The 230,686-nt window shown below is 44.6% G+C and carries 220 protein-coding genes, 2 tRNA genes and 1 riboswitch (2 of these 223 cut by a window edge); of the genes, 151 read left to right on the plus strand and 71 right to left on the minus strand.

Annotated elements, in window-relative coordinates; all coding sequences use genetic code 11:
• The 45 genes from MTR11_RS19595 to MTR11_RS19815 all read left to right on the plus strand — a co-directional run.
• On the plus strand, nt 1-7 hold the end of the coding sequence (locus MTR11_RS19595) for a flagellin (protein ID WP_006741693.1). It extends 1,124 nt beyond the left edge of the window; 7 of the gene's 1,131 nt are visible here — the last part of the coding sequence; the start codon falls outside the window, past its left edge; the stop codon is at nt 5-7.
• A gap of 92 nt (nt 8-99) precedes the next feature.
• Nucleotides 100-534 (plus strand): flagellar protein FlaG, encoded by a 435-nt coding sequence (gene flaG / locus MTR11_RS19600; protein ID WP_047008849.1) that lies wholly within the window; start codon nt 100-102, stop codon nt 532-534.
• A 21-nt stretch (nt 535-555) separates the two neighbouring features.
• Nucleotides 556-2,547, plus strand: a complete 1,992-nt coding sequence (gene fliD / locus MTR11_RS19605) for a flagellar filament capping protein FliD (RefSeq protein ID WP_109169801.1) — start codon at nt 556-558, stop codon at nt 2,545-2,547.
• Nucleotides 2,548-2,550: 3 nt separating this feature from the next.
• Nucleotides 2,551-2,856: a flagellar protein FliT gene (locus MTR11_RS19610; RefSeq protein ID WP_152811792.1), complete on the plus strand. Its 306-nt coding sequence runs from the start codon at nt 2,551-2,553 to the stop codon at nt 2,854-2,856.
• Nucleotides 2,857-2,868: 12 nt separating this feature from the next.
• Entirely contained in the window at nt 2,869-3,279 is a 411-nt protein-coding gene (gene fliS / locus MTR11_RS19615; RefSeq protein WP_012841524.1) for a flagellar export chaperone FliS, read from the plus strand.
• 289 nt (nt 3,280-3,568) lie between these two features.
• Nucleotides 3,569-5,035 (plus strand): sigma-54 dependent transcriptional regulator, encoded by a 1,467-nt coding sequence (locus MTR11_RS19620; RefSeq protein WP_006741695.1) that lies wholly within the window; start codon nt 3,569-3,571, stop codon nt 5,033-5,035.
• Nucleotides 5,036-5,231: 196 nt separating this feature from the next.
• On the plus strand, nt 5,232-6,263 hold the full coding sequence (locus MTR11_RS19625) for a sensor histidine kinase (protein ID WP_046875535.1): 1,032 nt from the start codon (nt 5,232-5,234) through the stop codon (nt 6,261-6,263).
• A 36-nt stretch (nt 6,264-6,299) separates the two neighbouring features.
• Nucleotides 6,300-7,709 (plus strand): sigma-54-dependent transcriptional regulator, encoded by a 1,410-nt coding sequence (locus MTR11_RS19630; RefSeq protein WP_243328241.1) that lies wholly within the window; start codon nt 6,300-6,302, stop codon nt 7,707-7,709.
• A gap of 122 nt (nt 7,710-7,831) precedes the next feature.
• Nucleotides 7,832-8,143, plus strand: a complete 312-nt coding sequence (gene fliE, locus MTR11_RS19635) for a flagellar hook-basal body complex protein FliE (protein ID WP_012841525.1) — start codon at nt 7,832-7,834, stop codon at nt 8,141-8,143.
• A 14-nt stretch (nt 8,144-8,157) separates the two neighbouring features.
• On the plus strand, nt 8,158-9,900 hold the full coding sequence (gene fliF / locus MTR11_RS19640) for a flagellar basal-body MS-ring/collar protein FliF (protein ID WP_006741698.1): 1,743 nt from the start codon (nt 8,158-8,160) through the stop codon (nt 9,898-9,900).
• A complete protein-coding gene (fliG, locus tag MTR11_RS19645; protein WP_012841526.1) occupies nt 9,893-10,948 on the plus strand; it encodes a flagellar motor switch protein FliG in 1,056 nt (351 codons plus the stop codon). Before fliF ends, fliG begins: the two co-directional genes overlap by 8 nt.
• Before the next feature lie 71 nt (nt 10,949-11,019).
• Nucleotides 11,020-11,820 carry a flagellar assembly protein FliH gene (gene fliH, locus MTR11_RS19650; RefSeq protein ID WP_243328242.1) on the plus strand — a complete coding sequence of 267 codons (801 nt, stop codon included), beginning with the start codon at nt 11,020-11,022 and terminating at the stop codon, nt 11,818-11,820.
• A gap of 3 nt (nt 11,821-11,823) precedes the next feature.
• Nucleotides 11,824-13,143 carry a flagellar protein export ATPase FliI gene (gene fliI / locus MTR11_RS19655; protein ID WP_006741701.1) on the plus strand — a complete coding sequence of 440 codons (1,320 nt, stop codon included), beginning with the start codon at nt 11,824-11,826 and terminating at the stop codon, nt 13,141-13,143.
• 6 nt (nt 13,144-13,149) lie between these two features.
• Nucleotides 13,150-13,593: a flagellar export protein FliJ gene (fliJ, locus tag MTR11_RS19660; RefSeq protein ID WP_012841527.1), complete on the plus strand. Its 444-nt coding sequence runs from the start codon at nt 13,150-13,152 to the stop codon at nt 13,591-13,593.
• A 183-nt stretch (nt 13,594-13,776) separates the two neighbouring features.
• Complete coding sequence (locus tag MTR11_RS19665; protein WP_243328243.1) at nt 13,777-15,648, plus strand: flagellar hook-length control protein FliK; 1,872 nt, start codon at nt 13,777-13,779, stop codon at nt 15,646-15,648.
• Between the two features lie 85 nt (nt 15,649-15,733).
• Nucleotides 15,734-16,237 (plus strand): flagellar basal body-associated protein FliL, encoded by a 504-nt coding sequence (fliL, locus tag MTR11_RS19670; protein ID WP_243328244.1) that lies wholly within the window; start codon nt 15,734-15,736, stop codon nt 16,235-16,237.
• Nucleotides 16,238-16,244: 7 nt separating this feature from the next.
• Nucleotides 16,245-17,291 (plus strand): flagellar motor switch protein FliM, encoded by a 1,047-nt coding sequence (fliM, locus tag MTR11_RS19675; protein WP_006741703.1) that lies wholly within the window; start codon nt 16,245-16,247, stop codon nt 17,289-17,291.
• Nucleotides 17,292-17,350: 59 nt separating this feature from the next.
• Nucleotides 17,351-17,761: a flagellar motor switch protein FliN gene (gene fliN / locus MTR11_RS19680; RefSeq protein WP_012841530.1), complete on the plus strand. Its 411-nt coding sequence runs from the start codon at nt 17,351-17,353 to the stop codon at nt 17,759-17,761.
• 1 nt (nt 17,762) lies between these two features.
• Nucleotides 17,763-18,176, plus strand: a complete 414-nt coding sequence (gene fliO, locus MTR11_RS19685; RefSeq protein ID WP_104969689.1) for a flagellar biosynthetic protein FliO — start codon at nt 17,763-17,765, stop codon at nt 18,174-18,176.
• Nucleotides 18,163-19,032: a flagellar type III secretion system pore protein FliP gene (gene fliP / locus MTR11_RS19690; RefSeq protein WP_006741704.1), complete on the plus strand. Its 870-nt coding sequence runs from the start codon at nt 18,163-18,165 to the stop codon at nt 19,030-19,032. The genes fliO and fliP overlap by 14 nt, the downstream gene beginning before the upstream one ends.
• 24 nt (nt 19,033-19,056) lie before the next feature.
• Nucleotides 19,057-19,326, plus strand: a complete 270-nt coding sequence (fliQ, locus tag MTR11_RS19695; RefSeq protein ID WP_012841532.1) for a flagellar biosynthesis protein FliQ — start codon at nt 19,057-19,059, stop codon at nt 19,324-19,326.
• Between the two features lie 8 nt (nt 19,327-19,334).
• Entirely contained in the window at nt 19,335-20,117 is a 783-nt protein-coding gene (fliR, locus tag MTR11_RS19700; RefSeq protein WP_046875542.1) for a flagellar biosynthetic protein FliR, read from the plus strand.
• 3 nt (nt 20,118-20,120) lie between these two features.
• Entirely contained in the window at nt 20,121-21,251 is a 1,131-nt protein-coding gene (gene flhB / locus MTR11_RS19705; RefSeq protein ID WP_006741705.1) for a flagellar biosynthesis protein FlhB, read from the plus strand.
• A 210-nt stretch (nt 21,252-21,461) separates the two neighbouring features.
• Nucleotides 21,462-23,561: a flagellar biosynthesis protein FlhA gene (gene flhA / locus MTR11_RS19710; RefSeq protein ID WP_041853026.1), complete on the plus strand. Its 2,100-nt coding sequence runs from the start codon at nt 21,462-21,464 to the stop codon at nt 23,559-23,561.
• Nucleotides 23,562-23,589: 28 nt separating this feature from the next.
• The gene (gene flhF / locus MTR11_RS19715; RefSeq protein WP_012841533.1) at nt 23,590-25,107 is read left to right on the plus strand and encodes a flagellar biosynthesis protein FlhF; all 1,518 of its coding nucleotides are present in this window, start codon (nt 23,590-23,592) and stop codon (nt 25,105-25,107) included.
• 14 nt (nt 25,108-25,121) lie between these two features.
• A complete protein-coding gene (locus MTR11_RS19720; RefSeq protein WP_005380498.1) occupies nt 25,122-26,009 on the plus strand; it encodes a MinD/ParA family protein in 888 nt (295 codons plus the stop codon).
• A complete protein-coding gene (locus tag MTR11_RS19725) occupies nt 26,002-26,736 on the plus strand; it encodes an RNA polymerase sigma factor FliA (protein WP_048625854.1) in 735 nt (244 codons plus the stop codon). Before MTR11_RS19720 ends, MTR11_RS19725 begins: the two co-directional genes overlap by 8 nt.
• Before the next feature lie 45 nt (nt 26,737-26,781).
• The gene (cheY, locus tag MTR11_RS19730; RefSeq protein ID WP_017635949.1) at nt 26,782-27,150 is read left to right on the plus strand and encodes a chemotaxis response regulator CheY; all 369 of its coding nucleotides are present in this window, start codon (nt 26,782-26,784) and stop codon (nt 27,148-27,150) included.
• Between the two features lie 120 nt (nt 27,151-27,270).
• Complete coding sequence (locus tag MTR11_RS19735) at nt 27,271-28,011, plus strand: protein phosphatase CheZ (RefSeq protein WP_006741709.1); 741 nt, start codon at nt 27,271-27,273, stop codon at nt 28,009-28,011.
• Between the two features lie 9 nt (nt 28,012-28,020).
• The gene (locus MTR11_RS19740) at nt 28,021-30,255 is read left to right on the plus strand and encodes a chemotaxis protein CheA (RefSeq protein WP_047008843.1); all 2,235 of its coding nucleotides are present in this window, start codon (nt 28,021-28,023) and stop codon (nt 30,253-30,255) included.
• A 29-nt stretch (nt 30,256-30,284) separates the two neighbouring features.
• Nucleotides 30,285-31,397 (plus strand): protein-glutamate methylesterase/protein-glutamine glutaminase, encoded by a 1,113-nt coding sequence (locus MTR11_RS19745; RefSeq protein ID WP_237312380.1) that lies wholly within the window; start codon nt 30,285-30,287, stop codon nt 31,395-31,397.
• 8 nt (nt 31,398-31,405) lie between these two features.
• A complete protein-coding gene (locus tag MTR11_RS19750; RefSeq protein WP_047008841.1) occupies nt 31,406-32,185 on the plus strand; it encodes a ParA family protein in 780 nt (259 codons plus the stop codon).
• Nucleotides 32,175-33,221: a chemotaxis protein CheW gene (locus MTR11_RS19755; protein ID WP_243328245.1), complete on the plus strand. Its 1,047-nt coding sequence runs from the start codon at nt 32,175-32,177 to the stop codon at nt 33,219-33,221. Before MTR11_RS19750 ends, MTR11_RS19755 begins: the two co-directional genes overlap by 11 nt.
• Nucleotides 33,222-33,256: 35 nt before the next feature.
• Nucleotides 33,257-33,751, plus strand: a complete 495-nt coding sequence (locus MTR11_RS19760; protein ID WP_005380507.1) for a chemotaxis protein CheW — start codon at nt 33,257-33,259, stop codon at nt 33,749-33,751.
• 14 nt (nt 33,752-33,765) lie between these two features.
• Nucleotides 33,766-34,260 carry a DUF2802 domain-containing protein gene (locus tag MTR11_RS19765; protein ID WP_041853027.1) on the plus strand — a complete coding sequence of 165 codons (495 nt, stop codon included), beginning with the start codon at nt 33,766-33,768 and terminating at the stop codon, nt 34,258-34,260.
• A gap of 287 nt (nt 34,261-34,547) precedes the next feature.
• Nucleotides 34,548-35,165 carry a cytochrome c biogenesis heme-transporting ATPase CcmA gene (ccmA, locus tag MTR11_RS19770; RefSeq protein ID WP_012841536.1) on the plus strand — a complete coding sequence of 206 codons (618 nt, stop codon included), beginning with the start codon at nt 34,548-34,550 and terminating at the stop codon, nt 35,163-35,165.
• A gap of 1 nt (nt 35,166) precedes the next feature.
• Nucleotides 35,167-35,835 (plus strand): heme exporter protein CcmB, encoded by a 669-nt coding sequence (gene ccmB / locus MTR11_RS19775; RefSeq protein WP_006741714.1) that lies wholly within the window; start codon nt 35,167-35,169, stop codon nt 35,833-35,835.
• A 109-nt stretch (nt 35,836-35,944) separates the two neighbouring features.
• Nucleotides 35,945-36,688, plus strand: coding sequence for a heme ABC transporter permease (locus tag MTR11_RS19780; RefSeq protein ID WP_005394301.1), 744 nt, complete (start codon nt 35,945-35,947; stop codon nt 36,686-36,688).
• A gap of 11 nt (nt 36,689-36,699) precedes the next feature.
• Nucleotides 36,700-36,906, plus strand: coding sequence for a heme exporter protein CcmD (gene ccmD / locus MTR11_RS19785; protein WP_005380515.1), 207 nt, complete (start codon nt 36,700-36,702; stop codon nt 36,904-36,906).
• Nucleotides 36,903-37,388 carry a cytochrome c maturation protein CcmE gene (ccmE, locus tag MTR11_RS19790; RefSeq protein ID WP_005380516.1) on the plus strand — a complete coding sequence of 162 codons (486 nt, stop codon included), beginning with the start codon at nt 36,903-36,905 and terminating at the stop codon, nt 37,386-37,388. Before ccmD ends, ccmE begins: the two co-directional genes overlap by 4 nt.
• Nucleotides 37,385-39,361, plus strand: coding sequence for a heme lyase CcmF/NrfE family subunit (locus tag MTR11_RS19795; protein ID WP_243328246.1), 1,977 nt, complete (start codon nt 37,385-37,387; stop codon nt 39,359-39,361). Before ccmE ends, MTR11_RS19795 begins: the two co-directional genes overlap by 4 nt.
• Before the next feature lies 1 nt (nt 39,362).
• Nucleotides 39,363-39,917, plus strand: a complete 555-nt coding sequence (locus MTR11_RS19800; protein ID WP_012841537.1) for a DsbE family thiol:disulfide interchange protein — start codon at nt 39,363-39,365, stop codon at nt 39,915-39,917.
• Nucleotides 39,914-40,399, plus strand: a complete 486-nt coding sequence (locus MTR11_RS19805) for a cytochrome c-type biogenesis protein (protein WP_005380519.1) — start codon at nt 39,914-39,916, stop codon at nt 40,397-40,399. Before MTR11_RS19800 ends, MTR11_RS19805 begins: the two co-directional genes overlap by 4 nt.
• The gene (gene ccmI / locus MTR11_RS19810) at nt 40,399-41,613 is read left to right on the plus strand and encodes a c-type cytochrome biogenesis protein CcmI (protein ID WP_243328247.1); all 1,215 of its coding nucleotides are present in this window, start codon (nt 40,399-40,401) and stop codon (nt 41,611-41,613) included. The genes MTR11_RS19805 and ccmI overlap by 1 nt, the downstream gene beginning before the upstream one ends.
• A gap of 215 nt (nt 41,614-41,828) precedes the next feature.
• The gene (locus tag MTR11_RS19815; RefSeq protein WP_005394290.1) at nt 41,829-42,602 is read left to right on the plus strand and encodes a VacJ family lipoprotein; all 774 of its coding nucleotides are present in this window, start codon (nt 41,829-41,831) and stop codon (nt 42,600-42,602) included.
• A gap of 74 nt (nt 42,603-42,676) precedes the next feature.
• Here MTR11_RS19815 and MTR11_RS19820 read toward each other — a convergent pair whose 3' ends face one another.
• The 4 genes from MTR11_RS19820 to MTR11_RS19835 all read right to left on the minus strand — a co-directional run bounded on the left by MTR11_RS19820 (nt 42,677) and on the right by MTR11_RS19835 (nt 47,170).
• Nucleotides 42,677-44,005: an outer membrane protein transport protein gene (locus tag MTR11_RS19820; protein ID WP_046875549.1), complete on the minus strand. Its 1,329-nt coding sequence runs from the start codon at nt 44,003-44,005 to the stop codon at nt 42,677-42,679.
• 308 nt (nt 44,006-44,313) lie between these two features.
• Entirely contained in the window at nt 44,314-45,573 is a 1,260-nt protein-coding gene (locus MTR11_RS19825) for an outer membrane protein transport protein (protein ID WP_006741718.1), read from the minus strand.
• Nucleotides 45,574-45,870: 297 nt separating this feature from the next.
• Nucleotides 45,871-46,602: a DUF3379 domain-containing protein gene (locus MTR11_RS19830; RefSeq protein WP_243328248.1), complete on the minus strand. Its 732-nt coding sequence runs from the start codon at nt 46,600-46,602 to the stop codon at nt 45,871-45,873.
• Complete coding sequence (locus MTR11_RS19835) at nt 46,595-47,170, minus strand: sigma-70 family RNA polymerase sigma factor (protein WP_029836529.1); 576 nt, start codon at nt 47,168-47,170, stop codon at nt 46,595-46,597. The genes MTR11_RS19830 and MTR11_RS19835 overlap by 8 nt, the downstream gene beginning before the upstream one ends.
• A gap of 719 nt (nt 47,171-47,889) precedes the next feature.
• On the opposite strand from MTR11_RS19835, the gene fadI reads away from it, so the two are divergent.
• On the plus strand, nt 47,890-49,197 hold the full coding sequence (gene fadI / locus MTR11_RS19840) for an acetyl-CoA C-acyltransferase FadI (RefSeq protein WP_005394284.1): 1,308 nt from the start codon (nt 47,890-47,892) through the stop codon (nt 49,195-49,197).
• Nucleotides 49,197-51,308, plus strand: a complete 2,112-nt coding sequence (fadJ, locus tag MTR11_RS19845) for a fatty acid oxidation complex subunit alpha FadJ (RefSeq protein WP_104969676.1) — start codon at nt 49,197-49,199, stop codon at nt 51,306-51,308. Before fadI ends, fadJ begins: the two co-directional genes overlap by 1 nt.
• A gap of 62 nt (nt 51,309-51,370) precedes the next feature.
• Here fadJ and MTR11_RS19850 read toward each other — a convergent pair whose 3' ends face one another.
• A complete protein-coding gene (locus tag MTR11_RS19850; RefSeq protein ID WP_046875551.1) occupies nt 51,371-51,625 on the minus strand; it encodes a hypothetical protein in 255 nt (84 codons plus the stop codon).
• Nucleotides 51,626-51,793: 168 nt separating this feature from the next.
• Nucleotides 51,794-54,571, minus strand: a complete 2,778-nt coding sequence (locus tag MTR11_RS19855) for an insulinase family protein (protein WP_243328249.1) — start codon at nt 54,569-54,571, stop codon at nt 51,794-51,796.
• 375 nt (nt 54,572-54,946) lie between these two features.
• Here MTR11_RS19855 and sixA point away from each other — a divergent pair, with 375 nt between their 5' ends.
• The gene (sixA, locus tag MTR11_RS19860; protein ID WP_005397904.1) at nt 54,947-55,411 is read left to right on the plus strand and encodes a phosphohistidine phosphatase SixA; all 465 of its coding nucleotides are present in this window, start codon (nt 54,947-54,949) and stop codon (nt 55,409-55,411) included.
• Nucleotides 55,412-55,508: 97 nt separating this feature from the next.
• Here sixA and smrB read toward each other — a convergent pair whose 3' ends face one another.
• Complete coding sequence (smrB, locus tag MTR11_RS19865; protein WP_012841540.1) at nt 55,509-56,039, minus strand: endonuclease SmrB; 531 nt, start codon at nt 56,037-56,039, stop codon at nt 55,509-55,511.
• A 63-nt stretch (nt 56,040-56,102) separates the two neighbouring features.
• Between smrB and prmB the strand changes: the two genes are divergently transcribed.
• Both prmB and aroC read left to right on the plus strand, forming a co-directional pair.
• Complete coding sequence (gene prmB, locus MTR11_RS19870) at nt 56,103-57,035, plus strand: 50S ribosomal protein L3 N(5)-glutamine methyltransferase (RefSeq protein WP_005397909.1); 933 nt, start codon at nt 56,103-56,105, stop codon at nt 57,033-57,035.
• Nucleotides 57,036-57,215: 180 nt separating this feature from the next.
• Entirely contained in the window at nt 57,216-58,301 is a 1,086-nt protein-coding gene (gene aroC / locus MTR11_RS19875; protein WP_243328250.1) for a chorismate synthase, read from the plus strand.
• Nucleotides 58,302-58,387: 86 nt separating this feature from the next.
• On the opposite strand, the gene MTR11_RS19880 is transcribed toward aroC, so the two are convergent.
• On the minus strand, nt 58,388-59,011 hold the full coding sequence (locus MTR11_RS19880; RefSeq protein ID WP_012841541.1) for a trimeric intracellular cation channel family protein: 624 nt from the start codon (nt 59,009-59,011) through the stop codon (nt 58,388-58,390).
• Nucleotides 59,012-59,344: 333 nt separating this feature from the next.
• On the opposite strand from MTR11_RS19880, the gene MTR11_RS19885 reads away from it, so the two are divergent.
• The 3 genes from MTR11_RS19885 (at nt 59,345) to MTR11_RS19895 (ending at nt 60,834) form a co-directional block, all read left to right on the plus strand.
• Complete coding sequence (locus MTR11_RS19885) at nt 59,345-59,875, plus strand: elongation factor P hydroxylase (protein ID WP_012841543.1); 531 nt, start codon at nt 59,345-59,347, stop codon at nt 59,873-59,875.
• 25 nt (nt 59,876-59,900) lie between these two features.
• A complete protein-coding gene (locus tag MTR11_RS19890) occupies nt 59,901-60,164 on the plus strand; it encodes a YfcL family protein (protein WP_005397926.1) in 264 nt (87 codons plus the stop codon).
• Nucleotides 60,165-60,309: 145 nt separating this feature from the next.
• On the plus strand, nt 60,310-60,834 hold the full coding sequence (locus MTR11_RS19895) for an NADPH-dependent FMN reductase (protein ID WP_046875554.1): 525 nt from the start codon (nt 60,310-60,312) through the stop codon (nt 60,832-60,834).
• 76 nt (nt 60,835-60,910) lie between these two features.
• Here the strand turns inward: MTR11_RS19895 and mnmC are convergent, their stop codons facing one another.
• On the minus strand, nt 60,911-62,929 hold the full coding sequence (gene mnmC / locus MTR11_RS19900) for a bifunctional tRNA (5-methylaminomethyl-2-thiouridine)(34)-methyltransferase MnmD/FAD-dependent 5-carboxymethylaminomethyl-2-thiouridine(34) oxidoreductase MnmC (protein WP_243328251.1): 2,019 nt from the start codon (nt 62,927-62,929) through the stop codon (nt 60,911-60,913).
• A 128-nt stretch (nt 62,930-63,057) separates the two neighbouring features.
• On the opposite strand from mnmC, the gene fabB reads away from it, so the two are divergent.
• From fabB to purF, 10 genes are all read left to right on the plus strand, one after another.
• On the plus strand, nt 63,058-64,269 hold the full coding sequence (gene fabB, locus MTR11_RS19905) for a beta-ketoacyl-ACP synthase I (RefSeq protein ID WP_006741726.1): 1,212 nt from the start codon (nt 63,058-63,060) through the stop codon (nt 64,267-64,269).
• 341 nt (nt 64,270-64,610) lie between these two features.
• Nucleotides 64,611-65,744 (plus strand): 4-phosphoerythronate dehydrogenase, encoded by a 1,134-nt coding sequence (locus MTR11_RS19910; protein WP_048625846.1) that lies wholly within the window; start codon nt 64,611-64,613, stop codon nt 65,742-65,744.
• On the plus strand, nt 65,741-66,754 hold the full coding sequence (locus MTR11_RS19915) for an aspartate-semialdehyde dehydrogenase (RefSeq protein WP_005397941.1): 1,014 nt from the start codon (nt 65,741-65,743) through the stop codon (nt 66,752-66,754). Before MTR11_RS19910 ends, MTR11_RS19915 begins: the two co-directional genes overlap by 4 nt.
• A 197-nt stretch (nt 66,755-66,951) precedes the next feature.
• Entirely contained in the window at nt 66,952-71,334 is a 4,383-nt protein-coding gene (locus tag MTR11_RS19920) for a FimV/HubP family polar landmark protein (RefSeq protein WP_243328252.1), read from the plus strand.
• A gap of 138 nt (nt 71,335-71,472) precedes the next feature.
• On the plus strand, nt 71,473-72,267 hold the full coding sequence (gene truA / locus MTR11_RS19925; RefSeq protein WP_243328253.1) for a tRNA pseudouridine(38-40) synthase TruA: 795 nt from the start codon (nt 71,473-71,475) through the stop codon (nt 72,265-72,267).
• A gap of 197 nt (nt 72,268-72,464) precedes the next feature.
• Complete coding sequence (gene accD / locus MTR11_RS19930) at nt 72,465-73,391, plus strand: acetyl-CoA carboxylase, carboxyltransferase subunit beta (protein WP_005397203.1); 927 nt, start codon at nt 72,465-72,467, stop codon at nt 73,389-73,391.
• Between the two features lie 46 nt (nt 73,392-73,437).
• Nucleotides 73,438-74,700 carry a bifunctional tetrahydrofolate synthase/dihydrofolate synthase gene (gene folC / locus MTR11_RS19935; protein ID WP_243328254.1) on the plus strand — a complete coding sequence of 421 codons (1,263 nt, stop codon included), beginning with the start codon at nt 73,438-73,440 and terminating at the stop codon, nt 74,698-74,700.
• A gap of 14 nt (nt 74,701-74,714) precedes the next feature.
• Nucleotides 74,715-75,308, plus strand: coding sequence for an SPOR domain-containing protein (locus tag MTR11_RS19940; protein ID WP_109169782.1), 594 nt, complete (start codon nt 74,715-74,717; stop codon nt 75,306-75,308).
• 61 nt (nt 75,309-75,369) lie between these two features.
• Nucleotides 75,370-75,861, plus strand: a complete 492-nt coding sequence (locus MTR11_RS19945) for a CvpA family protein (protein WP_005380590.1) — start codon at nt 75,370-75,372, stop codon at nt 75,859-75,861.
• Nucleotides 75,862-75,897: 36 nt separating this feature from the next.
• The gene (purF, locus tag MTR11_RS19950; RefSeq protein WP_005397209.1) at nt 75,898-77,412 is read left to right on the plus strand and encodes an amidophosphoribosyltransferase; all 1,515 of its coding nucleotides are present in this window, start codon (nt 75,898-75,900) and stop codon (nt 77,410-77,412) included.
• A 66-nt stretch (nt 77,413-77,478) separates the two neighbouring features.
• On the opposite strand, the gene MTR11_RS19955 is transcribed toward purF, so the two are convergent.
• The gene (locus MTR11_RS19955) at nt 77,479-78,354 is read right to left on the minus strand and encodes a LysR family transcriptional regulator (protein ID WP_005397211.1); all 876 of its coding nucleotides are present in this window, start codon (nt 78,352-78,354) and stop codon (nt 77,479-77,481) included.
• 288 nt (nt 78,355-78,642) lie between these two features.
• Here MTR11_RS19955 and MTR11_RS19960 point away from each other — a divergent pair, with 288 nt between their 5' ends.
• The 7 genes from MTR11_RS19960 (at nt 78,643) to recR (ending at nt 84,375) form a co-directional block, all read left to right on the plus strand.
• On the plus strand, nt 78,643-79,749 hold the full coding sequence (locus MTR11_RS19960) for a response regulator (protein WP_005397213.1): 1,107 nt from the start codon (nt 78,643-78,645) through the stop codon (nt 79,747-79,749).
• Between the two features lie 225 nt (nt 79,750-79,974).
• A complete protein-coding gene (locus MTR11_RS24095; protein WP_005380608.1) occupies nt 79,975-80,106 on the plus strand; it encodes a hypothetical protein in 132 nt (43 codons plus the stop codon).
• Between the two features lie 33 nt (nt 80,107-80,139).
• The gene (locus MTR11_RS19965) at nt 80,140-80,526 is read left to right on the plus strand and encodes a YbaN family protein (RefSeq protein WP_371131105.1); all 387 of its coding nucleotides are present in this window, start codon (nt 80,140-80,142) and stop codon (nt 80,524-80,526) included.
• A gap of 162 nt (nt 80,527-80,688) precedes the next feature.
• A complete protein-coding gene (apt, locus tag MTR11_RS19970; RefSeq protein ID WP_005380615.1) occupies nt 80,689-81,234 on the plus strand; it encodes an adenine phosphoribosyltransferase in 546 nt (181 codons plus the stop codon).
• A gap of 8 nt (nt 81,235-81,242) precedes the next feature.
• Complete coding sequence (dnaX, locus tag MTR11_RS19975) at nt 81,243-83,333, plus strand: DNA polymerase III subunit gamma/tau (protein WP_243328255.1); 2,091 nt, start codon at nt 81,243-81,245, stop codon at nt 83,331-83,333.
• 82 nt (nt 83,334-83,415) lie between these two features.
• Nucleotides 83,416-83,745: a YbaB/EbfC family nucleoid-associated protein gene (locus tag MTR11_RS19980; protein ID WP_005380618.1), complete on the plus strand. Its 330-nt coding sequence runs from the start codon at nt 83,416-83,418 to the stop codon at nt 83,743-83,745.
• 30 nt (nt 83,746-83,775) lie between these two features.
• Nucleotides 83,776-84,375 (plus strand): recombination mediator RecR, encoded by a 600-nt coding sequence (gene recR / locus MTR11_RS19985; protein WP_031780610.1) that lies wholly within the window; start codon nt 83,776-83,778, stop codon nt 84,373-84,375.
• A gap of 52 nt (nt 84,376-84,427) precedes the next feature.
• On the opposite strand, the gene MTR11_RS19990 is transcribed toward recR, so the two are convergent.
• Entirely contained in the window at nt 84,428-84,790 is a 363-nt protein-coding gene (locus MTR11_RS19990; RefSeq protein WP_041852910.1) for a hypothetical protein, read from the minus strand.
• Nucleotides 84,791-85,278: 488 nt separating this feature from the next.
• On the opposite strand from MTR11_RS19990, the gene MTR11_RS19995 reads away from it, so the two are divergent.
• Nucleotides 85,279-92,529, plus strand: a complete 7,251-nt coding sequence (locus tag MTR11_RS19995; protein WP_134647259.1) for an RHS repeat-associated core domain-containing protein — start codon at nt 85,279-85,281, stop codon at nt 92,527-92,529.
• A gap of 58 nt (nt 92,530-92,587) precedes the next feature.
• On the opposite strand, the gene aqpZ is transcribed toward MTR11_RS19995, so the two are convergent.
• Nucleotides 92,588-93,286, minus strand: a complete 699-nt coding sequence (gene aqpZ, locus MTR11_RS20000) for an aquaporin Z (protein ID WP_226420987.1) — start codon at nt 93,284-93,286, stop codon at nt 92,588-92,590.
• 205 nt (nt 93,287-93,491) lie between these two features.
• Nucleotides 93,492-94,751: an amino acid permease gene (locus MTR11_RS20005; protein WP_048625843.1), complete on the minus strand. Its 1,260-nt coding sequence runs from the start codon at nt 94,749-94,751 to the stop codon at nt 93,492-93,494.
• A 317-nt stretch (nt 94,752-95,068) separates the two neighbouring features.
• Here MTR11_RS20005 and MTR11_RS20010 point away from each other — a divergent pair, with 317 nt between their 5' ends.
• The 3 genes from MTR11_RS20010 to MTR11_RS20020 are packed head-to-tail and all read left to right on the plus strand — an operon-like array spanning nt 95,069 to nt 97,430.
• On the plus strand, nt 95,069-95,449 hold the full coding sequence (locus MTR11_RS20010) for a RidA family protein (RefSeq protein WP_243328256.1): 381 nt from the start codon (nt 95,069-95,071) through the stop codon (nt 95,447-95,449).
• Nucleotides 95,450-95,464: 15 nt separating this feature from the next.
• Entirely contained in the window at nt 95,465-96,742 is a 1,278-nt protein-coding gene (locus tag MTR11_RS20015) for a serine dehydratase subunit alpha family protein (RefSeq protein WP_182036915.1), read from the plus strand.
• A 28-nt stretch (nt 96,743-96,770) separates the two neighbouring features.
• The gene (locus MTR11_RS20020; protein WP_005397228.1) at nt 96,771-97,430 is read left to right on the plus strand and encodes a transcriptional regulator; all 660 of its coding nucleotides are present in this window, start codon (nt 96,771-96,773) and stop codon (nt 97,428-97,430) included.
• An 18-nt stretch (nt 97,431-97,448) separates the two neighbouring features.
• On the opposite strand, the gene MTR11_RS20025 is transcribed toward MTR11_RS20020, so the two are convergent.
• Both MTR11_RS20025 and MTR11_RS20030 read right to left on the minus strand, forming a co-directional pair.
• On the minus strand, nt 97,449-97,697 hold the full coding sequence (locus tag MTR11_RS20025; RefSeq protein ID WP_243328257.1) for a YkgJ family cysteine cluster protein: 249 nt from the start codon (nt 97,695-97,697) through the stop codon (nt 97,449-97,451).
• Between the two features lie 127 nt (nt 97,698-97,824).
• On the minus strand, nt 97,825-98,073 hold the full coding sequence (locus tag MTR11_RS20030) for a GlsB/YeaQ/YmgE family stress response membrane protein (protein WP_005397239.1): 249 nt from the start codon (nt 98,071-98,073) through the stop codon (nt 97,825-97,827).
• A 190-nt stretch (nt 98,074-98,263) separates the two neighbouring features.
• Here MTR11_RS20030 and MTR11_RS20035 point away from each other — a divergent pair, with 190 nt between their 5' ends.
• A complete protein-coding gene (locus MTR11_RS20035; protein ID WP_109169778.1) occupies nt 98,264-98,707 on the plus strand; it encodes a YcgN family cysteine cluster protein in 444 nt (147 codons plus the stop codon).
• Nucleotides 98,708-98,974: 267 nt separating this feature from the next.
• Complete coding sequence (locus MTR11_RS20040; protein ID WP_005397241.1) at nt 98,975-100,573, plus strand: mechanosensitive ion channel family protein; 1,599 nt, start codon at nt 98,975-98,977, stop codon at nt 100,571-100,573.
• 68 nt (nt 100,574-100,641) lie between these two features.
• Here MTR11_RS20040 and MTR11_RS20045 read toward each other — a convergent pair whose 3' ends face one another.
• The 10 genes from MTR11_RS20045 to gap form a co-directional block, all read right to left on the minus strand.
• A complete protein-coding gene (locus tag MTR11_RS20045) occupies nt 100,642-100,926 on the minus strand; it encodes a putative quinol monooxygenase (protein WP_048625833.1) in 285 nt (94 codons plus the stop codon).
• 17 nt (nt 100,927-100,943) lie between these two features.
• Nucleotides 100,944-101,339 carry a VOC family protein gene (locus tag MTR11_RS20050; RefSeq protein WP_054868006.1) on the minus strand — a complete coding sequence of 132 codons (396 nt, stop codon included), beginning with the start codon at nt 101,337-101,339 and terminating at the stop codon, nt 100,944-100,946.
• Between the two features lie 151 nt (nt 101,340-101,490).
• Nucleotides 101,491-101,790, minus strand: a complete 300-nt coding sequence (locus tag MTR11_RS20055; protein ID WP_031780613.1) for a ribbon-helix-helix domain-containing protein — start codon at nt 101,788-101,790, stop codon at nt 101,491-101,493.
• 136 nt (nt 101,791-101,926) lie between these two features.
• Complete coding sequence (locus tag MTR11_RS20060; protein WP_243328258.1) at nt 101,927-103,504, minus strand: alkaline phosphatase; 1,578 nt, start codon at nt 103,502-103,504, stop codon at nt 101,927-101,929.
• 397 nt (nt 103,505-103,901) lie between these two features.
• The gene (locus tag MTR11_RS20065) at nt 103,902-104,261 is read right to left on the minus strand and encodes a hypothetical protein (protein ID WP_243328259.1); all 360 of its coding nucleotides are present in this window, start codon (nt 104,259-104,261) and stop codon (nt 103,902-103,904) included.
• Nucleotides 104,262-104,511: 250 nt separating this feature from the next.
• Nucleotides 104,512-105,459, minus strand: coding sequence for a ChaN family lipoprotein (locus tag MTR11_RS20070; protein ID WP_243328260.1), 948 nt, complete (start codon nt 105,457-105,459; stop codon nt 104,512-104,514).
• Between the two features lie 97 nt (nt 105,460-105,556).
• Nucleotides 105,557-106,384 carry a 23S rRNA (guanine(745)-N(1))-methyltransferase gene (gene rlmA, locus MTR11_RS20075; protein WP_243328261.1) on the minus strand — a complete coding sequence of 276 codons (828 nt, stop codon included), beginning with the start codon at nt 106,382-106,384 and terminating at the stop codon, nt 105,557-105,559.
• Nucleotides 106,385-106,480: 96 nt separating this feature from the next.
• On the minus strand, nt 106,481-108,517 hold the full coding sequence (locus MTR11_RS20080) for a methyl-accepting chemotaxis protein (RefSeq protein ID WP_124008378.1): 2,037 nt from the start codon (nt 108,515-108,517) through the stop codon (nt 106,481-106,483).
• A gap of 199 nt (nt 108,518-108,716) precedes the next feature.
• On the minus strand, nt 108,717-109,601 hold the full coding sequence (locus tag MTR11_RS20085) for a D-hexose-6-phosphate mutarotase (RefSeq protein WP_243328262.1): 885 nt from the start codon (nt 109,599-109,601) through the stop codon (nt 108,717-108,719).
• Between the two features lie 158 nt (nt 109,602-109,759).
• The gene (gene gap, locus MTR11_RS20090) at nt 109,760-110,755 is read right to left on the minus strand and encodes a type I glyceraldehyde-3-phosphate dehydrogenase (protein WP_012841556.1); all 996 of its coding nucleotides are present in this window, start codon (nt 110,753-110,755) and stop codon (nt 109,760-109,762) included.
• Between the two features lie 337 nt (nt 110,756-111,092).
• On the opposite strand from gap, the gene msrB reads away from it, so the two are divergent.
• Nucleotides 111,093-111,503: a peptide-methionine (R)-S-oxide reductase MsrB gene (gene msrB, locus MTR11_RS20095; RefSeq protein ID WP_047010128.1), complete on the plus strand. Its 411-nt coding sequence runs from the start codon at nt 111,093-111,095 to the stop codon at nt 111,501-111,503.
• 115 nt (nt 111,504-111,618) lie between these two features.
• Here the strand turns inward: msrB and MTR11_RS20100 are convergent, their stop codons facing one another.
• A complete protein-coding gene (locus tag MTR11_RS20100; protein WP_243328263.1) occupies nt 111,619-112,440 on the minus strand; it encodes a DUF2989 domain-containing protein in 822 nt (273 codons plus the stop codon).
• A 101-nt stretch (nt 112,441-112,541) separates the two neighbouring features.
• Here MTR11_RS20100 and MTR11_RS20105 point away from each other — a divergent pair, with 101 nt between their 5' ends.
• Complete coding sequence (locus MTR11_RS20105) at nt 112,542-112,826, plus strand: YeaC family protein (protein WP_005380700.1); 285 nt, start codon at nt 112,542-112,544, stop codon at nt 112,824-112,826.
• A 105-nt stretch (nt 112,827-112,931) separates the two neighbouring features.
• Here MTR11_RS20105 and ansA read toward each other — a convergent pair whose 3' ends face one another.
• Nucleotides 112,932-113,945, minus strand: coding sequence for an asparaginase (gene ansA, locus MTR11_RS20110; RefSeq protein WP_046874512.1), 1,014 nt, complete (start codon nt 113,943-113,945; stop codon nt 112,932-112,934).
• Between the two features lie 165 nt (nt 113,946-114,110).
• Entirely contained in the window at nt 114,111-115,961 is a 1,851-nt protein-coding gene (sppA, locus tag MTR11_RS20115) for a signal peptide peptidase SppA (RefSeq protein ID WP_243328264.1), read from the minus strand.
• 224 nt (nt 115,962-116,185) lie between these two features.
• On the opposite strand from sppA, the gene MTR11_RS20120 reads away from it, so the two are divergent.
• The gene (locus MTR11_RS20120) at nt 116,186-118,198 is read left to right on the plus strand and encodes an NADPH-dependent 2,4-dienoyl-CoA reductase (RefSeq protein ID WP_171058478.1); all 2,013 of its coding nucleotides are present in this window, start codon (nt 116,186-116,188) and stop codon (nt 118,196-118,198) included.
• Between the two features lie 60 nt (nt 118,199-118,258).
• Here the strand turns inward: MTR11_RS20120 and MTR11_RS20125 are convergent, their stop codons facing one another.
• Nucleotides 118,259-119,575 (minus strand): MFS transporter, encoded by a 1,317-nt coding sequence (locus MTR11_RS20125; protein WP_243328265.1) that lies wholly within the window; start codon nt 119,573-119,575, stop codon nt 118,259-118,261.
• A 173-nt stretch (nt 119,576-119,748) separates the two neighbouring features.
• Here MTR11_RS20125 and MTR11_RS20130 point away from each other — a divergent pair, with 173 nt between their 5' ends.
• Nucleotides 119,749-120,297 (plus strand): NAD(P)H nitroreductase, encoded by a 549-nt coding sequence (locus MTR11_RS20130; RefSeq protein WP_005396515.1) that lies wholly within the window; start codon nt 119,749-119,751, stop codon nt 120,295-120,297.
• A gap of 104 nt (nt 120,298-120,401) precedes the next feature.
• Nucleotides 120,402-122,369, plus strand: coding sequence for a DNA topoisomerase III (locus MTR11_RS20135; RefSeq protein WP_243328266.1), 1,968 nt, complete (start codon nt 120,402-120,404; stop codon nt 122,367-122,369).
• Between the two features lie 44 nt (nt 122,370-122,413).
• Here the strand turns inward: MTR11_RS20135 and MTR11_RS20140 are convergent, their stop codons facing one another.
• Both MTR11_RS20140 and MTR11_RS20145 read right to left on the minus strand, forming a co-directional pair.
• Nucleotides 122,414-122,620 carry a hypothetical protein gene (locus tag MTR11_RS20140; protein ID WP_005380717.1) on the minus strand — a complete coding sequence of 69 codons (207 nt, stop codon included), beginning with the start codon at nt 122,618-122,620 and terminating at the stop codon, nt 122,414-122,416.
• 183 nt (nt 122,621-122,803) lie between these two features.
• The gene (locus tag MTR11_RS20145; protein WP_243328267.1) at nt 122,804-123,493 is read right to left on the minus strand and encodes an SDR family oxidoreductase; all 690 of its coding nucleotides are present in this window, start codon (nt 123,491-123,493) and stop codon (nt 122,804-122,806) included.
• A gap of 270 nt (nt 123,494-123,763) precedes the next feature.
• On the opposite strand from MTR11_RS20145, the gene MTR11_RS20150 reads away from it, so the two are divergent.
• On the plus strand, nt 123,764-124,687 hold the full coding sequence (locus MTR11_RS20150) for a histone deacetylase (protein WP_243328268.1): 924 nt from the start codon (nt 123,764-123,766) through the stop codon (nt 124,685-124,687).
• A gap of 192 nt (nt 124,688-124,879) precedes the next feature.
• Here MTR11_RS20150 and MTR11_RS20155 read toward each other — a convergent pair.
• From MTR11_RS20155 to MTR11_RS20165, 3 genes are all read right to left on the minus strand, one after another.
• Nucleotides 124,880-124,970 (minus strand) — tRNA-Ser (locus MTR11_RS20155).
• 154 nt (nt 124,971-125,124) lie between these two features.
• A complete protein-coding gene (locus MTR11_RS20160; RefSeq protein ID WP_243328269.1) occupies nt 125,125-126,933 on the minus strand; it encodes a DUF3413 domain-containing protein in 1,809 nt (602 codons plus the stop codon).
• A gap of 22 nt (nt 126,934-126,955) precedes the next feature.
• Nucleotides 126,956-127,183, minus strand: coding sequence for a YejL family protein (locus MTR11_RS20165; RefSeq protein WP_005380722.1), 228 nt, complete (start codon nt 127,181-127,183; stop codon nt 126,956-126,958).
• A gap of 85 nt (nt 127,184-127,268) precedes the next feature.
• Between MTR11_RS20165 and yejK the strand changes: the two genes are divergently transcribed.
• The 3 genes from yejK to MTR11_RS20180 all read left to right on the plus strand — a co-directional run bounded on the left by yejK (nt 127,269) and on the right by MTR11_RS20180 (nt 130,933).
• Nucleotides 127,269-128,267: a nucleoid-associated protein YejK gene (gene yejK / locus MTR11_RS20170; RefSeq protein WP_005396521.1), complete on the plus strand. Its 999-nt coding sequence runs from the start codon at nt 127,269-127,271 to the stop codon at nt 128,265-128,267.
• Between the two features lie 81 nt (nt 128,268-128,348).
• Nucleotides 128,349-129,665, plus strand: coding sequence for an Hpt domain-containing protein (locus MTR11_RS20175; RefSeq protein WP_006743276.1), 1,317 nt, complete (start codon nt 128,349-128,351; stop codon nt 129,663-129,665).
• A gap of 104 nt (nt 129,666-129,769) precedes the next feature.
• Entirely contained in the window at nt 129,770-130,933 is a 1,164-nt protein-coding gene (locus MTR11_RS20180; RefSeq protein ID WP_243328270.1) for a chemotaxis protein, read from the plus strand.
• An 88-nt stretch (nt 130,934-131,021) separates the two neighbouring features.
• Here the strand turns inward: MTR11_RS20180 and nhaC are convergent, their stop codons facing one another.
• Nucleotides 131,022-132,455 (minus strand): Na+/H+ antiporter NhaC, encoded by a 1,434-nt coding sequence (gene nhaC, locus MTR11_RS20185; protein WP_005396525.1) that lies wholly within the window; start codon nt 132,453-132,455, stop codon nt 131,022-131,024.
• 430 nt (nt 132,456-132,885) lie between these two features.
• On the opposite strand from nhaC, the gene asd reads away from it, so the two are divergent.
• Nucleotides 132,886-134,001: an aspartate-semialdehyde dehydrogenase gene (gene asd / locus MTR11_RS20190; RefSeq protein WP_005396526.1), complete on the plus strand. Its 1,116-nt coding sequence runs from the start codon at nt 132,886-132,888 to the stop codon at nt 133,999-134,001.
• Nucleotides 134,002-134,056: 55 nt separating this feature from the next.
• Here asd and MTR11_RS20195 read toward each other — a convergent pair whose 3' ends face one another.
• Both MTR11_RS20195 and MTR11_RS20200 read right to left on the minus strand, forming a co-directional pair.
• Entirely contained in the window at nt 134,057-134,920 is an 864-nt protein-coding gene (locus tag MTR11_RS20195) for an ion transporter (protein ID WP_005396527.1), read from the minus strand.
• A 35-nt stretch (nt 134,921-134,955) separates the two neighbouring features.
• A complete protein-coding gene (locus MTR11_RS20200; protein WP_005396528.1) occupies nt 134,956-135,594 on the minus strand; it encodes a YchE family NAAT transporter in 639 nt (212 codons plus the stop codon).
• A 650-nt stretch (nt 135,595-136,244) separates the two neighbouring features.
• Between MTR11_RS20200 and adhE the strand changes: the two genes are divergently transcribed.
• The gene (adhE, locus tag MTR11_RS20205; protein WP_046874521.1) at nt 136,245-138,947 is read left to right on the plus strand and encodes a bifunctional acetaldehyde-CoA/alcohol dehydrogenase; all 2,703 of its coding nucleotides are present in this window, start codon (nt 136,245-136,247) and stop codon (nt 138,945-138,947) included.
• Between the two features lie 141 nt (nt 138,948-139,088).
• On the opposite strand, the gene MTR11_RS20210 is transcribed toward adhE, so the two are convergent.
• The 3 genes from MTR11_RS20210 to sodB all read right to left on the minus strand — a co-directional run bounded on the left by MTR11_RS20210 (nt 139,089) and on the right by sodB (nt 141,208).
• Nucleotides 139,089-139,772 carry an SDR family oxidoreductase gene (locus MTR11_RS20210; RefSeq protein WP_046874522.1) on the minus strand — a complete coding sequence of 228 codons (684 nt, stop codon included), beginning with the start codon at nt 139,770-139,772 and terminating at the stop codon, nt 139,089-139,091.
• A gap of 191 nt (nt 139,773-139,963) precedes the next feature.
• Nucleotides 139,964-140,467, minus strand: coding sequence for a VC2046/SO_2500 family protein (locus MTR11_RS20215; protein WP_005396531.1), 504 nt, complete (start codon nt 140,465-140,467; stop codon nt 139,964-139,966).
• 156 nt (nt 140,468-140,623) lie between these two features.
• Complete coding sequence (gene sodB, locus MTR11_RS20220) at nt 140,624-141,208, minus strand: superoxide dismutase [Fe] (protein WP_005396533.1); 585 nt, start codon at nt 141,206-141,208, stop codon at nt 140,624-140,626.
• A gap of 285 nt (nt 141,209-141,493) precedes the next feature.
• Here sodB and MTR11_RS20225 point away from each other — a divergent pair, with 285 nt between their 5' ends.
• Entirely contained in the window at nt 141,494-141,829 is a 336-nt protein-coding gene (locus tag MTR11_RS20225; protein ID WP_017635833.1) for a Grx4 family monothiol glutaredoxin, read from the plus strand.
• 357 nt (nt 141,830-142,186) lie between these two features.
• Nucleotides 142,187-142,771, plus strand: a complete 585-nt coding sequence (locus MTR11_RS20230) for a hypothetical protein (protein ID WP_243328271.1) — start codon at nt 142,187-142,189, stop codon at nt 142,769-142,771.
• A gap of 96 nt (nt 142,772-142,867) precedes the next feature.
• Here the strand turns inward: MTR11_RS20230 and MTR11_RS20235 are convergent, their stop codons facing one another.
• Nucleotides 142,868-143,887, minus strand: a complete 1,020-nt coding sequence (locus MTR11_RS20235) for a tyrosine-type recombinase/integrase (RefSeq protein ID WP_243328272.1) — start codon at nt 143,885-143,887, stop codon at nt 142,868-142,870.
• A 709-nt stretch (nt 143,888-144,596) separates the two neighbouring features.
• On the opposite strand from MTR11_RS20235, the gene MTR11_RS20240 reads away from it, so the two are divergent.
• Together MTR11_RS20240 and MTR11_RS20245 are read left to right on the plus strand one after the other, a co-directional pair.
• Nucleotides 144,597-145,082, plus strand: a complete 486-nt coding sequence (locus tag MTR11_RS20240) for a hypothetical protein (RefSeq protein WP_243328273.1) — start codon at nt 144,597-144,599, stop codon at nt 145,080-145,082.
• Between the two features lie 195 nt (nt 145,083-145,277).
• Nucleotides 145,278-146,555, plus strand: coding sequence for an N-6 DNA methylase (locus MTR11_RS20245; RefSeq protein ID WP_243328274.1), 1,278 nt, complete (start codon nt 145,278-145,280; stop codon nt 146,553-146,555).
• Nucleotides 146,556-146,588: 33 nt separating this feature from the next.
• Here MTR11_RS20245 and MTR11_RS20250 read toward each other — a convergent pair whose 3' ends face one another.
• The 4 genes from MTR11_RS20250 to MTR11_RS20265 all read right to left on the minus strand — a co-directional run bounded on the left by MTR11_RS20250 (nt 146,589) and on the right by MTR11_RS20265 (nt 150,092).
• Complete coding sequence (locus MTR11_RS20250) at nt 146,589-147,347, minus strand: MAE_28990/MAE_18760 family HEPN-like nuclease (protein ID WP_243328275.1); 759 nt, start codon at nt 147,345-147,347, stop codon at nt 146,589-146,591.
• Entirely contained in the window at nt 147,348-148,445 is a 1,098-nt protein-coding gene (locus MTR11_RS20255; RefSeq protein WP_243328276.1) for a DUF262 domain-containing protein, read from the minus strand.
• A gap of 118 nt (nt 148,446-148,563) precedes the next feature.
• A complete protein-coding gene (locus MTR11_RS20260; protein WP_243328277.1) occupies nt 148,564-149,400 on the minus strand; it encodes a hypothetical protein in 837 nt (278 codons plus the stop codon).
• 29 nt (nt 149,401-149,429) lie between these two features.
• The gene (locus MTR11_RS20265; RefSeq protein ID WP_140133635.1) at nt 149,430-150,092 is read right to left on the minus strand and encodes a helix-turn-helix domain-containing protein; all 663 of its coding nucleotides are present in this window, start codon (nt 150,090-150,092) and stop codon (nt 149,430-149,432) included.
• A gap of 155 nt (nt 150,093-150,247) precedes the next feature.
• Between MTR11_RS20265 and MTR11_RS20270 the strand changes: the two genes are divergently transcribed.
• The 8 genes from MTR11_RS20270 to MTR11_RS20305 all read left to right on the plus strand — a co-directional run bounded on the left by MTR11_RS20270 (nt 150,248) and on the right by MTR11_RS20305 (nt 155,638).
• A complete protein-coding gene (locus tag MTR11_RS20270; RefSeq protein ID WP_017821157.1) occupies nt 150,248-150,460 on the plus strand; it encodes a hypothetical protein in 213 nt (70 codons plus the stop codon).
• A 110-nt stretch (nt 150,461-150,570) separates the two neighbouring features.
• On the plus strand, nt 150,571-151,110 hold the full coding sequence (locus tag MTR11_RS20275; RefSeq protein ID WP_243328278.1) for a phage regulatory CII family protein: 540 nt from the start codon (nt 150,571-150,573) through the stop codon (nt 151,108-151,110).
• Between the two features lie 9 nt (nt 151,111-151,119).
• Nucleotides 151,120-151,455 (plus strand): hypothetical protein, encoded by a 336-nt coding sequence (locus tag MTR11_RS20280; protein WP_243328279.1) that lies wholly within the window; start codon nt 151,120-151,122, stop codon nt 151,453-151,455.
• Nucleotides 151,456-151,517: 62 nt separating this feature from the next.
• A complete protein-coding gene (locus MTR11_RS20285; RefSeq protein WP_243328280.1) occupies nt 151,518-151,820 on the plus strand; it encodes a hypothetical protein in 303 nt (100 codons plus the stop codon).
• The gene (locus MTR11_RS20290; RefSeq protein ID WP_054701607.1) at nt 151,802-152,029 is read left to right on the plus strand and encodes a hypothetical protein; all 228 of its coding nucleotides are present in this window, start codon (nt 151,802-151,804) and stop codon (nt 152,027-152,029) included. The genes MTR11_RS20285 and MTR11_RS20290 overlap by 19 nt, the downstream gene beginning before the upstream one ends.
• Nucleotides 152,030-152,083: 54 nt before the next feature.
• On the plus strand, nt 152,084-154,189 hold the full coding sequence (locus tag MTR11_RS20295) for a hypothetical protein (protein WP_243328281.1): 2,106 nt from the start codon (nt 152,084-152,086) through the stop codon (nt 154,187-154,189).
• A 142-nt stretch (nt 154,190-154,331) separates the two neighbouring features.
• The gene (locus MTR11_RS20300; RefSeq protein WP_048625808.1) at nt 154,332-155,063 is read left to right on the plus strand and encodes an AHH domain-containing protein; all 732 of its coding nucleotides are present in this window, start codon (nt 154,332-154,334) and stop codon (nt 155,061-155,063) included.
• Nucleotides 155,063-155,638, plus strand: a complete 576-nt coding sequence (locus MTR11_RS20305; RefSeq protein ID WP_048625807.1) for a hypothetical protein — start codon at nt 155,063-155,065, stop codon at nt 155,636-155,638. The genes MTR11_RS20300 and MTR11_RS20305 overlap by 1 nt, the downstream gene beginning before the upstream one ends.
• An 81-nt stretch (nt 155,639-155,719) precedes the next feature.
• On the opposite strand, the gene MTR11_RS20310 is transcribed toward MTR11_RS20305, so the two are convergent.
• The gene (locus MTR11_RS20310) at nt 155,720-156,157 is read right to left on the minus strand and encodes a hypothetical protein (protein WP_053306657.1); all 438 of its coding nucleotides are present in this window, start codon (nt 156,155-156,157) and stop codon (nt 155,720-155,722) included.
• A gap of 95 nt (nt 156,158-156,252) precedes the next feature.
• Nucleotides 156,253-157,071 (minus strand): hypothetical protein, encoded by an 819-nt coding sequence (locus MTR11_RS20315; RefSeq protein ID WP_243328282.1) that lies wholly within the window; start codon nt 157,069-157,071, stop codon nt 156,253-156,255.
• Between the two features lie 523 nt (nt 157,072-157,594).
• Between MTR11_RS20315 and MTR11_RS20320 the strand changes: the two genes are divergently transcribed.
• Nucleotides 157,595-157,873 (plus strand): hypothetical protein, encoded by a 279-nt coding sequence (locus tag MTR11_RS20320; RefSeq protein WP_017821166.1) that lies wholly within the window; start codon nt 157,595-157,597, stop codon nt 157,871-157,873.
• On the opposite strand, the gene MTR11_RS20325 is transcribed toward MTR11_RS20320, so the two are convergent.
• From MTR11_RS20325 to MTR11_RS20335, 3 genes are all read right to left on the minus strand, one after another.
• On the minus strand, nt 157,868-158,119 hold the full coding sequence (locus tag MTR11_RS20325; RefSeq protein ID WP_080773762.1) for an ogr/Delta-like zinc finger family protein: 252 nt from the start codon (nt 158,117-158,119) through the stop codon (nt 157,868-157,870). The genes MTR11_RS20320 and MTR11_RS20325 overlap by 6 nt on opposite strands.
• 65 nt (nt 158,120-158,184) lie before the next feature.
• Nucleotides 158,185-159,216 (minus strand): phage portal protein, encoded by a 1,032-nt coding sequence (locus tag MTR11_RS20330; protein ID WP_243328283.1) that lies wholly within the window; start codon nt 159,214-159,216, stop codon nt 158,185-158,187.
• Nucleotides 159,213-161,000 (minus strand): terminase large subunit domain-containing protein, encoded by a 1,788-nt coding sequence (locus MTR11_RS20335; protein WP_243328284.1) that lies wholly within the window; start codon nt 160,998-161,000, stop codon nt 159,213-159,215. The genes MTR11_RS20330 and MTR11_RS20335 overlap by 4 nt, the downstream gene beginning before the upstream one ends.
• A gap of 166 nt (nt 161,001-161,166) precedes the next feature.
• Here MTR11_RS20335 and MTR11_RS20340 point away from each other — a divergent pair, with 166 nt between their 5' ends.
• The 27 genes from MTR11_RS20340 to MTR11_RS20470 all read left to right on the plus strand — a co-directional run bounded on the left by MTR11_RS20340 (nt 161,167) and on the right by MTR11_RS20470 (nt 181,478).
• Complete coding sequence (locus MTR11_RS20340) at nt 161,167-162,024, plus strand: GPO family capsid scaffolding protein (RefSeq protein WP_048625803.1); 858 nt, start codon at nt 161,167-161,169, stop codon at nt 162,022-162,024.
• Nucleotides 162,024-163,046, plus strand: a complete 1,023-nt coding sequence (locus MTR11_RS20345; RefSeq protein WP_243328285.1) for a phage major capsid protein, P2 family — start codon at nt 162,024-162,026, stop codon at nt 163,044-163,046. Before MTR11_RS20340 ends, MTR11_RS20345 begins: the two co-directional genes overlap by 1 nt.
• Nucleotides 163,039-163,755 (plus strand): phage terminase small subunit, encoded by a 717-nt coding sequence (gpM, locus tag MTR11_RS20350; protein ID WP_243328286.1) that lies wholly within the window; start codon nt 163,039-163,041, stop codon nt 163,753-163,755. Before MTR11_RS20345 ends, gpM begins: the two co-directional genes overlap by 8 nt.
• A gap of 108 nt (nt 163,756-163,863) precedes the next feature.
• Nucleotides 163,864-164,328, plus strand: a complete 465-nt coding sequence (locus MTR11_RS20355) for a head completion/stabilization protein (protein WP_243328287.1) — start codon at nt 163,864-163,866, stop codon at nt 164,326-164,328.
• The gene (locus tag MTR11_RS20360; RefSeq protein ID WP_243328288.1) at nt 164,325-164,813 is read left to right on the plus strand and encodes a phage tail protein; all 489 of its coding nucleotides are present in this window, start codon (nt 164,325-164,327) and stop codon (nt 164,811-164,813) included. The genes MTR11_RS20355 and MTR11_RS20360 overlap by 4 nt, the downstream gene beginning before the upstream one ends.
• Complete coding sequence (locus MTR11_RS20365) at nt 164,806-165,465, plus strand: phage virion morphogenesis protein (protein WP_042522476.1); 660 nt, start codon at nt 164,806-164,808, stop codon at nt 165,463-165,465. The genes MTR11_RS20360 and MTR11_RS20365 overlap by 8 nt, the downstream gene beginning before the upstream one ends.
• A 2-nt stretch (nt 165,466-165,467) precedes the next feature.
• Nucleotides 165,468-166,598 carry a DUF2586 domain-containing protein gene (locus MTR11_RS20370; RefSeq protein ID WP_047010079.1) on the plus strand — a complete coding sequence of 377 codons (1,131 nt, stop codon included), beginning with the start codon at nt 165,468-165,470 and terminating at the stop codon, nt 166,596-166,598.
• Nucleotides 166,599-166,601: 3 nt separating this feature from the next.
• Complete coding sequence (locus tag MTR11_RS20375) at nt 166,602-167,054, plus strand: phage protein (protein WP_017821175.1); 453 nt, start codon at nt 166,602-166,604, stop codon at nt 167,052-167,054.
• Between the two features lie 20 nt (nt 167,055-167,074).
• Nucleotides 167,075-167,281, plus strand: coding sequence for a TraR/DksA C4-type zinc finger protein (locus MTR11_RS20380; RefSeq protein WP_047010078.1), 207 nt, complete (start codon nt 167,075-167,077; stop codon nt 167,279-167,281).
• Between the two features lie 4 nt (nt 167,282-167,285).
• Nucleotides 167,286-167,495 carry an HP1 family phage holin gene (locus MTR11_RS20385; protein WP_017635442.1) on the plus strand — a complete coding sequence of 70 codons (210 nt, stop codon included), beginning with the start codon at nt 167,286-167,288 and terminating at the stop codon, nt 167,493-167,495.
• Nucleotides 167,482-168,072 carry a lysozyme gene (locus MTR11_RS20390; protein ID WP_243328289.1) on the plus strand — a complete coding sequence of 197 codons (591 nt, stop codon included), beginning with the start codon at nt 167,482-167,484 and terminating at the stop codon, nt 168,070-168,072. Before MTR11_RS20385 ends, MTR11_RS20390 begins: the two co-directional genes overlap by 14 nt.
• Entirely contained in the window at nt 168,047-168,388 is a 342-nt protein-coding gene (locus MTR11_RS20395; protein WP_017821178.1) for a hypothetical protein, read from the plus strand. Before MTR11_RS20390 ends, MTR11_RS20395 begins: the two co-directional genes overlap by 26 nt.
• 22 nt (nt 168,389-168,410) lie before the next feature.
• Complete coding sequence (locus MTR11_RS20400; protein WP_017635439.1) at nt 168,411-168,599, plus strand: hypothetical protein; 189 nt, start codon at nt 168,411-168,413, stop codon at nt 168,597-168,599.
• Nucleotides 168,592-168,873 (plus strand): putative phage tail assembly chaperone, encoded by a 282-nt coding sequence (locus MTR11_RS20405; RefSeq protein WP_017821180.1) that lies wholly within the window; start codon nt 168,592-168,594, stop codon nt 168,871-168,873. The genes MTR11_RS20400 and MTR11_RS20405 overlap by 8 nt, the downstream gene beginning before the upstream one ends.
• Before the next feature lie 32 nt (nt 168,874-168,905).
• A complete protein-coding gene (locus MTR11_RS20410) occupies nt 168,906-169,058 on the plus strand; it encodes a DUF6890 family protein (RefSeq protein WP_017821181.1) in 153 nt (50 codons plus the stop codon).
• Between the two features lie 30 nt (nt 169,059-169,088).
• Nucleotides 169,089-171,068 (plus strand): phage tail tape measure protein, encoded by a 1,980-nt coding sequence (locus MTR11_RS20415; RefSeq protein WP_243328290.1) that lies wholly within the window; start codon nt 169,089-169,091, stop codon nt 171,066-171,068.
• Complete coding sequence (locus MTR11_RS20420; RefSeq protein ID WP_017821183.1) at nt 171,058-171,399, plus strand: DUF2590 family protein; 342 nt, start codon at nt 171,058-171,060, stop codon at nt 171,397-171,399. The genes MTR11_RS20415 and MTR11_RS20420 overlap by 11 nt, the downstream gene beginning before the upstream one ends.
• Nucleotides 171,396-172,601, plus strand: a complete 1,206-nt coding sequence (locus MTR11_RS20425; RefSeq protein ID WP_243328291.1) for a baseplate J/gp47 family protein — start codon at nt 171,396-171,398, stop codon at nt 172,599-172,601. The genes MTR11_RS20420 and MTR11_RS20425 overlap by 4 nt, the downstream gene beginning before the upstream one ends.
• Complete coding sequence (locus MTR11_RS20430; RefSeq protein WP_243328292.1) at nt 172,594-173,190, plus strand: phage tail protein; 597 nt, start codon at nt 172,594-172,596, stop codon at nt 173,188-173,190. The genes MTR11_RS20425 and MTR11_RS20430 overlap by 8 nt, the downstream gene beginning before the upstream one ends.
• Nucleotides 173,191-173,196: 6 nt before the next feature.
• On the plus strand, nt 173,197-174,975 hold the full coding sequence (locus tag MTR11_RS20435; RefSeq protein ID WP_243328293.1) for a phage tail protein: 1,779 nt from the start codon (nt 173,197-173,199) through the stop codon (nt 174,973-174,975).
• 3 nt (nt 174,976-174,978) lie between these two features.
• Nucleotides 174,979-175,380, plus strand: a complete 402-nt coding sequence (locus tag MTR11_RS20440) for a hypothetical protein (protein WP_243328294.1) — start codon at nt 174,979-174,981, stop codon at nt 175,378-175,380.
• Nucleotides 175,377-176,267, plus strand: coding sequence for a hypothetical protein (locus MTR11_RS20445; RefSeq protein WP_243328295.1), 891 nt, complete (start codon nt 175,377-175,379; stop codon nt 176,265-176,267). The genes MTR11_RS20440 and MTR11_RS20445 overlap by 4 nt, the downstream gene beginning before the upstream one ends.
• Nucleotides 176,261-176,734, plus strand: coding sequence for a DNA-binding protein (locus MTR11_RS20450; protein ID WP_243328296.1), 474 nt, complete (start codon nt 176,261-176,263; stop codon nt 176,732-176,734). Before MTR11_RS20445 ends, MTR11_RS20450 begins: the two co-directional genes overlap by 7 nt.
• The gene (locus tag MTR11_RS20455; protein WP_243328297.1) at nt 176,731-178,371 is read left to right on the plus strand and encodes a hypothetical protein; all 1,641 of its coding nucleotides are present in this window, start codon (nt 176,731-176,733) and stop codon (nt 178,369-178,371) included. The genes MTR11_RS20450 and MTR11_RS20455 overlap by 4 nt, the downstream gene beginning before the upstream one ends.
• A 242-nt stretch (nt 178,372-178,613) precedes the next feature.
• On the plus strand, nt 178,614-179,636 hold the full coding sequence (locus MTR11_RS20460; RefSeq protein ID WP_243328298.1) for a hypothetical protein: 1,023 nt from the start codon (nt 178,614-178,616) through the stop codon (nt 179,634-179,636).
• A 36-nt stretch (nt 179,637-179,672) separates the two neighbouring features.
• Complete coding sequence (locus MTR11_RS20465; protein WP_048625784.1) at nt 179,673-180,017, plus strand: hypothetical protein; 345 nt, start codon at nt 179,673-179,675, stop codon at nt 180,015-180,017.
• A gap of 831 nt (nt 180,018-180,848) precedes the next feature.
• Nucleotides 180,849-181,478: a DsbA family protein gene (locus MTR11_RS20470; RefSeq protein ID WP_047010070.1), complete on the plus strand. Its 630-nt coding sequence runs from the start codon at nt 180,849-180,851 to the stop codon at nt 181,476-181,478.
• A gap of 75 nt (nt 181,479-181,553) precedes the next feature.
• On the opposite strand, the gene MTR11_RS20475 is transcribed toward MTR11_RS20470, so the two are convergent.
• Nucleotides 181,554-182,879, minus strand: coding sequence for a Na+/H+ antiporter family protein (locus MTR11_RS20475; RefSeq protein WP_005396535.1), 1,326 nt, complete (start codon nt 182,877-182,879; stop codon nt 181,554-181,556).
• Between the two features lie 28 nt (nt 182,880-182,907).
• Entirely contained in the window at nt 182,908-183,552 is a 645-nt protein-coding gene (gene rnt, locus MTR11_RS20480; protein WP_005396536.1) for a ribonuclease T, read from the minus strand.
• Between the two features lie 263 nt (nt 183,553-183,815).
• On the opposite strand from rnt, the gene motY reads away from it, so the two are divergent.
• Nucleotides 183,816-184,697 (plus strand): flagellar protein MotY, encoded by an 882-nt coding sequence (gene motY, locus MTR11_RS20485; protein WP_243328299.1) that lies wholly within the window; start codon nt 183,816-183,818, stop codon nt 184,695-184,697.
• Nucleotides 184,698-184,817: 120 nt separating this feature from the next.
• On the opposite strand, the gene MTR11_RS20490 is transcribed toward motY, so the two are convergent.
• The 10 genes from MTR11_RS20490 to MTR11_RS20535 all read right to left on the minus strand — a co-directional run bounded on the left by MTR11_RS20490 (nt 184,818) and on the right by MTR11_RS20535 (nt 193,163).
• On the minus strand, nt 184,818-185,252 hold the full coding sequence (locus tag MTR11_RS20490) for a DUF2753 domain-containing protein (protein WP_005384886.1): 435 nt from the start codon (nt 185,250-185,252) through the stop codon (nt 184,818-184,820).
• Nucleotides 185,253-185,402: 150 nt separating this feature from the next.
• Nucleotides 185,403-185,819 carry a lactoylglutathione lyase gene (gloA, locus tag MTR11_RS20495; RefSeq protein WP_243328300.1) on the minus strand — a complete coding sequence of 139 codons (417 nt, stop codon included), beginning with the start codon at nt 185,817-185,819 and terminating at the stop codon, nt 185,403-185,405.
• A 32-nt stretch (nt 185,820-185,851) separates the two neighbouring features.
• Nucleotides 185,852-186,493, minus strand: coding sequence for an endonuclease III (gene nth, locus MTR11_RS20500; protein WP_104971973.1), 642 nt, complete (start codon nt 186,491-186,493; stop codon nt 185,852-185,854).
• Nucleotides 186,494-186,557: 64 nt separating this feature from the next.
• Nucleotides 186,558-187,250 (minus strand): electron transport complex subunit E, encoded by a 693-nt coding sequence (locus tag MTR11_RS20505; protein ID WP_005396543.1) that lies wholly within the window; start codon nt 187,248-187,250, stop codon nt 186,558-186,560.
• Nucleotides 187,250-187,882 carry an electron transport complex subunit RsxG gene (gene rsxG / locus MTR11_RS20510; protein ID WP_006743364.1) on the minus strand — a complete coding sequence of 211 codons (633 nt, stop codon included), beginning with the start codon at nt 187,880-187,882 and terminating at the stop codon, nt 187,250-187,252. Before rsxG ends, MTR11_RS20505 begins: the two co-directional genes overlap by 1 nt.
• A gap of 7 nt (nt 187,883-187,889) precedes the next feature.
• Nucleotides 187,890-188,936 carry an electron transport complex subunit RsxD gene (rsxD, locus tag MTR11_RS20515; RefSeq protein ID WP_047010069.1) on the minus strand — a complete coding sequence of 349 codons (1,047 nt, stop codon included), beginning with the start codon at nt 188,934-188,936 and terminating at the stop codon, nt 187,890-187,892.
• Nucleotides 188,936-191,572: an electron transport complex subunit RsxC gene (rsxC, locus tag MTR11_RS20520; RefSeq protein ID WP_243328301.1), complete on the minus strand. Its 2,637-nt coding sequence runs from the start codon at nt 191,570-191,572 to the stop codon at nt 188,936-188,938. The genes rsxD and rsxC overlap by 1 nt, the downstream gene beginning before the upstream one ends.
• A gap of 8 nt (nt 191,573-191,580) precedes the next feature.
• The gene (rsxB, locus tag MTR11_RS20525) at nt 191,581-192,177 is read right to left on the minus strand and encodes an electron transport complex subunit RsxB (protein ID WP_005396655.1); all 597 of its coding nucleotides are present in this window, start codon (nt 192,175-192,177) and stop codon (nt 191,581-191,583) included.
• A 3-nt stretch (nt 192,178-192,180) separates the two neighbouring features.
• Nucleotides 192,181-192,759, minus strand: a complete 579-nt coding sequence (gene rsxA, locus MTR11_RS20530) for an electron transport complex subunit RsxA (protein ID WP_005380762.1) — start codon at nt 192,757-192,759, stop codon at nt 192,181-192,183.
• Between the two features lie 328 nt (nt 192,760-193,087).
• Nucleotides 193,088-193,163 (minus strand) — tRNA-Asn (locus MTR11_RS20535).
• Between the two features lie 559 nt (nt 193,164-193,722).
• Here MTR11_RS20535 and uvrB point away from each other — a divergent pair.
• The 3 genes from uvrB to luxU all read left to right on the plus strand — a co-directional run bounded on the left by uvrB (nt 193,723) and on the right by luxU (nt 197,794).
• Complete coding sequence (gene uvrB / locus MTR11_RS20540) at nt 193,723-195,753, plus strand: excinuclease ABC subunit UvrB (RefSeq protein WP_046874402.1); 2,031 nt, start codon at nt 193,723-193,725, stop codon at nt 195,751-195,753.
• A 293-nt stretch (nt 195,754-196,046) separates the two neighbouring features.
• Entirely contained in the window at nt 196,047-197,453 is a 1,407-nt protein-coding gene (gene luxO, locus MTR11_RS20545) for a quorum-sensing sigma-54 dependent transcriptional regulator LuxO (protein ID WP_005396653.1), read from the plus strand.
• Nucleotides 197,450-197,794 carry a quorum-sensing phosphorelay protein LuxU gene (gene luxU / locus MTR11_RS20550; protein ID WP_012841577.1) on the plus strand — a complete coding sequence of 115 codons (345 nt, stop codon included), beginning with the start codon at nt 197,450-197,452 and terminating at the stop codon, nt 197,792-197,794. The genes luxO and luxU overlap by 4 nt, the downstream gene beginning before the upstream one ends.
• 112 nt (nt 197,795-197,906) lie before the next feature.
• Here the strand turns inward: luxU and MTR11_RS20555 are convergent, their stop codons facing one another.
• Nucleotides 197,907-198,803 carry a YvcK family protein gene (locus tag MTR11_RS20555; RefSeq protein WP_006742807.1) on the minus strand — a complete coding sequence of 299 codons (897 nt, stop codon included), beginning with the start codon at nt 198,801-198,803 and terminating at the stop codon, nt 197,907-197,909.
• Between the two features lie 175 nt (nt 198,804-198,978).
• A riboswitch (molybdenum cofactor riboswitch) is annotated at nt 198,979-199,113 on the plus strand.
• Between MTR11_RS20555 and moaA the strand changes: the two genes are divergently transcribed.
• The 11 genes from moaA (at nt 199,102) to MTR11_RS20610 (ending at nt 209,208) form a co-directional block, all read left to right on the plus strand.
• Nucleotides 199,102-200,091 (plus strand): GTP 3',8-cyclase MoaA, encoded by a 990-nt coding sequence (gene moaA / locus MTR11_RS20560; protein ID WP_085342816.1) that lies wholly within the window; start codon nt 199,102-199,104, stop codon nt 200,089-200,091. Its footprint overlaps the riboswitch before it by 12 nt.
• A gap of 105 nt (nt 200,092-200,196) precedes the next feature.
• Entirely contained in the window at nt 200,197-200,709 is a 513-nt protein-coding gene (gene moaB, locus MTR11_RS20565) for a molybdenum cofactor biosynthesis protein B (protein ID WP_005396648.1), read from the plus strand.
• A gap of 26 nt (nt 200,710-200,735) precedes the next feature.
• A complete protein-coding gene (moaC, locus tag MTR11_RS20570) occupies nt 200,736-201,215 on the plus strand; it encodes a cyclic pyranopterin monophosphate synthase MoaC (protein WP_005396647.1) in 480 nt (159 codons plus the stop codon).
• Nucleotides 201,212-201,469, plus strand: coding sequence for a molybdopterin synthase sulfur carrier subunit (gene moaD, locus MTR11_RS20575; RefSeq protein WP_243328302.1), 258 nt, complete (start codon nt 201,212-201,214; stop codon nt 201,467-201,469). Before moaC ends, moaD begins: the two co-directional genes overlap by 4 nt.
• A gap of 1 nt (nt 201,470) precedes the next feature.
• A complete protein-coding gene (gene moaE / locus MTR11_RS20580; protein WP_114323293.1) occupies nt 201,471-201,926 on the plus strand; it encodes a molybdopterin synthase catalytic subunit MoaE in 456 nt (151 codons plus the stop codon).
• Between the two features lie 532 nt (nt 201,927-202,458).
• Complete coding sequence (locus MTR11_RS20585) at nt 202,459-204,135, plus strand: ABC transporter substrate-binding protein (protein ID WP_005396644.1); 1,677 nt, start codon at nt 202,459-202,461, stop codon at nt 204,133-204,135.
• Between the two features lie 128 nt (nt 204,136-204,263).
• Entirely contained in the window at nt 204,264-205,184 is a 921-nt protein-coding gene (gene oppB / locus MTR11_RS20590) for an oligopeptide ABC transporter permease OppB (RefSeq protein ID WP_006742810.1), read from the plus strand.
• Nucleotides 205,185-205,199: 15 nt separating this feature from the next.
• Nucleotides 205,200-206,102, plus strand: a complete 903-nt coding sequence (gene oppC / locus MTR11_RS20595) for an oligopeptide ABC transporter permease OppC (RefSeq protein WP_005396642.1) — start codon at nt 205,200-205,202, stop codon at nt 206,100-206,102.
• A 27-nt stretch (nt 206,103-206,129) separates the two neighbouring features.
• Nucleotides 206,130-207,101 (plus strand): ABC transporter ATP-binding protein, encoded by a 972-nt coding sequence (locus MTR11_RS20600; RefSeq protein ID WP_005396641.1) that lies wholly within the window; start codon nt 206,130-206,132, stop codon nt 207,099-207,101.
• On the plus strand, nt 207,080-208,093 hold the full coding sequence (gene oppF, locus MTR11_RS20605; RefSeq protein WP_006742812.1) for a murein tripeptide/oligopeptide ABC transporter ATP binding protein OppF: 1,014 nt from the start codon (nt 207,080-207,082) through the stop codon (nt 208,091-208,093). The genes MTR11_RS20600 and oppF overlap by 22 nt, the downstream gene beginning before the upstream one ends.
• A 167-nt stretch (nt 208,094-208,260) precedes the next feature.
• Nucleotides 208,261-209,208 carry a glutathione S-transferase family protein gene (locus MTR11_RS20610; RefSeq protein ID WP_243328303.1) on the plus strand — a complete coding sequence of 316 codons (948 nt, stop codon included), beginning with the start codon at nt 208,261-208,263 and terminating at the stop codon, nt 209,206-209,208.
• A gap of 113 nt (nt 209,209-209,321) precedes the next feature.
• Here MTR11_RS20610 and MTR11_RS20615 read toward each other — a convergent pair whose 3' ends face one another.
• Nucleotides 209,322-209,744 (minus strand): hypothetical protein, encoded by a 423-nt coding sequence (locus tag MTR11_RS20615; RefSeq protein ID WP_012841581.1) that lies wholly within the window; start codon nt 209,742-209,744, stop codon nt 209,322-209,324.
• Nucleotides 209,745-210,030: 286 nt separating this feature from the next.
• Between MTR11_RS20615 and MTR11_RS20620 the strand changes: the two genes are divergently transcribed.
• Complete coding sequence (locus MTR11_RS20620; protein ID WP_046874406.1) at nt 210,031-211,308, plus strand: MgtC/SapB family protein; 1,278 nt, start codon at nt 210,031-210,033, stop codon at nt 211,306-211,308.
• A gap of 111 nt (nt 211,309-211,419) precedes the next feature.
• On the opposite strand, the gene pta is transcribed toward MTR11_RS20620, so the two are convergent.
• Both pta and MTR11_RS20630 read right to left on the minus strand, forming a co-directional pair.
• Nucleotides 211,420-213,564, minus strand: a complete 2,145-nt coding sequence (gene pta / locus MTR11_RS20625) for a phosphate acetyltransferase (protein ID WP_005396636.1) — start codon at nt 213,562-213,564, stop codon at nt 211,420-211,422.
• A 136-nt stretch (nt 213,565-213,700) separates the two neighbouring features.
• Entirely contained in the window at nt 213,701-214,897 is a 1,197-nt protein-coding gene (locus MTR11_RS20630) for an acetate kinase (RefSeq protein ID WP_005396635.1), read from the minus strand.
• A 346-nt stretch (nt 214,898-215,243) separates the two neighbouring features.
• Here MTR11_RS20630 and yfbV point away from each other — a divergent pair, with 346 nt between their 5' ends.
• From yfbV to MTR11_RS20660, 6 genes are all read left to right on the plus strand, one after another.
• Nucleotides 215,244-215,696 (plus strand): terminus macrodomain insulation protein YfbV, encoded by a 453-nt coding sequence (gene yfbV / locus MTR11_RS20635; RefSeq protein WP_005380809.1) that lies wholly within the window; start codon nt 215,244-215,246, stop codon nt 215,694-215,696.
• Between the two features lie 329 nt (nt 215,697-216,025).
• Nucleotides 216,026-216,991, plus strand: a complete 966-nt coding sequence (locus MTR11_RS20640; protein ID WP_047010059.1) for an ABC transporter substrate-binding protein — start codon at nt 216,026-216,028, stop codon at nt 216,989-216,991.
• Nucleotides 216,992-217,165: 174 nt separating this feature from the next.
• Nucleotides 217,166-218,101: an ABC transporter permease gene (locus MTR11_RS20645; protein WP_054574798.1), complete on the plus strand. Its 936-nt coding sequence runs from the start codon at nt 217,166-217,168 to the stop codon at nt 218,099-218,101.
• Nucleotides 218,098-218,892 (plus strand): ABC transporter ATP-binding protein, encoded by a 795-nt coding sequence (locus MTR11_RS20650; protein WP_114323289.1) that lies wholly within the window; start codon nt 218,098-218,100, stop codon nt 218,890-218,892. Before MTR11_RS20645 ends, MTR11_RS20650 begins: the two co-directional genes overlap by 4 nt.
• A gap of 141 nt (nt 218,893-219,033) precedes the next feature.
• On the plus strand, nt 219,034-220,860 hold the full coding sequence (malZ, locus tag MTR11_RS20655) for a maltodextrin glucosidase (RefSeq protein WP_243328304.1): 1,827 nt from the start codon (nt 219,034-219,036) through the stop codon (nt 220,858-220,860).
• Nucleotides 220,861-221,036: 176 nt separating this feature from the next.
• Complete coding sequence (locus MTR11_RS20660; RefSeq protein WP_124008353.1) at nt 221,037-222,512, plus strand: sensor domain-containing diguanylate cyclase; 1,476 nt, start codon at nt 221,037-221,039, stop codon at nt 222,510-222,512.
• 35 nt (nt 222,513-222,547) lie between these two features.
• Here the strand turns inward: MTR11_RS20660 and dusC are convergent, their stop codons facing one another.
• Nucleotides 222,548-223,507: a tRNA dihydrouridine(16) synthase DusC gene (gene dusC / locus MTR11_RS20665; RefSeq protein WP_006742820.1), complete on the minus strand. Its 960-nt coding sequence runs from the start codon at nt 223,505-223,507 to the stop codon at nt 222,548-222,550.
• 170 nt (nt 223,508-223,677) lie between these two features.
• Here dusC and MTR11_RS20670 point away from each other — a divergent pair, with 170 nt between their 5' ends.
• Entirely contained in the window at nt 223,678-224,295 is a 618-nt protein-coding gene (locus MTR11_RS20670; RefSeq protein WP_048625767.1) for a YecA family protein, read from the plus strand.
• Between the two features lie 91 nt (nt 224,296-224,386).
• Here the strand turns inward: MTR11_RS20670 and dsbB are convergent, their stop codons facing one another.
• Together dsbB and nhaB are read right to left on the minus strand one after the other, a co-directional pair.
• The gene (gene dsbB / locus MTR11_RS20675; protein WP_005396949.1) at nt 224,387-224,923 is read right to left on the minus strand and encodes a disulfide bond formation protein DsbB; all 537 of its coding nucleotides are present in this window, start codon (nt 224,921-224,923) and stop codon (nt 224,387-224,389) included.
• 83 nt (nt 224,924-225,006) lie between these two features.
• A complete protein-coding gene (gene nhaB / locus MTR11_RS20680; protein WP_005396952.1) occupies nt 225,007-226,593 on the minus strand; it encodes a Na(+)/H(+) antiporter NhaB in 1,587 nt (528 codons plus the stop codon).
• A 639-nt stretch (nt 226,594-227,232) separates the two neighbouring features.
• Here nhaB and fadR point away from each other — a divergent pair.
• Nucleotides 227,233-228,072, plus strand: a complete 840-nt coding sequence (gene fadR / locus MTR11_RS20685; protein WP_199804044.1) for a fatty acid metabolism transcriptional regulator FadR — start codon at nt 227,233-227,235, stop codon at nt 228,070-228,072.
• A gap of 119 nt (nt 228,073-228,191) precedes the next feature.
• Here fadR and MTR11_RS20690 read toward each other — a convergent pair whose 3' ends face one another.
• A complete protein-coding gene (locus MTR11_RS20690; protein ID WP_005396956.1) occupies nt 228,192-229,001 on the minus strand; it encodes a hypothetical protein in 810 nt (269 codons plus the stop codon).
• A 206-nt stretch (nt 229,002-229,207) separates the two neighbouring features.
• Nucleotides 229,208-230,686: the 3' portion of a methionine--tRNA ligase gene (metG, locus tag MTR11_RS20695; protein WP_237284125.1), read on the minus strand. The gene runs 597 nt beyond the window's last position; 1,479 of the gene's 2,076 nt are visible here — the last part of the coding sequence; its start codon lies beyond the right edge, outside the window; it ends in the stop codon at nt 229,208-229,210.

Raw genomic sequence — 230,686 nt, forward strand, 5'->3', positions numbered from 1 at the left:
GGGCTAAGTGGTTGACCCAGCCTGAGGTAATTACCTTAGTGCTGGGGCACCAAAGCGATAGGTTCTATCGTTAGCCCATAAGGTGGAAGGGAGATTGTAATGGATATATCCTCCTACGCATCGAACATCCAGCCTTACGGCACGCCAAGTGGCACAAAGTTTGCAAATAAAAATGGCAATGATATAGGCACGTCTAGCCCAGCAAATTCAAATGGTGAGGTTTCGCCGCAAAAAGCGAAAGACACCGAATACGACTTCTCTGTTCAAGCTGCGATCGAGATGGCGGAAAGCCGTCAAGAGCTGAACAAAGAAGAACGTGAAAAATTGGTCGCGCAAATGAATGAGTTTGTGACGTCCATAAACAAAGGAGTCGCGTTTCGAGTGGATGAGGAATCCGGGAGAGATGTGGTGACGATTTACGAAGCCAAAACGGGCGACGTGATTCGTCAAATTCCTGATGAAGAGATGCTAGTGGTATTGCGTCGCCTAGCTGAGCACACAGCCAACAGCGGGTTGTTGACTGAAAAAGTGTAAGTCGTTTTTAGAGGTGATTTGATGAGTTTAGGCCCTTTGGGGATGTCTGGCGGCATGGATATCAATTCCATGGTCAGCAAAATTGTGGATGCCGAACGCGTACCAAAGCAGCAACGCATTGACAACGAGCGCACGACAATTAATGCCAGTATCAGTGCCTATGGGCGACTCAGAGAATCACTGGATACGATGAAAAATCTCATGGCGAACTTTCGTCAAGAGAAAGCGTTTGCCGTTCGTACTGTTGAAACGACAGACGACAATATCGTATCTGCTACTGCAACTACAGATGCTATCGCTGGCAAATATGCTATCGATGTGTTGCAGCTTGCCCAGAGCCACAAAGTCGCTTCTGACGTACTGCCAGAAGACGCAAAGTTTGGCCCTGGTAAGCTGCAGATTTCGCTTGGTGATGACACCTTCAACGTGAACGTTCGTTCGAGCTCCAAGCTCGCAGATGTCGTACGCGGCATCAACGGCTCAAAAGACAATCCCGGTGTTCGAGCATCTCTCATTAACGACGTTGAAGGTCCACGCCTTATCCTTGCTTCTAACCTCTCTGGTAAGGATCATCAAATCAGAGTCAGTGTGGAGGCCGACAAAGGCAACCCTCTAAAATATTTCGAATATCAAACACTTGAAGACCGTGTTAACGCGCTTGAAGAAGCTCGTTCAGCGGCGGAAGAAGTGTTAGGTCCTCTTCAATTCTCCGAGCAACCAGTAGAACTGGATGCAAACGGCAATCCTCTACCTCCAGAAGAGCAAAAAGCGGCAGAAAATGGACAAGATGATGGCTCCCAAGAGCCAATCTCTGCTGCGGGTGCAGAAGCCGCTAAAGCTGGGCAGGAAGCGATTGATGAAGCCAACCGACGCGCAAGTTTGCGCCCTGAAGACCGAATTCCAGGGTGGACAGAAACTGCGTCAGGCACTTTGCTGGATTCTTATGAAGAGCCAGAGCTCGAACTCGACGAGAAAGCAATAGAGAAGGCACCAGATGTTCCGGGTTGGAGCAATGCGGCATCAGGCACATTAACCGACTCTTACGTTACGACGAAAGAGGCCAAGCAGCTTCTTGAGCAAGAAAAAGCTGAAATTGAGCAAAAAACTGCGAGTGAAAAACAAGCGCTAGACGCAAAAGTTGAACGTGGTGAATTGACCGAAGAGCAAGCGAAAAAAATTCATCGCGCTAAGCTGGATCCTCAAGAGCGTGAACGTTTAGAAAAAATTGATGAAGCAGAAGCGAAAATCGCAAAAGCGCAATCTGCTTTTGAAGAATACCTTGGGATGACAGAAGTACAAGCAGGGCAAGATTCAGAAGTTCTGCTTGATGGAGTTGCAAAGCTTTCTAGTCACAACAATGTGATTGAAGATGCCATAGAAGGTGTTGATTTAACACTTAAAGGCAAATCAGAACCGAACAAGCCACCTGCTGAAATTGGCGTCGAATACGACCGTCAGAGTGTGCGTAACGACATCGAAAACTTTGTTGCGGCGTACAACTCGTTTTACCAAACGTCTCAAGCGTTGGCGAGTGTGGATCCGGTCACTGGTCAAAAAGGACCGTTGTCGGGGGACAGTACCGTACGCAGCGCAGACTCACGATTAAAATCGGTATTTTCCACTCAAATTGATAAAGCGCCTGAAAACCTAAAGTCATTAACTGAATTTGGCATTACTACCACGCGTCAAGGTACCTTAGAAATCAACTATGACATGTTGGATCGTCAGTTGAACAACAACTTCAACGAGCTAGAAAAGTTCTTCGGTGGCAACACAGGTTTTGCTAAACGAGTCGAAGACGCGATTCATGGTATTACAGGCATTACAGGCAGCATTCGTACTCGAGAAAAAAGTCTCACAGAACAAAATTATCGTTTGAGTGATGATCAAGCGGCATTAGATCGCCGCATGGAAAGCCTAGAAAAGCGCACTCACGCGAAGTTTACCGCCATGCAAGATGCGACTGGTAAAATGCAAGGTCAGTTAGGTGCCTTAATGAGTGCGTTGGGTTAATAAATGCAAAAAGAACTCATAGATATTAGTGATATAGATCAACTAATTACGCAAGAATTGGAAAAAGTCGACTTTAATACTGAAGAAATTCTTCGCTTGGTCGATATCAGGGAACGGTTATTGCAAAACCTGTTACCAATTATTCATCAAAATCCTTTGGTTAAGCAGGATGCAGAGTGGCAAGCGTTGCTTACTCGTACCAAAAGAATTGTCGAGCTGATGCAATCGGAAACGTCAAAGGTCGGAAAAGAACTTCATAAGTTTCGTTATGGCCAGCGTTCGCTTCAGCAGTACAAAAAATTTATTTAAAAGAGGATTACTATGCGCGGTTCTTTGCAAGCATACAAAAAGGTATCAGTCGACAGCCAGCTAAGCGCGGCTTCTCCGCACAAAGTCATTCAAATGCTTATGGCTGGTGCGATTGAGCGCCTTATTCAAGGTAAAGCGGCCATGCAAGCAGGCAATATTCCAGCAAAAGGTGAGCGTTTAGGTAAAGCGCTAGACATCATCATTGCGCTACGTAGCTGTCTATCGATGGATGACGGTGGTGATATTGCTTCAAACTTAGATTCACTCTATGAGTTTATGATCACGCAAATTTCAGCTGCTAACCATCAAAATGATCCTCAACTGATCGACGACGTTATCGACATTATCCGTGAGATCAAATCCGCTTGGGACCAAATCCCTACAGAGTTTCATAATCTTACAGCAGCTGAAGTCGGTATTTAATAACCAAAACAACGCGTTAAGATATTAGAGGAATATATTTGTCAATTGCGCAACGAGTTGTGTAGCAAAGTTTCTATCAAGCTCACACCTCTTTATTGCTTGGTTGCCTTATTTTTATATTCAAATAAAATAGAAGCCATTAGTAGCCCTAATGGCTTTTTTTGTTGCTGATTTTCCTATTTTGTCTATCGTAAATTGAGTGTGGTGGTTCTGCCTTCTTTTAGCACCCAATTGCGCAAATCAAGGTTTGGCCGCAACGCACCTAAAATAAAGGCAATCATTCTTACTTATGCAAGGTTTGGCAAAGCTGCTTGTAATTGATGATGACGCATCAAGTCGTTTAAATTTAAGCAATATATTGGAATTTGTTGGAGAAAATTGCGAAGCGGTCAGTTCTGATCAGCTCAGCGATGTTGATTGGTCTAGCGTATGGTCGTGCTGTATTGTTGGTAACATTCCAGCAGGTCAAGCGGCGAATACGGTTATCTCTCATTTAAACAGCGCCTACCACATCCCACTTTTAGTCATGGGCCGATTTCCGTTGCCCGTGGATGATCTTCCAAATTTTGTAGGTGAGCTAGAACTACCTCTTAATTACCCACAGCTTAGTGAGGCGTTACGCCACTGCAAAGACTTTCTGGGTCGAAAAGGGGTCAATGTCGTTGCCAGTGCACGAAAAAACACGCTTTTTCGCAGCTTAGTTGGTCAAAGCAGAGGTATTCAAGAAGTTCGTCACCTGATCGAGCAAGTCTCAGACACTGAGGCAAACGTGTTGATCTTGGGTGAGTCGGGGACTGGTAAAGAAGTCGTTGCGCGTAACATTCACTATCATTCGTCCTACAGCAGTGGTGCCTTTGTGCCCATTAACTGTGGTGCCATTCCACCGGAGCTTCTAGAAAGTGAATTGTTTGGCCACGAAAAAGGCGCGTTTACTGGTGCGTTAACGGCACGTAAAGGTCGATTTGAGCTCGCAGACGGTGGCACGATCTTTCTTGATGAGATTGGCGATATGCCGATGTCGATGCAAGTAAAGTTACTTCGCGTATTGCAAGAGCGCTGTTTCGAACGTGTGGGTGGCAATAGCACCATCAAGGTCAATGTTCGAGTTGTCGCGGCAACACACCGTAATCTAGAAAGTATGATTGAAGAAGGCACGTTCCGAGAAGACTTGTTCTATCGTTTGAACGTGTTTCCAATCGAGATGCCTGCGCTGAAAGAGCGCAAACAAGATATTCCATTGCTGCTGCAAGAGTTGATGACGCGTCTGGAAGCGGAGGGTGGCCAACCTATCTGTTTTACCCCTCGTGCGATCAATTCACTGATGGAGCACAACTGGCCGGGTAACGTGCGTGAGTTAGCCAACCTTGTTGAGCGAATGATCATTCTGTACCCAAATAGTTTGGTCGATGTAAACCACTTACCAACCAAATATCGCTACAGTGATATCCCGGAGTTCCAACCAGAAAGTAATCCGTTTATTTCGGTTGAAGAACAAGAGCGTGATGTGTTCCAAGACATCTTCTCAGAAGACTTTAGTTTTGATGATCAAGACGATCTTGACCACAGCATGAACGCTCCGCAAGCGCTGCCGCCTGAAGGTGTAAATCTGAAAGAGCTGTTGGCTGATTTAGAAGTTAATATGATCAGCCAAGCGTTAGAAGCACAAGGTGGGGTCGTGGCACGAGCCGCGGATATGCTGGGTATGCGACGCACAACGTTGGTGGAAAAAATGCGTAAGTACAACTTACAGCGCTAGGCAACGTTGAGATTTAAGACGATATCTAAATCATTTGGGCTATTTAGCATCGTTTTTCTGACACCAAAAACCGTTATCTGAGGGTGTCAACTTATTGTCGATGACTTAACGTCATGATAAATATAAAAAATAGCTTGGTACGCTAATTGCTTACCAAGCTATTTTAGTTTTAGCGGCGATATTTCGACAGGCAGTAATGGATAACAACACCAACCAATCCCATTTAGATTCCGTAGAAAATCAGGTTGAGCGCTATAAGCAGGTGCTTGATGTGATGCCTGCCGGAGTGATTCTGCTCGACACGTACGGCATAGTGCGTGAAGCAAACCCAGAGGCGCACCGAATTCTTGAGATTCCACTGGTTAATGAAAAATGGTTCAACATTATTCAGGCGGTGTTTGATCCTCGTGAGGATGATGGTCACGAAGTTTCCCTGCGGAATGGTCGTAAAGTTCGATTAGCCATTTCGGCTTCTACGACAGGTCAATTGATCCTGATTACCGATTTAACCGAAACTCGCTTACTTCAAGCTCGTGTGAGTGATTTACAACGCTTGTCTTCGTTAGGGCGTATGGTAGCGTCGCTTGCTCATCAGGTAAGAACGCCGCTATCGAGCGCTATGCTATATGCATCCAATTTGGGAGCGCCAAACCTTCCACCAGCGACAAGGGATCGCTTTCAAACCAAATTAATGGATCGACTGCACGATTTGGAAAAGCAGGTTAATGATATGCTGCTTTTTGCTAAAGGTGGTGATAATAAAGTCATTAAGCCATTTACGATTGCTCAGTTGGTGGCGGAATATCAGCCGATGGTCGAAACCGCGCTAAAAAATAACGGTATTGATTACTGCCTAGAAGTGGAAGAAGAACAAACTGAGTTGCTAGGCAATGCGAATGCGATTGCATCCGCGTTGAGCAACCTTGTCATGAATGCGATTCAGATGTCTGGTAAAGAGTCGCAAGTCGATATTTTTTTCCGCCCGGTAAATGGCGAGTTGCGCATTTCAGTGCAAGACAGCGGACCGGGTGTACCTGAAGAACTACAAGCCAAAATTATGGAGCCATTTTTTACCACGCGTTCTCAAGGAACCGGGTTAGGGCTGGCTGTTGTTCAAATGGTTTGCCGTGCCCATGACGGTCGATTGGAACTTATTTCAGAGCAGGGTGATGGAGCCTGCTTTACCATGTGCATTCCGCTAGAGCGAGTGCAACCAGAAGCGCAGTAAGCAGCTTCTGGTAATAACAATTACTGGAGAATCAGAATGGCGCAAAGCAAAGTGCTGATCGTAGAAGACGATGAAGGTCTTCGTGAAGCCCTAGTGGATACTCTGGCTCTGGCAGGGTATGAGTGGTTAGAAGCTGACTGTGCGGAAGACGCACTACTAAAACTCAAATCGAATACTGTCGATATCGTCGTTTCTGACGTGCAAATGGCAGGTATGGGCGGATTGGCTCTGCTCAAAAACATCAAGCAGAATTGGCCTAACTTACCAGTACTGTTAATGACGGCGTACGCCAACATTGAAGATGCCGTGTCGGCAATGAAAGACGGCGCGATTGACTACATGGCGAAACCATTTGCACCAGAAGTATTGCTGAACATGGTCAGTCGATACGCACCGATCAAAAGCGATGACAATGGTGACGCGGTCGTGGCAGATGAAAAAAGTCTGCGTCTACTTGCTTTGGCCGATAAAGTGGCACGTACAGATGCGAATGTTATGGTGCTAGGTCCGAGTGGCTCAGGTAAAGAAGTGATGTCGCGTTATATTCACAACGCATCAAACCGTAAAGATGGTCCATTCGTTGCGATCAACTGTGCGGCGATTCCAGACAACATGCTGGAAGCGACACTATTTGGTTATGAGAAAGGCGCGTTCACTGGCGCGGTTCAAGCGTGTCCGGGTAAGTTTGAACAAGCACAAGGCGGCACAATCTTACTGGATGAAATCAGCGAAATGGACTTAAACCTGCAAGCGAAACTATTACGTGTTTTGCAAGAGCGTGAAGTGGAGCGCCTTGGCAGTCGTAAGAGCATCAAGCTGGATGTACGCGTGCTTGCGACCAGTAACCGTGATCTCAAGCAGTACGTCTCAGAAGGCAACTTCCGTGAAGATTTATACTACCGCCTGAATGTGTTCCCAATTGCGTGGCCAGCACTGAACGAACGCAAAGGCGATATTGCGCCACTTGCCAAGCATCTTACTGAGCGTCATTGCAGCAAGATGGGGATGCCAGTGCCTCAATTTTCAGCCGTTGCGGTAGAAAAACTGCTGCAATACCCTTGGCCAGGTAACGTTCGTGAGCTGGATAACGTGGTGCAACGAGCTCTTATCTTAAGTGAGAATGGTGATATCGACGCTGAGCACATCTTACTAGAAGGGGTGGATTGGCAAGATGCCAACAGCTTGCAGCATGTGGTTCAAAATGCAGAGATGGTTGTACCTAATGTTAAGCCAGTCGCTCAACCTGAGAGTGTGAACCGTCCGGTATCTGGCGGGGAGGGCTTGGGCAGCGAGCTGCGTGACCAAGAATACGCCATTATTTTGGAAACCTTGGTGGAGTGTAACGGCCGACGCAAAGAAATGGCGGAGAAACTGGGCATAAGCCCACGAACCTTGCGCTACAAACTTGCCAAAATGCGTGATGCTGGTATAGATATCCCAAATTAATATGTGCAATCGCCATAAGACAAAAAGTGTAAGCAAACCGCTAACTAATGTCTTATGGCACGTTAATTGCTGTGTTAATAATCAGTTTTGTTAATAGTCAATCTTTTGGCTTAGAGGTGCTAATGAAAGTTGATGGTATTCAGGCAGAAATGCGCGCCATGATGGTAGAAGCAACCAATACTGCTCCTACTGCAAGTGGGGCGAAAGTTGGAGCAGATTTTAATGATCTCCTAACTAAAGCCATCAATAACGTGAACACACTTCAAAAAGCATCCGGTGACTTACAAACCCGTTTTGATCGTGGTGATGCCGATGTTTCCCTTTCTGACGTTATGATTGCTCGTAACAAGTCTAGTGTCGCTTTTGATGCGACGGTTCAAATTCGCAATAAACTCGTTGAGGCGTATAAAGACCTCATGAACATGCCAGTGTAATTTAGGTAATAAGTGTGGCAGACAAGTCTACAGATTTAACCGTCACTGAAGGCGGCTCAGATGGTGCACTGGTAGCAAGTTCCGACGTAGATGTGGAGAGTCAAAATCCAGATCTAGAGGAGCGCAGTGCGTCAAAATTTGATATGGCAGTGGGTGACCTTGATTTACTTCGTCAAGTTGTACTTGTGCTGTCAATCTCCATCTGTGTTGCATTGATCGTGATGCTGTTCTTTTGGGTCAAAGAGCCGGAGATGCGCCCGCTTGGAGCGTATGAGACCGAAGAGTTGATCCCCGTTTTGGATTATCTGGACCAGCAAAAAATCAATTACAAGCTTGATGGTAATACCATTTCTGTTGAATCGAGCGAATACAACTCGATCAAACTTGGCATGGTTCGCTCGGGCGTAAACCAAGCCACAGAGGCGGGCGATGATATTTTGCTGCAAGATATGGGCTTTGGCGTATCACAACGTTTAGAGCAAGAGCGCCTTAAACTCAGTCGAGAACGTCAATTGGCTCAAGCGATTGAGGAAATGAAGCAAGTTCGTAAAGCGCGAGTCTTATTGGCGCTACCAAAGCACAGTGTTTTTGTGCGTCATAACCAAGAAGCATCAGCGTCTGTATTTTTGACACTGTCGACTGGTACGAACCTCAAACAGCAAGAAGTTGATTCTATCGTAGACATGGTGGCGAGTGCCGTTCCGGGAATGAAAACTTCCCGCATTACCGTCACAGATCAGCATGGTCGTTTGCTCAGTTCAGGCTCTCAAGACCCTGCTTCTGCTGCGCGACGCAAAGAGCAAGAATTAGAGCGTAGCCAGGAACAAGCGCTGCGTGAAAAAATTGATTCAGTGCTATTACCTATTTTAGGTTATGGCAACTACACGGCGCAGGTCGATATCCAAATGGATTTCAGCGCGGTTGAACAAACTCGCAAACGCTTTGATCCCAATACCCCTGCAACCCGCAGTGAGTACGCATTAGAAGATTACAATAACGGCAATATGGTAGCGGGTATTCCGGGGGCGTTAAGTAATCAGCCTCCAGCGGATGCCTCTATTCCGCAAGATGTGGCTCAGATGAAAGACGGTTCTGTCATGGGACAGGGTTCGGTGCGTAAAGAATCCACGCGTAACTTTGAGCTTGATACCACCATCAGCCATGAGCGTAAGCAGACGGGGACGGTTGCTCGTCAGACAGTTTCTGTTGCGATTAAGGACCGTCGTCAGGTCAACCCAGATACGGGAGAAGTGACCTATACCCCGATGTCCGAATCGGAAATTAATGCTATTCGCCAAGTCTTAATTGGTACGGTCGGTTTTGACCAAGGCCGTGGTGATTTGTTGAATGTACTGAGTGTGAAGTTTGCAGAGCCTGAGGCTGAACAGCTGGAAGAACCACCAATTTGGGAGCACCCTAACTTCAGTGACTGGGTTCGTTGGTTCGCAAGTGCATTAGTGATCATCGTTGTTGTGTTGGTTCTGGTTCGCCCAGCAATGAAGAAATTGCTTAACCCTACCAGTGATGACGAAGACGAAATGTACGGACCAGACGGCTTGCCTATTGGTGCGGATGGTGAAACTAGCCTGATTGGCAGCGACATTGAAAGCAGCGAACTGTTTGAGTTTGGTTCAAGTATTGATTTGCCAAACCTTCATAAAGATGAAGATGTATTGAAAGCGGTTCGCGCTCTGGTCGCGAATGAACCTGAACTGGCTGCTCAAGTAGTGAAAAACTGGATGAATGACAATGGCTAACGATATCGTACCTCAAGATGACAACGCCGCGGGAATGCCAGTTGAGCTGGATGTCTCAACCATTACTGGCGAAGAAAAAGCAGCAATTTTGCTACTGAGCCTCAATGAACAAGATGCCGCTGGCATTATTCGTCACCTAGAGCCAAAACAGGTCCAGCGTGTGGGTAGTGCGATGGCTAAGGCGAAAGATCTCAGCCAAGACAAGGTGTCAGCCGTTCACCGTGCGTTTTTGGAGGACATCCAGAAATACACCAACATCGGCATGGGCAGCGAAGACTTCATGCGTAATGCGCTGGTGGCGGCTCTTGGTGAAGACAAAGCCAACAACTTGGTTGACCAGATCCTACTTGGTACGGGTTCAAAAGGCTTGGATTCGCTGAAATGGATGGACCCACGACAAGTGGCGAGCATCATTGTCAACGAACACCCGCAGATCCAAACCATCGTCTTGTCTTATTTAGAAGCAGACCAATCCGCAGAGATTTTGTCTCAGTTCCCTGAGCGCGTGCGTTTGGATCTGATGATGCGTATTGCCAACCTTGAAGAAGTTCAGCCATCGGCACTGGCAGAGCTGAACGAAATCATGGAGAAACAGTTCGCGGGTCAAGCTGGCGCTCAAGCAGCCAAGATTGGTGGCCTGAAAGCGGCAGCGGAGATCATGAACTATCTAGACAACAACGTCGAAGGTTTGTTGATGGAACAGATTCGCGATCAAGACGAAGACATGGCGACGCAAATTCAAGACTTGATGTTTGTCTTCGAAAACTTAGTCGAAGTGGACGATCAAGGTATTCAGAAATTGCTGCGTGATGTACCACAAGACGTGTTGCAAAAAGCACTTAAAGGTGCCGACGATTCTCTGCGTGAGAAGGTATTTAAGAACATGTCGAAACGAGCGGCTGAGATGATGCGTGATGACATCGAAGCGATGCCGCCAGTTCGCGTGGCGGATGTCGAAGCGGCACAGAAAGAAATCCTGGCGATCGCTCGTCGCATGGCCGATGCAGGCGAACTCATGTTGTCTGGCGGTGCGGACGAATTCTTATAATCTCTATTGCTCCGCGATTATCCTATTGCGGAGCGCCCTCACTTCTTAATCGAATACATAATAGGTAACCCATGGCTGGCGAAAGAAAACGTGGATTTATCCGTCCTGATGAAGATGATTCGATGATCGAACCACAACGTTGGGGGTTGCCTGATTACGGCGAGCCCAAAGCCAAGCAAGCAAAACAAACCGCGTTTAACTATGACCCGGGTTGGGTACCGAATCTTGAAGAGCCAGAAGAAGAGCAAGCACTTGAGCTAACCGAAGAGCAGATAGAGCTGATCAAGCAAGGCGCTTATCAGGAAGGTTTGTATCAAGGTCAAGAAGCCGGCTTTAAGCAAGGTTATGAAAAAGGCAAAGGAGAAGGCCTGCAAGCGGGCCATGCTGAAGGGCTGGAGCTTGGAAAAGCCGAAGGCGTGACCGCAGGTCAAGAATATATTCAGCAGCAAGTCGAAACCTTTATGAACTTGGCCAATCAGTTTACTCAACCTTTGGAGTTGATGAATGCTCAGGTTGAAAAGCAGCTGGTGGATATGGTGCTCTGTTTAGTCAAAGAAGTCGTGCATGTCGAAGTACAAACCAACCCTCAAATTATTTTAGACACGGTTAAGCAGTCGGTTGAAGCGCTGCCAATATCAGGTCATCCCATTACCTTGCACCTGAATCCAGAAGACGTTGCGATTATTCGCTCAGCTTACGGCGAAGAAGACCTGGATTGCCGCAACTGGACGTTGGTTGCTGAGCCATCACTCAATCGAGGCGACGTCCAAATTGAAGCGGGTGAGTCAAGCATTAACTACCGTATGGAAGAGCGCGTCAAAAGCGTGTTGCACAGTTTTTGTGGTGCAAACCGTCATCAAGAGGGTGAATAATCCATGCAAGCATTGGCTGACCGTTTAAGAAACTACAAAGTTGAAGGCTTAACGACGCGCCCAGTTGCCTCTGGCAAACTGGTTCGAGTGGTTGGGTTAACGTTGGAAGCGACAGGCTGTCGCGCGCCAATTGGCAGTTTATGCTTAGTGGAAACCATGTCCGGTCAGATGGAAGCCGAGGTCGTCGGTTTTTCAGGTGATAACCTATTTTTGATGCCAAGCGAGCAAATTACGGGCATTTTGCCTGGCGCTAGAGTGACGCCATTAACCAGTGACGCTGGCTTGCCTGTTGGCATGGAGTTGCTTGGTCGAGTGATTGACGGGGTTGGTAATCCGCTTGATGGACTTGGCCCGTTGTATACCGATCATCGCGCCTCTTTTAATGCTGAGCCAATCAACCCGCTGGCTCGAAAGCCAATTTCAGAGCCACTTGATGTGGGCTTGAAAGCGATTAACGGATTATTGACGGTAGGTAAAGGTCAGCGTATCGGTCTGTTTGCCGGCTCTGGTGTGGGTAAATCGGTCACGCTTGGCATGATGACGCGAGGTACAACCGCACAAGTTGTTGTGGTCGGTCTGATAGGTGAGCGTGGACGCGAAGTTAAAGAGTTTATCGAAGAGATTTTAGGTGAGGATGGACGACGTCGCTCTGTCGTGGTGGCTGCGCCTGCCGATGCTTCACCATTGATGCGTTTGAAAGGCTGTCAAACCGCCTTAACCATTGCCGAGTACTTTCGCGATCAAGGTTTGGACGTTCTGTTATTGATGGATTCCTTGACGCGTTTTGCGCAAGCGCAGCGTGAAATCGCCCTTTCTGTTGGTGAGCCGCCAGCGACAAAAGGCTATCCGCCATCTGTGTTCGCCAAGCTACCTGCTTTGGTTGAGCGTGCGGGTAACGGAAGCGCCGAACAAGGCTCAATTACGGCGTTCTTTACCGTGTTGACCGAGGGCGATGATTTACAAGACCCGATTGCGGATGCATCGCGGGCAATTCTTGATGGTCACATTGTGCTGTCCCGTGAAATGGCGGATGCAGGCCATTATCCTGCGATTGACGTCGAAAAGTCGGTGAGCCGTGTTATGCCGCAAATCACCACTGAAGAACATGTTCTGATGTCGAAAGCGGTACGTCAGGTCTTGTCGATTTGCCGCAAGAACCAAGATTTGGTCTCGATTGGGGCGTACAAGCCGGGCACCGATCCTGCTATCGATGGCGCGTTTACATTGAAGCCAAAGTTAGACGAATACTTACAGCAGAGCATGAAAGAATCGGTGCCATACGATATGTGCGTCAACATGCTTAGAAACATTTTGGGCGGGTGATAGCGCATGAACAATGCGATGGAGTTCCTACTTGAGCAGACTAAAGAGCGTGAAGATCAAGCCGTACTTGCGCTGAACAAAGCGCGCTCTGAACTTGAAGATTATTACCGTCAGGTTGAGCAAATCGAAAAGTATCGCCTTGATTATTGCCAACAGCTTATCGACCGTGGGCAGGCGGGCTTAACGGCAAGCGAATATGGGCATTTAAATCGCTTTCTCACCCAGCTAGACGAAACGTTATCTAAGCAGAAACAAGCGGAAAGTCATTTCAAAGAACAGGTAGAAAACTGTCAAGAATACTGGTTAACAGTACGCAAAGAACGCAAATCCTATGAGTGGATGATCGAAAAGCGAGAGAAAGAGAAGCAGCTTGCGGAAGCCAAACGGGAACAAAAGCAAATGGATGAGTTTTCAACGTTGCTTTACAGCCGTCGAGCGAAGCCTTTTTAATGTTTAAAAGTTGATGTTGCTTCCACTTATAGCGCTCGATTTGTCACTGCGGCAATGAGCTTGTTATTGGCGTAATTTTTGCAGATAACTTTGTAGATGATCATCCCAATAACCTAAATTTGCCACCGTGTGCAATTTAGCAGCGGCCTAGCGCTCGAAGCTGCTGATAATGAGAATTTCTATATGAATGTGAATTTGTCCAATGTTTCTGCGACGAGCAAGACGTCAGTTTCTGACTCTGCCGCACAAGCACCTACAGAAAACGCGGAGAACAAGGGATTTTTGGAAACCTTGACGGATGCATTTTCAGGTTCACAAAAGTCAGAAAAAGTAGCAACGAAATCACAAAACGGTGAAGAACAAAACAGTGCCGAGGTTAACAAGCTTTCGTCTGGAAAAGCTGATAGCCAAGATACGGTCACAGACGTGGCTCAAGAGAGCAGTAACGACGCCGAAGAGTTTCTGGCGCAAGAAAGCCATCAAGAGCAAAACCGCTCTGGCGATATGCTGACAGAGCATGCGAACACCATTCAAAGTGATGAAGCAAGCCTACTGGAAGCCAAACTAGGCGAGCACTCGCAAAATGATGCTGATGTCACTGAGAAAGTCGGTTCACTCTCGAACGCCCCTTCAGCTGCTAATGGCGCAAAAAGCGCGATGGGTGAAGGACAACAGCTGCTTGGTCGTATTGAACAAGCGAATCAAACCTTGAAAGCGAATAATGCATCCATCGATAGTGGCAAAGTTTTGCCTCAACGAGCGGGTTTAGAGCACTCGTTTAACGAGCAAACAACAGACATTGATGAACTTGCTTTGAATGACATGCCATCAGCTCAATCGCTTGAACAAGTGCAGGCAATGGCCGGGCAAGGCTTAGAGCCAATTTTAGATAAGCATGGTCAACCTATCGATGTCGATAAGCTCTCGTCTGAGTTTGCTACTTGGCAAGGTCTGGCTAAACAAGTCAGTCACCCAACCGAGAAGGGCATGGTCAGTGGTGACGTTGCCAATGAACTATCGCCACTGGAGGTGGGTTTGGATGGCTCTAAAATTGATGCGCTTCAGCATGTTTCCTTGGATGAACTCGAACTCATAGATACCAAACTGGCGCAGGGAAAACCACTGACTCAGCAGGAAGCTGAGATCATAGAAGGGTTGAAAAAAGGGACGGTCATTGCCGATATTCCTGAGCAAGATCTTGCCCAGTTTGTTGCGCTTCCTACTGACGTTAAACAGGTTCTCGCCGAGCAGCAAGTACAACATCATTTGGCTCGCCAGGCTGCGCCTATGGGGATGTCTCAGCAAGCCCTTAATTTTGCGACTCAATCAGCTCAGCCGCAAGCTGTTCAGAGTGCAGATAAAGTCGCAGTATCTCCGATGCCAGATGCGTTGGCCGCAGCTCATTTGCCGACTGCGCTTCAAGGCGTGAAGGATGGAGAGATTAACCAGAAAGTTGTGAATGCCGCATTGGCTGCTGGTGCACTTAAAGCGACAGCGGATAAGCAAGATAAACCAGAACTTCAACATGGTTTAGCAGGGCAGCTTCAGGCGATGGCGGGTCAACAAGGAACAAACGTGCAGCAACAAGCGCGTATTGATGCCGCGCAGCAAGCTCAGCTTCCGTTGCAACTGACCAAAGAGCTAGCCAATGAGCAAGTGGCGGAAAAAGTGCAAATGATGATGTCGAAGAACCTAAAAAACCTCGATATTCGTCTTGATCCACCAGAATTAGGTCGTATGCAAATTCGTATGACGATGAACAACGATGTAGCTAATGTGCATTTTACGGTGAACAACCCGCAAGCGCGTGACATCATTGAACAGACGCTTCCTCGCTTGAGAGAGATGTTGGCGCAGCAGGGCATGCAATTGGCTGATTCTTCTGTTCAGCAACAAAACAGCGGGCAGCAGCAAGGTAGGTATACTGCTGAGCAACATGGTCAAAGCGCTCAAGGCAGCGGTTTTTCTGGACAATCAGAAGAGAGCTTTGATGCTGACGTCAATCTGGATTTGAATGTGGCTTCAAAGCGTGATGGAATTAGCTTTTACGCATAACAGGCCGTTTAAAGGCAATAATACAAGGTTACCAAACGACTTCCTTAAGCATCTCGGTAACCTAAAAGAACAATAAGAGACAACAATGGCAGAAGAACAGTTACAAGGGGCCGATGCGCCGAAAGGAAAAGGTAAGTTACTTATCATCATAATCGCTGTTGTGGTATTGCTACTTGGCGGTGGTGCAGCAGCAATCTTTCTCATGGGCTCTGATGAACCAGCTCAGGCTGAAGCGTCTCAACAGGTTCAAGCGAAGGCATCTGATGCCTCGCCCATTGCCTACGTGAATCTTCCTCAGGCATTTGTATTTAACGTTACTGGGGACCGTCGCGACAGACTGGTACAAATTAAAGCGCAGTTAATGGTTCGCGGCGCAGAGAATGAAGAGTTGGCGCGGTACCATTCGCCACTGATTGAGAGCTCTTTGTTATCAACGTTTGCTTCGGCGACGGTTGATCAGTTGCGTTCTCCAACGGGACGAGTGGAATTGCGCGATCGTGCTTCCGAAGATATCAAAGCAGCGCTAAACGCTGCGGTCGGTAAGCCAGTGATTGAAAAAGTACTGTTTACAGATTTTGTTATTCAATAGGTAAAACGTGACCGATCTATTAAGCCAAGACGAAATTGATGCGCTATTGCACGGAGTTGACGATGTTGATGACGTCGATGAACCGATAGAAAACGACAACGAAGGTGCCGTCAATTTTGATTTCTCGTCGCAAGACAGGATTGTACGTGGTCGAATGCCGACGCTCGAACTTATCAACGAGCGCTTTGCACGACACATGCGTATTAGTCTGTTTAATATGCTGCGTAAAACGGCAGAAGTGTCGATCAATGGCGTGCAGATGATGAAGTTTGGCGAATACCAAAACACATTGTACGTGCCAACCAGTTTGAACATGGTGCGTTTTCGTCCGTTAAAAGGTACAGCATTGATCACCATGGAGGCTCGCTTAGTCTTTATTCTGGTAGAAAACTTCTTTGGTGGGGATGGTCGATTCCATGCCAAAATCGAAGGGCGCGAATTTACCCCAACGGAACGCCGCATCATTCAGCTGCTGCTGAAGATTGTATTTGAAGACTACAAAGAAGCGTGGTCGCCAGTGATGGGGGTGGAGTTCGAATATCTCGACTCTGAAGTAAACCCAAGTATGGCTAACATTGTCAGCCCGACAGAAGTGATTGTCGTGAGTTCTTTCCACATTGAGGTCGATGGTGGCGGCGGTGATTTTCATGTCGTTATGCCTTACTCCATGGTTGAGCCGATTCGTGAACTGTTGGATGCAGGTGTTCAGTCCGACAAGATGGAGACAGACGTCCGTTGGAGCTCAGCATTACGTGAAGAGATTATGGATTGTCCGGTTAACTTCCGCGTTAACTTGCTTGAAAAAGACATCTCTTTGCGTGACCTCATGGAATTGCAACCGGGTGACATCATTCCGATTGAAATGCCAGAACATGCGACAATGTTTGTGGAAGACCTGCCGACCTATCGCGTAAAAATGGGCCGTTCGGAAGACAAATTAGCGGTGCAAATTTCTGAGGAAATTGAGCGCCCACATGTAGTCAAAACAGATTTAGCTTTCTTGGGCAAAGACATCATGTCTGAGCTTGAGAATGAAGACGATATAGACGATTAAGATACCTTATTGAACAGACATGCTTTGGCATTAAATAAGGCTTAACACAGGATAGAAAAATGGAACCAAGTGACGATCAAAAGCTAGCAGATGAATGGGCAGCCGCTCTTGGCGAAGACCCGTCTGCACCTTCTGTTGACGTAGATGAAGTATTGGCCGCGCCACTGGAAGAGCTAAAAGACACTTCAAGCCCAATTACCGAAGATGAGCGCCGTAAACTCGACACCATCATGGATATTCCGGTGACGATTTCGATGGAAGTCGGTCGTTCACAAATCAGCATTCGGAACTTATTGCAGTTGAACCAAGGTTCGGTTGTTGAGTTGGATCGTCTAGCGGGCGAGTCATTGGACGTATTAGTCAACGGTACACTGATTGCGCATGGCGAAGTCGTGGTCGTGAACGATAAGTTTGGTATCCGTTTGACGGATGTGATTAGCCAAACTGAACGAATTAAGAAGCTACGTTAAGATGAGCTGCTCAATCAAAACGCGATTGACGCAAATCACTGGAGCACTGAGCTTAATGCTGAGTGCTCCTTATGCATTTGCTGCCGCACCAAATAATCTGGATCTTGCGACGACACTGGGCTCGCTTGTGCTTGTGATCGGCGTGATTCTTTTGTTGGCTTGGCTACTTAAACGCATGCAAGTGCCGGCGATGGGACAACAAAAAGGCTTGCGTATTGTGAGTCAGTTGCCAGTGGGCACCAAAGAAAGAATCGCCGTAGTTCAAGTGGGTGAAGAGCAGTTTTTGGTTGGAATTACCAGCCAATCAATCCAAACGTTAGCCAAGTTAGATAAGCCACTGAAAGAGGAAGAGTTGGCGACCAATGCTTTTGCGACTCAATTTAGCCAACTGATCAAAAAACATGACAAAGGGTAACCCGATTCGTTTGCTCCTGAGCACGTTGTTGCTTTTCGTCGGCGTGCTGTTTTCTTCATTTTCGTTTGCTGAGGCAGAGGAGTCTGCTCTGCCTGACAACTTGGCTGATGGAAGTAGCGTCACTGTTCAGGCGATGCAAAGTGATACTGGCGCCAGTCGTGCTATGTCCGTTTCTAGTGGTGGTGGCATCCCTGCGTTTACCATGACCACAAACCCAGATGGCAGTGAAGATTACTCGGTTACGCTACAAATCCTAGCGTTAATGACCATGCTTGGCTTCTTGCCTGCTATGGTGATTCTAATGACGTCGTTTACTCGAATTGTTGTGGTGATGTCGATATTGCGTCAGGCAATGGGTTTGCAACAAACGCCGTCTAATCAGGTCATCATTGGTATAGCGCTGTTTTTGACCTTCTTTGTTATGTCTCCCGTCCTGAACGAAATCAACGATAAAGCCGTTCAGCCTTATTTGAACGAGCAAGTCACGGCTCGAGAAGCATTTGATGCTGCACAAGCGCCAATGAAAGCGTTCATGCTTAAACAGACCCGAATCAAAGACTTGGAGACGTTTGTAACCATGTCAGGAGAGCAAGTTGAGAACCCAGAAGATGTGTCGATGGCGGTGTTGATTCCTGCTTTCATCACCTCGGAGCTAAAAACTGCATTCCAGATTGGCTTTATGCTCTTCTTGCCGTTTTTGATTATTGACCTCGTGGTAGCGTCGGTACTGATGGCAATGGGTATGATGATGTTGTCACCAATGATTGTTTCGTTGCCGTTCAAGTTGATGCTGTTCGTATTGGTCGATGGTTGGAACTTGATACTTTCGACACTCGCGGGCAGTTTCGCCCTTTAGATAAGCGCAGATAGAGGATAAGACATGACACCAGAAATGTTTGTCGAGCTTTTCCGTGAAGCACTTTGGATGGTGCTTATCATGGTCTGCGCTATTATCATCCCAAGTTTGCTTATCGGCCTTATTGTTGCGATTTTCCAAGCTGCGACTTCCATCAACGAGCAAACATTGAGCTTCTTGCCGCGTTTGATAGTCACTCTTTTGGCTCTAATGCTATTTGGTCACTGGATGACGCAAATGTTGATGGAATATTTCTATGGCTTGATTGAGCGCTTACCTCAGGTGCTTTATTAGAGGCGCCTATGGAGTACCCCACTAGCGTTGTCTTAGATTGGATCGCAAACTATTTCTGGCCCTACGTTCGTATCTCTTCCATGCTGATGGTGATGACGGTAACTGGGGCTCGATTTGTCTCACCACGAATCCGCCTTTACCTCGGGTTAGCCATCACTTTTGCCGTCATGCCAGCGATCCCTGCAGTGCCTCAAGACATTGAGTTGCTCTCGTTTCGGGGTTTTATGACCATTGCCGAGCAAATGATCATCGGTATTGCGATGGGTATGGTCACTCAATTTATGATTCAAACCTTTGTCTTGTTGGGACAAATATTGGGTATGCAATCAAGTTTGGGTTTCGCTTCTATGGTTGATCCCGCAAATGGTCAGAACACGCCATTGCTTGGTCAGCTATTCATGTTTTTGACGACAATGTTTTTCCTTGCCACCGATGGGCACTTGAAAATGCTGCAACTGGTCGTGTTCAGCTTTAAAACACTGCCGATTGGGTCCGGGACGCTTACTGCGGTTGATTTCCGTGAAATGGCAGGCTGGCTTGGTATTATGTTCCAAACGGCACTGAGTATGTCGCTATCTGGCATTATTGCGCTACTTACCATTAACTTGTCGTTTGGTGTAATGACCCGTGCTGCACCACAGTTAAACATCTTTTCGCTTGGTTTTGCATTTGCGTTGATGGTGGGTCTATTACTGTGTTGGTACATACTGGCTGGTCTTTACAGTCATTATGAAATGTTCTGGACAGTGGGTGAGGCGCAGATTTGTCGGCTTATTCGCTTGGAGTGCTAAGATTTGGCAGAATCAGACGGTCAGGAACGCACCGAAGAAGCCACGCCCCGGCGGTTACAACAAGCCAGAGAAAAGGGGCAGGTTGCTCGGTCTAAAGAACTCGCATCAGCATCTGTACTGATCGTTGGCGCCATTTCACTGATGTGGTTTGGCGAGGCGTTAGCACGCTCACTGTTTTCCATCATGAGCCGTTTATTTGATCTTCAACGAGAAGAGATTTTTGATACGGCAAAGCTATTTGACATTGCTTTAGGGGCGATGACCGATTTGTTGTTCCCTCTATTTTTGGTGCTAGCGACATTGTTTACTGCCGCCATGATTGGTGCTGCGGGTGTGGGAGGAATCAGTTTTTCTGCTCAAGCCGCTATGCCAAAGCTGTCGAAAATGAATCCGCTTAGCGGTTTAAAGCGGATGGTCGGAATGCAAAGCTGGGTGGAGTTGATCAAATCAATACTCAAAGTGGTTTTGGTTACTGGTGTGGCGATCTATTTGATCCAAGCATCGCAGGCGGATCTGATTCAATTAAGTATGGATGTGTATCCGCAAAACATCTTCCATGCTTTAGATATTCTGCTGAACTTTATCTTGTTGATCAGCTGTTCGCTGTTGATCGTGGTTGCCATCGATATTCCATTTCAAATCTGGCAGCACGCTGATCAGTTAAAAATGACCAAGCAAGAAGTCAAAGACGAATATAAAGAAACCGAGGGTAAGCCAGAGGTCAAAGGACGCATTCGTATGCTGCAAAGAGAAGCGGCTCAACGTCGTATGATGGCAGATGTTCCTCAGGCTGATGTTATTGTTACCAACCCAGAGCACTTTTCGGTTGCGCTTCGTTATAAACAGAAGACAGACCGTGCGCCAGTAGTGATCGCTAAAGGTACTGATCACATGGCAATGAAGATTCGAGAAGTCGCCCGAGAGCATGACATCACAATTGTACCTGCTCCGCCACTTGCTCGTGCGCTGTACCATACTACCGAGCTAGAACAAGAGATCCCCGATGGATTGTTTACTGCGGTGGCTCAGGTTTTGGCATTTGTATTCCAGTTGAAGCAATACCGAAAGCGAGGTGGTCAGCGCCCCAAAATTCAGGATTACGATTTGCCAATCCCGCCAGAACACCGGCACTAATGCTAAAAGAAGCCTAATTCTAAAAAGGCTAATTTAATCAGATATTAAGCTCTACTTGAGTGTTTAGTCATTATTTTGGCGTTAATTATGGTACATAGCTTGCTTAAAACGCCTTAATTATCAACCATACCTAAACTTTTAGGCCAAAGCGGTCGCGTATTAATAGTAAGAGCTAACGTGACGCTTCAATCGATTGAGATCTCTCGTAGTATGAAGTTAAGCCTGCCATTTGCAGATAAATTGCCACGAATCCCTCAGCGTGAAATGCCAGCTATTGGCGCGCCGGTGATGGTTTTGGCCACCTTAGCGATGGTGGTGCTGCCTATTCCAGCCTTTTTGCTGGATATGTTCTTCACCTTTAACATCGCGTTGTCGATGGTGGTGTTGTTAGTGACCGTTTACACACGTCGTCCGTTGGACTTTGCCGCTTTTCCGACGGTACTGCTGATCGCGACTTTGTTGCGTTTGGCACTGAACGTTGCCTCGACACGTGTCGTCTTACTGCATGGTCATGAAGGCGGCAACGCGGCAGGTAACGTAATTGAAGCGTTTGGTAATGTCGTTATTGGTGGTAACTACGCGGTCGGCTTAGTGGTTTTCCTTATCTTAATGATCATCAACTTTATGGTGGTGACCAAAGGTGCGGGTCGTATCTCTGAGGTAAGTGCTCGCTTCACCCTTGATGCGTTGCCAGGTAAGCAGATGGCGATTGATGCGGACTTAAATGCCGGATTGATAGACCAAGAACAGGCAAGAGTTCGTCGTTTTGAAGTGACCAAAGAAGCGGATTTCTACGGCTCGATGGATGGTGCCTCGAAGTTCGTAAAAGGTGACGCGATTGCCGGTATTTTGATTCTGTTTATCAACATCATCGGCGGTCTGTCGATCGGTATGGCGCAGTATGGATTGGGTTTCGGTGAGGCAATTGAAATCTATACTTTGCTGACGATTGGTGACGGCCTAGTTGCACAGATTCCATCGCTATTGCTGTCGATTGCAGCGGCGATGATGGTGACACGTCAAAACACCGATGAAGACATGGGTGAACAGCTGGTCTTCCAGATGTTCGACAACCCAAAAGCACTGATGATTACCGCAGCTATTCTCGGTGTGATGGGCATCGTACCGGGCATGCCACACTTTGCGTTTTTGAGTCTGGCGGTCGCAGCTGGCGCGGCGGCGTATTTCATCGATAAACGCCAAAAGCAGAAAGCGAAAGAACCGGCTTTACCAGCGAAAGCTGACGAAGGTGCAGAGCCTTCATCACAACGCGAACTATCTTGGGACGACGTCCAGCCAGTCGATATTATTGGCCTAGAAGTGGGTTACCGCTTGATTCCGCTAGTGGACCGAGACCAAGGTGGAGAACTGTTAGAGCGCGTAAAAGGTGTGCGTAAAAAGCTATCGCAAGATTTTGGGTTCTTAATCCCTGCGGTTCACATACGTGACAACCTTGAACTGACGCCAAACAGCTATCGAATCACATTAATGGGGGTTGCGGTCGGCGAAGCTGAGATTCGTCCGGATCAAGAGCTAGCGATTAACCCAGGTCAGGTGTATGGCATGATTGATGGCGAGCCAACCATTGACCCTGCATTTGGACTGGAAGCCGTATGGATTCGCGAAGATCAGCGTGAGCATGCTCAGGCGTTAGGTTATACGGTTGTTGACTCATCGACAGTATTAGCGACGCACCTGAGCCAGTTATTGACTAACAACGCATCGCAGTTGATTGGTCATGAAGAAGTAGAGAATTTATTAGAAATGTTAGGACGCAGCGCACCTAAGTTGGTTGAGAACTTTGTTCCTGACCAATTACCATTAGGTGTGGTGGTGAAAGTCCTACAAAACTTGTTAAACGAGGCCATCCCAATCCGCGATATTCGCACGATTGTTCAAACTTTGGCTGAGTACTCAAGTAAGAGTCAAGAAGCTGACATATTGACGGCAGCAGTTCGAATTAGTCTAAAACGTCTAATTGTTCAAGAAATCAATGGTATAGAGCCTGAGCTGCCAGTGATTACTTTGATACCTGAGCTGGAACAAATATTGCATCAAACTATGCAAGCATCAGGAGGCGAATCCGCGGGGATTGAACCGGGGCTCGCTGAACGATTGCAGTCTTCACTAAGCCAAGCGACACAGGAACAAGAATTGAAAGGTGAGCCAGCCGTTCTGCTTACTTCCGGTGTATTACGCTCGACGTTGGCGAAATTTGTGAAGAACACAATACCTAATCTCCGGGTACTGTCTTACCAAGAAATCCCGGATGAAAAACAGATCAGAATTGTGCAAGCCGTGGGTAACTGATCTCACGCATCATTAATGGATTCATAGTTTGAAAATAAAGCGATTTTTTGCCAAAGACATGAGAACGGCGCTGCTCCAAGTGAAAGAGGAGTTAGGCGCGGAAGCGGTGATCATGTCAAACAAGAAAGTGGCTGGTGGGGTGGCGATTGTTGCGGCGATAGATAGTGAATCTAACCCGTCTCAAGCAAGCGCAGCGTCACAACAAAATCGCGGTGCTTCTCAATCGAATCGCTATAACGAACATCGTCAAATGTCATCGTCTTCTGCTGATCGTTATCAAGATCGTCATTTAGATGAAGATAAAATTAGCCTGAACAGTAATAACAGTAACAACGAAAAAACAGGCTCGATGACGCAGCGATTCGCTAACATGCTTAAGCAATATAGTGGTGGTGCAGCAGATGCTGACGATCATGTAGCGGAAAATGAAGATTCGCTCTCTGCTTTATTGCAACGCCAGAATAAGCATCGCGACGGCTACAACCAAGAAAAGCCAGCGCCATATCAACCAGATTCACCTTTGGCGAAGTTAATCGCACAAGATAATCGATTTGAGCGTCCAACGCCGAAGTTGGATCCGACACGCTATGATCGCCGCCGTCCAAGTGATGAGCGAGAAGAGTCTGCAGATGAGCTGGAGAGTATGCGCGAAGAGATGACGTCAATTCGTCGTCTTTTAGAGCATCAAGTATCTGGCCTGATGTGGCAGGAAGTGGAACGTCGAGAGCCGCTCAGAGCAATGCTGATTAAGCGCTTAGAGCGTATGGGCGTTTCTCCGGAGTTAGCAGACCAAATGGCGTGCTATATCCCGGAAGATACAAAACCAGCGCGAGCGTGGAAAGCGCTGTTGTCGCTGGTGGCGGATCAAATCAATATTCCTAAACAGGACATTTTAAAACGTGGTGGTGTGGTCGCACTGTTAGGTCCGACGGGGGTGGGAAAAACAACCACCGTTGCGAAGCTCGCAGCACGTGCCGCCATGGAATACGGTGCCGACAATGTGGCCCTTGTGACAACAGATACATATCGCATAGGTGCACATGAGCAGCTCTCAATTTACGGAAGAATCATGGGTTGTCCCGTAAGAGTTGCTAAAGATTCTAACGAGTTAGCCGATGTTATATATCAGCTAAGAAACAGAAGACTGATTTTGGTCGATACGGCAGGGATGGGGCAACGAGATGTCAGGCTTTCTGAGCAGCTCGATACTCTAATGCAAGAGAGCGGAGAAGTGATTCACAGCTACCTTGTTTTGCCAGCTACCGCACAACGTCGCGTTCTACAAGAAACGCTGGATCACTTCCGACGCATACCACTTTCGGGTTGTATTATGACGAAGCTTGATGAGTCATTAAGTCTAGGCGAATTCATCAGTGTAGTGATTCAAAACGCAATGCCAGTGGCTTACATCGCTAATGGTCAGCGCGTGCCAGAAGACATTGTGATAGCGCAACCAAAATATATGCTTGCGAAAGCAAATGAACTGTTAGAGAAGTCGACAGAGAACGAACCTCACTTTTGGAACAGTGACAGTGAAGGACTCTAAGGCGGCGGACTACTATGACTGAGAATATGATACACGATCAAGCAAGCGGCCTCCGTCGCTTAACACAACCATCGTTGACCAAAGTGATTGCTGTTACTGGCGGCAAAGGTGGTGTGGGGAAATCAAACGTAACACTGGGTCTGGCGATTTGTATGGCTCGCCAAGGCAAGAAGGTGATGGTTCTCGACGCTGATTTAGGTCTGGCCAATGTGGACGTGATGCTCGGAATTCGTGCAAAACGCAATCTAGGACATGTCTTAGCGGGTGAATGTGAGCTAAAAGATGCGATTGTCGAAGGGCCTTATGGTATAAAGATAATCCCTGCAACTTCTGGCACACAGAGCATGACAGAGCTTTCTCACGCTCAACATGCTGGACTCATTCGAGCATTTGGTAGTCTTGAAGACGAAATGGACGTCCTGCTGATAGATACTGCCGCAGGCATTTCTGACATGGTAATCAGTTTTTCGCGAGCAGCTCAAGACGTCGTTGTGGTTGTGTGTGATGAACCAACTTCAATCACAGATGCATATGCGTTAATTAAGCTGTTAAGTAAAGAACACCAGGTCCAACGCTTTAAAGTTGTAGCAAATATGGTCAGAAGCTACCGTGAAGGGCGAGAATTGTTTGCAAAGTTGACGCTAGTCACAGAGCGATTCTTGAATGTCAGCCTTGAACTCGTAGCATGTATTCCATTAGATGATAAAGTACGACAGGCTGTAAAAAGACAAAAAATTGTCGTTGATGCGTTCCCTCGCTCACCTGCCGCTTTAGCTATCAGCTCACTAGCAAACAAAGCGTTAACGTGGCCACTACCGAAAACACCAAGTGGACACTTGGAATTTTTTGTGGAAAGGTTGCTAAATCGTACCGAATTCGCAGAGGACCCTTTTGGTGAATAAAGCGATAACCTATGACCAACATGGCAAGTTTAATAGCCAGCAAGCGTTTATAGAGCGCTACTCAGTGTTGGTTAAGCGCATTGCTCACCACCTATTAGGCCGTTTACCGCCGAGTGTTCAGGTAGAGGATTTAATTCAGGCCGGCATGATCGGTCTTATCGAAGCTCAGCAGAATTATGATGGTTCTAAAGGTGCGAGCTTTGAAACTTATGCAGGTATCCGTATTCGTGGCGCAATGTTAGATGACATGCGCAAAGGCGATTGGGTACCGCGTTCTGTTCATAAAAATAATCGAGAGATTAACCAAGCGATTGCGGAACTGGAAGGCGAATTAAATAGAGATCCTACTGATTCTGAAGTAGCCACGCATCTCGGTATGACACTGGATCAATATCATAGTGCTCTGACCGATATCAACTGCTCAAAATTAGTCGGTATTGAAGATTTAGGCGTTTCTGATGATGTGATTTCACCTGCAGATGAAACTGATGACAGTAACCCATTCAAAGGGGTTGCCGACGAATCATTTCGAAAAGCACTGGTTGAATCAATAAAACAGCTTCCAGAGCGTGAAGCTTTGGTACTTTCGCTTTATTATGATGAAGAACTCAATTTGAAAGAAATTGGCGATGTGTTAGGCGTAAGCGAATCTCGCGTAAGTCAAATACTGAGTCAAGCGATGCAACGTTTGCGCACCAAGCTCAGTGCGTGGACACAAAATGACTAAAAACACTGATTTTACGATTCAGTGGAGGCAATTTTGAATAAAAACATGAAGATCCTTATTGTTGATGATTTCTCAACAATGCGCCGTATTGTTAAAAACCTGCTTCGTGACTTGGGTTTCAATAACACTCAAGAAGCGGACGATGGTTTAACCGCATTACCAATGCTGAAAAAAGGTGACTTCGATTTTGTTGTAACTGACTGGAACATGCCAGGTATGCAAGGCATCGATTTGCTTAAACACATCCGCGCGGATGCAGAACTTAAGCATTTGCCAGTTCTAATGATCACGGCTGAAGCGAAGCGTGAGCAGATCATTGAAGCTGCTCAAGCAGGCGTAAACGGCTACATTGTTAAGCCATTTACTGCTGCAACATTAAAAGAAAAATTAGATAAAATTTTCGAGCGTTTATAACTCTCTCTTTTTCTCTTTGTTATTCGAGTCATTCATACCAATTATTAAATACCTATTAAATGACTCGTTTAGCGTTTTTAAAGTGATAAGAAGAACTAAACGTAAAAGGGTCTATTCAGAATGATCTCACTAGAGCAGGCGAAGTCACTCGTTCAAATGCTAGAAAACGGGGAACAAGACCAAGCCAATATGCTTGTTGCCTCGATCTACGAAGGTGCCGAGAATCCAATGCTGCAAGAAATTGGAGCCTTAACTCGAGACCTTCACGAATCACTCAAGCAGTTCAGTCTCGATCAGCGCATGACCGAAATTGCGAAAGACGAAATCCCTAACGCAAGGGATCGTCTTAATTATGTGATCGAGAAGACAGAGCTAGCAGCCAACAAAACGATGGATGCAGTCGACTGCTGCCTTCCTATCGCTGACAACCTGCATGATTGCCTTCAGAAAGTTCGTCCTCAATGGAATGAACTCATGCACGGGCGCATCGAATTAAGCGAATTCAAAGCACTTTGTCACCGAATCGACGAGCTATTAGTTCAAGTCGAAGGTGACAGCACTGAGTTGCGTGGTCAATTGACCGAAATTCTCATGGCGCAAGACTTCCAAGACCTAACTGGCCAAATTATTCGCCGCGTAATTACGTTGGTAAATGAAGTAGAAGGCCGCTTAGTGGAAATCCTAACCGTATTCTCTGGAAATAAACCTGAAGAACACATTCAAGTTTTGTCAGAACCGGCAGATAAAAAGAATACACAAACAAGCGAAGCCGAAGGCCCGATTCTTCATCCAGAACTGAGAGAAGATGCGGTTTCATCGCAGGACGAAGTCGATGACTTGTTGTCCAGTCTTGGATTTTAAAGGTAACGTATGAGCTACGATTTAGACGAAGATATTCTTCAGGACTTTCTCATTGAGGCTGGGGAAATTCTCGAACTGCTTTCTGAGCAGTTGGTTGAATTGGAAAATAACCCAGAAGACAAAGACTTACTTAATGCAATTTTCCGTGGGTTTCACACCGTAAAAGGCGGTGCTGGCTTCCTGTCTTTGGCAGAGCTAGTCGATACTTGTCATGGTGCGGAGAACGTGTTCGACGTTTTACGAAACGGCCAACGCACGGTCACGCAAAACTTAATGGATACGATGCTAAAAGCGTTGGATACGGTCAATACCCAGTTCCAAGCTGTTCAAGATCGTGAACCATTGGAAGCAGCGGATCCTGCCCTTCTTGAAGAACTTCATCGTCTATGTAAACCTGAATCAGAAGATGAAGTCGCTGCAACCGTGGTTGAAGAACCAGTGGTTACTCCTGAACCTGTCATTCCTGAGCCTGTTATTGAAGAACCTGCCGCTCCAGCGTCAAGTGTCGGCTCTGTTGATGAAATTACCCAAGACGAATTCGAAAAGCTGCTGGATGAGCTTCATGGTAAAGGCTCAGCTCCAGGCGCTTCAGAACCTGCGACACCAACAACGCCATCAGAGCCCCCTCAATCAAGTGCGCCATCAGTTGAAAGTGGCGATATCACTGACGATGAATTTGAGCGTCTACTTGACGAACTTCACGGCGTTGGCAAAAGTCCATCAGCGGCAGAGGCTGCAGCATCTGCACCAGCAGAACCTCCTAAAGCGGCAGAACCAGCTGCGCCAGTTGCATCGTCAGCAAATCAAGATAGTGACTTAATGACGGACGAAGAGTTCGAAAAGTTACTCGATGAGCTACATGGTGCGGGCAAAGGTCCCACTCTGGAAGAACTGGATATGGCAACGAAGCCGGCATCAGCAAACGTAGAGGAAAGCCCTGCGAAACCTGAGCCTGCGGTTAAGCCAGCACCAGCAGCTCCAACTCCGGCTCCAGCACCAAAGCCAGAATCTAAACCTGTCGCGGTGAAAGAAGAGGCGAAAGCGCCAGCGGTTAAAAAGCCTCAGGCAGAGGCAACCGTTCGTGTCGATACCTCAACGCTTGATACCATCATGAACATGGTAGGTGAGCTTGTATTGGTCCGAAACCGTCTATTAAGCCTTGGTTTGAACAGCGACAATGAAGAAATGTCCAAAGCGGTCGCCAACCTTGATGTCGTAACGGCGGATCTGCAAGGCGCGGTAATGAAAACGCGTATGCAGCCAATCAAGAAAGTATTTGGCCGTTTCCCACGCGTTGTCCGTGACTTGGCGCGCAACCTAAATAAAGACATCGTGTTGGAAATGCGCGGTGAAGAAACCGATCTCGATAAAAACCTTGTAGAAGCATTGGCTGATCCATTGATTCACTTGGTTCGTAACTCGGTTGACCACGGTATTGAAATGCCAGACGACCGCGCGAAAGCAGGTAAATCACGCACAGGTAAAGTGATTTTGTCTGCATCACAAGAAGGGGATCACATTGAGCTATCCATCGTAGATGATGGCGGCGGTATGGACCCGAACAAACTGCGTGGTATCGCGGTTAAGCGCGGCATGATGGACGAAGATGCAGCGGCCCGTTTAACAGACAAAGAGTGCTTCAACCTTATCTTTGCGCCAGGTTTCTCAAGTAAAGATAAAATTTCTGACATCTCTGGCCGTGGCGTTGGCATGGATGTGGTTAAGACGGCTATCAACACCTTAAATGGTTCAATCGATATCGATTCTGAGCTAGGTAAAGGCACTAAGATCACCATCAAAGTACCACTGACGCTTGCGATCCTACCAACACTGATGGTTGGTGTTGGCGGCCATCCGTTTGCGCTGCCACTGGCATCGGTGAGCGAAATTTTCCACTTGGATCTGAGTCGCACAAACGTGGTAGATGGTCAGTTGACGATCATTGTGCGTGAAAAATCTATCCCGCTATTTTACTTACAGAACTGGTTAGCATCCAAATCACAAAACGTCGAAGAGCGTACTGGTCACGGTCATGTGGTTATTGTACAGATCGGTAACCAGCGCGTTGGTTTTGTTGTGGATACGCTTATTGGTCAAGAAGAAGTGGTTATTAAGCCACTCGATAATCTATTGCAAGGCACTCCGGGCATGGCTGGTGCAACAATCACTAGCGATGGCCATATTGCATTAATTCTAGATGTGCCTGATTTACTTAAGCGATATGCTGCGGCTTCACGCCTTTAAGCAAAGCTGACGTTATTAAAAGGAATAAGATGGCGATTAAAGTACTAGTCGTTGATGATTCGAGTTTTTTTCGACGTCGCGTGAGCGAAATCATCAACTCAGAATCGCGCCTAGAAGTGATTGACGTTGCGGTAAATGGCAGAGAGGCGGTTGAGAAAGCCAAATCTCTTAAACCGGACGTCATCACGATGGATATTGAAATGCCAGTGATGGATGGCATTACCGCTGTGCGTGAAATCATGGCAGCGGCTCCAACGCCAATCCTAATGTTTTCGTCCCTGACTCATGACGGGGCGAAAGCCACGCTTGATGCGCTAGATGCGGGCGCATTGGATTTCTTGCCGAAAAAGTTTGAAGACATCGCACGTAACCGCGAAGAAGCGGTGTCACTGCTTCAGCAACGTGTTATTCAGATTGCTTCGAAGCGCGCTTTTATGCGTCGACCAATCACTCGCGCTGCTGCGAGTACCAGTGCGGCAGCTCGTCCACTAGGTTCAAGAACGGCTTCGCCAGCGACTCCAGCTCCTGCTCGACCGGCTGCGGCAAAGTTCCGAGCCTCTGGTAAGAAGTATCAACTGACCGCAATTGGCACGTCGACTGGTGGTCCGGTTGCTTTGCAAAAAATTCTGACGCGTTTACCGATGAACTACCCGCATCCGATCGTATTGATCCAACATATGCCAGCAACCTTTACTGCTGCATTTGCCAGCCGTTTGAATACCTTGTGTAAGATTCAAGTGAAAGAAGCACAAGATGGCGACGTCTTGCAGCCAGGTGTGGCATACCTTGCTCCAGGTGGTAAGCAAATGATGGTGGATGGTCGAGCGGGGGCTGCTCGTCTTCGCATCATTGATGGCGGCGACCGCATGAACTACAAACCATGTGTGGATGTGACTTTTGGTTCTGCAGCCAAAGTATACGGTGACAAAGTACTCTCTTTAGTGCTGACTGGCATGGGTGCAGACGGTCGTGAAGGCGCTCGTATGTTGAAGTCTTCAGGCTCAACTATTTGGGCTCAAGATGAAGAAAGTTGTGTTGTTTATGGTATGCCCCAAGCTGTTGCTAAAGCAGGCATTTCTTCAGAAGATTTACCGCTTGACCGCATTGCAGAACGCATGTTGGTGGAAGTTGGCCTAGCGTAGGATTCATCATGATTGTTTGGAGTGTAGCTAACCAGAAAGGTGGCGTGGGTAAAACCACCTCAACAGTGACATTAGCGGGTTTGCTGAGTCAAAAAGGTCATCGCGTACTGATGGTCGATACTGACCCTCACGCATCACTGACTACCTATCTTGGTTATGATCCTGACGCAGTAACTTCGAGCCTGTTTGATTTATTCCAGTTGAAGACATTCTCTCGTGAAACGGTGAGGCCGTTAATCCTAGAGACAAAACTGGAAGGGATGGATATCATTCCCGCGCATATGTCCCTTGCGACGCTTGATCGTGTCATGGGGAATCGCAGTGGGATGGGGCTGATCTTAAAACGAGCTCTACAATCGGTCTCACAAGACTATGATTATGTGTTGATTGACTGCCCGCCAATTCTTGGTGTGATGATGGTGAACGCACTGGCCGCCAGTGACCGAATTTTGATTCCCGTTCAAACCGAGTTTTTGGCGATGAAAGGCTTGGAACGCATGATGCGCACGTTAACCATTATGCAAAAGTCTCGTCCGGGTGGTTTCAAAGTGACTATCGTTCCAACGATGTATGACAAGCGCACCAAAGCGTCTTTGCAAACATTGATGCAACTGAAGAAAGATTACCCAAATCAAGTATGGACCTCTGCGGTGCCGATTGATACCAAATTCCGTGATGCTAGTTTAAAGCATTTGCCAGCATCGCATTTTGCATCTGGTAGTCGTGGTGTGTTTGCGTATAAACAGTTACTGATTTACCTGGAGAGGTTAGCGTTCGATGAGCAGTAACGACGTGCTTTCCAGTGAACAAGCGCTTGATGACTACTTTAATGCGCTATTGGGTGATGAGGCTGAAGCAACGACTCTTGAGGAAGAGCTTGACTTGCTGGCTCAAGAAATATCATCTGCAGAGCCAGAGCCAGAGCCAGAGCCAGAGCCAGAGCCAGAGCCAGAGCCAGAATTGCAGTTTCAATACTCGGAGCCGGAAACTTACCAGTTTCAAGAAGCGTACCCGCCAGAATTGGAAGCCCCAAATCTGGAAGATGTGCAAAGGTTATTAAGTCAGCTTGAAGCAAGCAACCCTGTAGCCGAGTTAGATATTGATAGTATTCTTGAACAAAATACGATTGATATTGCAGCAGAAATAAAAGCGGCCGAGCCAGACGTACAAACCGTTAGTGAGGCGCCCGAGTTACAAACAGTTGAAGAGATACAAGACTGGGTGATTGATGCGCCAGTTTTTGAGGAAACTCAGCCAGAACTGGTTGAACCTCAATCGGTGATTGAGCATGATGTCAATATAGAATCGAACGTTGATACTGAGCTCGAGACACAAACAGGTTCCGAAATACCAACTGACTGGGAAAGCACGAAGCGAAGTGAAGATTTTCAAGTGCTTTACTTTGATGTGAATGATGTCACGTTTGCCGTACCGCTTGATGAGTTAGGTGGTATTCATCGCATCAGCGAGCTTAACCATTTGATAGGAAAGCCCGCCTGGTATTTGGGGCTACAAACAAATCGTGAGCAACAGTTTGATGTCGTCGATACCGCGAAATGGGTGATGGCAGATAAGCTTCGCGATGACAGTTACAAAGATAATTACCAATACGTTGTCATGCTTGGAGAGAGCATGTGGGGGCTGGCCAGTAACCAACTAATGGGGACGGAAACGCTCAATATCGACAAGGTTCGCTGGCGTGAACAGGCGGGTAAACGCCCTTGGCTAGCGGGCATGGTAAAAGAAAAAATGTGCGCCTTAATTCATGTCCAGGCGCTCATTGACATGCTAAACGCCGGTTTAGATGTCAAATCACTGAATTAGATTTAAGTCGGGAACGACATTAACGAGGATTAACTATGTCTCAAGCTTTTGAAGTAGAAGTGAAGAAAGATGCATCGAATGACGAAGTTCTTCAGTGGGTGACGTTCCAGCTAGAAGAAGAAACGTACGGCATCAACGTAATGCAAGTTCGTGAAGTACTTCGTTATACTGAAATTGCACCCGTTCCAGGTGCGCCAGATTATGTTCTGGGTATCATCAACCTGCGTGGTAACGTGGTTACTGTTATCGACACGCGTTCACGTTTCGGCCTGATGGAAGGCGAAGTTACAGATAATACTCGTATTATTGTGATCGAGTCAGAGCGTCAAGTGATTGGTATTTTGGTAGATAGTGTGGCAGAAGTGGTTTACCTACGTTCTTCTGAAATTGACACGACGCCTTCTGTTGGTACTGATGAAAGCGCGAAGTTCATCCAAGGTGTGAGCAACCGTGACGGCAAGCTTCTTATCCTTGTGGATTTGAACAAGCTCCTAACGGATGACGAATGGGACGAGATGGCTCACCTATAATGGGCTGAATAATGATGGCTGAAGAGACTCTTTTATCTGTTCCATTCCTTGCGGGTGGCGTCGCTTTTATCGTGTTGGTGTTGGTTGTTTTGCAACTGCGCATTCGCTCGGGGTTGCAAAAGCAAGTAGACCAGCAACGAGCACAGTCTCGACATGTAGATAAAGAAGTACAAAAGTTGAGTAAGCAGTTACTCGAAGTGCGTTCGGTTGTCGTTGGTCTTGGACAAAAAGTAACGGAACAACAAGACATTATTCAGCACCTAAACGAGAGAATTCGTGAACTCGAACACGCTGATACTGATGGTCGCTTGTACAGTCGAGCTTCTAAAATGGTACAGCTTGGTGCAGATATCAATGAGCTCATTGAAGAGTGTGAACTGCCAAAAGCTGAAGCGGAATTGATGCTTTCACTACAGAAAAAACTGGCGGGAAAAGAGAAAATTCCACCACTAAGCGGTCAGCCATCAGATGATGCAGAATACCCGGCGCGTGGACGTCGTCGACGCTAAAGGTTTTAAAGCGATAAAAAGAGGCGATAAGCCTCTTTTTTTTGTGTTCGGTTACTAATTATCTTTTTGCAATACAGCCCTAGATTACCTTAAGCTCTTTTCATTCTTAGCACTCGCTCCCCAAGTTAAAATGAGAGCTTATAACTACTTATAGTTAATTTTATTAAAGTGTGACGATTAATTAACAAAAATACATGAACTTACATACATCCCAGCCCTCTTATCCTGTTTTGTCATAACTAAGCTGTGCTAATATAGCGCTTCGTTCATTTTTTAGTTGAAGCTCTATGTTAGAAGTATCTAACCTGACAGCGATCCGTGATGAGAGGGTCCTGTTTGAAAACCTGCAGTTTGAAATTAAGCCTGGTGAATTGGTCCAGATAGAAGGGCGCAATGGTACTGGCAAAACTACGTTACTACGTATTGTGACAGGTTTAGGTGATAGAGAAGAAGGCATCATTAAGTGGAAAGGAGAAGAGGTTGAAAAATCCCGTGATGTTTTCCATCAAGATCTGCTGTTCTTAGGGCATCAAACTGGAGTGAAACGAGAGCTTACCGCACTAGAAAACTTACGTTTTTACCAATCTATTCAAAATAACCGCTCTTCTGACGAAGAAATCTTCACTGCTTTAACTCAAGTTGGTTTAGCCGGTCGAGAAGATGTGCCTGTAGCACAGCTTTCCGCAGGTCAGCAACGACGAGTGGCACTAGCAAGGTTATGGCTCAGTAAGCAAATTTTATGGATTTTAGATGAACCGTTGACCGCCATCGATAAGCAAGGCGTCAAAGTGCTTGAATCTTTGTTCGCAAGTCACGCTGATAATGGCGGTATTGTCGTGTTGACGACGCATCAAGATATGTTTTCGGACAGCCCGAAACTTAGAAAAATAAAGTTGGGTGATTGATATGATTCCATCTATGACCACCATCATTCGCCGCGAGCTATTGATAGCATTTCGCCGTCAGGCAGACATTCTGAACCCGCTTTGGTTCTTTATTATTGTTATTACTCTGTTTCCTCTTAGTATCGGGCCTGAACCAAATTTGTTAGCACGTATTGCAGCGGGCATTGTTTGGGTTGCCGCATTGCTATCCGCCTTATTATCATTAGAGCGTCTATTTCGTGATGATTTTCAAGACGGTGCATTGGAACAAATGATGCTAATGCCGATTCCATTGCAACTTGTAGTGGTTTCAAAGGTCATAGCACATTGGTTGTTAACAGGGTTACCTCTGATCCTAATTAGCCCATTATTGGCGGTTTTACTTTCGCTCGATTTCAATACTTGGCTATCTGTTGTACTAACCTTGATGATCGGTACACCGACACTAAGTTTTATTGGAGCTATTGGTGTGGCTTTGACGGTTGGGTTGCAAAAGGGTGGCGTTCTTTTGAGTTTGCTTATTCTTCCGCTCTACATCCCAATTTTGATTTTCGCAACATCAGCAATTGATGCCGCCGCGCTTGGTATGGCGTATAACGGTCAACTAGCAATTTTAGGTGCGATGCTAATGGGAGCGATGACGTTAACGCCTTTTGCCATTAGTGCCGCATTGAGAGTTAGTGTTAACTAACTCAATAAAGTGCCAATGAAGCGGCGCTTGATCAAAGAATTATTATTAAAGCACTGCTACGGTCTCAACCCTTTAGACAGTGTCCCTGAAGTAAGAGTGAGAACAAAACATGTGGAAATGGCTACATCCTTATGCCAAGCCAGAAACCGCTTACCGTTTGAGTGGTAAGTTTCTGCCTTGGTTTTCTGTATTGGCCCTCGTATGCTTATCGGTTGGTACGGTTTGGGGGCTTGCATTTGCGCCTTCAGATTACCAACAAGGTGACAGTTTCCGAATCATCTACATTCACGTCCCATCAGCTATTTGGTCTATGGGCGTTTATATGTCGATGGCGATTGCGGCATTTATTGGCTTAGTATGGCAAGTACGTCTATCTGATATGGCGGCACTTGCGATGGCGCCGATTGGTGCGGTATTTACCTTTATTGCTCTACTTACTGGTGCCGTTTGGGGTAAGCCAATGTGGGGCACTTGGTGGGTATGGGACGCCCGTCTTACTTCAGAATTGATTCTTCTATTTCTCTACCTTGGTGTTATTGCGCTTTATCACGCGTTTGACGATCAGAAAACAGCCGCAAAAGCGGCGGGTATTTTAGCGATCGTAGGCGTCGTGAACCTACCTATCATTCACTTTTCCGTAGAATGGTGGAACACGCTTCACCAAGGCGCGACGATCACGAAATTTGAACAACCTTCTATTTCATCCGACATGCTTTGGCCGTTATTGCTAAACATCTTTGGCTTTGCGTTCTTCTTTGGTGCAGTGACGATGGTCCGTTTCCGTAACGAAATCATCAGTAAAGAAAGTCACCGCCCTTGGGTGCGCAAACTCGCAACAGAACAAACTCAGTGAGGTAATTTATTATGCATTTTGAATCTCTGAGCGACTTTTTTGCCATGGGTGGCTACGCATCATACGTATGGAGTGCGTTTGGTATTACTTTCTTATCCATGCTGATTCTTCTGATCACTAGCCTTCGCCGCGGTGATGCATTATTGAAAGAAGTGAAAGCAAAAATTGACCGTCAAGCTCGTATCGACGCAGCGAAGAACATGGAGAACACCTTATGAACCCGAGACGTAAAAAGAGGCTAGGTATCGTACTAGCGATCTTTATCGGTATTAGTGCCACCATTGGTTTGATACTTTATGCGCTTAACCAAAATATGGACCTTTTCTACACTCCAACGGAGTTGGTTAATGGTAAGCCAGATGGCACCAAGCCAGAAGTAGGCCAGCGTCTGCGTATTGGTGGTATGGTGGTTGTGGGCTCGGTTCGTCGAGATCCTAATTCTTTGAAAGTGAGTTTTGACCTGCACGATGTCGGTCCTAAAGTGACGATTACTTATGATGGTATTCTTCCTGACTTGTTCCGTGAAGGGCAGGGTATTGTGGCTCAAGGTGTACTGAAAGATGCCACGACAGTTGAGGCATTTGAGGTCCTAGCGAAGCACGATGAAGAATACATGCCACCAGAAATTGCGGAAGCGATGAAGAAAACGCATGAACCGCTTCAATACAGCACCGAACAGAAACAAGGAAGCGGCCAATGATTGCTGAAATCGGTCACTTTGCTCTCATTCTTTCGCTTGCAATGGCAGTGCTGCTGAGCGTATTGCCATTGTGGGGAGCATCGAATAATAACACAATGCTCATGAACACAGCGCGACCGCTATCTTGGTCTATGTTCCTGATGCTGTTGTTCTCTTTCGCCATTTTATGTTGGGGATTTTATACCAACGACTTCACGTTACAGTATGTAGCGAGCAACTCGAATAGTCAGCTTCCTTGGTACTACCGTTTAACCGCAGTATGGGGTGCACACGAAGGTTCACTGTTGCTATGGGTTTTAATCCAAGCTGCTTGGACTGTCGCTGTAGCGACGTTTAGTCGTGGTATGCCGCAAGAGTCGGTTGCACGTGTACTTGCCGTAATGGGCATGATCTCAGTGGGTTTCCTACTGTTTATCATCTTAACGTCAAACCCATTCTTACGTACGTTGCCTTTCTTCCCGGTTGACGGGCGTGACTTGAACCCTCTGCTTCAAGACCCCGGTTTGATTGTTCACCCGCCAATGCTTTACATGGGCTACGTTGGTTTCTCGGTTGCCTTCTCTTTTGCGATCGCATCCCTAATGACCGGACGCCTTGATACGGCTTGGGCTCGTTGGTCTCGTCCTTGGACAACCGCTGCATGGGTATTTTTAACACTCGGTATCGCACTAGGCTCTTGGTGGGCTTACTACGAACTTGGCTGGGGTGGCTGGTGGTTCTGGGACCCAGTAGAAAACGCATCATTCATGCCTTGGTTAGCGGGTACCGCATTAATGCACTCTCTTGCCGTGACAGAAAAACGCGGCACATTTAAAGCGTGGACGGTACTATTGGCAATCTCTGCATTTTCGTTGAGTTTGTTGGGCACATTCTTAGTCCGTTCCGGTATTTTAGTATCGGTGCACGCGTTCGCGTCTGACCCGTCGCGCGGTATGTTTATTCTAGGCTTCCTCGTTTTCGTTATCGGCGGCTCTTTATTGCTGTTTGCTGTAAAAGGGGCAGCAGTACGTGTACGTGGTAACTTCGACTTAGTCTCTCGTGAAAACGCGCTCTTAGCCAACAACGTATTACTTATCGCAGCACTTGTTGTGGTGTTAGTGGGGACACTGTTGCCGCTCGTACACAAGCAGCTTGGTTTGGGGTCGGTTTCTATCGGTGCGCCATTCTTCGACATGCTGTTTGCTTGGTTGATGATGCCATTTGCTTTCCTACTTGGTATTGGTCCACTTATCCGTTGGAAGCGAGACAATTTATCTAAACTTGTGAAACCAATGCTCATTTCAGGTGTGCTTGCTTTCGCCTTGGCTGCGGTATGCGTGTTCCTGTTTGCCGACTTCTTCTCAACCATGGCTTACATTGGCTGGGTAATGGCGATTTGGATTATTGCAATGCATGGCTTTGAACTATATGAGCGTGCAACGCACCGTCATAGCTTTAGTGAAGGCGTTCGCAAGCTGCAACGTAGCCACTGGGCAATGATGTTGGGTCATGTTGGTCTGGCGGTATCTGTTATCGGTATTGCGATGGTACAGAACTACAGCATCGAGCGTGATGTGCGTTTAGCACCTAGCGAACACTTCCAAATTCAAGGTTATGATTTCTACTTCTCAGGCCTGCGTGATAAAGATGGTCCAAACTACGATGGCTACATCGCGGATTTTGAGATCACACATGATGGCAAATACGTGAATACGCTTCACGCTGAGAAGCGCTTCTACCGTACGGCTAAGTCTATGATGACCGAAGCTGCCATTGACCGTGGAATTAGTCGTGACTTATACATTGCAATGGGTGAACGTTTAGACGACAACCGATCTTGGGCTGTTCGTATTTACTATAAACCGTTCGTTCGTTGGATTTGGGCTGGCTCTTTGATTATGGCGTTAGGCGGTGCATTAGCGATTTCAGATAAGCGTTATCGCTTCCGTAAATCTTCAAAGAAAAACGCGAAGTCAAAAGAGCAGGAGGCATAATATGAATAAGAAAATCTTATTTATTCCGCTCGTCGCTTTCATGATTTTGGCGGGCATTTTCGCAACCCAGTTAATGCGCAACCAAGAGGGCGATGATCCAACGAAATTGGAGTCGGTTTTGGTTGGTAAGCCAGTTCCTGAGTTTCACTTAGAAGACTTAGCTGAACCTGGAAAACAATACGACCAGTCAATTTTTAAAGGTGAGCCGTTGCTCTTGAACGTTTGGGCTACGTGGTGTCCAACGTGTTATGCAGAGCATAAATACCTAAACGAATTGGCGGGTAAGGGCGTTAAGATTATCGGTATGAATTACAAAGATGATCGTAACAAAGCGGTAGGCTGGTTGAATGATCTCGGCAACCCTTACTTAATTAGCCTATTTGATGGTAGCGGTATGCTTGGTCTTGACCTTGGCGTTTATGGTGCACCAGAAACATTCATTATTGATGCAAATGGTGTGATTCGCTATCGCCATGTGGGGGATGTTAACCCACGTAATTGGTCAGAAACACTGGAGCCGCTTTACAACAAATTGGTTGAGGAGGCGAAGCAATGAGAAAGCTGATCCTTGCAGTTTTTGCTGCCATGACATTATCTCTTGCTGCTCACGCTGCCATTGAAGTATACGAGTTCGATAACTTGGAACAAGAACAGCAGTTCAAAGAGCTAAGCCATACGCTCCGTTGCCCTAAATGTCAGAACAACACGATCTCGGATTCTAACGCTGAACTTGCTCAAGACTTACGCCATAAGGTGTACGAAATGACCAAAGAAGGTAAGTCCAAAGATGAGATTGTTGATTACATGATCGCTCGTTACGGTAACTTCGTGACTTACAACCCACCATTTACGGTTGCGACTGCGATTTTGTGGCTAGGGCCACTCGCTGTAGTACTGGGTGGTTTTGGTTTAATTGTGCTGCGTAGCCGTAAATCTAAAGTTAAGGCAAAAGCGAGCAGTGACGAGCAATGGGATGAGCAAAAAGAGGCTCGTTTAAAAGCATTGCTTGAAGAAGAGAACAACGGAGATAAGAAGTAATGACACTATTTTGGATTTCCACCGTTGCTCTTACGCTTATTGCTTGTGCGCTGGTGGCTTTGCCGCTGCTTAAACAAAAAGCGAACAATGATGATGTGTTACGCGATGAGCTCAACAAGGCATTTTATAAAGACCGTCTATCTGAGCTTGCAGAAGAAACCGACGAAGGGCTGGTTGAAAGCGAAGACGAACTGATTTCTGATCTAAAGCAGTCTCTCCTTGACGATATTCCGGGTGATAAAGCGCAAAAAGAAACCAAGGTTTCACCAATCGCGGTTTTAGTTCCATCGGTAATTCTGACGGTGGCGTTGAGCTATGGCTTGTATTACAAATTTGGCGCGTCAGACGATATTGTTCAATGGCAAGAAGTGTCTGCAAATCTACCTGAGTTATCGAAAAAGCTGATGTCGGCTTCTTCTGAGCCGTTGAGTGACGATGAAATGGCGGATTTGACCCTTGCCCTTCGAACTCGCTTACATTACCAGCCGGAAGACTCGACAGGTTGGTTACTGCTAGGTCGTATTGCGTTAGCAAATCGTGATGTCACCACAGCTATCGATGCGATGGAAAAATCGTACCGCCTAGAGCCAAAAGACCCAGATGTAATGTTGGGTTACGCACAAGCTCTGATGCTGTCTCAAGAGGAAATGGATCAAGCGACAGCGCGCTCATTACTTGGCAAGCTGATGCAGCAAGACTACGTTGATCTGCGAGTGTTTTCTTTGTTAGCGTTCGATGCGTTTGAGCGTCAAGACTTCCCGGCAGCCATCAAGTACTGGGGAATCATGCAGCAAATGATTGGTCCAGAAGATAGCCGCTACGAGATGTTGTCACGCAGTATTGAGAGTGCTCGTAAGCAAATGGGCGAAGCGGTTTCACCAGATAAGAGTGTCGCTGTGACAATTAATATGGCACCAAATGCTCAGTTGGATCCAAACGCAGTTCTGATTGTGTCGGTACATCGTGCAGATGGCTCACCAATGCCTGTTGCGGCAGCTCGCTATCCGCTGGGTACTTTCCCTCGTACAGTCGTATTAGATGATGGTAATGCCATGATACAGGGGCAAAAACTATCTTCACTCGACAAGTTAATCGTTCGTGTGCGTGTGGACTCTGACGGTAACGTAGCAACGCGTGACCAAGATTGGCACGGAGAGAGTGACGTCGTTGAATTTGGCACGCCGGTTGAAGTGACCATTGACCAGCAATATTAATCGTTAGCGTCTGTCTCTGAAATATGACAACGGGGTAGAGTCTGTTGCCTTTAGTGGTATGACTCTAAACGATCGAGTAGAATACCGAAGGCCAGCGACTGCTGGCCTTTATTTATTCCCATATCTGAGTCATCTTTACTACGTATACTGCTCAACATACGTACAACTGTTCATTGGGTGACTTAGGTACATTAATAGTCGTTATGGAAAATAAAATGTATAACAAGGGTAAATCTACCTTCTTGTTACTGCTTGCAGTTGGACTGGTTGGCTGTTCAAGTGCGCCTGATGAAGCAGTAACAGGACAAGAAACAAATCAAACGACTTCTGATGTGTATGACCCGTTGGAAGGCTTTAACCGAACCATGTGGGAAATCAACTACGAATATTTAGATCCGTATTTGGTTCGTCCTGTATCACTTGCGTATGTGGAATACACGCCAGTTCCTATTCGTTCCGGTATCGCTAACTTCTTGTCGAACTTAGATGAGCCAGCCAGCATGGTTAATAACTTAGTCATGGGTAACGGCACGAAAGCCGTGGACCACTTTAATCGTTTTTGGATTAACTCGACGTTTGGTATTTTCGGTTTATTCGATATTGCAAGTGCCGCGGGTATTACGAAATACGACGAGAAAGCGTTCAGTGATGCAGTAGGCCACTATGGTGTTGGAAATGGCCCTTACTTCATGATTCCAGGTTATGGCCCGTATACCTTACGTGAAGTGACAGATACCGTAGATAGTACGTATTTACCCCTCTCTTACCTCAACTTCTGGGCGAGTTTGGGTAAGTGGGCGTTTGAAGGCATGGAGAAGCGTGCTTTATTAGTACCGCAAGAAGCACAGTTAGACTCGTCGCCGGATCCATATATTCTTACTCGCGATGTTTATATTCAGCGTCAAAACTTTAAAGCAGAAGTTGAAACGGTGGAAGAAGTGAACATCGAAGAAGAAGAGTATTTAGACGAATACCTAGAAGACTTTTAAGCGCTGTTCTTTACAATATACAAATAAAAAAGGCTTAGCTGGTGCTAAGCCTTTTTTGTATTTTTGCTGTTTGGTTAGAAACGGTAGTTTGCTTGAACACCGATTAGCCAAACATTACCCGTAGTTTCGCCTACGAATTGGCCGCCGACTTGTTCCGCAGCGTCGTCTGACTTATAACCACGAGACTCAACGATTGGTGCGTCTTTCGCGAAAATATAGGTGAAGCCAGCGTCTAGGCTGAAGTCTTTCGTCCAATCGTACGTTGCGCCAATACTTAGCCAAGTACGGTCAGTTTCTGGAATAGTGATCGTACGGTTTTTGTCGCTTACCGCAGAAGTATCGTATGCAATACCAGTACGTAGCGCTAGCTTAGGATCAAGCTGGTAAGTGGCACCAACAGCAAAGCGGTAGTTATCTTCCCAGTTTTCTACTTTAACCATATGCGTGCCAGCGGTATCTAGGCGTGCTTCCAATTTCTCGAAAGAGCTCCAATCCGTCCAGTTAAAGCTTGCGTGTAACGCAAGTTGGTCTGTTACTTGGTGGAAACTTGCCAGCTCAGCTGTTGCAGGCAGGTTTAGGTACATATAGCCGTTGTCACGTAGTTGTGGAAGCTCAGAAGTACCGAAGCCAAAACCTAGACCTTCAGCATGGCCTTCAAGCTTCAGTTCAACTTCAGATTTGTACGCGAAGCCGATACGGTTATTTTCATTGATCTGCCATGCAGTACCAACTTGCCAGCCCCAAGCGGTATCGTCACCTTCCATGTATTTTAGAGCGGTACCTTGAGGAACACTGATAGGATCGCCAGTTAAAGGGTGCTTTCCTACAACGTTATTCTTAGGAGCTGCTGCGCCAAAGCTGCCTTCGCCGATGATGTAACGGATACCACCACCAACGCTGATTGATTCATTGACTTTGTAAGCTGCGTTTAAGTTCGCTTCCATTGTCGTTACGCTTGCTTCGTTACCGAAGTGTGATGCACCAAAGCCTTTACCTAGATCGGTTTCCATGCCGTAGTTGGTGCCAAATGCCAAACCAATCGCGAATTTCTCATTGTATTGGTGTGATAGGTAGAAGTTTGGAATGATTGCATCATGTGCGAAATCATCTGAAGATGCAGAAGAAGTACTACCGTGGAAGTTTACATCACCTTCAATATCAATATTTGGGTTCACATAGATTGCACCAACGGACACTTGAGTGCCTTCCAAATAAGTTAGCATTGCTGGGTTACGCCATTGTGCACTTGCGTTGTCAGCCATTGCTGCTTCACCAGCATATGCTCGACCTAGGCCTGTTGCAGAATATTCAGCAAGTTGGAAACCTGCTGCGTTAGCCATGCCCGTTGTGCCAAGTAGGCTTAATGCCACTGCTGTTGATAGAAGAGTCTTGTTGGTTTTCATTCGAATGTTCGCTGATTTGTTTATAACGTGGGACGAAAGTTTAAAGGTAGAGTTTTTACTTTAGAAATGAAAATCCAGCACAAGTAGTCATTTGGAATATTATGCTTTCAAGTGTTGCTTTGGCGGTCTAATAATCTAACTGTGAAGGGCTTGTAAATGGAATTCAGCGAACAGCTGTGCGTCCTAATTGTGAGATTTAGATACACGTGTTCACTCAAATTGAGTGGGCAATAAATCGCAGATATGAAAAAGGCTGGAAATCCAGCCTTTTATATAAAGTATTTTTCTACTAACTAACAGCGAAGCGTTTAGAAGCTACGGCTGTATTGTAAGCCGAATAGAATTGCGTCAGCATGAGTTGTTGCTGTTACACCGGTAGAAAGACCAGGAGCTAATTGAGTATTCTCATTAACTTTTACATCTTCACCTAACAAGTATGTGAAGCCAAAATCGATGTTTGAGCTATTATCAATATGGTAAGAGAAACCTGTTGAGAACCACTGGCGATCTGAATCTGGTACCGAGATAGACGTTACTTTATCTTGAGCGCTTGTGTCGTACATGTAACCAGCACGAAGTGTCCAGTTGTTGTTTAGGTAGTAAGTACCACCAATTGCGTAGTGCCAGCCATCTTGCCATTGATAGTCTTTCGAGTAACCACCTTTAAGTAAACCCTGATTTAGGTTCTCAAAATCAATTTGGTCGAAATCTTTCCAACCGATGTATTGGATGCTGTAGTGTACAGCAAACTTAGTGTCTTGGATTTTGTGGAAACCAGAAAACTCGGCCATATCTGGTAGAGGTAGCGTGATTTCCTGACCTTTGTCGTCTTTCGCCGTAAATTCAGGGCTGTAACGATACGCTAGACCAAAACGGTTGTTTTCATCTAGTTCGTACACAGTACCAACGTTGAAACCAACAGCCCAACCATCAGCTTTATCTACGTCCAGAATTTTTTGACCGCCAACCCGTGGGACTGAAGAGCTAGTTGTACGCTTCATTGTGCCTTGGCCGTAGATTAAATCTAAACCAGCACCAAAGCTCCATTGTTCGTTTAAACGGTAAGAACCCGCAAAGCCAAAGTTGAAGCTTTTTACATCCGTAAGACCACCGTACTCGGTTGCGGTATAGTTATCTGAAAATTCAGTTTTAGTGCCGAAATTAGAGTATGCGTTTACGCCCCATGCAAACTTGTCATTTACTGGAACGATTAGGTGAATGTTTGGAGCTATTGACGTATCACCCACATCATCAGTGTCAGCAACATTTACAGTACTGGAACCCAAAGGAGTATTAACGTTATATTTCGCATCTTTCACTTCAATCATTGAAGTAATGCTTTCGAAACCTAGCGAAAGTTCCATTTTATCAAATAGAGCCATTGCTGCTGGGTTACGAGCCATTACCGCGGCGTTATCTGCGATTACTGCATCACCAGCAAATGCACGGCCGATGCCAGTTGCTGATTGAGCGTTGATTTGGAAACCCGCTGCCATCGATTGACCTGAGGCAAAAGCTACCGTTACTGCTAGGAGAGTCTTTTTAAACAGACGCGTGTTCTGAGTCATTTGTTTTTCCTTATTAGATTCGTCTCTTTGGACGATAAATTGAGCTTTTGCTCAGTGGCGCAGATAGTAGTATCAATAGTTGCTTGGACAAATCCGACCATTGGATAAAATTGAATAAAAATTGCAGAAATGATGTCTAAAAGACGGGAAATTGCACTTAAAATGCATAATTTAGAGTTTGAGCTCTAAATGCCATAGCAATGGTGAATGTTTTGTGTTCTATTTATACAGAAATGCCGCTAAATAAGACCATTTAGCGGCATTTAACCTTTTGAAGGCTGGAAATCGTCGAAGTTGTTACATCGGCTTAATCATTGATGCAAGAGTCGTAGCGATCGCATCAATATTTTCACCTTCTTCCCCGACTAAAATCAGGCTTGAACTCCCGACGGGCTGAACGATTCCGGTCATGCCATCCTTATTAAAGTCGGTACTTTGTTCGCTCGGAATACCAGTAATAAATAACGTTACTTTACCTTTTGGACCTTGGAATACCATATGCACCGCATTGGATTCACCAAAACCGCAGTGGTTTAGGTAGTAAACGTGATATGGAAAGTTTTCACTAAACTGGTAATGAAATGGCGACATTTTCGCATTAATTTGCGAGCTCGGTACATCCTCATCAAGATGACGAACAAAAGGTTCTTCATGAATAACGTGTTTCATCGCGGTATCCGCTAAACTGGCTTGTGCTGAAGAAACCAAAACATTTCCCCAGTTTACTTGACCAACTAATAATCCTGCGGTGAACGCAATAGAAGCGGCAAGTGCCATTGCTTTGCGCACAAAGTTTGGTCTGACGACCTTCTCTTCATCAAGTGCACTCGACGTCTGACTAAATAAAATCTTATCAGCGAGATCTTCAGGTACATCCACATTCATGGCTTGTTTAATTTTTACGTCGAGATCCAAAATGTCATCAACAAACTTATTGTTGGTGTCGCTACCAGCTAAAGCTTGCAGAATCTCTTCATCCTTTTGTTTTGGATCCGACAAAATACGACGACGAAATTCTAAATCATCCATTCTTTTGTCCTCTCTTAGTATCTTGAGAATCCAACATCTCTTTGAGTTGATTACGAGCGCGAAATAATCGAGTCATCACTGTATTTTTATTTAAATCAAGAATGTCGCCAATCTCTTCTCCGCTGAAACCACCGACAACTTGGAGAAATAAAGGCTCGCGGTATTCAACATCGAGTTTCATGATCTGCGCTTGCAGCCATTCTTGCTGATGATGTGGGTCATCGCTGACTTTAGCATCATTGCCGTAATCATCGATATCAACTAAATCAAATTGTTTACGTTCGAAGCGGCGCGCATTTTCTCGTCTCAATATGGTGATGAGCCAAGACTTGGCTGCTTTTTCATCCTGGAGACTATCGAGTGACTTCCAAGCTCTAAGACAGGTTTCCTGAACTAGATCTTCCGCTATCGCTTTATCTTTGCACAACCAGTATGCGTAGCGATATAAGTCACGATGGTACCCTCGGACGAGCGCTTCGTATTTTCTTTGCTTGTCCATATCAGAGTTGACCGGACTGTTGGAATTTTTCTTTCCAAACATTTTTAATATGGCCACAGGAGCCTCCATCCTCGCTCTGTGAGTTTCTTATTTGTTCTGAGCATGACTTTACTTTTCAATAGCCTCGTGGTTTCGGTTGAGCGTGTGTCGTAGATAACCTCTGACACAATAAGCTATGTGGTTACTTAAAAGTGTATACGCAAATGCCAAATATCATCGAACATGAATTGGTAAAGATTGTTAACAATATCATCATTAGTAATCAATGGTTTGGATAAGTTCATTTGATGGGACATAAAAAGAGACTGCTAGCGGTGAATTTTTGAATAGGTTTGCATCGCTGAGCCTTTTAGATGTGCTTAAAGCTCGTAAAATCACTATAAAATTGATCTATTTCAAAATATCAAGCAGTGAAGGGGTTATAGTACATCTTGTCATCTCGTTAGTCATTGCGACTAACATGTTGAGCAAGATGACACTTCCTTTTGAAGGCTGACTTTACTTTCTCCTAATCAGGAAACTGATTAATTTTCAATTGGCGTAAGTTAATTGTTTTATAGATATTCCGACCACACAGTTATGTGTGGTTTTTTTTTTGCCTCGATTTTACCTTCCGTATACCTCTTACCGTTTTAACTCTCTATAGTTAATCATTATTAATCGCATAAGAATCAAAGAAGTAGAGTAATTGATCTACTTGCTTCACGTTTATTTAAACGCACGTTTGATAAATTTAACAAATTCATTACAATGCATCAGGTCAGACCTCTTGTATTTAAGGAGAAACAATGGGCAAGCAGGAAGTAAAAACACGCAATGGTGAGCGTGTCGCTATTGTCGCGGGGCTTCGAACTCCCTTTGCTCGTCAAAGCACGGAATTTAGCCAAGTGCCAGCGGTCGATTTAGGGAAAATGGTAGTAAGCGAAATGCTTGCTCGAACAGATATTGATCCGAAGTTAATCGAACAAGTGGTATTTGGACAAGTAGTACAAATGCCTGAAGCGCCAAACATCGCACGAGAAATTGTGTTAGGTACCGGTATGAACATCCATACTGATGCTTACAGTGTGACTCGAGCGTGTGCAACGAGTTTTCAAGCGGCGGTCAATGTCGCAGAAAGCATCATGGCGGGAACCATCGATATCGGTATTGCTGGTGGTGCAGACTCTTCTTCCGTCCTGCCTATTGGCGTATCTAAGAAACTGGCCGCTAATCTGCTTGCTCTAAGTAAGACAAAAACAATGGGTCAGAAGCTTAGCATCCTCAAAAACTTGAGCTTTAAAGACCTTATGCCAGTGCCTCCTGCAGTAGCCGAGTACTCGACGGGCTTGTCGATGGGACAAACTGCGGAGCAAATGGCAAAGACGCATGGTATTTCTCGTGCAGAGCAGGATGCGCTTGCACATCGCTCTCATACGCTGGCTTCCCAAGCTTGGAAAGAAGGTAAGATCCAAGGTGAAGTGATGACGGCTTTTCCAGAACCATACAAAAAATGGATTTCGGAAGACAACAATGTCCGTCACGACTCAACCGTAGAAGGGTACGCGAAACTTCGACCTGCCTTTGATCGCCAGTATGGCAGTGTTACGGCAGCTAACAGTACGCCACTGACTGATGGTGGTGCGGCAGTGATGTTGATGCGCGAAGGTAAAGCGAAAGAGCTTGGCATGGAGATTCTTGGCTACATACGTGGTTACGCATTTTCAGCGATCGGTGTGGAAAAGGACATGCTGATGGGACCGACTTATGCCACAGCGAAAGTGCTAGAAAATACAGGCTTGGAGCTGTCTGATCTGACGTTGATCGACATGCACGAAGCGTTTGCTGCGCAAGCATTGGCGAATGTGAAGATGTTTGCTTCAGATAAGTTTGCTCAAGAAAATCTAGGTCGTTCGAAAGCGATCGGTGAAATCGACATGGATAAGTTTAACGTGCTTGGTGGCTCAATCGCTTACGGTCACCCATTCGCGGCGACAGGTGCACGAATGATGACGCAAACTCTACGTGAACTGAAACGCCGTGGCGGCGGTATTGCGTTGAATACCGCATGTGCAGCTGGCGGTCTTGGCGCAGCAATGATTCTGGAGGTTGAGTAATGAGCGAGCAAAAAGCATTTAGTCTAAAAGTTGATGAGCAGAATATTGCTTGGTTAGCGATTGACGTACCTAATGAAAAAATGAATACGCTACAGGCGGCTTTTGCTGATGAAATGAAAGAAATCTTTGCTCAGCTAAAAGACGCAAGTGGCATCAAAGGGATGATCATTCATTCCCTAAAACCGGACAACTTTGTCGCGGGGGCCGATGTTCGCATGCTAGAAGCGTGCACGACCGCAAGTGAAGCAGAAGCATTAGCGAGGCAAGGTCAAGAGCTATTCCAGCAGCTATCGGACTTACCATATCCTGTGGTTGCCGCTATTCACGGTCCATGTTTGGGCGGTGGTTTAGAGCTTGCTCTTGCATGTGATTATCGTGTTTGTACGGATTCTGACAAAACGCGTTTAGGTCTGCCAGAAGTACAACTTGGTTTATTGCCTGGTTCTGGTGGTACTCAGCGTCTGCCACGTTTGATTGGCCTGTTACCTTCACTGGACTTGATCCTGACGGGTAAACAGCTTCGCGCAAAGAAAGCTAAAAAGCTGGGTGTGGTTGACGCCTGTGTCCCTGACACCATTTTGCTCGACGTAGCAAAACAGTTTATCGACAAAGGTAAAAACAAGGGTACGAAAAAGCTATCGACGAAAGAAAAAGTGATGTCGGGTAGTGGGTTAGGGCGCAAGTTTGTGTTTGAACAGGCAGCGAAGAAAACCAATCAGAAAACCCGTGGTAACTATCCTGCAACGGTCGCGATTTTAGACGTTATTCAGCATGGTTTAGAGAAAGGTTTCGCCCAAGGACAAGAGCTTGAAGCGAAACGCTTCGGTGAGCTTGTGATGAGCTCTGAATCAAAAGCGCTCCGTTCTATCTTCTTTGCGACAACGGAAATGAAGAAAGAAAATGGTACGGATGCGAAACCCGCGCCAGTTCATAAAGTTGGCGTGCTTGGCGGTGGCTTGATGGGCGCAGGAATCAGCCATGTGTCTGTTGCAAAAGCGAAGGTGCCTGTCCGCATCAAAGACGTCAGCAACGATGGCGTTCTAAACGCACTCAACTATAACTACAAGTTATTCGAGAAACAGCGTAAACGTCGCATTCTATCAAAAGCCGATCTGCAAGCGAAAATGTTGCAACTGTCTGGCGGTGTCGACTTTACCAGCTTTAATCATATTGATGTCGTAATTGAAGCCGTTTTTGAAGACTTAGATCTTAAGCAAAAAATGGTGGCGGATATTGAAGCTAATGCTAAGCCGGAAACCATCTTTGCGACTAATACTTCTTCGTTACCAATCCACAAAATTGCAGAAAAAGCGGAGCGTCCAGAAAACGTAGTGGGTTTGCATTACTTCAGCCCGGTAGAAAAAATGCCGTTGGTGGAAGTGATTCCGCATGAAACGACGTCAGATGAAACCATTTCAACAGTCGTTGCACTTGCTAAAAAGCAAGGTAAAACCCCGATCGTAGTGAAAGACAAAGCGGGCTTTTACGTGAACCGCATTCTTGCGCCATACATGAACGAAGCGGCGCATATTCTGCTGGCTAACGAACCGATCGAAAAGATTGATACGGCGTTGCTTGATTTTGGTTTCCCTGTCGGCCCGATTACCTTACTGGATGAAGTCGGTGTCGACATTGGCGCGAAGATCATGCCGATTCTGGTCAACGAGTTAGGTGAGCGATTCAAAGGACCTGACGTGTTCGATATCTTATTGAATGACGGTCGCAAAGGACGTAAGAGCGGGAAAGGTTTCTACACTTACAAAGGTAAGAAGAAAGATGTCGATAAATCCATCTACAAGCTGCTTAAGCTCGATCCTGAATCTAAGTTGAGTGATAACGATATTGCGTTGCGCTGTGTACTACCAATGCTGAATGAAGCGGTACGTTGTTTGGATGACGGCATCATTCGCTCGCCACGTGATGGTGATATTGGTGCAATATTTGGCATTGGTTTCCCTCCATTCTTGGGCGGTCCATTCCGTTATATGGATCAGTTTGGCATTAAAGAACTGGTTGAGAAAATGAATGAGTTTGCATCGAAGTACGGCGATCGTTACGCACCGTGTGATGGTTTGCTTACTCGAGCTGGAGAAGGAACCACATTCTATTAAGCGTTGCTTCGGTAAAGAAAAAGGCTTGCCAGCGGCAAGCCTTTTTCATAAATAAGAAATAGTTACTTCTTCTTGTCTTTTTTATCTTTATTGTGGCCTTTACCTGGGTTGTCGTCCCCGTGAACGCTGCTGTTGCCTTTGTTGTCTTTATCTTTCCACTGTTTTGAAGAGCAATCATCTGATTTGATGGAAACATTGTCTCCGCTTAGGCGGACACAGTCGTTACTTAGCTCAAAGCCATCACCTTTCACCGAAATTTCAGCGTGTGCAGATGCCAGTGGCAGTATAATAGCAGCAAGTAGTAGTGCTTTTTTCATGATTACCTCATTAATTTATTTTTAGTGTGGTAATTAGAGCATAAGCCGCAATGGCGTAATTTCAATTTTCTGCCAATTATGGTGTCGATTCTATTTATGAGATCCACAACCTCATTGGTTTGTGGGTATATACTTACTAATCGATAATTTTATTACTGCGCAATTAGATCATCCTAAGCCGCAATCTTTTGGCCTAAGTTGGAACTCTTCAATCGATCCAATTTCTTGCCCTAAGTGGATGCGCGGAGCGTCCGAATGCGATTGCCCTTGAGAGTGCATGACCAATCGGTTTGCCGTGCGAGGTTTCAACTCATTAACGACAAAGCGAATCATGTCTGCTCGGGTCAATTTCTTCAGTTCAGCAAGTACCTTGTCACGTTGGTTAAACTCGGTGTCTTTGTTTCCTATTGCAACCCAAAGACGCTGAGCACGACCTCGCAGTGTGGTGTCCGGCGTCGCTATTTGATTCCACAAGCCGCGCTTACTGCTATGCCATTGGTAATCGTTCAGTTCTAACAGCACCATATAAAAGGCATTTAAGAACTCATCGATTGAGGTAACCAGCTCGGCAGGCGCTGCATTGGGTGACTGCACATAAAGCACAATACCCGGATGACGGTTAAGTGGCATATTGCCAGTGCCCACCATGTAACCTAATTGCTGTTTTGTGCGGATCTCGTGGAAAAATGTTGCCGACATGAGATGGTTCGCCAATGAGTATAGAGCAATGCTACGAGGCTCAATATCCTCACACTGGTGGTAAATAACGACCGCCGAATCTTGCTGGTTGCAATGTACTTCACGTTGAAAACTGCCGTTTTTTCCCAGCATGATGAGTGGGCGGAGCGCCTCTTCATAACGCTGCTCTTTTACTCTTAGGGCATCCTTTAAGGTCGTCGCCATGTCATGCGCTTGTTGACGCTGCCAATCTCCGTAAACAAACATTTCAACGTGCAGCTCTGCAAGAATTGATTCTACGAATACTGAGAGTTCATCGACTTCGATTTCTTCTAGCGCTTCGACTAAGGTTGCGAAAGGCGGGTTATTGGGTTGAAGTAGCCCTGTAAGTGCGTTAAACAGCTGCGAAATAGGACGATCTTGTGAAGCATTTCTCCAGTTACGTAACAGTTGCTGCTTGATGGTTTCAAAGCGTGCAGGGCTGAAATCTCGAGAAGCAAAACGGTGCAGGATCATTTCCAACAGTTGAGGCAGTTTTTGGCTGAACCCTGAGAGGGTTAAGGTAACCCCGCCTTGGTGAGCGTACATGTTGTAACCCATCCCTGCGATTTCAGCTTGATAGGTTTCTTTTGCTAGCGAGTCGAGGAACATCTCGACACATAGGCGAGTTTTGACAATGTTCTTCGGTGATGCAACAGCATGAGAGCTGTCGATAGCGACATATACAACGCCTTTTGGCACGCGAAATTCATCATCTTGTAAATGCCAAAGTCGGAAGCCTTCGAGATCTTCAATTAACTCTGGTAGTGAACCACCATTTTCGAACGGCATGGGATCGAGATCGTAGCAAATATAAGGGTTCTTTTCTGGTAAGACGAACTGCCAGCTTGGATCGATTTGTTGATAGAAGCGGTGTTGCTCATCACTAAAAGGCGTGACGGAATACGGAGTAAAGTACCATTCGGCAGTACGATTGTATTCCAGTCCTTTTGCAATCAGGGTTACGCGGACATTATCGATGGTTAAGTATTGCAGCAACGAACGCTGCAGTTGTTCATCATAGCCCGCCATTTTGTAGTCGCCATAAATGGTATCGTCTGGCTGATAATGCTGCATATTGATAACAAGATGGCTAACCAAATCCATTGGTCGAGATGGTTCCTGGAAACGAAACGCCGACTCAAGCACCGCTTGTTTTTCGAGATAGCGCCATTCATCTAGCCCGTCTTGTTTGATCATCGAGAGGTATTGAAAAACCGCTTGGATGATGTTGTCAACGTGGTTGAGACCCAGCGGGGTGAGTGTGCAGCTAACCGTAAAGTCTCGATAGTTGCTACCACTAGCGCCGCCTCCCGCAGAAAGCGACGTAATCCAGCCCTCATTTTTTAGCTGGAGCATTAAGCTGCCTTCGCCTTCATAGCCGAGTAAATGCGCGAAGTAAGAGAGTGGTTTAACGCCGTAGTGCTTATCCATTCCCGGCATTGGGAAGGTGAGAATGAGTTTTCGAAATTCTTTGATTGGTTCAACTTGAACTAAAATCCCGGTACTTTCTTTGGTGCTAATGGGGACATCAATCGATTTTCCACGAAGGTGGTGGTTTGGGATATTGGCAAACATGGCTTCTACCCACGCTTGCTGTTCATCGAGCGACTGCGGCCCAAAGAGCGTCAACGTCATGAGATCGGCAGAGTATTGAGAGTGGTGAAACTCGACAATTTCGTCGCGGATGGATTTACCATCTCGGTCACCTAATGTATCTAGGTTGCCGACTGAGAACTTAGAGAAAGGGTGATCTGGATTGATGACTTCTTTGTTGACTTGATACAGGCGGCGAGAATCGTCATTAAGTTTGAGTTTGTATTCGGAGTCGACAGCTTGGCGTTCTTTGTCTAAAGCTTCTTCGTTAAACAATGGTGCGGTAAAGAATTGGCTAAATCGATCTAAGGCATTTTCAAAGGCATTCGGAGTAACATCAAAAAAGAAACAAGTGTGCTCAGTACCCGTCCAAGCGTTATTTGTTCCTCCATGCTGGCTAATATAGCTTTGAAACTCGCCCACTTTAGGGTATTTTTCCGTACCCAAAAAAAGCATATGTTCTAAATAGTGTGCCAGACCTTGGCGATCGTTTGGGTCGTCGAAGTGTCCAACGTTCACTGCTAGAGCAGCTGCTGACTGTTGAGCTGTCTCGGAATGAATCAGCAGTACACGCAGATCATTGCTCAAGGTAATGTAGCGGTATTGATTTGAATCGTTAGGACTTAGATGCACGATGCGTCTCCAGATTTCGCATTACAGTAATTATGAACCCCTAGCTAGGGGGCGCAAAGTTTGCGTTTCGACAGATACTGCTTGCCGTATTTTTGTTATTCGTAGACTTCTGCACAGGCCCATCGCGTTTGCGTATGGGGAAGAACTGTTTGAATGAATGCTCTGAACTCATAGCACAGTTAAATACTGTGATGAACTGAGTACATTCTTTTTAATAGATTGTTAAGAAAGTCGCTATCTTTAGCAAGCGAATTGGTATAATGAACAGATAATTATATCAGTATTTTTGTTTCGTCATTATTAAAGTTAGCCCCGTCTATCTAATAAAGATAGCAGTCAACCTTTTGGTAGCGTTAGCTATCCCTAGGAAATAACATGAAAATATTCATCATGCGTCACGGCGAAGCCGAGCATTTTGCAGATTCAGACGCAGCACGACAATTGACCCCAAGAGGCAGAGTCGAATCAGAAGCGGTTGCGAGAGCCTGTAAAGAACAAGGTTTTGCGCAATTCGATAAAGTGTTGGTGAGTCCGTACATTAGAGCTCAACAAACTTGGCAAGAGATCAGCGAGTATTTTGCTGCAAAAAGCATCGAAACTTGTGAAGATATTACACCTTACGGCCAATCTGAGCATGTATTTGATTTTGCAAGTGCATTGATTGAAGTGGAAAAACTAGACTCGCTTCTGCTTGTCTCTCACTTGCCTTTGGTTGGTTATCTCACTTCAGAGTTTGTAAAAGACATGGCACCACCGATGTTTCCTACATCAGGTCTAGTGTGTATTGAATACGATCTACAAACGCAAAACGGTGAAGTGCTGTGGCATATTACGCCATAAGCGTCGAAACCAAATAAGCATTTAAACATTAGATATAGAATGAAGAAAGGCAGGAAATTTCCTGCCTTTTTGTTTAATTGCTTCTACAGTGAGCTAGTTACTTTTCTGGAATCGAGAGCAAAACTAACAACGCACCATCACCGCCGAATTCTAGTGGCGCTTGGTGGAAAGCCATTACGTCTGGGTGTTGTGCTAACCAAAGTGGCGCTTTCTGTTTCAGGATGTGTTTACCAATGCCATGTTGCACACACGCACAGTGAATCTCGTTTTTGACGCAGTAGGCGATCATCGCACCAAGTTCGCGTTTAGCTTCTTGTTGTGTCATGCCGTGCATATCGAGGAATACGTCCGGTACATACACGCCGCGACGTAGACGTTTAACTTCATAAGTGGAGACGTCGTCACGTGCATAACGAGTTGGGCCTTCTTCATTTAAGAGAGGGACAAACTCGTCGGAGAAGTAAAACTCAGAATCACTCGCTTCCCGGTTGGAGCGCTTGATTTCTTTTTGCTTAGTATTTTTTTTTGGTTGCTGGATTATGGTATCCTGTCGCAACTTTTTTACGCCCTGTACTGCTTCCTGAAACAAGGCGAAATCGTCATCGTGTTCGGTGTCTTTTTTGCTCATTAGGTAAACAATTTCATTAATAAACTTTTATTGGCAGTATTGTAGCGCTTTTCGGAGGCAATTTTGGATAAGATTTTTGTAGAAGAAGCGGTATCGGAGCTGCATACCCTTCAAGATATGATTCGTTGGACGGTAAGCCGCTTTAACGCAGCGAACCTGTTTTACGGTCATGGTACTGATAATGCGTGGGATGAAGCGGTTCAGCTTATCCTGCCAACCTTATACTTGCCGATTGATGTGCCTCCGCACGTATTAAACTCTCGCCTAACGACCAGCGAGCGTCTGCGTATTGTTGAGCGTGTAGTAAAACGTATCAATGAACGTACACCAACTGCATACCTAACCAACAAAGCTTGGTTCTGCGGTCTTGAATTCTTCGTTGATGAGCGCGTACTTGTGCCACGTTCTCCAATCGGTGAGTTGATTCAAGCAGAATTCCAACCTTGGTTGGTGGAAGAGCCTGCGCGTATCATGGACCTATGCACAGGCAGCGGCTGTATCGCAATTGCATGTGCTCACGCGTTCCCTGAAGCTGAAGTGGATGCGATTGATATCTCAACGGACGCACTACAAGTCGCGGAGCAAAACGTACAAGATCACGGCATGGAGCAGCAAGTATTCCCAATTCGCTCTGACTTGTTCCGCGACCTACCAAAAGAGAAGTACAACCTGATCGTGTCTAACCCACCATATGTGGATGAAGAAGACATGAACAGCCTGCCAGACGAGTTCACACACGAACCTGAGCTTGGTTTAGCAGCCGGTACGGATGGCCTAAAACTTGTGCGTCGTATTCTTGCAAACGCACCAGACTACCTAACAGATAACGGCATTCTTATCTGTGAAGTTGGCAACTCAATGATTCATATGATGGAACAGTACCCACAGATTCCGTTCACTTGGATTGAGTTTGAGAACGGCGGTCACGGCGTATTCATGCTAACGCGTGACCAGCTGGTTGAGTGTGCAGAAGAGTTTAAACTGTACAAAGACTAATAGGGTCTTGCACTAAACGTCAAAACACCGAGCTTTATGCTCGGTGTTTTTTTTATGTATAACTCGCCGAGATTAACTCTTTACATCAAAACGTAATAAAGCCACTATGAATCCACGAAGAATTGGAAAGCAGTTGCGCTCTGGTTTGAGAGGGCGTAGCGATAAAAACTTGAGGAAGTAATGGCAGGAAACAGTATCGGACAACATTTCCGAGTGACGACATTCGGGGAAAGTCACGGTATCGCACTGGGATGTATCGTAGACGGATGTCCTCCGGGGTTAGAAGTTACAGAAGCAGATCTGCAAATCGATCTCGACCGCCGTCGTCCAGGCACATCACGTTACACCACACAACGTCGTGAACCGGATGAAGTTAAAATTCTTTCTGGTGTTTTTGAAGGCAAAACCACAGGGACATCGATCGGTTTGCTAATTGAAAACACCGATCAGCGCTCAAAAGATTACTCGGACATCAAAGATAAATTCCGTCCGGGTCATGCTGATTATACTTACCACCAAAAGTATGGCATCCGTGACTATCGAGGTGGCGGCCGTTCGTCTGCTCGTGAAACCGCAATGCGTGTGGCGGCGGGTGCAATCGCGAAGAAATACTTGAAAGATGAGTTTGGTGTTGAGATTCGCGCGTATTTATCACAAATGGGTGATGTCTCTATCGACAAGGTAGATTGGAACGAAATCGAAAACAATGCGTTCTTTTGCCCAGATGTGGACAAAGTAGAAGCGTTTGACCAACTTATCCGTGACCTGAAAAAAGAAGGCGACTCTATTGGCGCGAAAATTCAGGTTGTGGCAACTAACGTGCCTGTTGGTCTTGGTGAGCCTGTATTTGATCGTCTGGATGCAGACATCGCGCACGCGCTAATGAGCATTAATGCGGTGAAAGGCGTTGAGATCGGTGATGGCTTTGATGTGGTAAACCAAAAAGGCAGTCAACACCGTGATACGCTTGCTCCTGAAGGTTTTGGCAGTAATCACGCGGGCGGTATTCTTGGCGGTATCTCAACTGGTCAAGACATTGTGGCTAACATTGCGCTTAAGCCAACATCAAGCATCACAGTTCCGGGTGAGACCATCACAAAAGAAGGTGAGCCAACTCAGTTGATCACCAAAGGCCGTCATGATCCTTGTGTGGGTATTCGTGCCGTACCAATTGCTGAAGCGATGCTAGCGATTGTGGTGATGGATCATTTGCTGCGTCATCGTGGTCAAAACCATGGCGTAACAACTGAAACACCGAAGATTTAAGCTTAAAAATAAGCTTGATAGAGAGACAAAAGGCTGCTCAATGAGCAGCCTTTTTAATGTGTTTTCATTACGCGTTTAGATTTAAATTAATGGAGTGAGCCTTCCGTTTCCAAATTGAAAGAAGGGAGACGCCACTTAAAACGTACCGCGGCCATACGCAGCATATAACCGGTGATCAGTGTAATGATAGTGGCTGTTACATCGGGAACATTAAATTCTAATAGCGCTAAGTACATTCCTGATGCGATAAGAGCGACAGAAGCGTAAAGTTCTTCATGCAGCACCAACGGTGTTTGGCGACAGATTAAGTCGCGGAGTAGCCCACCGAATACACCCGTTACTAGCGCTGAAACCATACAGATCCCAGGGTGTAAGCCCATGCCCATCGCAATCTTAGTTCCGATGATGCTGAATACGATTAGACCTAACGCATCAAGGCGGATGAATAGACCTTTTAGCTTAATCACCCATTTCGCTAAGCCTGTGGTAAGTACACCCGCAATACACGTGATTGCTAGGAACTCTGGGTTTTTTACCCAACCAAGAGGGTAGTGTCCCAGTAAAATGTCACGTACGGTGCCACCACCAATGGCCGTTGCACTGGCCACCAACATAACACCAAACCAGTCCATTTTTCTTCTACCAGCACTCAACGCACCTGTCATGGCTTCAGCCGTGATACCAATGATATACAACACACTTAGCAACATAGGGAGACACTCAACGTAAAAAGTCACTACGTTCTACGTGAATCATCGTAGGCGCAGCAACAACACTTACAAAAGGTTTTATCATTCTTAAAAAGTGATTAAAACCAGCAACATGCCTGTAATCAAACCGCTTAAAAAACAGGAGTTTGAGCAGCATCAAAATAAGGCGAGAGTGTAGTAGCAAATGAGTACGCTGACGAATGAGAAATTATATGGAGAAAGCGATGTTCAGATAAATTCAACTAATAACCAAAACTGTGGGAGCATCTTTACCTTATAGATAAAAACAGCGACAATACCCAGCGCATGTCAAACTGAAGTACAAACTCGACGATGACCCACGAATACCAAGACCTTATCACTATTTTTAATGACACCTTTTTAGACCAATTTAATACGAAATTGGAGTTAGGTGGTGATGAGCCTATTTATCTTCCTGCTGATGATGAACATCCTCATCATCGGATTATTTTTGCTCGGGGTTTTTATGCCTCCGCATTACACGAAATCTCGCATTGGTGTGTGGCAGGGCCAGAGCGTCGTTTGCTGGAAGATTTTGGCTATTGGTATGAACCCGATGGGCGCACGGCAGAAGTTCAAGCGGAGTTTGAGAAAGTTGAAGTGCGTCCGCAAGCTTATGAATGGATTCTGGCACAAAGTGCTGGCTTCCCTTTTACGGTGAGTTGTGACAATCTACACGGCGATTTTGAACCAGATAGGCTCGGCTTTATGCAGAAAGTGCATAAAGAAGTGTTAGGTATTTTGGAAGCTGGCTTGCCTTTGCGAGTGAAAATGCTTTCGGATGCTCTGCGTGCGTTTTACCAAACCAAGCCGCTGGAAGCGTCAGACTTTTGCGTTAAATAACCTCAAATAACCTCAGAGATACACCATGATTATTGAATTTGAAGAAAAACTACTGGAACTGATTGATGCTCGAATTGAAACAGCATCTGACGATGAATTGTTTGCTGGTGGTTATCTACGTGGTCACATCTCTTTGTCTGCGGCATCTTGTGAAGAAGAAGGCATTAGCGATATTACTGAGCTGAAGTCACGCATTGAGAGCAGTTTGGAAGACGCTCGTACCGAGTTAAGCCCAGCTGATCGCGCGATCGTCAGTGACTTGTGGCAAGAACTGCAGGCTCAGGCTTAATCTCCGAACGTCGTTCTCCATTTATTAGTCCAAATCATTTACTACTTCGAAAAATTCGAACCTCTCCATAAAATTTTTGTGGTTGTAGCGAAACTGTTCAACTTTTATTCTGGTTAGCATAAAACGTGAACAAAGGATTACAACCATGAAAATTGTCGCATTTGGTGCTTCTACCAGCTCTACCTCAATCAACAAATTACTTGCTACATACGCAGCAAACCAAGTCGAAGACGCTCAAGTGAACGTTTTAGACTTAAACAATTATCAAGTACCGATGTTTAGCGAAGACAAAGAGAAAGAAATTGGTCAAGCTGAAGGTGCAGTCGCATTTTTACGTGATTTGGCTGAGGCTGACGCTATTGTTGTTTCCTTCGCAGAGCATAACGGTTCATACCCAGCAGCGTATAAAAACCTATTTGATTGGGCGACGCGCATTGAGCGCAACGTATTCCAAAACAAGCCAGTCGTTTACTTAGCAACTTCTCCTGGTCCGGGTGGCGCACAGAGCGTTCTTGCAGCGGCAACAGGTTCCGCGCAATTTTTCGGAGCAGATGTGAAAGCATCGCTATCTGTGCCGAGCTTCTACGAGAACTTTGACGTGGAGTCTGGTGAGGCGGTAAATCCGGAAGTGGCAGAACAAGTGAAACAGGCAATTGCACGGCTGAAGTAATTTCAACACGAGTGACTTAATGAGTTAGTGATTCCCGACACATATTTGCGTCGGGAATGTAAACGAGAGGATACTCTTACAGCTCAGTAATGGCTTTGCCTTTTCTTAGTTTACGAACCCACATTCGACTTGGATGAAGTTCGGTCAATACATCAACAGGTAATGGCAGCGGGTCCCCACAGATTTGCGAGGCCAACACTTCAGCTAACAATGGTGCAGAGCTCAGCCCACGAGATCCTAAACCTAAGAAGCAGAATAGGTTAGTGAACTGATGAACGGTTTCTACCTCTTCTGCTTTTTGATTTTGTAAGTTGGCGTATTGCGTTTTTATCGTCTCAAAGTCACCCACATTTCCGACAAATGGTAAGTGATCTCGGCTCACGCAGCGAATACCTTGGCGAGATCGATTGCCACTGATATCTACCTCTTTTGGCCATTCTTGGTTCGGTACGCACTTAACTAATTTTTCTGCGTTATCCTTCTGAGCGTTTTCATCAAATTCGTAGTCTAGGTGACAGCGATCGTAGCTTGCGCCTATGCACAGGTGCTGATTGTTTGGGTTAACAGGCGTCATGTAGCCGTCGTAACACAATACCGTTTTCAATTGACTCAGCGTTTCGGTTGCCGGAGCATGACTGACTTGCCCTTTCACCTGTCCCATCGGCAGGGAAGCGGTTTGGCTCAATGTTTGGAACTCATGGCCATTCGCAACCACAACGGTTGAGTGCTCAAATGTTTGACCATTGACCGTTAGTGTCCAAAGCTGATGGTCTTCATCCCAATTTAATGCTTCAACGTGATGTTCAAACTTCGTTGAGAGTAACGATGTCTGTTCTAATTGTTTGATTAACCCACGCGTTAGCTCGGCAGGGCACAACCACCCTCCCATAGGATAGTGCACAGACGACATATCGATAGGTAATCCGATAGTATTCGCAGTTTCCTCGGCGGACAGTTTTTGAATCAATTCAGAAGGAAAATTACCCGCAAGCATCTTTTCCAGCTTATCAGCAGATTTTTCATCCCACATTAGCTGAGTTACACCACACCAATCGTGATCGAATGTAACCGACTTCGTAGCTTGTTCAATAAATTGTCTTGCAAACAAAAATGCAGGCGCAAACACACGCGAAACACCAGTATGAGGACCGTTCAACAAGGGATACACGGCCCCTTGACGATTACCCGACGCTCCTTCGGCTGGTTGAGTGTCTTTACAGTAAAGCGTGACGTTTTGGCCACGACGAACCAACGTTTTCGCTAACGCCGCGCTGGCTATACCACCACCAATGATAGCAATCGAATCAAGATTGCTAGATGCTGTGCGATTGAACCAAGGGAGATGGTTCGATTGCTTTTCGCGTTGTTCCATCGAGCCTGCGATCATTTCACGCTTGGTGCCAAAGCCTTTGACTTTTTTCATTGCAAAGCCAGCTTCGTTCAATCCTCGACGCACAAAGCCCGCTGCGGTAAAAGTGGCAACTGTACAGTCTTGCTTGGCCAACTTAGCCATGTTGTTGAACAGATTTTGGTTCCACATTTCTGGGTTTTTACTTGGCGCGAATCCATCTAAAAACCAAGCGTCAATCAAACCTTGTTCGTTGTATGGGACTTGCGGCATGCAGTCTTTGATGTCGCCAAACCAAAGGTCGAGTGTAATTGCGCCATCTTCAAGCACAATGCGGTGACACTCAGGTACGGCGACAGGGTAGTGCTTTTGTAACTTTTCCGCGTACTCAGCTAGCTCAGGCCAAGCTTCATGCGCCTTCTTTAAATCCGCTTGGCTTAGCGGGTATTTTTCAAAGCTAATAAAATGCAGCTCTTTCAATGCTGCGTCTGGATGCTGACGACGAAACTCACTAAACCACTGGCATACTGCTAAGAAGTTTAATCCCGTGCCAAATCCTGTTTCACCAATGACAAAACGTCTTTGGTCAAATTCCTGCCATCTTTCTGGGAGATGATTTTGTTTTAAGAAAACGTAGCGTGTCTCTTCAAGACCGTTTACGTTAGAGAAGTAAACATCATCAAATTGGTCTGAAACCGGAGTACCAGCTTCGTTCCAACCAAGTTCTGCGTTTTTTATTGAAGTCATAATGGTGCAAATTTGTGATTTGGCGCGGTAAGAATGGGGCGATTGTACGAATTTATGGGAAAGCTGACCACTTTTGTTGACTATCTTAGTTATCATCTAGCGGATTTTTGAATTATAGGAATGTCATAATGAAACGAGTCGTAATCACCGGTATGGGTATTGTTTCAAGTATCGGTAACAACGTCGAAGAAGTTCTAGCGTCTCTTAAAGCGGGCAAATCTGGCATCACTGCATCTGAGCAGTTCAAAGAACACGGTCTTCGTTCGCAAGTATGGGGTGACCTAAAAATCAACCCGGCGGAACACATCGACCGTAAGCAGATGCGCTTTATGGGTGATGCGGCTGCTTATGCATACCTATCAATGGAGCAGGCAATCGCAGACGCTGGTCTTACAGAGGATCAGGTTTCAAACGATCGTACCGGTATCGTTGCGGGTTCTGGCGGTGCTTCTGCATACAACCAAACGGTAGCGACAGACACGATGCGCGCAAAAGGCGTAAAACGAGTTGGCCCTTACATGGTTCCTCGTACTATGTCTTCTACGGTTTCCGCTTGTCTTGCTACGCCATTTAAGATTCGTGGTGTGAACTACTCAATGAGCTCTGCATGTGCTACCTCTGCACACTGTATCGGTCACGCGATGGAGCTTATTCAACTTGGTAAACAAGACATTGTTTTTGCGGGTGGCGGTGAAGAGCTTGATTGGTCTCAAACCATGATGTTTGACGCCATGGGTGCGCTGTCAACGAAATACAACGACACTCCAGACAAAGCATCTCGTACGTATGATGCGGACCGTGATGGTTTCGTTATCTCTGGTGGTGGCGGCATGCTGGTTATTGAAGAACTTGAGCACGCTCTAGCACGTGGCGCGAAAATCTACGGTGAGATCGTAGGTTACGGTGCGACTTCAGATGGCTATGACATGGTAGCACCATCAGGTGAAGGCGCGATCCGTTGTATGAAGATGGCGATGCAAGACGTTGACGGTGTGGACTACATCAACACGCACGGCACGTCGACACCAGTTGGTGACGTGAAAGAGCTTGGTGCGATCCAACAATTGTTTGGTGAGAACAGCCCAGCAATCTCTGCAACAAAAGCAATGACTGGTCACGCACTAGGCGCCGCTGGTGTGCACGAAGCGATTTACTCAACACTTATGCTAGACAAAAACTTCATTGCTCCAAGCATCAATATTGAAAACTTGGACGAAGCAGCTCAAGGTCTGGACATCGTGACAGAAGCACGTGATGCAGAGTTAACAACCGTAATGTCAAACAGCTTTGGCTTTGGCGGCACAAACGCAACTTTGGTTATTAAAAAGTACCAAGGTTAACTGAATTTGTTGGCGCGCCACGTGAGTGAGTACAGCGTCAACAATCCAGTTTCCAGAGCTTGATCAGTCACACTGATCGAACAGACGCAGACTCTATCCCATGGAGAGCGGGATAGGATCCTTTTGTTCTGGAACTTTGCCCGGCTATTTAGCCGGGCTTTTTCTTTTCTCAATTTCTGCTTTTTACGTTGCTTCCCGTTAAACGATTTCTTTGGAGCCAATCTCCTTGAGGTTTATTAGGGTTATTTCTTGAGATTTTTCGGGAAAAGGGCACAATCGTTTTAGTTTCGCATCTTGCGAATAAACGAACTCATACAAATGGATGTTAAAACGCTGGCGCTATGAAAATTATTGTTGATGAAAATATGCCGTACGCTGAAGAGCTATTCAGCCAACTCGGTGAAGTGATTCTAAAACCAGGTCGTACACTGACGGCTGATGATTTAGTGGATGTTGATGCCCTAATGATTCGCTCGGTAACCAAAGTGAATGCCGATCTAATCAGCAAAGCAAACAAGCTAAAGTTTGTTGGTACCGCAACAGCAGGTATGGATCATGTCGACCAAGCGCTTTTAAAAGAGAAAGGTATATTCTTCACCGCTGCGCCGGGTTGTAACAAAGTGGGTGTGGCGGAGTATGCGTTCAGCGTAATGATGGTGCTCGCTCAGCAACAAGGCTTCTCGGTATTTGACAAGACGGTAGGTATTATTGGTGCAGGCCAAGTAGGTAGCTACCTAGAGAAATGTTTGAAAGGCATGGGGATTAAAGTTCTCATCAATGACCCATTCAAACAAGAGGCTGGTGATCCTCGTAGCTTTACTCCGTTGACAGAACTGATTGAAAGCTCAGACATCATTACACTACATACGCCAATCACCAAAGATGGCCCATATCCAACTCATCATTTAATTGATGAAACGGTTTTAAACTCGCTTCGTGGTGATCAGATTTTGATTAACGCCGCGCGAGGTCCAATCGTTGATAATGAGGCATTGAAGCAACGTCTTTTGAAAAACGACGGTTTTACCGCAGCGCTTGACGTATTTGAATTTGAACCAGAGGTTGATATGGAGCTTCTGCCTCTGCTAGCATTCGCAACCCCTCACGTTGCAGGCTACGGCTTGGAAGGGAAAGCTCGCGGTACGACGATGATTTTCAACAGCTACTGTGAGTTCTTAAATAACGAATTACGTGCGCATGCCAGCGATTTACTGCCAACCGCGCCTGTTCCTACTATGGTATTGGACAGAGCTTGGGATGAAGCAACACTGCATAACATCACGCAGTTAATCTATGATGTGCGTAGAGATGACGCTCTTTTCCGTCGTGAGATCAGTAAGCCAGGTGCTTTTGACCTGATGCGTAAAAACTACTGGGATCGCCGTGAATACAGCGCTGTCACGCTAGTGGGTAACAAAACATGTAACCTTGCTCCATTAGCAGAACTAGGTTTTCAGATTGAGGTAAGTCAATGAGCCAGCAATATAATGTTGCCATTTTAGGTGCGACCGGTGCGGTCGGTGAAACAATTTTAGAAGTGCTTCAAGAACGTAAATTCCCAGTGGGTGACATTCACTTGTTGGCAAGTGAGCGTAGCGAAGGCAAGACTTATCGCTTTAATGGCAAAACGGTTCGTGTACAGAACGTTGAAGAGTTTGATTGGTCTCAAGCTCATATTGCGTTGTTCTCTGCTGGTGGTGAACTATCTGAAAAATGGGCGCCAATCGCGGCAGATGAAGGTGTTATCGTTATCGACAACACTTCACACTTCCGTTATGAGTACGACATTCCTCTTGTTGTGCCAGAAGTAAACCCAGAAGCGATTGCAGAGTTTCGTAACCGTAACATCATCGCGAACCCAAACTGTTCGACCATTCAAATGCTGGTGGCACTAAAACCAATTCACGATGCAGTGGGTATTGAGCGTATTAACGTATCTACATACCAATCCGTATCTGGTGCGGGTAAAGCGGGCATTGACGAACTAGCAGGTCAAACGGCTAAGCTTCTAAACGGTCTGCCAGCGGATAAGAAGCAATTCTCTCAACAGATTGCGTTTAACTGTATTCCGCAAATCGATCAGATGATGGAAAATGGCTACACCAAAGAAGAAATGAAAATGGTGTGGGAAACACAGAAGATCTTTAACGATCCATCAATCACAGTAAACCCAACGTGTGTGCGTGTGCCGGTATTCTATGGTCATGCTGAAGCGCTTCACATTGAGACTCGCTCTCCAATCGATGCACAAGAAGTCGTTAACTTGCTTGAGCAAACTGACGGTATCGAAGTCTTCCACGGTGATGACTTCCCGACACAAGTGCGTGATGCGGGTGGTAAAGATCATGTTATGGTTGGTCGTATCCGCAACGATATCAGCCACCACAGTGGTGTAAACTTGTGGGTTGTGGCGGATAACGTGCGTAAAGGCGCAGCAACTAACGCGGTACAAATCGCTGAAGTCCTGATCCGCGATTACTACTAAGTCACTTACTGTTCATTTCAAAGCCTCGCATTATGCGAGGCTTTTTTGTACGAACGGAACAAAATAGTGTGAGATTAGTACGAATATGGCGAGAGCCACACATTTTTTATTCTCAACGCTATAGTTTTGCATGTGATATCCGATATATTTAACCGATCACCATTTCAAATTGTATTTAGCACAAAACTGAGCCTTCTATGCGTCAAAATTATAAGCGTTTGTTAGCAGCCCTTGTGTTGATGAGCGCGACTCAGACATCATCAGTGGTTCAAGCCGAAGGAATTCGTCTTGTTGGACCATCTGGTGAAGTGCAATCATCTCCGAGCTATGCTGAAGATATTGAGCGAGCATTACCTGCTCCTCCTGCAAATACTCAGCCGTCACGTTTCTTTGGTCCGACTGGTGAAAATCAAACACTATGGTCGATCGCTTCAGAATTACGACCTTCACGCGGTGTTACCGTTCAACAAACGCTTCTTGCCATTTATCGAATTAACCCTCAAGCGTTTGAGAACCAAAACATTCATGAGTTGATCCCAGGGAGTCGACTACGAGTACCGTCTCTAGAGCAAGTGCAAAGCGCGACTACAGAGCAAGCTGTTGCGATTATGAAAGCGCACGAGGCTAAGTTAAAACAGCCGAAGCCGACAAATAGAGCCACGCCAGCGCAACGCGTCACCGAGCAACCAAAGCCACAAATAAAAGTAGAACCCAAGCCTGTTGCTCCTAAACCAGAAACCACTGTAGCTGCGGAACCAAAACCGGTTCAAAAAACAATACCAGTTATTCCTGCGCCACCTGTGAACACCTCTCCGCAGGGTGAAAAGCAGGTCAGTGCGTTAAAAGACAAACTTCAAGGCTCACAAAGTGAATTAGAGTCATTGGAAGAGAAGAACCATCGTCTTCGCTTAATGTTGTCAGAAGTGCAAAGCGAAGTTGAAACCTTGAAAAATGAACTGAATGACGAAGAACGCATTCGCTCGGAAGTCGAGAAACTGCTTGCTGAAGAGCGCCAACGCCTTGCTGAGCAACAACGCATGCAGCCAAGTACGATTGACAAGATTCTGTCTAATGGTTGGCTTGTCGGCTTAGCGGCGCTTATTCCAGGTGCATTGCTAGCACTGTTGGTTGTGATGTTGCTTGGTCGCCGTTCTAAAAACAAAGAGGAAGAGCCTGCTGCGCAATCGCCGCAGGAAACCGATCCATTAGCTGCGCCAATTGGTTTAGCGGCGACGGACGAGCTGGATGAAGAACTCACACTTGATGATGAGTTGTTCGCAGATGAAGATATAAATACTCAGGCTACACAAGAAGAGAAGCCAGACTTAGAAGAAGACGTCTTTGCCAACCTTGACGATGAAGAACTTGATTTCAATCTAGAAGGGGACGATGACCCATTTGCGGGTATCGGTGATGACGGCGACCTGGATGTTGGTCTGGATGAGTTTGAGTCATCAAACAATGGTATCCAAGTTAACGGCGAAGAAAAAGCGCTTGGTTTAGAAGAGATGGAGCGAGCCTTAGATGAGGTTGCTCCAGAACTAGAAGTGCTCGATGACGATGAGGCTGGCTTCGATCTTTCAGATGATACGAACGAGAAAGCAGACTCGCTTTCAGACGACGCATTTGCGGAACTACTTGCAGCAGATGAGCCGTCAGAAGAGTTACCAAGTGACACTGTCGACCAGGATATGCTTGATGACTTGTTTGCGGAACTTGGCAATGACGACTTCGACCTAGATACCGATGAACCTGAACTAAAACAGCCCGTATCGGATGATGATTTCAGCGCAGGAGAGGCATCTGATGACGATATCGATAAGCTATTAGCTCAATACGAGCAGCCTGTTACTGAGTCGACAGAAGTTGAAGGTGACGCCAGCGAAGACGCCGTTCTAGATGAAAACAGTACGGACTTACTCGATGAACTGATCGATTTTGACGAAGATGAAACAGACGACGAGTTTGACCCACTGAATGAGCTAGAAGCACTCTCTGGTTTTGAAGGTGATGACTCGATTGAAGAGTTAGATGCAGATAGCACAGATTTACTGGATGAACTCATTGATGACGTCACATCCGAACTTGATGAAGAGACAGGAACTGAGACTGAGTTAGACCCGTTTGATGATCTGATTCGAGAGGACGAAAGCCCTGCACAGAATAAATCGCAAGAGGAAGAGTTACTCGCTTCACTTGGTTTTGGCGAACCAGACGGCGACGAAAAACCATCTTCAATAGCCGAGTCAGAGCCCGCTCATGAAGAGCCGGAAATTGAGTCTGGTTTGGACATCGACGCTTTATTAAGTGACAGTCAACCAGACCCACAACAAACAGCGCCAGAGCAACCATTAACCGAGCCAGAAACTGCTTCAGAGCCATTTAGCAGCGATGAGTTTCTGGGTGATTTAGAGGACCTCTCACCAGAGAACGATCCTTTAATGAGCGAGCTAGACGACTTGTTTGAGTCAGACAGTGAAGAGCTTCAGCCTACAGAGCAAGAAAAAGCGGACTTTTCTGCTGAACTGGATGCGCTATTTGATACTGAAGATGATTTAGCTCAACAACAAGTAGAAGAGCCGCAGGCTGAGATAGAGGAATCTTCGCCACAACAAGAAGAGGATGCCAACTCTAAGTCAACGCAAGATGCATCAGTAGAGCCTGATGCTAAAGTGCCGCCTCAAGTTGAGACAGAAGAAGACGCTCCAGCGTTCACTCCGACACCAAATACAGTAGAAAATGAATTTGGTGTTCCACAAGAAGAAGATTGGCTACTGGATGAGCCTGAACTAGAAAGTGAAACTCAACCAGAACAAGAACAAAACTCGGGTAACAAAAGTGAGCCAGAAAGTTCAGAACTAGCATCAGAAACTGATTCGGCCACCAATGCAGAAGAAGAGTTCAATTTTGATGAACTCGAACTACCAGAGTTCAGTGAAGAAGATGCACTGGCGTCTATGGCGGGCGAACCTGCGTTTGATGAACCAGAGCCTGTCGAACCTGAGCGCACTGAAGCTGAGTCGGCTACTGAAGCAGAAGAAGATGAACTCAATTTTGATGAACTCGATCTACCAGAGTTCAGCGAAGAAGATGCATTGGCGTCTATGGTCGACGAACCTGCGTTTGATGACCCAGAGTCTGTCGAGCCTGAGCGCTCTGAAGTTGAGTCGGCGACTGAAGCAGAAGAAGAACTCAATTTTGATGAACTCGAACTACCAGAGTTCAGTGAAGAAGATGCACTGGCATCCATGGCGGACGAACCTGCGTTTGATGACCCAGAGTCTATCGAGCCTGAGCGCTCTGAAGCTGATTCGGCCACTGAAGCAGAAGAAGAGTTCGATTTCGATGAACTCGAACTACCAGAGTTCAGCGAAGAGGACGCATTGGCGTCTATGGCGGGCGAACCTACGTTAGATGAACCAGAATTTATCGAGCCTGAGCGCTCTGAAGCTGAGTCGGCTACTGAAGCAGAAGAAGAGTTCGATTTCGATGAACTCGAACTGCCAGAGTTTAGTGAAGAGGATGCATTGGCGTCCATGGCAGGCGAACCTACGTTAGATGAACCAGAATCTATCGAGCCTGAGCGCTCTGAAGCTGAGTCGGCTACTGAAGCAGAAGAAGAGTTCGATTTTGATGAACTCGATCTACCAGAGTTCAGTGAAGAAGACGCCTTGGCATCTATGGAAGAAGAGCCAGAATTACCGAGCTCTGAGACTGCAGATATAGAACCAATCTCCGGTGAGGATGAAGAGCTAAGTTTTGACGACCAAGATCTTCCTGAGTTCAATGAGGAAGATGTTCTCGCATCAATGAATGAGAGTGCGCCAGAGACTCCTAATGTTGAAGCTGAGACATCGAGACCAACTCTTCAAGCCGATAACGATCATGATGCTTTGTTTGAAGTTTTTGCGCAGCAAAACGGTTTTGATACTGAACCAGAAGTGCAGCCAACGGCGACAGAGGGTGAGCCGCTAAGTGACTTAGATGATGAATCTTCAATGGCTAACCTTCTTGCTGAAGACGCAAGTTCAGAGGTATTTGAAGGTCAGTTAGACAGTGACACCATCGCAAGCGCAGGTATGGATTTTGAAACCATGCTTGATGTTGGAGATGATTGGGATGGCTTTAAACCAGTTGCCGATAGCGTAAGTTCTGCGGACGAAGTGCCCGAGGACCAGCGTGATGTCTGGAATTCAAGTGATGCACTAAGTCAGCCAGAGATCTCGCAAGAAAACTGGGCAGAGCAAAGCGACTTGGATGACTTCGACCCGAAGAAAAATCAATTTATGACGATTGATGAATTGATGGCTCAGGTCGATAAAGAAGGTGGTGAGTTCGAAGAGGAAGATCTGAAGCTTGATGTCGGATTGAACGAGTTTCCAGATGTTATCGGTGAAATCGGCGATGTTGACGTAGATAGCAACGCTGAAGCTGCTGGAAAACTGGACCTTGCTAAAATCTATCTCGAGATGAACGATTCTCAAGGGGCGATAAAATTACTAGAAGAGGCGATTGTTTACGGTGAAGATGATATTCGCCGCGAAGCAAAGAGCCTGATTGATGCCATTAATGGCCGATAAATCGAAAAGGGTAGCGTTGGCTACCCTTTTTGTGTCTCGCTAGTATGATGCTACCTCTACGTCATCCTTGTTGAAACTGGCAACTTGAGGTGACTTGAGTATATACTTCCCGCCCCATTTTAGAGTTCGAAGGTTAAGATGAGAATCGCATTAGGTATCGAGTACAACGGTACAAACTACTTTGGTTGGCAGCGCCAAAGAGAAGTGAAAAGTGTCCAAGAAGAGCTAGAGAAATCATTGTCCGTTGTTGCTAATCACCCAGTTGAAGTGCAGTGTGCTGGTCGGACAGACGCTGGCGTGCATGGCACAGGACAAGTTGTGCACTTTGATACCAACGTTACTCGAAAAATGGTAGCTTGGACTATGGGCGCAAACGCGAACATGCCGAGTGATATAGCGGTTCGTTGGGCTAAGGAAGTCCCAGATGATTTCCATGCACGATTCTCAGCGACAGCGCGCCGTTATCGCTACATTATTTTCAATCATGCTTTACGACCTGGTATCTTAAACTCTGGTGTGAGCCACTATCATGGTGAGCTTGACGAGAAAAAAATGCATGAGGCAGGGCAGTATCTGCTTGGTGAAAATGATTTTACGTCGTTTCGTGCGGCGCATTGTCAGTCTCGTAGCCCATTTCGAAACTTGATGCATCTGAACGTTACGCGCCATGGGAACTATGTGGTTATTGATATTAAAGCTAATGCGTTCGTGCATCATATGGTTCGTAACATCACGGGTAGCTTGATAAAGGTTGGACGTGGTGAAGAGAGCCCTGAATGGATCAAATGGTTGCTAGAGGCTAAAGATCGCAAACTAGCGGGTGCGACAGCGAAAGCGGAAGGTCTGTACCTGGTAGATGTAGACTATCCAGAAGAATTTGGGTTACCTGAAGTGCCGATCGGTCCACTGTTTTTGCCAGATAATTTGAACTAATTTTACAAACTTATTTCAAAATATCGGTAGTGTTTACATTGAATGTGAGCGGAAAACATACGCTATTTATGATATCAAAAATAGGTACAACCAGTTTTTTATCTACAGTAGCTGCAAGATATGGTTTAATCCGTCGGTATTATGTCGAATTTATATCTTTCGCAATGAAGCGGAAGAGTTGAGAGAAAAGGTCTTCCATGAGTTGGCTTGAAAAGATTTTAGAGAAAAGCAACCTAGTAAGTTCACGCAAAGCTTCTATCCCAGAAGGTGTGTGGACTAAATGTACCTCTTGTGAACAGGTTTTATACCATGCTGAACTAGAGCGTAACCTAGAAGTTTGTCCAAAGTGTAACCATCACATGCGCATGAAAGCGCGTCGTCGTTTGGAAACGTTTTTAGATGAAGGCAATCGAGTTGAATTAGGTACCGAACTTGAGCCACAGGATAAACTGAAATTTAAAGATTCTAAGCGATACAAAGAGCGTATCTCTGCAGCACAAAAAAACAGCGGAGAGAAAGATGCGCTAGTTGTGATGCAAGGTGAACTGCTTGGTCTACCGCTTGTGGCGTGTGCGTTTGAATTCTCCTTTATGGGCGGTTCAATGGGGTCAGTTGTTGGTGCTCGCTTTGTAAAAGCGGTGGATGCAGCCATTGAAAACAATTGTGCACTTGTTTGTTTCTCAGCAAGTGGTGGCGCTCGTATGCAAGAGGCATTGATGTCTCTTATGCAAATGGCAAAAACCAGTGCTGCGCTTGAGCGTCTATCAGAAAAAGGTCTGCCGTTTATTTCGGTTCTAACTGACCCTACAATGGGTGGTGTATCAGCAAGTTTGGCTATGTTGGGTGATATCAACATCGGTGAACCTAAGGCGCTGATTGGCTTTGCTGGTCGTCGTGTTATCGAGCAAACTGTACGTGAAGATCTTCCTGAAGGTTTCCAGCGTAGTGAGTTCCTGCTTGATCACGGTGCGATTGATATGATCGTTGACCGTCGTGAAATGCGTCAGCGTGTGGGTGGTCTAATCGCTAAGATGACTAACCACAAGTCTCCTTTGGTGGTTTCGGTTAACGAATCTCCAAATGAAGAACCATATTCTGTACCAGAAGCGGACGAAAAAGGGTAAAGTATCAACTAACATAAAAACCAAAGAATTTAATGGTTAAAGTTAGATGACCCAAAACCCAATTCCTCAAGCCACATCTTCATTAGAGATGTGGCTTGATTATTTAGCAAATATTCATTCCTCAGCAATTGATCTAGGCTTAGACCGTGTCCAAGCGGTAGCAAACAAAGCCAATCTTACCAAACCAGCTCCAACCGTAATCACCGTTGCCGGAACCAATGGCAAAGGTTCAACGTGTGCGTTAATGGAAGCTATTTTACTCGATGCTGGCTATTCAGTCGGTGTTTACAGCTCTCCGCACCTGATTCGTTACAACGAGCGTGTACGCATTAATGGCGTCGACGTTGTAGATGTAAAGCACTGTGAAGCATTCGACTATGTAGAAAAGCAGCGTGGTGATATCAGCCTTAGCCTCTTTGAATTCGGTACGCTTGCTGCGCTACGTATTTTCCAAGCAGAGAAAGTCGACGTTGTGTTGCTTGAAGTAGGACTTGGCGGCCGTCTAGACGCCACCAACGTTGTTGACCATGATGTTTCTGTTATTACGAGCTTAGCGATCGATCATGTGGATTGGCTTGGCGATGACATCAATGTCATTGGTTTTGAAAAGGCAGGCATTTACCGTTCAGGGAAGCCAGCAATTTGTGGTCAACCAACGCCACCGGCGACCGTGGCGGCTCATGCTGACGATATTGGCTCTGAGTTCTTCCAAGTTGGTATTCAGTATGATTACCAACTAACTAATAATGGTTGGAAGTGGAGCAGTGGTGCATTTGCGTTAGAGGATTTACCTGTTCCATCGTTACCGCTACAAAATGCGGCAACAGCATTGATGGCGTTAGGAGCATCGGAATTGCAAATCACTGACATAAACATTGTCAATGGCTTGAATAATGCTCGCCTGGCAGGGCGTATGCAGGTACTGCATCACGAACCTGAAATAGTCCTTGATGTCGCTCATAACCCGCACTCTGCTGAGTATTTGGTAGAGAGAGTGAAGCAACAATATCTGGGTAAGAATATCCATATTGTGGTTGCAATGCTGCATGACAAAGACATTAAAGCAACCATTGAAGCGCTAACTCCAGTTGCAACACAATGGTATCCAGCGTCGCTTACTGGACCGAGAGCGGCGACAGCTGATGAATTGTGCCAATACTTACCTGATGGGCAAGTTCATTTTGAAAACCCTGTTGACGCCTTCGAGAGTGCGAGAAGCCACGTAAAGACAGGAGACGTTATTCTGGTGGTTGGCTCATTCCATACCGTCGGAGAGGTATTGGAACATTGGCAATCAAATAATAAATAAGTAAAGGTATTTTGATGGCAAGTAAATTCCAAAGTCGTTTAGTCGGCACCATCATTCTAGTCGCAGTCGGAGTGATTGTTCTTCCCGATGTGCTAGATGGTAAGAAACTGCACTACAAAGAAGAATTTGCCAGTATTCCTATCAAACCTGAACTTGATAGTGATGTGGAAAACTTCGAAATATTAGAGCCAGTGGAAGACGACATAGCGTTACCGGACTCTCCAGTTGAAGCGGTGGTGCAGGAGCAAGAGGGCGCCCAAGTGGCTGCTTCTGAGCCTGACCCAACGCCGACGCCTAAACCAGAGATCATCAAACAGCCAGAGCAAGTTGAGGTGGCCACTCGTCCTGTGCAAGAAAAAAATCAATATGAAGATTCTGCTTGGATCATTCAGTTGATGGCGCTTAAGAATCACGAAAATGCGGTCGCGCTTGTCGCTGATTTGCAAAAGCGTGGCTATCAAGCTCATACAAAGAAAGAAAACGAGTTTACGAGAGTGATTGTTGGTCCTGATGTGTCAAAAAGTAAACTTGAACGACAAGTCAAGGAATTACAAAAAATTACAGGCTCAAAAGGTCAATTGCTTAAATTTAAGCCATTAAATCCATAAGAAAACGTTTGCGTCAGCATTTTTTCTGTTAAAATGCGCGCCAACTTAAGATGAAGAAAACATGAATTGGATAGATTTTATCATTTTAGGTGTGATCGGATTTTCAGCTCTGATCAGTTTAGTTCGCGGTTTTGCTAAAGAAGCTTTGTCTTTGGTGATTTGGTTTGGAGCGTTTTTTATCTCCAGCAACTACTACGCCAAATTGGCGGTGTACTTCACCAACATCGAAGATGACATGTTTCGTAACGGAGCGGCGATTGCGGCTTTATTTGTCGCGACCTTGGTAGTTGGTGCAGTGGTGAATTACGTCATTGGTCAACTGGTACAAAAAACAGGGCTATCAGGTACGGATCGAATTCTTGGGATTGTATTTGGTGGTCTACGCGGAGTCTTAATTGTTTCTGCGGTGCTGTTTTTTATGGATGCGTTTACTGCATTCCCAAGCTCGGATTGGTGGAAAGATTCACAGTTGATCCCTGAGTTCAGCCGTATCATCGCCCCATTCTTCGAGCATTTACAAGCAACATCAAGTTTTCTGTCTGGCACTATCTAGTAGTGCCAGCTACTGTCGCAAATCGAGGATTAGGACATGTGTGGTATTGTTGGAATCGTGGGCACAACGCCTGTAAACCAGTCTATTTATGACGCGTTAACGGTGTTACAGCATCGTGGCCAAGATGCCGCTGGTATTTGTACCATAGAAAGCAATCGTTTTCGTCTGCGCAAGGCGAACGGTTTAGTCAAGGATGTATTTGAAGCAAGACATATGCAGCGCCTGCAAGGCGAGGTCGGAATTGGTCATGTTCGTTACCCAACAGCAGGCAGTTCAAGCGCTTCAGAAGCTCAACCTTTCTACGTAAACTCTCCTTTCGGTATTACACTTGCCCACAATGGCAACTTGACCAACGCTAACGAAGTTCGTCAAAAGCTGTTTGAAAAAGATCGCCGTCATATCAATACCACTTCAGACTCCGAAGTATTACTAAATGTACTGGCGCACGAAATTGACTCAGTAAAAGGGAATGTCACGACAGAAGACGTATTCCGTGCAGTCACCAATGTGCATCGCACAATTCGTGGTGCTTACGCTGTGACTGCCATGATTATCGGTCATGGTATGATTGCATTTCGTGATCCACACGGTATTCGCCCTCTATGTTTAGGTAAGCGTGAAGTTAATGGCAGAGCGGAGTACATGGTTGCGTCTGAATCGGTAGCATTGGATGCCGTCGGTTTTGATTTTGTCCGTGATGTTGCACCTGGTGAGGCAATCTACGCAACGTTTGACGGTGAACTGTACACGAAGCAGTGTGCAGACAATCCTAAGCTGAACCCTTGTATTTTCGAGTTCGTGTACTTTGCTCGTCCAGACTCGTTCATCGATAAAATTTCGGTATACAGTGCTCGCGTTGAAATGGGTAAAAAGCTAGGCGAACGTATTCGTGAAGACTACGCAAATCTTGATATTGATGTCGTTATTCCTATCCCTGAAACATCGTGCGACATCGCACTTCAAATCGCTCAAGCGATCGATATCCCTTACCGCCAAGGCTTCGTGAAAAACCGTTACGTGGGACGTACGTTTATCATGCCTGGTCAGCAACAACGTAAGAAATCTGTACGTCGCAAGTTGAATGCAATTCGTTCGGAGTTCAAAGATAAGAATGTGTTGCTGGTGGATGACTCTATCGTTCGTGGTACTACGTCAGAACAAATCATCGAAATGGCACGTGATTCTGGTGCGAAGAAAGTGTACATGGTATCAGCAGCACCAGAAGTTCGATTCCCGAACGTGTACGGCATTGATATGCCAAGTGCTACCGAGCTTATTGCTCATGGCCGTGACAACGATACAATTTGTAAGCAGATTGGTGCTGATGCATTGATTTATCAACGTCTAGAAGACTTGGTTGAGGCAGTCGGTCTTGGAAACCAAGATATTACTCAGTTCGATACATCCGTGTTTAACGGCGAATACGTAACGGGTGATATTGACCAACAATACCTAGACTTCTTAGATGGTCTTCGTAACGATGATGCGAAAACACAACTTGAAATCCAACAGGATTTAGCAAACCTAGAGCTGCATAACGAAGGCGCATAATAGGCGTTTTCTTGAGGCGTAAAAAAACCAGAGCTCCGGCTCTGGTTTTTTGTATTCGCTATCGAATTAGTGAATGTTGTAAGCGATCACAAAGTCGATAAAGAGACGAACTTTCTCTGGCAGGTGATCTTTGTGGTTGTAAAGCATATAAATGTCGCGCGGGTTTGCACTCCAATCTGGCAGTATGCGTACCAAATCGCCGCTTTCGATGTATTCTTTGATCATGACATCTGGCATTAGCGTGATGCCTAAACCTTCGGAACAAGCACTGCGTACTACATTTAGTGCATTCGCCTGAAAGCGACCACGATCAACGTTTACGACAGACTCGCCTTTGCTATTAATTAAGGTCCACTTGATAAGAGGGTAGCCTTTTAGCAATGAATGGTTAGAGAGCTCTTCTGCGTGGTTTGGTGCCGGATTCGAGGCAAGGTAGTCAGGACTTGCGACAAGAATATCCTTCACTTCGCCAATCTTGCGTGCGATCAGGCTAGAATCACGTTGGGGCCCCACTCGAAAAATGACATCCCATTCAGTCGGGTCAAGCTTGTCTGCATTATTTTCTGTCGTTAGTTCGATATTGATGTCCGGATACTGCTTCATAAAGCTGTTGAACATCGGCATCATCATGCGCTTAGTTAAGTTATAAGGCGCCGATATCTTAATCTTGCCTGATGCTCCTCGGCAGTCGTCAGTGATTTCCTCTGCTGCCGTGGTTAGCCTTTGTAGCAAAGGGGAGCACTCATGGTAAAAACGTTCCCCGGCTTCTGTAAGCGAGAGTTTGCGAGCGTGACGGTTCAATAGTCGAAGATTGACAGAGTCTTCTAGCGCTTGAATGCGTCGGGTGATGGTCGCAACCGGGATCATGGTTTTTCGCGAAGTTGCGGTGTAGCTCCCATTTTCGACAACCAGTCGAAACAGGTTTAAGTCATCTAATTTCATATTTCCAGACACATTAAATTACCGATTACGGCTAATTTATAATTAACTTTGTGATCAAAGCTTGCTTTAAGTCAACATGTTGCATCATTTGAACACAGCAACCCTGTTTGAGTAAATACTGTTATACCCCGTAATATTTGTATAAACGCCGTTTTCAAGCTACGTTTTATAACAAGGCGGAACGGCCTCAAGTCTTGCTGCGCAACGTTTCGCCGGATGTAAACACAACAAAAATAATGACTTAATAATAAATCTGTTTTTTGACTTAGCTTTGTGAGGTGTAAAGGTATGTTTAAGACTCACAGTCAAACGGCAATGGTCTCGGCACAGGAAGTGGTTAATCAAAAACTAATTATGTTGGTGGATGATGATCCAATATTTCGTAAAGTAACCAATGCTTATTTAGAAAGTCAGGGTTTTAAAGTAGTAGAAGCTGAAAACGGCCTAGAGGCGCTTCAACAACTCAGGGAATGCCAACCCGATCTTATCTTGTGTGATTTATCGATGCCGGTATTAGATGGCATTGAATTCGTCGAAGAAGTCAGTCTTGAATATCCATACTTGCCGCTTATCGTGGTATCCGGCACGGATGAAATGTCCGATGTTGCGAAAGCGTTGCGATTTGGTATTAAAGATTTTCTTCCTAAACCGATAGGTAATTATGAGCACCTATCTCAGGCGATAGACAATACGCTCGAAGATACCGATAGCCATTTCTCCGAACAGCGAGACTTTTCAAGTCAGTGGTTCCGAGTCGATGACGGTGGCGAAATCCCAGATGAGCAAGAGCTTCACTGGCATCTAGAGTATTTGCAGCAGAACCCGAGTGCTGCAAGAGATTTACTGCATGCTCTATTGCCAGAGAAAGATGCTTCTCAAGGTGATTGGCGCTGCTCATACCGTTTATTGCAATCGACGGACGTTATGCCACTGGTGTTCGATTATCGTTGGTTAATGAATGGGCAATTTGCGTTCTATCTCGTTGACTCTGCTTCCCAGAGTAATGATGGTGTCGCGACGACATTGCTTGTTAGGGCTTTGTTTGACGATTACCTGCGTAATTTGAAGAGTTTCAGTGCTGATCTGAAGGATATGGTAGGGATCATTGAAAAAGGAATCGAGTGTTCAGAGTGCGCTGGTGCGGTTAATGCTGTATTTGGTGTCGCCGATCTGGCTTCGTCCTCCGTTTCTATCCTGCCTGCGGGTTTAGATAGCCATTGGTCTGACGGAAATACTAATCAACATATCGCGGCAGGTAACTGTTTAGGGGCAGGAAGTATGAAAAACTTCATAACCCGAGATTTACCGCTAGGTGTTGCTGGTCAGTTATCCATCGGTTGTTTAGGCTCTTCAAGTTTTAGCTTAAATATTGCCCGGAAATCACGACTGGTATAATTCTGACTTCATAACACAATAAGCAGCGTCTTGGCGCTGCTTATTGTCTTTTTAGAACCACAAAAAAACAACAAATGCTCGAACAATAACCTTACTTTTTGCTGGTGTTTAGATTTGGCTGTTTAAGGTATAGTCAACGCCTAAAACAATAATGACCCATTTGTGCAACGATAATTTAACGCCGTGCCTTGGGAGAAGCAAAGTCAACTAGTGAGAAGATACATCATGGCAGACAAAGATTTTAAAGAGCCTTATAATATTTTTTACTTTTTAGGTTTCATTGCAGTACTTTTAATTCCAACACTACCTGCAACGCTAACCTGGCTTCGTGTAATGAATGGTTACGCAGGCTTTTAACCTAGCTATTTTGTACCGGAGTTCACCATTCGTATTAAGCGTTACTTTTTCAATACCGTTGGTGGACTCTGTATTGTGCTCGGCATTGCCGGCATAGCCCTTCCGCTTTTACCCACCACTCCTTTCATTCTACTTGCTAGTGCATGTTTTATGCGTGGTAGCCCCGCATTTCATCATTGGCTGCATAACCACAAAACGTTTGGGCCGATTCTCGATAATTGGCATAAGCACCGGGCTGTTACTTCAAAAGTAAAACAGCGTGGCGCCATTTTTATTGCACTTAGTTTCATGGTTTCAATCGTTGTTGTTCCCCTTGTTTGGGTGAAAATTGGTCTTTTAGTGATGCTAATCGTTTTACTCGGCTGGTTTATGCGTCTGCCTGTGATTGAGTTGGTTGCTGACAGAGAAGAAAATCACTAAGATTGTAGAGAATAGTGTGCCCGCTCTTCGAGTGGGCGTTTGTATTTTCAGCGCCTGTGACTGTTACGAAAATAAGCACATAGTGGTGAAAACCTATTGTTCGTTGCCCTCGTGATACTGCGATTAGAGAGGGTGATGAGCCAATCTAAGTAAATCGGTATTATGACTACAGAAACAATTTCACTGATCAAATCTAGCATCAAAAGCATACAAGACTACCCAAAGCCAGGCATTCTATTTCGTGATGTGACGAGCCTTCTTGAAGACGCAAAAGCATACCAAGCGACGATCAACCTTCTTGTTGAACGTTACAAAGATATGGGCTTTACCAAGGTTGTGGGTACGGAAGCTCGTGGCTTTTTATTTGGTGCGCCTTTAGCGCTTGAGCTAGGTGTTGGTTTTGTACCAGTGCGTAAACCAGGCAAGCTACCACGTCCTACTGTTGCTCAATCTTATGAGCTTGAATACGGCGTTGATACACTAGAAATCCATACAGATGCCATCGTTGAAGGTGACAAAGTACTGGTTGTCGACGATTTATTGGCAACGGGCGGTACTATTGAAGCGACGACTAAGCTGATTCGCCAACTGGGCGGTGAAGTTGAGCACGCTGCGTTCGTTATCAACCTACCAGAAATCGGTGGTGATAAACGTTTAGAAGCACTAGGTCTAAACGTATACAGCATTTGCGATTTTGAAGGACATTAATACATTCAATGAGTTATTTAGCTTTAGCGCGAAAATGGCGTCCTAATCAGTTTGACCAAGTTGTCGGACAAAAACATGTCCTGACGGCGTTGGAAAACGCACTGGCGCAAAACCGTTTACACCATGCTTATCTGTTCAGCGGGACTCGTGGTGTGGGTAAAACGAGTATCGGTAGGTTGTTTGCCAAAGGCTTGAACTGCGAAACCGGTATTACCGCGACACCTTGTGGTAAGTGCGATACTTGTCGTGAAATTGATGAAGGTCGCTTTGTCGATCTTCTTGAAATTGATGCGGCATCACGTACTAAAGTTGAAGACACTCGCGAACTGTTAGACAACGTTCAATACAAACCTGCTCGTGGACGTTTTAAAGTGTACCTCATCGATGAGGTACACATGCTATCGCGTCACTCTTTCAATGCGTTGTTGAAAACCCTGGAAGAGCCGCCAGAGTATGTGAAGTTCTTACTCGCGACAACCGATCCACAAAAGCTGCCAGTTACTATATTGTCGCGTTGTCTACAGTTCCATCTCAAACCGATCAGCGTTGATGATATTCATCAGCAACTCGACTACATTTTGGGTCAAGAGCAAGTATCGGCAGAACCAAAAGCACTGGGTATGATTTCACATGCTGCAGATGGCAGTATGCGTGATGCTCTCAGCTTGACCGATCAAGCAATTGCTTTAGGTAACGGTGCGGTGCAAACCGATATTGTCAGCCACATGTTGGGGACGATTGATACCGACCAAGCGATTCACTTACTAGAGTCAATCAGCAGCAAGCAACCTCAACAAGCCATGGATAAAATCCAGCAATTAGCGGCAAATGGTGTTGAGTGGGATGGTTTGTTGCAGCAAGTCGCAACACAGCTTCATCGAATTGCGATGTATCAAGCGTTGCCAGCGTCGCTAGACCGAGCGCAGCCAGATGCAGAAAAAATCGAGTTGTTGAGTAAAGCACTAAGTCCGCAAGACGTTCAGCTTTACTACCAAATTGCATTGAAAGGTCGTGAAGATTTGACCCTCTCTCCAAATGGGCGAGTCGGTCTGGAAATGATTGTGCTGCGTATGATGGCGTTCCGCCCATCAAATAACAGTGGGGCAAATGTTGTTTCTAGTAACTGCGAACCAGCTTCAGCCCCAGTTCAAAGTGCCAGTCAGCCAAAGACTGCACCAGCTCCTCGAACTCAGCAGCCGAATCCAGCACAAAGCACACCACAAGTGGCGCCTCAACCTTCATCCAATTCACAACCTGAGTATCACGCGAGTGGATATGAGGCGGTTCCGCCACAGTATGATATGGCGCCGCCGATGAGCGAAAACCCAGCGCCGCAGCATGAAACGCCACCTCAACAAGTGCAAGAGAGCGTTTCAACACCGGCGCGCGGCGGTCTAAGCGGTTTGCGTCACCAATTACGTTCTCAGCGTCAAGGCCTACAACAGAACACTCCTCAAAATGGTGGCTCAAAAAAGCCTAAAGCGGCATCTGCACAACCAGAATCGGTTATCGACCGAGTAGCGCAATTGCATGGCAATTCCGCGCAGGTGTCGCCAAACTCAGCTCCGAAGTCGACGGAGCCACAAGTTGAGGAAGCGTATCGCTGGCGTCCAAGCAAGCCTGTTGAGACAAAAGTGAATACAAAACTGACACCTACGCAGCTCAAGCAGGCACTTGAGCATGAGAAAACGCCTGAAATGGCACAAAAGCTCATCGATGAATCGTTAGAACATAATGAATGGGCGAAGCTAATCAGCTTAATGGAGATCCCTAAGCTGGTAGAGCAACTTGCGCTAAACTCTCATTATAGTAAGGAAGGAACAACCGTTTCGTTACTATTGAGAAGCAGCCAAGCTCATTTGAATACTGATAGAGCTCAAGCCGAATTGCTTAAAGCACTTAATACCGTGTTAGGTGAAGAGTGCCACATGAGCATCGAAATAGGGGAGAGTGGAGAAACACCACTTGAACTGAGAGATAGGCTCTATCAAGAGAAATTACAGCAAGCTCTGAATAGTTTAGAAAACGATCCAAATGTTCAATTTATTGAACGTCGTTTTGCTGCAGAGCTTGATAAAGATAGTGTGCGCCCTATCTAATAATCGAATGGAATGGGGTTGAAAACCCAAAGGTATAACCCCATTAATTGATGCAACACCTCATTAAACCAGAGAGATAAACATGTTTGGTAAAGGCGGTATGGGCAACCTAATGAAGCAAGCCCAGCAAATGCAAGATCGCATGCAAAAGCTTCAAGAAGAAATCGCGAATATGGAAGTAACTGGCGAGTCTGGTGCTGGCCTAGTTAAAGTTACTATCACTGGTAGTCACAGCGTACGTCGTGTTGACATCGATGAAAGTTTGATGGAAGACGACAAAGAAATGCTTGAAGATTTGATCGCTGCGGCGTTCAACGATGCGGCCCGTCGTGTTGAAGAAACTCAAAAAGAGAAAATGGCTTCTGTAACTGGCGGTATGCAACTACCACCAGGTATGAAAATGCCATTCTAATCTGCTGATATTTAATTAAGCGGACTTTTAATGCGTACCAGTCATATGCTGGAGCAATTGATGGAGGCCTTACGTTGTCTACCTGGGGTTGGCCCCAAGTCAGCGCAGCGTATGGCCTTTCATTTGTTACAGCGCGATAGAAAAGGCGGTTTGCAACTTGCAGATGCGCTTAGCCAGGCAATGACAGAAATCGGTCATTGTACTGAGTGTCGAACCTTCACCGAAGAAGAAGTCTGTCATATTTGTACTAACCCAAAACGCCAAGAAAATGGTCAAATTTGTGTGGTAGAAAGCCCGGCAGACATTGCTGCAGTCGAAGCAACGGGCCAGTATTCTGGTCGATACTTTGTTCTTATGGGACATTTGTCACCACTAGACGGTATTGGTCCAAGTGATATTGGGCTGGATGTGCTTGATTACCGCTTACGTCGCGGTGATATAGCCGAAGTGATTTTGGCAACAAACCCGACGGTTGAAGGCGAAGCCACTGCACATTACATCGCAGAGCTATGTAAAGAACACCAAGTTGATGCCAGCCGCATCGCGCATGGTGTGCCTGTCGGTGGAGAGCTTGAGCTTGTCGATGGCACGACGTTGTCACACTCGCTGTTAGGTCGACACAGAATTTAATAATTAGCCGCTGAATTCAGCGGCTTTTTTGATTTTGGGAGTTTGGGGTAAGTTAGTTGCTTAGTATTTCTACACCATGAACGTTCAGTCCCAAAACATTATGACAACTTTTATCAATAAGAAGCATAACCTTTTTGTTTTGAGCTTGAGCAGTTGCTACAGCTGAGAATAAGTCCATAGAGGTCGGTTGGCTATCTGGTAGATAAGTAAACTTCTTCTCGCTATTCGACACTTCACAGGGAGTCTCTGGTGTTTCATTAACATGAACTGACATCTTGTGTCCACCATCCCAGTAACGAGCTACCTTATCAATCGTGAATGGTCCATACCACTTCTGCCCTGAGCCAGCATTAGTTTCAGCAAGTGAGCTAAACGATAATAGAATAGTGAGTATGCCAATTAGTTTTTTTTTCATCTTTCTAGCCATGTTGATATTAGATTTTAGCTATAATATTCACTGAATATTATTAATAAACTTAAATATTAAGATATTAATTTGTTTGTGATGTCTATCACGCATTTTTGTTTTTGATATATGAAGTTTGGTTTTTTTTATTATATTGCCTGGTTTTGTCAATTTAGTGTCATATACATGCCTGTTAAAACCAAGTTATCCTTGTGTGCATTTTTGTTGGTCATAATTATTGCGACTGTTGGCTACGTTTTTAGGCTCAACTTCTCATATAAGAATAATGATGAAAATCTAAAGGAAAATAAGAAGATGGATACTTTGAATGTAACTAGCTTTTCAAAGTATGATAACTCTATAAAAATGCTGAGAACTGAACTGTTAAAGAGTCGGATTTTGGAAGGTGATTCAGAAGAACAGTCCGAAAATATAAATAAAAGAATTACTAATTTAGAAAATCAAATATCAGAACTATCTAATTGAAAGGCAGTTAAATGAAAAATTGGCTAGGTGTAATCTTTGCGGGGTTGTCTATTCCTGCAATAGCACAAACGATCGGTACTTTGCCCGGAGAGCTATCGATCGACAAGGGTGTCGCATATTATCAAATACCGATAACACTACCAGCTGGGAAAGGGGGTATAGCTCCTAATCTAGCGCTAAGCTACTCAAGCTCTGGGCCCGTAAGGTCTGAACTAGGGGGCGGCTTCTCGCTTAGCGGCCTGTCTGCCATAAAAAGGTGTGGTGACCATCAAGCGATTGAAGGGCAAGTAAGCTCAGTGACTTATAGTTTTACTGATAATTTTTGCTTAAATGGCACGCGTTTAATTGGTGAAAAAGGTGTAACTGGCAAAGATGGCTCTGAATACCGTTTACACGTAGATAACCAGTCAAAAATTATTCTGAATGGTGATTCAAATGCAGCATCAAGTTACTTCATTAAGCATGATAAAAGCGGTGCTGTTGAAGAATATCATTATAATAACCTTTCGAAGAGTTGGTTGTTGAGCTCCTATAAAAGCAACCCAAGTTCAGAGAGTATCTCTTATAACTATGATAATTTAGGCCAGATATCATCGATACATTACGATTCTTTCAGTGTTGTCTTTAATTATCTTCCTATCAATAGTGGTATTCCTACAAAACATTATAAGATAGACGGAAATGTTCATAGGTATGAATCAAAGCTGACAAGAATTGATATAAGTATAAACAATAAAATAAAAAATTATTACCGACTGGGTTATAAGGAGGTAATCGAAGGTCTTGGTGCCTCCTTTATTGATAGTATTACATATTGCGATGCGAAGGATGATTGTTTACCTGCCACTCAATTTGATTGGAAGGAACATAAAAGCCCAATGAAAGGCCAGATATTCTTTGATGAGAAAATCGCTAATATTGACTTAGGTCATTGGGGGAAAAACACTATCCCTAGTGATTGGGGAAATGCTAATAGAAGTTGGTGGGTTGATATTGATGGGAATAGCGTAGGTGACTTCTGTAAGACTGATGCCCATGGATTTACTTGCCACATGGATGTGTCTCAATCTAGTGTCGCTCGCACCTACAATATAAGTCAGTGGGGAGACGCTCATAGCCATTGGTGGTTAGATATAAATGGTGATAGTAAAACAGAGTTTTGTCGTATAGATGATGGCAAATTACTTTGTGATGCTTTTCATTCAAATAATACAACGACACAACTTTCTTGGATTGTGTTGAACTCCGGGATGAAGGACTTCCGTTGGTGGAGGGACATGGATGGTAATGGCGTACCAGAGTACTGTCGTCGTATAGGTGATGAACTTTTATGCAGTGAACCCAAAGAAGATGGCGAGTGGTCTGATTCAGTACACGTTCGTGGCATAGAATGGGGGCAAATTAAAGACACTTATTGGACCGATATAAATGGCGATGGTGGTAGTGAACTTTGTTCTGTCGAAGGGCAAACGATTAAGTGCACGTCTTTTTCGGGTAAATATCTAGTTCAAAAAAATATTAGTTTTCCAATTAGTTCTGTAGGGCAGCCAGATTCCCGTTGGTGGGTGGATGTGAATGGCGATAATGCCATCGACTTTTGTCGCATGACGGATAACGATGCTAGCAAAACAGTTAATCTAACTTGTTCTCTTGGCTCTCTTGGTTCGTTGCATAAATTCGAAGACGATATAGAGTTTGTTAAAAGTGATGATTGGACAGGCGAGCTCGGGAGCGTAGATAAACGTTGGTGGCTCGATTTGGATCAGGATGGTGTTATAGATTTCTGCCGTGGCGTCGGTAACAAGGTCCAATGTGTCAACGCTTATAAGTACCAATATGAATTTGATGTTGATAATTGGGGGACTGGTTTTAACTCATTCATTGATTTGAACCAAGATGGTAAGTTTGAGCTCTGTAAGAAGAGATCTAACCGTCTAGAATGTCAAACCACTGCTCAGAGCAACCATTCTCCATTATTGCTTGAAAAAGTGACAAATGGTCTAGGACATATTTCTTCAGTATGGTTTGGCCCATACGGTAATCACACGCCTTCTGACTCTTTTAAGTCTGATGATTCTGGTCTTTTTAACTTACCAGGCTCTTTCCCTGTAGCTTATCGTCTTGAGACCGACAACGGACATGGAAAAAATAACTACTTATTCCAATATGGTCCTGCAAAGCGCTCTAAAGATGGTCTAAAACACAATGGTTTCGAATGGATTCGACAGCGAAGCTTTGTTAATGAAAAAAACACTCTCAACCAAGAGTTTCAATTTAATACAGAATTTCCTTACTCAGGCACATTGAAAAAGCAAACCGACTATTTTGCGAATGGACAAAAGTGGTTAAATGGTTGCGGTGATTGTAGATCGGATGACTTTTGGAACTTTAGAGAGCTTAGTAAAAGTTCCGAATCTGAATTTGAATTTAAGACGCTAAAAAAAGAGTTCAGTGCTACGCAAATCGTTAAAAGTTTCCAACAGCTGTCTTCTGCAGCAGATAAGCATTTAAAGGGTTATAAGCTTATCGAATACAAAGATCAAAAATACGCAGCAAGCGCTGACAAATTTGTTCCTGTTGGCGGTTCAACACTGATGCCAATCATGATTCCTGCCACAGAGTTTTCTTTGGTTGAGGAGCGAACAACGGTACTAGAAGATCAAATACCAGTGTGGCTCATGACGCCAGTATCGGATGATTTGAATCGCGAGCTATCTGCATTATCTGGTCAAGCTCGATTCGTGAAGGCGATCACAGCTACAGAATACGATGAAATCGTCGAATGGGTTGAAACTCCAACAGTCGGTAACACCTTTGCATTTTATACCTCAGAACGAAAGGACTACCAATACTCTGAAAGTGGTGAACTTCTTAGTACAGTTACCGTAGAGCAGAGTGATGTCGATACATTTCTGAATGTTGGTAAAATTACAACGACAACAACCGGACTTAATCCGGTCACCGGTTATAGTGACACGTTTGTTGAAATTACCCAAAACGCGTATGTAAATAAGGTAGATTCTTGGTTAATCGGGTTGCTCGATTCGACTAAAACAACTTACATTCACAGCGATGGTAGCAGGATCTCTCAAGAGGCTACTTTTAAATATGACAATGAAACCGGTTTGTTGCGTGAGCACACGACGCTACCAAATACGCCATATTCCATGGTTACCATCAAAGAGCGAGATGGAAACGGTATTGTTACTAAAGAAAGCGTTACTGCGACTAACGGGGGGAGATTAGAAACTCGCTCTACTTCCTTTAAACATTCCTACGTAGGGAATAGTGTTGTAACCGAGGTGACAAACCCTGCTGGACACGTCTCGTCTCAAACTGTTGATCTATTGTCAGGGCTAATTGTAAAAGTTGATGAAAACGGTCTTTCTACTTCGACAAAACTCGATGGTTTTGGGAGAGAAGCCGAGGTGTCTGTTGTAAACACTTCTGTAAAATCTGAGATCAGTCGCTTTCCTGCGGGAGACAGTCGTTGCTTATTCAATGTTAACAATGCGAGTTACTGTGTTATCAATCAATCGAAAAACTCAGGCAAGAAGATCAGCTTTTTTGACTTTTTAGAAAGAGAAGTGAGAAGAGCCTCTTTATCGGTAAACGGTAAGTGGGTTTTCGTTGATTCTGGCTATGATGCATTTGGCAATTTAGTCTCTGCTTCAAAACCTTATTACCAAGGTGATATTCCTCAGTATATTGTCACTCAGTACGACAAATTAGGAAGAGTCATTTCGATAAAAGAACCTGGTCCTGCAGGTAAAGAAGACAGCTGGATTTCTTATTCTTACGGTCCTTTCACAGTAACCAAAACGGACGCCAAAGGTCGAGTTTCTAAAACTTTTACCAACGTATTAGGTTGGGAGATTGAGAAACAGGAGCCGAATGGTGGCAAAGTTATCTACGACTTCTATGCCAATGGAATGTTGAAATCTGCTATTGCGTCAGAAGGAGAAACAGTTCGTACCGAGTACAATATTCAAGGCAATAAATCTTTAGTAGATGATCCAGATCTAGGTTTGTGGACTTATGAATATGACGGTTTTGGTCAACTCATTAATCAAACTGATGCTAAAGGTCAAAGTACTCATTTCGCTTACGACAACTTAGGTCGCAAAGTCGCTGAGAAAGTAGAATCCAAAGTTAAGCAAAGTGAGAAAGAAGTAACACACATCACCACAAAGGCATGGTTTTACGACAAAGTGGATGGACGCGTCTGGTTAGGAGGGCTACTAAAAGCAACTGTAGATGGAGAACTGGTTAAGAACTACTTCTACAACGGTCTGGGTTTACTGAGACGCGAAGAGACGATTACTCCAGAGCACACATTCGCACGAGATTTAGAGTATGACTCTAACGGGCAACTAATTCGAGAACATAGACCTAACAAGTTTACTCTAAACTACACCCGAGATGCTTTAACGGGTATTAATACGGAAGTCTGGGGAGATATTTCTCAAGCTCAAGTTAATTACACTGCAGCTGAATATCGCAACGTGATTGAGCCTCTAATCAATGAAGCCCTAAATAAAGCGAAAGATTATTTAGTTAAAGTAAAAGATTTACAAGAGCAGCAATTCTTCTACAAGCGACGCAAGGAAGAGTATCAGAAGCTTAAAGATCAGCTTATCTCATTTGACGGAGTGGCTGAAAATGAGGCATTTGCGCGCCAAATGAGGGCGGAGCTACATACTAGACCATTACATATGTACACAAATGAATATGGCGAGCGTTATTTCAAAGTTTCCCCAAGGACAGTGGTGGTCTCTGGAAATGGTTTGATACCTGTAGTTCAGCAACCTAACTTCCATCTTAAGATTGAAGGTAACTTACTAAGAGAGGTAAGCCTTGATGAATGGGCTGCTTTTGAAGCAGGTTTGATCAATCAAAACCAAACTGCGTACTACGGCAACTATTCTGATGGCGGAAGTATAAGTTTAGCGACATTTGATTTGGAAAGGGACGATCCGCTATATGATCAAAGAATGCGTCAAATGTTTGATGAACTCAATTCACTCTCAAAAGAAGTAGATAGGCTTGAATATGTGCAAGATACAACGGAATTACGTGTAAATAGCTATCTTTTAGCTGCAGAACAACTAGTAAAATTAGTTAAGCAAGTCAAGCTTGTTTCACAGAAGTACAATAACCTAGCTGTGGAATCTGAAAATGAGTCAGATGCACTACGTTCCCTCAAAGATGATAACCCAGCTGATGGACGGATTTCGTACTGGAAGCTCAACGATATGGACGCCGAAGGTCGAATTACATCAGAGGTTTTAGGAAATGGCTTAGTTAATAGTTTCGATTATCATGAGAGTAATGGTCAACTACTCAATATATACACTAGGCAAGGTTCCAAGCTGCTGCGTGGCGTTCATTACACCTACGACAGAATGGATAATGTGCAGAGTCGCCGAGATCTTGTTAATGATATACAAGAAAATTTCTACTACGACGATCAAGACCGACTAACAGACTACCATTTGTCTGGTATTGGTGCAGCACATGCTGAGAATCCGTTATTTAACAAAAAGTATTCCATGTCTTATGCTGCGAATGGCAATATCAAATATAAGTCTGACGTTGGTCATTATATCTACGCAGATCCGTTACACAAGCATGCGGTAACTCAAGCTGGGGATAATACATATCGCTACGATGAAAACGGAAATATGCTATCTGGCGGAGGGAGAACAATTGAATGGACAGGCTTCAACAAGCCTTCACGTATTCAGCAAGAACAAGGCTGGGTTGACTTTAAATATGATGAGTCGAATCAGCGAGTCAGCAAGCGTAGTAGCGATGGAAGCAGAACTTGGTACCTCGGTAAGTCCTACGAGTTAAAAGAGCTAGCATCCGGGGACATTCAACAAACTCAGTACATTTATGCTGGGAATGGTCTGGTAGCTATAAATGTGAACTCATTGAAGACTGATGGACAAGGAAGCTATGCATCTGTAGATCGCCAAATTCGTTATAGCCATACAGATGCGCTTAAATCGGTTGATATGGTAAGTGATATGTGGGGGAATATTGTTGACCGTAAGCTATATGACCCTTGGGGCAAAGAGAGAGCGTTTACTTGGAAAGCTGACAATGTGTTGTTGCCTCAACCTGTATTGTTGAATCGTGCATTTACAGGGCATGAGATGCTTAATGAAGTTGACTTAATCCATATGAACGGTCGTTTATATGATGCAACATTAGCACGATTTATCAGCGCTGACGTTTACATACAAGCTCCTGATAATAGTCAATCATTCAATCGATACAGCTACGTTCTCAATAATCCTCTTAAATACAACGATCCTTCTGGCCATTTCTTTAAGAGAATTAAAAAAGAACTTAAACGTCAATGGAACGACGTACGAGAGTTCACCTCTCGTTACTCGAGAGAAATCGTCGGTATCGTTGTGGGGATCGTCGTCACTGTCGCCAGTGGTGGTACGTACAGTGTGTTGCTAGCCGATGCTGGTGCAAGTTTCTTCTCTGCAGGGTCTCTTACTAATGCCATTGCTGCCGGTGCACTTGGTGGCGCCACTGGTGGGGCTGTAACCGGTGGGATCATTAGTGAAAGCTGGAACGGAGTTGGCAAAGGGGCTGCGATTGGTGCAATTACAGGCGCTATCGGAGGTTACAATAGCTTTAAGCCAACGAGAGGATTTGCACATGCAGCCACGAAAGTAAGTGTCGCAGCAGCTGGTGGTTGTGCTACAGGTGAGATCGCGGGTGGTTCATGTGAAAAAGGTGCAAAATTTGCCGCATTATCACAAGTTGTTGTGCTTAGCTTTGAGTACATGAAAAATGTTACAGATCGCTATAAGATTAGGTCTTGTGAAGTTGCTAACTCAGGCTCAGTCTGTAAGAACAATGTTGATGGTGAGCTATTGACTGACGGTACTCGTGGTAGCAAGCCTATGTGGAACGAGAAACCGACGCAAACTTTGTTCACGGAAGGAGGTATGGCGCGAGAGGCTTCTGGCGCACATCTTTACAATGAGAATGGGCTCATAGGACGTTTCGTTAACAAAGTATCTAAAGTTCATGATTACTTTAACTCTGATGTTTCGAGATTGTTTGGCTTCCATGGATATGACCAGATAACTGGATTTTGGTTAGAAGGAGGGACAATGTATAACCACTTGTTTCAAGCTTATAGTTTCTCTGGGATGCTGCCTGCTGCAATATATACAGGTGGTGCACTAGTCGCACCATATCCTATTTATCCTTATTCGCAGTTAGGGGATTAGGTAAAAGACAAAAGCCGCTGAATTCAGCGGCTTTTTTGATTTTGGGAGTTGGGAACGATTAATCGTTCGATTCTTTACCAAGAAGATTTTTGTAGATAACTGCACCAAGTACGCCACCCAAAATAGGCGCAACCCAGAACAGCCATAATTGAGAAACTGCCCAGTCGCCCACATATATCGCGACTGCTGTACTACGAGCCGGGTTTACTGAGGTATTTGTGACAGGAATGCTGATCAGGTGAATAAGAGTCAGACACAAACCAATCGCAATAGGTGCAAAACCTTGAGGTGCACGTTTGTCTGTCGCCCCCATGATCACGATAAGGAACATCATCGTCATCACGACTTCAGAAACTAGCGCAGCAAGCATGGAGTACTGACCCGGCGAGTGTTCACCATAACCGTTGGCGGCAAAGCCAGAACCCACAACATCGAATCCAGCTTGTCCTGTCGCGATGACATAAAGAATGCCACCAGCGATAAGCCCACCGAGCACTTGTGCGATGATGTAAGGCGCAACGTCTTTTGTATCAAAACGACCGCCAGCCCAAAGACCAACCGTCACTGCCGGGTTCAAGTGGCAACCTGAAATATGACCGATTGCAAATGCCATGGTTAAAACGGTTAAACCAAAGGCCAGAGCAACGCCCAGCAGACCAATACCCACGTCTGGGAAACCTGCAGCCAACACTGCGCTACCGCAACCGCCTAATACTAGCCAGAACGTACCAAAAGCCTCTGCTAAATACTTGTTCATGTTATTTCCTAATTTCTACTTAAATGACCCGCTGAACATAGTCGAGAATTGTCAATTAAGTGTGAGGGAGATCGCGTAAAGACTGCAAATAGGACGGTATGTGGCAAGAGTTCTCAAGGATGAGAGAAAGCAGGGAGAGGAGAGGTTGAATTTTAAGGTTGCCTTGGCCATCACTACCTGAGTAACAGCCAAGGCAACGTAGGTTTTAGCTAAATGCGACGAAAGGTGATACGCACAACAAAATACCAGTCGCAATAATCAAGTAAAGCGACGCGCCTTTGTATTTGTGTAAAGAAGGCACTTGGTAGACAAGGTAAGCTGGAATCAAACAGCCAATCAAACCAAAGATAGGGCTACATACTGATGTGAAGCTCAGAACTGGTAGATTCAATACAATCGCACCCCACGCCATGAGAATCGCAAAGAGAATGATTCCCTTGGTGACTAAGTCTTTATTGATTTTCTCTTCAGGCATGACCTTTTTTAGAGCCAGCATCGCTAGACCTTGGCAAGAATCGCGGAAACCTAAGTACACGCCAAAAAACGCAGTCATTACTGAGAAAATATTCAGCATCAAACTCATTAGTTTTAGCGTCGTGCCGTCCATACCTTGCGCAACCATCGCAAGAGCAGAGATGTTCTCTTCTGCTGCTTTAACCGCTTGTTCATGTGACATCGCAAGCGTAAAGGAAATCGCGTAGAAGAAGACGGTCACAAACAAGATACCGAAAGCAATTTTCATTGCGCGCATGGCTTTAAAGCGAGCAACCTCAATCGATTTTTCTTTTGATCGGTATGAGATCACCATTGGGCTCAAGCTTTGAATAAAGAGAATAGACGTTAGAGTAAACGGCAGTAGCTCAATTGCATCTTTCAAACCAGCGCCTGTTTCTGGAATTGCACCGACATTCGCTACATCCCATTTTTCGATCATCATGACGCCAAGTAATGCAACGGTACAAAGTTTAATCAGTACAAGACCAGTACTGACCTTAAACAAAATCTTTTCACCACGAGATGCAATAGCGACCAGCGCGCACACTAAAGCCAGACCATATAGCGGGTTTTCAGACAATAAACCTTCCGTGATGCCAAAACTATGTAGGAAAGATGCCGAGTCATTGTTGATAGCTGTTGAGTAAACAAAGACCCAAATCACCAACATGATGAAGTAGAGCACACCTAATAACGCCCCCCATTTGTTACCAAGGTAGCCGGAAATGACGCCAGCGTAATCTTGGCACTTTGGTGAACTTGAGAGAGTGTTGATGAAAAGGCGTTGGAATAAGTACATTGCTGGGTAGCCGATCACGGCAGAGGCCAAGAATACCCAAAGGCCCAATACGCCTACTTTTACTGGTAAAAAGACAATACCGGCACCGATTGCCATGCCGATACTCATGATCACCCATCCCCAGTCTGTGCTATCAAACTTGATCGCGGCTTTCCACTCGTCTAGGGCCATGCCTGCTTTTACGTGCGGAGGCTCTTTACCGATAGGTAAGGTTTGTGTAGGTGCTGTCACGCTCATTTTATTGTTTCTCTTGTTAGTATGAATTTTTCTCAAATTTAATTGAGAAAGTGTATATCACCAATTTTTTTGTGGAAAATTCAGATAAATTTGAGATCTTGGCGAAGAAGTTCAAATAAATTGGAGTTTTTAACGGATTTTGTGATCTGATCTAGTTGTTTGATTCATATTTAATTGAAAAAATAACGCCAATACGGAAGTTGAATTAGAAACTTCTTAATAAAAAATAAAATTTATGTGAGGATTTAAAAATGAAAAAATTGATTTCATCTGAACACGCGCCTGCTGCTATCGGACCTTATTCACATGGCACTAGCTATGGCGATTTGATTTTTACTTCTGGCCAATTACCCATTGATAAGGCAACAGGAAAAGTCGTTGAAGGTGGCATCAGTGCACAAAGTCATCAATCTCTTACTAACTTGAAGCACGTTTTAGAGGCTGGTGGTGGCAGTATCGATACTGTTTTAAAAACAACGTGTTACCTATCGAATATTAATGACTTTGCCGAGTTTAACAAGGTCTACGCAGAGTTTTTCCAACAAGATTGTCCAGCACGCAGTTGCTTCGCAGTGAAAGATTTACCTCTTGGCGTGTTAATTGAAGTCGAAGCGATTGCTCATAAAAAGTAATACGGAGAACAGAGCATGAACCAGCAATGGACACAATATATCCAAATCATTAAGCAAGTCGTGAAACCTGCATTAGGATGTACAGAACCCATTGCTGCTGCGTACGCGGCAGCAGTTGCTAGAAAAGAGTTGGGCGCATCCGATATTGATGCGATAGAGGTGCGTGTTTCAGACAACCTATTTAAAAACTCGATGGGTGTTTTCGTACCCGGAACGGGCAAGATAGGCCTCAAAATTGCCGCCTCAGTTGGTGCATTAGCCGGTGACCCAACAGCAGAACTGGAAGTGTTGGCTCGGATTAATGAGCAGGATGTCGCTGCTGCGCAAAAATTGATAGATGAAGAGCGAGTAACCGTAGCGCGCATGGATACGCAAGAATTCATTTATTGCAACGTAACGCTCTCCTCTGGTGACGATGTTGTTTCGGTCACGATCAGTGGCGGTCACACCAACATTCTTCAGATCATGCGTAATGGCGACGTGATTTTTGATGCCCCATCACAGCAACGCGTTGCGACCGCTTCCGTTTGTGAAGGTGTAGATATTTCGATCAAACAAATCTATGAGTTTGCCACTCAAGCACCTTTTGAAGAGATCAAATTCATTCTCCAAGCTGCAGAGCTTAATACCTTGCTGGCTCAAGAGGGTATCGACCGAGGTTACGGCCTAGAAATTGGACGCACGCTAAAAGGCAACATCGAGCAAGGCTTATTGGGCAATGACTTAATGAGTCGTATACAGATGATGACATCAGCGGCGTCTGATGCTCGCATGGGAGGGGCAACGTTGCCAGCCATGAGCAATTTCGGCAGTGGGAACCAAGGTATTGCCGCTACAATGCCAGTTGTAGTTGCCGCAGAAGCATTTCAAAACGACGAAGAACAGCTGGCTCGCGCGTTGATCATGAGTCATTTAGGGGCTATTTACATCAAATCTTATTACCCACCGTTATCCGCATTTTGTGGCAACACTGTTACCAGTGCGGCGGCATCTATGGCGCTGGTGTATTTAGCTGGTGGTACATTCGAGCAATCATGCTACGCCATTCAAAACGTCATCAGCGACAGTTCAGGTATGGTGTGCGATGGTGCGAAGTCCTCTTGTGCGATGAAAGTGTGTACTTCGTCGACAACGGCGGTGCGCTCATATTTGATGGCGATGGGTAACCACAGTGTTAAGAATCAAGGTATAGTAGGCGAAGAAGTTGAGCAAACGATAAGAAATGTTGGCTCAATGGTTCGTTTCGGTATGCCGTATACTGACAAATCTATTATCGATATTATGTCGGCCTAACCTCCAGTTTTTGCTAAGGGAAGTAACATTGCTACTAAAGAAACTCACCAAGAGTGATCTCGATATTTTGAACTCTATGAAAAACGTCGTGGATGGCATTGCACGTATGTATGGTGAACACACTGAAGTGGTTCTCCACAGCTTAGATGCCGAAGCGCCGGAAATCATCAAAATCGCAAATGGGCACGTGACGGAACGCAGTGAAGGTGCCCCAATTACCAACTTAGCGAGAATGAAGTTAAGAGAGGGCAAGGACGTTTCTGATTCGTACTTGACGAAAACGTCGAACGGAAAGACCTTGCACTCCATTACGACCATTGTCAGAAATCCAAAAAACAAACCGATTGGTTTGCTGTGTATCAACGTGGATATGGATGCACCGATGCAGGCATTTTTAAAGGCAATGCTGCCTCAGCAACACACCGAGTGTTGTGTTGGTGGCGCTCGATCACCAGAAACGTTTGCGCGTAATATCGATGAAACCATCATCAGTACGATAGAAACCGTGCAAACAGAAGTGTGGGAAAATGAAGCCATTGCGCCTTCTAAACGTAACCGTGAACTGGTGACGCGACTGCACGGCTTAGGCATTTTTAAATACAAAGATGCTGTTTTAATGGTTGCAAACCATCTTGGCATTTCGCGCGATACCATCTACTTGTACTTACGAGAGCTTGGTAACGACTAAACGGGGTCTCTGAATAGATTAAGTAAGTTGCTCTAGCTCAGTGATGTTGTCGAGCGCTTCTTGGTTGGTTTTACCACACACAACCGGACACGGTTTAAAATCGTGACAAACGTTAGGGCGCTCAGGCTTACCAAACAGCTTACACAAATTATCATCGTTGAGTTGTACGCAACGAACACCTGCTGGTTTGCCCTTGCGCATTCCAGGTATCGGTGAAGAGATACTTGGCGCAATACAGCAAGCTCCGCATCCTAGTCGACAATCCATAATGTAAACCTCTTAAAAATTGAGGAGGCAATTATGGTCATTTTGACGTAGATTGGAAGAGTCGCCTAAGAAAAAATAAAAAGGAGCACTCAATAGAGTGCTCCTTTTGGCTTTTAAACCGTTGTGATCATCTCAAGAAGCGGTTGTAAACAAACAGCAGAATAAATGCGCCTAGCGTTGCGGTGATGATGCTACCGATATTTACGCCAGTTGCCCCGCCGAAACCCAGAATACCGCCAAGAAAGCCGCCGACAAAGGCACCGGCAATACCGAGTAGCATTGTTGCAATCCAGCCACCCCCATCTTTTCCTGGCATGAGCCATTTTGCGAGTGCACCGGCGATTAAGCCCAAAATAATCCAAGAAATAATACCCATGAAAACTCCTTAATGCCTTCTTGATTAATTGAGTGTAATGGAAACTCGTTTAAGGATAGAACAGTAAAGCGAAAGTAGTTGAATATCTCTACTGTTATGTGTGAATGATTCGAGATCTTCTCAAAACTTGAACTTTTGCGTCGAGAGGGGTATAAATCGCCCCCTAAATTCCCTTGGTGAGACCTGAAGTATGAGCACTCCATTTTGGCAAAGTAAATCGTTAGAGCAGATGACAGAAGAGGAATGGGAATCTCTCTGTGATGGTTGTGGTAAATGTTGCCTGCATAAGCTAATGGACGAAGATACCGACGAAATCTATTATACCAATGTGGCCTGTAGCTGGTTAAATAGCAAAACGTGTTCTTGTAAGGATTACCCAAATCGTTTTACTTCGGGTGAAGAGTGCACCAAGCTGACGCGCGAAGACATTGACGATTTTACTTGGCTGCCGCATACGTGCGCTTACCGCCTGTTGGCTGAAAAACAGCCTTTACCAGAATGGCATCCGTTGATTACGGGCTCGAAATCTGCGATGCACGCGGCGGGCGAAAGTGTCCGCAATAAAGTGGTATACGAGATTGATGTAGTGGATTGGGAAGACCACATTCTGAATCACCCCAATCGCCCTAGTTAAATGTACACAAGCCTTTCATCTAATAATGAAAGGCTTGTTTGTTATTGGGTTTCTCAACTTTGACGCCCAACTAACGAAATGCTGCTCAGTTTATTATTTAGTGTTGTAAACTTAGGTATATAATTTCAAGGCTTTACACTTCTATTCTTGGTCGTTTTGATCAGAACTGTTCCCTAAGAGGTAAACATGACGTTTCATTTCCCCCAGAAAATACGCCTGACATCTTGGGTGGCATTATTCACGCTTATCCTCGGTATGATGGCCCCTATGGTCATCAATGCGAAAGATATTCAGGATACGCCAGAGCCCTCTGCTGCCGAAACTTCTATTGATAACTTGAATCGAGAAATTGTGGATTTATCCCAAGGTCTCTCGCAAGCGAGTGGTGATGAGCGCGACGCGCTTCAACTGCAGCTGTTCCAAAAAAATGAAGAGTTAAGAAGTCAGTTAGCATCAGCAATTGAACGTGAAACTATCCCTCGCGACAAATTGATCTCCTTGGTTAAAAAGCAGGAAAAATACTCTGAGGACGCCACGAACTATCTGTCGGAAAAAATAAAGAAAGTCGTTGAAGATTTAAATAAAGCCAAGGATGAAGAGAAGCTTGCTCTTGTTAATGATTACCGAGAGTTACAGCATTACCTCGATGTCAGCTTCGATTCAAGTTGGCAAAACCTTGCTTGGCTGAAAGAGTTAGGGGCTCAAAATGAGCGCGCAGAAGCGGAACTAAAGGATAAAGTTGATAAACGCATGCGTTTGCTGTCTGCCTCAATTGAGTACTTGAGTCAGCAAAGTGAGATCATCGGCTCTCAACTTTCGTCAAGCCCTGAATCGGAAAAAGCGTCACTGCAGTTAAGTCAGCTTATTACCAAGCAAAGACTGAATATTGCGACAGAAAGCCTACGCAATTTAATTTCGATTGGCGATAAAGTCGGTTTAGAAACGTCCGAATACAAACGCCAAATTTTCGAAGTGACAGGGAATATCACCCACGACTTGCTGAATACCAAAGTAGTGTGGTCAATACTGAGCCATTGGTCCAACTCTGCACTAGACTGGTTTGCCGAAAATGCGCCGCAGCACATTTTCCAGTTGTTTGTATTTGCGTTGATTTTATTGATCGCTCGTGGGCTCGCGAAGTTAACGCGCAAAGTGGTCAGCAAGGCGGTTTCATCGAAAAACTTAAAACTCTCACACTTGATGCAGGATTTCTTTATCTCAATGTCCGGCAAGTTCGTGTGGGTGATTGGTATCATGGTAGGCCTATCTCAGCTCGGATTGAACCTAGCACCGATCCTAACCGGTTTTGGTATTGCCGGTGTGATTATCGGCTTCGCCTTACAAGACACCTTGTCCAATTTCGCGGCGGGTATGATGTTGCTTATTTATCGCCCATTTGATGTTGGTGACTTTGTGTATGCTGGTGGTGTGGATGGTAAGGTAAGCCATATGAGTTTGGTGAACACCACAATCCGTACGTTTGATAACCAAATTATTATTGTACCTAACAGTAAAATTTGGGGAGATGTGATTAAGAACGTCACACACGAGCGCATTCGCCGTGTGGATATGGTGTTTGGCATTGGCTATGCGGATGACTTGCTGAAAGCCGAGTCAGTGCTGTCTGATATCATTACTTCTCACCCTGCAGTACTTCGTACACCCGAGCCGATGATCAAAGTGCATACGTTAAACACATCATCTGTAGACTTTATTGTTCGTCCTTGGGTAAAAACTGATGATTATTGGGACGTGTATTGGGATGTGACAAAAGAAGTGAAACTGCGCTTTGACCGAGAAGGCATTTCGATTCCTTTCCCACAACAAGATGTGCATTTGCACATGGTAGAGAAACAAGACGCGTAATCACAGCCACAACAGTACGAAAAGGCACTCTAGAAAGAGTGCCTTTTTATTTGCATTAAGCGGTGTTTTTACAGTTCGTTAAAGAACACCAATTTCGGTTCGCATTCTAACAAGTTGTCGATTTGGCTAATCAAAAGAGCAAAGTGTTCTGTTTTACCATGAAGATCGAACGCTTGTTGGTCTTTAAATTGCTCTTGAAAAACGAAGTGGCACGCATTGTCTTTATCTTGGAATAATTGATAACGAACACAACCTTCTTCATTGCGAGTGGGTTCAAGTGCTCGGGTGAGCACTGCTTTCAGTTCCTGTTCTTTTCCCGGTTGTGCGTGAAAGGTAGCAGTCAAGTGAATCATGATGTTTACTCTTTTTGTTATAGGTAACGCCCTTGGCGTTGTAAAAACTCAATTTTGTAACCATCAGGATCAGTCACAAAAAAGAACGTTGCCAAATGTTTTTGTTGGTGATCAAAGGCTTTGATGTCACCCGCTTCAATACCGAGAGATTTAATGCGCTTGTGAGTTTGTTCGATGTCCTCTACGCTGACAGCAAGGTGACCGTAGCCTGAGCCGTGAGTGTAAGGCTCAGTTTGATCGTGATTGTGTGTTAGCTCTAATTCAAAGCCAGTTTCTTCGTTGGCTAGATAGGTCAGAGAAAAACCATCAAAGATGTATTGGTCTTTGATTTCTAGCTCAAGTACGTCGCGGTAAAATTGTAGAGAACGGTCCAGATCGCAGACTCGGATCATGGTGTGAATCATTTTTGTCATGGGTACTCCTTGATAGTCCGCATAGGTTAGCGAGTTCAAAAGGAGTCTGGGTAGTACTCTAGTACGACAAATTAGAACATGCTCAATGGCTTACAACTCTGTTGCATAGCCTATGAGGGTTATTGGTAGGTTGGTCAGAGGTTGGTTGTTATTAAGTGTTTAGTTGTGTCAGTGCTTGACGAATCGTCTCTTTAGGCTGGCGAGCGTAAGTGAGACAGGCGCAGCGGAGTAGGGAGGCAAAGTTGTTTACTTCACCATTGTATTCGAGCGCTTCTTGATAGACCGTACTAATAAACTTAGGAACAGTCATGTTTTGAGCGTTAGCAATTTCCTCAAGAATCGTCCAAAAGCTCGCTTCAAGTTTTACACTTGTGGCGTGACCATCAATACGGATAGAGCGGGTGATGAACTGATAGTTGTCTTGGGGCTGCTTAGCAAATATTTCGCACATTTTCTTCATTCATATAATCAAAGACCTATAATTATTGAGGTTTATTGTTTAAAACGTCAACTATTTTCATGCATAAAAAAACGCTCCCTTACGAGAGCGTTTGAACATCACGAGTCGTGAAGTAAGTGCAAGCCGATTATTTGATTTGTTGCTTTAAGTACTCGCCTAACTGAGAGTGGTGCATGATTTTTGATACCGGAAGGATAGTTTCTGCCGGTCCCCAAGCAAATACGTTGACTGGGGTATGCGTATGAGTACCCGTTCCCCATACTGTGTTTTGCTTTGTTGCATGCTCACGCGCTAGCAAGTTGCCACGGTCGTTGTAAGGAAAGAACGTATCAAAGTCATTGATTGTAGGAACGTTCTCTTCGCTTAAGTATTTGTGTCCAGCGAGTCGGTATGGATTTGGTTTACTTGCTAATACGCGTTCAGCTTGCTCAGGCGTAATCGAAAAATCGCTATTTGCGTTCACGACTTCTGCAAACTTCGTTGGGGTTTGCTCTTTCTTATCAAGCGCTTGGAATTCGCTGATCATGCCGTAGTAACTTTTCTTTTGGTTGTATAAACCATCAAGGATCTCGAACTGACCAAAGTTGAAGTTTGGCGCGTAATCTTGATTTTTGAATGCTTCGCCGTCGCGTTTTTGCGGTTTAGGCAAGTTTGCTGATGAGTAACTAAAGCCGAAAGAACCGGTCTCGTGGTCAGCGGTAACAATGATCAGTGTGTCATCACGGCCTTTTGCCCACTCATAAACCGAGTCTACCGCTTCGTCGAATTTGATCATTTCATGCAGCATCGTACCCGCATCGTTACTGTGGCCAGCCCAGTCAATTTGACCGCCTTCAACCATTAAGAAAAAGCCGTCTTTGTCTTTTGAAAGGATGTCGATCGCTTTGGTGGTCATTTCTTTCAGTGATGGCTGCGTACGTTTTGGATCGTTTTTGCTTTGACTGTAGGCAATACCATCGTTCATGCCCGAGTAAGCAAAAAGTCCAAGTAATTTGTCACCTTTAGCTTGTGTGAGCATATCGCGGCTGAAAGCCAGGTTGTAACCTTGGTCTTGCGCCTCAGTAAGCAAGTTGCGCTCATCTTTACGTTTCGACTTTAGGTAGACATTACCTTCAGTGAGCTTTTCAAGTTGCTCGTATGTCTCTCCCTTGTCGTTTGTCGACTTTGGAATCCAATGACGAAGTCCGCCAGACATCATCACGTCAACGCCAGTTTCTAGCATGTCCGCCGCAATACTGTTTTCTAGAGAACGGTGTGGTTGATGAGCGGCAAATGCGGCTGGCGTTGCATGAGTCATACGTGTATCAGAGACGAGACCCGTAGCCTTACCTTTGCTTTTGGCTTTTTCCAAAATGGTTTCAACGTGGTTGCCTTGGCTATCAATGCCAATGACTTCAGAAGCGGTAGGTATTCCTGTTGCTAGCATCGTTGCGGAGCACGCAGAGTCGACGACAATCGCGTCTTCTGGATTAGTCAGTGATGATCCAATCACACCTTCTTGAGCGAGTTTATACAAAGCGGTAGTTTCGCCTTGGTAAATCGAGTTAGGTGCGTGTTTGGCGTAGGTCTCTAGTAGACCAACTTGTTGAGGCCCCATGCCATCGCCGATCATCAAAATAACGTTTTTGATTTCGGCCGAGAGTGCATTAAAAGAGAGGGTTGATGCTGCCACTGCGGTAACGATTGGAGATACTAAGCGCTTCATTATATTTTCCTTGTTTATTAAAAGCGCTGGCATTAAAACAATGATTTATGACGATTTTGTGTCGGTAATAAAAGTTTAACTAAATTGTCGTCTTTGCTTGGGTTTGTAGAAAAAGTGAATCAACCTCTAACGTTTGTGAATTTAGAAAGAAGAAAGCCCACAAACGTGGGCTTGGATTACGCTTAGGAGTTGAAAGCATGGACTAAAGTTATCCATTCAGTGCCTTCACAAGAAACCTAGTTTAGGGAGCAATAAACGAGTATGCGTTTTAAGGTCATAAGAGCGGTCGAATTGAGGAGTATATAACCTACGTTTACGACATATCGTTCTTTGACGTATCAAATTATGGGCTGCAGTTAGTGATTTATTCAAATAGGATTTATTGTCGTAACGATTATTAGACCAACGCTAATATGATGCCACCGACAGTGAGGGCCGCAGAAAGGTATTGACCCGCAGAGTATGAGCCGTCTTCTTCTTCCTCGATTTTGTCAGGGTGAGCCATGCCAAGTGCGCCATGTGTAAAGGACTCCACTTTTTCACCAACAGATTTATCTTCTGCTTCTACTCTCTTACTGTCGTGTTCGATTTGCTGCAGAGCGGCGAGGAGCGCTTTGCCCTCCGTGGACAGTGTCACCTTATTGTGTTCGACTTTTAGCGGCGAAGCGTTGCCTTCCTCTTGTGCAATACTTGTTTGCTTAGAGGCGACAGATTGTTTGGCATAGTTATTAACAGAAGTGCTTCCTACTGGATTCATCGAATACTCCTTGGAACATCGACACTCGGTCACTGAGTGCGGTAAAAAGCAGTTATATTACTATCGGCGGCAAAGTCTATTTCTGAAGCTATTTGGATAAAAATAGGTCTGCTTTTGCCGCTTCTGGTTTCTATTCGTGATCATTAGCAAAAAATAGACCAGCAGTAAGCAGACCGTTGTCACTCTATGAACTCGGAGCAGTGTGATGATGCAACGCAACGACAAGGTAGTAACTTAAATTGGAGACCAGCTACTTACATTGAAGATCGCTATTGCGCTTAGTGAGGTGTTGATATGCCGCCATGCGGTGAGCATCTTGTACATACCGTACTGGTGGTGCAAGAACCTCTAACTGATAATCAGTATGATCAGCAAGCACATTATCTGTTGGGCTAATTACAACCACTTTTAAGCTCGGGTTGCGGCTTAAGATTGATGCTGCCGTACCCAACCCTTGCTCGGTGTGAAACTTGCCCGCAACATGGACAACCTGAGCGCCTGGGTTGTCGTCTAGGTAGCTAACGATAGATTCCGCCATAGTTTCATCCCAAGTAACTTGAGCTGCAAACTGTTTTTCCGTCTGATCTGGCTTACCGTGATGCATGGATGCCATGAACTTTTCTTTGTACGGACTACTACCAGTGTTGATGGCTTGTGCAATAAACGTTCGCTGCTCATCATCGAGCTTGTTAACGTAGTCTATCCCCTGACGACCAATACATCGGACAATGCCCTTTGGTGCATTCGCTGCAATCACCGGGAGATTTTTCTGCTTAGCAAACTCAACGAGAGGGCGATAGTCGCTCTCATAATTGGGCCAAGCATTGGCTTGTTTCATCAAGTACTGTTCACCGATTTCCCCACGCAGGTAAGCGTCAACAACAGGTTGTTTGTCGCGGGTAAATTGTTCCATTGATAACGCGAGTGGGCGGCCATAAGATGAAAGTTGTTTGAGCATATCGGTTTGAAAGCGATGAACGCCAGCATGTGTGTGCCATTCACCAATAAGAATGACATCTGCTTGTTGCAGCTCTTTTGGTAGTTCGCTTAGAGCGATGTGCTCGCCAGAAGGGGTGTAAAGTTGGTAGTCGTAAAAAGTAGTGACTTCCGCAGAGGTAGGGTGAGAGTTGGTTGATGGAACAGAAGAACAACCAGTAAGTAAGCCAGCAAAGAGCAAGCTTAAAATAGAAAAGCGCATTGAAAAGCCTCCAAAAATGTCCGGATGATATTAATGGAGGCTGAGCAATGAATCAATATAAATGATAACTATTTGCGTTTGTTGCCTGCCACTATTATTACTGAGTGGACTTTTTGCGATATACGCGTAGCATAAAATCAGCCTCACATTGATAGAGTGTAGCGGACTTCAACTCTTCACGAAGTGCATCGGTTGCTTTCCATGCGAATGGCGTCATTTGCAATAAATCGAATGCGGCCCCGTCCTTCAAATTCATAACATAGTTAAGATGTTGTTGATGCTCTAATTCATATCCTTCAATATGTTCTGGCTCTTCACTGTGAAGACGAACATCTTGATAAATGCGTTCACGTAGTTGATATAAGTGACGGCTTGCAGGTGTCACCGTGATGACCACACCGTTCTCTTTTACAACGCGCTGAAGCTCTTCTGCCTTGCAAGGGGCATAAATGCGCAAAATAGCATCTAAGGATTCATTCGCGAAAGGAAGCCGATGGCTAGAAGCGACGCTAAAGTGACACTGTGTGTAGCGCTTCGCCGCATAACGAATCGCAACTTTTGAAATGTCCAATCCATATATCGTCGCATCGTCCGTTTGCGTTTGTATCGTTTTCTGCACTTGACCCGTGTAGTAACCCTCGCCGCAACCAATATCTAATAATTGATGATCGGTTCCCTCTGTGTATTTCGCACACAGCTGCGCAACCTCTTGGCGCATTGGGTTGTAGTAATTCCCCTCAAGGAATCGACGACGAGCTTGCATCATCTCTTTATTGTCACCAGGATCTTTAGAACGTTTGTGGTGCGCTGGCATCAAGTTAACGTAGCCTTCTTTTGCTAAGTCAAACTGATGATTGTTTTCGCACTTAAACGTTTTTTCATTTAACGCTAGAGCTTGGTGGCATAAAGGGCATTGATAGTTCATGACGATCTCGAACAGAAAGTAGGGCGGCAAATTCTATCAAAAAGCGTGGTCTCAAGTGAAACAAAAAGAGCCGATGGAATCGGCTCATATTCAGTATTAGTGGAAGAAGTCGACTTGCTCTTTCAAGTTCCGAGCTTGTTGTTGCAGTTCAATGGCACTTTGCGAGGTTTTCGCGCTGGTGTCGCGGCTTTCTCGGTTTAGCTCACTGATAGAATGGGCATTTGCAGCAATTTCTTGGGATACTTGCGCTTGCTCTTCTGAGGTCGCAGCAATGGCGTCGGCTTGAGACGCTATCGACTGGACTTGTACTGCAATAGCTTCTAATGCTGTACCCGCGTCTTGTGCTTTGTCTAAGACCTGATTGGCACTGCGTTGGCTGTCAGTCATCATATTAACTGCATTATGAGTAGAGCCTTTTAGCTTCTCAATAATTTCAACTACATCCTGAACTGAGCTTTGTGTACGGTGCGCAAGTGTGCGCACTTCATCTGCTACAACTGCGAAGCCACGACCTTGCTCACCTGCTCGTGCGGCTTCAATGGCTGCATTCAACGCAAGTAGGTTGGTTTGCTCTGCAATCTCATCAATCATCTTCGTGACGGTTTGAATACTCTCACTATCGCGATTGACTTGCTCGATAGCCGCTGCTGATTGATCCAACTGATCGTTAAGTTGAGCAACATCGATACATACGCCTTCCACAATCGCGAGACCAGATTGACTATCGGTATTCGCTGAGCGTACGTTTTCCGCAATACTTTCGACTTGTTGGGCAACCGATTGAGCAGAAGAGGCCATCTCTTCGATAGCTGTTACCACTTGTTCTACTTCTTCTTGTTGGCGGTCAGCTTGGGTTAAATTGCTATGGGCATCATTGGCAACGCTGTTGGAGTTGCTCTCTACTAAGTCGCTTGTGGAACGGATCTTACCAACAAGTTCATTGAGTTGACTTGCCATACTGGCGACACCCGTATTCAGGTTCGTAATTTCATTTTTTGATGCCTTACGAGACGATGGGACGTTCAAGCTGACCTCGCCTCCCGCCAAGCGAGTCATATAGGAGTTTAGAACGGTCAGAGGTTTTAAGCTGCGATTCAAGAAAAGTGTCAGTACAACAAAAGTAATGATTGCTGCTACCGAAGAAATGATGGCGATAAGTTTGAGTAGTGTATCACTGCCTTTGGTCACTTCTTTGATGAACGTACCACCCAGTAGTTTCCAGTTCCAGCCTGGTACTTCGGTAAACACTAAGTACTTTTCGCCGACTGTTGAGCCGAATTGGTAAGGGTAGAGAATTAATCCGCTCTTTTGTTCAAAAATTTTATGGAAAGGCTTATTACCCTCGTAGTCACGAACTTCTGTGATTGAAGGGTCGGTTGCACTTTTAGTCGGATGGAGTAGGTACTTACCAAGATTGTTGTCGTCGTTGTCGACAATGATGGTATAGCCAGTATCGCCCCATTTAATCTCCTCTAGCGCATCGAATAGCGTTTGTGTTGCTTGATCTACGGGCAAACCAATAAACGATAACCCTGCAACTTTTCCTGTAGCATCTTTAATTGGAGAGTAATAGGTAATGTAGCGTTCGCCGTACAACTTTATTTGAGCGTAATATGGCTGACCAGCTTTTAGTTGCTGATAACCTGGGTGGTCGAGACCTAGTGTGGTTCCCACTGCTCGTTGACCTTGTGGATCTTTTAGTGAGGTAGATACACGGATAAAGTCATCTCCCAAAGGCGCGAATAAAGTCGCGATAGCACCGGTATCACGTGTGAAGCTATCGACCAGCTTTGTGTCGTTAATTAAGCTTTCACTGTATTGAGTGATGTTTGGTATTTCATGCCCCATGAAATCAACCGTATAGTTTTCGACATAAACACCGGCAAGGTAGCCATTACGAAAAGTGGACTCGAGCACTTTAGCGGTATGCAGATAAGCATCGAATTGGCCAGCAATGGTTTTAGCCATCGACTCTACTTTAGATTGGTGCTCTTTAAGGGTGCTTTCCAATAGAACATCGGAAGCGTTACGGTAAACAAGCGCAGCAATACTGCTGAAAGCAATGAATAGACACAAAGTGATAACCAGCTTTAACTGGAATCCGACACTTTGATTTCGGTATCTCTCTAACATAGATCAGTTCCTGATATTTTTATTATTTATGAGTTTTGTATCGGCATGCTATCGGTTTATATGATCGAATTTTTTGATATTTATTAATGAAATAGTCAAAAGTGACTGATAACCAATAAGTTAGTTGAGAGAGGACCATCTAGGTGGGGCTTTTATTACAAAAAAGGTCGGGTATTCCCGACCTTTGATCTGGTTATAACTACTGCACTGAAATTACAGTGACAAGTTCATGAGTCTCACCTGGCTGGAGCGTTTTACCTTGCTCGATACTTGGAGCGTGAACAGTAGATTCAACACAGAGCATGGTTTGGTAACCATCGTCAGCCATATCAGCCATACCTTGTGCACCTTCTGCCCAAGGGTTCCAAAGTACCGCGGAGTTATGACCATGGTTTTCCACGCTTAATGTACGATTCAGTTCCGGATCTTTTACCAAAATTTTCGCTTCTGGCTGAGTGTAAACACGGTCAATCGTATCAGTTAGTTGAAGGACGTCACCACCTTGGCAGATTTCACCTTCTTTTAAGCTGTCGATGTACTCAGGCCCCATACCTGTTGTTTGTGTTTGTTTGATATCACCAACGTTTAGATATGTGTGTAGTGCACCTGAGAATGTCCACTCTGCATCATCAATGTTGGTGACTTTCAATGTCACCTTTAGCTCGTCGCTGATTTCTACAACAAGACGAGCATCAAACATATGTGGCCAGATGTCGTGAGTTTCTTCAGTTGGGAAGAGAGCAAGTTCGACGATCACGCCGTTGTCGTTCTCGCGATGTTCAACCAGCTCCCATTCAGCAGTACGTGCGAAACCATGAGCCGGTGCTGCAATACGCCCAAACCATGGCCAGCAAACGGGAATGCCGCCTCGCAGAGCTTTTTTCCCGTCGAAAATTGCCTTCTCGCTCATCCAAATCAAATCTTCATGACCAGCAGGAGTGAACGAAACAACGTGACCACCATGTAAGGAGATGCCTGCTGTCGCTTTCTCATGAATAACACGTACTACTTTGACCTGATCAATTTCAACGACAGTAACGTTATCAGATAACACGGTTAGAGCTGGGAGAGTTTTTAAATCCATGTGCTGTTTCCTATCATTGGGGAAAGTAGGGTTTCGACATCCGTCGCAAATACAATGCAACAGCGCCGAGGTATTCTCTCAAATTCCAGATACAAAAAAGGCGACTCTAGAGCCGCCTTTTCTTTAACGAAGTTATTCGCTAATTGCTAACTATCTAATTACTTAGAGATGTGAGCGATTAGGTCTAGAACTTTGTTTGAGTAACCGATTTCGTTGTCGTACCAAGATACAACTTTAACGAAGTTATCAGTTAGAGCGATACCAGCTTTAGCATCGAATACAGAAGTTTGAACTTCACCGATGAAGTCTTGAGATACTACTGCATCTTCAGTGTAACCTAGAACACCTTTTAGCTCGCCTTCAGAAGCTTCTTTCATTGCTGCACAGATAGCTTCGTAAGATGCGCCTTCTTTTAGGTTAACTGTTAGGTCAACTACAGAAACGTTAGCTGTTGGTACGCGGAAAGCCATACCAGTTAGTTTGCCGTTTAGTTCTGGAAGAACAACGCCTACAGCTTTAGCAGCACCAGTTGAAGATGGGATGATGTTTTGAGAAGCACCACGACCACCGCGCCAGTCTTTAGCAGAAGGACCGTCTACAGTTTTTTGAGTTGCTGTAGTAGCGTGAACTGTAGTCATAAGACCAGATTCGATACCGAACTTGTCGTTAAGAACTTTAGCGATAGGCGCTAGACAGTTAGTAGTACAAGAAGCGTTAGAAACGATGTCTTGACCAGCGTAAGTAGCGTGGTTAACGCCCATTACGAACATTGGAGTAGCGTCTTTTGAAGGACCAGTTAGAACAACTTTCTTCGCGCCAGCTTCGATGTGCTTACGTGCAGTCTCGTCTGTTAGGAAAAGACCAGTTGCTTCTGCAACAACGTCAACACCGATTTCGTCCCACTTAAGGTCCGCTGGGTTGCGCTCTGCAGTAACACGTACAGTTTTACCGTTAACGATTAGGTTACCGCCTTCAACTTCAACAGTACCGTTGAAACGGCCATGAGTTGAGTCGTACTTAAGCATGTATGCCATGTAATCTACGTCGATAAGGTCGTTGATACCTACAACTTCGATGTCAGCACGCTCTTGCGCTGCACGGAATACGAAACGACCGATACGGCCAAAACCGTTAATACCTACTTTGATAGTCATTATAGTTGCTCCACAACTTAATTTCTGATTAAAGATAACTGGTAGTAAAATTACAGAATCCAGTAAACATCTGCAAGTGATAATCGGACTTAACTTGTTTAAAGTCAAAAAAAAGCGACGCTTTTTTTAACAATTCTTCGCAAATGTTCGTTTTTTAAACTTTTAACTGATTCTTCTGTAGTCCAGTTGGCGTAATATAACTGGTGAGATAAGTGCTCTTATCAAATTAATTACGCATGGTGTCCTGGTGAGAAAGTATGTGCTACAACTGTTAAGAGAAGCAAGTTTTTTGCTAAAAAAGTCAATACCAAAAACAGTAGAGAAGGAGCAGAAAGTCGTGGAACAAAACGGGAAAAAAGTGGCGAAGTCAGATGAGCAGTGGCGTGAGCAACTTTCTGAAGAAGAGTTTCGTGTCTGCCGAGAGCAAGGTACAGAACCGCCTTTCAGCGGTAAACTACTGCATAATAAAGAGACGGGTGTTTATGCTTGTACCTGTTGCAATGCCCCTCTCTTTGTCTCTGATAACAAGTATGACTCTGGCTGTGGTTGGCCAAGTTTTGATGCGCCCATCAATGATCAAGCGGTGCGCTATTTAGAAGATCTGAGTCACGGAATGGTACGTACAGAGATTCGTTGTGCCGCATGTGATAGCCATCTAGGGCACGTTTTTGAAGATGGCCCACAGACCACGGGTGAGCGTTTTTGTGTTAATTCAGTGTCGTTAATTTTCAACAAATCAGAACAATAACGACAAAATTGTGCTCGATAGTGTTTTATCCTTTCAATACGATTTGTTGTAAGTAGAAAACAGAGTGTAGTTTGACCCAAAGAAAAACTCCCGCCAATTGCGGGAGTTCTTTCGTTTATATCTCTTTGGGTATCATTGTTGGAGAGTAGTTCCCTTTCTCTATGGCTTTTGCCACCGATTCAGCTAATTCATCTAGCTGCTGATATTGCTCTGCATGACTAAAATTAAACATACGCTTGAGCTGCTTTTCATCAGCAAGCGGGACGTCGAATCTTTTTGCAATCATTGCCCACAGATACGCGCGTTCTTTTTCTCCAAGCCCTTGATGAATGCTTGCCATTGATTTGAGAATGATCGGATTAAGGTTGTCTTCATCCGATAAAGACAACGCTTTATTCAGCAGTATTAACGTTTTCTTGGCATCTCGATTAGTATAGAAAGTAGCTAATGCATATTGCATCTCAGCAGTATTTAACTTGGGTGAGCCTTCCATTTGTAAAAATGCGCGACGAGCTTGGATGTCACCCGTTTGAGACCACAAAAAATACAAAGTAGCCGGGTCTTCTGAGCCTTTTAACTCGTTTACGATGCGTTCTAGCTCATCAATACTGTGTACCAAAGCGTTAAAACGCTGTCTCTTGAGAGCACTTTGATCAATAGGTGTGATCTGAGAGGCGAGTTCTAAGCATTTTCTATATTCAGCGACCAGACCGTATTCGATGATTTGGTTGGCTTCTGATGGTTTTTTCAATTGCTCAAACCGATGCCATACTAAGTTTGTTCTGGGAACTCGACATTGCCCGTCATCCATATTGAGCTGTTTGCAGCGCAGCTCTGGTGTTTTTTGGCACAACTCTTCGGTTGTCACGTTACCTTCGAAACAGCCCGTTAGTGCGAGACTTGTGAGGCTGAGAAGTAACCAGTGTGTTCTTTTCATGGTTTTGCTTGTGATCCGTTACACCAATTCATTTTCGTATTCTTGACTCAGTTTCTTAACCCGTTATGTTCTGTAAATAGAATGTAATAAGAAGGTACATTATGGACGCAGAACAACTATTACAAGCGATGACTCCAGAAGTTTATGATCGCTTAGTCTATGCAGTAGAAACGGGAAGATGGCCTGAGGGTACAACACTTTCTAAAGAGCAGCGAGATTCGTGTATGCAAGCTGTGATGTTGTATCAATCAAAACATAATACTGATGCGCAGCATATGACGGTTGCGGCAGGTGGTGAAATCAGCTTTAAATCGAAGCAAGAACTTAAAAAACAATTTAGCGGAGAAGAGAGCGACATTGTTCGTGTCAATCCGAACATTGATTAAGTGAACCTTTGATTTTTATAGGGTTCCCTTTACCGCTACTACTTTGACTTTAAAAGAAAAAAGCCCAATCTCTATTGGGCTTTTTAGATCGTAGTAAGCTTGAATTTACAGGCTCATCTCACCACGCAGTACTTGCTGCATTCTCTCTTTCACTTCTTCGTAAGAAAGGTTTTGGCTTAGAAGGTAATGCAGTTTTGCTAGTGCCGCTTCTGGCGTCATGTCAAAGCCGCTGATAACTCCAGAGTCTGCCAGTGCACAACCCGTGGCGTAGCCGCCCATATTCACTTTGCCTGCCAAACATTGAGTTAGGTTCACGACAATAACGCCGCGCTCAGAGGCCTCTTTAAGGTGACCCAGTAGCTCAGGGTTTTGAGGCGCGTTGCCCACACCAAAAGTCAACAGAATCATCGCATTTACAGGCTGACGAAGCGTATTACGAATAACTTCATGTGATATACCAGGATACATAGTGATCACGCCGATTGGCTGTGGTGTAATGTTGTGAACCTTAAATTCACCTTCTGGTTGTGCACCAACGGTTACGCTGTTACTTACTTGAATATTGATCCCAGCTTCCAGTAGTGGAGGAAGGTTTGGTGAAGTAAAGGCATTAAAACCGTCAGCATGAGATTTTGTGCTGCGGTTACCACGCATCAACTGATTATTGAAGAACAAAGTCACTTCGTTGATCGGGTAGTTTGCGGCAATATGCAGAGCATTCAATAGGTTTGCTTGACCGTCAGAACGCAGCTCCGCAAGAGGGATCTGTGAACCCGTAACAATCACTGGCTTGCCAAGGTTTTCAAGCATGAAAGACAATGCAGATGCTGTGTATGCCATGGTGTCAGTACCATGTAGGATGACGAAACCATCGTATTTGTCATAGTTGTCACGAATATCATCCGCAATCTGCTGCCAGTCGGCAGGCGTCATATCTGATGAGTCAATCAGAGGATCGTATTCGTGGATAGTGTAATCCGGCATTTCAGGACGGTGAAACTCTGGCATGCTTGCTAGTTGCTTTTCCATAAAGCCAGCAACAGGCACATAGCCGTGATCCGATTTTTGCATTCCGATGGTGCCACCGGTGTAAGCGATGTAGATGTGTTTTCTAGTCATCGTTTTTTTCTTTCATGTAGGGGAACAGAGGCGGGGATTATATACCTAAATAACCTTGAGATGCGAGGCTATGCGCACAGCATCAGAAAGTCATCTGAGGAGATGTTGAGCGTAATAAAAAGGGCACCTCAAGTAGAGGTACCCTTTGTAATATTAATGAAAAAGCTACTGCACTTGGCAGTTCAAACAAAATGCGTATTGACCTTTAGGATCGTTAAAGCTTTGTAGCAAGCTTGCGTCTTGTTCAAACTGTTGAGCTACGGGGTGAAGACTTTTTGGTAGCAAGCTGGTTGCATCAATACCTAGAGAGAATTTCACCTGTTTCATGAACTCTTGTAAAAATAGTTCAGTGGGAGAAAGCGGTTCTTCTACCCAGTAAATGCCGTAATCGGTCACATTCGCCAGTTTCGCCGCTAGTTCTACGGCATCATCAAAGTCACCCATTTGGTCAACAAGACCAAAGGATAGGGCGTCTTGTCCTGTCCAAACTCGACCTTGAGCGACGTTGTCGACTTCCTCTAGAGACATATCGCGATTCTCGCCAACCAAAGAAATAAAGCGCTTATAACCGTGCTCGATACCTAATTGGAATACTTGAGACGCGCCGTCAGAAAGGCCAGTGGTAATACCGTCACCAGAGAACGGCGATGTGCCAACGCCATCAGTATTAATGCCTAACTTGCTAAAGCCTTTTTCAAACGTGGTGATGACACTAAAAATACCAATGGAACCCGTCAGTGTTGTTGGCTGAGCAACGATCTTGTCTGCGCTCATTGAAATCCAATAACCACCAGAAGCGGCTAAACTCGACATGGATACAACAACTGGCTTGCCTGCTTGTTTCAGTGCTTCTACTTCGTTGCGAATCACTTCAGAGGCAAAGGCACTACCCCCAGGGCTATCTACTCGCAACACGACCGCTTTCACCTTTTCATCATTGCGTGCTTGACGCAACAAGCTTGCGACGGTGTCACCTCCGACAGTACCACGAGGTTGTTGACCATCCATAATCGCGCCACTGGCTAGAACAACGGCGATATCGTGCTGAGGTAGTGTGTAATCAGGGCGAATCGTTGCAAGGTAGTCGTAGTAACCAATCGCGTTGTAGCTGTCTTTGCCGTCACTACCAAACTGCTTTGCAAATAGAGTGCGAATGTCTTGGCGTGTCGCGAGTTCATCAACCAAGCCCAGTTTAACCGCGAGCTGAGCAAGATCACCGTCCACTGACTTCATTTCGTCAATCAGCTCATCCATGGTTGGGTTAAGCACTTTCGCATCAATATTTCGGTTTGTCGTTACGTCATCAACAAAAGCACTCCACAATTGAGTAACCCAGCGTGTTGCAGACTCTTTCGCCGCATCGGACATGTCATCACGAATAAACGGTTCGATAGCGGATTTATAAGTACCTACGCGAAAAACATGAGTAGAAACGTCAAGCTTTTCAAGTAACGTTTTGTAGTACATTGAATAGGCACTGTAACCTTTAATCAATACACCACCATCAGGTGCCAGGTAAACTTTATCAGCGTAACTTGCCAAGTAATATTGGCTTTGGTTGTAGAAATCACCTACGGCGTAAACGGGTTTACCTGACGCTTTAAATTCGTTCAACGCTTTCGCGATGTAACGTAATTTCGTGAGATTTGTTTCTGGCATGTCTCGCAGTGCTAGCACTAATCCAGACACTTTAGGATCGTCTTTCGCGTAGCGAATAGTATCAACGATATCGAAAAGAACGTTTTCTTTCGGTAACTCATTGCCCAAAAGGGAACCAGCAAAAGAGTCCATTGGATTTACATAGCGTCTTTGTTCGACAATCGGACCTGAAAGGTTCATCACCAATGCCGACTCTTTTTCGACGACGGGTTGACCGTCTCCGGTATAAGTAAAAGCAAAGTAGAAAACGGCAATCATCAGCAAGAAGATCAGGTTTGCCAGTGCGAGTCTGATAAAGGTGATGCTCTTCCATATCCCTTTAAATATCAAACCAATAAATTTGAAGAGTTTTTTCATCTTGTCTCCATAACGAGATAGTTACGCCGAGTCTAACAAAGTATGGGTTCTTATCTCTAAGATCTCAAAAGATAACATTTTTTTAGCTTATCACGACCACTCAACAATTGGCATATTTTCACGCGAGATTGATCGGTGTTACAAAAATGTAAACGCTTGTTTGATTTTTTGGTTGAGCGGGCTTAATCTGGTCAGACCATGATAATAACAATGGATGTTAAGTGATGTCTGCCATGTACCCAAACCTATTAAAGCCACTGGATCTCGGTTTTACACAATTACGAAACCGAGTCCTGATGGGATCAATGCACACGGGCTTAGAAGAGCACAAAGAAGGATTACAGAAGCTCGCCGCTTTCTATGAAGAACGCGTGAAAGGCGGTGTTGGACTGATTGTAACCGGAGGTTTTTCTCCTAACTTACGCGGTCGTTTGCACCCATTGAGTGCTGAGTTCAGCAAGCCAAAGCATGCCAAGGCCCACAAAGTTGTGACAGAAGCGGTGCACAAGCACGGTGGCAAAATTGCCCTACAAATTCTCCATGCTGGGCGTTATGCCATGCATCCATTCTCGCAAAGTGCGTCTGGCATTAAAGCGCCAATTGCAAAGTTTGCTCCGAGTGAAATGAGCGACCGCCAGATTAAGAAAACCATTGATGCCTTTGCGAACAGCGCTGAGTTAGCCCAGCTTGCTGGTTATGATGGCGTCGAGTTAATGGGCTCGGAAGGTTACCTGATAAACCAATTCTTATGTAAGCGCACGAACATGCGTTACGACGAATGGGGTGGCAGTTACAAAAAACGTATGCGTTTTCCGCTAGAAATTGTCAAAGCGGTTCGTAAGGCGGTGGGTGACAAGTTCATCATCATTTTCCGTCTCTCTATGCTGGATCTTGTCGAGCAGGGCAGCACATTTGAAGACGTTATCGAATTGGCGAAAGCGCTTGAAGAGGCTGGCGTCACGATTATTAACACTGGCATTGGTTGGCACGAGGCTCGAATTCCGACCATTGCGACTCAAGTACCACGCGGTGCGTTTACGTGGGTTACGGAAAAAGTTAAACCTCACGTTTCGGTTCCTATTATCACTTGCAACCGTATAAATACGCCAGACGAAGCAGAACGTATTTTATCTTCAGGTCATGCCGACATGGTATCGATGGCGCGCCCATTCTTGGCCGATCCTTACTTTGTTGCTAAAGCCGAACAGGAAAAAGCGCAGCTTATTAATACGTGTATTGGTTGTAATCAGGCGTGTCTAGATAACGTGTTTAAAGGTAAGCGCGCCAGTTGCTTAGTGAACCCACTTGCGTGCTATGAAACCGAAATTGTTGTTGAACCAGCCTTTAAGAAGAAAAACATTGCCGTTGTTGGTGCAGGCCCTGCGGGCTTGGCTTGTGCGACTACACTGGCTGAACGTGGCCATAAGGTTGATTTGTTCGAGAAGAACGACCGCATCGGTGGTCAGTTCCGTCTCGCGATGCAGATCCCTGGTAAGGAAGAGTTTCGAGAGACGATAAGATATTTCGCTAATCGTATTGATGAAACAGGCGTGAATCTGCACTTATCGACGGAAGCGAATTATGACCTACTAACAGAATACGATGAGATCGTGATGGCGTCGGGTGTCGAGCCACGCAAAGTCAATATTGATGGAATTGAGAACCCAGAAAAAGTCGTCGACTATCAAACTCTCATTCGAGACAAAACGCCAGTCGGTGAGAAAGTGGCTATCGTTGGTGCTGGTGGTATTGGCGTAGATGTCGCGACCATGCTCACTGAGCCGGTTGGACAAACGTTGGATGACTGGTTGCATGAATGGGGAATAGACAAAGAGATGTCTCAACCGGGTGGTTTATACCCTTACCCTGATGCGGTCAGCGATAAAGAAGTCTGGGTGCTTCAGCGTCGTAAAGGTCGTGTAGGTAAAGGTCCGGGTAAAACGACAGGTTGGATCCATAAACGTACACTTGAAAAACGGGGCGTACATTTAGTCGGTGGCGTGTCTTACGATAAAATTGATGCTCAAGGTTTGCACATTCATGTAGATGGAAAAGAACAATTATTGAACGCGGACAAAGTCGTCATTTGTGCGGGGCAAGAGTCAGTTCGTCCATTTGAAGATAAATGGTCTGAACTCGGAGAGAAGATTCATATCATTGGCGGAGCTGACCATGCAGGTGAACTTGATGCTGTGCGTGCGATTCGTCAAGGTGTTAAATTGGCGGTAAAACTCTAGCTTTTTAATGTGTGTTTACCATGAAAGCTGCGCTTTGAGCGCAGCTTTTTTTGTATAGAACTAGTCACTGATATCTGGCAGTTGTTTGGCCATTACTACGCCAGCAAGAGTAATAAAAGAGAACACTAACACCACTGCTGAAAGGCTCAAAAAGTTCGACATAACACCAAGAGAACTCATTAGAAGCAGCATTATTCCAACCACCGTGTTACTCACGGCTACATAGCTTGTCCGCTTGTCACCTTCTGCGATATCAACTAAGTAGGTTTTTCGTCCGACTCGTATTCCGTCGTGGGCAATACACACACAAAAGTAGAGCAGAGGAATCACGAATAGCAAGCTTTGGCTAGCGGTGACCCACGTATCGTAAACAAATAAAACAACGCCAAGTAGCGCGCTCATCGTTGCGCCGATGACCATAACACTGCGGCTAGAGCGATCGGACATTCTTCCCCAGAAAGGACCTGACACAAAGGAAGCCAAGCCACTCGCAAACATAAAGAGAGCTAGAACCCAGAGCTGTCCACCGAGAGATTGCTGTGCCAGCACAACGTAGTACGGTGCACTCAGCGCAGAACATAAAAATAGTGTCCGCGTGATAACGAATCGACGAAAGGTCACGTCTGTTTTAAGTAACGCGAGTTGTTTAAATGCCTCAAGGACGCCATTTCGACCACCGTCTACCTCACCGGCATACTCATTAATTCGTGCATAAACTAATGCTGCAATAAGCCATATGGCGCCCGCTAACCCTAAACTCAGACTGTAAAAGCGCTCCGTCGGCTCTACGTCCCATAACCAGGCTAGTGCCAGAAGGCTAGCGAAAAGTAGTGTAACAAGGCCAGCAGCGCTTGAAGACCAGCCGTTGACTTGACCTCGTTGGTTTTTAGGGATGGTTTTGCCCAATACATCTTTTGATGCGACGGAATTTAAACCGCGTGAGAGGCTGAAGATCATAAGACATGCAATCACACCATAACCCGCAGCTGCTCCTGTTAGAGTTAATGCGACCAATCCGATTGCAAATATGGAAAGAGCCTGCAAGATGCTGCCAATTACCCAGACCCATTTTCTTACTGGAATGCGTCGGATGTAGTGCGCGATGCTAAGTTGTGGGATAAGGGATCCTGACTCACGAATAGGAACCAGCCAACCAATTAAGTAAACCGGTGCCCCAAGACTTTGTAGTATCCACGGCAACGTGACTTTAGGGTTGATTAACGCATCGCCGACCTTCGTTAAAAACTGAGCAAGAATGATTTTAAGAAAGTTGCCGGGAACTTGATGACAAGCTGATTCAGGAATCGCCTTACAGGCACGGGCATCTTCGTCATTAACGATCTTTTCGTAAATGCTGTTTTGTTTGTCCTTGTTCATCAACCTGCCTATGTTCAACTTATTCATTTCGCGAATAAATTAACATTAAATCCAGTTTGATGTTAAGTGAAGCACGTTATCAAGCCCACAGAAAACCGGTTGTTATTCGTAGGAACAGATTGTGCTAAAGTGGCGTAAACAAAATAACAACGATATTCGATAAGGATTCTTTCATGGACGCTCTCGATCTTTTGCTCAATCGCCGATCTATCGCGAAGTTATCTGCGCCTGCACCAGAAGGTAAAGCGCTTGAGAACATCATTCGTGCAGGCCTTCGTGCGCCTGACCATGCGGGATTAACCCCTTGGCGTTTCGTTATCGCACAGGGCGATGGTTTGAAAAAACTGTCAGATATCTTGGTAAAAGCGGCAGAAGCTGAAAATAGTGATGAAGCGGTGGTCGAAAAGGTGAAAAATGCGCCATTTCGTGCGCCAATGGTGATCACGGTGATTGCTAAAGTAACGGAACATGAGAAAGTGCCTGCACTAGAGCAACACTTATCTGCGGGATGTGCCGTACAATCCATGCAGATGGCAGCGGTAGCGCAAGGCTTTCAAGGGTTTTGGCGCTCAGGTAAGTGGATGTTCCATCCAGAAGTTCATCAAGCGTTTGGTTTAGAAGGCGACGATGAGATTGTTGGTTTCTTGTACCTAGGTACGCCTGGTTGTACACCGATGAAAGTTCCTGAGCGTGACCTCTCTCAGTTTGTTGAATTTCTATAACTGAAAACTTAAACAAACTTGACTGTTTATTTATACAGTTTTTCTTGATTTATTAGGGCTACATTCGTTAATGTGGCCCTAATTATATTTATTTCCAAAACGTTATGTCTCGTCTGTTTATTGCTGAAAAACCAAGCTTAGGCCGTGCGATTGCCGCTGCACTGCCAAACCCTCAAAAGAAAGATCAAGGATTCATCCGCTGTGGGAACGGGGATATCGTTACTTGGTGTATCGGCCATTTGCTCGAACAAGTCGAACCTGACGCTTATGATGAGCGTTATAAAAAGTGGAATATGGCAGATTTACCAATTGTTCCGCAGCAATGGCAGCTCAGACCGAGGAAAAGCGCAAGTAAGCAATTAACAGTGATTCGTAAATTGCTCAAAGAAGCTAACGAAGTCATTCATGCAGGAGACCCAGACCGAGAGGGTCAGCTGTTAGTTGATGAAGTTCTCGACTATTGCAAGTTATCTAAAACCAAGAAGGAATCCACACAGCGTTTGCTGATTTCCGACTTGAACTTACCTGCGGTGAAACGCGCACTCAGTTCTATGCGCAGTAATCGCGAGTTTATCCCACTTTCAGTTTCTGCATTGGCTCGCTCTCGGGCTGATTGGTTGTATGGCATGAACATGTCTCGTGCTTATACCTTGCTTGGTCAAAAAGCAGGGTATCAAGGTGTTCTCTCGGTAGGGCGAGTGCAAACGCCAGTTCTTGGCTTAGTGGTGCGTCGTGATGAGGAAATCGAAAACTTTGTCCCGAAGGACTATTTTACCCTACATGCTCTGATCCCATATCAAGATGCCAATGGTACTTTTGATATTCGTGCTCGTTGGAAGCCAAGTGAGGCATGCAAGCCTTGGCAGGATGAAGAAGGGCGAGTGTTAAACCGTAAGTTAGTGGAAAACGTTGCAAACCGTATTGCAAATCAACCCGCGAAAGTGACGGAGTCGGAACAAAAGCAAACCAAGCAATCAGCACCATTACCTTATTCATTATCTGCTTTACAGATCGATGCAGCGAAGCGCTATGGTATGAGTGCGCAACAAGTACTAGATACTTGTCAGGCATTGTATGAAAAGCACAAGCTAATCACTTATCCTCGTTCAGATTGTCGCTATTTACCGATGGAACACTACTCACAAGCAGAGATGGTGACAACAGCTATTGCGAATAACGCAAAAGAGCTGCAAGGTGCCGTTCAGGGAGCAGACTTAACATTAAAGTCCAAAGCCTGGAACGATAAAAAAGTGGATGCGCACCATGCGATTATCCCTACACCAAAACAAGCTAATGTGAATGCGCTTTCGGGCAATGAGATGAAAGTGTATCAATTGATTGCGCGCCAGTATCTCATGCAGTTTTATCCGGCGGCGGTTTACGCAGAAGCGAAATTAGTTTTCGATATCGCTGGTGGTACGTTTATCGCGAAAGGTCGTCAGTTAGTTTCGCCGGGTTGGAAAGCGCTAATGGGCAAAACTGACAAGGAAGATGAAGGTATTGATGCCGTACCACCGTTACCAGAAGGCACCGTGTTAACTTGTCGTGAAGGGGAAATAAAAGACCGAAAAACCGAGCCACCAAAGCACTTTACCGAAGCATCGCTGTTGCAAGCGATGACCGGGATCGCCCGTTACGTTGCGGATAAAGAACTGAAAAAAATCCTTCGTGATACTGATGGGCTAGGTACGGAAGCGACTCGCGCTGGTATTTTGGACACGCTGTTCAAACGCCAACTGCTCACGCGTCAAGGTAAATCAATTCTCAGCTCTCCTGCGGGAAGAGGTCTCATTCATGCCTTGCCACAGGATTCAACGTACCCAGATATGACGGCTCATTGGGAGCACCAGTTACAAGGTATGGCAGAGAGAAATCAAGCATATCAGCCGTTCATGCAAGCACTCGAACAACGCATTGATAGCTTGATGGCACAAGTAAAAGCAGGGCCTATCCCTGATTCATTACGTCATCTACCCAAGGTGGAACGTCCTGCGTTTAAACGTAAAAAGCGCAGTTATTCAAAGAATGGTGGCGCGACTAAATCTCGTGCAACCAAAGGTAAGCAGGCATAGGACAAGCGCGGTGTAATTAAACACCGCGCATGCTTGAAAATAGATTACTCGAACAGGTCGCCGTGGTTTTGGATCGCGCCTCTTACTTCACCTTGAGTTAACACGCGTTTGTCCAGTACCTCTTTCACCTGGTTGCCCAAGTCAACTAATGTATCTCGATTCGCTTGAGTTTGGCGTTTACCAGCACTTCTCAAGCAGTAGTTTAGCTCGTGCTCTTCGCTAAAATTAACCAAATCCCTATCTGCTGCCATCGTGCCTTCTCCTTAATTGTTCTACTTTTTCATAAGTCTGGATTGGATATAGATAAATTCAAGTTAGATTGCGCGAATTATGCTGGTAGATCGCCGATGAACATTATGTTTGCCAACCAAGTCACGATTATGAAGCCTAGCTTAGGTGTTATTTGGTTTATTGATGGTTGTTTCTTAACGCCGCTACCAAGGTAGCTCAGTACCATCGTAGTTAATAAATCGACCTGAAAGTTGCGGTGTACTCAGCTCTATCGCGTTCGCTAGGCCCTGCGCGGAGGCTTGCGTATCTATCAATGCATTTGGCCCGCCCATTGCCGTTTTTACCCAACCAGGATGAAGCGCTAAAACGGTAAATCCTTCAGGTGTTAAATCATTGCTCAAGCTTTTAACAACCGAGTTTAGCGCCGCTTTCGATGAACGATAAATATAACCGCCACCGGACGTATTTTCCGTCATGCTCCCCACTTTTGATGAGATACAAGCAATCTTTTTCATCTTGCCTTGTTGTAAGCGAGGGTAACAGTGCTCAACCAGTTTTAACGGTGCAATGGTGTTTACTTCGAAGACTTTACGCCATTCTTGTACGTCAGTGTCTCCAAAGCCATATCCCTTGGGGCCGTAATATCCTGCATTATTGATGAGTAAGTCGATGGCAGGGAGTTTATCGGCAAGCAGAGCGACTTGTTCGTAGTGAGTGACATCCAGTTCGTGCAAAACTAGATTGCTGTAATGTGAGGCTAGAGTTTGTAGTTCTGAACTGTTCTCCAAGGAACGACTGGTAGCGTGTACTTGATGGCCTTGCTTTAGGTACAGCTCAGTTAAGCTAAGGCCAATGCCGCGATTTGCTCCGGTAATAAAGACGGTTTGACTCATACAAACACCTATATTTTTTGATTTCAGTTGAAAGTCATTGTGTTAGCTAAGCGCAATAAAATCAACCAGCCACCACGCACCAACAACGAGAGATGAAAATAGGGACAGAGCATAAAGAGAGCCAAACAGTGCGCCGAGAATAGCAAAGAAAGTAGAATTCATATGTATATTAAATTTAATTGATATTGAAAATCATTATCAATTAAATTGCATTTTATTCAACCCTTGAAGTTGATACTATTTCGTTACCATTGTTATTAAGAATTTCTCATGCTGCCATTTATCTACCACCCGATTTATTCTCAACTTGAGTTGCCAGAGGGGCATCGTTACCCAATTATGAAGTACCAGTACCTCTATGAATCGGTATTGGTACATATGGAGAAAGATAACTGGAAAGAACACGTGCAGTTTTTCCAGCCAGAAGCATTAACTGTTGAGGAAGTAAAACGTGTTCATGACCAGGAATACGTCGACTTACTTGTGAATGGAAACATGCCAGCTGCGAAGATGCGCCGAATAGGTTTTCCTTGGAGTGAGTCTCTCATTACCAGAACGCTAACTTCAGCAGCGGGCACGGCTTTGACCGCAAATAAAGCACTTGAGTATGGTGTTGCCATTCATTTGAGTGGCGGGTATCACCACGCACACAAAGAGTTTGGCAGTGGTTTTTGTTTATTTAATGACTTAGTGATCGCGGCCAGGCAAGCGCTCGAAGTCGAACATGTCGATAAAGTATTGATCATTGATAGTGATGTTCATCATGGGGATGGAACAGCAACTTTGTGTCACGATGAGCCAGATATCATCACGCTTTCTTTTCACTGTGACAAAAACTTCCCGGCTAGAAAGCCTCAGTCTGACCTAGATGTGCCTTTGGTGCGAGGAACAGGTGAAGAGGATTTTTTAATGGCGTTTAAGGAAGTGGTCGATATGGCGCTTAATCTTCATCGTCCTGATTTGGTTATCTACGATGCTGGTGTTGATATACATCAAGACGATGAGTTGGGATATTTTGATGTTTCGACGCAAGGGATTTTAGAACGTGATAGATTTTTAATGCAAACAATGAAATCGCGAGGTATCCCTGTCGCAGCTGTCGTCGGAGGTGGATATCGAACGAATCATGCAGACCTTGTCCCAATCCATTTGCAGCTCATTAATGCCGCTAAAGAAGCCTTTGTTGGTAAGTAAATACAACTAGACGTGAGTATCAACCTGATTCAAAACGGGACACTGAAACGAAAAGGTCGTTAATTTCTAAGCGTGCTCTTTCTGAATGTTGCGGAGTGCTTAGTTGTGTTCAAAGAAGGGATTTGTACAAATCTTTTCAAATCTGGATATACGAAAAAGCCCGCTAATTTCTTAGCGGGCTTTTTCTAAATGTGGCGGAGAGATAGGGATTTGAACCCTAGATACGCTATTAACGTATGCCGGTTTTCAAGACCGGTGCTTTCAACCACTCAGCCATCTCTCCGTTGTTGAGGCGCATAATATAAGGCTTTGAAAATGTTGTAAACCCCTAGTTGAACTGATTGGATGTTTACTGCGCAAATTTGTGGTTTGTGTTGTTTAAATAAACAAAAACTCCCCAAAAAGGGGAGTTTGAATAGTATATGGATTGCTAGGTATTAATCGTTTTTAGAATAAAAACGCTGTAACTCAGTTAAACCTTGCATCAAAACTGGCAACTTCGGTGCATCATCTCGAAGTCGTTTGTAATTTCTGTCATACAACTTGTAGTTGCCAAACTTATCGATCACTGTGGTTTGTGAGCTAGTAATTAAGGCAAGCTCACGAGTGTCACCCGCTAGGATCCAACGGCGACGACTTTCGTCAAATAGGTTACGACCACTACTGTAATCATATGGGTTGGAAGATACACCGAGCATATCCTGCAACAACGTGACCGAAAGGTCCAAGTGGCTTGTGCTGTGATTAAATTCACCAGCCAACATTCCTGGCCATTGGATTACCATAGGAACTTGTAACTGATAACGACTGTAGTTGCTGTTTGCGCCCCAGCTGTTCGTATTGGTTTCGTTAAACTCACTACCGTGATTAGAAGTGATAATCACGATGGTGTTTGTCAATAGTCCATTTTTTTCAAGCTCATCAATAATACTAGCGACGGTTTTATCCGCTGATTTCACCGCATATTCATAAGCTTTTTTGAAGCGATCACTTGCGGACATTTCTTCGTCATTATTTGAAGGGATCGATTCAAAATTATCAACGGCGGTGACTTCGATGTAACTAAACCATGGTTGACTCGCTTTCTCTGTTAACCATGTATTCCAGTTCGCGATAGATTGCTTATCGGTATGAGCTTGTGTGCCATCGAGGTCTTCCGCTAGTTTTAAGCCGCGGAAAATAATCTCTGAGTAGAGATCATCTTCAAACCCGCTGCCACTGAATAGGCCGAAGTTGTAACCCTGATCTTTCAGTACATCGAGTAACACTGGCGAAGCACCTTGCGCCTTGATGCTTGAGGCGTAACTGGTTGGTAAGCCGTAGAACAAACCGAAAGCCCCGTAAGTATCATTACTTGAACTGTAATGATTACGGAAGTTCTGATTGTTTTCGGCAAACTCATAGAGGTTAGGCATCTCTTCTGGATTCAGCGCGTCTGCACGCAGGTTATTTACGCTGATCATCAACACGTTGAGCTTATTGACTCGACGGTTAAACTCTAGCTTTTCTAGAGGGTAATTGACTAACTCTACGTTGCCTTCATTTTCCGCTAAGCGTTTTAGGTATTCCTCACGGTCAAGTAGACCATGTTTTTCCATAAAGCTCTTCGCCGTCATCGGATAAGACAATGGGAAGTTTGAACGCTGACTGGTAATTGGATTGTAGAAGTATGCATCTGCCCAAATATAAACCAAATGGCTGGTCATAAAGCTGAGGAAAAATACAGCTGCTAGAGGACGTCCTACGTGCTTATGAGATAGTTTGCGCTGTTTTCGCCATACCCATTCGGATAGAGCGAGCTGAATAAGGAAGATCAGCGGCATTACAACAAACAGATGTTGTAGATCAGTGCTGAGTGCACTTTTATCTTCGCTGAATAGTAACTCCCAAACGACAGGAGTTAAGTGCAAATTGATCGACTGATACGCTTGGGTATCAATCAATAATATGGTTTGCCCAACGGTCGCGAAAATCACTGCCACCAAACGGAACAATTTCCGCGATGGCAGGATAAACGTTAACGGGAATAGAACGAGCAAGTAAAGCGCGAAAACTAGAAAGCCAAAGTGACCAACCCAAGAAACCGCCAGATAAAACTGACCAAGTAACGTCTCGGGCCAAGGAGACTGAACAATGTAGCGTGTGCCTATCAACATCGATGCAACGATATTGAAGAATGCAAACCAGTGACCCCAACCAACCAGTCGAGATACACGTTCGCCGTATGAGTTTCCGCTGTCTACCATGTATGTGTTCTATTGTCCGTTATTAGTGTGTTTTTGGTGTTTCTAAAGAAGACATCAGCGCCTGAGCAAATTTTTCAGCAATCGCTTTGCGTTGTGAAGCAGCAACACGTTGATTTAAGACATTGGTTGCGATATTTCCGGCAATCATTAGCGTCAACTCAGGAGAAGCAGCGTGTTTTTCAAGAACTGTTGCTACTTCAGCAAGAATTTTCTCTACTTGCTCGTCAGTATATTTAGATGTAATCGGCATAAAGACTCTAATAATGATAGTAAAAGCGGCTTATGATAACCTACAATGCCCATCAACTAAAACCTTGTAGCAAGATAAAATCACTATGAGCCTTCATCTTTCAAACGTTATTCTGCATCAACTGTGCAAAAACGATCAGGACGAGCTAGTTGTAAACTTTCGTCCAGCATCATTAGAGAACGATGCATCTACTGAAAACTTAGTCGCTGAGCTTCACCGAGTATTCCATTCTAAAGCTGGTAAAGGTTTTGGCTCTTTCCAGTCAGACAGCGAATTTCAATTTTGGCTTCAAGAAATGCGCAAAGGAGAGCGAGATTTTTACGACTTCTCACAAATTAGTGCAAATCGCTTGAAAGAAGAGTTGATTAAGTACCCATTTGCGGATGAAGGTATTTTGGTTTTCGCTGAGTATCAGAGTTTAGCAACGGACTACTTGTTCATCGGTATCTTACCAATGAACCAAAGTTTAAAAGTGACCGAAGGTTTGGACATCAGTGCGACGGATTACCTAGATATCACCAAAATGGATATTGCGGCCCGCATTGACTTGTCGAGCTACGACACTGACAAGGAATCTAATCGTTACTTGCAATACATCAAGGGACGCGTCGGCCGTAAAGTGGCGGATTTCTTCCTAGATTTCCTGCAAGCGGACATCGGCTTAGATACTAAACAACAAAACTTAGTGTTGATGCAGGCAGTGGATGATTTTTGTGCTGACTCGAAGCTAGAAAAGCAAGAAGTGAACGAGTACAAGAAACAAGTTTACGATTACTGCAATGAGCAAATTAAATCCGGTGATGAGGTTCAAATCTCAGAGCTTTCTGGAGAGCTTCCTCCAAGCCAAGATGGCACAAGCTTTATGGATTTCACCAAAGAGCAAGGGTACGAACTTGAAGAATCTTTCCCAGGTGACCGTGCGACGGTTCGCAAACTGACTAAATTTGTTGGCGCTGGCGGTGGCTTGAATATTAGCTTTGATAGCCTATTGCTTGGCGAGCGTATTTTTTATGACCCAGAGACGGATACCTTAACGATTAAAGGTACGCCACCAAATCTAAAAGATCAGTTGAGTCGCAACTAAAACCATATCGTCAAATTAAGAGAGCCAATGGCTCTCTTTTTTATGTGAATAAGAAACATCCATAGTATATGCTTGTAATTAATGGAGATATGCGAGGGGCGAGTGTTGCTGAAGCTAAAAGAAGGAATGAGGCGGTTTGTTTGGTTCTGGTTCGTTTTATGGTGTGTTTTAGCGCTAGGGATTTGGTTGCAAGCCAAACAAACGATTCAAACCATTTCAACAGTGAATGAGCTAGGAAGCAAAGTCGAAGAAGTCAGACATTTTTTTAACTTTGATCTGCCTTATCGTGTTAAGCACGTCGACCAAGTTTCACTAAAACTTCAGTTAGCCTATGCAGTTCGCTTACAGCTTGAAAGTGAGTTTTCTGAAGGAAAAATCACACCAGATATTACTCAATTGCTTTATGCGACCGATCGATTTTTAGAAAGTGCTCGAGCCTTTGTAGGGAGTGACAGTGAGCTTGTATCATTGGCTGAACAGTTGCGAAGGAGCCGTGCCCGAGCTGAGAACTCTGAGCAAATTCAATCAATGTACTATCGCTTAGGCGCACTTGTTTTGGAGTCTATTTTTAGTGACTCAGCAACGAATAGCGATACTTATCGTGATTTAGACCGACTCTTTATCGAGTCGGACACGCTTTCTCCTCAAGAGCGAAGTGCTTTTCAGCGTCAACTTGCCCAGACTTCAAGCGCGCTATCTGCCAAGGCGCAAGGCAGCTATCTAGTTAATCAACTGCTTAATCCTGATTTCCCGAACCAGTTAACTTCGATAAATGACCAGTTGGAACAAAAGTTGATGACCTTTGTTACTTGGTTGTCAGTAATCAGTGGTTTATTTCTTTCTCTTATTTCATGGGGGCTTTTCTCCCAAAGAACCGTTCAGCCGCTAACACCATCAAGAGCAGAAGATAAAGAGTCTGAGCAAGCTGGTGGGTCTTACGTTGTTTTTTCTGCTCAGTCCGAAAGCGCTCAAAACGGCCAAGTTAACGAACAGAGTCATAATGAGCCGAACACATCACAAGTGGCAGTCGTGGAACGTGAGCCGTATATAGATATCAATAAGATGCTGGACTCGCTATCGGGAGATGAAAGCGCGGTGCGAATGTTACTTGAAGTCTTTATTCAGGATCACTCTGGCGATGGTTCAAAAATGCATCGGCTATTAGAAGAGGATAAAGAGCAAGCGCAAAGAGCGGCTCATAGTCTTAAAGGGGTCTCGGGAAGTTTAGGGGCAATGCCATTGCACTGCATTTCGAGTGATATTGAGCTGTTGATTAAACAAGGGCAACAAGTGCCGGAAGAGAAACTGACACGTTTAGATGATGTCCTAAAGCAAACCATACTTTTCGCTAACCACGTTCTCAATAGTGAAAAGATACAAGAAGCGCTAACAGATTGATATTGCTCTGACTTACAATCATCAGAGTTGGGGTATTAAAGGCCCGAACTATATGACTTAGTTCGCTTTATTCCTGTTCCATACAATTTGTTAAGGGTACTTTCATGTCCGTTCGTCGATTGTCTTCAATGATGTTGATAGGGTTGGTTGTGATGCTTTCAGGGTGCTCCCTGTTAGAAGTGAAAATCGAGAGTCAAACCGTCCCTCTTACCAAACAAGAGCTTAATATGCGTCTCCTGACTCGTGAGTATGCGCAACAGTTTTTTGCTCAGGTAGAGCAAGCTGCTGATGCATTGCACGATCAATATGAGCCGCATGATAAAGTCCATCAATCTTATATTTTGCTTTGGAAGATAAATGCTGAAGAAGGTCTTCAAGCAGCAGCATACCAAGTCTCGCCAATGGCAGCACTGATTGATACTTGGACTTTTACGCTACAGATGGATCAATTCTTTACGACTGGCCTTGGTCATGAACTGTTTGCGACAGAGGAGGCAAAGTTAGTTTCTGCTCACTTAGCGAAAGAGGTGGATAAACTGGCTCAATCTCTGTTGAAACAAGAAGCGTACATCAAGACACAAGCGTTTGTTGCAGAGTTCGTTAAGCAACATCCATTCGCGGACTTAAGTATGATCAGGACGCCAGCTTACCGTGGGTGGTTAGATGCGAATCAAATTAGCGAGGAAGAGGCAGTGACTACGCTAGGTACAATGCCAGAAGCATTAGGTGATGTCTCGGATCGTCTAAGCCTTGTATCAGAACAGACCCCCAAAATTATGACTTGGAAGGCGCAGTTATTAGCATTAAATAGCTCTGCCAGCATCGAAAAAGTTAATGCTGCGCTAAATAGCTTACAAGTTACGGCGGATTCGATGAAGGACTTTATTGATAACAATCCAGAGTACATGCGCTATTTGGCAGAGCAAATGGCGGTAGAGTTACAACCTTTGGTTGACGATATTGACCAAAAAACGCAAGCGCGTTTATCTCAATTGGGTGAGGAGCGCCAAGCTTTAGAGTTGATGGTAGCCAGAGAGCGCCAAGAGATCGCGCAGATCATTACCCATGAGCGTGAGAAGTTTGCTCAAGATATGGACCGAGTCTCGCAGGAAGTGGTCAGTTTAGCGATGACCAAGCTGATTGAGCTCGTTAAAAGTACCATTATCTACTTCATCTTGTTCATTGCCGTTATATTCTTTGCACCACTTGGCTTGGGCTATTGGTTTGGTAAGCGTGCAGCAGTGAAAGCGCAAGTCAAACAAAGTTAACGTTTGGTTGAGATATAAAAAAGAGCGCTCATGCGCTCTTTTTCTTTGTCTCTCACTCGGAAGAGAGATTCTTCCTATCTATGCGAACTTAAGCGGTTTGCTGCTTCAGTTCGCCTTCTGCTTGTTCAACTGCTTCCGCCGTTGGCTCGCATTTATCAACAAACCAACCCATGTAGGAACTGATGATGGTCACAATGATACATACAAAACTTAGCCACATGAACGGTGCATAAGACAGTGTCGCAACACCCAGAATACTTGCCATGTAGATACCGTTGTCACTCCATGGAACCATACCAGATGTTAATGTGCCGCCGAACTCTGCGTTACGAGACAAGTTCTTACGTTTGTAGCCTAGGCGATCGTAGTTCTTCGCACAGATTTTTGGTGTCAGGATAAGTGAAACGTACATCGCTGAACCAAATACGTTCCCCATAAAGGCTGTACCGATTGTACTTGTTGCCAGTGAACCTGCACTTTGAACGCGTTTTTCAAACAGCTTAGCGATAGTTTCTAACACACCCACTTTATCTAGTAGACCACCAAAACCAAGGCCGAATACGATAACTGCTACCGAGCCAAGCATTGAAGACATGCCGCCACGGTTAAGAATTGAGTCAATGAAATCTACGCCTGAAGAAATCGCAAACGGAGCCCAAGCGGTGTTGAACGCGGTTAGGAAGTCCACATCTTGAATCATTACTGCCCAAATAATACCGAGCAGAGAACCAAAACTGATCACTGGGAATGAAGGCATACGCATTGCTAGAAGTGACAATACGATGATCACAGGAACAAATGAGTAAGGCGTGATGTAGAATTGCTGCTCCATCGCTTTAATTACAGAGTCTACCTGGCTCATGTCAACTTGACCTGCGTAGTGGAAACCAAATGCAGTAAACATAATGCCTGTAATAATGTAGCTAATGAGTGCGATCGGCAGCATGCCTTTAATATGTTCCATTACTTCAACGTTAGACATAGATGAAGCAAGGATGACGGAGTCCGATAGAGGCGACATTTTGTCACCAAAGTAACAACCTGAAAGCACCGCACCAGCTGTAATTGGTGCAGGAACGCCAAGGCCTTGGCCAATACCCATCATCGCAATACCAGCAGTACCAGCAGCGCCCCAAGAGGTGCCAGTCGCTAGCGCAGTCAATGAACAGATGATCATGGTTGCGAGCAAAAAGATAGAAGGGTGAATTGCTTTAAGGCCGTAGTAAATAATGGTTGGAACAATACCACCAGAGATCCACGTACCAACAAGCGCGCCAACGGCAAGAAGAATTAAGACGGCTCCAAGTCCATTGGAAATGCCATTTAGTGCAGCTTTTTCCAGATCTTTGTACTGATGACCAAGCTTAATGCCTAATATCATGATAATGAACCAACCGATGTACAGCGCTAGCTGGATCGGTAGGTCTAGCTTGGCAGTGAACGAAAATGCTAGCAGTAGAAATAAACCGAGCGAGATAAATACCTGTATCAAGCTTGGTAGGCGTGGTGTAACTTGCTTCATATGTGCCTCTGTCAATCTTGGAGCAATAGAGGAAGGCGCTCCTTGTTGTAATCGCGCATAACATACATTAACAAAAATTATATTTCGAATATTTGGTGTTTTATCTTGATGTTCGTCGGCAAAAACGTTTGCTTGTGAAATTAACTGTTAGTTTGTTTTAACTTTTTTGGTTTTAAATGTTGTGTAATGTGAAATTATTGTGCTTCATGTGTTATTTTATCACTGAGTGGTAAGACCAATTTGGAGTAACAGGGCTTTCCCTACTTGAAAAATGGCCGAAATCGCAAACCAAACACTAAAAAATCTCGTTTAACACGAATTTTCATAGGAAAAGGTTAAAAAATAGGCTTATTTACAAAATAGGGGTTGAGATTTTGATGCGAAAAATTAACTATGGGGTAGGTTTTTTAATACATGGAGAGTTAATACGATGAGAGTTGGTTTAGTTGGTTGGCGCGGTATGGTTGGTTCAGTCCTTATGCAGCGTATGGTTGAAGAGAAAGACTTCGACCTAATCGAACCAGTATTCTACAGTACTTCTCAAGTTGGTATTCCTGCTCCTAACTTAGGAAAAGACGCAGGCTTACTGCAAGACGCGTATGATATTGAAAGCTTAAAACAGCTTGATGCGGTAATTACATGTCAAGGTGGTAGCTACACAGAAAAAGTTTACCCAGCACTTCGACAAGCCGGTTGGAAAGGCTACTGGATTGACGCAGCATCTACGTTACGTATGGCGGAAGATTCCATCATCACGCTTGATCCTGTGAACTTAAAGCAAATCCAACAAGGCATCCACGGTGGCACGAACACATTTGTTGGTGGTAACTGTACGGTTAGTTTAATGCTAATGGGTCTAGGTGGCTTATTCGAGAAAGGCCTTGTTGAGTGGACAAGCGCAATGACATACCAAGCCGCTTCCGGTGCTGGCGCGCAAAACATGCGTGAACTGATCTCGCAAATGGGCGTTATCAATGACTCTGTAAGTTCCGAACTTGCAAACCCATCAAGCTCTATCCTAGATATTGATAAAAAAGTTGCAGACACAATGCGCAGCGGTTCCTTCCCTACCGATAAATTCGGTGTACCACTAGCTGGCTCGCTTATTCCGTGGATCGATGTGAAACGTGATAACGGTCAGAGTAAAGAAGAGTGGAAAGCGGGCGCAGAGGCAAACAAAATTTTGGGCTCACAAAGCTCGCCTGTACCAATTGATGGTACTTGTGTCCGTATTGGTGCGATGCGCTGTCACTCTCAAGCACTCACTATCAAGCTTAAGCAAAATGTCCCAATGGACGAAATCGAAGAAATCATCGCCACTCATAACGACTGGGTTAAAGTGATTCCTAACGATCGTGACATTACTGCGCAAGAACTTACACCTGCAAAAGTAACGGGCACTATGTCCGTACCAGTGGGTCGTCTACGTAAGATGGCAATGGGTGATGACTTCCTAAATGCTTTCACTGTTGGTGACCAACTACTTTGGGGCGCAGCAGAACCATTGCGTCGTACGTTACGCATTATTCTTTCTGAGAAAGCATAATCACATCAATCTTTGTTTGATGACAAAATAAAAGAGCTCCCTAGGGAGCTCTTTTTTATGCTTCGTCTTCTCCACGAACAACGCGTTTGTCAGGATCGGCCAGCTCACTACCACAGTGTTTACAGTAAGTCGCATCAGAGTCGTGCCCGGCGTGAGAACAGTTAGGACACTTCACTAATACTTTGTGCGATTGCATTTCTTGGTGAAGCTCTGCTGTGAAAATACCAGTAGGGACCGCCAAAATTGAATAACCCAACAACATGGTGAGTGAGGCAAGTCCTTTTCCGAGATCTGTTTGAGGTACCAAGTCACCATATCCAACCGTTGTGATGGTCACAATAGCCCAATAAATACTTTTCGGAATGCTAGTAAATCCGTTTTCAGGCCCCTCAATGACAAAAATCAGTGACCCAAAGATCGTGACCATAATGGCGACAGAGCTAAAGAAGATAAAAATCTTTCTGCGCGCCATCAGTAGAGAGCGTAAGAGGATGTTGGACTCTTGAAGATAGCGGACCAACTTGAGTATGCGGAATATTCGCATGACTCGTAGTGCTCTTATTACGCCCATAAAGGAGGCAGAAGGGAAAAACAGTGCTAAGTAAGTAGGTAAAATCGCGAGTAAATCAACGACGCCATAAAAGCTTTTCGCATAGGCGGCTGGTTTTGGAGAGCAATAAAGCCGGAGAAAATACTCAATAGTGAATAAACCGGTAAAAGTGTACTCCAAGTATTTCAGCTCTTTTGCCCACTCGGCGCGTACGGATGGTATTGAGTCTAATACCAGCACGATTAGAGAACTGATAATCGCGATAATGAGTGCAATATCGAAGGTTCGACCAGCTTTGGTATGAGTACCAAAAATGGTGACATAAAGAGTATGTTTGAGAGAGTCAGTCGTCATGACAAAGCGATCCATTGTTGAATCGCTCTATCATACAATTTTATAGAAACTCAGGCTAATCCTGGAAATAAGTTGCGTAAACCATTGGCGATAAACTCAATACCCAATGCGCCTAATATCAAACCCATGATACGGGTAATGACGTTGATACCAGTTTGGCCCAAAAATCGCACGATCAGTGGGGCAGAGCGGAACAACAGCCACGAGCATAGACAGAACAAGCCAATTGTAATGCTGATGCCTACCGTATCAAACATGCTTGGGTAGCGTGCACCGTAAACAATAGTCGAACTGATTGCGCCTGGTCCTGCCATTAGCGGCATCGCAAGAGGAACAACACCGATCTGCTCGCGACTCACGTATTCTGATTTTTCCTGTTTGTTTTGTTTATCTTCCCCCAGTTTACCGCTCATCATCGAGAACGCGATGCTAAGCAGCAGTAGCCCACCTGCAACACGAAACGAATCCAGAGAAATGCTGAACATATCTAATAGTAACTGGCCAGCAAAGAGCGAAATGATCAGAATGATAGCAACAGCCACGTTCGCTGTGGTTGCCGTATTGCGCTTTTCGTCTGGTGTCATATGTCCGGTTAGTGACACAAACACAGGCATGATACCAACAGGGTTTACTGCGGCGACCAAACCAAGAAAAAACTGCAAGAAGATAGCAAGTTCAAAAGTTTGCATGTTGCGTACTCATTAAAGTTCACATTAGTGAAAAGGCGAAGGGGTAATTTGGGCGTAATGTAAGGCAAAAGTTGGGTTGGAAGAAATGAAAAAAACTAACGCATTTCCTACTGTTTTAGTGAGAAAAACTAATTCTTTAATAAACTGTATCTAATCTGGAAAAGAATTGTTGCGTATAAAGTTGCTGTCAAAGCGTGCTGTTTTACATAAACGTTAACATTCGCACACTTTTGATAAAAACTAAGGTGGTTTGTAGAGAGATGTATTCGGTTCGATATACTCTCAGTAGCACAAGGAATTGGGCCTACATGTAATTTTGTTGGCTAAAAATGAAACTTTTTTACAGGTTGTTGTAGTTTCTTTTATTTATTTGTCTATTTGCTTCTTTTTTGTTCAATAAAAATTGAAGATTAATTTATTTGTTTATCAGTGAGTTATGTCGTTTTAGTGTGATGGAGCACCACTTTGGTGGTATTTAGGTCGTGAGAACTGATCCAAGTCAATTTTTTTCACACTCTGAAATATTATACTCAGTCCTGAAAGCAATTTACTAAGACGTTTGTTTTCTAAGTGACTGATAAACAGTAAAAACGATAAGTAATAGCCTTAGTAAAAAGTTTTTAATATTTGTTAATTTTAGGAGATTCCCTATGCCTGTAACTAATATGGCTGAACTAGATGCAATGGTCGCTCGCGTTAAGAAAGCGCAAGAAGAGTTCGCTACTTACTCTCAAGAGCAAGTAGACAAAATCTTCCGTGCAGCGTCTCTTGCAGCTAACCAAGCTCGTATCCCTCTAGCGCAACAAGCGGTAGAAGAATCTGGTATGGGTATTGTTGAAGATAAAGTAATCAAGAACCACTTCGCTTCTGAGTTTATCTACAACAAATACAAAGACGAACAAACGTGTGGCATCCTAGAAGAGGATGACAACCTAGGCACTATGACTATCGCTGAGCCTGTAGGTATCATCTGCGGTATCGTACCAACAACTAACCCAACATCTACAGCGATCTTCAAATCTCTAATCTCTCTGAAGACTCGTAACGGTATTATCTTCTCACCACACCCACGTGCGAAAAACTCGACCAACGACGCAGCGAAACTTGTTTTAGATGCAGCGGTAGCAGCAGGTGCACCAAAAGACATCATCGGTTGGATCGACCAGCCTTCAGTTGAGCTATCAAACGCTCTAATGAAACACGATGACATCGCTCTTATCCTTGCAACTGGTGGCCCAGGCATGGTTAAAGCAGCTTACTCTTCTGGTAAACCAGCAATCGGTGTAGGTGCAGGTAACGTTCCTGTTGTTATCGACGAAACTGCTGACATCAAACGTGCAGTGGCTTCTATCCTGATGTCTAAGACTTTCGACAACGGCGTAGTATGTGCTTCTGAGCAGGCTGCAATCGTAGTTGACGAAGTTTACGACGAAGTGAAAGAGCGTTTTGCTTCTCACAAAGCTTACGTACTAAGCAAAGCAGAAGCGGAAAAAGTTCGTAAAGTACTGCTTATCGATGGCGCGCTAAACGCGAAAATCGTAGGCCAACCAGCAGCAGCAATCGCTGAAATGGCAGGCGTTAAAGTTCCAGCAGATACTAAAGTTCTTGTTGGTGAAGGTCTGGGTAAAGTTTCTTACGATGACGCATTTGCTCACGAGAAATTATCTCCAACTCTAGGTCTATTCCGTGCTGACAACTTCGAAGACGCGGTTGCTCAAGCGGTAACTATGGTTGAGATCGGTGGTATCGGCCACACATCTGGTCTTTACACTAACCAAGATACTAACGCTGACCGTATCCGTTACTTCGGTGACAAGATGAAGACAGCTCGTATCCTAATCAACATCCCGACTACTCACGGTGGTATCGGTGACTTGTACAACTTCAACGTTGCGCCTTCTCTAACTCTAGGTTGTGGTTCATGGGGTGGTAACTCTATCTCTGAGAACGTAGGTCCTAAACACCTAATCAACAAGAAAACTGTAGCGAAGCGAGCTGAAAACATGTTGTGGCATAAACTACCTAAGTCAATCTACTTCCGTCGTGGTAGCCTTCCAATTGCTCTAGGCGACCTAGAAGGTAAGAAGCGCGCATTCTTAGTAACTGACCGTTTCCTATTCAACAACGGTTACGCAGATGACGTAGTAAGCCTACTTAAAGCTCAAGGCATGGAAGTTCAAACATTCTTCGATGTTGAAGCTGACCCAACGCTTTCTGTAGTAGAGAAAGGTGCGGCTCAAATGGCTAGTTACCAACCAGACGTTATCCTAGCGCTAGGTGGTGGTTCACCAATGGATGCTGCGAAGATCATGTGGGTAATGTACGAGCACCCAGAAACTCACTTCGAAGAACTAGCAATGCGCTTTATGGACATCCGTAAACGTATTTACAAGTTCCCTAAAATGGGTCAAAAAGCTGAGCTTGTATGTATCACTACAACTTCAGGTACTGGTTCAGAAGTTACACCATTTGCGGTTGTTACTGACGACAAGACTGGTGCTAAATACCCACTAGCTGACTACGAAATCACGCCAAACATGGCTATCGTTGATGCTAACCTAGTGATGAACATGCCTAAGTCTCTAACAGCATTTGGTGGTTACGATGCAGTAACTCACGCTCTAGAAGCTTACGTATCTGTTCTTGCGAACGAATACTCAGATGGTCAGGCTCTACAAGCACTTAAGATGCTAAAAGAATACTTACCTTCAAGCTACGCGAACGGCGCTAACGACCCAATCGCTCGTGAGAAAGTACACAACGCCGCAACTATCGCTGGTGTGGCATTTGCTAACGCATTCCTAGGTGTTTGTCACTCAATGGCGCACAAACTAGGTGCTGAGTTCCACATTCCACATGGCCTAGCAAACGCACTACTTATCTCTAACGTTGTACGTTACAACGCGAACGATAACCCAACTAAACAAACAGCGTTCTCTCAATACGACCGCCCACAAGCACGTCGTCGTTACGCTGAAGTTGCTGACCACTTAGGTCTAAGCCAAGCTGGTGACCGTACTGCTCAGAAAATTGAACGTCTACTAGCATGGTTGGATGAGCTAAAAGTGAACCTAGACATCCCAATGTCTATCCAAGCGGCAGGCGTAGCTGAAGCAGACTTTATCGCGAAACTTGATGAGCTAGCAGTTGAAGCGTTCGATGACCAATGTACTGGTGCGAACCCTCGCTACCCACTAATTAGCGAACTTAAAGATGTGTTAATGGCTTCTTACTACGGTAAAGCATTCGTTGAAGGTGAAACTTTCGAAGGTACAACAGTTATCAAGAAGAAAGCGGACCAAGAAGCAGCGAAAGCGGCGCCTAAAGCAAAGAAAGAAAAAGCTGACGCGTAATTAAGAGTCGTGTGAGTAAGGTTTTCGCTAGCACGAAACCTTAACCGGGAAAAAGTAAAGCCCCAGTCATTTGACTGGGGCTTTTTTTGTTGAAAGAGTTGAGTAATAGCGATCCGTTTACGCAACAAACACGTTGTCCATTCATACTTCTGTAGCAACCACTCTGCCACTAAAATACTCATTTGATACGATATATGCGGTATTGCGAACCAGTTCATCTTGGATCTCTGCCCAGTGCCTTTCGTTAAGTTCTTCTCTTGTATGGTTTACCGAAGGAATGACGCCACCCACCCGAATATTAAATGGAGTGAGCTCTTTTGCCCAACTGTGAGTAAAACCTGACACCAAAGCAGCCATGCTTTCGACTCCCGTTAAATCTTCATGGCTGTCATGGGAAATGACGTTAACAATTACCCCTTTCTTATTTCTAGCGCGAAATCGTTCGGCTCCCACCTGGCCATAGGTGTAGAGGAAACGTGCTGCAGAAGACAAGTGATCAATGTAAGTACTCATAGGTTCGGGAGCCATCAAGCCTGGCATGGGAGAGCTCGTCCAGCAGTTGACTATTACGTCTGGTGTCGCACGCAGCTGCGATTCTATTTGATCAAACAGTAAGTTAATGGACGTTGTGTTATCACTGCACACATTCATCGCATAGACTTTATCTGTGAAGGCACTAATCTGCTCATAGCTCGCTTTTAGAGCGCTAGAGTTTTGGTCACAAAGAATCAACGTCGCTCCAAGGTGAGCAAAGTGACTAGCACAAGTCCTTCCTATAACAGAACCTGCAGACGTGACGAGAATAATTGATTCTTTAATATCCATAACACCTTCACTGTATCCCTGTGTGAAAAAAATACACCAGTGGTTTGTGCTATTAGCATGGTTGAAATTAGAAAGGCTCAGTGTGAAAGACTTCAAACTAACGCTTTTGGATGAGGACTATTGTGCGGTAATTTGTAAGGCGTCACATTTCTGACTGTGGATACTGCAAGCTGTTGGTTGAACAATGATCTCTATACTTGCAGTTGAATTTGATACTGACGTTGAGCCGTCACTAGTTGATTGTATAGCCCTGCATCTGGGATGAGGTTTTTGTTGCGCTCGCCCAATTTACGTCGCTCATGACCGGATAGGTTGTGATAAACGTCTTCAGGAAGATTAAACGTATCTTCCGGCAAGTAGGTCAGGGCGTCTGGTTTCAAGTAGTGACTCAGTTTCGCTGAGGGTAGACCTGCACCGTGGAATTGTTTTGCTTGTTGTGCTGCTAGCTCATAGCTGCTGCTATCAGAACGAAGAGCTTGAGGCGTTGACAATTCAAGTTGTTGGCGGAGTATATCATCGCTAGTGGCTACTTCTTTGATTTCCTCTACAGGTACAACGTCGCGTACATCGTTAGAAAACATCGACAAAATCAGTGCAAAATCGGCACGACGTCCTTCGTGGACTGCATGGTTGATACCATTGCCGAACTGAAGTTCGTTAATAATTGCCGCTTTGTCTAAAGTATGAATTTGCATGATGTTCCTCGCTCGATGCCATTTTAACGGCGTGTCTGAGAAGAACTTTAGGAAAAAGAAGAGATTAAATTGGAGTTTTAAGCGAAAAATAAAAAGCTCGCTGGTTCAGCGAGCTTTTAAAATAAGACTAAATTGAACTTAGGGGGGGAAGTAAAATTACTTCGCTAGGTTCTCAGCTACGAAGTCCCAGTTTACAAGTGCCCAGAAGCCGTTCATGTAGTCAGGACGTACGTTGCGGTAATCAATGTAGTATGCGTGTTCCCACAGGTCAACAGTTAGAAGTGGTGTTGTACCTTCTTCTGTTAGAGGAGTAGCAGCGTTAGAAGTGTTAACGATCTCTAGAGAGCCGTCAGCTTTCTTAACAAGCCAAGTCCATGAAGAACCGAAGTTGTTGATTGCTGAATCAGTAAACTTCGCTTTGAATTCTTCGAAAGAACCGAATGCTGCGTTGATTGCGTCAGCAACTGCGCCAGTTGGTTCGCCGCCCGCGTTTGGAGCAAGACAGTGCCAGTAGAACGTGTGGTTCCAGATTTGCGCTGCGTTGTTGAATACGCCACCAGTAGAAGTCTTGATGATCTCTTCTAGAGTTTTGCCTTCGAACTCAGTGCCAGGGATAAGACCATTTAGCTTAACAACGTATGTGTTGTGGTGCTTACCGTGGTGGTAGTCTAGAGTCTCTGCTGAGATGTGTGGTTCTAGTGCGTCTTTCGCGTAAGGAAGAGCTGGTAGTTCAAATGCCATTACTCGATTCTCCATTGATTTGAAAGGATGACCTTTCGATTGCTTCCAGTGTTTTTTTATAGCTATGTAGCCTTTAAGGCTGACTTGCTAAGTATTTTAGCAAGTTTTTACTTTATTAAAACCCCGATATGAAAATATTTTAAGGGGTTAGCGGCTGTGAAGTGCTGAATTGTTCGCCATCAAGCAACCTGAATTTAAGCCTTATTAATTATATGGTTTTTATTCTGTCGTTATTGAGTAGAATGTGGCAAATAAACAAAGTTCAAACCCATGAATGAGGAAGCGATGGAAACTATCGACAAAATCAAACAGCAGATCTCTGAAAACTCAATCCTGCTGTACATGAAAGGATCACCGAAACTGCCAAGCTGTGGTTTCTCTTCTCAAGCGTCACAGGCTCTAATGGCATGTGGTGAGAAGTTCGCTTACGTAGACATTCTGCAAAACCCAGATATCCGTGCTGAGCTACCAAAGTACGCACAATGGCCAACATTCCCTCAACTATGGGTTGAAGGCGAGCTTATCGGCGGTTGCGACATCATTCTAGAAATGTTCCAAAAAGGTGAACTTCAGCCTCTAATCAAAGAAGCTGCAGCGCGCGCTGAAGATCAAGCTGAGTAATTCGTAAATACTCACATTTAGCGATAGAATACGAAGGAGCCGTACTGGCTCCTTTTTCTTTTTAGGTTAGTGGAATGAACATAAAGCTTTATTATGTTCCAATAACTTGCCTAACCTTCCTAATCGTTGCTATCCCTTGCTATATATAGAGTGTGAATAACTCATTAATCCGAAGGTGACCTATGAATAACGAAGTAAGCTGACCTTTGTCGCCACTTTGTCGCCATTTGTGTGGATTGTTAGTGTAGCGTTGCTAGGCTGGCTATGGCTTTAACTTATAACTATATAAAGACAGACTATCAAGAGGCGTAACGTTTAATGGTGTCGTTCAGTAAGTGTGATTAACTAGGAAGGTACATGAGATATTGGTTAAGAATGAAAAACAGCAATAATAGAGCATCGTTTTACGATTGGTGCAAAATATTATTCCCAGTTATCAGTGCTGCCATGGTAGCAGCAACAGGCGCATACTATACATACCAATCTGCGTTTAATAATACTGCGAAAGATTATGTAAAAATAGGTGTGGATATTCTTACTTCATCAGATGATAAGTATGATGCAGAAATTAAGCAGTGGGCAGCTCAGTTAGTAGATCACTACTCCCCTGTAAAATGGGGGGATGTTGTAGAGTCCAAAATCATTTCAGGCTTTGCTTTGAAGTCAAAAGAACCGGGAATATTTGCCTCAGAGTTTGAAAAAAACCTTTCAAAGAAGTTTAGTTCTTATGAATTGAATTGGGAACAAAGTGGTAATTTCGGGTATAAGGTGGAAGTAGAAGAATCCGATGGAGAAGAGTGGGTTCTATTCAATGCTCTATCTACAGCAAATAATAGCATTAATATCTTAGTACCTAAAGGAACCAAAATTCGTTGGCGTGTTGTTACTTATGCATTGAATGGAAGTGACGAGAAAACAACTAGATGGAAGTATATTAAGTAGTGGTGCTGGTATGAATTAAGCTCGTCGAAGAATAAGTTCAACTCCTTACAAACAAGAAAGCGACAAATCCGTCTGATGCTTTAGGACAATCGCTAGTTAACTTAATGTATTGAGAGGATTAAACTTAACCGCATCACTTAGATGGTTTGGTGAAAAATGAGCGTAAATCATCGTGTGATCGATATGTTGATGGCCGAGGATTTCCTTTAATACAAGAATGTTACCTCCATTGGTCATAAAGTGACTCGCGAAAGTATGACGTAAAACGTGAGTCGCTTGTCCTTCTGGTAAATGGGGTAGAGCTTTAGTCAACCATTTATACGCTACGCCGTAACCGCAGGTGAAAAGGCGGTCATTGGTTGGTTTATAGATTTGGTTATACAACTCTTCAGAAATCGGTACCGTTCTATTGCGTTTGCCTTTGGTGTTGCTGTAAGTAATACGGTATTTCGTCAGGTTGGAACCCTTCAGGTAAATCGCTTCCCTGATACGCGCACCAGTCGCTAGGCAAACTTTATATATCTTCGTTAACTCATCGCCAACCGGGCTTTGCTGCGTTATTTCGAACAGGTGACGAATTTCCTGTTCGGTCAGGAACGCCAGTTCGGATTCCGGCTTTTTGATTGCCTCAATACCATCAACTGGGTTCGGTAATTGCCACTCACCAAGCTTGATTAACTTGTTGAACATTGCTTTAAGCAAACCAAAGTCCACGTTGTTTGAAGAGATGGAAAGCTCTTTATGTTCTTGCCCTCTGCCTTTGTTGAAACGACTTGAACGATATATAGCGAGTTGTTTCGCGTTAAGCTGCGAACCGATAGGGTTACCTAAATCTAAAACCATGCTTTCTAGGCGAAGACGTGTATGTTCACCGGACTTTAGGTTTTTGCCATGAAGTCTAAACCACAATTCGACTAAATCAGATAATCGGCGGTGGTCAGGTTTCGAACCAAGCCATGGCTTGTCATCCACCTCTTTCATTAAGTGCAGTTCAAACGCAGTAGCTTCACCTTTGGTCGCGAAGCGTTTACGGACTCGTTTACCAACTCGGCCTTGCGGGTAGCACTCACAAAGCCAAGGTTTTTTACTGCCGTCTTTAAGGTTTCGGATAGACATAGCTGAATAAAATTACTGTTTTTATATACAGTAACTGTGTTGGGTGAATTTCTCAATGTTTATGTTGATGGAGAACGAACAAGAATGACAATAATATTGTTGGTACTATCTACAGTGATTACAGTTGCTGCAATGGTTTGGCAGGAAGTGCGGTTAAATAACTGCGTGATCTATCAACTGATAGCGATGATTCCCTTCAATACAAGAATGTTTCCGCCAATCGTAATTAAGTGGCTCGCGAAGGTATGACGTAAAACGTGAGTTGCTTGCTCTTCTAGTTAATAAAGAAGGGGTTTAGTCTGCCATTTTTATACTAAACTGTAACCGAAAGTGAATCTTAGTGCATCCAAAAGACTCTTGCAGCAAGCCGGCTTATGGATATGCACTATGTGGCGAATGGTCGACTTTTTTGATTGTTAACCTATTGATTATCAATTGAAAGTACCATATTAAAAAATGCATCTTAGATGTATAGAAGTGCCTTAATGTCGTTTAATCAGCGTTATAGATTACAAGGGTGTTTGTGGCTGTAAGATATTGTCTTTTATTTGGAGTAGGGTGGGGGCTTAATGCCCTCACAAGCTAAGCTTTATGCTTACTTGTAATAAATTGCTTAAGAGTAATTCCAGTGTTGAAGTGACAAGTGATGGTTTGAGCATTGTATGATTCTTGCCTAAGCAAAGCGTAGTGCTCAGGAGAGTTTGAGACTATGAAACCTATAGTTATAAAAGACAGAAGCTTAGATGGTTACATCTTCCTTATGGGTTGTAAGTATTATCGTGCCGCGCACTATATTCCAGAATCAGACCGGGGAGCTCCGTACTACACGAATTTGTCTTTCGCAATTGAATTGTTTATCAAGTGTTTCGATGTAACTACCGAACGCCATTTTAAACCAGAGCCCCCATACCCCCTTATAAAATGGGAGCAAAAGATTCACGCCCGTACTCGAGGTCATTCCCTTCTAGAAATGTTTAAAAGATTGCCTGAGCCGCTGAAAACCAAAATTAACATACAGTATTGCGATCTGTATGGTTTAACGTTTGTCGATGAGTTAGGTTGTATTGAAAATGTGTTCGTAGAGTGGCGTTATGTTTTTGAAAAACAAGAAGCCACCTTATCTCTAACGTCATTGGAAAGAGCGGCAGATTTTTTAAAAGAGTTCATCGAACAACACATGCTAAGTACGACCTAAACTTTAGCGGGCTAAAATACTAGATATCTAGCCTAAAACTGCATGTTCCAGTATCCTAACCCTATGTTTTTCCTGCAGAAAAACAAACGATGGAATAAAAAATAATCCATTTATATCAGTGTCTTATGTTTTTTAATTATAGGATTGGAATTTTCTATGTGATATATTTAAGAAAATAACTTCTGCAGATCTAAAATGAATCAACTTAACTCCCATAACCTATCCCTTCGTGACTACCTTGAGCTAGATGATAACTCAAGGGATTCCGATGCTTTACGCGAAATGGTGGACTTAGACCTAATCGACGCTGTTTTGAGAAAGTGCTTAACGATAGAAGATATGCGAGAGGCTGGGAGTTTTTTCACGGGTTCAACTTTAGCTAAAACAGCTTTGGATCGCTTTACTATTCCGGTCAACAGTGAAGCTGTGGTGTTAGATCCTACATGTGGTGCAGGGAATTTACTCATCGTTTGTTCGCGCGAGCTTGAAGTGAAGGCAACGTTATCTGCAACGCTTGAAATTTGGGGCAAGGTGCTTTGGGGTTTTGATATCCACGAGTCCTTTATTGAAGCTACAAAATTAAGATTAATCGTGGAGGCTCTTTATCGAGGAGCCCGCAAAGACTGCAGCATAGAACATGCATTTAATTTGCTAAATCATATTTTGTGCAAGGATGCTATGTTAGTTGAAGCTGACGAACTTAAGCAAGTTACGCATGTTATCATGAACCCTCCATTTTCTGACTGGGCTTCACCACGAGACAACTATTGGAAAAAAGGAAAAGTTAACGCTGCTGGAGTTATCTTTGACAAGTACTTGCGAATTCTACCTAAAGGTTGCCTCGTTAGCGCTATTTTGCCTGATGTACTTCGCTCTGGCTCTAGATATGAAGGCTTCAGAAACTTTGTGGATAGTAAGCTAGTTGCTTACTGTGAGATTTGGGGGCGTTTTAACACCAAGACTGATGTCGATGTTTTTTTATTGATTGGTTCGATTTCAGAGTTAAGTACAAGTGAAATACAGTGGCATGAAGAGTTAACAGAATACCTCAAGTTATCTGATAAATATGATGTTCGTATTGGTCCTTTAGTTGCGTACCGTGATCCTGAAGAAGGAAATGAATACCCGTACTTTCATCCTAAAAACTGTCCGACCTGGGGAAGAATAGACAGCAAAGATGTTAAAGAGAGGAGAAGGTTCGAAGGTACTGTGTGTAATCCACCTTTTGTGGTGATTAAGCGCACGTCTAGTCCATCGGATCGGTTCAGAGCTGCTGCAACGGTAATAAATACGAAAGAGCTGACAGCAGTAGAAAATCATATGATTGTTGTAACCCCAAAAAGTGGAAATTTACGGGATTGCACATCTTTGTTAAAGATACTTAAATCATCGAAAACTAATAACTTCTTAAATGATAGAGCTCGAATGAGGCATTTGACAGTTGGAGTTATAAAGGATCTTCCAATAGAGTAGTTCTATGAACTACTCTATATTCAATTATCAGTTTTAATTAAAGAGTTGTTCCATCTTTATTTTTAAAGTAGTCGTGCTTTCGCCATTCCTAGCCTCAACCTTATTTTTATTTTTGATGAGATAAAGCTCATTTTCAGCAAAAAAAGTTATTTCTTCTTGGATATGCTCCATAATCAAAAGAGCAAAGTCTCTAAGTTGATGAATGTCATCTAAGTCTAAAGAGAATTCTGTAGAGTTCTCATCTATTTTACTACCATGACTTATGACATTTCTTTGATTTAGAAGGATTTCGTCTATATATTTTTCCTTTCCTTCTATCATGGATATATCACTTATGCCTATAATTTTACAAAAATTATTTAGAGTCTTTAGATTAAGATTATCATGAGTATTAATGAAATCTTTATTTTTCTCATCCCTTATAACTGCTGGAACCTTGAATTTTTTACTTCCGGGGTTGTCAAACTTATGGATTAAATCGATTTCTTTACTTAAGGTTAAATTAGATCCCTGCTTTAGAATATCACCTATCATCCCTTTTAATGAAATGGCTTTGAAACTTTCGCAGAGTTCACTTAGTTTTATATTCTTATCGGAGATATGAATTAAATATTGTTTACATGCATTTTTTATATAACCTTCCCAGTGAGAGTATATAAGTAATATCATAGCCTTAGATTTAAGCTCATCATTAACGTTTTCCATGAAACTGAGCTTAGTTAATTCGGTTTTTCGCCAACCTAAATCGTCATCTAAGTGATCAAGTAGCTTATCTAAAGTTAAGTTATGCATTTATGAAAAAAAATCTCTAGCTATATCAGTTGACTCTTGGAAACGTTTTATTGCTCGAGTTCCTCTACCCAGAACTTTCTGAATTGCTTCATCGCGATAAAGATTCTTGATTTTTTCTTTCAATTCATCATTGCCCATCTGTTCGATTATGTCGATGTTTGACGATATTCCGACTGTAAGCATTTCGAAAGCTGAAATGTTGAACCCACCTCGAAACTTACCTTCATCTATGTTAAATTTCTTAAATGAATCAGTTCCCAAACAGTTTTTTAATTTATCAAATGTTTTCTTAAAATCAATTTCGAATGCAGTTCTGTCTGCATTGTTAATCAATCGTATCGTTTCTTTATCTAAGAAGTCACTAATTATAATTTTATTTATTGAATTGTGTTCTTCGTAGTTAACACTATTATGATAACCGATAAACATTCTGAGGATATATTCCATGTGTACTTCTTTGTCATACTCTTCAGGCTTAAGTTTTATACAGTCTTTGTAGTTTGGATACTCTTTTAGATCATTAATTAAATCAAAGAAATTAGGGTCAACCATAAGAATTAAGCAGTTTCTAACTTCTTGATCGGATAATGGTGTACCACCTGTATTGAGTCTTTGGAAAAGTTCGTACTGGGCTTCATCACTATCCTGAGTCAGGATAATGCTCAGTTTTAATTTGGACCTCTTCATCAAACGTTGAACTTCAGTGGGGATTGTAGCCCAAGTTTGTTCTTCTAAAGACGGAATATATTTGCAAGAGCTAAAGGTTAACGGCTCATACCCTTGTAATACGCCTGCTGCTTGAAGAATCGTTGATAATCGTTGAACTCCATCAACAACATGCCATGTTCCATCGGCCTTCTGTGCGACAAATATTTCTGGAATTGGAATACCAATTAAGATGGACTCTATAAGTTTGGTTTTTTGTTCATCTTCCCAGCGAAATAGGCGTTGAAAGGCTGGGTCTAGTATAATATCCCCATCACGGTATAGGTTTATTAACTCGCCAATCGACATTGGATAGCCGTCAGTTTTAATTGATTGCTTGGCATCATTTATTTCACTAATGATTTTGCCTTGTGTTTCTTTTAATTTAGACATACGGTTCTCTTAATATTCAATATTGGTGGCTACAAATTTATTTCTGTATCCAATTTTAAGTTAGTGCTCAAAGCAACTAATTACCTCAAAAGGTTATAAAGTAACAGGTCATCTATCTCTAAACAAACGCCTCGCCAGTCTCTACGCTGCAAATACCAGTGATTCGGTCTGCTCTGAACGTGCGAATGGAGTTTCTCATCAAACAGAAAGCTTTGACGTATGTATCGCCACTGGCGTTTTGCTCAATTTTTCTCAAAACAATCTCGCGGTCAGATACTTTCCCTGCGGAATCTTTGTAGCTCATGAAATACTGAGCATCCAATTCCAGCTCATTAAGAAACGATAAGTTGGACGACGTTGCGACATTGATTCGCTTTCCGGATTTAGGAGCTGGCTTCTTCTTATTCTTAGGTTTTTGGTTGGCTTGTTCGCGTTCCTCGAACCCATCACAGAAATCGGTTAGAAGGGCGAAGAGATGAAGAGCTTCATCGTTGTCGAGTACTTTGTCTTCTAAGTAAAGTTCAACTGTTGCTGCCAGCTCTTTGGTTTTAGGGTCTTCTTTCGATTCAGGGTAACGCTTAAACCATGCGCGAAGCTTCTTTGATTCTTCTAAATCAACAACGTCATCTTCTAGAATCTTATTGGCTAGGTTGTAGAGCGCTTTTTCTCTGCGTGGTGTTAGTATTTCAACTTCAGAGCTTTCAGACGTGATTGATTTTTGAGGTGCTACTTTTGTAGTAGGCGTTGGTGAAACCTTTCTGCTAGGTGTTACCGCGACCTTTTCGTAATCAATACCAAGTCGTTTGCAGAAGTCTTTTTGTTGTTCGACGTCGTAACCTTTGCTATTAACATACTCCCGAAATTTTTCGGGGTCTCTCATCGCTTTTTTAGACGACTGAACGAAATAAACACCTATTGCAATAATTGCTACTAAACCTAAGCCAATGAATTCCATTGTGTTCTCCTAGACAACCAATTTAATAATTATTCTTTTCTTAATGTCACCGCCACGCGGCCAATTACTTTTATATCTTGTTCTGATACTTCAACCGTCGAGTTGCCAAACACGACTGCTAATTTGTTTGGTAATCGTTGAATGTGGTTGATGGACAGACGCCCATTCATATCAATCAAATACTCGCCACTCACTGCATCGTTCTGTTTTTTATCTACCAGAAAGCGGCCTTCGTTCGTTTCGATTTCAATGGTGTTGCTGGCTTCTAAATCCCAAGAGTTAAACATGCGTTGTGCATATGGAATCTCTCCAGTTGGCACAAGCTGGCCGTTCGTGAGGCAGAAGCTCTTAATTGCGACGATGGCTAACTGAGGGTTCTGTAACTCAGGACTAGATGAAGTCACCTCTGCTTCAGGCGCTTTTTTATTGCCCCAGAAAGAGTGGTGTAGTTCGGTCTCAGGGTAGTCATTGGGAAGAATCAGCTCTTTAACTGGGATGCCTGTACGTAAATGAGTTCTAACAACCAGTTCGTGTGAGTTTCTGTTGTGTGAGTTCCAAGTACTAAAAGTGGTTTTAGGTACACCGTATATATGCGCCAGTTCTCCAAGAGAATTCACACCATTGATTTCTTTTAGTTTGTCAGTGAATGCCTCGCCTTTGATGTAATCAAAAATAGCCAATTCTGCACTCATAATCGTTCACCATTATGTGATTGATTTCAATTTTTTGTACGAAAATACGTTGACCGTACGAAAAATAGGATCAATACTAAACTTGTTTTCGGATGTCACGCCGACCAAAGCAAGAGACAACCGAAGAAGATAGACATAAATACAAGGATATCACCATGTTAACGTACAAGATACCTCCACTAAGTCCATATGTGACTTACGAAGAATACTCTCGCCTTACTGGTTTACCTATGGGCACCATCAAACAATACGTGACTGAAGGTCGCGTCATCATCAAGCCCAAAGACAAACGCCGCGATAAACCACTGATTAACATGGTTGCTATGCACGAAATGGCGGCACGTGAAGCCATTGCTGCACTTGGGTAAGTAATGGGCCTTTGCTCTCTTGTTCTAGCTAAAACGCACAGCCTAATGTGGCTAAATGTGTTTACGTTGGTTGTCATTCTCGTACCGCCTTTCATGTAAGAGTGTGGATCATGGACTCAAATATCGCTATGTGCGGATTCCGCGAACGCAAACAGCAATCTTTTAACGCTGCATGTTGCGACTTCGCCATCAATCACAATATGGAAAAGCTGGCTCCACGCATTGGCCTGACTGGGAGAATGCTGCGTAACAAGCTAAACCCAGAACAGCCTCACAAACTGGACCCTGTGGATTTGGCATTGCTGAGTAAAGAATCCGGCGATTACACCATTGTGAACACACTCTTTGCTGATCTAGGTGTCGTGACGGTTCAGTTACCTCAAGACGGGGAAGATAAGAACCTTTTAGAGCGCACGTTACTTAACAACCAATATTCAGGTGAGCTGTCTAGCGATGCAATGCACATGTGCAGCGCAGACCGTTTACCCCGCAGTCAAAAGCGCAAAACCATTGCCAAGGTTCAAGCGGCCATCGGCAACTTAGTTTTGTTCGTCAACGATTTAGAAAACCGCACCACCGGCTTTCAGCCACTCATACAAATGGGCACAGATTTCCTCGCCAACGGTGCGCCACTTCCGGGCTTAGCCTAAGGAGAGCCAATGAGTCAGTTAGCTATTCAACAGGAACAACAAAAGCAAATACCCAACGCCAACGAGAGCATTGCCGCTTGTAAAGCTTTGTTCAATGGTTCCGCTACACGCGGCAAGTTGAAGCAGTTGTGGAACGCGATGCCACCACGCTTTCGCGGTATGGTTTTAGTCGCCGGTGATCTGAAAGCCTCGGAGCATGTGCGAGAGTTTGAAAGCTTCAATGATTTGGAGCTTCAAAAAATCCGTAACGGCATGCAACAGATTAAAGAAATCGCGACGTTGTTCGATCGCAATCTTGGTGACGTTCGACGCCTCAAGAATTACCAATTCAGTAGTACCCATTAATTCTCCAAGCCTTTGCTCCTGTAATAGGGGGCTTTTTTCGTCTTAGCGTAGGAGCATAAAAGATGAATCTAAATGAAGTTGCAAACAAACTAACTATCCAAACAACCATCAATAGTCTGTTCGCTTTGGCGTTGGATAGCTCAGACGTCATAAGTATTCGTATCGAGTACTCATCAAAAATGAGCCTTCTCAACGTGATTGTGTTCGACGAAAACACAACGAATCACGCTCACAACGTTGTGTTGATTGATAAAGAGCGTGCGCTTGAAGAACTACTGAACATTGAAGATTACCTGATTGAACGCGTTGCCGTTCGTCGCGATGAGAAAGAACTGGAGCCAGTCTTATGCAATATGCCGCAATAATGCTTTGTCCAGCTGGCGGTGTTATCCGCCATGAAGAAACTCAAGAAGTTGCCAATGTAATAGTTGGTGATTTCGACTCATTAGACCAAGCCATCGAACAAGCGTGTGTTTCCCTTGGTTGTACTCATCTAAGCAAAGGTGTATTGAGCAAAGGCAACATGAAAGGTGGTTTCATGCTAGTGACTACTCAGGAATTGGAGGCGGTATGACGCACCAAAAGTTTACCGTTTTCTCAGTAGGTAAGGACAAACTACGGATAGATTATGAATCAGTCTGATCTTCTATATATCGGCGGGGCAGTGATGCCCCTGGACCGAATCAAAAATAATGACGCCAGCTATAATGCTGGTTTTTTAGGTTCCAAAATTTACTCAGACCAAGAACAAGCACTTCTAGATAGTGGAATGGTCAAAAAAATAGCGATATATGACCGCGTTCCCAACCGAAAGTCCAAGCGCGAACGAGATCTTCAAGAGCGAACTGACTTTTATAAATCTGTAAATTATCTCTCGGAATACGACCGCGAAGCGGCGGCGAGAATCGCCGAAGAGTATAGGCTAGTCAAAGGGCGCAAAAGTCCGACAGAGAAATTTCGCCACAGAAAAGACAAGCAAATTAAGCAATTGATGAGTCTGAGCAAGTCTCTACGCCCTAAAAGTATCATCAGCAATGCCGACGCCAACTTCAGCCATGATGCTTTGTATGAAACGAACGAGCGCTCCAAACCTGCCATTCTCAATCAGAATGGAAAACGAGGACAAGGCGAACCTAAAAAGATTCCTATTTCAATGCAGCTAATGCACCGGTCTTGGAATGAAACTTATAAGTTTCAGGCGGTAACCGAAACGCCATCTAGTGCTGCGCCTTCGGAAAACAGTGGTGAGAGATTCTCGGAAAAGTTGACGTCCCGTTCTGTTTCTAAAATCTTTGAGGCTGGGGCTTACACTGCAGCTTGCCATGGTGGTTTCTCTACTTTTCTCACGCTGACTTTCACCAAGGCACAACGAATGGCCATATTCGGTGGAATGTTGGATGGAAGTGAGTGTGTCAGCATGGGGTCGCATCATCCAATAATCTATAAGCGCAACATGGTGACAGTACATCCTAAGCGTGGTGAAAAGAAAGTTGACCAACCAATCACGGATATTGGTGGAGAATACTGGCTGTTTCCAACCTTAGATAGTAAGCGTGTTAAAGCTATGAACCAGGGCAGTGTCATAGCCGGGCCGTATTGCGATCTTAAACAAAAGCCCAAGCAAGAGTTCTCGATGGAAAAAACCTTAGAGACAACGATAGGTAAAGAAGTCTCTCGTTTTCTTGATGGCGCAAAGAAAATGTATCAACGCGGCTGGGTTGCGGATCATACCATCCAAGTTGACAAAGATAGTGGACGAAAGTACTGCGACTTATCCCAGGAGAAGGTTGCTAAACATTCTCAACCCAGCGATGTTGGGCCGACTAACTTACCTGCTGATTTCCATTACATATGGGTAGCCGAGTGTCCAGCCAATGAAGATGGAGAGCCTAATCCACACGTTCATATTTTGCTACGTTGGACAGTACCAGAGCATCTCTTTAGTCCTTGGGCCAAGCGACTTGAAAAGATATGGGGGCATGGGTTTGCGAAATTAGAGCGAATCAAAAAGCCAAAAGCCGCCGGTTCTTACATTATCAAAGCAGTCGGTTATGCCGCTAAAGGTGAAAATGCTGACCAAGGGCTAATCAAGGGAAATCGATACAATATCGCGAAGTGCTCAAGAGCTCCTGCCTGGGAAACTCTTGCTTCGTTTGAAGCTGGCAATATGACCGCAATAATTAAGGAGTTAGGCTACAAACTTGAGCAATGGAAAAAGCCAATTAAGCGGCAAATCCGCAAGCTACGAAATGCCAAAGAGCAAACCATCAAGGCCAAAGCGATCGCCAAAAAGCAGCAGAAATCTGAGGAATATCAGAACAAGCTTTATCAGAGAATCATCCGTTTGGAAAAGCAGGCCGAAAAGCTGAGTCAGAACTTACATAGCAGGGGAGTGCACGTGAATACGAGCAATCGCTTCTGCATTACGTTTGAAGGAGAACTGGCTAAGGATAAAGTAGACAAGTTTATGGTTTGGGCTGCTGGTGCAAGAGGGTGGTCATTGAATTGTAGAGATCTGGACCTGAGCGATATAAAACAAGACGCGAGCCACTTCTATCAATCTGAATATCAGCGATTTAAAGAGAATCAGTCCTATTGGCAATCACTATTACATGAACCTGTACCACATATGGAAGTTGATGAAAGTGAGCTTTCTTATTGGTATAGCATTACGGCAGATTATCTCGAAGGGCGGCTTTTTCCAGTGTGTCAATGGGTCAATGTGAACTCATAGTACAGTTCCTAAAATATGCAAGTTAATGCAAACCTGAAATATTTTATATGACCGAGTTCTAGAATAACGTGTTGATAATTCGCTCGCTTCTACTCTAAGTGATATCCAATCACATTTTAAAACAATGACTAGGTTGGCAGCCATGAAGAATAGTTTGAGTCGTGTTGGGAAAAAATCTAATCGTCCTAGTAACCCAACAGCAGCAGAGTTAGCTTTTGATCGTTTTGACCAATTAGTGACGGACTTTTACGATAAGTATCGTAAGTCTCCGCCAGCAGGAGAAACTAAAGAGCAAAAAACAAAAAGGTTTTTCCATGAACAGAGAGATTATGACTTCTTGAAGCTTAAAAGAAGAGAGCTTATAGCTCATGCGCAAGTTAGAGACCTTGAAGAGAAGCTTAAGAGCTACACAGATAAGAACTTAAATAAGAAACCGTCGGAACTATTGTCAGAGAAGCACCACCCGACTAAAAAGCTTGCGAATAATCTAACAGCTGCAGGAGAGCCTCAACCTACCTTAAGCCATGAAGCTCACCATATCATACCTGGTAAAGGGCGACATCGTCAGGCTGATATAGAAACAGCAAGAATCAATATGCATATGCACAGGATAGGTATTAATGCTCCCCAAAATGGTGTTTGGTTGATGAATTATGCTAAAAACGTAGAGCTAAACTGGGAAAGCCCTGACTCTCCAGCGCATCGTTCAATACATACTTATAACTATGAATCTTGGATCGCGTCAAAATTTTCATTAACCCCCCTTAATAAGCAGCTTTTTGAAGCCTCTCTCCTTCAAGTAAAAAACCATTTGAAAAAAGGAACATACCCTAAGACCATACTTGAAAGTAAAAATGAGGACTGGAGAGGTTAATGACGGTTTATAAAATTTTCGACTGTCACAATGAATATAAAATCGTGAGCACTACGCCTAGTTCTGTAGCTAGGCAGTTAGGTGACATAGATTTAATAGAAAAAATCGTTGTGCAGCCATTAGAAAACTTTTCTTTAAAAAGTATATGGGGTGAAGTAGATATTGAGTTTGAAGATGTTCTCAAGAAAGACTCATTACTTCCTGATATCAGTTTATGGTTACGGGTTTTCTTAGTGCTTTCCCCTAAAGCTTATGCATCTTTAAAAGAGCCATTGAGCAAAGTAGGCGAGTTCTTATCGATTCGCTATAAAGGAGAGGAATGGTACCTGTATACACCATTGGAGTTTGGGCAAGAAGATGAAGATAAGTGCGTCCAAAAAATTGAATATGGCAGCTTAGCAGGTGTAGAGGTGTTAGTATTTAATGAAAGCGACGTTGCAGAAAAGGTTGTTTTTAAGTCAAAGATGCTAGGAGCGAGCTTTCTGTATTGTACTGAACATTTTAAGAGTTTGTGCGAACAAAATGAGCTAGGTGGCGTTGTATTCTCATCTAATCTGACAGATCCATTCAGTTAACAGCAGTTACATAATATAAGTAGAATTACGAAAATGAGAGTGGGGCCATTTTAGAGCGCTCTTTTGGGAGAGCTTTAGTCTCTACTTCATCCAATAATTTAGTACAACTACGCATGTATTATCAGTAGCAACCGTCATTTCATCATTTGGTTTGTTGTTTTCGCTTGTGCAGATCGGAATTATATAAACCAAAGAGTTTTTTGTTGGGTGTTGTGATTGCCCAAACTTGACGATGTGTCCTCCAAGAGCATTTTGAGGGCACATTGCACCCGTAGCACTTCTGTGCCCTGGGTCTATGCCACACTTGTCTCGGTATAGGGCTATCCAAGACTTATTATCCACTTTGGGGTCCTTAGTTGATCCAATTACGTTTAAAAACTTCTGCCCTTTGTTCCAAGTAGCTGTACTGTTAAAAGTTGACTTAATGACGATATCACTAGGTTGCTGAGTTATGGCTTCTGGTGAACTGCAGCCAACCAAAGTTAGTACACTTATTAATACACTTAATAAAGTTTTCATTTACACAAATTCCTTTATAAAAGTAGTTGGAGCTTTAGTTTTAAGAAGCCCACGTGATGTGGGCTTCTTATCAGTAATACATAGTAAAACTAGGATTATCTATCTTCTAGACAGAGTGCTCTTATAGTGCTGCCTTCTTTCACTGGGGTTGTCATATCTTTAATCCAGTCCTCAACGGTGACTTTATACTCTTTGGCAAAAAGCTCTTTAACCGAGTCCCAGTTGGATGGTGACAAAGAATACATCGCTTGCGACAGTTCGTATTTAGAGTGGAAAGTAATTGTGCCTTTATGTTCTTCAACTGAAATTTGGAAAGTGCTGCAATATAGACAAAACTCAACATTGCCCGAAGAGTCAACTTGTAAAAGATTTTGAGCAAAATTAGATAGCTTCTGTGTCTTACTAGAATAAGATAATGCTGCGCGAACTAGATTTTTCACAGAGTCGACTATCTGCTCTTTATCTCCTTGTTCGATACCCTGAAAACCATCAACAAAGGAGTTTATTAAGTCATCTGCATTGTGACTTTTTTGTTCGATCTCTGTTGTATTGGCCCATTCTAAAGTCACAAAAGGCATTGAGCTTATGTTCTGAGTAAACTCTATGAAGTGTGCTTTGTTACCTTTGCCCTCAGGATCTAAAGGATTGTATTGAGCCTTCGTTCGGCACATGTTAACGGCTGTCTGCATACCGTCAAACACGCTCTGTGGAGCAGTACCTGGTGTTGATGCTTTTTCAGCTTGGGCTCTGTAGTCACCAACAGCCTCTGAATTAGCAGGGTTTTCTATCAGGCTATCGCTTTCTAACATAGCCAGAGATTTAGGCCTCATAAAAATAGTTTGCGGCAACAAAATGTTCTCCGCACTATTGATGTACTCTAGCCAAGTATTAGTTCTTTCTAATAGATTAGACATTTCCATATTTCCTATCGTTAGGTGAATATCAAGACAACCCGCTAGCTGGAGAACTAATACTTCAAACTGCACCCCAACAATTTGGGTATGCAAACAGGTTCGTATTGAGTTGGAGATTAATCCATTAGTAGTTTTATTTTTGTGGTTATTTTTTGCACAAGAGTGATCTGGTTATCATTGTTTTGTTATTGTCGCATGCTCGTTTCACTGCATTGGTGATTAATGCCGCATTTTTATCACGAATATGCTTAAAATTTTGTTTGAACATGAGTACTGACGTCAGTACGAGTGCTGTAATTCTTATTACTGAAAAAGATATTTAAGAATCAGAAATCTATACTGCAGCATTTCATATGCTAAATTTAAGCCAATTTTTTAGTCAGCTATTGAGTGTGCTAATAGAGCTATTTTGACGCTGGTCGATGATGATTTTTTCTGGTTTTGATTAAAGCTTTGCATATGCCTATTGATACAAAGTTTTTTAATGAGTGAATTGTATCTAAAAACCACTGTGGAAAACTGTATGGATATACAGTATATTTCACTGATGATTGGTAAGGGTGTTGATATGTCGAATAAAAATCAAAACGATATCTTGTTGTCTGCTTTAGAAATCGTCATTGATGGTGTGGCTAATAGTGAGGCAACAGAGAGGACTAGAGCGGCAGGTGCATATATTGCTGGCTTAATACTGGCTGATACAAAAGGGCAGTTGGACTCCGAAAAACAAAAAGCCATCTTGAGCATTGTCGAGATGGCTTCTGAAGTAGATAGCACGGCGTTTATACAAGATTCACTATAGTATCGAGAGTTGATGTTTGAGCTGTTGTCGTGCCTCTGGCGGCAACGCCTTACATAAATCAAAAGCCATTTGACTAGTTGTTTTTGCCGATGGGCTTAAAGTATGACTATAAGACAAGTTCATCACAAAACTATGCCCGCATTCTGGGTCACTACAACTGCAATATAAATCGGCATGACTATTGGATAGTCGATTGGATTTTTGAATTCGGCTTTTACAACCACACTCCGGACACAATACTCTCATACAAGCACCTAACTTATTGACTGACCAAATAATGATACGTCAAAGGGCTGTGTTTTTGTACAGGTTTATGGGCTTTCTCCAAACGTAGTATCAAATTTTAAATGTAGATTTTTGATATTTTTTATCTCGGGATCGTTGTTAACTTCATCCATAATTAGTTCGCATACGGGGATGATTTCGTCTTTGGCATACTCACTGCCAATTTTGACGGGGTCACCCAGATTAGTCGTTCCCTGGGGAATGATTCCTGCTTTTCCTATAGGGAAGCGATGCCCTACGAGAATGTCTTGCGCAGTGATGTTTTTGATTCGCTCAAATTCATCTTTTGTTGCTATATCGCCCACCGGGATTAGCTGAATCCCTTTTTCTGCACCGCCTGGAATATTAACAAACATACTTCTAAAGTTACCCACCCCTTTGGAGCTCGCGATTTTTTCCTTCAGCATTTGTTCGTCGTCATCACTAAGGTTTGGATCCGTGGCGTAAAAAATGAATCCCATGTGTGCACCGTTCTTGTAATAGCGACGACGAAATAGCGTTGCATCACGGTTTAGTAAGCTACTTTGTAAACTACCTAGATAGTCAGGTAGTCCATAAACTTGCTGCTGCAGATCTTCTTGAGGCAAAAAAATGATTTCATTCTCTTTGTATACTCGTTGCTTGTTGTCTCGCTCTAGCAAAACGAAGTCCCCATTTTTACGTCTACGTAGATACATGGTCGGTAGAGGAAACAAGCGCACAACACGTTTGAAGTGGTCGCGGATTTTTAAAAATGCGGCATCACCAAACGTGAAGTAGTTATTACAAAAAGATTGAATCTGCCGACGTCTTGAACCGCCACCTGAAATAAAACGGGCAGCAACATAATTTGCTCGAGCTTTAAGTAAAGACCCGTGATAGGCGTTTGCACGTGAAGTTTCTGCTAAGCCTTGGCGTGAGATTGGAGGCTCCCAGTAACCATCAGTGTCGTTATAGAAAAGCTCGGAATATGAAGTCATCCAACTGGTTGAGTCAATTGCCTCAGGCGTTGAGTCAATGTGATAAACAGATTCCGCATGTTGCTCCTGTTGTACTAGTTTGTCTTTTTGATTGATCATGCTGCAGTCGCCCAGGTTGATTTAGTTGGTGTGTTGTGGTCTAGCGGTTCATTGATAATGGCGTGTGAAATGGCCCAAAACGCATCGGCGTGGCCTGTTGTTTCGCTTCGTTCTGCTTTAAAGGTCATCGCGTTACCGCTATTGGTCGGCACTCGTTTAATCGCCATAAATGCCATCGCAATGTCTTTGTGTTCGGCATCAAACTGCAGTCGTTTTGCTTCTACGATATCGATCATCTTCATTACTAGGCGATTCTTGTTTTCGTTGCTGTAATGTATGGCGTGGGCCTCACGAGGGTGCTTTTTCTTAATTAAGTCCCAAACACCGCCACCAATGCCTGTAGTATCAACGCCTATGTAAGTGACTTTGTAGCGTTGAAATACCTTTTCAATTTCACTCACGTGGTATTGGAAGTTAAGCCCTTTCCAGTAGTGCTTCTCTAAGACACGAAACTTTTCACCTTCAACTGCCGGTGGAGCTATTACTACTAAGCAAGCATTGTCTCGCGTTCGGCTAGGGTCATAACCCAGCCATACTTCACGCCCGGCAAACGGTGATTTTGTTTTCGGCTTGAAGTCCTGCCAGTGGGCAGAGTCAATCATGCCTTTTTCGAGGTCAGAGAATTTGAATACAGACAAAGAGCCGTCGACGAAGATACACATAAACAGGTTATCGAAATCGTCTTTACTGTATTCGTCCTTCAGCTCTTCAATATCAAATAGTTCACAGCCGCCTGCTGCAGCGTCTTCAATAGTGACGACATATCGCCACTGCTTATCAGGGCAAAGTACACCACCATCGCGATATTCATCGAACGTTGGAAACTCAATTTTGGCGCGTGAGTCTCTGCCTTTTCTCCATTGGTCGCCCGTCCAAAACGGATATGCCTGGTGCATTTTCGATGATGGTGTCGAAAAGTAGGTTTTACGCCATTTTTTATGGGTAGCCATTGCCGAAGCGAGTTTGTTTAGTTCGTCAAACTTCGGTATCCAGAAATACTCATCAACATAAACATGGCCGTGGTAACTTTGCGCGGTTTTGCTATTGGTAGATAAAAAACGAAGTTCAGCACCATTGGAGAGAATGATCGGGTTTCCAGTTAGCTCTATGTCTAAGAACTCTTTTGCAATAGCAATGATGTAGCTGCGGAAAACTTCCGCTTGAGCTCGTGATGCTGACAAAAAGATCTGGTTATCGCCGGTCAGAATCGCATCTTCTAACGCTTCACCACTGAAGTAGTAAGTTGCGCCAATCTGGCGGGACTTAAGAATGTTTCGAATACGCTGTTTTATGTTGTTGCGCATTACATGCTGATAGGCAAACAGGGAGTCATGCCATGTGACAAAGTCATCTTCACTCAGTTCGCTGATGTCATTCTTTTTACTTTTACGTTTCTTGGTAGATTTTGAATTACTGCTAGATTTCTGGCTGTTACGGCTATTTGTACCGTCGTGCTTTTTATTCCCTGTATTTAAAGGTTGCTCACCTTGCTGCTTTTCTTGTGCCCTTTGTTTCTTTAATGCAGCGTGATGCTTGATAAGCCGATCGAGCATGTCTAGTTGGTTTTTACTGGGGTCAACAAGTTCAAGCAGTGTTTGAATTCGATTTGCTATCGCTTCATCAATGGTTTGTTCACGCAACATATCGCGCCAACCGAATTTGTCTGCCCAGTAATAAATGATGCGCTCATTATTCAGGTTCAGTTCGGTAGCGATTTCACGTGGCGTCCAAGCTTTCAAATAGAGTGCTCGGGCGGCTTGTCGTATTTCGGGAGAATATGCCATAAGCGCATCATACGCGCCGAAAACTTGCAGATGACTAAGCAAAGTTCGGATGAATTCGGATAGTAAATGTATCCGAATTACAAGGAACTGAAGTAGCTGAAACGACACATTCAAAGGCGTATTGTTTGCTCGAACCGATATGTGATTGACAAGTTTGAGTACAAAAATGCCAAAGATTAGTGAGTGGAAAATCATCGCGACAGAAGGGCCGACCGTAGACGGGCGTAAAATAACCCGTGATTGGATTGAGCAAATGGCCGCTAGTTATTCGATGGATGAGTACACCGCACTAATTTGGCCTGAGCATCGTCGATTTTATGGTTACGGTGAAAACTGGGGCCGAGTGGTTGAAGTAAAAGCGGAAGAACAAGGCGGGAAATTACGTCTGTTCGCCAAGCTAGAGCCGAATGACTATCTGCTAGAAGCTAACCGTAAAAAGCAAAAACTATTCACATCTATTGAGCCAAATCCCGATTACAAAGGGGAAGGGCGTTGCTATCTAATGGGCCTAGCTGCGACTGACTCCCCAGCCTCCACAGGAACATCGCTCCTTCAATTCTCTCGTGTTCATGGGGAAACCACTGAGATCCAAGCAAGCCATTTAGAAGAGGTGGACTTTTCAGATTGCTTTACTCGCAAAGACCGCTTTTTTGCGGCATTCAATGAATTTTTCTCTTCTGACGATGAAGAGCCAGAAACGCTATCAACAGCAGAGGGCACCAACGTGACCGAAGAACAATTAAAAGTCGCACTAAAAGAGCAGTTTTCTGCTTTCAAAGGTGAGTTTAAGCAAGAACTAAAAGAAGAGTTCAATTTGCAAAACACACCCGAACAACCAGAAGTAGCAAGCAAAGATGCGACGGTCGAGCAGTTTTCCGCTGCGCTGGAAGAAAAGCTAAATCCGTTGTTTGAGAAAGTGAACGGACTAGAAACTAAGTTTGCTGAACTATCACAAGAAGTCCCTGACCAGGAACCAGATCCATCAGGTGCTAGTGAATCTTTCTCATCTAAGGAGATGTTTTAATGCTGAACGCACTATCTACCAGTTATTTACAAGAGTTTTGTACAGCGACGTTATCCGCCGCAAATGCTCCGCAAGGTACACAGTCGTTTAACTTGACGCCCCCAATGGAAACTAAGCTACGTCAAGCAATTATGGAATCGGATGCTTTCCTAGGCATGGTTTCATTGCTGCCAGTTCAGCAAATCAAAGGTCAGGTTGTTGATGTTGGTGATGATGGCCTTTCGACCGGTCGCTCTGGTTCGGGACGTTTTAGCGTGGAAGTGGGCCAAAGTAGTAATACCTACGAGCTTACAAAGACAGATTCAGGAGCACACATCCTTTGGGAAACTATGACTCAATGGGCAAACTCTGGCTCTAAAGGTCACTGGTTGAGCATGATGAAAAGCGCGATTTCTCGTCGTTTTGCATTGGATATGTTGCGTGTCGGTTTTAACGGTACGTCTATCGCAACTAATACGGATCCGATTAAAAATCCATTAGGCCAGGATGTAAATAAAGGCTGGCTCACGATTGTTAAAGAGAAGAGATCTAGCCAGGTACTCGCATCAGCAAAGCTTGACCCAACAGGCACTGCGACTGATTCATACAAGAATCTTGATTCACTTACGCAAGATCTAATCAACACGACGATTGCTCCCGAACATCGTCAAGACCCAGATCTCGTTGTTTTAGTTGGGTCGAATCTAGTCGCGGCTGAGCAGCACCGCTTACTTGAGGCTGCCGATAGTCCAACAGAGCATAAAGCAGCCCAAAGCCTAGCCAAGACAATTGCTGGCAAAAAGGCTTACACACCACCATTTTTCCCGGCTGATCAACTTTGGGTTACCAATACCAAGAACCTACAGATTCTGACGCAAGAAGGCACTCAGTGGCGTAAGCAGAAAAACGATGAAGATGAGCTTCGTTTCAAGCAAAACCATATCCGTATGGAAGGTTACGCTGTGGGAAATCTTAAAAAGTTCGCTGCTATCGAATCTGTTTCAGTCGTCGAATCAGCCGTTGCAGAGGTGATGAATGGCTAGTCCTTTAGCAAGGCAGCGTCGTCAGCTTCTAGAAAATCAAGTCAGTCATTCTGCATCGAAGTTGAGTGCTAGTGCAAATACCGAAAGCCTGCACATCAAGCTGATCGATTTTGAAGAAGACCGCAAGTATCTAAAACAGCTCAATGCTATCGAAGACAAGGTGAAACATAAGCGTGATGTTTTGGTGCCCAAGTACAAACCGTACGTGGAAGCTTACCTAGCAAAAGGCGAAGTATTCGAGAACCCAATTTTCACCAATATGGTTATCTGGTTGTTCGATGTCAACGACATGGAAACCGCGATTGATTGGTGCTTGAAAGCCATAGCGCTTGATTTACCTACACCAGATAACTTCCGACGTGACTGGCCAACCGTGTGCGCCGATGAAGTTTTAGCTTGGGCGGAAAAAGAGTCTGGCAGAGGACATTCTATTGAGCCTTATTTCAGCGCGGTTTTTGAAAAGGTTGAGAGCGAATGGCGACTACACGAAGAAGTGCATGCTAAGTGGTATCGATTTGCTGGGGTGCACTTACTTCGAAATGACGAAGGACAACCGCAACCGACGTCTATCGGTTGTTTAGATACCTTGGAAAAGGCCTTGTTGCTACTGCAGTGTGCTCATGAGAAGTACGCCAAAATTGGGGTGAAAACCAAAATTGGTCAGGTAGAACAACGTATTCGAGCGATTAAAGACAACAAAAACTTGTAACAGCTCCTACGCCGCCGAGCCTCGGCTGGTGAGGTAAGAGTGCCAATAGGCTAACTCAATACCGTCGACCCAGTGGCTAGAGGCTCACTTATTAAAAGAGGAATAACGATGTTTACGGGATCTTCCGGTTCGGATTATCAAGCGACAGAAATCACTAATGACGGTTTTTGGCCGAATATTAATGCCGGTGATTTTGAAAAGCGTCGCGGTATTCCTGCTGCTCAAGACTCAGAACGTATTGCTATCGCTCTAGTTAATGCTGTTTCGGAAGTTAATCAGCAACTCGAAGACTTAAAAGTTAAGTATCAGGAAGAGGGGCATGCAACTGCTGGCGATGTTCCTACATTTCCGAAAATGAATGATAAAAACCGTGTTGTATATCAATACGAATCAGCAGTATTTGCGAGAGCCAAAGCTGATTTGCTGCCGGACATTGCAACTGTTCATACCAAGGACAAGGGCGATCACATCGCAGACAGAAGCGTAGAGGTGCGCACTGAATTACTTTCAGAAAGCCAGCGCATTATTAGAAATATGAAAGGGCTGAACCGTTCATCGGTGGATTTGCTATGAGAACGCAATACCAAGCAGGTTACAAGCTGCGTGACCTAAACGCATTTTTAATCAGCGTTGTGGGCGACAAGATAGCCAAGCGCATGGAATGTGAAATGGGCAAGGTTGAGTTGAAACTAGAAACCAAGCACATGGGTCATGGTTTTGACCTGCTGTATCAGCGTTATGTTGCTGACTTCTACTTCGACAAATTCCCTTTCAAAGAATACGACCCAGCGGTGCTGTTCGCTAATGTTGGAGCGTGGTTGATGGACAACGATTCTGACCGTTTCCGCATCGAAGACTTAGACGACCCATACGTAGACGTAGTACTGGAAGATGAGAAAAACGCCGAAGTGTTGGTCTCAGTCATGTTTGAAGAACCCGTCAAAGTGGCTGCAGACCCCGACGGGTCAATCTATTGGAATGGTCAACGCTGGAAGATTGAAGAGTACGAGATTTGGCAGGCGGAAAGGCTATCACATGTAGTTCTCCGCAATGTATGAGATACGGGCCGATAAGCGCAGTTATTTGCGAGTTAAAGAGCAATTCGAGCTGCTAAAGCTTGAGAAAAAAGCCAGAGCCCGAGTGCTGAAAGAGCTTGGTAAATACATCACCAAAACGACCAAAAAAAATATTCGAGCACAGCGTGACCCAGACGGTAAAGCGTGGTCAAAGCGCAAAAACGGCAGGCGAAAAATGCTTAGAGGTTTCACTAAGAAGCTAAAGCATTTTCAAAAAGACAATAACCGGGTTTTGGTTGTTGGTTGGCCATCAAGACGAGGAACCGTTGCACTGGCTCACCATACAGGTGAAGCAGAGGAAAGCGGATTGCAGCAGCGATTCAAGCAAGCCAAGAAAGCGAAAGAACCAAAGAAAACCGACCCGGCAACGAGAGAGCAAGCGAAAGAGTTACGCGACTTAGGTTACAGACTTCCGCCCCAAGGCAGGCAGAAGAGAGGCAAAAAGCCAACGCTCAAATTCATTACTCAGAATATGACCGTCGCTGAAGCCGCAAAACTGATTAGTGATCTGGAAAATAAAACGCCATCACGTAAGTGGGAAGTAGATCGCCCAGAACGCCGATTGATAGGCATTAGTCCGAAACGGGCAGCAATGATTATCAAGCGGGAAATGAATCGAAATAGGAGCAACTAAACATGGCATGGCCTACCGTCATTATTAACATTCTGAACATGATGCGCGGACCGATCCCGGGCGTTGAATTTCACTTTCTGTTTGTTGTGTACGGCACAGTTGCAGGAACAGAGCGCAACCTAATTATGGTGGATAACACCACGGATTTTTCAGACAGCACGTTCGATAACATCGACCCTGTACACATGCTCACGCTAAAAGCTGCTCAGTTAAATGGGAAACAGAACTGGACTGCTGGTGTGATCGTTTTAAACCCATCAGATAGTTGGCAGGCTGCGGTTTTTAAAGCCAATGAGACATCAAGCTTTGAAGCTGTTGTGTTGGATAAGCCAAATACTGGAGCGTCCACTCTTGAAGATGCAGTCGCATTTCGCCATGAACTTAAAGCCAAGCTTGGCCGAGAAGTTTTCATGATCTGTTCGTTACCAGGAATTAATGATTCCGAGGACGGTGAAACATGGGCCGAGTGGTTAGCGCAAACGGTGAATGTGCCAAAGAGCATTGCAAGTGAATACATCACCGTAGTGCCACAAGTACACGAAGGAAACTCTACAGTTGGCATTTATGCAGGTCGGTTGGCCAATCAAGAAGTATCTATTGCTGATTCACCGGCACGAGTAAAAACAGGCAGCATTCTGGGCAGTATGAAATTAGCAAAAGATAAGGATGGAAAGCCATTAGAGCTAGCAACACTTAAAGCACTAGAAGCTGCTCGAATCGCTGTGCCGATGTGGTATCCAGACTATCCGGGACAATATTGGACAACTGGACGTACGCTAGATGTCCCTGGTGGTGATTATCAAGATATTCGTCACATTCGCGTCGCCATGAAAGCAGCACGTAAAGTGCGGGTACGAGCAATTGCACGAATTGCTGATCGAGAATTCAATTCCACACCAGGCAGTGAAGCCAGCGCAAAACTGTATTTTACTCAAGACCTCCGTGAAATGGCGGTAGTGAAAAAAATTGGTGATTACGAGTTCCCTGGTGAAATCAAACCACCTCAAGACGATGACATCACCATTACATGGGTTAATAGTGAAGAAGTTGAAATTCTACTCGCTGTGACACCTTACGAGTGCCCAGTGAAAATCACCATCGGCATCATGCTCAATCAACGACTAGGGGAGTAAACAATGAATTCTCGTTATACAGGGCGAAGCTTCGACATAAACATGCTGGGGATTTTGGTTCATGTGGAGTCGGCTACAGCAACCATCAATGATGAGTCTGCTGTTGATAAAGAGCGCGGCATTCCCACTGGATTTACTCATGGGGCTGTGAGTTGTGATGTTGAGTATGAGCTGGACTTGAACAACTTCCGTAAGCTTCAGCAAAAAGCTCGCGAAGCTGGCAGTTGGCGCGGTATTAAGCCACACGACTGTATGTTCTATGCAAATACTGGCGATGATGAAGACAAAGTAGAGCTGTTTGGTGTGAAGCTTCAAATCTCAGATTTACTTAGTGTTGATCCAAACAGCAGTGATAAAACCAAGCGCAAGCTTAAAGGCTTTGTGACGAGCCCTCACTTTGTTCGCATTAATGGCATCTCATACCTAAGTAATGATGATACCCGCGGTTTGCTTTAAGCCTATCAGAGAGAGAACGAATGCCTGACTTTATCGACCATGCTAGTAGTAACGAAACCAAGTTTACTGAAATGGCAATCGCAAACCAGCTTAAACAGTCTATGAAGACAAGCGAACGAGAGAGTGCAAAAGAATGTCTTGAGTGTGGTGACCCTATCCCTGAAGGGCGTCAGATAGCTATAGCGGGGTGCCAGTTTTGCGCCCCTTGCCAGGCTAATTTGGAGTAACGATATGAAAGATTGGTTCGACAAATTAACCAGTGGAGTTGCTTACCTTGTGTCATTGGCAGGAATGACTTTCAGCAAGCTGACATTTGAACAGTGGTATTTCATTTTATCACTAGTGATTGGCCTTGCAGCACTGGGATTGAACTATTGGCACAAGCGAGCAATGCAACGTATTGCTAGCGAAAAAGGAGTAGCACTGAGTGAAACTGACTAAGCGCATCATTTGTTCTGTAGTCGCTGTGATCGGCTTGGTAACAGGTGGTACGGCTGTTTATGGACCAGAATTGACGCAGCCCATTGGGCAAGTTGTGGTATCGGAACGAGACTTAGGAACGCTGCGCATCACCCCTAAAGGACTGAAGTTGATTGGTGATGCAGAGGGATGCCGGCAGAACCCTTACGTTTGTCCGGGAGGTATTCCGACGAATGGAATTGGGAATACTCATGGTGTGCCAGATACGCCAATCACATTGGAGCAAGTCGCGATCGACTGGGTAAAAAACATTCAATCGGCCGAACGATGTGTGACCAATGCAGAAAGGATTTCAGGAGCGAAAATGAGCACGGGTCAATTTGACGCATTTACCAGCTTTGTTTTCAACTTCGGGTGTACCAAGTTTCGCAAAAATAAGGACGGCTCTGACACTCGGATTTACGAAGCAATCAAACATGGCAATTATCCCAAAGCCTGCGGTCACATTACGGAGTGGGTAAAGAGTCAGGGCGTTGTACTTAAAGGACTCGTCACTCGAAGAGGATTAGAACGTGATCGCTGCATGGAAATGGATTAAGTGGATTGGTATTGCGGTGTTGGTGACGACCATCGCGGTGCTGAAGCTGCAGCTTCATACCGTCAAAGCAGAGAAAACCACATTAAGTGAAAAGCTCACCAAGGCAGAAGCAGACAACCAAATCAACTTAACCACCATTGAATTTTTGAAGGGTGAAAGTGAGCAAGCTAACAACATGTTAGTTCAGCGGCAACGGCAACACATAGCAGCAAAGGAAAAACTCAATGCAGACCTGGCAGCACTTAAAACAGAGCTGGCAAACGTTCAGTGCCATATCCCTGCCACTGTTACTGACCGCCTGCGCGACCCCTACTGAAACCGTCGCAATGCAGGTGTTCATGAAATTACCACCTGCTGGAATGTTGGTGCCCTGTTCAAAACCACAAGTTCAAGGGACATGGCCGGAAGTGGTTACCGACGACATTCCCAAGCTGAAAAACGCACTGACTGAGTGTGATAACCAGATTGAAGATTATTTGCAATGGCGTGCTAAGCACGAAAACAAGAAGAGAAGTAAAAATGACTAAACCTACCTTCACATCAAAACCTGTCGTAGTCGCTATCGGTGGCACTGACTTCGTATTTACGCCAACGGTACAGGATGCAAATAACTATACCAATGACATGATGCCTAACAACAAAGTCGCGCCTGCCTATACGTACTTAACGCGTACCGTGAACCCAGAACAAAAAGATGAGCTCACTGAGTTACTTGATAGCGTTCCTGGCTTAACTATCGAGCTTTATGCCACGGTAAGTAACGCTTCTAAAGGTGGTATCGAAATCACACTAAAAAAATAACAGATAGGGCAAAGAGGATTGAAGACAATCCTTTGGAACAAGCCTTTGCCCTTCGTCGTCATTTTTTGCCGAGTGAGCCAGACGATGAAAGAAGTTTAAGTCGCGCTATCTGGCTGGACAAACACCAGTTCGAACGCGAAGAAAGAGCAGTAATGAGTGCTATCAGCCGACTGTTTAGTCATTAACAGACATAAAGAGCGAGTGAGTATTACGCGATGAGCATGGAAAAACTGTTGATGCACATAGCGTTGGTTGATCAAGTCACCAAGCCGCTGCAGGGGATTACTAAAGAAGTACAAGCTTCGATGGATGCTGGTAAGCAAGGCATGCAAAACATGGCGGCAGGTGGTGCGGGTTTAGTTGCCACGGGCTTTGCTATTCAAAATGCGCTGATGCCAGCGATTGAAATGGATAGAAAGTTAGGCGAGGTGAAGTCGTTAGGGGTTCTGGATGAGGATCTCGCGAAGCTTTCAAAGACCGCACTTTGGACATCGGCACAGTACGGGAAGTCCGCCACAGATATTGTCGGCGCCTCATATGATATCAAGTCAGCATTTGGTGATATTGATGGAGATAGCCTTTCTGAAATCACCAAAAGCTCTGCCGTTTTAGCCGCTGCGACTAAGGCTGATACTGCAACCATTACGGATTATATGGGCACTATGTATGGTGTTTTTAAAAATCAAGCTGATGAAATTGGGGTTGGTATTTGGTCCAAACAAATTGCTGGCATGACCGCGCAGTCTGTTGAAATGTTTAAGACTACAGGCGCAGGCATGAGTAGTGCTTTTACTAGCATCGGAGCGAATGCGACCATTGCAGGAGTTGCTATCGAAGAGCAGATGGCGATTTTAGGCACTCTTCAATCAACCATGAGTGGCAGCGAAGCGGGTACCAAATACAAAGCATTCTTAGCGGGTGTGGCCAACGCTCAAGATAAGCTCAATTTGTCGTTTACCGATAGCCAAGGTCAGATGCTGCCTATGCTAGATATTCTTGAACAATTGAAAGGTAAATATGGTGACACCTTAAGTGTTGCTGAAGCGGCTGATTTGAAAAAGGCATTCGGCTCAGAAGAAGCCGTTAGCATGATTAAGTTATTAATGGCTGATACCGAAGGACTCGCAGGCAGTATTGACCAACTTGGTCAAATCGAGGGAATGTCGAAGGCCGAGCAAATGGCCAGCACCATGACAGATCAGTGGGAACGGTTAGAAGCTGCATGGTTTGCGGTTCGTGCAGCGGTATTTGGTGCGATTCTTCCTTCAATCAATTCGGTTGTAGGCACCATGGCTGACGGCTTAATGGTGCTTGTTGGTTGGACGGACCAATTTCCTTGGCTTGCTGAAATTTTTGGCTATGTCGCCATCGCAGGCCTGTCTCTTGGCGGGGTGATTGCAACATTGTCGCTTGCTATGGGGATCGGGCAAATGATGTCTGCTGGTTGGACGGTTACCATGACGAGTTTAAATAGCATCATGAAACTACTGCGTATTAGTACGCTGGCGAGTACTGCTGCTGCATGGCTATTTAACGCCGCGCTTTGGGCCAACCCGTTAACTTGGGTTGTCGCTGGTATAGCGCTGCTTATAGGTGGTATTGCTGCGGCAATCTATTGGTGGGACAACTTAACCTCCGCGTTTAAAGATACGGCTTGGTTTGATGTTATTGCTCATGCTATCGAAGGGCTCGTTGATTTACTCAATATGATCCCAGGTGTTGATATTGAACTGGGGAGCCAAATTGAAACGCCAGAGATGACAACGGCCGTCCAAGCTGAACACAGTACTCCTATATCACAGAACCTAACTCCGGGTGATGCGTCAGAAGTTAAGCAATTAGAACTACTTCAACCTCAAATGAGTTACGAGTCTGCGATAGCGACGAACCAAGACGTTTATGGATATAAGCCAGAGCAAATGGCGCCATTCAAAATTGCAGAAAGCCAGGTTATTTCTCAGCCAAGCATCAACGTTGAAGCTCCAAATCTAGATACTCAATCGCCTCAACCGTTTATCGAATATAAAGGGAAGAGCAACGAGCCACGATTGCCTCCTCAAGTGGTGAACAATATGAAAACAACCAATCACAGTGATGCTAGTCGAGTTAGCTCTTTTGGCGACGTGTATATCACTGCCCCTAACGGAATAACACCAGACCAATTAGCCGAGTGGGATGAGCTCAATGTGGGGTAACGACTTAACAGAACGCAAGCGCTACAACGATATCAAAGTGGTCGAGGGTGGCTGGGATATGGACGCAGGCCAACAGCCTAAAGAGTGCAGTGATTTATACAGCATCGCGCAGGACATTAAGCACGCGATCATGGAATCAGGATTGGCTCGCCAATTGGTTGCAGAAAGAAACCCAGCGTTACGCGCTGATGTAATGGTGCAAATTGAGCAACTTGCTGAGAGAGATGTAAGAGTGGTACCGGGTTCAGCGACAGCAAGAGAAACAGAAACTGGTGATATCACCTTAACCGCTAAGGCTTATGAATATGGGGAACTTGAGGTGAAAGCATGAGTAAACGACCAAGTACGGATTTTGTTCAGGTGCTAAGTGAATCGGGTGTTCCAGTTACCGAAAAGGACTTTGAAACCAAACTAAAACAAGAAGTCGTGGGGGCTGGTAGTAAGGTTTCGAATGACTCCGAAATGTCACCGTTTTGGCGTTGGGTTCGCGCTGCAGTGGTCACGCCATGTGTTTGGCTGATTAGACATCTATTGGCTCAGCACGTTATGCCCAATATGTTCGTGGCAACCGCTGAGCGTTGGGCTCTGGACCTAAAAGCATGGGAGCACAATATCGCGCCGAAAGTAGCTCAAAGAGCACAAGGCTACATCACACTAACTAAAGCAAATGCTGCTGATGCGGTGACGATTGAGAAAGGGGCGGTTATTCAAACGCTACCTATAGATGGCGTTATGTATAAAGTTCAAGTTATTGAGCCCGGAATCATCGAGGCTGGTCACTTAAAGGGTAAGGTGCTTGTCGAAGCACTTGAAGCGGGCTCCGCGTTTAACTTGCCGGCGGGGTATTTCAACATTATTCCTGAAGCGATACCGGGCATTGTTGATGCGGTGAATGAACCTGACTGGCTCTCTATACCCGGTGCTGACGCAGAGACTGATGAAGAGTTAGCGCTTCGTATTCAAAATGCCTTTACTAGCTCTGGTGAATGGCACATCGATGATGTGTATCGCTCTATCATCGCCAGCGTAGCGGGGATCCGAAGTGATAACATCTATTTTAGAAATACAGGGGACATAACCCCTGGTTCAGCAGAAGCATTGATTTTGATGGAAGTGGGGCCAACCCCGCTGACCGTTCTTGAACAGCTAAATGAGCACATAATGTCTAAAGGGCATCACGGTCACGGTGATGTACTTACCTGTAAAGCCATTCCCGATACGAAACATGAGATCACGGCGGATGTCGTCTTAGCTGAGAACTTAGACAGCGCCACCAAAGTGAATGAACTTCTTGAAGTGGAAGAGAGGATTAGAGCGGCTTTTCGAGAAACAGCAGCTTACCCAGAAATGACACGCGCGAAACCTGAGCATCGTTTTAGCTTATCTTTGCTTGGTACTGAGATACATACCAACATGACGGAAGTTGAATCGGTAAGGTTTACCGTAGACGGAAAAGGCCAAAAAGACATTATCAGCAAGCTAGAACAGCCTCGATTGAAATCACTCGCAGTTAGGGAACTCGTGGATGTCTGAGTCTCGAAATTACGACCAAAGCCGACATTCCCCTCGCTTACCAGAAATTGTGATCCCATGGTGGCAGGACGGAAGAACGACGGCGGATGAAGTCAAAGAACCTCACTTTTTATCTAAAGGCGTTTTTTCATTCTTCCGGATAGTTTGGAGCAGCCTACTATTTCCGCTTCGCCAAATGGATGCGTTGACCTGTAACGAAAAAGCATTGGAATTAATGGCATGGGATAGAGATATCAAAAGGTTTGAGAGTGAGCCACTTTCACTGTTTCGAAAGCGAGTGAAATACGCAGAAGTGAACGCCAAAGACGCAGGTAGCGTAGCGGGGTTCAAGCGGATTTTTGAAAGGCTAGGCATTGGCATCGTTAAGTTCAAAGAGCGTCAAAACGAAGCTCAGTGGGACGTTTGTACTATTGAGCTAAGTGATGGCGATATCTCGCAAAACAGCAAGTTGGTTCAAGTGCTCATAGAGCAATATGGGAGAACTTGCCGTCGATATCGATTTGAAGTTGTTTATCCCATTCAGGTGCACATTCGTACGGCCTGTTTCAGCCAAAGTCAGCAGCTATTTAGTGCAAAACTAGAGGAATAATACAGTATGAGCCAAACCATTATCCCTGCTCAGTTTGAGCGCTATTTAGTGGATAAAATTACATCGGGTAGTACGACAGACATGAACGAGTTTGTGTTTGCTCATATTCCTAACTTAGACGCTGAATCACCGATTGACCGTGCCCTAGGTCTGCCTAGTGAAGCGTATATCGTGCATCGTCAAAAAGTGGACCAGGCTGCGCGACTTAATAGTAATACGTTGGTGTATTCCGTCATTCTTCAGTCAACCACACCGAGTTTTAAGTTCAATGCGATTTACCTCCATGACAAGCATGTTGAGAACTCCTGTGGCTTGATCGTGTATAAGAACACGGAAACTAAAGAAGAAAACATGACTACTATTAAGTCCGTCGCGCAGGAGTACAGTGGCGCTGCAGCGATAGCAAATATTCATGTTGAACCAGGAACTTGGCAGATAGACTTTCATGGGCGCTTAATGGGCATTGATGATGATTTACGTTTGGCGAACCTTGACCATTATGGCGGTTCGGCCTTTGTACGTGGCTGCTCGGTTGTCGCTAAAGGAAAGTCAAACACATTTGTTGTTAGTCCCGGAGTTGTTTATGTCTCAGGGTTACGTGTTGAGCTCTCAAAAAAAGAGGTGGTGGTCAGTGATGGCATCCCATGTGGCTTGTACTTAGATGTGGTACGCCAAGGCAGCGCACTCTCTCGTTGGGAAAACATAGCGACAGTAAGAAGCTCAAAAACAGAACTCAGTAATTACGTTGATGAAAATGGTCAACAGCATTACATCGCTCGACTTGCTGGCATTGACTCCCATGGCAATGTTACTGATTGGCGCGTGTGGGATGTTATCACTCAGCAACAAGCTGAAGCTGGTGAGGATGAATACCGTAGCCTATGGAGTGCAAAGCGAGTCTTTCAGTCTGTCGCGTCATACATCAACAAGAATGTTAAGAATGCCACTAAAACAGCCTCCGGTTGGATGAGTGCAAGCGATAAGAAAAAATTAGACGGGATTCAGAGTGGGGCTCAAGTCAATGTAGCAACTAACTTGAGCGTGTCTCGCAACACCAATTCTCAAACGGTTAATAGCTCTACGGGTAAAGATGCCACTTTAAGTGCCGCAACAACATCTAGCGCTGGGGTTATGACCGCAGCAGACAAGAAGAAGCTGGATGGCATACAAGCTGGAGCACAAGCGAATATCGCAACCAACTTGACGGCATCTCGCAATGCCACAACTCAAACGATCAAGAGTTCTACGGGTAAAGATGCGGTTTTAAGTGCGGTGACGACATCTCATGCAGGGGTAATGACGGCAGCAGATAAGAAAAAGCTCGATGGAGTTGCCACTCAAGCTACGAAAAATCAAACAGACGCACATTTAAAGAACCGAGCTAATCATACGGGCACTCAAGCGATTTCTACTATTAGAGGTTTACAAGAAGCACTCAGTAGTAAATCAAATACAAAGCGGTCAATTTTGTGGAATGGACGAGCGCCAGGTAATACGAAGCTAAAAACGTCAGAGCCTATTACAAACTTCGATTTCTTAATAGTGACAGCCGAAGGTGGTTATGCAGGTGCGTCAGGGCTAAGCCTGAGTGCAATTGTTGATGTGCAATTAGCGATGGAGCTGGGCCAGTTTTATATCATCTTGCAGAGTGATGGCAAGTACGGGTTTACCTTGACATGTAAAGAAGTTCAATCGGTTAGAGGTGGTACTTCTCTAAAATACGATGGCGTGACCGCCTATTCAGGTGAGCATTATTTGAGAAAGATTGTGGGCGTTAAGGTGTAAGGCATGGATAAAGAGAAAATATATGGATTAGTGGGAACGGGGTGTTTTCAAGTTATCGGAGGTACCCCTCCGCATGGATGGATAGAGATCCCTTCACCACCCGAGAAGCTGCCCGCTGTCTTACAATCAAATGGCATATGGACATATCCAGATGCAGTTCCTGGTCAAGAAGAGCCAGCCATTTTTGCTGAAGCAGAAAATCAATGGGTGGCACATGAAATGGTTTATGTGGATAGACAAGTCACATTACATGAAGACTCCGATCCTCGTTCTACGCTAACTGCTTCAGTTTGGAGAAGCTACCGGAGAGCGCTGCGCGACTATGTAAAGGATGGTGTAGTAACGATGACCATTCGACCACAACGCCCTACGGAGAAGTCCATGACAATTGAAGGCCGCTTATGACTTGGCACTTATCCCAATTAAACTGGCCAAGTTACTCGCAGAACATTCAAACCAAGGCTGAGTCAGTGACAGACGCAGTCGGCGCCGTAATGAATGAAGCGATTAACCGGTTAACCAACCATACAAGTGACGCCAATTACGGGCGTCACTCTTTAAGTGAAGAGGCGAGCGCTTTGCTTAAGCTGCGTAGTGAACTTCAATCCTTACTTGTCTCAGGAACCGTACTTACAGTGTCGCCATATCAGTTTCAAGTGGGGACCCATTTGGACTCGGGGTGTTACCTCAATCCTAGTACTGCAATTAAAACGTTATCTAATAAGCTGCGGGATTACGCTGATAGGTACCGACCAAATGGCCATCTTCACGGTATTGCGATAATGGTAACGGCCTCTCAATTGAATCAATTCTCTCGGCAGCTCATTGAGCTTACATCATTGTTTCCAATGCCTGAGTGGTGCCAAGTAGCTAGGCAAAGTCATGCTTTAAATACCAATGACGTTGATAAGTTCCATCAACCTGCAGCGATCGCTCTACCACGATTTAAGCCGATGGCTTTACTCAACGCTAACCCATTACATGATGCTTTACATTGGCAAGGTGCCCAAGTAGCTACGCTAGAGTCATTAGCAGACGATGACCATCACGTAATTGACAAGTTGCAGTTACTAGCAGCGAAACGCAATAAAAAGATGGAAGAAATCAAGGCTCAGCTCAACGCCCTGAAGAACTTGAAAGGAAGTATCTATGTGTTCTCCGTGGAGGGCAATGCGGAAAGTATAGCGACACGATTGAATCAAGCGGGAACGCCCAACAATCATCAATTTACATTAGCAAGCTTATTGCTTAGCTATGAACCTATGACGTTTTTTGAGGAGCTATTATGCTAGCTCTAGATGGTGTGCCAATTAACTTAGACTCGATGACCGTTGAAATGTCTATGGAGTTTAAAGACCAGGACATGAGTGGGCAGTCTTCTGGTACCGAGGTGGCAGAGCAAGGTGACAAAGGCAAAAAGCTTACCTTTAGTGGTCGTGTTCCATTCATTCGTATAGAAACACTGACCCAACTTTATGCGTTTGCTTCAGATAAAGATGAGTCGAATGCTAGACGTATTTATCGAATCGGCAATGACATTGCGCTCGCACTTAAAATTCGCAATGTGAAGTTCACTGGGCGTATTCAAGTAAGAGAACATGAAACTCTACAGGCTTGGAATGTTTCCTTTGAGCTTCGGGAGTACAACAGTGTCGCCGAGCAAAAAGAGCAGCGGATTAAAGCGCAAAGCAAGCCAGAGCAGCGAGAGAATACTCGGTTAAAACAGGCTCTCATCACCGCAGAGGAGGCGACTCAATGAAGTTAGAGAAGCGTTTGTATATAAGCGGCGAAGAAGTCAAATTGGCAAGTAACATGGTGAGCTTAAAGCTTTCTTTAGGTAGTGTGGCCATCTTTGAAATTGAAGCAACACAACCCCTGAAATTATTCGAGCCAGTGCGTTTTGATATTGGATATGAAAACAAAACGTCGCCTTGGTTTGAGGGCTATGTTGATAAAATCCAATCTACAGTCAATGGCTACCAAAAAATCACAGTAAAAGAACTGACAGGTATTTTGAGTAAACGTTGGTCTCTCAGTTTAGAGCATCCAAATGCCGAGCAGGTTATTGATGAGCTCTCTCACCTTACTGGTCTCGAGTTTAATCTACCTAATAAAGAATACATGAAGACCGCGATCCCAAACTTTGTTTGCCAGGGAACGGGTTATCAATGTTTAGATCAGGTCGCTAAGGCTTTTTCTATTCCTGACTGTGTTTGGTTTCAACATACTGACCAGGTAGTTTACTTCGGCTCCTATCAAGATAGCCATTTCAACGGCAAACCAATGCCACTACCTGAAGAGTTTACGAGTCGTCAAAATGGTAACAGTGTCACCTTTGTTCCGTTTCCTATGCTTAGGCCAGGTCGTGTTGTGAATGGTAAGCGAGTCAATCGGGTTGACTTAATACAGGATGATATGACGGCGTATTGGAAAGCTGAGCAGTCTGAAGTCATACCTAAAAAGCGAGAAACACTACAGCATTTTCCTGAATTAGCAGCAGGCTTTCACTTGCCAAAGTTCGGGCGAGTCGAATCGGTCAGAGACAGTGCGACGGCGGGTAAAGTATCTGACCCATTTCGGCCAAGACTCTCTGTTGATGTGCAAGTCCTAGATGATAATTTGCAACCAGATAGTAACGTACCAGTTTATCGCTCGATTCCATTGCCGGTTAACATGAGCGGACATGAGTCTGGATTGTTAGCGTATCCATTAGAAGGGACACTGGTTGAAATTGCTTTCGCTTATGGTCGAAGCGATAGACCCATCATACGTGGCGTTTATGGACGTGAATATGCGCTTCCCTCAATAGAGCCTGGTGAACAACTACAACAGCAACGTGAAGAAGTGAGTTATCGAGTCGATGCCGCAGGAAATACAACACTGCAGACTGACCAAACTCAAAATCAGAGAGCGTTTGATAAGTTAGACCAATTTGAACGGTATAAAGGTGAGTTTGGCCAGCATCAGCTTTTTGTAAATGAGCACAGCACTGAAGAAGTGAATGGTAAGAAGCTCATTGAAGCGCTTGGTGCTATTAATTTGTTGTCAGGAGATGATCTGGTGTTAGGAAACTTGGGCAACATGCAAACGGCTACCGCTGGCGAACTGATTGAGACCATCGGAAAATTTCGCCGAAGTATTGCCGCTGAGCACCAATGGCTGCAATCACCTAAGACTTGGATAGGCTCTAAGCAAGAGAATGTGTTGATTCTGTTATCGGAGTTAATGCAGGTGGTTAAAGAATTGGCCGACACTTTAGCAACGCATACACACAGCGGTGTAGCACCAGGACGAGCAAGCACCAAAACACCAGTGCAAGCGAATAATATTACTAGTCATGGGGAGGATAGTGAGAAGTTGAAGGGCAGGCTCGAACCGATAACACAAACAAGTTAACCTTTTACCGGAGAGATACTTATAAACTAGTTGTACGAGTAAGGGGAGTATAAAAATATAGTCATACCGTAAGTCCCACCTTACTGGTTTCCTGACCGGTAAGGTCATCAATATACCTTCATAACCTACTCCAAAATTTATTTATCTCAGATTCAAGTGCTGAATGATTTTTGAACTAATATTTACTTGGTTGCATAGTAATTGAATAAATACTCTAGGCTAAACTAGGTAAGGATTAGTAAATGAAATATTTATATTCAATATCCATATTAGTTTTACTTCTCAGTGGATGTTCTTCCACTCCTCACAATCAAATTGGCGCATTCGCCCTAGCGACACAGGGGATAACCGATCAAGTAGATCAAGTCCTCGTTGATATTAATCAGGGTGAGGTCTCCAAGCAGATAAAAGATAAAGCGGCGAAATTTGGCGGCGGAATAGAGCCACTTACACGCTCTGAAATTGAGGAAATCGCACCTATTTTTGATAAAAAGTTAACGAAAAACCTTGCTTTATATCAAGCGAATGATGCGTTGACTAAATACGCGAAAGGCCTGCAAAACCTAGCGGGAGCTGTTACTCAAGCAGAAATTGACTTTGCTGCGGCGAATCTAGCGGCTTCAATGAACTCGGCAAATACAAGCTATGTTGAATTAACGGGTAAACCTAATCTCTATACTAATGATGATATATCTATTATCTCTACAGCCATCGCTGCGATTGGAACTACCTATGTAGAGAAAAAGCGCCAAGAAGCATTGAAAACGGTCATCATACAAGCTGACCCCAAAATAAAAATCATCACAGATGAGATCGTTGACCAACTAAAAGAAACGTACTTCCAAGATGTTTTGGTTTCTCAGCGTAGCACTTTTTTAAAACATCTAATAAGAGACTTTAATGTGAATGCTAATGCAAAACCGTTAGCTTTCTCTGAGAGTGAAAAACGCATGAAGGAAATTTTTGATGCTCATACACTAATGGCCACGACTCGTATTAATTTATCGAAAACGCAGAAATCACTTTTAGGTATACAGAAAGCTCATGCAGCCTTAGCTAAGGAAGTGGCAAAAGATCAATTTGATGGCCCAAGCATTATCGCCATTATCGGCGAGTTAAAAGAGCAATGGAAACACTATGGCGATTATCGCGATTTAGTTGACGGATGTAATGGTTCTTACGCGATAGAAGACGCTTCACCAGCAACGAACGAAGAGGTTACTGCAACAGAAGCTCAAATAATCGTCTGTAAAGAAAACACCTAAGCTATACCATTTCAGTAATACCAGTAAGGAAGTCTTATGAACACGTTACCTGAAAAAAATAAATTAGTACGCGGTGCGCTTTTATCATCTATTTTAGAGATTGATAAACTATATGAAGTAGAGCTAGATAATCAAAAAGCCAATCAGTTATTAGACGCAAGTGAAAAGCTTCACGAAAACTTAGTCACAGTGATGAAAAATCAGTTGATCGGTACTTCTGATGAACTTATCGAGGCTTTAACTAGCCTAAATTCCCTGACAACTTATTGTAAGCAAGCTCAACAGGACCTAGAAAAAGTACTGCTTGTGATAAACAAAGTTACCGATACTTTGGATAAAGTGTCAAAAGTTGTGAGTAAAGCAGCGGATGTACTGTCCTAGATATTTGCATAGCATTGCTCTCATTTACAGGGCTATTCATATAATGAATAGCCCACTTAACCTGCAATCCTAGCCATGCCCGCCAGCGTAATCTAAAGTTCATACTCACGCATTCTGCATAACTTGAGTACTTAATCAAAGTGCAAACAATATCTATATAACCGTGGAAGGCTTGGAGCTGATGACAAAATCCGCACTCTCCTCACCCGCCTGCGAGGTTTTTCGATCAGTTTTTTTTTCAGTTTTTGTGTACTGAAATTTAGTGGGGAGAGTTCCTAGAGTGTCTCGTGGGAAACCATATATATAGCGGGGCTTGCGAGAGAATAGAGCTACTTAGAGCCTAGACTGAGAGTGTTTTGAAAATTTCAAAGATTGAAAATATTTTCAGTAAATTCCAATTTTAATGATCTGGAAAGATCAAGATGACATTTTTAAGTGTATGAAAAATAAGTGTTGTTCAGAATTTTGTGAGAAATATAGATGATCAGGTGAGCGAAGATAAGATCTGATTAAGAGGGCATAGAGCCTTACTCTATAAGGCTTTAGAGCGAATTATTAAGATAAAGCAGTTTTTCAATTTATGAGACGGTATAATTAAACTCAGATGTCAAAATCACTGTGCAGTTAACGGGACAAAACCGCTGTTTACGTGTTGATGAAGAAGAGGGGAACGAGTGAGTGCTGGACCTATATTGTTATCAGGGTTACAAGCAAAACTCGTTAACTCTTAAGCAGAAACCAAGCAATAAGATTTAAATGTGTCGCCACTTTATCGCCATTTATTATTCTTGTTTCATTTAACTAATTGATTTTATAGGTTAAAAAATTAAAGTGGATATAAAGCTTTACTACGTGCATGACCCAATGTGCAGTTGGTGTTGGGGTTACAAACCGACGCTTGATAAATTGAAACAGCAACTGCCAGGCGTTATTCAGTTTGAGTATGTGGTGGGTGGTCTTGCGCCAGATACTAGTTTGCCGATGCCACCAGAGATGCAACAAAAACTCGAAGGTATTTGGAAGCAGATTGAGCGTCAGTTGGGCACCAAGTTTAACTACGATTTCTGGAAGCTTTGTACGCCAGTAAGAAGCACTTACCAATCTTGTCGCGCAGTTATCGCAGCGGGCTTTCAAGATTCTTATGAGCAGATGCTAGAAGCGATTCAACATGCGTATTACTTACGTGCGATGCCTCCTCATGAAGAAGCGACTCACTTGCAGCTAGCTAAAGAAATTGGTTTGAATGTTCAGCAGTTCAAGAACGATATGGACGGCTCTTTCTTAGAAGGTGTGTTCCAAGATCAACTGAGTCTTGCAAAGAGCCTAGGCGTGGATTCTTACCCTAGCTTGGTTCTTCAAATTAACGACGCTTATTTCCCGATTGCCGTAGATTATCTGTCAACAGAGCCTACCTTGAAACTGATACGTGAACGTATTATTGACAATATGCCAGCGCAATAATCGCGATTTCAAATAACAAAAAGCCGCTCAATGAGCGGCTTTTTCGTAACTAAGTATATCCATCAAACAAAGGTACTAAAGCACCATTGCAGCAATCCAACCAAAGATGATCAGTGGAATGTTGTAGTGGATAAAGGTTGGAACAACCGTTTCCCAAATGTGCTCATGCTGACCGTCGGCATTTAGACCAGATGTAGGGCCTAATGTCGAGTCGGACGCTGGAGAACCAGCATCACCCAAAGCGGCAGCAGTACCAACTAGCGCGATTGTTGCCATTGGCGAAAAACCAAATGCCAACGCGAGTGGAACGTAGATTGTCGCCAAGATTGGAATGGTTGAAAACGATGAACCAATGCCCATTGTTACTAGCAGGCCAACGATCAGCATCAGTAGTGCTGCAAGCGGCTTATTATCACCAATGCTGGTAGAGAGAGACTGTACTAATGTCTCAACGCCACCTGTTTGCTTCATTACCGCAGCAAAACCTGCGGCAGCGATCATGATGAAACCAATCATAGCCATCATATGCACGCCTTTTGTGAAGACATCGTGCGTTTCTTTCCAAGCAATCACACCGCCAAAAGTAAACACCATAAAGCCAGCTAGAGCACCAATAATCATTGAGCCAGTGTAAAGCTGAACACCCAATGCGGCGACAATACCAAGAGCGGCCACCAAGATGTGCTTTTTATTGATAGCATGATCTGTCTCGTGAACGACAGTCAACTCCGTTTCTTCGTAGATGCGTGGTTTACGGTAGCTAACAAAGATTGCCAGCAATAGACCAAACAACATACCAGCACCTGGCAGTAACATTGCAGTTGGAACTTGGCTTGCAACCACGTTTTCCAAACCGTTGTCATGTAGGTTCTTTAATAGAATGTTATTTAAGAAAATACCGCCGAAACCAACAGGTAAGATCATGTAAGGTGTGATCAAACCAAAGGTAAGAACACACGCGACCAAACGTCGATCGAGCTTAAGTTTCGCAAATACGCCCAAAAGAGGTGGAATCAAAATTGGAATAAAGGCGATATGGACCGGAATTACGTTCTGAGATGACATAGTGACAAGAACGAGCGCGACTAACACCGCGTACTTTAACCCGGTAGTTGACGCCGAGTTTTCTTTACCATTTAAGCGCTTGATAACACTTTTAGCCAGTAGGTCCGTGATGCCAGATTTAGAGATAGCAACGGCGAAAGTGCCTAACATTGCGTAGCTCAGAGCGATAGTCGCACCGCCACCTAAACCACTTTCGAACGCGGCAACTGTGTCTCCAAGGCTCATGCCTGCGACAAGGCCACCAACGATGGCACTAAACGTGAGGGCAACCACCACGTTTACGCGCATCAATGCTAACACGAGCATGACGCACACTGATATAACGACAGGATTCATACTTTTCCTAATATGTTGTGTTTACTTATTATTCTTCGTCAGCAAGCGGCCAACCGCCGAGGGCCTTCCATTTGTTGACAATACCGCAGAATAATTCTGCTGTTTTTTGTGTATCGTAAAGCGCTGAGTGTGCTTCACGATTATCGAATTCCATCCCGGCCGTTTTGCATGCTTTCGCGAGAACCGTTTGACCATAAGCAAGGCCACTCAATGTTGCCGTGTCAAAAGTAGCAAAGGGATGAAAAGGGACTCTTTTTAGTTTACAGCGCTCATTGGCTGCATTTACAAAACCTAAGTCGAATGCTGCGTTATGGGCAACCATAATTGCGCGCGAGCAATCTGCGGCTTTTTGTTCTTTGCGAATAAGTTTATAAATCTCTTTTAACGCTTCTTGCTCAGAAACTGCACCACGAAGAGGGCTATATGGGTCACGAATACCATTGAATTCTAGCGCTTCTTTTTCTAAGTTAGCGCCCTCAAATGGCTCAACATGAAAATGAATGGTGGAGGCCGGATGCAACACGCCATCTTCGTCCATTTTTAACGTAACGGCGCAAATTTCTAAAAGTGCATCAGTTTGAGCATTGAAACCTGCGGTCTCAACGTCTACTACCACAGGGAAATAACCACGAAAGCGTTTTTTCAAGGTCAGAGCTTCATTTTCTATTGTCATGTCGGCTTATTTTTGTGTGACGAAGGCTGCATTATTGCAGATTATACCGACGAGAAAAACCGCAATTTAGGAGAAAAACGGAATTCTATTTTGCATCTCATCAATACGCTCGATCGCATTTCGGGTGATTGAGTTACCATGATTAACGTTAATCGTAATATCAGGATATTTCGCACGTTGGCGAGGTTTTTGCATGCCAGGTGAAGTGGTTTTATTGATTCAAATTGACGGCAACAGACTGCCGTTTAAGAGACAGTACTTAGATGAAGAAATGGCTGATTACTAGTGGCGTTGTATTTTCGTTGTTTAGCACAAGCAGTTTTGCTGTGATGGGCAAACGTTATGTTGCCACTCCACAGCAATCTCAATGGGAAATGGTGGTCAACACACCGTTAGAATGCCAACTTGTTCACCCTATTCCAAGTTTTGGAGATGCGGTATTTTCATCTCGTGCGAATAAAAAAATCAATTTAGACTTTGAGTTAAAAATGCGTCGTCCGATGGGAGAAACACGTAACGTCAGTCTCATCTCTATGCCGCCACCTTGGCGACCAGGTGAACACGCCGATCGAATTACAAACCTAAAGTTTTTTAAACAGTTTGATGGTTATGTCGGAGGGCAAACAGCATGGGGCATTTTGTCTGAGCTGGAAAAAGGGCGTTATCCGACCTTTAGTTATCAGGATTGGCAGAGCCGAGATCAGAGAATTGAAGTCGCATTGTCATCCGTGCTGTTTCAAAATAAGTACAACGCGTTTAGCGACTGTATTTCCAATTTATTGAAATACAGTTTTGAAGACATTGCCTTTACGATTTTGCACTACGAAAGACAAGGCGATCAGTTAACCAAGGCTTCCAAAAAGCGTTTATCACAAATTGCAGATTATATCCGACATAATCAAGATATCGATCTCGTGCTGGTGGCGACGTACACCGATTCAACCGATGGCAAAAGTGCGAGCCAAAGTTTATCTGAGCGACGTGCAGAGTCACTTCGTGATTATTTTCAGTCTCTAGGGCTACCGGAAGATCGAATTCAAGTGCAAGGGTACGGCAAGCGTCGTCCTATTGCAGATAATGGCTTGCCAATAGGAAAAGACAAAAACCGCCGAGTCGTAATATCACTCGGGCGAACCCAAGTGTAACGAATATAAAAACGCCGAAGCTGAAAGCTTCGGCGTTTTTAATTTACTGACGTTGTTAATAATATTTTAATGGGATTTTGCTAAGTACCTTTCGGTGATTCCGGCTGTATAATTTGAATGTTAGTTTAAGCGGAATTTGGCAATGACTTCGCAATTTGTTGCGGTATCGATTTTTTCAACCTGTTTGGCAATAGCCGGATTAGGGTGACGTTTCATGAAGTCTATTAATGCTTTAGTGCAACATCCTATTGAGTCGATAAAGCTTGCACATTCTTTATTTGGGCATTGTGGGATGAGTGTTAAGACTTTCTCTGAAGCCAGCTGAAGGTATTTGAGTTCATAGTCAGTGTCTCCGGCCCAACGCCAGAACTGAGCTAAGTTATGACAAGAAATCACAGAAATTAATAATCGCTCGTCTGCTTCAATTTCCACACATTCGCTAATATCTTCACTCAGGCTTAGGGCTTGCTGGTAATGAAGAATGCTGCGAACAGGGTCATCTAGTTGAAGTGCCGTATCGGCTAGAAGTGTGTGTTTTTCCCATTCACTGATCATTATCGTAATCCCGCATATCGAAGTTGCGAACAAATCTAAACGATAATTATTATCAAGTAAAGTGTTTTGTTTATAAAAGGACAGGCAGATCGCAGACCTGCCTGTAATCGATTTTCAACTTGCAGTACAAGTGATTATTAGAAGTACCGCTTAGCCTTCCAGACCTGCTGAAGCTTGCTTGTTTTGGATAAGCTCAATCATATAGCCATCTGGGTCTTTTACGAATGCAATGTGCGTGCTTCCGCCTTTTACTGGACCTGGTTCACGCGTCACATTACCGCCCGCCGCTTTGATAGCGTCGCAAGTTGTGTAGATATCATCAACACCAATGGCGATATGACCAAAAGCAGTACCTAGGTCATATTCAGTTTTACCCCAGTTGTTAGTTAGCTCGATCACAGCACCTTGGGATTCGTCACCGTAGCCAAGAAACGCCAGTGTGTATTCGTACTCTTTATTCTCGTTCGTACGAAGCAACTGCATGCCCATAACTTCAGTGTAAAACTTGATGGATTTGTCTAGATCACCTACGCGAAGCATAGTGTGGAGAATTCGACCATTTGACATTTTTTGCTCCTAGCTTTGATTTTCAAATAGCGTTAGCTATCTGGATATACTTTCTCTTTATATTCGCACAAATCTTCAATAATGCAGCTACCGCAGCGAGGCTTTCTCGCCAAGCACGTGTAGCGGCCATGAAGAATGAGCCAGTGGTGCACATCGAGTTTGAACTCTTTTGGCACAACTTTTAATAGCTTTTGCTCGACATCATCAACCGTTTTGCCCATTGCAAACTTAGTACGATTCGACACGCGATAAATGTGCGTATCGACGGCAATGGTTGGCCAACCAAAAGCGGTGTTGAGCACGACGTTTGCGGTCTTGCGACCTACGCCTGGTAGCGCTTCTAACGCTGCACGATCTTCAGGAACTTCACCATTGTGTTTTTCCAACAAGATCTTACAAGTCTTGATAGTGTTTTCTGCTTTTGAGTTAAATAAACCGATGGTCTTTATGTATTTTTTTAAGCCATCAACTCCCAAATCGAGAATACTTTGCGGTGTATTAGCGACAGGGAAAAGCTTGTCGGTGGCTTTATTGACACTTACATCGGTTGCTTGCGCTGATAATAATACCGCGATTAGCAGTTCAAAAGGGGAGCTCCAGTTAAGCTCAGTTTGAGGATTCGGATTGTTTTCTCGTAATCGCTCAAGAATTTCGATTCTTTTTATTTTGTTCATTGCTGACTTCCAATACCGTCTCTGCGGTTTATGAAAAAGGCTCCTATGACAGAGCCTTATCTTGTTATGCGTTAGTGACGCGAGCACGTTCTATGGTTGGTTTTTCTTCTTTTGGTTGACGTGCCTGGACTGAATTATCGATGACATTTTTAAGCGCTATCAACAGACCAACACCGATAAATGCACCGGGTGGAAGAAGCGCTAGCAGAAAGCTGTTGTCAAATTGGAAAACTTGAATGCGGAGAGCGGATGCCCAGTCTCCTAATAGCAGATCTGCCCCGTCGAATAGTGTGCCATTACCAATTAACTCACGCATGGCACCTAGCACGACCAAAACGCTTGTCATACCAAGACCCATCCATAAACCGTCTAATGCTGCAGGCGCAACATCATTTTTTGAAGCGTATGCTTCAGCTCGACCAATAATGATGCAGTTCGTTACAATCAGAGGAATAAAGATACCAAGAGACAGGTATAAACCATACGCATAGGCATTCATCAATAACTGAACGCAGGTAACAAGTGAGGCAATAATCATCACGAATACAGGAATGCGGATCTCTTTTGGTACGTAATTACGAATAAGAGAAACCGTGACGTTGGAGCCGACCAGCACTAATAAGGTTGCAATACCAAGACCTAAGGCATTGGTTATTGTGGAAGAAACCGCTAGTAGTGGACACAGACCCAGCAGCTGTACGAGAGCAGGGTTATTGCTCCACATACCGTTTTTCATCAGCAATTTATTTTCACTCATTACTGCTCTCCTTCACAGCCTAACGGTTGGCTAAGAATGTCTTCACGAGATTGGTTTACGTAGTTAACGGTATTTCGCACCACTTTTACGACGGCTCTAGGTGTGATCGTTGCACCAGTAAATTGATCGAAATCACCACCATCTTTACGAACTTTCCATGAGTTCCAGTTACTTTCCGTGACTTGTTTGCCCGTAAAGCTCAGGATCCAGTCGGTGACACGAAGATCAATTTTGTCGCCCAGGCCAGGGGTTTCTTGATGGCTTAAGACGCGTGTCCCCAAAATATTGCCCTGATTGTCAATCCCAGTAATAACTTTTATCTCACCATTGTAGCCATCTGGCGCGATGGATTCTATTGCGATTGCTGTCGGTTCACCATTCTTCGTGGCGAGGTAGGCTGGCATTGCACGCAATGTCCCCAGTTCTGGTGACGTGACCATAGTGCAGGCTTGCGTGAGTGCGTTGTCATGCATGTTTTCTGGAATGACTTGATTCAAAACAGAAAGCAATTGTTGTTGTTCTTGTATCTTGATTTGGTCTTTTGTTAGGTACTGAGTAAAGGCGACTAATCCGGTTGTTGCACAGGCAAAGATCGCAAGTGTCAGACCATTTTTTCTAATAGCGGTTAACATGTTTACCTCAGTGACCGTAAGTTCTAGGTTTGGTGTAGTAATCGATCAGTGGCACACACATATTTGCAAGTAACACTGCGAATGCAACACCATCAGGGAAGCCGCCCCAACTGCGAATGATAAAGACCAAAGCACCAATAAGCGCGCCAAAGATCAAACGTCCTTTAACGGTGGTAGACGCCGACACGGGATCGGTTGCAATAAAGAATGCGCCAAGCATGGTTGCACCTGATAACAAGTGGAAGATTGGCGACGCAGTTTCCCCTGGGGTCAGCAAGCTGAACACGACGCTAAATAGCGTCAGGCTCGCTAGGAAACCTACGGGGATATACCATTGGATGATGCGTTTTTTGATCATCACTAAACCACCAAGTAAGTAGGCAAGATTTACCCATTGCCAACCAATGCCAGCTAAGCCATCGAATATTGGCTGCGACAGTACTTCGCTTGGGGTTGCACCTGTATGAATGCCGGTCTTAAATGCATCAAGTGGCGTCGCCATTGTCACACCGTCAACCCCCGTTCGAACTTGCTGAAGCGATAAGCCGTCGTAATCATAGCCCGTAAAAATTAAAGAGAGTGTATCTGCAAAATTTACGTGATCAGGTATGAGTGACGTCGGGGCACTCCAACTCGTCATTTGCACTGGGAATGAGATCAACAAGACCACATAAGCGACCATGGCAGGATTGAATAAGTTTTGACCAAGGCCACCATATAGGTGTTTAGCGATTACGATCGCGAAAATAAGTCCGATCACCATAATCCACCACGGAGACCATGGTGGGATAGCCACGGCTAATAACCAAGCGGTAACGATCGCACTGTTATCACGTAGTGCTCGCATCGGCGAACGTTTACGGAAGACCATAACTAAGGCTTCAAGTGATACAGCGACTGCGATGGCAAAAATCAGCTGAATAAGCGTTCCCCACCCAAAGAAGTAGGTCTGAGCCGCTAAACCTGGGAGAGCACAAAGTGCCACCCATTTCATTAAGTCAGGTGTACTACGACGGCTGTGGGTATGCGGTGAACTGGCAATAAAAAACGACACTACTCGTTCTCCTCAGTATTATTTTTATTAGCTTCTTGCTGCGCTTTGCGAGCTTTCGCGCGCGCAATAGCAGCAGCGACAGCCGCTTTTTTCGGATCTTCAGTTTGTTCAGCAGGCGTTTCAGCTTCTACCGTTTCGGCTGGTTCTTCTTGCTTAGCTTTACGCGCTTTGGCACGCGCAATAGCCGCAGCGACAGCCGCTTTTTTCGGATCTTCTGCTTGTTCAGCAGGCGTTTCAGCTTCTACCGTTTCGGCTGGTTCTTCTTGCTTAGCTTTACGCGCTTTGGCACGCGCAATGGCAGCAGCAACCGCGGCTTTTTTCGGGTCTGCAGCTTGCTCAGTAGGCGCTTCAGCTTCTTCGGTTTCAGTTGAGTCTGCTTGTTTCGCTTTTCGGGCCTTAGCGCGTGCAATGGCAGCAGCAACCGCGGCTTTCTTCGGATCTTCAGTTTGTTCATCAGGCGCTTCAGCTTCTTCGGTTTCAGTTGAGTCTGCTTGTTTCGCTTTTCGGGCCTTAGCGCGTGCAATGGCAGCAGCAACCGCGGCTTTTTTCGGATCTTCAGCTTGCTCAGCGGGCGCTTCAGCTTCTTCCGTTTCGGTTGGGTCTGCTTGTTTCGCTTTACGAGCCTTAGCGCGCGCAATGGCAGCAGAAACGGCTGCCTTCTTCGGATCGTCGGTTGGCTCAGTACACGTTTCAGCTTCTTCGGTTTCAGTTGAGTCTGCTTGTTTCGCTTTACGCGCTTTGGCACGCGCAATGGCAGCAGCAACGGCGGCTTTCTTCGGATCTTCGGTTTTCTCAGCAGATGCTTGAGCTTCCATTGTTTCGGTTGATTCTTCTTGTTGAGCTTTTTTCGCTTTAGCTCGGGCGATGGCTGCTGCAACTGCCGATTTCTTATCATCAGCGTTGTTGTCTGGCGTTTCGCCTTGTTCTTTTTGTGCTTTACGTTCGCGGGCTAGACGTTTGCGTTCTTCGCGCAGTTTTGCCATTTCTGAGTTATCAGGTTCACTAGAGCCTGCTTTAGCGGCTGCGGCCTGTTTTGCCTTCGCTTTGGCAATGGCTGCAGCGACGGCAGGTTTCACGGCTGGCTCTGCTTTTTCTGTTGTTTCTGTCTTCTGAGCTTTCACTCGTGCGATCGCTGCTGCAATCGCATCATCACCACCAGAAGATTTCATGTCTTTACGGCGCTGATCGGCTGCTTTCTTAAAGCGATTTTCACGTTCTGCTTTTTCGCGTTCCATACGCGCTTTCTTCTCTTCAAAACGCAGCTTCGCTCGCTCCGCAGCTTCCGCTTCTTGTGTTCTGGTGCGAATTTCCGCTTTTGCTTGGCGGTAATACTGTACGAGAGGAATTTCACTTGGACACACAAACGCACAAGCACCGCACTCGATACAATCCTTTAAGTTTAGTTCTTCGAGTTTGTCATACTCTTCAGCTTTTGCATGCCATTGCAGTTGCTGAGGTAGCAGTGAAGCAGGGCAAGCTTCAGCACATTGGCTACAGCGAATACATTCCATCTCATGTTGGTGCGGAGAGATCTCACGACGAGTCGGAGCAAGGATGCAGTTTGCTGTCTTGGTAATCGGCACTTGAGAGTGGGGAAGGGTGAAGCCCATCATTGGTCCACCCATGATTAAACGTTGTAACTTCTTATCGGCTTTATAGCCAAACTCATCCAATAACGCCTGTACTGGTGTACCTAATAATGCCCAAACATTACGTGGTTGTTTGAATGTTTTGCCAGTGAGGGTCACCACGCGTTTTATCATCGGTTCACCATCGATGATTGCGCGTTTGATTGAGTAAAGAGAACCGACATTTTGAACCAAAATACCAATATCGGCTGGAATTGCGCCGCTTGGTACTTCTTTATTGGTCAAAATTTTGATCAGCTGTTTTTCACCACCAGAAGGGTATTTAGTCGGGATAACGCGAATGACGATATCTTTGTTTAGAGCCGCAGCTTCTAACGCTTTAATTGCCTCTGGTTTGTTATCTTCAATACCAATAATCGTGAGCTTTGGTGTCAGGATATGTTCGACAATCTCGATACCTTGGATGAGCTCTTCGGCATGCTCTTGCATGAGCTTGTCATCTGATGTGATGTATGGCTCACACTCAGCTGCGTTGACGATAAGAATCTCTGTGCGAGCAAAACCTGATTGGATTTTTTTTGCGGTAGGGAAACCTGCGCCACCCATACCTGAAATGCCTGCGAGACGAATAATATCGATCAGTGCGTCAGGTGTTTCTTGTTTGTAATCCGCGACGGGTTTTCTGTCACACCATGTATCGTTACCATCAGGGGTAATGACCGCACAGAGTTCACTCAGACCTGAAGGGTGAGCAACGGTTCTAGGCTCAATTGCGGTGATCGTACCCGATGTAGGAGCATGCACTGGAACGGTAAAACCAGTTTCGGATTGCGTTAATGGCTGACCTTTTAATACGTGGTCACCTTCGGCAACCAATAAGTTACCAGCCTTACCAATGTGCTGTTTTAGCGGTAATACAATTTCTGATGGGATAGCCGCGTGAACGAGCTCAGTTTTGTTGGACTGCTTTTTGTTTTCTGCCGGATGCACACCACCAGGGAAATCCCAAAGCGAGCCTGTACGAATTTGTTCAATCAAAGACAACATGCGAAACCTTACTTAATTGAATCTTTCACGTTCGCTGCATCGTCGGCAGCATCCGTAATGTTGAGTACTGGAATGGAGTTAAGTTGCCACTTCCAGCTTTCCGTGGTGGTTGCCACAGGAATCATTTCAATACAATCAGTTGGACATGGTGCAACACATAAATCACACCCCGTACATTCGTCTTTAATTACGGTATGAACCGCTTTTGTACCGCCTACAATTGCATCCACTGGACACGCTTGAATACACTTAGTACAGCCAATGCACATATCTTCATGGATAAACGCAACGGTTGGAATTTTGCTGTCGAGATCGTGCGCAGATTCTTCTGGCTCAACACCCATTAAGTCGGCGAGCTTTTCGATTGTTGCCTGACCGCCTGGCGGACATTTGTTGATGTGGTCGCCATTTGCAATCGCTTCAGCATAAGGGCGGCAACCAGGGTAGCCACATTGACCGCATTGAGTTTGAGGTAAGATTGCGTCGATTTGATCCACAATTGGGTCTGCCTCGACTTTGAAGCGAATAGAAGCAAAACCAAGTATCGCGCCGAAAATCGCAGCAAGAACCGCTAACGCGATGATCGCAATTAAAATCGTACTCATTGTTTACTTCACCAAACCTGTAAAGCCCATAAAGGCTAGTGACATTAAACCCGCTGTAATCATTGCAATCGATGCACCTTTAAAAGGCACTGGTACGTCGGCGGCAGCTATGCGCTCACGCATGGATGCAAAAAGTATCAACACCAATGAGAAACCAACAGCGGCGCCGAAGCCGTAGATAATCGATTCGATAAAGTTATGGTTCTCATTAATATTAAGAAGCGCGACGCCTAATACCGCGCAGTTTGTAGTGATCAGCGGTAAGAAAATACCAAGCAAGCGATAAAGTGTTGGACTTGTTTTGTGCACAACCATTTCGGTGAACTGCACCACAACGGCTATCACCAAAATAAAACTCATGGTTCGAAGGTACTCAATACCCAGTGGACGAAGAATGTAGCTTTCCACTAAATACGCACACACTGACGCGAGCGTTAGCACAAAAGTTGTCGCTAAGCCCATACCTATTGCTGTTTCCAGTTTTTTGGACACACCCATGAAAGGACATAGGCCCAAAAACTTCACCAGTACAAAGTTGTTCACCAGCACAGTGCCGACCAACAACAAAACATATTCGGTCATAGTTATTACGTTCTTAAAATCCGATCTTGATATTATCGTGTTTTGTGACACCAATAACAACCAGTGAACGATGTGGTTTTACATACACGATGGAAAAATAGTCGTCTATGTGAGGTATTTTGATGAATCAATAAGAAATTGAACAGCTTGCTGAATGGATTTTACAAAGACGCTGGTGCTGTCTTTCCTCAAAGAATCTTTTGCTCAGAAGGTGGGAATTACACTTAGCGAGTAATTTTAAGTCGTCACTTGAGATATTGATGGTGAAAGAAGTTTTTGATTTCAAAACGAAAAAAGCCGTGTCTTGCGACACGACTTTTCTGGAATTTGGCTCCTCCTGCTGGGCTCGAACCAGCGACCTGCGGATTAACAGTCCGTCGCTCTACCAACTGAGCTAAGGAGGAATTGCTTTGCTTGAAAGCGGAACGAATCTTACCGAGCAGCCAAACTACTGTCAACAGTAAAAAAATACATTTTTAGCAAAAAATATTGGGGGAAGGGCTTTACTTTTCTGTACTGCTTGTCTGTAAAGGGGTGAGGTTAGTTATCCACTAATTTTGTGGATAACTATGTTGATGAGATCTGAGTAAAGATTTTTTATATGCAACCTGGTTTTTATTTAGTGAATTTTTAATCAGAGCTATACAGAGAATATGCAATTAAAACATAGATTTATTGATGTTAAGCAAAATGTATTCAAGGTGGATAAAAATATAGCTTTTGGGGATAAAGAGTGTTTAGGTCAATTTTTGGGGAAAAGTTGTGGAAACTGCAATGTGAAGAATGGGTGTGGCTCTTCAACTAGGGCGAAGCACTATATCAGAGTAGGTTTTGTATGGCTATAGCATTCTAGACAAACAAGAAAATTTATTAACAATGGTGGGTAAATTTTCAATAGACGTAGATTTCATTGGCTAAGGTGTATATATATACAGCCAAAGCGCAGTAAAGTTGAGGAAGGGTATGAGTAAAGTCTATGAATTGGTCTCCGATTATCAGCCATCGGGTGACCAGCCGGGAGCGATCAAGCAGCTGCTTGAGGGGCTCGATGCTGGACTGGCACATCAAACACTATTGGGGGTAACGGGATCGGGTAAAACGTTCACACTAGCGAATGTTATCGCTCAAGCCCAGCGACCTGCAATATTACTTGCGCCAAACAAAACGCTCGCAGCGCAATTATATGGCGAGATGAAATCATTCTTTCCCAATAATGCGGTGGAGTACTTTGTTTCCTACTACGATTACTACCAGCCTGAAGCTTATGTCCCGACGACGGATACTTTCATTGAAAAAGACGCATCGGTTAACGCTCACATAGAGCAAATGCGCCTTTCCGCAACGAAAGCACTATTGGAACGTAAAGACGCGATTATCGTTGCGTCTGTTTCTGCTATCTATGGTTTGGGTGACCCAGAATCTTACTTGCAAATGATGTTGCATTTACGTCGTGGTGACGTGATTGATCAACGGGACATGCTACGACGTCTGGCAGAGCTACAATATTCGAGAAATGACGTGGCATTTGAGCGAGGACAGTTTCGGGTTCGTGGCGAAGTGATTGATATCTTTCCAGCGGAATCTGACCAAGACGCAGTTCGTGTCGAAATGTTTGATGATGAAATTGACTGCATCAGTGTTTTTGATCCATTGACTGGTGTGGTGAAACAGCGAGATTTACCACGCTACACTATTTACCCTAAGACGCACTACGTGACACCAAGAGATCGCATTCTTGAAGCGATCGAAAATATTAAGGTTGAATTAGAAGTACGCAAAAAACAGCTTCTAGACAACAACAAGCTACTGGAAGAACAGCGTATTAGCCAGCGGACTCAATTCGATATCGAGATGATGAATGAGTTAGGTTTTTGCTCAGGTATCGAAAACTATTCTCGCTATCTCAGCGGACGCTCGGAAGGCGAGCCGCCACCGACATTGTTTGATTACTTGCCTCATGACGGTTTGTTGATCATCGATGAATCCCACGTGACTGTGCCGCAGATTGGTGCCATGTATAAAGGTGACCGCTCTCGTAAAGAAACGCTAGTGGAGTTTGGTTTTCGCTTACCTTCTGCGTTAGATAATCGTCCGCTCAAGTTTGAAGAGTTTGAAGCGTTAGCACCGCAGACGATTTTTGTCTCTGCGACGCCAGGAAATTATGAACTAGAAAAATCTTCAGGCGATGTAGCGGATCAAGTTGTTCGTCCAACAGGCTTGCTTGACCCAGAATTGGAAGTTCGCCCAGTAGCGACCCAAGTAGACGACTTGTTGTCTGAAATTCGCCTCCGTTCTGCTAAAGATGAGCGAGTTCTAGTGACAACATTGACCAAACGGATGGCCGAAGATCTCACCGAGTACTTGCACGAACATGATGTTAGGGTACGTTACTTACACTCAGATATTGACACCGTAGAACGTGTGGAGATCATCCGTGATCTTCGTCTTGGCGAGTTTGACGTGCTGGTGGGAATTAACTTGCTACGAGAAGGCTTGGACATGCCTGAAGTTTCGCTGGTTGCAATATTGGATGCAGATAAAGAGGGCTTTTTGCGCTCCGAGCGTTCACTGATTCAGACCATTGGTCGTGCTGCGCGAAATCTTGAAGGTAAGGCGATCTTGTATGCTGACCGAATCACCAACTCCATGAAAAAGGCGATGGATGAAACCAACCGCCGCCGCGAGAAGCAGAAAGCGTACAACGAAGAAATGGGCATTTCGCCGCAAGCACTCAAACGAAATATCAAAGATATTATGGAATTGGGCGATATTACCAAGTCTAAACGTCAGCGTAATACTAAACAGGTACCGTTGTCGAAAGTGGCGGAGCCTTCGCAAATATACGAGGTCATGTCTCCTCAACAGTTGGAAAAAGAAATCAGTCGACTTGAGGCGGCAATGTATCAGCACGCGCAAGATTTAGAGTTTGAATTGGCGGCGCAAAAGCGTGACGAGATTGAAAAACTAAGAGCGCAGTTCATCGCAAATAGTTAAAAATAAGCTTAATGATCTAGCTTAGCCAAGAGTTTTAGATTGCTTGCAAAAAAAGAAGCCAATAGGCAGTCGGGTCTATTGGCTTGTTTTGTGAACATCTCGTTCACTAACAACGTCAGTTGGCTAGGTGACCCGAGGGGTCACTAAACTATCAGCATGGTTTATGCCATTTTTTAAATAATTGATATTATTTTTGAATCCTTTCTCTTACCCATAATTTAGCTAATGTTATTTGCAAAATGCAAAGCGTAATGCGATTATTGTTTAAAACACAACAAAATATTAGCTAGGTTATGCAACAAAAATCTGAAGGTCCTAAATCTCGTTACCTTTTAATGGTTGAGGATACCGCATCTGTTGCGGCACTGTACCGCTCATACCTGACACCGCTTGGTATAGATATCAATATTGTCGGTACAGGTAGGGATGCCATTGAAAGTCTCAACCATAGAATTCCAGATCTTATTCTGCTCGATCTTCGTCTGCCAGATATGACGGGGATGGACGTTTTACACGCTGTAAAAAAGAGTCATCCAGACGTACCTATTATTTTTATGACCGCTCACGGTTCTATCGATACCGCGGTAGAAGCAATGCGTCATGGCTCTCAAGACTTTTTGATCAAACCGTGTGAAGCAGACCGTTTACGTGTCACGGTTAACAATGCGATTCGTAAAGCGACTAAGTTAAAAAACGAGGCTGATAACCCGGGCAATCAAAGTTATCAAGGCTTTATTGGCAGCAGCCAAACTATGCAACAGGTTTACCGCACGATTGATTCAGCAGCGAGCAGTAAAGCGAGTATCTTCATCACTGGTGAAAGTGGTACGGGTAAAGAGGTATGTGCCGAGGCAATCCATGCGGCAAGCAAGCGTGGTGACAAGCCTTTTATTGCGATTAACTGTGCTGCAATTCCAAAAGATTTGATTGAGAGTGAGCTGTTTGGTCACGTGAAAGGTGCTTTTACTGGCGCAGCAAATGATCGTCAGGGTGCAGCGGAATTAGCGGATGGTGGCACACTTTTCCTTGATGAACTGTGTGAGATGGACTTAGATTTGCAAACCAAATTGCTGCGATTTATTCAAACCGGCACGTTCCAAAAAGTGGGCTCATCAAAAATGAAGAGCGTGGATGTTCGCTTTGTTTGTGCAACTAACCGTGACCCATGGAAAGAGGTACAAGAAGGTCGATTCCGTGAAGATTTGTACTATCGTTTGTATGTCATTCCTTTGCATTTGCCACCTTTACGTGAACGAGGTGAAGATGTCATTGAAATTGCATACTCACTGTTAGGCTATATGTCGCACGAAGAAGGAAAAAGCTTCGTGCGTTTTGCGCCTGATGTAATCGACCGATTTAATAGCTATGAGTGGCCAGGCAACGTTCGTCAGTTACAAAACGTGCTGCGCAATATCGTTGTTCTAAACAACGGTAAAGAAATCACGTTGGATATGTTACCGCCACCGCTGAATCAACCGCTTGACCGTCCGTCTTCTGTGGCGAAATTCATTGAGCCGAAAGTGATGACTGCGTCTGAGATTATGCCGTTGTGGATGACAGAAAAAATGGCGATAGAGCAAGCGATTGAAGCGTGTGATGGCAATATCCCCCGAGCGGCGGGATACCTTGATGTCAGTCCGTCGACGATTTACCGCAAGTTACAGGCTTGGAATGGCAAGGAAGAGCGGCAAAAAGTATGAGTGTGAATGTATTAAATCAGCAAAAAATCGATGAACTGTCGATGGAGATTGGCAGTGATAATGTTCCTGTTTTACTCGATATTTTCTTAGGGGAGATGGATACCTACATCGAGAATTTATCTCAGTTTCAAGGGACAGAGCGATTGCGTTACCTCAAAGAAATCAGTCACGCGTTAAAAAGCAGTGCAGCGAGCTTTGGAGCAGACCGTCTTTGTCAATTGGCGATGTCGATAGATAAAAAAGCCAAAGCAGGTGAGTTAGCTGAAGAGTCAGACGAGTTAAAAACGATGTTCGATCTTTTGCACGAAACACGCGACGCTTATCGTGATTGGCAGCAGTAATGCGTTGTTCTGATGAGGCTCTTACACAAAACCCTTCACGTAAGTGAAGGGTTTTTTCATTGCTGACAGCGAGTAAACTTGAAGCCATCCCCTAGCTTTAGAGGGCGTTTTTTTAAATTGAAAGCCTTAGCTGGCTTTCAATAGCGAGCTTGAGTTTATCTCGGTCGTGACGCCAATCTCGGTTCGACGAAGCTAACGATTCCGTCACTACATTCCACTGGCTCAAGACTTCTTGCTCGGTTTCCTCTGCTAGAACCACGTCTATCTTCCTACCTTGGCAGGCACGTTCACACCATTCTAATTTTTGTGCCATGGTCATTCGTCCGGCTGGGCCGTACTCCGGGCTCAAGTTGGCAACGAAAATGACTTTTGCTTTCTCATTGGCGGCAATGGCTTTGCCGAGCTCAGGCAACAGCAAAGGAGGCATGATGCTGGTTAAAAAGCTGCCAGGACCAAGAATAATAGCGTCTGCTTCTGCCAGTGCAGTCACTGCTTCTTTAGTTGCAGGAACTTCTGGTGATAGATCGAGACGACGTAAATCGGTGTCCATCTCGTCTACATTCGTTTCTCCCGTGACCCATTTTCCATCCACAGATAACGCGGAAAGATCGGAAGGGTGTTCAGACATAGGAAGAATGTTAACGTCGACTTTTAACATGTTTCGAATCAGATTGATGGCATCTAACGGTCTGACCGATAAGTTATCGAGCGCCGTAAGCATCAAGTTACCGAGGTTATGACCATCAAGCTCGCCAGTACCTTTGAAGCGATATTCAAACATCATTGAACTGATCGACGGCTCTGTGATCAGCTGATTAATGCAGTTCCGTGTGTCGCCCCAGGCGATTCCACCTTGGCAGTGACGAATTCTTCCTGTTGAGCCACCATTGTCTGTTGTGGCGACAATGCCAGTTGCATTGCCGCCAAAATCCCGTAGTGCGGCCAACATTCGACCTAAGCCATGACCACCGCCAACAGCGACCACTTTTTTATCCGTGTAGATATTCATTACGTTCTTCTAATAATCTTGTAAAAAACGGCTACAATTTATCTTAAGGAGTGCTTGAAAGGTACTCACTTAGCGGTAAATTGTGTCTCTAGAGAGTTTTTTATCACTCAAGTCTGGATTCCAGTACAAATATTAAGTATTTTACACCGCAAAGCTATCAGAGGTTTCATATCTCTGGTTGCCATAACTCCGAGCTCACTATTGCTAAGTCCGAGGATAAGCGTTTTGAGCCAGTGGCGTACTGTCACAAGGGCATGATTGGAAATGGCCATGCCTCCCGTGTTTGGAAAGGTGTTCCGTGGCGCAACAATTCGAAGACAAATTTCATCGTAAGTTCTATTACTTGCGTCTGTCTGTGACCGACGTATGTAATTTCAAATGTACCTATTGCCTTCCTGATGGCTATAAGCCTTCGGGCAATAAAAACTCGTCTTTTTTATCTCTTCCTGAAATCAAACGGGTCGTAAAAGCGTTTGCTGATTGTGGCACGTCAAAAGTGCGCATCACTGGCGGTGAACCAAGTTTACGCAAAGATTTTACCGACATTATCCACTCAGTGGCGACGACGCCTGGTATCCAAAAAGTTGCAACTACGACCAATGGTTACCGCATGGCAAAGCAAGTCGCAGACTGGCGTGAAGCGGGCTTAACTCACATCAACGTTAGCGTGGACAGCCTTGATCCGCGCATGTTCCATCAAATCACGGGTGAAAATAAGTTCACTGAGGTGATGAATGGTATCGAGCGTGCGTTTGAAGTTGGTTATGAGCAAGTCAAAGTTAATGTGGTTTTGATGAAAGATCTTAACCATCAAGAACTGCCAGCGTTTCTCAACTGGATAAAAGATCGTCCAATCCAACTGCGCTTCATCGAATTGATGCAAACGGGTGAGATGGATGATTTATTCAATAAGCATCATGTGTCAGGCGTAGCAATTCGTAATCAGTTGATTGCAAACGGTTGGCTGCTTAAAGTGCGCTCTCATAATGACGGCCCCGCGCAAGTGTTTGTTCATCCAGATTACAAGGGTGAAATTGGCCTGATCATGCCTTATGAAAAAGACTTTTGTGAGAGCTGCAACCGACTACGCGTCTCTGCGATGGGTAAGCTGCATCTGTGTTTGTTTGGAGATCACGGTGTAGAACTGCGTGATCTACTGGAATGTGATGAGCAAGAAAGTGAGCTTATTGAACGCATCCAAGCGCAGTTACAAACTAAGTCGGTGAGCCACTTCTTGCACGATGGTAATACGGGTATGACGCCACATCTGGCGTCTATCGGCGGCTAAATCAACTCAAATTTTGTAGGGAAAGCTTATTTATAGGCTAGCTTTCCCTCGCTTTTCTAGAATCGATACCAAACGTATCAAAGTTAAAAGAGAATAGGTGAACACATGGGTCACGCTGAAAGCAAATTTCAACCTGCAAATATTGCCGTTCTAACGGTATCTGACACTCGTACCGAAGAAAACGATACCTCTGGTCGCTACCTTGTTGAACACGCTCAAGAAGCGGGTCACAATGTTGTTGATAAGCAAATTGTTATTGATGACATGTACAAAATTCGCGCAATTGTTTCTCAGTGGATTGCGGACGACAATGTTCAAGCGATCATGATTACTGGTGGTACAGGGTTCACGTCACGTGACAGCACGCCAGAAGCGCTGAAGCCTCTGTTTGATAAAGAAGTAGAAGGTTTTGGTGAGTTATTCCGCATGGTGTCTTACGAAGAAATTGGTACGTCAACGATCCAATCGCGTGCAATTGCAGGTTTTGCTAACCATACAGTTATCTTCGCAATGCCTGGTTCAACAGGCGCGTGCCGCACTGGCTGGACGAAGATCATCAAGCAGCAGTTAGATGCAAGCCATCGCCCTTGTAACTTCATGCCGCACCTATCTGTATAACCTTTCCTAAAAGCGAAGGAAAAACAATGACTCAATTTACCCATATCAATGCGTCTGGCGAAGCTAACATGGTCGACGTGTCTGCAAAAGCTGAAACGGTTCGTGAAGCACGTGCAGAAGCATTTGTTCACATGGCCCCAGAAACCTTGCAACTGATTGTTTCCGGGCAGCATCACAAAGGTGATGTGTTCGCGACGGCTCGAATTGCTGGTATCCAAGCTGCAAAGAAAACGTGGGATTTGATTCCACTTTGTCATCCTCTGTTGCTTTCTAAAGTCGAAGTTCAGTTGGAGGCTATTGAGTCAGAAAACAAAGTTCGTATTGAATCTGTTTGTAAGCTTGCAGGTAAAACGGGCGTAGAAATGGAAGCGCTCACGGCGGCTTCTGTTGCTGCACTGACGATTTACGATATGTGTAAAGCGGTGCAAAAAGACATGGTTATCGGTCAAGTTCGTCTCCTAGAAAAGACGGGTGGAAAATCTGGACACTTCAAGGCGGAATCATGATTAAAGTACTTTTTTTTGCTCAGACTCGTGAGCTGATTGGTATCGACAGTGTCGAATTAGATGATCAATTTGAAACGGTTGAAGCGATTCGCGCACATCTCGTGGAAGAGGGCGCTGATAACAATGGTAAGTGGGATTTGGCTTTAGAGCCAGGAAAGCTACTTGCTGCTGTTAATCAATCTATTGTCCCACTTGATACCGAAGTAAAAGCGGGGGATGAAGTTGCATTTTTCCCACCGGTAACCGGAGGTTAAGATGGACCCACGCGTCTCTGTACAAGTTGAAGACTTTTCCGTTGATCACGAATATCAACGTTTATCCGAAGGTACGGCTGCTGGTGCTGTCGTAACATTCATTGGTAAAGTTCGAGATATGAACCTTGGCGATAATGTTGTTGGTTTGCACTTGGAACACTACCCAGGCATGACTGAGAAGAGCTTGAGCGACATTTGCGATCAAGCTGAATCACGTTGGCCATTATTGGGCGTACGCGTGATTCATCGCGTTGGTGACATGGATAGCGGTGATCAAATCGTCTTTGTTGGTGTTTCAAGTGCACACCGCGGAGCAGCATTTGATGCTTGCGAGTTCATTATGGACTACTTGAAAACCAAAGCACCATTTTGGAAGAAAGAACGCACGACGAATGAAGATCGTTGGATTGAGTCGCGCGACACCGATCATCAAGCTGCACAGCGTTGGGAAAAATAGAACCCACTCCTCATTCTAGTGAAAAAAGCTAAGTGTCAACGGCACTTAGCTTTTTTTGTACTTATCTTCATAGTTCTGCTCATTTGACTTCAACACAACCCGTACTCGCTCTGGTGATATTCTTCACAATAAAAGTTTTTAGCCCAATATATAAACAATTATTTGTTAGACTTCATTTGTCATAAATGTTAAATAATATGTAAATATCTAGCATAAGATGCTATCAAATGGTTTAAATGTAGATTAATCGAAAGTTTTGTCTGTGGAATGTCGCTTCTGGTCTCCATTTGGCTGGTGAATACTTTTTGATTAGAGTTTACTGCTAGATATGTGTGGTTTAGTCAGGATTATTGGTTTTTTTGCTACATTTTTATGGCAAATTACTTCAATGATTGCTAATGTGTGCCGCAGTCTTTGTAAGGTTTTAGGCTTTTGTGCTCAGAAAATGCACTAAAAAAATCTAAAACTCTGACCGTTCCAGGCCCTTACAAAGAAGTCATGGATGCTAACGAAAAAATTTGGAGTTTTACGCATGTATAAGAATAAAATCACGCGCGCTTTATTTATTGGTGCTGGTCTTTCTCTCGCTTTAGCTGGTTGTGGCGAAAAGCCTGCAGAGAAACAAGCTGCAGAGCCTGCTCCGGCTCCAGCCCCTGAAGCTAAATCTGATTCTAAAGAGCCAAAACTTGCTGCTGTTCAAGAATTGGTGCGTGGTAACGGTACAGAAGTTGCGACAATAGACCCTCATAAATCTCAAGGTGTTCCAGAATCCCACGTGATTCGCGATCTTCTTGAAGGCCTAGTAAACCAAGATGCGGACGGTAACACTATCCCTGGTGTTGCAGAGTCTTGGGAAACTGAAGACAACAAAACATACACTTTCCACCTACGTGAAGACGCAAAATGGTCTAACGGTGATCCTGTTACTGCAGGTGATTTTGTATACAGCTTCCAACGCGCAGTCGACCCAGCAACCGCTTCTCCATACGCTTGGTACATGGAATACACCAAGATGAAGAACGCAAAAGACATTGTTGCGGGTAAAAAAGACAAGAGTGAGTTGGGTGTTAAAGCGGTTGACGACCACACTTTGGTGGTTGAGCTAGACACTGCTGTACCATACTTTGTGATGATGATGGGCCACACAACAGTGAAGCCTGTTCACCAAGCAACCGTTGAAAAGTTCGGCGATCAATGGACGAAGCCTGAGAACTTTGTAGGTAACGGTGCTTATGTTGTTGACAACTGGGTTGTAAACGAGCGTTTAGTTCTAAAACGTAACGAACAATACTGGGACAACGAAAACACGACGCTTGATCAAGTTACTTTCCTACCAATCGAAAACCAAGTAGCGGAAATGAACCGCTTCCTAGCAGGTGAAATCGACTTCACGAATGAACTGCCTACAGAGCACTTCAAGCGTTTGAAGCAAGAGCATCCAGAAGACGTGTCTGTGTCGGGTAACTTGTGTACTTACTACTACATCTTCAACACGAAGAAAAAGCCGTTTGATGATGTTCGCGTACGTAAAGCGATTTCTTATGCGATTGACCGTAATATCGTGACTGATGCGATCCTAGCACAAGGTCAAAAGCCAGCTTATTTCCTAACGCCTGAAATCACGGCGGGTTTCAACCCAGAAATCCCTGCATACGGCAAAATGACGCAAGAAGAGCGTAATGCTGAAGCGGCGCGTCTACTGGAAGAGGCGGGTTACGGTGCAGACAACCCTCTTGAATTTAACCTTCTATACAACACGTCAGAGAATCACAAGAAACTTGCGGTTGCACTGGGTTCAATGTGGAAGAAGACGCTTGGTCTAGACGTTACGCTAGAAAACCAAGAGTGGAAAACTTACCTATCTACCAAAGATTCTGGCAACTTTGAGGTTGCTCGTGCAGGTTGGTGTGGCGACTACAACGAAGCTTCATCTTTCCTAACGCTGATGATGAGTAATAACACTACTGGTGGTATTCACTACGACAGCAAAGAGTACGATGCAATCATGAACAAAGCATTTGCTTCAACTTCTGACGAAGAGCGTCAAGCGCTTTACCTAGAAGCAGAGAAGTTGATGGCAAAAGATATGCCAATCGCACCTATCTACCAGTACGTGAAATCACGTCTACTATCACCGAAAGTTGGTGGCTTCCCAGTCAATAACGCGGAAGACAAGATTTACTCTAAAGATCTCTACATCACAGAGTAATTCGTAACTCGATAGAACTATAAAAATGAGGCTCTACATGTGAGAAATTGCATGTAGCGCCTATCTTTAGTCCAAAAGAATTGGACGACTTCTTTAATTTAACTGTCACAGACTGAAAGAGTGAGTTTATGCTTAAATTCATCGCAAAAAGGATATTTGAGGCGATCCCAACAATGTTGGTTTTGATCACCGTATCTTTCTTTCTTATGCGCTTTGCACCGGGAAACCCTTTCTCGACAGAGCGTCCATTGCCACCCGAAGTAATGGCAAATATCGAAGCTAAATATGGCTTAGATAAACCTGTATTTGAACAATACACCACGTATTTGACCAATGTTATCCAAGGGGATTTCGGGCCGTCATTTAAATACCTTGATTACTCGGTTAACGAGCTGATCGCAGTTGCCTTACCTGTTTCGGCTAAAGTAGGCTTTATCGCCTTTATCTTTACCCTGATTATGGGGGTTACCGTCGGCACAATTGCTGCGCTCAAGCAGAATACTTGGATTGATTACACCATCATGTCGACAGCGATGCTCGGCGTGGTAATGCCTTCTTTTGTATTGGCACCTGCTCTTATCTATCTGTTCTCGCTTCACTGGAATATCTTCCCTGCGGGCGGTTGGCAAGATGGTAGCTGGCAGTATTTAGTGCTTCCTGTCATTGGTATGTCACTACTGTATGTTGCAACCTTCGCTCGTATTACGCGTGGTTCGATGATCGAGACACTGAACAGTAACTTTATTCGTACGGCTCGTGCTAAAGGTCTAAGCTACCGTTACATTATCATCAAGCACGCTCTTAAGCCGGCACTTCTCCCTGTTGTTTCTTACATGGGTCCTGCTTTCGTAGGTATCATCACTGGTTCTGTTGTTATCGAAACCATTTTTGGTCTACCAGGTATTGGTAAGCTATTCGTTAACGCTGCGTTTAACCGTGACTACTCGCTAGTAATGGGTGTAACCATCCTGATTGGTTTCCTATTCATTTTATTCAACGCGATTGTCGATATTCTACTTGCAATGATTGACCCGAAAATTCGCTACTAACAGGGACGTTTGGTTATGTTAACGAAAAAAGAAAACCTAGAAGCGATTGAGAAGTTCTCCGAAAACTTGGAGATTGAAGGTCGCAGTCTTTGGCAAGATGCTCGTATCCGTTTTATGCGCAACAAAGCGGCAATGGTGAGCTTATTCCTTCTTGTTCTAATGACGTTGGCGGTGATTATTCTGCCAATGATCGCACCGCACACCTTTGATGATACTGACTGGTACGCGATGCACGTTGCACCGAATGCTGACCATTGGTTTGGTACCGACAGCTTAGGCCGTGACTTATACGTGCGTACGTTAATCGGTGGCCGTATTTCTTTGATGGTGGGAGTCATGGGTGCATTTGTAGCCGTACTGATTGGTACGCTCTATGGCGCAGCATCTGGTTTTATCGGCGGTAAAGTTGACCGTGTGATGATGCGTATTCTAGAGATTTTGTACGCGGTACCGTTTATGTTCCTAGTTATCGTACTTGTGACATTCTTCGGTCGTAACATCATGCTGATCTTTGTCGCGATTGGTGCTATCGCATGGCTAGATATGGCGCGTATTGTACGTGGTCAGACACTCAGCTTACGTAGCAAGGAGTTCATCGAAGCTGCACACGTGTGTGGTGTTAGCAACTGGAAAATTATCACTCGTCATATCGTGCCGAACGTACTGGGTATCGTAGCGGTTTACTCTACGCTACTTATCCCGAGCATGATCCTGACGGAGTCATTCCTATCATTCCTTGGTCTTGGTGTTCAGGAACCGATGACAAGTTGGGGCGCGCTTCTACAAGAAGGTGCACAGACAATGGAAGTGGCAATCTGGCAGCTGGCATTCCCAGCCGTGTTCATGGTTGTGACGCTATTCTGCTTCAACTACGTTGGTGACGGCCTGCGCGATGCGCTGGATCCAAAAGACAGATAATTAAAAGATAAGATTAAGGAAGCAATGATGAGCTTATTAGATGTCAAAGATCTGCGCGTCGAATTCACCACGCAAGATGGTATCGTAACCGCAGTAAACGATTTGAACTTCTCTCTCAACCAAGGCGAAACCTTAGGCATCGTTGGAGAGTCGGGGTCAGGTAAATCTCAAACCGTATTCGCAATCATGGGCCTTTTGGCTAAGAACGGTATTATTTCTGGTAGCGCAAAGTTTGAAGGCAAAGAAATCTTAAACTTACCAGAAAAAGAACTGAACAAAGTTCGCGCTGAACAGATCGCAATGATCTTCCAAGACCCAATGACGTCACTGAACCCTTACATGAAAGTCAGTGACCAGTTGATGGAAGTGCTAATGTTGCACAAAGGCATGGGCAAAGCAGAAGCGTTTGAAGAATCAGTACGCATGTTGGAAGCGGTGAAAATCCCTGAAGCGCGTAAGCGTATCACGATGTACCCGCATGAGTTTTCAGGCGGTATGCGTCAGCGTGTAATGATCGCGATGGCGTTGTTATGTCGCCCTAAACTGCTTATTGCCGATGAGCCAACAACAGCACTTGATGTGACGGTTCAAGCACAGATCATGGACCTGCTTAATGAGCTTAAAGACGAGTTCAACACGGCGATCATCATGATCACGCACGACCTTGGTGTTGTTGCAGGTTCGTGTGACAAAGTGCTGGTGATGTATGCTGGTCGTACGATGGAGTACGGCAACGTAAACGAAATCTTCTATAATCCAAGCCACCCTTATGCAGAGGGTCTGCTGAAGGCGATTCCTCGCCTTGATACGGAAGGTGAAATTCTGCCAACCATTCCTGGTAATCCACCAAACTTGCTTCGTCTACCACCGGGCTGCCCTTATCAAGAGCGTTGTCACCGAGTGATGGATCGTTGTAAGCGTGAAGCGCCAATTCTGACTCCATTTGGTGATGGCCGTCAGCGCGCATGTTTTTCTGAATGGGAGGCTTGGAACAAATGAACGCAGTAGATAAAAAGCTAATTCTGGACATTTCAGAGCTGAAAGTTCACTTCAGCATTGCGTCAAAATCGGCATGGCCGTGGTCAAAGCCTTCAAGCCTAAAAGCGGTTGATGGGGTGAACGTTCGACTATACGAAGGGGAAACACTTGGTGTAGTAGGCGAGTCAGGTTGTGGTAAATCGACGTTTGCGCGCGCCATCATCGGTCTTGTTGAAGCGACGGATGGCGAAGTAGTTTGGTTGGGTCAAGATCTAACTAAGATGAAAGACGTCCAACGTCGTGAAACGCGTAAAGAAATCCAAATGATTTTCCAAGATCCTTTGGCATCTCTTAACCCACGTATGACGGTTGGCGACATTATTGCTGAGCCTCTTGAAACGTTCTACCCAGAACTGTCTAAGCAGGAAGTGAAAGACCGCGTTAAAGAAATGATGGCGAAAGTGGGTCTACTACCAAATGTGATCAACCGTTATCCGCATGAATTCTCGGGTGGTCAATGCCAGCGTATCGGTATTGCGCGTGCGCTTATCCTTAAGCCTAAGATGATCATCTGTGATGAACCCGTATCGGCGCTTGATGTATCTATTCAAGCTCAGGTTGTTAACCTGCTTAAAGAGATTCAAAAAGAACTAGGCCTCTCTCTGGTATTCATTGCGCATGATTTGTCAGTGGTTAAACACATCTCAGATCGTGTTTTGGTCATGTACTTGGGTAATGCTGTCGAGCTCGGTGAGGCGGAGGCGCTGTTTGCTGATCCTAAGCACCCATATACACGCGCATTGATGTCAGCGGTTCCGATTCCGGACCCGAACATTGAGCGCAGTAAGAAAATCCAAATGCTGGAAGGCGACCTTCCTTCGCCGATCAGTCCACCATCGGGTTGTGTGTTCCGCACTCGTTGCCCACAAGCAACCGAAGAGTGTGCGAAGACGAAGCCAACGATTCAAGGCAACGACGTTCACGCGGTATCTTGTTTGCACGTTAGTGTATAAATTCAGCCTGTGACGGGCTTAAGCGCGACACCTTCATCGGGTCGCGCTTTTTTTATGCATCTGATTTATACATTCGAATTTCTTGAACATGATGTCCTAAGTTCAGTGATTTTCTGTTTGATAGGAAACGCTAATATAGACATAAACAGAATGAGAGGAGCGCAATCATGGGTAAGTTGGTCGAAGGTGTTTGGCATGACGTCTGGTATGACACAAAATCAAATGGTGGCAAATTTGTGCGTGAAGATGCCGGATTCCGTAACTGGGTTAAAAACGAACCTGATGCGGAGTTTAAACCAGAGTCTGGTCGATACCATTTGTATGTCTCTCTTGCTTGTCCTTGGGCACACCGAACGCTCATCTTCCGCAAGCTGAAAGGCTTAGAACCCCATATTGATGTCACGGTTGTTTGCCCGGATATGTTAAGCCAAGGCTGGCAAATGGGGCTTCCTGAGCCACTATTTGGTCACACTCGTATGCACCAAATCTACACGCAGGCCAAACCAGATTACACAGGCCGTGTAACTGTGCCTGTGCTTTGGGATAAAAAGACCAATACGATCGTGTCGAATGAGTCGTCAGAAATTATTCGTATGTTTAACACGGAGTTCAATGAGTTAACAGGAAACCACGATGACTATTATCCAGAACAGCTAAAGCATGTTATTGACGAGTGGAACGATTTTGTTTATCCAAACGTCAACAATGGAGTGTATCGCTGTGGTTTTGCGACCACGCAAGAGGCATATGAAGAAGCATTCGATTCTTTATTCGCTGCGCTAGATAAAATCGATTCGCACCTAGCGACGCATCGTTATTTAGCGGGGAATACTATTACTGAGGCTGATTGGCGTTTGTTTACGACTCTGATCCGTTTCGATGCCGTGTATGTGGGCCACTTCAAATGTAATAAGCAGCGCATCGCAGACTACGAAAATATTCAAGGATACTTAAAAGAGCTGTATCAAGTCGAAGGCGTCGAAGAAACCACGGATTTCTACCATATTAAACGTCACTACTATTTCAGCCACACTGGGATTAACCCGACGCAAGTCGTACCCAAAGGGCCTGATTTAGACTTAAACTCTCCTCATGGAAGAGAAATAATTAGCTAGTTTGCTACCTCCATCAGAAATGAAAAAGTACTTAACGGTTAGCAATATCGTTAAGTACTTTGATGCCAACTAAATACTAGGAGCAGGAGAGTGACTCTTAAGTGTGCGCTCGTCTACTTAGCGCGTACGACGTCCATCACTAATTTTCCGTCGACTTTTACAGGGCCATCTTCTTTGGCTCCGAGTGTATATTCAAATACGCCAGTCTTCATTCCCCCTTTTTCTCCGTGGACCATTAGCATCAGCATGTCGCCAGACTCAACCGGTTCCATCAAAATTGCATTCACGTTCTCATTCTGTCCCATCTTTAGTGGGGCATAGCCGATAACAGGGCCAGGCTTCATTGATTCGTCTGTTCGGTGGACTACCATCCATCCGTTGTCGTCAGCATGAGCCATTTTTGCGGTTACCGTTCCTCCGGACATATCTTGATCAACGCCTTTAATGCTTGGGGCTGAAAAGCTGAATGAAGAAAAACTGAACAGAATTGCAGCTAAACCAAGCTTTAGCAGTGAGTTGTTGATGGAGTTGTTCATATGTATTCCTTACTTATGTGTGAGTTTGCGTAATTGCAGTCCATCTTCGTTACGTAGTTCTAGTAAGAAAGTTCAGTTGAAATGTAAATAATGCTGATAAATTGAACAGGGAGGATCGCTTCGTTCTATTACGTTTTGGTGGTAGGTAAAAGAATAATGAAATTATAAGACGCAATGGTAAGCCAGGTGCCGGGGCCATTTTCTGATTATCCTCTCATCGTCACAGCTTCTTACCCATATTCAAATAAACTAATGATATAACAACCGCTTTTTAACGGGGTGATGCATGGATATCAATGAGTTTGTCAGTGGCGAGCATCTAATTTGGAATCTGCTTATTGCTCTATTACTAGGGGCAATTGTTGGCACCCAACGTGGCTGGGTGATGCGCAATAGCGTAGAAGGCAGTCGTGTCGCGGGCATTCGTACTTTTTCTTTAGTCGGTTTACTCGGTGGTTTAGTTGGCATTCTCGCCAACATCTATACACCTTTACTCATTGGTTTTGCGCTTATCGCTTTAGTCATCCTCACTTGCATCGCTTTTGTTATACAGCAGAAAAAGAGCGGAGATGTGAGCATCACTGGCGTGGTTAGTATCATGGTGGTGTTTGTTCTGGGTAACCTTGCCGTGTCGGGTGAGGCTGTTTTAGCTGCAGCAGCGGCCGTCATAACCGCTGTGGTGCTCGATAACAAAAGAGAGCTACATCAAGCACTACAAAAACTGCAAGAGTATGAGTTAGACGCAGCACTGCGTTTATTACTTATCTCGATAGTCATGTTACCCCTGTTACCAAATCAATCTTACGGCCCTTGGAATGCACTTAACCCGTATGAGATTTGGTGGATGGTTGTGCTGATCGCTAGTATCTCTTTTGTCGGTTATTTTGCGATAAAGATCGGCGGGGCGAAGCGAGGTATTTTGTTTACGTCTGTATTTGCGGGGCTTAGCTCTTCGACAGCATTAACATTGCAGTTTTCCCATCTTTCTCGTGAGCAAGCGAGCATCAGCCCGTTACTCGCTAGTGGTATTCTTTTGAGCTGCGGAACCATGTTCCCTCGTTTACTTATCGTACTGTCTGTTATCAATCCACAATTAGTGAAACTGCTTTGGCCAATTGTGATGGCGATGATGGTTGCGCTGTACATTCCGGCATGGTGGATTTGGCGCAGAAGTGAAGTTGAGCAGATTGAGCAATCAAATAAGCAAACGAACCCTCTTGCTTTGCAGTCGGCACTGTTCTTTGGCCTCGTGTTGGCGGTGATTATGCTGCTTGCTCATGCTTTGTCTGACTGGTTCGGCAACGCGGGGGTGTTGATCCTTTCTGCTTTATCAGGGATTACTGACGTTGATGCGATCTCGTTAACCCTCGGACGTCAAAGTACGCAAACATTGAGCGTGACCACTGCTGCGTTAGGCATTTTGATTGCCGCTTCGGTTAATACCATTGTGAAAATGGGGATGGTCATCGCGATAGGGGATAAGAAGCTTTGGCGCCGAATCGCACCCGTGATGACAGGTTGTGTTGTGGTTGGGGCTGGGGTATTTATGGCGCTGTATTCGTAAGAGCGTATTAGTGCTATTGCTAATAGCCTCTTTGCTGTGTGGCCAACAATAGAAAAAGCCCTCGACGAATCGAGGGCTTTGGATAGTTGTCCAACTAGATGTCAGAAGCGATTATTTAGCTTCTTGGTCTGCTTGGATTGCTGTTAGAGCGATTGTGTACACGATATCGTCTACTAGCGCGCCACGAGACAAGTCGTTTACAGGCTTGCGCATACCTTGCAGCATTGGACCGATAGAAACTAGGTCAGCTGAACGTTGTACCGCTTTGTAAGTCGTGTTACCCGTGTTTAGGTCTGGGAATACGAATACTGTCGCTTTACCTGCTACTGGAGAGTTAGGCGCTTTAGACGCTGCCACGTTTTCCATGATAGCTGCGTCGTACTGTAGAGGACCGTCGATCACTAGATCAGGACGCTTCTCTTTCGCGATGCGAGTTGCTTCACGTACTTTATCAACGTCTGCACCCTTACCAGATTCACCAGTAGAGTAAGAGATCATAGCAACGCGAGGGTCGATACCGAATGCTGCTGCAGAGTCAGCAGATTGGATAGCGATTTCAGCAAGCTGTTCAGCGGTTGGATCTGGGTTGATCGCACAGTCACCGTAAACCAGTACTTGATCAGGCAGAAGCATGAAGAATACTGAAGATACGATAGACGCATTTGGTGCAGTCTTGATGATTTGGAACGGAGGAACGATAGTGTTCGCCGTAGTATGAACAGCACCAGAAACTAGGCCGTCAACTTCGTCGTTCTCAAGCATCATTGTGCCTAGGAATACTGAATCTTGTAGCTTCTCACGAGCCACAACTTCAGTCATGCCTTTCGCACCGCGCAGCTCAACTAGACGAGCAACGTAGTTTTCACGAACAGCATCGGCATCGATGATGGTTACGCCAGTACCTAGCTCAACGCCTTGTTGAGCTGCTACGCGACGGATTTCATCTGGGTTACCTAGAAGCACACAGTCTGCAATACCGCGTTCAGCACAGATTGCTGCCGCTTTAACAGTACGAGGTTCGTCACCTTCTGGAAGAACGATACGCTTGCCTGCTTTACGAGCAAGTTCAGTTAGCTGGTAACGGAACGCTGGTGGGCTTAGACGACGAGACTTCTGAGTGCCTTCAGTCATTGACTCGATCCAGTTACCGTCGATGTGACCAGCAACGTGCTCGTTGATGAACTCGATACGCTCTTTATCGTCTGCAGGTACTTCGATGCTGAAGCTCTGTAGGTTTAGAGATGTCTGCCAAGTGTTACCTTGTGCTTTGAAGATAGGTAGACCAGTGTCGAACGCTGGTTTACATAGACCTTCGATTTCGCGAGGGATGTCGTAACCGCCAGTTAGCAGTACAGCACCAATATCCACACCGTTCATTGCAGCAAGAGAAGCAGCAACGATAACATCAGGACGGTCTGCAGAAGTAACAAGTAGAGAGCCAGGTTTGAAATGCTCAATCATGTTTGGCAGAGAACGTGCACAGAAAGTGATGCTCTTGATGCGACGAGTGTTGATGTCACCTTCGTTGATGATATCTGCTTTCAGGTGCTTAGCCATGTCGATTGCACGAGTCGCAATCAGATCAATGCTCCATGGCACGCAACCTAGTACACGAATTGGAGAAGTGTTGAAGATTTCCATCACTTTCAATTCGTTTTGTTTCGCGCTATCTGCATCGTCAAAGATTTCAGATAGGTCAGGGCGAGTACGGCCAGCTTCGTCAACAGGAGCGTTTAGCTTGTTGATGATAACGCCAGAGATGTTTTTGTTCTTAGTGCCGCCGAAGTTAGAACATGCTACTTCGATACGCTCTTTCAGTTGCGCTGGGTTATCAGTACCTGGAGTCGCAACTAGCACGATTTCTGCACCAAGTGTTGCCGCGATTTCCGCGTTTACTTGGTTTGCAAATGGGTGCTTACGAGTAGGTACAAGACCTTCGATTAGCGTAACGTCTGCGTCTTTGTTGATTTGGTTGTAACGTTCAACAACGGTTTCTAGCAGCTCGTCCATGTTGTCGTTACCGATTAGGCTTTCAGCAACAGACATCGCCATTGGTTCACCGATCTTCATATCGCTGTTGTGGCCAACGATAGTTGAAGTCAGATCTGGCTGATCACCACCTGAACGTGGCTGACAGATTGGCTTGTAGAAAGAAACTTTAACGCCTTTACGCTCCATAGCGCGAAGAACACCCATGCTAACGCTTGTTAGGCCAACGCCTGCGCTAGTAGGGATAAGCATAATAGTACGAGACATTCGTAGAGTACCTTTAGCTATTTGGGGGATAAAAGCTCAACTCTTATTCCATGAAGCTCGAAGAATAGGAGTTGAGCCCCTAAGAAATTCGTTTGAATGAAAATCTGGCTAGCCGAGTGGCTAGCCAGTAATTCAATTAAAGACCTGTCAGGCGTGCAGTGTCTTCAGCGATGACTAGCTCTTCGTTAGTAGAGATAACCATTGCAGGGATACGGCTGTTTTCAGTCGTGATAACGCCTTCGCCGCCGAAGCGAGCTTTAAGGTTAGCTTCGCTATCTACTTCGATACCGAAGATGCCAAGACGGTTTAGAACCATTTCACGGATAGGGCCAGAGTTCTCGCCGATACCGCCAGTGAAAGTGATTGCGTCTAGACGGCCGTCCATTGAAGCAGTGTAGCCAGCTACGTACTTAGCTAGACGGTGGCAGAACACGTCCATTGCGCGTGTTGCTTCTTCTTTCTCACCGTAGTTGTCTTCAACGAAACGACAATCAGAAGTCACTTCAGTTAGACCTTGAAGACCAGACTCTTTAGTTAGCATCGTGTTGATTTGATCAACAGAGTAACCTAGAGCGTCGTGTAGGTGGAAGATGATCGCAGGGTCGATGTCGCCACAGCGAGTACCCATTACTAGACCTTCAAGTGGAGTAAGACCCATAGAAGTGTCTACAGATTGACCGTTCTTGATTGCACATACAGACGCGCCGTTACCTAGGTGACAGTTGATGATGTTTACTTCTTCAACTGGTTTGTTTAGTAGGCCAGCAACTTCACGAGTGATGAACAAGTGAGAAGTACCGTGCATACCGTAACGACGGATACCGTGTTCTTTGTATAGGTTGTATGGAAGAGCGTATAGGTAAGACTCTTCAGGCATAGTTTGGTGGAACGCAGTGTCAAATACAGCAACGTTTTTCAGCTCTGGGAAGTTTTTCTTAGCCGCTTCGATACCGATGATGTGGGCAGGGTTATGAAGAGGTGCAAATGTTGCAGCGTCTTGAATACCTTTTAGAACTTCATCAGTGATTAGTGCAGATTGAGTGAACTGCTCGCCGCCGTGAACGATACGGTGACCGATTGCGCCTAGGTTAGCTTTAAGCTCTGGCTTAGAAGCAAGAATAGTTTCTACCATAAACGCTAGTGCTTCTTCGTGAGCTGCACCATTGCCTAGTTGAGCTTCGTGCTTGCCATCAAGTTTCCACTTGATGCGAGCTTCAGGAAGGTGAAGACACTCAGCAAGACCTGATAAGTGCTCGTCGCCGTTCTCGGCATCAACAACGGCAAATTTAAGAGAAGAACTACCGCAGTTTAAAACTAAAACTAGCTTAGACATGTATGACTACCTGTTATTCGTCTGATAAAAAATCAGTTAAAGAATGAAAAATTAATCACAAGAATAGCCGATACCCAGAAGGCTGCGTACTAATCCTGGTCAAAAATTGTTCTAATTCCATATAAAGAAATAGTGATGAACCCATCCATCACTATGATGCGCTCCGTGCAGATAGATATCTCGGAGTTGCTTAAATTGTAAATAACAGCAACAATGAGATTGAGGGTCTGCAAAGGATAGCGATAATAAGCAATGATAACAAAAAAAATTTGAAAGAATATTAACTTTCATCAATTTTTTGTACCTTCAGTTGAAATGTTCAACTATTTTTTAGTGAGAGAGCGGTATGAGTAATAAAGTCGGATTGATCCATAGCCTGAAAGATGGCCAGAATTACATGGAGATCTGGCCGGTTCGTAAAGAGCTAAGCGCCATATTTCCGGAACAGCGTATCATTAAGGCGACTCGCTTTGGCATTAAAGTCATGCCAGCCGTTGCTGCGATCAGCGTACTCACTCAAATGGCATTCAACAATTACCACGCGTTACCTCAGTCTATTGTTGTCGCCTTGTTTGCGATTAGCTTGCCACTCCAAGGGATTTGGTGGCTTGGTGCTCGATCCAACACGAAATTGCCGCCTTCTCTGGCGTCTTGGTATCGGGAACTGCATCAAAAAATTGTGGAAACAGGTTTTGCACTAGAGCCTGTTAAAGCTCGCCCTCGTTATAAAGAGCTTGCGATAATACTGAACCGAGCGTTTCGCCAGCTCGATAAGTCGTCACTAGAGCGTTGGTTCTAATTTAAATTGTTTGAAATGGAGTGTGCACTAGCCGCTCCATTTTTGATCCTGCCTCTATTACCTACTTTGACGGTCGTTGATGAAGCGAGCGAAGCTTTGTTTACCAAAGATTCTTTCCGGATGAAGAAGTCCCCCGATCACAAATGTTGCTTTAGTGTTAAATCTTTCTTTTCTTTACTAAGACTTAGTAGTAATAATAAAAACAAGATGCGCAAGAAGTGCACAGTTATACGAACACAACATTACCCCCTTCAAACATTTGAATTCACGAGTCGATATTCATGTTGAATGCTCGCGAAACAAGGACGAAGTCACATCAAGGAGTTATGATGAAAACGAAACGTTTATTAGCCACTGCCGTTCTATCTGCTACTGCTATTTTCTCTTCTGCCAATGTACTGGCCGCCACTGCAACCGTTGCAGTTTCACAAATTGTCGAACACCCGGCGTTAGACGCGACGCGCCAAGGATTGCTTGATGGTTTGAAAGCGAAAGGCTACGAAGAAGGCAAAAATCTAGAATTTGATTATAAGACCGCACAGGGTAATCCAGCGATTGCGGTGCAAATTGCCCGTCAGTACGTCGGCGAAAATCCTGATGTGTTAGTGGGTATCGCGACGCCTTCGGCACAAGCCTTGGTGTCGGCAACGCGCTCTATTCCTGTTGTCTTTACTGCGGTAACAGACCCGGTCGGTGCGAAATTGGTTAAGTCGATGGAACAACCAGGCAAAAACGTAACTGGCCTGTCTGATCTTTCACCCGTTGCTCAGCATGTCGATCTCATCCAAGAAATTCTCCCTCAGGTGAAAAGCATCGGGGTTGTATTTAATCCCGGTGAAGCTAATGCCGTGACTTTGGTTGAACTGCTAAAAGAAAGCGCAGAAGCAAAAGGCATACAAGTGGTTGAAGCGACCGCACTAAAAAGTGCTGATGTTCAGTCTGCGACTCAAGCGATTGCAGCGAAATCAGACATTCTTTACGCCCCAACAGACAATACAGTTGCAAGTGCGATTGAAGGGATGATTGTGGCAGCGAATCAAGCGAAGAAACCTGTATTTGGTGGCGCGACGTCGTATGTCGAAAAGGGTGCAATTGCAGGCTTAGGTTTTGACTACTACCAGGTTGGTGTACAAACCGCGGATTACGTGGCGGCGATTCTTGATGGTCAAGAACCAGGCAAGCTGGATGTAAAAGTCGCGACGGGCTCTGACCTTGTAATTAATGAAAGCGCAGCATCTAAGCTCGGTATCAAGCTGCCAAGTTCTGTGGTTGAACGTGCGACAAGCATGCAATAAGTAACGCTTTTTGGGGTTAAGCCTGTCACGTTGGTTGGTAGAGGCTTGCCCCAAAATTGATACTCGCCGGACTTCTCGTGTAGAGCATTCTGCTAGAGAAGAAGGGGAGTATACGTTAGAAGTCTTAAGTTCAGGTTGGTATTAGCCAGCCTGAGCATGCAGAAAGGAGCAGTTATGTCTGCATTTGCTTTTTTTGGCGCACTCGAAATTGGCTTAATTTATGGCCTAGTCGCTCTGGGTGTGTATCTTACGTTCCGTGTTCTCGATTTTCCCGATTTGAGTGTGGATGGCAGCTTTCCAATGGGAGCTGCGGTGGCTGCAACGGCGATTGTCGCAGGTATTAATCCTTGGCTTGCGACAATAATGGCGATGATAGCTGGTAGTATGACGGGGTGGGTAACCGCTTTTCTGGCTGTTCGGTGTGGTATTTTGCACCTGTTAGCTTCCATTCTTACCATGATCGCGGCATTTTCAATCAATATTCGTATTATGGGCAAACCTAATATGGCGTTGCTTGGAGAGGATACGATTCTCACTCCGTTTGAAGCCTTGGGCGATCCGATGTTCATTCGCCCTCTGGTTGTTGGGGTCTTAGTTCTTTTGTCCGCTTTCTTTGTCATTCGCCTGCTGAACAGCGACTTTGGTCTTGGTTTACGGGCCACGGGCGTTAATGCGCGTATGGTTTCTGCTCAAGGGGCGAGCACTGGTTTTTATACCTACTTTGGGTTGGCTTTATCTAACGGTTTTGTCGGATTCGCAGGCGCGTTGTTTGCACAAACGAACAGCTTTGCGGATGTGACCTCTGGTGTGGGCACCATTGTGGTTGGTTTGGCTGCTGTGATTTTGGGCCAGACCCTTATTCCCGGGCGAAAAATTTGGGTTGCGGTATTTGCTGTCATCATCGGTTCGGTACTTTATCGTCTTGCAGTGGCTTTCGCTTTGAGCTCTGGCATGTTTGGTTTACAAGCTTCAGACCTCAACCTTGTTACCGCAGTATTGGTGGCTGTGGCGCTTATTGCTCCAAAGCTAAAACAGAGCATGAGAGCGAAACAACGCGTTACTGATGCTAAACAAGCGGCATCAAAAAATGGTTCTGGGGAGGCGTTATGATTGAACTTAATAATATTCAGGTCACGTTCAACCCAGGGACGATTTTAGAAAATCGTGCATTGAAAGGCGTCTCTTTAGAGGTTCCAGAGCATCAATTTCTTACCGTGATTGGATCTAATGGCGCAGGAAAATCGACGTTGCTTGGCGCGGTAACAGGCGAGACGCCGATGATAGGTGGTCAGGTGATCATTGATGGCAAAGACGTCACCAAGCAGACGGTTGCCCAGCGTGCGACGCAATGCGCACGAGTGTTTCAAGATCCATTGGCCGGAACCTGTGGAGAGCTAACGATAGAAGAGAACATGGCTTTAGCGTACATGCGTGGTAAAAAACGCAGCTGGGGGTTGGCGCTCTCTACTAAACGTCGCAAGCTGTTCCAAGAGCGAATTAGCATCCTAGGGCTTGGTTTAGAAGACCGCTTGGGCGATAGCATTGGGTTGCTGTCTGGTGGGCAACGACAAGCCGTTAGCCTTGTGATGGCGACGTTATCGGAGAGTAAGTTGTTACTGCTTGATGAACACACGGCTGCGCTTGATCCCCGTATGGCGGCGTTTGTTATCGACTTAACTAAGCGTATTGTCGATGAGTTCGATTTAACCGTGATGATGGTGACGCATTCGATGAAAGACGCATTAGCATGTGGCGATAGGACCGTAATGCTTCACCAAGGTGAAATTGTGCTAGATGTGGCTGGAGAGCAGCGCGCTAACATGCAAGTACCAGACTTGTTGGATATGTTCTCCAAAGTGCGTGGTGAAGAGCTTGCAGATGACAGTCTCTTGTTGAACTAAGCAGTATCCTACTAGTTACTACGCCTACTAAGTGTGATCCTCCTTGGGAAAATTGGCTGATATGTCAACTCGCAAGGAGGATTTCTTGTTTCTCATTCTTCAATAACATAGTGGCATATCCGATGACGAGGAGTGCCCATAATGAACCTGCCATTTATTTTTCATAGTCAAACTATTGATGGTTTAGCTTTTAATCAAGAGCAAGTCACAGTCAGACTGAAAACCGAGACATTGGATTTTGATTCCGTATATGTGCGTCTTGAGCCGGACAATGAAGAATATCTGGTCGACATGGCTCAAATTGGAACAGCTGGGGAATTGTTACTATGGGAAGCATCGTTCCGACCAAATCGAGATCGAGATGTCACACATTATGTGTTTAAGCTTCTCAAAGACGGACAACAATACTGGCTCGATGCACGAGGCGTACAAAAGCGTATTCCACCCAAAGAGTTCCACTTTAAGTTGAATGTAAACCATCAACCACCAAGCTGGGTCCAAGAGCAAGTGTTCTATCAAATCTTTCCTGACCGTTTTTCTGCTAGTAAAAGTGAATCTGACATTCGTAAAGCTTATGTTCAGCATGATTCAGAAGCGATCATTAAATCGTGGGGAGAAGCGGTAGGCTCTCACCAAAATACCGGGGCACGTGAATTCTTTGGCGGCGACCTCAAAGGTGTGGAACAAAAGTTGGACTATCTTGAACAGCTCGGCGTTACTGCGCTTTATTTTAATCCGATCTTTTCTTCACCAAGTAATCATAAATACGACACCACTGATTACTTCACTGTTGACCCTATGTTCGGCACCAATGATCAGTTTGCTGAACTGTGTGAGAAAATCCGTGGTAAGAATATGAAGATTGTCTTAGACGCGGTGTTTAACCACACGTCAGTGCATCATCCTTGGTTTGATATCCAACAAAAAGGAGAAGGGGCGTATGGCAATCCGCAGTCAAAGTTCCGCGATTACTACTTTTTCGAAGACGAAACCAATCATTATATCGGTTGGAAGGGTATTGGAAACTTACCGGTTCTGAACTTTGAAAATGAACAGGTGCGCGACTACATCTACCAAAGTGAAGAGTCTGTCATTAAGTATTGGCTGAAGCCACCGTGCTTGGTTGATGGCTGGCGATTTGATGTTATCCATATGCTTGGCGAAGGAGAGGGAGCGAAAAACAATGCTCATTATGTTGAAGCGTTTCGCCATGCGACGAAGTCAGTCAATCCGAATGCCTATGTGCTAGGTGAGCACTTTTTTGAAGCAACGCAGTGGTTGCAAGGTGATCAAGAGGATGGGGCGATGAACTACTACGGTTTTGCTCATCCAGTTCGAGCTTTTATCGCGCAGCAAGATATTATGTATGAACCAATCAACATTGATGGTTTGGAGTTTAAAGCATGGTTGGACGAAGCCAGAGCAAAAATTCCATTTTCGAATCAGCTATCGCAGCTAAATCAACTCGATAGTCATGATACTGCTCGTTTTATCACACTGGTTGATGGTGATAAGCGTAAAATGAACATCGCACTTGCTCTGCTCATGACATACGTCGGTACACCTTGTATTTACTATGGGAGTGAAGTCGGACTAGAGGGAGGGCTGGACCCGGATAATCGTCGCTGTTTCCCTTGGAATGAAATCGAAAACTCAGCATGGCTGTCGATTTACAAGCAATGGATTTCGATACGTAAACAGTACAAGTCTTTACAGTCTGGTAGTATTCAATGGCTGCATTGCGATACCAACGAGCTGGCTTATGCGCGCGTACTTGGAAGTGAAGCGATCGTTGTTGTGATGAATCTAAGTGGCGATGAGTGTTCAATTGACATGCCTCTGTGGCAACTTGGTTTGGAGGCTACCCATCTTTCGTCACTTCTGGATGGACGCGAACTTATTGATTATAAGGGTCATCTTTCTGTCAATATACCTGCACAGAGCTTCAAATTGTGGCAACTGAAGTGACACTACATTCTATATTGATTAAACTTCTTTAATATATAAACAGTCTCCTACAATGCGTACACATTTGTTGGTTATCTGATTATCTGGCGATGCGCACTACGCATTGCCAGTTGATAAGACAGCGTAATCCCATTGTTTGATAAGAGACGATCTACCTTTCACATACATGGTACTCAATGGTTAACCAAAGGCGATTTAGTCTCTCATTTGTCATCTTTTTCCCCCTCGCATTATTTGTAGTGGTTTTGCTTGTTACGACAAAAAACTACTACGATGCGGTCAATCGCTATATTGATTCTGAGTATGCACGTATTGATCGTGCCATGTCCCGTGGTATTAAAGTCCTCACCGCCTTAGATTATAGTTTTACTAACTATACGAATTACGCTAACCCATTGTTTGAAGAGCACAATTCTTTAGTCAAAAAGGGGCTTTGTTATATTTGGCCGATAGACGTCTTATTGCTAGAGAGTGTCTACAGTGAGGGGTTACCTGCGGTTGATCTTGATTACATGATTGTGGGCGATGAAAGCTTATGTCAGCAAGGTTCAACGATTAACCAATTAGCTGAACAAAAGGCGGGTTTTGCGCCGTCATTGTCTTTTCTGCACGATATTGAATCCCATATCGTTGGTATTCATTACATCGATAAACGTGGTTACGTCATTTCGTCTCCTGACACGTACGCGAAAAACTTCACTAGAGAGCTTTGGTCAACGCTAAAAGCGCGCCCATTTTGGCAAAAAACCGCACAAGATAAAGTGAACATCACCTTGGCCGGACCTGGGCCGATGTTGGATTCGATGGAAGGTCAAATCATTAGTATGACGGTGCCTGTTTACGAAAAAGGGAGGCATCAAGGTGTGCTGTCCATTGATTTTGATGTCAATGCGTTGATGGCTTCGTCGCTAGGTCTTGCTGGTAAGTTTCATTTGGTTTCCAATTTACAATCCATTCCTTCAAACAGTACACGTATCAAACCAGTCGAGTTAGATCGATTGAGTGCGAATCACAGCATGTACTACGAGTACAACCTTTGGGATGAAGCTAAGAACCTAGCGGTTTTCGAAAAATACAGCCTTATTGTTGCGATCTCTATTTACGTTTTGAGCACAGTCGTATTGTTCTATGTGAATATGCATAGTGAGAGACGTTATTTTAAAGATCTCGCCGCCAGAGATCCGATGACGAGCTTGTTGAACCGTCGAGGAATGCAAACCGTGTGGCGCAATAAGATGACGAAAAAACAGGTTGCATTAGCAGTGTTCGATATTGATAACTTCAAGAAGATCAATGATACCTATGGTCATGATGTAGGCGACTCTGCGATTCAGCTAGTTGCAAAATGTATACGTGAAAATATTCGCCACACCGATGTCGCCTCAAGATTTGGTGGCGAAGAGTTCGTGTTGGCGATTTACGACGAAGACTCGGAAGGCATTAAGCTGATTCTAGAGCGGGTAAAAAAAGCCATAGACGAACGCTCGACACGCGTGACTAAAGAAGGTTTTACGATCTCTGGCGGTGTGGTGTTCAGTAAAGAGAACCGAGTGGAAAGCTTTGATGAGTTATTTAAAGCGGCAGATGAAAAGTTATATCAAGCCAAGAGTACAGGCAAAAATAAGATTTGCTACGAAGATCTAAGCGCTTAAAGGGCGAGCAGTTCGCCCTTTGCAATGCTCAGGTTTTATGCAACCTGAGAATTTAACTCATCACGATAACGTTGAATATGCTCAACAATCGGCGCGGCTTTGTTAAACGTTCGAATTTCTCTGAATAGATCTTTTGCTTCAGGATAGGCCTGACGTAAGTAAGAGAACCATTGTTTTACGCGGTTTGGATAGTACAAGCCTTTGTCGCCTTTCATCTCAAACTTGGAGTAGTAGATCAGTAGCTCAACCACCTCGGGCCATGACATTGGCTGGTGGTTGTGTTTTACCATGTTGCCCAAGTTAGGGATATTGAAAGCGCCGCGGCACACCATCAAAGAGTCAACGCCAGTCGTTTCAATGCAACGTTGACCATCTTCATAATTCCAAATTTCGCCATTCGCAATAAGCGGAATATCAAAACGTTCGCGAATTTGGTTGATGTAATCCCATTTTATCTCAGACGCTTTGTAACCACCCTGCTTAGTCCGAGCGTGAACGGTGAGTTCATTTGCACCAGCAGATTGAATGGCATCAACAATTTCAAAGCAATCTTCAGGGTTTTCCCAGCCAAGACGAATTTTTGCGGTCACAGGAATAGCCTCTGGAACGGCTTCTCGACATGCCTTAACCACACGGTGAATTAGCTCAGGGTGCTGAAGTAGAGCAGCACCGCCCTTACTTTTATTGACCATTTTGGCTGGGCAACCAAAATTTATATCGATGCCTCTAGCGCCAAGGCTTGCCGCTTTAATTGCGTTCTCAGCCATCCAGTTTGGTTCTTGTCCTAATAATTGCACATGTACTGGCACACCTGATGCGGTTTGAGAACCTTGCAACAGCTCCGGGCATAAACGGTGAAATACATGATCGGGCAATAACTGGTCGATGACTCGAACAAATTCCGTAACACATAGGTCATAGTCGTTTATCTCGGTCAGGATTTGGCGCATCAAATGATCTAAAACGCCTTCCATTGGGCCTAGTACAACTCGCATAGTTTGCCTAATACAGTTTGGTGATAAAAAGGAGGGCGATTGTAGCGATGTAAGCTAAGTTTGTCATTAAAAGACTCAAAGCACTCAATACAGTCAAACTCGCAACTCCCGGTTACGTGCTTTTATGCTCTGAGGTATAATGCCGCCAAATTTATGGGAAACCAGATGTCATGCAATACACATTGATTGAGAAAGGCGAAATTCACATCGATGAATCTTGCCTATTTATCGAAGGCGCAGTGCTCGCTGCTAATCTGACGACAAAACCACTCGCTCCTGAAAAGTGGTTAGAGCCGCTATTAGGTGAAGGATTCAAAGCGATTCAACCGGCAGTAGAAGAGCAAATTCACAAGCAGCACAACCGAATTCAACGAAACGAATATTCCGTGCTAGAGCTAACAGGCAAAGAACCTGAACAACTTGCTGATTTTGCCGAAGGCTTTATGTCTGTTTGGCCAATGATTGAAGAACAATGGCAAGACGTTGAGCTCAATGATGGATTGCAGCGTATGCTACAAGCATTACTGACCACTTTGATGCTGGCTATCGATGAGTCGGCAACGCAGCAACAGATGCGCGACGCCGGTATTGAAACGCCTCCAGCTCTTGCAGACTTGATCGACCAGCTTGATTTGATGGTCGGTGAAGTGGCGTTAGGTGCGGATGAGTTGATGGTAGGCAATAAGGCTCAAAGCCTAAACCCATTCAAAGGTATCGGGCGCAATGATCCTTGTCCTTGTGAGAGCGGCAAAAAGTTCAAGCAGTGTTGTGGTCAATCACGTGGTTGAGTTAACGTGGTTAAGTTAAATAGCCGCGATGTTTACTCAGTAAAAAGCCGACCATCTGGTCGGCTTTTTTCGTTATCATTTCTCTGAAGGATTAACGAATCGGATTAGTGCGTCTTGCTGGGAAGAATTGTGCGATCACAATTAATGCTAAAGCAATTAAATTGCCAGCGAAAATAACTACTAACCATTGTGGCATTGATAAATCGAGGAATTGCCAAACAATCTTCGAGCAATCGCCGTATGCTTCGAACATCCAAGGAACCCACTGATTAAGCGGAGCCCAACTAGGGAATGTTACGAATAAATCACAAGTCGCGAATGGTGATGGGTTAAACTGATAATCAACGTGCTGCTGAGCAAGCAACAGTCCTTTGTAAGAGCTTAATCCCCAGCCAATCAAACCTAGCCAACGGAAAACTGGGTTATTTGGTGCCATAAGACCAACGATTGCAGCGACACCCACTCCCATCATCGCGACTCGTTCGTAGATACACATGACACATGGTGCAAGCATCATGACGTGCTGAAAATAGAGGGCACATGCTTCAAAGAAAACGACGAATAGCAGAAGCAGCAGCCACGATAAGCGTCCCTTCGAAAACTGGTTAAGTGAATTTAAAATAGTCACGTTTTTGTTCCTGTCTGAAATAGAAAAAGCTCTGAATACTCAGAGCTTTTTAACGTGGATAAGTTTCCTAATCAACTCAAATTTTAGTGACCGCCAGAGACTACGGGAGTCAGATCACCACTATGAGGTAAAATCCAGCCTGCATCGTAGAAAGAAGCCGTTGCAGGCTCTAGGAAGAACATAATGCCCATTAGCCCGACAATCGCAAGAACGATGGTGTAAGGCAGCGCCATGATAACCATTCGACCGTAAGACAGACGAATTAATGGAGCGAGAGCCGAGGTGAGTAGGAATAGGAATGCTGCTTGACCGTTTGGCGTAGCAACAGATGGTAGGTTAGTACCAGTGTTGATAGCAACTGCCAGTAAGTCGAACTGCTCGCGAGTAATGAGACCCTCAATGAGTGCTGTTTTTACTTCATTGATGTAAACCGTACCGACGAATACGTTATCCGACACCATTGATAGTAAGCCATTCGCGACATAGAACAAAGCTAACTGAGTGCCTTTATCTTCAACGGCAAGCACCGCGTCGATAACTGGTTTAAACAACTCTTGGTCGATGATTACCGCAACGATCGAGAAAAATACCGCAAGTAGTGCAGTGAAAGGCAGAGCCTCTTCAAACGCTTTACCCATGGAATGCTCTTCAATGACGCCAGTGAAAGCCGTCGCTAAGATGATCACTGAAAGACCAATTAAGCCTACCGCTGCCAAATGCAAGGCTAATGCCACGATCAACCAAACAGCAATAAGCCCTTGAACCCATAGCTTTGCAACGTCTTGATTGGTACGCGTTTTGCGCTCTTCATTGTCAAAGTCAACGAGGATTTGACGAACGTTGTTAGGAAGTTTTGCACCGTAGCCAAACACTTTAAGCTTTTCGACTAGAGCACAAGTGATGAGACCGCAGAAAAATACGGGTAGCGTCACTGGAGACATACGGATTAGGAATTCACCAAATAACCAACCCGCTTGGTCTGCAATAATTAAGTTCTGAGGTTCACCCACCATAGTGGTTACGCCACCTAACGCAGTACCTACACCAGCGTGCATCAACAATGAGCGTAAAAAGGCGCGGTAATTTTCTAAGTCATCACGCGTTAGCTCAGTGATCGTGTCATCTTGTGTGTGGTCATGGTCACCAATCGGGTTACCTGACGCCACTTTGTGGTAGATAGAGTAGAAACCGATCGCCACACTGATAACAACGGCGATAACCGTCAAAGCATCCAAAAACGCCGATAAAAATGCAGCGGCAAAGCAAAACGCAAGTGATAGAAGGGTTTTGGAGCGAATACCAAGTAAAATTTTGGTAAAAATGAACAGCAATAAATGCTTCATGAAGTAGATGCCCGCAACCATAAATACCAGAAGCAGTAATACTTCAATATTTGCCACCAACTCGTGCTTAACTTGCGCAGGGCTAGTCATGCCGATAGCGATGGCTTCAATAGCAAGTAAACCACCAGGTTGTAATGGGTAGCATTTTAATGCCATTGCAAGCGTGAAAATAAATTCAGCAACCAGCAACCACCCAGCAACAAATGGGTTTATTAGGAAGAATACAATCGGGTTAATTATTAAGAAGGCTATAATGGCAACTTTGTACCAATCAGGCGCTTTACCAAGAAAGTTCTTGATAAAAGCGTTTCCGAGCGATATCGGCATGATAATTCTCTTTATAACAAAATTATGAATAGACACTACAATAGTGCTTAAGTATCTGTTTGTTAGACTTATTAACTAGTCTTTTAAAACAATAACTTAGTAAAACAACAATCCTTTGTTTATTGCAGTCTTGCCAAGTTACTTCCCCTGAACTCAAGCACCGCTCACTTTCGACCGCAAACTCTACACTCAGGCATTTATTAGTCAATAACAAAACGTGATGCTACCGACTAAAATGACTTTTTAAATGTAATAACGCGATCAAAACGGCGTTACTATATCATGAAAGGCTCAAAAAAATCCTCTTGGATTTTAAATGACGGTCAGTGACGAGAAAAGGCAAATTAAGAAAGAATATTAACTGTGATATACAAAGTAATTTTTCATATTTTGAATATAAAATTGTGACGCAGTAGTCTTTATTTCTCCGCAATTTGTGAGCTGTTTAATTAAACGAAAATTAAGATTTTACCGCTTTCACTCGCACGTCAGACCGTCCTAGATTGACATAACATATAGAGTATTAACTCTATATTGTGGAATCGTTTCAATTATTGATCGTAAATTTTCTCAAACCGTTAAGTAGTGGTATGATGAGTAGTATCGACCCTCAGAAATCAATATTGGATAAAAAGTAGAATGGTCATAAAGGCGAAAAGCCCTGCGGGATTCGCAGAAAAATATATTATCGAGAGCATTTGGAACGGCCGTTTTCCTCCTGGCTCTATTTTACCTGCTGAACGCGAGCTGTCTGAGCTAATTGGTGTTACTCGAACGACTTTACGAGAGGTTCTTCAACGACTAGCCCGTGATGGTTGGTTAACAATCCAACACGGTAAACCAACGAAGGTAAACCAATTTATGGAGACCTCTGGTCTGCATATTTTGGATACGTTGATGACGTTGGACGTAGATAACGCAACAAACATTGTAGAAGATTTGCTTGCAGCACGTACCAACATCAGCCCTATCTTTATGCGTTATGCATTTAAAGCAAATAAAGAGAACTCTGAGCGCACGATCAAGAATGTAATTGAATCTTGTGAAGCTTTAATGAATGCTGCTTCTTGGGACGATTTCATCACTTCTTCACCTTATGCTGAGAAAGTCTTACAGAACGTGAAAGAAGACAACGAGAAAGATGAAGCGAAGCGTCAAGAAATCTTGATTGCTAAAACGTTCAACTTTTACGACTACATGTTGTTCCAACGCCTAGCATTCCATTCAGGGAATCAGATTTACGGTTTGATTTTTAATGGCTTGAAGAAGCTCTATGATCGCGTTGGTAGCTATTACTTCTCAAACCCAGCTTCTCGTGAGCTAGCGCTGAAGTTTTACCATCAGTTGCTAGAAACTTGTGAAAGTGGTCAGCGTGAACAACTGCCAGTTGTGATTCGTCACTATGGTATGGAAAGCGCGCTAATCTGGAACGAGATGAAAAAGCAATTACCAACGAACTTCACAGAAGATGACAGCTAAGCGCTGAGAAGTTAGATGAATGAAAAACCGCAGAACCTAAGGTCTGCGGTTTTTTTGTTTTTACCAATAGATACCAGTTACGTTCCTGTTGTGACAATTGGCACGGTACTGTATAGAGCTTATCTTGCTACAGAGAGTTTGGGCAACGGTAGATACAATGCTTCAACGATGTCTGAAAGGACGTGGTCGTAAGTATTGAAGATGGTCAACGATAAGTCTGATGTGACTCCATAAAGCTCAGCTTCTGTTAAATCGACATGACTTCCTGTCACATAGTTATTTAATATCTGTATTGAGCGTGTGGAAGCAGGAGAAACGATACTAAGCGGAGCGATAACTGCTAATTGATTTAGCTTACGTGTCATAACCGATGCGTAATTTTTGAAACGCTCATTCCCCCCTTGCTCTCCCAAGTCTTGAATGCTAATTCTCAATTGAGTCAGGGTTTCTAAGCTATCCATGATGTTTTGCCAGTTCATGTGGTACTCATTATGTAGATCATCTCGTTGTTCTACCGCTAACCAAGCAATCGTGACTTCATCCATCAAGAACAAGCAATGACGAATTAACTTACCATGCTCCATCTGGTTCCTTGCAACACTGTGATCGTTCCATTGTTCAAGCAGTTTTCCTACTTTGATCTGCAGCACGCGATACATGGGTTTATTTTCAAAGCGTGAGGTTTCGACCAAAAGATGCAGTTTGTTGGTGAGATCGTTATGAAGGACTTCTAATTCTTGTTCGTTATTTTGTTGAAATTGAAGTGAGTAGTGCGTCGCAGCTCGATGGCGTCTCAGCAGATGAACAACATCTCGCAATAATGTTAACAGCTGATATTTACGCGCGTGTTGCTGCTCTCGTTTAGAAGATAAGTGATATATTCCGGCTAAAATAGCGATGGACAATAGTGTGGAAATCAAAACAAACATAACCCACTCCTTGTTAGTGTTTGGACCTAACAAGGAAGGTTTGCAGTTTTGATGCCAAACAAAAATTAAATTAAAACAATTAGTTATATTAAATGTTCTTTTGGGACGGTCGTTATTGGTGCATGGATTCACCAAAGTTGTGAATATGATCAAAAAATCCCTGCCAAATTGGCAGGGATTTTATAGTGTTATATTTGGAATGCGACTTACATTACTCGCATGCCAGGCTGAGCGCCTTCGTGCGGTTCAAGAATCCATAGGTCGCTACCACCAGGGCCAGCGGCTAGGATCATGCCTTCTGACATACCAAACTTCATCTTACGAGGTTTTAGGTTTGCTACCATTACCGTTAGTTTGCCTTCTAGCTCTTCAGGTTTGTACGCTGACTTGATGCCAGAGAACACTTGACGAGTTTCACCACCGATGTCCAGTTGGAACTTAAGCAGTTTGTTTGCTTTTGGCACTTCTTCACAAGAGATGATACGAGCGATACGCATATCTACTGCTGCAAAAGCGTCGAACTCAATCTCTTCAGCGATTGGCTCTTTGTCTAGCTCAGTTTGGCTAGCCTTGTTCTTTTCCGCTTCTGCTTTCTCTTTCGCCGCCATTTCTGCCGCCGCATCTTCTTTAGATGCTTCGATCATCGCTTCAACATTCTTCGGATCGATACGGTTGAACAGTGCTTTGAACTTAGTGATCTCGTGGCCTGTTAGTGGCGCAGCGATGTTTTCCCAAGTCAGCTCTTGGTTTAGGAATGCTTCAGTACGTGCAGCTAGAGCAGGCATTACTGGTTTCAGGTAAGTCATCAGTACACGGAACAGGTTGATACCGACAGAACAGATGTCTTGTAGCTCCTGATCTTTGTCTTCTTCTTTTGCTACAACCCACGGTGCTTTTTCATCAACGTATTGGTTAGCTTTGTCTGCCAATGCCGTGATTTCACGGATTGCACGACCAAACTCACGCGTTTCGTAAAGCTCAGCGATACGGTCAGCTGCAGCAACAAATTCGTTGTAAAGTTCAGGCTCTGCAAAGTTGTCAGACAGTTTGCCTTCAAAACGTTTTGCGATGAAACCTGCGTTACGAGATGCCAGGTTAACGATCTTGTTAACAACGTCAGCGTTTACACGCTGAGTGAAGTCTTCAAGGTTAAGATCTAGATCGTCGATACGGCTGTTTAGCTTCGCAGCGTAGTAGTAACGTAGACACTCAGGGTCTAGGTGCTCTAGGTAAGTGCTTGCTTTTACGAAAGTACCTTTAGACTTCGACATTTTCGCGCCGTTTACGGTTACGTAACCGTGTACGAATACGTTGTTAGGCTTGCGGAAGCCAGAACCTTCTAGCATTGCTGGCCAGAATAGGCTGTGGAAGTAAACGATGTCTTTACCGATGAAGTGGTACAGTTCTGCTGAGCTGTCTTTCTTCCAGTACTCATCGAAGTCTAGGTCGTCGCGCTTGTCACATAGGTTTTTGAAAGAACCCATGTAGCCGATAGGCGCGTCTAGCCATACGTAGAAGAACTTGTTCTTCTCACCTGGGATCTCGAAACCAAAGTAAGGCGCATCACGCGAGATGTCCCACTGTTGCAGACCAGATTCAAACCACTCTTGCATCTTGTTCGCGGTTTCAGCTTGTAGCGAGCCAGAGCGAGTCCACTCTTTTAGCATGCTTTCAAACTGAGGCAG

It is taken from the genome of Vibrio sp. CCB-PB317 (assembly GCF_022808245.1).
GTDB classification, from domain to species: Bacteria; Pseudomonadota; Gammaproteobacteria; order Enterobacterales; family Vibrionaceae; genus Vibrio; species Vibrio diabolicus.

Bases quoted from the DNA above. Each gene is read 5' to 3' on its own strand.
- MTR11_RS20240 (WP_243328273.1), top strand. From the start codon at position 144,597: ATGAAACCTATAGTTATAAAAGACAGAAGCTTAGATGGTTACATCTTC.
- ccmA (WP_012841536.1), top strand. From the start codon at position 34,548: ATGTTAGAAGTATCTAACCTGACAGCGATCCGTGATGAGAGGGTCCTG.
- fliQ (WP_012841532.1), top strand. From the start codon at position 19,057: ATGACACCAGAAATGTTTGTCGAGCTTTTCCGTGAAGCACTTTGGATG.
- MTR11_RS19880 (WP_012841541.1), bottom strand. From the start codon at position 59,011: ATGTTGCTAAGTGTGTTGTATATCATTGGTATCACGGCTGAAGCCATG.
- MTR11_RS20120 (WP_171058478.1), top strand. From the start codon at position 116,186: ATGTCTGCCATGTACCCAAACCTATTAAAGCCACTGGATCTCGGTTTT.
- MTR11_RS20690 (WP_005396956.1), bottom strand. From the start codon at position 229,001: ATGTTTGTTTTGATTTCCACACTATTGTCCATCGCTATTTTAGCCGGA.
- MTR11_RS20505 (WP_005396543.1), bottom strand. From the start codon at position 187,250: ATGAGTGAAAATAAATTGCTGATGAAAAACGGTATGTGGAGCAATAAC.
- fliG (WP_012841526.1), top strand. From the start codon at position 9,893: ATGGCTAACGATATCGTACCTCAAGATGACAACGCCGCGGGAATGCCA.
- MTR11_RS20210 (WP_046874522.1), bottom strand. From the start codon at position 139,772: ATGGATATTAAAGAATCAATTATTCTCGTCACGTCTGCAGGTTCTGTT.
- oppF (WP_006742812.1), top strand. From the start codon at position 207,080: ATGGGAGGCTTGGAACAAATGAACGCAGTAGATAAAAAGCTAATTCTG.
- MTR11_RS20440 (WP_243328294.1), top strand. From the start codon at position 174,979: ATGGATAAAGAGAAAATATATGGATTAGTGGGAACGGGGTGTTTTCAA.
- MTR11_RS20435 (WP_243328293.1), top strand. From the start codon at position 173,197: ATGAGCCAAACCATTATCCCTGCTCAGTTTGAGCGCTATTTAGTGGAT.
- MTR11_RS19795 (WP_243328246.1), top strand. From the start codon at position 37,385: ATGATTGCTGAAATCGGTCACTTTGCTCTCATTCTTTCGCTTGCAATG.
- MTR11_RS24095 (WP_005380608.1), top strand. From the start codon at position 79,975: ATGGCAGACAAAGATTTTAAAGAGCCTTATAATATTTTTTACTTTTTA.
- MTR11_RS19820 (WP_046875549.1), bottom strand. From the start codon at position 44,005: ATGAAAACCAACAAGACTCTTCTATCAACAGCAGTGGCATTAAGCCTA.
- apt (WP_005380615.1), top strand. From the start codon at position 80,689: ATGACTACAGAAACAATTTCACTGATCAAATCTAGCATCAAAAGCATA.
- yfbV (WP_005380809.1), top strand. From the start codon at position 215,244: ATGAGTAATAAAGTCGGATTGATCCATAGCCTGAAAGATGGCCAGAAT.
- MTR11_RS19920 (WP_243328252.1), top strand. From the start codon at position 66,952: ATGCGTCAAAATTATAAGCGTTTGTTAGCAGCCCTTGTGTTGATGAGC.
- MTR11_RS19750 (WP_047008841.1), top strand. From the start codon at position 31,406: ATGATTGTTTGGAGTGTAGCTAACCAGAAAGGTGGCGTGGGTAAAACC.
- MTR11_RS20055 (WP_031780613.1), bottom strand. From the start codon at position 101,790: ATGTGCGAAATATTTGCTAAGCAGCCCCAAGACAACTATCAGTTCATC.
- MTR11_RS20045 (WP_048625833.1), bottom strand. From the start codon at position 100,926: ATGATTCACTTGACTGCTACCTTTCACGCACAACCGGGAAAAGAACAG.
- ccmD (WP_005380515.1), top strand. From the start codon at position 36,700: ATGCATTTTGAATCTCTGAGCGACTTTTTTGCCATGGGTGGCTACGCA.
- MTR11_RS20475 (WP_005396535.1), bottom strand. From the start codon at position 182,879: ATGAATCCTGTCGTTATATCAGTGTGCGTCATGCTCGTGTTAGCATTG.
- MTR11_RS20175 (WP_006743276.1), top strand. From the start codon at position 128,349: ATGGAGATATGCGAGGGGCGAGTGTTGCTGAAGCTAAAAGAAGGAATG.
- MTR11_RS20005 (WP_048625843.1), bottom strand. From the start codon at position 94,751: ATGGCCCTAGACGAGTGGAAAGCCGCGATCAAGTTTGATAGCACAGAC.
- MTR11_RS20230 (WP_243328271.1), top strand. From the start codon at position 142,187: ATGAGATATTGGTTAAGAATGAAAAACAGCAATAATAGAGCATCGTTT.
- MTR11_RS20165 (WP_005380722.1), bottom strand. From the start codon at position 127,183: ATGCCGATTACATCTAAATATACTGACGAGCAAGTAGAGAAAATTCTT.
- MTR11_RS19835 (WP_029836529.1), bottom strand. From the start codon at position 47,170: ATGGAGGCTCCTGTGGCCATATTAAAAATGTTTGGAAAGAAAAATTCC.
- moaC (WP_005396647.1), top strand. From the start codon at position 200,736: ATGACTCAATTTACCCATATCAATGCGTCTGGCGAAGCTAACATGGTC.
- MTR11_RS19720 (WP_005380498.1), top strand. From the start codon at position 25,122: ATGACTGAGAATATGATACACGATCAAGCAAGCGGCCTCCGTCGCTTA.
- MTR11_RS20130 (WP_005396515.1), top strand. From the start codon at position 119,749: ATGGACGCTCTCGATCTTTTGCTCAATCGCCGATCTATCGCGAAGTTA.
- MTR11_RS20030 (WP_005397239.1), bottom strand. From the start codon at position 98,073: ATGGGTATTATTTCTTGGATTATTTTGGGCTTAATCGCCGGTGCACTC.
- nth (WP_104971973.1), bottom strand. From the start codon at position 186,493: ATGAACAAAATAAAAAGAATCGAAATTCTTGAGCGATTACGAGAAAAC.
- MTR11_RS20270 (WP_017821157.1), top strand. From the start codon at position 150,248: ATGTTAACGTACAAGATACCTCCACTAAGTCCATATGTGACTTACGAA.
- MTR11_RS19915 (WP_005397941.1), top strand. From the start codon at position 65,741: ATGAGCCAGCAATATAATGTTGCCATTTTAGGTGCGACCGGTGCGGTC.
- MTR11_RS19960 (WP_005397213.1), top strand. From the start codon at position 78,643: ATGTTTAAGACTCACAGTCAAACGGCAATGGTCTCGGCACAGGAAGTG.
- MTR11_RS20630 (WP_005396635.1), bottom strand. From the start codon at position 214,897: ATGTCTAAGCTAGTTTTAGTTTTAAACTGCGGTAGTTCTTCTCTTAAA.
- MTR11_RS20050 (WP_054868006.1), bottom strand. From the start codon at position 101,339: ATGACAAAAATGATTCACACCATGATCCGAGTCTGCGATCTGGACCGT.
- MTR11_RS20285 (WP_243328280.1), top strand. From the start codon at position 151,518: ATGAATCTAAATGAAGTTGCAAACAAACTAACTATCCAAACAACCATC.
- purF (WP_005397209.1), top strand. From the start codon at position 75,898: ATGTGTGGTATTGTTGGAATCGTGGGCACAACGCCTGTAAACCAGTCT.
- sodB (WP_005396533.1), bottom strand. From the start codon at position 141,208: ATGGCATTTGAACTACCAGCTCTTCCTTACGCGAAAGACGCACTAGAA.
- gap (WP_012841556.1), bottom strand. From the start codon at position 110,755: ATGACTATCAAAGTAGGTATTAACGGTTTTGGCCGTATCGGTCGTTTC.
- MTR11_RS20585 (WP_005396644.1), top strand. From the start codon at position 202,459: ATGTATAAGAATAAAATCACGCGCGCTTTATTTATTGGTGCTGGTCTT.
- rsxG (WP_006743364.1), bottom strand. From the start codon at position 187,882: ATGTTAACCGCTATTAGAAAAAATGGTCTGACACTTGCGATCTTTGCC.
- MTR11_RS20015 (WP_182036915.1), top strand. From the start codon at position 95,465: ATGAACCAGCAATGGACACAATATATCCAAATCATTAAGCAAGTCGTG.
- MTR11_RS20035 (WP_109169778.1), top strand. From the start codon at position 98,264: ATGAGCACTCCATTTTGGCAAAGTAAATCGTTAGAGCAGATGACAGAA.
- MTR11_RS20340 (WP_048625803.1), top strand. From the start codon at position 161,167: ATGCCAAAGATTAGTGAGTGGAAAATCATCGCGACAGAAGGGCCGACC.
- MTR11_RS20080 (WP_124008378.1), bottom strand. From the start codon at position 108,517: ATGTTAGAGAGATACCGAAATCAAAGTGTCGGATTCCAGTTAAAGCTG.
- ccmE (WP_005380516.1), top strand. From the start codon at position 36,903: ATGAACCCGAGACGTAAAAAGAGGCTAGGTATCGTACTAGCGATCTTT.
- MTR11_RS19745 (WP_237312380.1), top strand. From the start codon at position 30,285: ATGGCGATTAAAGTACTAGTCGTTGATGATTCGAGTTTTTTTCGACGT.
- rlmA (WP_243328261.1), bottom strand. From the start codon at position 106,384: ATGAACTATCAATGCCCTTTATGCCACCAAGCTCTAGCGTTAAATGAA.
- fabB (WP_006741726.1), top strand. From the start codon at position 63,058: ATGAAACGAGTCGTAATCACCGGTATGGGTATTGTTTCAAGTATCGGT.
- rsxC (WP_243328301.1), bottom strand. From the start codon at position 191,572: ATGTTGTCTTTGATTGAACAAATTCGTACAGGCTCGCTTTGGGATTTC.
- MTR11_RS20025 (WP_243328257.1), bottom strand. From the start codon at position 97,697: ATGGATTGTCGACTAGGATGCGGAGCTTGCTGTATTGCGCCAAGTATC.
- malZ (WP_243328304.1), top strand. From the start codon at position 219,034: ATGAACCTGCCATTTATTTTTCATAGTCAAACTATTGATGGTTTAGCT.
- MTR11_RS20100 (WP_243328263.1), bottom strand. From the start codon at position 112,440: ATGAAAAGAACACACTGGTTACTTCTCAGCCTCACAAGTCTCGCACTA.
- MTR11_RS20425 (WP_243328291.1), top strand. From the start codon at position 171,396: ATGAGTAAACGACCAAGTACGGATTTTGTTCAGGTGCTAAGTGAATCG.
- MTR11_RS20430 (WP_243328292.1), top strand. From the start codon at position 172,594: ATGTCTGAGTCTCGAAATTACGACCAAAGCCGACATTCCCCTCGCTTA.
- MTR11_RS19825 (WP_006741718.1), bottom strand. From the start codon at position 45,573: ATGACTCAGAACACGCGTCTGTTTAAAAAGACTCTCCTAGCAGTAACG.
- MTR11_RS20300 (WP_048625808.1), top strand. From the start codon at position 154,332: ATGAAGAATAGTTTGAGTCGTGTTGGGAAAAAATCTAATCGTCCTAGT.
- MTR11_RS19990 (WP_041852910.1), bottom strand. From the start codon at position 84,790: ATGAAAAAAAAACTAATTGGCATACTCACTATTCTATTATCGTTTAGC.
- moaD (WP_243328302.1), top strand. From the start codon at position 201,212: ATGATTAAAGTACTTTTTTTTGCTCAGACTCGTGAGCTGATTGGTATC.
- MTR11_RS20460 (WP_243328298.1), top strand. From the start codon at position 178,614: ATGAAATATTTATATTCAATATCCATATTAGTTTTACTTCTCAGTGGA.
- MTR11_RS20215 (WP_005396531.1), bottom strand. From the start codon at position 140,467: ATGCAAATTCATACTTTAGACAAAGCGGCAATTATTAACGAACTTCAG.
- MTR11_RS20265 (WP_140133635.1), bottom strand. From the start codon at position 150,092: ATGAGTGCAGAATTGGCTATTTTTGATTACATCAAAGGCGAGGCATTC.
- MTR11_RS20650 (WP_114323289.1), top strand. From the start codon at position 218,098: ATGATTGAACTTAATAATATTCAGGTCACGTTCAACCCAGGGACGATT.
- MTR11_RS20145 (WP_243328267.1), bottom strand. From the start codon at position 123,493: ATGAGTCAAACCGTCTTTATTACCGGAGCAAATCGCGGCATTGGCCTT.
- MTR11_RS19885 (WP_012841543.1), top strand. From the start codon at position 59,345: ATGACCCACGAATACCAAGACCTTATCACTATTTTTAATGACACCTTT.
- MTR11_RS19630 (WP_243328241.1), top strand. From the start codon at position 6,300: ATGGCGCAAAGCAAAGTGCTGATCGTAGAAGACGATGAAGGTCTTCGT.
- fliP (WP_006741704.1), top strand. From the start codon at position 18,163: ATGACAAAGGGTAACCCGATTCGTTTGCTCCTGAGCACGTTGTTGCTT.
- fliH (WP_243328242.1), top strand. From the start codon at position 11,020: ATGGCTGGCGAAAGAAAACGTGGATTTATCCGTCCTGATGAAGATGAT.
- sixA (WP_005397904.1), top strand. From the start codon at position 54,947: ATGAAAATATTCATCATGCGTCACGGCGAAGCCGAGCATTTTGCAGAT.
- MTR11_RS20235 (WP_243328272.1), bottom strand. From the start codon at position 143,887: ATGTCTATCCGAAACCTTAAAGACGGCAGTAAAAAACCTTGGCTTTGT.
- MTR11_RS20450 (WP_243328296.1), top strand. From the start codon at position 176,261: ATGCTAGCTCTAGATGGTGTGCCAATTAACTTAGACTCGATGACCGTT.
- MTR11_RS20335 (WP_243328284.1), bottom strand. From the start codon at position 161,000: ATGGCATATTCTCCCGAAATACGACAAGCCGCCCGAGCACTCTATTTG.
- gloA (WP_243328300.1), bottom strand. From the start codon at position 185,819: ATGTCAAATGGTCGAATTCTCCACACTATGCTTCGCGTAGGTGATCTA.
- fadJ (WP_104969676.1), top strand. From the start codon at position 49,197: ATGAGCGAGCAAAAAGCATTTAGTCTAAAAGTTGATGAGCAGAATATT.
- fliD (WP_109169801.1), top strand. From the start codon at position 556: ATGAGTTTAGGCCCTTTGGGGATGTCTGGCGGCATGGATATCAATTCC.
- MTR11_RS20420 (WP_017821183.1), top strand. From the start codon at position 171,058: ATGTGGGGTAACGACTTAACAGAACGCAAGCGCTACAACGATATCAAA.
- MTR11_RS19760 (WP_005380507.1), top strand. From the start codon at position 33,257: ATGTCTCAAGCTTTTGAAGTAGAAGTGAAGAAAGATGCATCGAATGAC.
- luxO (WP_005396653.1), top strand. From the start codon at position 196,047: ATGCAACAAAAATCTGAAGGTCCTAAATCTCGTTACCTTTTAATGGTT.
- MTR11_RS20310 (WP_053306657.1), bottom strand. From the start codon at position 156,157: ATGAAAACTTTATTAAGTGTATTAATAAGTGTACTAACTTTGGTTGGC.
- MTR11_RS20465 (WP_048625784.1), top strand. From the start codon at position 179,673: ATGAACACGTTACCTGAAAAAAATAAATTAGTACGCGGTGCGCTTTTA.
- MTR11_RS20610 (WP_243328303.1), top strand. From the start codon at position 208,261: ATGGGTAAGTTGGTCGAAGGTGTTTGGCATGACGTCTGGTATGACACA.
- MTR11_RS20640 (WP_047010059.1), top strand. From the start codon at position 216,026: ATGAAAACGAAACGTTTATTAGCCACTGCCGTTCTATCTGCTACTGCT.
- MTR11_RS20445 (WP_243328295.1), top strand. From the start codon at position 175,377: ATGACTTGGCACTTATCCCAATTAAACTGGCCAAGTTACTCGCAGAAC.
- MTR11_RS20060 (WP_243328258.1), bottom strand. From the start codon at position 103,504: ATGAAGCGCTTAGTATCTCCAATCGTTACCGCAGTGGCAGCATCAACC.
- MTR11_RS20375 (WP_017821175.1), top strand. From the start codon at position 166,602: ATGAATTCTCGTTATACAGGGCGAAGCTTCGACATAAACATGCTGGGG.
- MTR11_RS19805 (WP_005380519.1), top strand. From the start codon at position 39,914: ATGAGAAAGCTGATCCTTGCAGTTTTTGCTGCCATGACATTATCTCTT.
- MTR11_RS19890 (WP_005397926.1), top strand. From the start codon at position 59,901: ATGATTATTGAATTTGAAGAAAAACTACTGGAACTGATTGATGCTCGA.
- ccmB (WP_006741714.1), top strand. From the start codon at position 35,167: ATGATTCCATCTATGACCACCATCATTCGCCGCGAGCTATTGATAGCA.
- MTR11_RS20615 (WP_012841581.1), bottom strand. From the start codon at position 209,744: ATGAACAACTCCATCAACAACTCACTGCTAAAGCTTGGTTTAGCTGCA.
- flhA (WP_041853026.1), top strand. From the start codon at position 21,462: ATGAAGTTAAGCCTGCCATTTGCAGATAAATTGCCACGAATCCCTCAG.
- MTR11_RS19910 (WP_048625846.1), top strand. From the start codon at position 64,611: ATGAAAATTATTGTTGATGAAAATATGCCGTACGCTGAAGAGCTATTC.
- MTR11_RS19620 (WP_006741695.1), top strand. From the start codon at position 3,569: ATGCAAGGTTTGGCAAAGCTGCTTGTAATTGATGATGACGCATCAAGT.
- MTR11_RS19895 (WP_046875554.1), top strand. From the start codon at position 60,310: ATGAAAATTGTCGCATTTGGTGCTTCTACCAGCTCTACCTCAATCAAC.
- MTR11_RS20385 (WP_017635442.1), top strand. From the start codon at position 167,286: ATGAAAGATTGGTTCGACAAATTAACCAGTGGAGTTGCTTACCTTGTG.
- fliO (WP_104969689.1), top strand. From the start codon at position 17,763: ATGAGCTGCTCAATCAAAACGCGATTGACGCAAATCACTGGAGCACTG.
- rnt (WP_005396536.1), bottom strand. From the start codon at position 183,552: ATGACAATAGAAAATGAAGCTCTGACCTTGAAAAAACGCTTTCGTGGT.
- MTR11_RS20085 (WP_243328262.1), bottom strand. From the start codon at position 109,601: ATGGATTTAAAAACTCTCCCAGCTCTAACCGTGTTATCTGATAACGTT.
- flaG (WP_047008849.1), top strand. From the start codon at position 100: ATGGATATATCCTCCTACGCATCGAACATCCAGCCTTACGGCACGCCA.
- MTR11_RS20225 (WP_017635833.1), top strand. From the start codon at position 141,494: ATGGAAACTATCGACAAAATCAAACAGCAGATCTCTGAAAACTCAATC.
- fliR (WP_046875542.1), top strand. From the start codon at position 19,335: ATGGAGTACCCCACTAGCGTTGTCTTAGATTGGATCGCAAACTATTTC.
- MTR11_RS20125 (WP_243328265.1), bottom strand. From the start codon at position 119,575: ATGAACAAGGACAAACAAAACAGCATTTACGAAAAGATCGTTAATGAC.
- rsxA (WP_005380762.1), bottom strand. From the start codon at position 192,759: ATGACCGAATATGTTTTGTTGTTGGTCGGCACTGTGCTGGTGAACAAC.
- MTR11_RS20040 (WP_005397241.1), top strand. From the start codon at position 98,975: ATGGTCATCAATGCGAAAGATATTCAGGATACGCCAGAGCCCTCTGCT.
- MTR11_RS20260 (WP_243328277.1), bottom strand. From the start codon at position 149,400: ATGGAATTCATTGGCTTAGGTTTAGTAGCAATTATTGCAATAGGTGTT.
- MTR11_RS20105 (WP_005380700.1), top strand. From the start codon at position 112,542: ATGGACGCAGAACAACTATTACAAGCGATGACTCCAGAAGTTTATGAT.
- MTR11_RS20620 (WP_046874406.1), top strand. From the start codon at position 210,031: ATGGATATCAATGAGTTTGTCAGTGGCGAGCATCTAATTTGGAATCTG.
- MTR11_RS20295 (WP_243328281.1), top strand. From the start codon at position 152,084: ATGAATCAGTCTGATCTTCTATATATCGGCGGGGCAGTGATGCCCCTG.
- folC (WP_243328254.1), top strand. From the start codon at position 73,438: ATGACCCAAAACCCAATTCCTCAAGCCACATCTTCATTAGAGATGTGG.
- MTR11_RS20360 (WP_243328288.1), top strand. From the start codon at position 164,325: ATGAGAACGCAATACCAAGCAGGTTACAAGCTGCGTGACCTAAACGCA.
- rsxB (WP_005396655.1), bottom strand. From the start codon at position 192,177: ATGAGTACGATTTTAATTGCGATCATCGCGTTAGCGGTTCTTGCTGCG.
- MTR11_RS19755 (WP_243328245.1), top strand. From the start codon at position 32,175: ATGAGCAGTAACGACGTGCTTTCCAGTGAACAAGCGCTTGATGACTAC.
- MTR11_RS20195 (WP_005396527.1), bottom strand. From the start codon at position 134,920: ATGGATCGCTTTGTCATGACGACTGACTCTCTCAAACATACTCTTTAT.
- pta (WP_005396636.1), bottom strand. From the start codon at position 213,564: ATGTCTCGTACTATTATGCTTATCCCTACTAGCGCAGGCGTTGGCCTA.
- MTR11_RS19850 (WP_046875551.1), bottom strand. From the start codon at position 51,625: ATGAAAAAAGCACTACTACTTGCTGCTATTATACTGCCACTGGCATCT.
- MTR11_RS19800 (WP_012841537.1), top strand. From the start codon at position 39,363: ATGAATAAGAAAATCTTATTTATTCCGCTCGTCGCTTTCATGATTTTG.
- MTR11_RS20255 (WP_243328276.1), bottom strand. From the start codon at position 148,445: ATGTCTAAATTAAAAGAAACACAAGGCAAAATCATTAGTGAAATAAAT.
- fliE (WP_012841525.1), top strand. From the start codon at position 7,832: ATGAAAGTTGATGGTATTCAGGCAGAAATGCGCGCCATGATGGTAGAA.
- MTR11_RS19765 (WP_041853027.1), top strand. From the start codon at position 33,766: ATGGCTGAAGAGACTCTTTTATCTGTTCCATTCCTTGCGGGTGGCGTC.
- moaE (WP_114323293.1), top strand. From the start codon at position 201,471: ATGGACCCACGCGTCTCTGTACAAGTTGAAGACTTTTCCGTTGATCAC.
- MTR11_RS20140 (WP_005380717.1), bottom strand. From the start codon at position 122,620: ATGGCAGCAGATAGGGATTTGGTTAATTTTAGCGAAGAGCACGAGCTA.
- fliL (WP_243328244.1), top strand. From the start codon at position 15,734: ATGGCAGAAGAACAGTTACAAGGGGCCGATGCGCCGAAAGGAAAAGGT.
- MTR11_RS20660 (WP_124008353.1), top strand. From the start codon at position 221,037: ATGGTTAACCAAAGGCGATTTAGTCTCTCATTTGTCATCTTTTTCCCC.
- uvrB (WP_046874402.1), top strand. From the start codon at position 193,723: ATGAGTAAAGTCTATGAATTGGTCTCCGATTATCAGCCATCGGGTGAC.
- MTR11_RS19940 (WP_109169782.1), top strand. From the start codon at position 74,715: ATGGCAAGTAAATTCCAAAGTCGTTTAGTCGGCACCATCATTCTAGTC.
- MTR11_RS19735 (WP_006741709.1), top strand. From the start codon at position 27,271: ATGATCTCACTAGAGCAGGCGAAGTCACTCGTTCAAATGCTAGAAAAC.
- MTR11_RS20365 (WP_042522476.1), top strand. From the start codon at position 164,806: ATGTATGAGATACGGGCCGATAAGCGCAGTTATTTGCGAGTTAAAGAG.
- fliN (WP_012841530.1), top strand. From the start codon at position 17,351: ATGGAACCAAGTGACGATCAAAAGCTAGCAGATGAATGGGCAGCCGCT.
- MTR11_RS20555 (WP_006742807.1), bottom strand. From the start codon at position 198,803: ATGAATATCTACACGGATAAAAAAGTGGTCGCTGTTGGCGGTGGTCAT.
- MTR11_RS20160 (WP_243328269.1), bottom strand. From the start codon at position 126,933: ATGGTAGACAGCGGAAACTCATACGGCGAACGTGTATCTCGACTGGTT.
- luxU (WP_012841577.1), top strand. From the start codon at position 197,450: ATGAGTGTGAATGTATTAAATCAGCAAAAAATCGATGAACTGTCGATG.
- aqpZ (WP_226420987.1), bottom strand. From the start codon at position 93,286: ATGAACAAGTATTTAGCAGAGGCTTTTGGTACGTTCTGGCTAGTATTA.
- MTR11_RS20355 (WP_243328287.1), top strand. From the start codon at position 163,864: ATGTTTACGGGATCTTCCGGTTCGGATTATCAAGCGACAGAAATCACT.
- MTR11_RS20400 (WP_017635439.1), top strand. From the start codon at position 168,411: ATGAAATTACCACCTGCTGGAATGTTGGTGCCCTGTTCAAAACCACAA.
- MTR11_RS20320 (WP_017821166.1), top strand. From the start codon at position 157,595: ATGGATATACAGTATATTTCACTGATGATTGGTAAGGGTGTTGATATG.
- MTR11_RS19955 (WP_005397211.1), bottom strand. From the start codon at position 78,354: ATGAAATTAGATGACTTAAACCTGTTTCGACTGGTTGTCGAAAATGGG.
- MTR11_RS19610 (WP_152811792.1), top strand. From the start codon at position 2,551: ATGCAAAAAGAACTCATAGATATTAGTGATATAGATCAACTAATTACG.
- MTR11_RS20370 (WP_047010079.1), top strand. From the start codon at position 165,468: ATGGCATGGCCTACCGTCATTATTAACATTCTGAACATGATGCGCGGA.
- MTR11_RS20150 (WP_243328268.1), top strand. From the start codon at position 123,764: ATGCTGCCATTTATCTACCACCCGATTTATTCTCAACTTGAGTTGCCA.
- MTR11_RS19945 (WP_005380590.1), top strand. From the start codon at position 75,370: ATGAATTGGATAGATTTTATCATTTTAGGTGTGATCGGATTTTCAGCT.
- MTR11_RS20065 (WP_243328259.1), bottom strand. From the start codon at position 104,261: ATGAATCCAGTAGGAAGCACTTCTGTTAATAACTATGCCAAACAATCT.
- MTR11_RS20415 (WP_243328290.1), top strand. From the start codon at position 169,089: ATGAGCATGGAAAAACTGTTGATGCACATAGCGTTGGTTGATCAAGTC.
- ansA (WP_046874512.1), bottom strand. From the start codon at position 113,945: ATGACTAGAAAACACATCTACATCGCTTACACCGGTGGCACCATCGGA.
- MTR11_RS20405 (WP_017821180.1), top strand. From the start codon at position 168,592: ATGACTAAACCTACCTTCACATCAAAACCTGTCGTAGTCGCTATCGGT.
- MTR11_RS19830 (WP_243328248.1), bottom strand. From the start codon at position 46,602: ATGGATGATTTAGAATTTCGTCGTCGTATTTTGTCGGATCCAAAACAA.
- MTR11_RS20180 (WP_243328270.1), top strand. From the start codon at position 129,770: ATGTCCGTTCGTCGATTGTCTTCAATGATGTTGATAGGGTTGGTTGTG.
- gpM (WP_243328286.1), top strand. From the start codon at position 163,039: ATGGCTAGTCCTTTAGCAAGGCAGCGTCGTCAGCTTCTAGAAAATCAA.
- MTR11_RS20200 (WP_005396528.1), bottom strand. From the start codon at position 135,594: ATGCAAACTTTTGAACTTGCTATCTTCTTGCAGTTTTTTCTTGGTTTG.
- MTR11_RS20670 (WP_048625767.1), top strand. From the start codon at position 223,678: ATGCAATACACATTGATTGAGAAAGGCGAAATTCACATCGATGAATCT.
- nhaC (WP_005396525.1), bottom strand. From the start codon at position 132,455: ATGAAGCAAGTTACACCACGCCTACCAAGCTTGATACAGGTATTTATC.
- MTR11_RS20135 (WP_243328266.1), top strand. From the start codon at position 120,402: ATGTCTCGTCTGTTTATTGCTGAAAAACCAAGCTTAGGCCGTGCGATT.
- MTR11_RS19815 (WP_005394290.1), top strand. From the start codon at position 41,829: ATGTATAACAAGGGTAAATCTACCTTCTTGTTACTGCTTGCAGTTGGA.
- MTR11_RS19995 (WP_134647259.1), top strand. From the start codon at position 85,279: ATGAAAAATTGGCTAGGTGTAATCTTTGCGGGGTTGTCTATTCCTGCA.
- accD (WP_005397203.1), top strand. From the start codon at position 72,465: ATGAGTTGGCTTGAAAAGATTTTAGAGAAAAGCAACCTAGTAAGTTCA.
- MTR11_RS20600 (WP_005396641.1), top strand. From the start codon at position 206,130: ATGAGCTTATTAGATGTCAAAGATCTGCGCGTCGAATTCACCACGCAA.
- smrB (WP_012841540.1), bottom strand. From the start codon at position 56,039: ATGAGCAAAAAAGACACCGAACACGATGACGATTTCGCCTTGTTTCAG.
- recR (WP_031780610.1), top strand. From the start codon at position 83,776: ATGCGTACCAGTCATATGCTGGAGCAATTGATGGAGGCCTTACGTTGT.
- MTR11_RS20330 (WP_243328283.1), bottom strand. From the start codon at position 159,216: ATGATCAATCAAAAAGACAAACTAGTACAACAGGAGCAACATGCGGAA.
- asd (WP_005396526.1), top strand. From the start codon at position 132,886: ATGAGAGTTGGTTTAGTTGGTTGGCGCGGTATGGTTGGTTCAGTCCTT.
- MTR11_RS19625 (WP_046875535.1), top strand. From the start codon at position 5,232: ATGGATAACAACACCAACCAATCCCATTTAGATTCCGTAGAAAATCAG.
- MTR11_RS19980 (WP_005380618.1), top strand. From the start codon at position 83,416: ATGTTTGGTAAAGGCGGTATGGGCAACCTAATGAAGCAAGCCCAGCAA.
- adhE (WP_046874521.1), top strand. From the start codon at position 136,245: ATGCCTGTAACTAATATGGCTGAACTAGATGCAATGGTCGCTCGCGTT.
- truA (WP_243328253.1), top strand. From the start codon at position 71,473: ATGAGAATCGCATTAGGTATCGAGTACAACGGTACAAACTACTTTGGT.
- MTR11_RS20490 (WP_005384886.1), bottom strand. From the start codon at position 185,252: ATGATCAGTGAATGGGAAAAACACACACTTCTAGCCGATACGGCACTT.
- MTR11_RS20245 (WP_243328274.1), top strand. From the start codon at position 145,278: ATGAATCAACTTAACTCCCATAACCTATCCCTTCGTGACTACCTTGAG.
- fadI (WP_005394284.1), top strand. From the start codon at position 47,890: ATGGGCAAGCAGGAAGTAAAAACACGCAATGGTGAGCGTGTCGCTATT.
- MTR11_RS19665 (WP_243328243.1), top strand. From the start codon at position 13,777: ATGAATGTGAATTTGTCCAATGTTTCTGCGACGAGCAAGACGTCAGTT.
- cheY (WP_017635949.1), top strand. From the start codon at position 26,782: ATGAAGATCCTTATTGTTGATGATTTCTCAACAATGCGCCGTATTGTT.
- MTR11_RS20455 (WP_243328297.1), top strand. From the start codon at position 176,731: ATGAAGTTAGAGAAGCGTTTGTATATAAGCGGCGAAGAAGTCAAATTG.
- dusC (WP_006742820.1), bottom strand. From the start codon at position 223,507: ATGCGAGTTGTACTAGGCCCAATGGAAGGCGTTTTAGATCATTTGATG.
- MTR11_RS20290 (WP_054701607.1), top strand. From the start codon at position 151,802: ATGCAATATGCCGCAATAATGCTTTGTCCAGCTGGCGGTGTTATCCGC.
- motY (WP_243328299.1), top strand. From the start codon at position 183,816: ATGAAGAAATGGCTGATTACTAGTGGCGTTGTATTTTCGTTGTTTAGC.
- MTR11_RS20275 (WP_243328278.1), top strand. From the start codon at position 150,571: ATGGACTCAAATATCGCTATGTGCGGATTCCGCGAACGCAAACAGCAA.
- fliJ (WP_012841527.1), top strand. From the start codon at position 13,150: ATGAACAATGCGATGGAGTTCCTACTTGAGCAGACTAAAGAGCGTGAA.
- fliI (WP_006741701.1), top strand. From the start codon at position 11,824: ATGCAAGCATTGGCTGACCGTTTAAGAAACTACAAAGTTGAAGGCTTA.
- MTR11_RS19740 (WP_047008843.1), top strand. From the start codon at position 28,021: ATGAGCTACGATTTAGACGAAGATATTCTTCAGGACTTTCTCATTGAG.
- nhaB (WP_005396952.1), bottom strand. From the start codon at position 226,593: ATGCCGATATCGCTCGGAAACGCTTTTATCAAGAACTTTCTTGGTAAA.
- dnaX (WP_243328255.1), top strand. From the start codon at position 81,243: ATGAGTTATTTAGCTTTAGCGCGAAAATGGCGTCCTAATCAGTTTGAC.
- MTR11_RS20250 (WP_243328275.1), bottom strand. From the start codon at position 147,347: ATGCATAACTTAACTTTAGATAAGCTACTTGATCACTTAGATGACGAT.
- MTR11_RS20345 (WP_243328285.1), top strand. From the start codon at position 162,024: ATGCTGAACGCACTATCTACCAGTTATTTACAAGAGTTTTGTACAGCG.
- fliS (WP_012841524.1), top strand. From the start codon at position 2,869: ATGCGCGGTTCTTTGCAAGCATACAAAAAGGTATCAGTCGACAGCCAG.
- ccmI (WP_243328247.1), top strand. From the start codon at position 40,399: ATGACACTATTTTGGATTTCCACCGTTGCTCTTACGCTTATTGCTTGT.
- mnmC (WP_243328251.1), bottom strand. From the start codon at position 62,929: ATGACTTCAATAAAAAACGCAGAACTTGGTTGGAACGAAGCTGGTACT.
- oppC (WP_005396642.1), top strand. From the start codon at position 205,200: ATGTTAACGAAAAAAGAAAACCTAGAAGCGATTGAGAAGTTCTCCGAA.
- aroC (WP_243328250.1), top strand. From the start codon at position 57,216: ATGGCAGGAAACAGTATCGGACAACATTTCCGAGTGACGACATTCGGG.
- MTR11_RS19780 (WP_005394301.1), top strand. From the start codon at position 35,945: ATGTGGAAATGGCTACATCCTTATGCCAAGCCAGAAACCGCTTACCGT.
- sppA (WP_243328264.1), bottom strand. From the start codon at position 115,961: ATGAAAAAACTCTTCAAATTTATTGGTTTGATATTTAAAGGGATATGG.
- MTR11_RS20325 (WP_080773762.1), bottom strand. From the start codon at position 158,119: ATGAGAGTATTGTGTCCGGAGTGTGGTTGTAAAAGCCGAATTCAAAAA.
- oppB (WP_006742810.1), top strand. From the start codon at position 204,264: ATGCTTAAATTCATCGCAAAAAGGATATTTGAGGCGATCCCAACAATG.
- MTR11_RS20315 (WP_243328282.1), bottom strand. From the start codon at position 157,071: ATGTCTAATCTATTAGAAAGAACTAATACTTGGCTAGAGTACATCAAT.
- yejK (WP_005396521.1), top strand. From the start codon at position 127,269: ATGAGCCTTCATCTTTCAAACGTTATTCTGCATCAACTGTGCAAAAAC.
- MTR11_RS20645 (WP_054574798.1), top strand. From the start codon at position 217,166: ATGTCTGCATTTGCTTTTTTTGGCGCACTCGAAATTGGCTTAATTTAT.
- moaB (WP_005396648.1), top strand. From the start codon at position 200,197: ATGGGTCACGCTGAAAGCAAATTTCAACCTGCAAATATTGCCGTTCTA.
- MTR11_RS20280 (WP_243328279.1), top strand. From the start codon at position 151,120: ATGAGTCAGTTAGCTATTCAACAGGAACAACAAAAGCAAATACCCAAC.
- MTR11_RS20380 (WP_047010078.1), top strand. From the start codon at position 167,075: ATGCCTGACTTTATCGACCATGCTAGTAGTAACGAAACCAAGTTTACT.
- MTR11_RS20305 (WP_048625807.1), top strand. From the start codon at position 155,063: ATGACGGTTTATAAAATTTTCGACTGTCACAATGAATATAAAATCGTG.
- MTR11_RS20070 (WP_243328260.1), bottom strand. From the start codon at position 105,459: ATGCGCTTTTCTATTTTAAGCTTGCTCTTTGCTGGCTTACTTACTGGT.
- MTR11_RS20010 (WP_243328256.1), top strand. From the start codon at position 95,069: ATGAAAAAATTGATTTCATCTGAACACGCGCCTGCTGCTATCGGACCT.
- fadR (WP_199804044.1), top strand. From the start codon at position 227,233: ATGGTCATAAAGGCGAAAAGCCCTGCGGGATTCGCAGAAAAATATATT.